We start from the raw sequence: 228,619 nt of genomic DNA on the forward strand, positions 1-228,619 counted from the left end.
AAACGCAGACGTATGCTCACGCCACCGTCCGCAGGCGCCAGGCCCTTGAACGATGCCGCTCGGATGCGCAATCGCCCCTGGGCCTGCAACCGCGCCACCAGCTCGGCACTCAACGGCGGCGCACGGTGATGGTGGCTTTCCCACCACGGCCGCACATGCCGCACGAACTGACGCTTTTCGTACTCGCTGGCCTGGCTCCACAACCGGCCGATGTGCGCGCGCACGGTGTCCAGCGGCGCTTGCCAATCGATGCCCTGCGCCAGCGCAATGCGGCACTGGCGACGCAGTTCGCGCAGTAATTGCCGGGGGCTGCGCAGCGCCGGGTTGGCGCCGAGAAAGTCCTCCCAGGCCGGCGGCTGCCGGCGCACATGGGGCAGCAAGCCATGGCGTGAAAACACCTCGATGGGCCCACGATGCCCGGCCTGCTCAAGAGACACCACGGCGTCGACCATGGTCAGACCGGAACCGATGATCAGCACGCTGGCCTGCGGGTCGATCCGCGTCATCGCCTGCACATCCCAAGGGTCCACCGCCGCAGCGTTCACGCCGCAGGAGTCGGTCTGTGGCGTGCGCGCCGCCGGGAACATGCCGGTGGCCAGTACGGCATGGGCACCGCGCAGTTGCTCACCGTTATCCAGGGTCAGCAGTACCGTGCCCGCCTCGACCTGCAGGTCGACCGCTTCGGCGCGCACATGCTCGACGGTGGAGGTGGACAGCGCGCGGGCCTCGGCCAGGCGCTGCTGCACATACACGCCGAACAGCCCGCGTGGCGGGAACAATTCACTGACGGGTACGTGCTGCTGATCGGACTCCGGCCAGCCACCGGCCGCGATATGGTCGGTGAGCCACTGGGTCAGGTCATCGGCATTGTCCGGGTCGACGCTCATGCGCGCCGCGTTACCGTTTAGCGTGTGGCCCAGCTCGATCGCGCTGTAAGCCTCGCCGCGCCCCAGCTCGGCGCGCGGCTCGATCACCAGGATCCGGCGCCTGCCGGGCAGGCGCAGCAGTTGCACGGCCAGCATTGTGCCGCTCAGGCCGCCGCCGATGATCAGCACATCAGCGTTGCGGATGGATTCAGTCATGCGGGTCAGCCCTTACTGTTTTCCCGGGTAAATAACGCGCAGGTCCGCCCCGCGCCAGCTGTTCAGCGCTGCCATTCAAGGCAACGCGCCCAGTATCCAGCACGTCACCGTGGGACGCCTAGCTGAATACAGCGCTATCGCTCATTCAACCGACGTTGTGGCGCGGCAGACAGGTCGCGATAACCGGCGCCGGGGTGGCTGGATTCCAGGCGGGCGCCGTCGCCGAACAGCTTTTCGCGCAAGGTTCCCTGGGCGTAATCGGTCTTGTACACGCCGCGCTTCTGCAGTTCGGGCACCAGCAGGTCCACCGCGTCGATGAAGGTTTCGTGGGTCAGCGCATAGGCCAGGTTGAAGCCGTCCACGTCGGTCTCCTCCACCCACTCCTGCAGCAGGTCAGCGACGGTTTGCGGGCCACCGACGAACAGCGGACCGAACCCGCCGATGCCGACCCAATCGGCCAGTTCAGTGGGCGTCCAGACCTTGTTCGGGTCGGCCGTGGAAAACGCTTCCACCGCCGACTGGATGGCGTTGGTGTGCACATGCTTGAGCGGTTCATCCGGCTGGAAACGGCTGAAATCGATGCCGGTCCAGCCGGAAATCAGCGCCATGGCGCCTTCGTAGCTGACATAGGATTTGTAGTCGTCGAACTTGGCTTTGGCCTTGGCATCGGTCTCGCCGACGATCACCGTCTGCAGGTTGAAGATCAGGATTTTCCTCGGATCGCGTCCGGCCTCTTCGGCGCGGCGGCGAATATCAACGACGGTTTTTTTCAGCAGCACTTTGGACGGTGCGGCGACGAATACGCACTCGGCCTGCTCGGCGGCGAACTGTTTGCCACGGCTCGAAGCACCGGCCTGGTACAGCACCGGCGTGCGCTGCGGCGACGGCTCGCACAGGTGAATCCCAGGCACCTGAAAGTGTCTGCCCACATGGCCAATCTCGTGAATCTTGCTCGGGTCGCTGAAAATCCGCCGCTCACGGTCACGCAGCACCGCGCCCTCCTCCCAACTGCCTTCCCAGAGTTTGTAGCAGACCTCAAGGTATTCCTCGGCGTAGTCATAGCGCGCGTCATGTTCGGTCTGGGCGTTCTGGCCGAGGTTCCTGGCACCGCTCTCCAGGTAGGACGTGACAATGTTCCAGCCGATTCGGCCTTTGGTCAGGTGGTCCAGCGTGGACAGCCGGCGGGCGAACGGATACGGGTGCTCGAACGACAATGACGCGGTCAGGCCAAAGCCCAGGTGCTCAGTGACCAGCGCCATCGGTGCGATCAGCGACAAGGGATCATTGACCGGCACCTGGGTCGCCTGGCGAATCGCCGCGTCGCCCGTGCCGTTGTACACGTCATAGATGCCCAGCACGTCGGCGATGAACAGGCCGTCGAACTTGCCGCGCTCAAGGATTTTCGCCAGGTCCGTCCAGTATTCCAGGTCCTTGTACTGCCACGAACGATCACGCGGATGGGCCCACAGGCCGGGGGACTGGTGGCCGACGCAGTTCATGTCGAAAGCGTTCAAGCGGATTTCACGGGCCATCAAAGCACTCCGTTGAGGTGATAGTTGCCGACGGTCCGGTATTTGTGGCGCAACGGGTCGTCCAGGCTCGACGGCAGCGCAGTGCGTTGGCCGGTCAGTTCGAATTCGGCGTTGCTTACGGCAATCAGGGCTTCGGCGGCGGCGATATGCGCCTCGGTGAGCGCCACTGGGCTGGGGTGGGTGTCCACGCGTTCGAGCAGCGCTGCGGCCAGATCGACGCGGATCTGCAGGTCGCCGAAGCGGCTGATCACATAGGGGTCGTCACTGTGGGCGACGAAGCGTCGGGTCGTTTCCAGCAACTGGCGGGCTTGGTTCAGGGCGGTCATGGGCAGGGGTTCCTCAGTTCCAGGCGTGGCGCGCAGGTTTTACGCCGTTGAGCACGTAATTGCCGATCAGGTGGTATTTCCAGCGGGCCGGGTCGTGCAGGGTGTGGGTGCGCGCGTTGCGCCAGAAGCGGTCGAGGTTGTATTTGCCGGTCACCGAACGGGTGCCGGCCAGTTCGAACAGCTTGCTGCTGGCGAGCAACGCGGTTTCAGCCGACAGGACCTTGGCCTGGGCCACGATCAGCGACGCGTTGGCGACCGTGTCTTCGTTGGGTTCGGCGAGTGCCAGGTCGATCGCGCGGCCGGCCCTGGCGAGAATGGCCTCGGTGCCGTGCACGCGCCATTGCAGGTCACCGATGCCGGCGATGGTGAAAGGGTCCTGCCAGCCGTGGTCCTGCTGGCTGTCGATCCACGGGCGGGCCTGGCGCGCGTGCAGTTTGGCCTGTTCCAGCGCGCCGACGGCAATGCCGGTGTCGACGGCGGCCTGGATGATCTGTGAGATGGGGCCATGGGCGGTGGGCCGGTCGAAGGCCTCATGTGCCGCAATCACGGCGCTCAGCGGCACGGTCACCCCGTCGAGGGTCACGCCGCCGCTGGCAGTGGTGCGCTGGCCGAAGCCGTCCCAGTTGTCGATCACGCTCAAGCCCGGCGCATCGCGCTCAAGCAGGGCGATAAACGCCTGGCCGTGTTCGTTGTTGCCGACGGTGGGCACGATATGAGCAAACAGCGCACCGGTGCAGTAGAACTTTTCGCCGTCGATCTGCGCGGTGTCGCCATGGAAGCGAATCTGCGTGTCGAAGGTGCCGGCGTTCCTGCTTTTGGCTTCGGAGAACGCGTTGCCGAAACGGTAGCCCGCGAGGACTTTTTCGAAGTAATGGTGCTTTTGAGATTCGCTGGCGGTTTGCTGCAGGATATCCACGATGCCCAGGTGATTCTGCGGGATCTGGCCCAAGGATGGGTCGGCGGCGGAGATCAGTTTGATCACCTCGGCCACCGTCACATAGGACACGCCTGCGCCGCCGTAGGCCTTGGGTACCGTGATGCCCCACAGGCCGCTGGCGGAAAACTCGTCGAGTTCGGCCACTGGCAGGCGACGCTCACGGTCGCGCGCGCTGGCCTCGACGGCAAAACGCGTGGCCAGGCGAGTGGCGACCTCGATGGCTTCGGCGTCCGAGCGGATAAGGTGGGCAGGATATTGAGGGTGGGCTGACATGGGCCGACTCCAGGCTCCGATAGGTTATCGGAGTGATTGCAGGAGTCGTGCCTGAATCTAATCACCAGTAAAATCAGGAGCTTGCCGCGAGATTAGGGAATTTTGACAGGGCTCAAACCAGCAAAGTGTCCAGCCACTGTTGCCGCACCAACAGTCAGATCACAACGTTGCGCACAAACCGCAAGGCCACCTCGCCATCATTGCGGTAGCCTTGCACCTCGCGGCTGGCGAACATGTAGAACTCTCCGGCGGCGACACGCTTTTCGTTATCGCCCACCAGCAAAGTGAGGCAGCCTTCGAACACGAACAGTTGCACGCTCCAGCCGTCCGGGTCGAGACCGGGGTTGTAGTGATCACCCGGCGCCAGGTGCATCTCCCACAGTTCGACTTCGCGGCGCGCGGTGGCCTTGGCCAGCAACATGGCTTTACTGCCGGGAATCTCGCCGGCCCAGACCAACTCGTTGATGCGGCTGTGATCGGGTGCATCCGGCGCCTGGATCAGGTCGCTGAAGGCCACGTCCAACGCTTCGGCCACACGGTCGAGGGTGGACAGGCTGACGTTTTTCTCGCCGGCCTCGATGGCCACCAGCATGCGTCGGCTGACCCCGGATTTTTCCGAAAGCGCCGTCTGGCTCAGGTCGGCGGCATGACGCAGGCGGCGCACGTTCTGGCTGACGTGCTGCAGGACCGAGGCCCGGTGGGGATTTTCTTTGTGCACTATATTGCTCATTGGGTGGGTGTGCGCAGTATACTGCCCAGCGTGCGGCGCATTGTGCGGTCCGTGCCCTTCCCTTGCAAGACCGAGCCGCCATGACCCCCTCGAACTCCCCGTCGCGCTTCAACCGTTTCAGCAAAGCCGAATGCATCCTGGTGGTTATCACCATGATCTGGGGCGGCACCTTTTTGCTGGTGCAGCACGCCATGGCGGTCAGCGGGCCGATGTTCTTCGTGGGGCTGCGCTTTGCCGCCGCCGCCATTGTGGTGGGTTTCTTTTCCGTGCGGACCTTGCGCGACCTGACCCTGTTCGAACTGAAGGCCGGTGTATTCATTGGCGTGGCAATCATGTTCGGCTACGGTTTGCAGACCATCGGCCTGCAGACCATTCTCAGCAGCCAGTCGGCGTTCATCACCGCTCTGTATGTGCCCTTCGTACCGTTGCTGCAATGGCTGGTGCTGGGCCGGCGCCCGGGGTTGATGCCGAGCATTGGCATCATGCTGGCGTTTGCCGGTTTGATGCTGTTGACCGGACCGGCGGGCGCTTCGCTGAATTTCAGCGCGGGGGAAATCGCCACGTTGATCGGGGCAGTCGCGATTGCCGCCGAAATCATCCTCATCAGCGCCTTCGCCGGGCAGGTGGATGTGCGCCGGGTGACCGTGGTGCAACTGGCCACCGCGTCGTTGCTGTCGTTCCTCATGGTGGTGCCGATGGGCGAAGCCCTGCCAGGGTTCTCGTGGTTGCTGTTGTTCAGCGCGGTGGGCCTGGGCCTGACCAGTGCGGTGATCCAGGTGGCGATGAACTGGGCGCAACAGAGCGTTTCGCCGACACGGGCCACGCTGATCTACGCCGGTGAGCCGGTGTGGGCAGGCGTGGTCGGGCGCCTTGCCGGGGAGCGCTTCCCGCCGATTGCAATACTGGGGGCGGTACTGATTGTGGTGGCAGTGGTTGTGAGCGAGATGAAGAGGGACAGCTCGAAGGCTGTCGCTGATGAAGGTGTTGGAGAGACTGAGCGTTAGAGCGGCAAGCGGCAAGAAATATGCGCTCTGCCCATCAGGACGCCTCCTACACTGAAAAGCAGGAACGGTCCAAATCCTCTTGCAGCTTGTAACTGTTTGTCCTTGTTCCTGTAGGATCCTGCCACACCTTGCTGTTTGGTGATCGCCAAAGCGGCACGTATGATGCATCCCAAACTCCCGCAGATTAGAAGCCTATGTCCCTGATAGTTCTACTGCTTCTGCCCTTCATTGGCAGCTGTCTGGCGGCCTTGCTGCCGCACAACGCACGTAACACCGAATCGCTGCTGGCGGGCCTCGTGGCCCTGGTCGGAACGGTTCAAGTCGCCCTGCTTTATCCTCAGATCGCCTACGGTGGCGTGATCCGCGAAGAGTTCACCTGGCTGCCCAGCCTCGGCCTGAACTTCGTGCTGCGCATGGACGGCTTCGCCTGGCTGTTCTCGATGCTGGTGCTCGGCATCGGCACGCTGGTGTCGCTGTATGCGCGCTACTACATGTCGCCGGAGGACCCGGTGCCGCGTTTCTTCGCGTTTTTCCTGGCCTTCATGGGCGCCATGCTCGGCCTGGTAATTTCCGGCAACCTGATCCAGATCGTGTTTTTCTGGGAGCTGACCAGCCTGTTCTCGTTCCTGTTGATCGGCTACTGGCACCACCGCGCCGATGCACGACGCGGCGCCTACATGGCGTTGATGGTCACCGGTGCCGGTGGCCTGTGCCTGCTGGCCGGGGTGATGCTGCTGGGGCATATCGTCGGCAGCTATGACCTGGATCAGGTGCTGGTGGCGGGCGATCAGATTCGCGCGCACTCGCTGTACCCGGTGATGCTGGCCCTGGTGCTGGTCGGCGCGCTGAGCAAAAGCGCGCAGTTCCCCTTCCACTTCTGGCTGCCCCACGCGATGGCGGCGCCCACCCCGGTTTCTGCGTACCTGCACTCGGCGACGATGGTGAAGGCCGGCGTGTTCCTCATGGCCCGCCTGTGGCCGTCGCTTGCGGGCAGTGAAGAATGGTTCTGGATCGTCGGCGGTGCCGGCGCCATTACCCTGGTGCTCGGCGCTTACTGCGCCATGTTTCAAAACGATCTCAAGGGCCTGCTGGCCTATTCCACCATCAGCCACCTCGGGCTGATCACCCTGCTGTTGGGCCTCAACAGCCCGCTGGCGGCGGTCGCCGCCGTGTTTCATATCCTCAACCACGCCACCTTCAAGGCGTCGCTGTTCATGGCGGCGGGCATCATCGACCACGAAAGCGGCACGCGGGATATCCGCAAGCTCAGCGGTCTGGTACGCCTGATTCCGTTTACCGCGACCCTGGCGATGGTGGCCAGTGCGTCCATGGCCGGCGTGCCGTTGCTGAACGGCTTCCTGTCCAAAGAGATGTTCTTTGCCGAAACCGTGTTTATCTCGTCGACTGAATGGGTGGAAATTGCCCTGCCGCTGATCGCGACCATTGCCGGCACGTTCAGCGTGGCCTACGCGCTGCGCTTTACCGTCGACGTCTTCTTCGGCCCGCCGGCGACCGACCTGCCCCACACCCCTCACGAACCGCCGCGCTGGATGCGCGCCCCCGTGGAGCTGCTGGTGTTTACTTGCCTGCTGGTGGGGATCTTCCCCGCCCAGGTGATCGGCCCGCTCCTCGCGGCGGCGGCCCTGCCAGTGGTGGGTGGCGTGTTGCCCGAGTACAGCCTGGCGATCTGGCACGGCTGGAACGCGCCGATGATCATGAGCCTGGTGGCGATGTCCGGTGGCGTGGTGCTGTACCTGATGCTGCGCAAACAACTCAAGCGCGGCCGCTTCAAATACCCGCCGCTGATCAGCTACTTCAATGGCAAACGCGGCTTCGAGCGCAGCCTGGTGGTGATGATGCGCGGCGTGCGCAAAATCGAAAAACGCCTGAGCACCAAGCGCCTGCAAACCCAGCTGTTCCTGCTGGTGCTGGTGGCGGTGATCGGCGGCATGATCCCCATACTGGGCAGCGGCCTCACCTGGGGCGACCGGCCGAAGATCCCTGGCTCGGTGGTCTTCGTGACCCTGTGGGTACTGGCCATTGCCTGCGCCCTGGGCGCCGCCTGGCAAGCCAAATACCACCGGCTCGCGGCCCTGACCATGATCAGCGTGTGCGGCCTGATGACCTGCGTCACCTTCGTGTGGTTCTCGGCACCGGACCTGGCGCTCACCCAACTGGTGGTCGAAGTGGTGACCACCGTGCTCATCCTGCTGGGCCTGCGCTGGTTGCCACGGCGGATCGAGGAGGTCTCGCCCCTGCCGAGCACGTTGCGCAAGGCGCGCATCCGCCGCCTGCGTGACTTCCTGCTGTCCAGCGCGGTCGGCGGCGGCATGGCGCTGTTGTCCTACGCGATGCTGACCCGCCAAACGCCCAACGATATCTCCTCGTTCTACCTCAGCCGTGCCCTGCCCGAAGGTGGCGGCAGCAACGTGGTGAACGTGATGCTGGTGGATTTTCGTGGCTTCGACACCCTGGGCGAAATCACCGTGCTCGGCGCTGTGGCGCTCACCGTGTACGCCCTGCTACGGCGCTTCCGGCCGTCGAAGGAAAGCATGCAGTTGCCCACGCAACAGCGCCAACTGGCGCCGGACGTGGCCACTGATCTGGTCAACCCGCGCCAGGCCAGCGACACCGCGCTGGGCTTCATGATGGTGCCGGCGGTGCTGGTGCGCCTGCTGCTGCCGATTGCGATGGTGGTGTCGTTTTACCTGTTCATGCGCGGCCATAACCAACCGGGCGGCGGCTTTGTCGCCGGCCTGGTGATGTCGGTGGCGTTTATCCTGCAATACATGGTGGCCGGCACCCAGTGGGTGGAGGCGCAAATGAACCTGCGGCCGATGCGCTGGATGGGCTTCGGGTTGCTCTCGGCCACCCTCACAGGGCTGGGCGCGTTGTTCGCCGGTTATCCGTTCCTCACCACCCACACCTGGCATTTGAGCCTGCCGGTGCTGGGCGATATTCACGTCGCCAGCGCGCTGTTCTTCGATGTCGGCGTATACGCCATGGTGGTCGGTTCGACCCTGCTGATGCTCACCGCCCTGGGTCACCAATCGGTGCGTGCCCATAAACCGAGCAACCAGGCCAAAGTGGTTGCCGCAACACAAGGAGCCGCCTGATGGAAGAAGTCATCGCAATTGCCATTGGAGTGCTGGCGGCCTCGGGCGTCTGGTTGATCCTGCGGCCACGGACCTTCCAGGTGGTGATGGGCCTGTGCCTGCTGTCGTATGGGGTCAACCTGTTCATTTTCAGCATGGGCAGCCTGTTTATCGGCAAGGAGCCCATCATCAAGGACGGCGTGCCCCAGGACCTGCTCAATTACACCGATCCCCTGCCCCAGGCGCTGGTGCTCACGGCCATCGTGATCAGCTTTGCCATGACCGCGCTGTTTCTGGTGGTGTTGCTGGCGTCTCGGGGCCTGACCGGCACTGACCATGTCGACGGCCGGGAGCCCAAGGAATGAATTGGGTCAATCAACTGATCGTCGCCCCGATTCTGCTGCCGTTGTTCACGGCGGGGTTGATGCTGATGCTGGGCGAGAAACGCCGCCCACTGAAGGCCAAAATCAACCTGCTATCGAGCCTGCTCGGCGTCGGCGTCGCGGTGCTGCTGCTGTACTGGACGCAACAGGATGGTCCGGGCTCGATCGGCGTATACCTGCCGGGCAACTGGCAGGTGCCGTTCGGCATCGTGCTGGTGGTGGATCAATTGTCGGCGCTGATGCTGGTGCTGACGGGCATCATTGGCGTGAGCGCGCTGATGTTCGCCATGGCCCGCTGGGACCGGGCCGGCACCAGTTTCCACGCGTTGTTCCAAATCCAGCTGATGGGCCTGTATGGCGCGTTTCTCACCGCCGACCTGTTCAACCTGTTCGTCTTTTTCGAAGTGCTGCTGGCCGCGTCCTACGGCCTGATGCTGCACGGCTCCGGCCGTGCGCGGGTGTCGTCGGGGCTGCATTACATTGCGATCAACCTGCTGGCCTCGTCGCTGTTTCTGATTGGCGCGGCGATGATCTACGGCGTGACCGGCACGCTGAACTTCGCCGACCTGGCGCTGAAAATCCCGCTGGTGCCGGAGGCCGATCGTGGCTTGTTGCATGCGGGTGCGGCGATCCTCGCCACGGCATTCCTGGCCAAGGCCGGCATGTGGCCGCTGAACTTCTGGCTGGCCCCGGCCTATTCCTCGGCCAGCGCGCCGGTGGCGGCGATGTTCGCGATCATGACCAAGGTGGGCGTATACACCGTGCTGCGCCTGTGGACCCTGCTGTTCTCCGGCCAGGCCGGCGCGTCGGCGCTGTTCGGCGGCGACTGGCTGGTGTACGGCGGCATGGCTACCATCGTCTGCGCGGCACTGGCGATGCTGGCGGCGCAACGGCTGGAGCGCATGGCCAGCCTGAGCATTCTGGTGTCGGCCGGCATCCTGCTGTCGTCGGTGGGTTTTGCCCAGCCCAGCCTGACGGCCGGCGCGCTGTTCTATCTGGTGAGTTCCACCCTGGCCTTGAGCGCGCTGTTCCTGCTGGCGGAGCTGATCGAGCGGTCACGCTCGGCCAATGACCTGCCGCTGGATGAAGAAATCGACGCGCTGCCCAAGGCCATGGAATCCCTGCATCCGCGCCCCGGCGTCAACCTCGATGACGAGCAGAAAGCCGTGGTCGGCCAGGTGATTCCATGGACCATGGCCTTCCTCGGCCTGAGCTTTGTCGCCTGTGCGCTATTGATTATCGGCATGCCGCCGTTGTCCGGGTTTATCGGCAAACTCAGTCTGTTGAGTGCGCTGGTCAATCCACTGGGGCTGGGCAATGCGGTCAGTGAGCCGATTCGCCCGGCCGCCTGGGGCCTGGTGGCCCTGTTGATTCTCTCGGGCCTGGCCTCGCTGATCGCCTTTGCGCGCTTGGGCACCCAACGTTTCTGGACCCCGGAAGAGCGTCCGTCGCCGCTGCTGCGCCGCTACGAGTGCGTGCCGATCTTTTTGCTGTTGGGCCTGTGCATCGCGCTGACCTTCAAGGCCGAGCCGTTGATGCGCTATACCCTGGCGACCGCCAAAAGCCTGAACAACCCGGAGCGTTATGTGATGGCGGTGATGGCCACACGCCCGGTGCCGAGCCCTGAAGGCAAGGCCGCCGCCCTGGAGGTGCAACCATGAAACGCTTGCTGCCTGCGCCGTGGCTGTCATTGGCATTGTGGGTGCTGTGGCTGGTGCTCAACCTGTCGGTGAGCCCGGGCAATCTGTTGCTCGGCGCTCTGCTGGGGTTTCTTGCCCCGCTGATGATGGCGCCGCTGCGCCCGCAACCGATCAGCCTGCGCCGCCCCGGCGTGATCATCCGCCTGTTTCTGCTGGTGGGCCGCGATGTGATTGTGTCCAACCTGCAAGTGGCCTGGGCCGTGCTGATGTGCGGCTCGCGTCCGCCGCGCTCACGCTTTGTCAAAATCCCTCTGGACCTGCGCAGCCCCAACGGCCTGGCCGCGCTGTCGATGATCACCACCGTGGTGCCCGGCACCATCTGGTCGGAACTGGCGCTGGACCGCAGCGTGCTGCTGTTGCATGTGTTCGACCTGGAGGATGAAGCGCCGTTTATCGAGCATTTTAAATCCGCCTATGAGCGCCCCCTGATGGAGATCTTCGAATGAGCCCCCTGCTCTCCAATGCGATCCTGCTCAGCCTGTTCCTGTTCTCGCTGGCGATGGTGCTGACCCTGATCCGCCTGTTCAAGGGCCCGTCGGCCCAGGACCGTGTACTGGCGCTGGACTACCTGTACATTCTGGCGATGCTGATGATGCTGGTGCTGGGCATCCGTTATGCCAGTGACACCTACTTTGAAGCGGCGTTGCTGATTGCGCTGTTCGGCTTCGTGGGCTCGTTCGCACTGGCCAAATTTTTGCTGCGTGGGGAGGTGATTGAATGATGCCGCTGTGGATGGAAATCGTCGTCGGGGTGCTGCTGGTCTCGAGCAGCGTGTTCGCGCTGATCGGTGCGCTCGGGTTGTTGCGGATGAAGGATTTTTTCCAGCGCATGCACCCGCCAGCATTGGCCTCGACGCTGGGCGCCTGGTGTGTGGCGCTGGCGTCGATCATCTACTTTTCGCAGCTCAAGTCCGCGCCGGTGTTGCACGGCTGGCTGATTCCGGTGTTGCTGTCGATCACGGTGCCGGTGACCACGCTGCTACTGGCCCGAACCGCCTTGTTCCGTAAACGAATGGCTGGCGATGACGTTCCGGCCGAAGTCAGCAGCCGCCGCTGATCCTGGAATACGCAAAATCCAAAAGGGGAGAGACTTGATCTCTCCCGACGTTTGGTGGTGTTCGACGACCGATCACATCGCCCAGGCCACCCTTAAACCAAAGCCAATGCGAAGGCATCAACATGGGTAGGTGGATACCAGCCTTGCCTGCCCCATACCTCCTCACGCCCGTTAATGACTGCAAGAGAATGCCTCACAGCCCCCGTGCCGATTGGTACGTCGTGAGCAACAATTCCAAGCTGCCCTCTCGCCAGATGTTGAACGCTGGTTCTTCGAACATAAGCGTTCAAGCCCAGACGTTGCAGCCCCTCAGTATCGTATTCAGCATCGTTGAGGCTAGTTAACGCATGATCAAAACTGCTCCAGGCATAACCGTCGTTATTTTCCAATTGCGCCCGTTTGGCGCTGGCCGCGTATAGAAAATGGGCATCCGCGAGCATCGCCGGATCAGTCCCCTTGAAATCAGAGCGACGGGCAGCGTGCGCCAGCTCGGCCTTGGACAAATGAAACCAGCAGCCATCGCGCATCACTACCTTGTAGCCATCGCCCTCAAGGCTGACTTCCCTGAAAATATCAGCAGGTTTTTGACCGAACCTCATCATCGCCGCTTTTATGGCTGAAACCGTGACGCAGTTTCCATCCCTGCCCTGGCTGAAACCGCTCCAGATGTTACCGGGTTGATTGCCAACACCGGGCCTCCTGCCAGGATGACTCTTTGCGGTATAGAAGTCGTGCTGACTCGCGCGTTGAGGGGGAGCCCGATGCTCAAAACGCTGAGGATTACGCAGTGCAGGTCTGTGGAACGTAGGCCGATGACCCGCATCGTGCCTGGGAGATTCATTTGCATGGGACTGAACGTAGACGTCCACCTTATGAATCAGCTTATTGACATTGTGCTTGAAGGTCGCATCCCCCGCCCTCTCTCGAAATACCTTCAACCTGTCAATCACACTTGGCGCCATACGGAGCCTGGCGTCTGGCGTTGCACGAAGCCACTCGTTCAGCAGTTGCCTGACTGCAGCAACGTCTGCCTCGAACGCCGCAGGCCTGCCCTGCATTTGCAACTGACTTGGCGCGTAACGTACGTGCCCACTTACAAAACCCGTCACTGCTGGATTCAACATCTTAGGTTCTTCTCCACTGACTCGTCGGCTGCCCCAAAAAGGGCCCACTCGCTCAGTGGTAAAGGGGACACAGGGGGTTCCATGCTTCATACAGGGTCAGTAGGTTCTGTCTCACGAACCCTGGAAAATAACGCGGTAAAACGACGCATGCTTATCCGGAGGACCTCAGGCGAGCGGGCCTGCCTTGATGCTGTTCAGTTAAGGAAAGTGTGTGGGTTATTGTGGCGAGCGGGCTTGCCCCGCGTTGGGGTGCGAAGCGCCCCCAACCCAGCAAAACGCGGTGTACCTGATACGGCTCAGCGTCTGGTTTTGGGGCTGCTGCGCAGCCCAACGCAGGACAAGCCTGCTCGCCACAAGGACGGGCTTGAAACAAAAAAAGCCCCGAACCAGTCGGGGCGTTTTTCATTCTGCCTGCCGCAACCCAGCGTCAGTCAGCCAAGCGCCATGTCGTTCCGCCCTTGCCGTCTTCCAACACCACACCCATCGCGGTCAGTTGGTCACGGATACGGTCGGATTCCGCCCAGTCCTTGCCTGCGCGCGCAGCCAGGCGCGCCTGAATCAGCGCATCCACTTCAGCCGCATCCACGCGCCCCTCGGCACCGGCTTGCAGGAAGTCATCGGCTTCCATCTGCAACACGCCCAGCACGCTGGCCAGCTCTTTCAAGCGCGCCGCCAGGCCCGCGGCCGCGTCGAGGTCGGTCTCGCGCAAGCGGTTGATCTCGCGCACCATCTCGAACAGCACCGCGCAGGCTTCCGGTGTACCAAAGTCGTCGTTCATCACTTCGGTAAACCGCGCCACAAACGTCTCACCACCAGCCGGGGCCACGGCGGGCAAACCTTTCAACGCGTGGTAGAACCGCTCAAGGGCGCCCTTGGCGTCCTTGAGGTTGTCTTCCGAGTAGTTGATCGCACTGCGGTAATGGCTGGACACCAGCAGGTAACGCACCACTTCCGGGTGATACTTTTCCAGCACGTCGCGGATGGTGAAAAAGTTGTTCAAGGACTTGGACATCTTCTCGCCATTGATGCGGATCATGCCGCAGTGCATCCAGGCATTGGCGTAGGTCTTGCCGGTGGCGGCTTCGCTCTGGGCGATTTCGTTTTCGTGGTGCGGAAACTCCAGGTCGCTGCCGCCGCCATGAATGTCGAAGGTCTCGCCCAGGCAGCAGGTGGACATCACCGAGCATTCGATGTGCCAGCCCGGACGCCCGGCGCCCCACGGCGATTCCCAGCTCGGCTCGCCGGGCTTGGTGGCTTTCCACAGCACGAAGTCGAGCGGGTCCTGCTTGGCTTCGTCGACTTCGATGCGCGCGCCGATGCGCAGGTCTTCGATCTTCTTGCGCGACAGCTTGCCGTAGCCCATGAACTTGGCGACGCGGTAGTACACGTCGCCATTGCCTGGAGCGTAGGCGTAACCCTTGTCGATCAGGGTCTGGATCATCGCGTGCATGCCAGCGATGTGGTCGGTGGCGCGCGGTTCCATGTCCGGCTTGAGGATGTTGAGACGCGCCTCGTCCTCATGCATGGCGGCGATCATGCGCGCGGTGAGCGCGTCGAACGACTCGCCGTTCTCCCTGGCGCGGTTGATGATCTTGTCGTCGATGTCGGTGATGTTGCGCACGTACGTCAAGTCATAGCCGCTGAAACGCAACCAGCGGGTCACCAGGTCAAAGGCGACCATGCTGCGGCCGTGGCCGATGTGGCAGTAGTCGTACACGGTCATGCCGCACACGTACATGCGCACCTTGTTGCCATCCAGCGGCTTGAAGACTTCTTTGGTCTTGCTCAGTGTGTTGTAGATCGTTAGCACAACGGCTTCCTTAGAGAATCACTGGCCCCACGAATCACGCAAGGTCACGGTACGGTTGAATACCGGAGCGCCTGGTTTCGAGTCCTTGATGTCCGCGCAGAAGTAACCTTCGCGCTCGAACTGGAAACGGTCTTCCGGCTGTGCTTCGCCCAGCGATGGCTCGGCACGACAACCAGTGAGTACTTGCAGGGAGTCAGGGTTGATGTTGTCGAGGAAACTCGCGCTGTCTTCGGCCTTCTCGGGGTTGGGCGAACGGAACAGGCGATCGTAAAGACGCACTTCGCACTCGATGCTGGCCGCAGCCGGCACCCAGTGCACCACGCCTTTGACCTTGCGGCCTTCCGGGTTCTTGCCCAGGGTATCCGGATCGTACGAGCAGCGCAGTTCGACGATGTTGCCATCGGCGTCCTTGATCGCTTCATCGGCGCGGATCACGTAGCTGCCGCGCAGGCGAACTTCGCCGTTGGGTTCCAGGCGCTTGTAGCCTTTGGGCGGCGCTTCCATGAAGTCGTCACGGTCGATGTAGATTTCACGGGCAAACGGCAGCTTGCGCACGCCCAGGTCTTCTTTTTGCGGGTGACGCGGCAGTTCGAGGTTTTCGACCTGGCCTTCGGGGTAATTGGTGATCACGACTTTCAACGGCCGCAGCACGCACATGGCGCGCGGGGCGTTCGCGTCGAGGTCCTGGCGGATGCTGAATTCGAGCATGCCGAAGTCGACCACACCGTCGGAACGATTGGTGCCGACCATGTCGCAGAAATTACGGATCGACGCCGGGGTGTAACCACGACGGCGGAAACCTGACAGCGTCGACATGCGCGGGTCATCCCAGCCGTGCACGTGTTTTTCATCCACCAGTTGCTTGAGCTTGCGCTTGCTGGTGATGGTGTAGTTCAGGTTCAGACGGCTGAACTCGTACTGACGCGGCTGCGCCGGCACCGGCAGATTGCTCAGGAACCACTCGTACAGCGGACGATGGCTCTCGAACTCCAGGGTGCAGATGGAGTGGGTGATGCCTTCGATGGCGTCGGACTGGCCATGGGTGAAGTCGTAGTTGGGGTAGATGCACCACGTGTCGCCGGTCTGGTGGTGATGAGCGTGGCGGATGCGGTACATGATCGGGTCGCGCAGGTTCATGTTCGGCGAGGCCATGTCGATCTTGGCGCGCAGCACGCGGGCGCCGTCCGGGAACTCACCGGCGCGCATGCGGTTGAACCAGTCGAGGTTCTCTTCCACCGAACGGTCGCGGAACGGGCTGTTCTTGCCCGGCTCGGTCAGGGTGCCACGGTATTCCCTGGCCTGTTCCGGGCTCAGGTCGTCGACGTAGGCCTTGCCGGCCTTGATCAGCTCGACGGCCCAGTCGAACAATTGGTCGAAATACTTGGAGGCATAGCGCACTTCACCGGACCATTCGAAGCCCAGCCACTTGATGTCGCTTTCGATGGCGTCGATGTATTCCTGGTCTTCCTTGGCCGGGTTGGTGTCGTCGAAACGCAGGTGCGTGACACCGCCGAATTCCTGGGCCAAGCCGAAGTTCACGCAGATCGACTTGGCGTGACCGATGTGCAGGTAGCCGTTGGGCTCTGGCGGGAAGCGGGTGACGATCTGTGTGTGCTTGCCCGAATCGAGGTCCGCCTGGATGATCGGACGCAGGAAATTGACCGGGACGGCAGGTCCGGCCTTGGAATTCGAGGTAGGGTCGACAGTGGGCTTGCTCATAGGATCCTTGAACAGACAGGTTCGTGGCCGGGTGAGGCCAGACAAAACAAAGGCGTTATCATAGCCGATGCTGTCAACCACCTGACAGAGCGGGGTCAAAAACTGCTGCTTTAAATGCTGCTTTAATGACAAGCGCGGTAAAAAACCACCTCGAAATTCCTGCAAGGCACGCTAAACTGCGCGCCCTGGCCGCCGTTTGGCCAGACAGGTAAAGCGTTTGAACGCCCAAACCCACGAATTCCCTGAAAAGAGTAGTGAACATGACTCAAGTCAAACTGACCACCAACCACGGTGACATCGTCATCGAGCTGAACGCCGAGAAAGCGCCGATCACCGTCGCCAACTTCATCGAGTACGTAAAGGCCGGCCACTACGAAAACACAGTTTTCCACCGCGTCATCGGCAACTTCATGATCCAGGGCGGCGGTTTCGAGCCAGGCATGAAAGAGAAAAAAGACAAGCGCCCGAGCATCCAGAACGAAGCGGACAACGGCCTTTCCAACGACAAGTACACCGTCGCCATGGCCCGTACCATGGAGCCGCATTCGGCCTCCGCGCAGTTCTTCATCAACGTCGCCGACAACGCTTTCCTCAACCACAGCGGCAAGAACGTGCAGGGCTGGGGCTACGCCGTGTTCGGCAAGGTCACCGAAGGCACTGACGTTGTCGACAAGATCAAAGGCGTTTCCACCACCTCCAAGGCCGGTCACCAGGACGTTCCAGCAGAAGACGTGATCGTCGAGAAAGCCGAGATCGTTGGGTGATATTGCTGATTTCAGATTTGCATCTGGAAGGGGAGCGCCCGGACATTACCCGGGCGTTTCTGGATCTGCTCCACGGCCGCGCCCGTGGCGCCCAGGCGTTGTACATTCTGGGGGACTTCTTTGAAGCCTGGATTGGCGACGATGGGATGACGCCGTTCCAGCGCTCCATTGGCGAGGCGCTGCGCGAACTGAGCGACAGCGGCACCGCAATTTTTATCATGCACGGCAACCGCGATTTCCTGCTCGGCAAGGCGTTCTGCAAACTGGCAGGCGCCCGACTGCTCAAGGACCCGAGTGTCGTGCAGTTGTACGGCGAGCCCGTGCTGTTGATGCACGGCGACAGCCTCTGCACCCGTGACCTTGGCTATATGAAGCTGCGGCGCATCCTGCGTAACCCTGTCGTGTTGTTTGTGCTGCGCCATCTGCCGCTGCGCAGCCGCCACAAACTGGCGCGCAAGCTGCGCAGTGAAAGCCGCGCGCAAACGCGGATGAAGGCCAACGACATTGTCGACGTCACCCCCGACGAAGTGCCACGGGTGATGCAGCAGTTCGGCGTACGCACGCTGGTCCACGGCCACACGCACCGCCCCGCTATCCACAAATTGCAAATTGGCGATCAAGCGGCCAGGCGCATTGTGTTGGGGGACTGGGACAGGCAAGGCTGGGCGTTGCAGGTGGATGAGCAAGGGTTCGCGCTGGCGGCGTTTGATTTTGTGAACCCACAGCTGGCCCTGCCAGGTGCATAAACCGCAGACGACACTGATCAAATTGTAGGAGCTGGCTTGCCTGCGATGCAGACACCTCGGTACAGCAGATGCCCCGAGGTGATGCTATCGCAGGCAAGCCCGCTCCCACAGTTGCCGGCCTTCCAATCCTTGTAGATCAGTGCCCGGACGCCTGCGGCCCGGCCTTGGCGCCGAACGGCGGTTTGGCCAGCCACACCACCAGCATCAACGCCACGAACAGCCAGCCCATCAGCGTGAAGTAATCCACGGTGGACATCATGTACGCCTGGCTGGTGACGACTTGGTCAAGTTGCGCATAGGCTTTCTGCCCTGCCCCGCCAAGCGCCTGCAACGCATCACGGGTGGTCGAGTCGTAAGTGTTGATGCTCTCGCTCAGGTAGGCATGGTGCTGGTCCGCCCGGCGAATCCAGATCCAGGTGGTGAGCGATGCCGCGAAGCTGCCGCCAAGGGTTCGCAGGAAGGTCGCAAGCCCCGCGCCGTCGGCAATCTGACTCGGTGGCAGGTCGGACATCAGGATGGTCAGCGTCGGCATGAAGAACAGCGCCACGCCAATGCCCATGAACAACTGCACCAGCGCGATGTGCGTGAAATCCACCTCGTTGGTGAAGCCCGCACGCATGAAACAGCTCAGCCCCATGGCCAGAAACGACAGCGCCGCCAGCAGACGCAGGTCGAACTTGTTCGCGTATTTGCCCACGAACGGCGACATCAGTACCGGCAGGATCCCAATCGGCGCCACCGCCAGGCCCGCCCAGGTGGCGGTGTAGCCCATCTGGGTCTGCAGCCACTGCGGCAGGATCAGGTTGATACCGAAGAAAGCGGCATAGCCCCCGATCATCACGATGGTGCCGATCCGAAAGTTGCGGTAGGCGAACAGCCTCAGATTAACCACCGGGTGCTTGTCAGTCATTTCCCAGATCACGAAAAACGCCAGGGCAACCGCCGAGATCACCGACCCGATGATGATGAAGTTGGATTCGAACCAGTCCAGGTTGTTGCCCTTGTCGAGGATGATCTGCAAGGCGCCGACACCAACGATCAAACTCAGCAAACCGATGTAATCCATCGGCTGATAGCTGGTCTCCACCGGCCGCTTCTTCAACTGTGCACGCACCACGATCACTGCAAAGATGCCCAGTGGCACGTTGATGAAAAAGATCCATGGCCAGCTGTAGCTGTCCGTGATCCAGCCGCCAAGGATAGGGCCGGCAATCGGCGCCACCACCGTCACCATCGCCAATAACGCCAGGGCCATGCCACGCCTGGCGGGCGGATAGACTGCAATCAGCAAGGTCTGGGTCATCGGGTACAACGGCCCCGCGACCAGCCCCTGCACGACACGAAACGCAATCAGCTCCGGCATCGAGGTGGAAATACCGCACAGGAACGAGGCCAGCGCAAACAGCACGGTCGCCCACAAAAACAGCTTTACCTCGCCAAAACGCCGGCTCAACCAGCCGGTGAGCGGCAAGGCAATCGCGTTGCTCACCGCAAACGAGGTGATCACCCAGGTGCCCTGCTCCGAACTCACGCCAAGGTTGCCGGAGATGGTCGGCAGCGCCACGTTGGCGATAGTGGTGTCGAGCACCTGCATGAAGGTCGCCAGCGACAGGCCAATAGTGGCCATCAGCAGGCTGGGCGGCGTGAAGGAGGCGTTATTGCTCATCAGCGTTGCGCTGCCTTGGGAGCAGCGACGCTGTTGTCATGGATCAACTGACTGATCATGGCATCGGCTTCGGCCAGTTGGCGGTCATACACGTTGGTGGTGAACGTCGCCTTCTGCGGCGCCTGCTGCGCGAGTACCGGGCCGCTCTTGTCATGCAGGTCGACATTGACCACGGTGCTCAACCCCACGCGCAGCGGATGTTGGGCAAGCTCTTCGGCATTGATATGAATGCGCACCGGCACCCGTTGCACGATCTTGATCCAGTTGCCTGTGGCGTTCTGCGCCGGCAGCAGGGCGAACGCACTGCCGGTGCCAGCACCGAGGCTGTCGACGGTGCCGCTGTATTTGACATCGCTGCCGTAGATATCCGACTCGATGTCCACCGGCTGGCCGATGCGCATGTCGCGCAGTTGGGTTTCCTTGAAGTTGGCGTCGATCCACAGCTGGTTCAGCGGGATCACCGCCATCAGCGAGGTACCGGGCTGCACACGCTGGCCCAGTTGCACGGTGCGCTTGGCCACGTAGCCGGTGACCGGCGCGATCAAGGTGCTGCGTGCATTGCTCAGGTAGGCCTGGCGCAGTTGCGCGGCGGCGGCCTGTACATCCGGGTGGGAAGAAATCACCGTGTCATCCACCAGGGCGTTGCTGGTCTTGAGCTGTTGCTCGAGGTTGGTCAGGGCATTTTTTGCGGCGGTCAGGCTGTCACGGGCGTGGGACAGTTCTTCCTGGGAAATCGCCCCGCCCTGGGCCAGCGTCTTGCGACGGTTGTAGTTGTCCTGAGCGGTTTGCACGTCGGCTTTCTGCGCGTTGACCTGGGCTTTCATGCCGTCGACATTGCTGTACAACCCACGCACCTGGCGCACGGTGCGAGCCAGGTTGGCCTGGGCACTTTGCAGGCCGACGGCGGCGTCGTTAGGGTCGAAGTTAATCAGCACCTGGCCTTCGTGGACCAGGTCGCCATCGTCGGCGCCGATGCTGACCACGGTGCCAGTGACCAGCGGGGTGATTTCCACCACGTTGCCGTTCACATAGGCGTCGTCGGTGCTTTCATTGAAGCGCCCGAAAAATTCATACCAGCCCCACACGCCCAGGGCGCCGAGGATCACGATCAGCGCCAGGCCGATCAGCAGGATCCTGCGCTTGCGCGGATTGCTGTCGGTGTTGGGTTGCTCTGTTGCGTTGCTGTTTTGGGCAGTGGCCATTACAAATACCTCACATTATTCCGTGCGTGCAGCGGGGGTGGTCGAGGCCACGTCTGCGGCGCTGTAGCCGCCACCCAGGGCTTGCATCAATTGAATCGACAGATCGATCTGCGCAGCCTTCAGGCTGGCGAGTTGCCGTTGGGACTGGAGCAATTGCTGCTCGATGCTCAGCACATCCAGGTAATTGCCGATGCCTGAGCTGTAGCGTTGCAGCCCCGTGTCGTAGGACTGCCGGGCGATGTCCGCCGCGTGTTGCTGGGCCTGGATCTGCCGCGCTGTGTCACGCAGTTGCGCGAGCGTGCTGCCGATATCGCCCAGGGCCTGCACCAGGGTTTTGTTGTACTGGGCCACAGCCAGGTCGTAATCGGCATCGCGCGCATCGAGGTCGGCGCGCAGGCGGCCGCCGTCGAAAATCGGCAGCGAGATCGTCGGCGCAATGTTGAAGAAGCGGCTGGCCGAACCGAACATCGCATCGCCCAACAACGACTCGGCCCCGGCACTCGCGCTCAGGTTGAGGTTGGGGTAGAAGCGCGTCTTGCTGGCGGCAACGTCCTTGCTCGCCGCTTCAACCCGCCAGCGCGCGGCGATCAGGTCGGGGCGACGGCCGAGCAGCTCGGCAGGCAGCACCGACGGCACGGCGACAGCGGCGGGTTGCAACACGGCGGGACGGGCCAGTTCATTGCCACGGTCCGGGCCTTTGCCGAGCAACACGGCAAGAGCGATCCTGGCGCTCTGCAGCTGTTTTTCCGCATCGATCAATTGCGATTGGGAGCTGGCTTCCAGGCTTTCGGTCTGCTGGTACTGGTACTCGCTGTCGATCCCGGAGTTCAGGCGGCGCTGGCTCAGGTCGAGCATCTGGCGGGTGCGCTTGAGATCGTCATTGGCCAGGTCACGCACGATATGCGCCTGGCCCAGGTCGCTGTAAGCCTTGGCCACATTGGCGGCCAGGGTCAGGCGCGCGGCCTGCTGGTCGACTTCGGCGGCACGTGCCTGACCCAACGCGGCTTCCCACGCGGCACGCTGGCCGCCCCACAGATCAAAGGTGTAATTGAAGCTGGCGCCGATGTTGCGCACGGTCGAATAGGCATCGCCCTCGCCGCGCGGGTCCTGGTCACGGGCCAGGCGCGAGCGGCTCACGCCGGCGCTGGCATCCACGGTCGGCAGGCGCGCGGCATTGGCCGCATAGGCGGCTGCTTCGGCCTGGTGAGCGCGGGCGCTGGCCACTTGCATGTCCGGGCTGTTGCGCAGGGCTTCCTGAATCAGGCCGTCCAGCTGCGGGTCGCCGAGGCTTTTCCACCAGTCGGCCGCCGGCCAGGCCGCGCTCGACAACTTCACCCCGGCGAGAGACTTGCCGGTTTGCAGGGTATTGGCGTCGAGGCGCCGGCCCTGGGTGTCGAGGCCGCTGTAGTTGGCGCAACCGGCCATGCTCATGGCCACCAGCACCAGGCATAACGCACGTGTATTCATTCTGTACCTACCCGCTGGATGACGATGGCGTCACCCGCTGCAACGAGGATTTTCTTGAGGATTCTTTCGAGGGTCTGCAATTCGCCGGGCTCCAGGGCGCCGGCCAGCTCGTTCATCGATTGCGCGCCGATGTGCGGCAGCATGTCCGCCAGACGCTGGCCTTCTTCAGTGAGCACCAGCCGAACCTGGCGCCGGTCCTGCTCGGAACGCTGCCTCGCCAACAAGCCCTTTTGCTCCAGGCGGTCGAGCATGCGGGTCATCGAGCCGCTGTCCAGCGACAGGTTGCGGCACAGCTCGGCCGGGGTATCGACGTCGAACTGGGCAATGATGATCAACACCTTGAACTGCGCGGCGGTGACGCCGTGGGGTTCCATATGGGTGTCGATGATGCGGTCCTTGAGCAGCGCCGCCCGGCCCAGCAGCAGGCCGAGATGGCAGTGGCGAAAGCTGTCAGGGGTGAAGTGAGTCATTGGAAGTCACCTTATTACTGCCTAGGCAGCGAATGTGTGACGAGATGTTACTGCTTAGGCAGCGAATGTCAAATGGAATTATTAGCTTGCTTGGTATCGAGCCGATATGTGGCTGAAATGCCATCATCCGTGAAACGGCTTGCTCCCGATGCCGGTATGTCAGCCATAGATAAGCTGACTGATACACCGCTATCGGGAGCAAGCCCCCTTCCAGGCTTTTGGGTTGAGTAAAGACTTAGAAATCGCGCTTGTAGAAGATGTCCAACGAGCTGGCCACGCCGGTCGCTACTTCCAGGTACACCTTCTTGCTCAGCAGGTAGCGCAAGGCGATGGTATTGGCCGGCTCGAACACGCCCACCCCGTAACGCAGGCTCAGCTTCTCGTTGATCTTGCCACTGGCGACCACGGCGGTCTTGTTGCCGGCGCCCTGGGTGTCGAGGTCAAAATCCTGGATGCCCAGCTTATTGGCAATGTCGGTGGTGACCCCGGAGCTGCCCATCAAGCCCAGGCCCAGCGCTGCTTCGGCGAGCATGTTGTTGTCTTCGCCGTTGTTGGTGCGCGAACGCCCCAGCACCAGATAGGACAGCGCATCCTCCTGAGCCATGGCCGGCTCGGAGAAGATCTGCGTGGTCGGCTGCTCGGCGCTGCCGCTCAAACGAATACCGGCCGTCACCGTTCGCGAGGCCTCGGTGGTGACGCGTACCGCTTCGATATCCAGGAACGGTTGGTCCAGCGGCCCTGCGAACAACAGCCGCGCACGCCGCACATTGAGACGCTGCCCATAAGCGCGGTAGCGGCCGTCGTTGAGCCACAGTTCGCCGCGGGTGTCCAGGTTGTCGCCGATATGCACATGGCCCTGGACCTTGGCGGTGAGGCCGAAGCCGGCGAAGTTGAGCTTGTCTTCGCCGACCTCCACATCGATATCCATGGCCATCGCCATCGGCGGCTTGCCCTCTTCGGTCTGGCTGCCGACGATCACCGTGTCATCGGAGACCTTGACCGTGGACGGCGGCAACTCGCGCACGGTGATGTCGCCACGGGGGATATGGACCTTGCCGGCAACCGCCAGCTTGTCGTTCTTGAGAGTAATCTTCAGGTCGGGCGCCACTTCCAGCACCGCGTAAGGCTCGACCGTCACCGGCAACTGTGAGCCGGTCAGGCTGAGGTCGACCGCCAGCGCCTGGCCCCAGTCGATCTGCCCCTTGAGGTTGCCCTGTCCGGCCTTGCCACTGCGCCAGCCACCGTTGAGCTGCACGCTTTCGCCGTCTATCAGCGCTTGCACGTTGAGGTTTTCAAGACTGAGGGGCAGTTCCGGCCCGGAGATTTCGCCACCCACCAGATTGACGCTGCCGTTGACCAGGGGCGCAAGCAAGCCGCCGGAAATGCGGCCGTTGCCGTTGAGCTTGCCGGTGAGTGTTTCCACCATCGGCACGAATGGCCGCGCCACCGCCAGGTCCAGGCCAGTGAGGTTGAAGTTGCCGGTGATCGGCTTGTTGGCAGGCAATGGATTGATTTGGGCCTGCAACAACAGCTCACCCAGCTTGCCGCCACGGAAATTCAGCTGGGTGTCGATGCGCTTGGGGTTAAGGGTGGTTTCCAGCTTGAGGGTGTCATAGGGAAAATCCAGCCATTGGGCCTTGTCCTTGACACGCAAGGTGCCGCCACTGGCGTCCACGGAGACCACGCCCCTGGGGCCGCTTTCTGGAAGATCGAGCTGCACGTCGGCGTTGAGCCTGCCCTGCCAGGCAAAATCCTTGGGCAAAAACGCGGCCAGGCTGTCGATCGGAAATTGCTTGAGGTGGTAGCGCAGCTTGGGCTCGGGCATCAGGCGCTGATCTTCGCCGCACAGGCTGGCGCCGCCGGAGACCCAGCAATGGGCGGCAAAGGTCAGCTTGCCGTCGGCCAGCCGCTCGATTTTCGCCGGGGCCTGCAGCCGCCAGTCCTGGCCACCGGCTTGCACGTCGCCGCTGGCCAGACGCCCACGCCAGTTGCCTTTATCGAGGTTGCCGTCCAGCGCGAGCGCCAGCTTGACCAGCGGGCCGACGAGGTCCAACTGGACCTTCTGGCTCTTGATATCGCCTTGGGCACTGGCGGCAAGCGTGCCCACCTGGGTCTCGCCGCTTTGGATGCCGCTGCCCTTGAGGTCGATCTTCGCGCGCTGGGCGTTATCCAATGTAGCGTCGAGATTGAGGCTTTGCAGGCGGTTATCGGCGAATGCCAGTTGCTGGCCCTTGAGGCCAAGCTTGCCTTGCGGCGCGTTCAAGCTGCCGGCCACGTCGAGCCGGCCGTTGAGCTGGCCGCGCAATTGCGGCCACAGCTGGGCCAGGCGCGACAGCTTGATGTCGATCTGGCCGGCGAGGCGCTGTTGCAGGCTGCCGCTGCCGTTGATGCGGTTGTCGCCCAGGCGGATATCCAGGTTGGCGAGGGTCCATTGCTCGCCCGCGCCTTCGGCCTTGGTGGCGAACACGGCGGTTTGCCCGCGCAGTTGGCCTTTGAGGTTGAGGTCGGCGTCGAGCTTGAGTTGATCGTTCTTGAACTCGCCCTTGCTGCGCAGTGGCCCGGCCAGTGTGCCGGGCAATTCAGCGACCCAGAACGCGGGGTTCAGCGCCGATAGATCCAGCGCCGTGTCCCAGGCGATGCCATCGGCGAACTGCAGGTTGAGATGGCCTTCAGCCTTGCCCTGCCCTGCGGCGAGCTTCAGTTCGGGCAGGAACACTTGCGTGAGATCACCACTGAACGGTGTGACCACCGTGAACTTGCCCGCAGGCCCATTGAGGTCGGCCTTGAGGTTGCCCAGGTAGTTGCCGTCTTTATAGGAGATTTCGCCGTTGAAGGTATGCAAGGTGACCTGCGGTTCATCGATCAGCGGGTAAAGGCGATGCCAGGGGAAGTCCAGCCAGTCGATTTCGGCGTCGGCACTGAAGCCTTGTTGCCAGTTCAGGTTGGCGCTGAGCTTGAGACTCTGTTTATCGCCGGCGTTCAAATCAAGGCCGGCGATTTGCGCGCCGCTGGCGTCGACCTTGCCTTGCAGCAGAAGATCCACCGGTCCTTTTTGCGCAGGCAGTATGGCTTTACCAAGCAGTTGGTAACCGCTTTTGAGGTCACCCCTGGCGGTGACATCCAGTTGATTGAGTTGCAAGGTATCGGGCAGATCAGCGCTGGGCTTGAAGCTGTCTGATGTGATGCGCACCTGTGCCGGCAGGTTTTCTTCCAGCGGTTGCAGCTCGCCGGTGAGCCTGGCCGGCAGGTAACCGCTGCTGTCGGCATCAAGCTTCAGGGTTTTAAGCAGATCGCCGTCGACCTTCAACGCAACCGTCCACGGCACGCCACCGGGCGCGTACGGCAGGCTGAGGTTGCCGGTGGCGTTCAAGGGCCAGTCGCCGGCAGGCTGCAGCAGCCCGACGAGGTCGAGCACCAGGCCGTCGCGCTCCAGGTGCGCCGAGTCGATGCGCATGCCTGCGGCGGTCCAATGCGCCGCCAACTGCAGCCCCTTGAGCTGCTCGCTGCCATTGAACAGCAGGCTGCCGACGCGTACCTCACCGAGCTTCAGAGCCACGGGCAACTTCAGATCCGGCAACGCGATAGGCCCGCTGCTCGTTTCGCCGCTTGGCGCAAACTGCAGGCTCACCTGCTCTACATCCAGTCGATCGATGCACAGAGTCATGCGCAGAAGGCAAGCTGGCGACCAGGCCAGCGTCGGCGCATCCAGTTCGACGCGGCTGGAGCCCTGCTGCCACAGCAGATGATCGGCACGCCACTGGCCGCCCAACCGGCCCTGAAAATTCTCCACGCTCAGTCCCGGCACCTGGCCGAGGGCCCAACGGCTGCCACCCTGCGTGCCCACTACTGTCCACAGAGCCAGCACCATCAAGGCGAGGACAGCGATCAACGCAAGCCCCGCTATTTTCAAACCACGCATCACAGCTCAGGCCCCATGGAAAAGTGCAGTCGAATGCCGCCCGGGTCTTCCAGGGCATGAGCCAGGTCGAGACGGATCGGGCCAACCGGCGAGACCCAGCGCACGCCGATACCCACCCCGGTTTTCAGGCTCGGCATGTCCAGGGTATTGAACGAGTTGCCCTGATCGATAAAGGTTGCGATGCGCCATTTTTCGGCGATGGAATATTGGTACTCGGCGCTCAGGGCCACCATGTAGCGGCCACCGATACGGTCGCCCCGGTCGTTCTCCGGCGACAGGGTCTGGTACTCATAACCCCGCACGCTCTGGTCGCCACCGGCAAAGAATCGCAGGGATGGCGGCACGGACTGGTAGCCGTTGGTGGCACTGCCGCCGAACTGCGCACGGCCGAGGAAACGGTGGTTGTCCCACAGCGTGGTCAGGCCCTTGATCGTGGCAGTGCCGTAAAGCAGGTTGGTGTCAGAACCCAGGCCTTCCTTGGCGACCTTGGCGTCGAAGGCCAGGCGATAACCGTTATGCGGGTCGATGCGGTTGTCACTGCGCAGGTAGGAATAATTGATACCCGGCATCACCAGGTTGCTCAGGCCCGAGTCATTGCCCAAGCGGTATTCCTCACGCTGGTACTTGAGCGAAATGACGCGGGTCCAGCCGCTGGGCAATTTGCTGTGCCACTCGGGGCCGACGGTGAGCAATTTACTCAGGGCGTCGGTGTTGGCGATTTCTTCATTCTGGTAGCCGCCGGCGAAACGAAGCTTGTCGGTGAGCGGCGGGTCAAGCGGGACGTCGTACCACAGGCCGACGTTCTGCCGTGGCGCCGACAGTTCCGCCTCCCAGCCGTAGCTATGGCCCTGCGGGTTGACCCAATGGCGCGTCCAGTTGGCCTTGCCGCGCGGGCCCACATCGGTGGAGTAGCCCAGGCCCAGGCCCATGGTGCGCGGCTTGCGGGTTTCCAGTTGCACGGCCACCGGGATCACGTCGTCCTTGGCGCCGGCGGGGGTTGCGTCCACACGCACGCCTTCGAAGAAGCCGCTGGCTTGCAGATTCTGGTTGAGTTCGGCGATCAATTCGGAGTCGTACGGCGTGCCACTCTTGAACGGCACCATGCGTTGCAGCAGGTCTTCGTCGAACGGCGTATCGCCGCTGAAGCTGACCTTGCCCATGCTGTAGCGCGGGCCGCTGTCGTAGACCAGGTCGATATCGGCCACACCCGCCTTCGGGTCCACCGAGAGGGTCTGGCTGGTAAAGCGACCACTGAAAAACCCGTAGCGCGAGGCCTGGTTCTGGATCAGGCGCTTGGCGTCTTCGTAATGACCGTGGTTGAGCACCGCGCCGGACTTGAGGTCGTCGCTGGCAGGCAGGCGAAAAGCCTTGAGGCTCGCGGCCTGGCCGTCGACCCGAATGGTCACGTTGCGCAAATGCACCGGCTCACCGGGGTCGATGGTGAGGATCAGGCGCGGGTTCTTGCCGCCCTGCACGTCACTGGCTATCTGCGCCTGATAGAAGCCTAACGCCTGGGCGGCCTTGCGCGCCTGCTCCTGCGCGCCAAGGCTGAACCTCAGCAAGGCTTCTTCGTCACGATCGCCAACCCCGCCGATATAGCCTTCGATGTTGGCTTTCAACGCGTCGTTTGCGGGCTTGATCCGCACGTCCAATTCGCTTTGCGCCCATGCGCCGCAGCTTGTGAACAGCAGAACCAAGCCGCTGGTAAATCTTCCTGGAAGCTTCATAGGCGCGGATGCTACATGAGCGGGAGGGAGTCTTAGAACCCGGATTTTTCTGAAAAAATCTGTCTCAAACCGTTGCAGCCCGCAAAGACTGGGGGTTGGCATGAAAAAACACATGCTCCAGGACGGGTCCTACGGCAACTTCGCCGATTTCCTCGTAGCCCTGGCGTTCGAGGAACGCCAGATAGCGTGAATTGCCGGTGTCGAGCACCACGCCGGAGGAATGCGGATCGTCAGCGCACCAGTTGTGCACCGCTTCAAGCAGCTGCTCCCCGTAGTGCTGGCCCTGGAATTGCGGGTGAATGCCCAGCAGCGGCAGCAGATGCACCGACTCAGTGGGCACGCACGCCATCACCGCGTGGTGATAATCCAGGTAACGCCGAGTTCCGCGCACGCCGGTGCTGAGCCACATGCGCAATTGCCAGGCCCAGCTCTCGGTGATGCCCAGGCGCCGTTGCGGCGGCGCGATCAGGGCAATGCCGATCAATCGGTCGTCGACGAACAGTCCGATGGCCGGAAGTTTCTGGAAAAAGTGTTGTTTGACCAGCTCACGCACCGTCGCTCGCACCCGCAGCTCATAGCCGGGGCGCTGCGCTTCGAAAATGTAGGCAAAGGTCGGCTCCTGACGATAAGACTGGTACAGCAGCGCGCGGGCCTCGCGGGAATAGCCGCTGTTGAGCACGCGAATTTCGGCAGTGGCGGTTAAGGTGTCAGGCATGCAGTCAATCTCCCTGGGCGCCACTCGAAAGGCGGCGTTCATAGGGTTACGAACCTGTAGCGCAGCAGTCGTTCCCATCACAGGCTACGCAGATGCCCTGCCGCCGCGCTGGCCCCGGCCGGCCTTGTCGGCTAGCATCGCCCTTTTTGCCAGACCGGACTGTCGACCATGAAAATCGTCTCCTTCAACATCAACGGGCTGCGGGCCCGCCCTCATCAGTTGGCGGCGCTGATCGAAAAGCATCAACCCGACGTCATCGGCCTGCAGGAAACCAAGGTTCACGATGACCAGTTCCCCCTGGCCGAGGTGCAAGCGCTGGGCTACCACGTGTATTACCACGGCCAGAAAGGGCATTACGGCGTGGCCCTGCTGTCACGCAAGGAAGCCTTGAGCGTGCACAAGGGCTTTGACAGCGATGAAGAAGACGCCCAGCGCCGTTTTATCCGGGGCACGTTCGCCGATGAAAATGGCCAACCGGTCACGGTCATGAATGGCTATTTCCCCCAGGGCGAAAGCCGCGACCACCCCACCAAGTTCCCCGCCAAGCAGCGCTTCTATGAAGACTTGCAACAGTTGCTGGAAAGTCAGTTCAACAACGAGCAGCCGCTGGTGGTGATGGGCGATGTGAATATTTCTCCCCAGGATTGCGACATCGGCATCGGCGCCGACAACGCCAAGCGCTGGCTGAAAACCGGCAAGTGCAGCTTCCTGCCGGAAGAACGCGAATGGATGGCGCGCCTTAAGAACTGGGGCCTGGTGGACAGTTTCCGGCACCTGTACCCGGACGTGACCGACCGCTTCAGTTGGTTCGATTACCGCAGCCGCGGGTTCGAGGACGAGCCCAAGCGCGGGCTGCGCATTGACGTGATCATGGCGTCCACTGGGTTGCTGCCGCGCGTCAAGGATGCCGGGGTGGACTATGACCTGCGTGGACTGGAAAAGCCGTCGGACCATGCGCCGATCTGGCTCCAATTGAGCTGAACCCCTGACTGTCTTCGACTTGGCGCTGCCACGCAGCAAACTTGAACCTCTGTGGCGAGGGGGCTTGCTCCGCGTTGGGGTGCGAAACGCCCCCAATCCAGCAAAACGCGGTGTACCTGATACGGCTCAGCGCCTGGTTTTGGGGCTGCTGCGCAGCCCAACGCAGGACAAGCCTGCTCGCCACAGGGTATCTGCGCTTATTCCTTGCGCAGCTTGACCGGGCCTCGCGGTCATATTTCTGCAAACTGCCTGACTTAATCTCGTCGCACTCTCTTTGAAGGTGTCGGCATGATGCTGCGCGTTCTGTTTCTTTTGACCCTCTTCCCTCTGGTTGCCGTGTCGGCTCAACTGCCCGTACCCGAGCACGGCCCCGCCCTGCGCATTCAGGGCTCCAACACCATCGGCGCAGCGCTGGGCCCGGCCCTGGTGAAGGGCTTGCTGGAGCATGAGGGCATGCAACGCGTACACATAGAGCCGGGCGACGGGCCGAACGAGCAGCGCGTGGTCGCCAAGACGCGCCAGGGCAAGAGCGTGACCATCGAGGTGGCGGCCCATGGCTCCAGCACCGGTTTTGCCGCGCTGAAAAAAGCCAGCGCAGACCTGGCGGCGGCGTCCCGCCCGATCAAGGACAGTGAGCTGGTGGACCTTGAACCATCAGGCGACCTGAAAAGCCCCGAAGCCGAGCAGGTGATCGCCATCGACGGCCTGGCCATCATCGTTAACCCGCTCAACCCGCTGAACACCCTCGACACCGAGCAACTGGCGCAGCTCTTCAACGGCGAGATCAGCACCTGGGAAGACCTGGGCGGCATCGGCGGGGCTGTCCATTTGTATGCCCGGGATGACCAGTCCGGCACCTATGACACGTTCAAGGAACTGGTGCTGAACCGGCGCGGTAAACCGCTGGCCTCCAGCGCGCGGCGTTTCGAGTCCAGCGAAGCATTGTCCGATGCAGTCAGCCGCGACCCTCAGGGCATCGGTTTTATCGGCCTGCCCTACATACGCCAGGCCAAGGCGGTGGCGATTGCCGATGGCGACTCACAACCGATGTTGCCGCTCAACAGCCTGATTGCCACCGAGGATTACCCGCTGTCTCGGCGCCTGTTCTTTTACCTGCCGCCGAAGAGCCACAACCCCTGGGCCAGGGCACTGGTGGATTTTGCCCAGAGCCGCCAGGGCCAGGCAATCGTCGCGGCCAACGGTTTTATTGCCCAGCAGGTGCAGGCCATGGCCGTGCAGCCGCGCGCGTCGATGCCTGCGGACTATCAAGCCATTGCCCGCGATGCCCAGCGCCTGAGCGTGAATTTTCGTTTCGAGGAAGGCAGCGCCAGCCTGGACACCAAGGCGCGTCAGGATGTGCTGCGGGTGGTGGCGTATCTGAAAGACCACGGCAAGCTCGACAAGCAGGTGACCCTGGTGGGGTTCGGCGATGCCAAGAATGATCCGCAGCGCGCAGCGTTGCTGTCGAAGTTGCGGGCGATGGCCGTGCGCAGGGAACTGGTGAAAAACGGCGTGGTGCTGCGCGATATTCGCGGGTTTGGCGCGCAGATGCCGGTGGCGGCGAATACGGCGGATGAGGGGCGGATCAAGAATCGGCGGGTGGAGGTCTGGGTGTACTGAGGCTTGGGGGTTTGTGGTGTCGGTACTGGCCTCATCGGGAGCAAGCCCCCTCCCACATTCTGACCTGTGAATACAGTCAAAATGTGCGAGGGGGCTTGCTCCCGATTGCAGGCGACGCGGTACTACTGCCCGCCGCGCATCATCTCCTTGGGCACATACTTGCCGATCTCGAACTTGCCGATCGCCGCGCGGTGCACTTCGTCCGGGCCGTCGGCCAGACGCAGGGTGCGTTGCATGGCGTACATGTAGGCCAGCGGGAAATCGTTGGAAACACCGGCACCGCCGTGCATCTGGATCGCGCGGTCGATCACCTTGAGGGCCACATTCGGCGCGACCACCTTGATCTGCGCGATCTCGCTTTTCGCCACTTTATTGCCCACGGTGTCCATCATGTACGCCGCTTTCAGGGTCAGCAGGCGCGCCATGTCGATCTCCATGCGTGAGTCGGCGATCTTGTCGATGTTGCCGCCCAGCCGAGCCAACGGTTTGCCGAATGCGGTGCGGCTGACCGAGCGTTTGCACATCAGCTCCAGTGCACGTTCAGCCATGCCCACCGAGCGCATGCAGTGGTGAATGCGCCCCGGGCCGAGGCGACCCTGGGCGATCTCGAAGCCACGGCCTTCGCCGAGCAGGACGTTTTCGTAGGGCACGCGCACATTGTCGAACAGCACCTCGGCGTGACCGTGGGGCGCGTCGTCGTAGCCGAACACCGGCAGCGGGCGGAGGATTTTCACACCGGGCGTGTCCACTGGCACCAGGATCATCGAATGCTGCTGATGACGCGGCGCGTCCGGATTGCTCAGGCCCATGAAAATGAGGATCTTGCACCGCGGATCGCAGGCGCCGGAGGTCCACCATTTCTTGCCGTTGATCACCCATTCATCGCCCTGGCGCTCGGCACGGGCAGCCATATTGGTGGCGTCGGACGAGGCCACGTCCGGCTCGGTCATGGCGAACGCCGAGCGGATCTCGCCGCGCAGCAGCGGTTCGAGCCAGCGCTGTTTCTGTTCTTCGTTGGCATAGCGCACCAGCACTTCCATGTTGCCGGTGTCGGGGGCCGAGCAATTGAACGGCTCCGGCCCGAGTAGCGAGCGGCCCATGATTTCGGCCAGGGGCGCGTATTCCAGATTGGTAAGGCCGGCGCCGAGCTCGGACTCGGGGAGGAACAGGTTCCACAGACCTTCGGCTTTGGCACGGGCCTTGAGTGCTTCCATGATCGCGGTGGGCTGCCAGCGGTCGCCTTCGCTGACCTGGCGTTCGAACACCGGCTCGGCCGGGTAGACGTAAGCGTCCATGAATGCAGTGACGCGTTCACGCAGTTCCTGAACCTTGGGCGAATAGGCGAAATCCATGGGCAGCTCCCTTCTCTGAGAGGTTGTTTAGGTCATGAATTCGATGCTAGAACAGCGCTGATAATTTACCTAGCCTATTCTCGGCGTGTATTAACATTCATCACCGATATATGATCAGCCTATCGGCATCTAACAATAAGAGCGCAACGCAATGAATCTGAGCAAGGTCGACCTGAACCTCTTCATCGTCTTTGATGCGATCTACACCGAAGCCAACCTGACCCGCGCCGGGCAGATCGTCGGCATTACGCAGCCGGCGGTGTCCAACGCGCTGGCCCGCCTGCGCGAGACCTTCAACGACCCACTGTTCGTGCGCACCGCCCAAGGCATGGTGCCTACGCCCATGGCGCAGAACATCATCGGCCCAGTGCGCAATGCGCTGTCGCTGCTGCGCGTATCCGTGCAGGAAAGCCGGATTTTCAATCCACAGCAGGCGGCCAAGACTTACCGCATCAGCATGACCGACCTCACCGAGGCGGTGATTCTGCCGCTGCTGTTCCAGCGCCTGCGCCGGCTGGCGCCGACCGTGGTGATCGAGAGTTTCCTGTCCAAGCGCCGCGAGACCACCAAGGAACTGGCCGCCGGGCGCCTGGACTTTGCCGTGGACGCACCGCTCAACACCGATCCACAGGTGCGTCACGTCAAGCTGATGGAAGACCGCTACGTGTGCGCCATGCGCAAGGGCCATCCGCTGGCGGGCAAGGACAAACTCAGCCTGGATGACTACCTGTCGCTGACTCACATTCATATCTCCAGCCGCCGCAACGGCCTGGGCCATGTCGACCTGGCGCTGGGCAAGATGGGCATCCAGCGCAAGATCGCGCTGCGTTCCCAGCATTACCTGATGGCCTCGCAGGTGTTGCAGCAGACCGACATGGTGATGACCGTGCCCGAGCGCTTCGCCCGCCGTCACGAACTGCATTGGGTCAACCTGCCGGTAAACGACGTGCCGCCCGTGGAAACCCATTTGTACTGGCATGAAAGCACTGACCAGGACCCGGCCAACCGCTGGATGCGCGAGCAGATGATCGAGTTGTGCCAGCAGGTGACGGCCCATGAGAAGAAACTCGATGGCAAGCAGGCTTGATAGGAGGGGAAGGGATTGGGCTGCGCAGGCGGCCTTGACGTTTACGTCAACCAGCCATTAGCTTAGCGCCAAGTCATCCGCTGAGCGCCGCCATGAGCACCACCTACAGTATTTCCGACCTCGCCCGCGAGCTCGACATCACCACCCGCGCCATTCGCTTTTATGAAGAGCAAGGCCTGCTGGCCCCGGAGCGTCGGGGCCAGGAGCGTATCTACTCGGCGCGGGACAAGGTCAGTCTCAAGCTGATTCTGCGCGGCAAGCGCATTGGTTTCTCCCTGGCCGAGTGCCGTGAGCTGATCGAACTCTATGACCCCAGCGGCGGCAACCACATCCAGCTCAACAGCATGCTGAGCAAAATCGCCGAACGGCGTGAACAGCTGGAACAGCAACTGCTGGACATCGAACAGATGAAGCTGGAGCTGGACACCGCCGAAGAGCGCTGCACTCAAGCCCTGGCCCACACCATGAGCCAGTCTGGCCATTGAACAGAAGGTAAACCTCATGTCCCTCCCCTCCCACGTGCGTCTGGTTGAAGTCGGCCCGCGCGACGGTTTGCAGAACGAAGCCCAGCCCATCAGCGTGACGGACAAGGTCCGCCTGGTAGACGCCCTGAGCGACGCCGGGCTCGGCTATATAGAAGTGGGCAGCTTTGTGTCGCCCAAATGGGTGCCGCAGATGGCAGGCTCCGCCGAGGTGTTTGCGCAGATCCGGCGCGAGCCCGGCGTGACCTACGGCGCGCTGGCGCCGAACCTGCGCGGCTTTGAAGATGCACTGGCGGCCGGCGTCAAGGAGGTCGCAGTGTTTGCGGCCGCGTCCGAGGCGTTCTCGCAACGCAACATCAACTGCTCGATCAGCGAAAGCCTGGAGCGCTTCGCACCGATCATGAGCGCAGCGCGGCAGCACGGCATCAGTGTGCGCGGCTATGTGTCCTGTGTGCTCGGATGCCCTTACGAAGGCAATGTGGCGCCGGAACAGGTGGCTGCGGTGGCCCGCGAACTGTACGCCATGGGCTGCTATGAAGTGTCCCTGGGCGACACCATCGGCACCGGCACGCCGGGCGCCACGCGGCGATTGTTCGAAGTGGTCGGCGCCCAGGTGCCACGGGAAAAGCTTGCCGGGCATTTCCACGATACCTATGGTCAGGCAATCGCGAATATCTATGCCAGCCTGCTGGAGGGTATCCAGGTGTTCGACAGCTCTATCGCAGGCCTTGGCGGTTGCCCGTATGCCAAGGGCGCCAGCGGTAACGTCGCCACCGAGGACGTGGTGTACCTGCTGGACGGGCTGGGCATCCACACCGGGATTGATCTTTCACGCTTGATTGATGCGGGCCGGCAGATCAGCCAGGTGCTGGGGCGCGCCAGTGGGTCGCGGGTGGCGAAGGTGCGTGGCGCCAGTTGAGTAGCAAGGCTGTGACAATGTGTTACCGGGCACCGACACAGCGGGTAACGCGGGAACATAATTCGGTGCCTCTGCGCAGAGGCAATCGCAGTATAAAAAACAAGCCATTGATTTTTAAGCATTTTTAAAAGTTGGCATGGCTCCTGCTATCTCTATCGCATAACAAGAATAAAAAGCACCAAGCCTAATAAAAATAAGACGTAACGACTCTGACATAACAAAAACAACACGGCAGAGACGCAGCTAACAGATTTTTTTGGAAGCACATCAGCGCTCAAAAAAATACGTTTGCTCTTGACCCCGGATGGGGGTCACCCAAAACAGCAGTAAAGGGCCACGGCTGCCAAAAACAACAACAGGCCGCCCCTCAATAATAAAAAAGAGCACGCAACGACACATTAAAAGGGACCTTCGGGTCCCTTTTGTCGTTTCTGCCCACAGAGGTTGGCTCCACGTTGCGCTGTCGCACAACAAACAGGAAAACCTGTGGCGAGCGGGCTCGCCACAACAAGCCTGCTCCCACAAGAGGTTCAAGTGGCTGTCAGGACTGCGTTCGCAGCGCTTGAAGCGAGATCTCGCGCATGCGGAATTTCTGCACCTTGCCCGTCACCGTCATCGGAAACTCATCGACGAACTTGAAGTGCCTGGGCGTCTTGAAATGGGCGATGCGACCCTTGCACCAGGTGTGCAGCTCAAGCGCGTCGACAGCATGGCCAGGATGGCATTTGATCCAGGCGACGATTTCTTCGCCATAGCGCTCGTCGGGAATGCCGATAACCTGCACGTCGGCCACCGCCGGATGAGTGAAGAAAAACTCTTCCAGCTCGCGCGGATAAACGTTCTCGCCGCCACGGATGATCATGTCCTTGTTGCGCCCGGCAATGCACACGTAACCGTGCCTGTCCATGGTCGCAAGGTCGCCGGTGTGCAGCCAGCCTGCCTCGTCGATCGTCTCGCGGGTGCTCTCGGGGTTGTTCCAGTAGCCGAGCATCACGCTGTAGCCACGGGTGCACAGTTCGCCGATCTCGCCCCGTGCCACGGTGTTACCGGCGGCGTCGATGATTGCGTTTTCCAGGTGCGGCTGGGTGCGCCCCACCGTGGTGACGCGTCGTTCAAGGTCGTCATCCGGGCCCGTCTGCAACGACACCGGGCTGGTTTCGGTCATGCCGTAGGCAATCTGCACTTCGCCCATGTGCAGCTCGCTGATGACCCGGCGCATCACTTCGATGGGGCAGGTGGCGCCGGCCATGATCCCGGTGCGCAGGCTGGCGAGGTCCAGCTCGCCGCGCTGCGGATGATCGAGCATGGCAATGAACATGGTCGGCACGCCATACAGTCCGGTGGCGCGCTCCTCGGCGACAGCGGTCAGGGTGAGCAACGCATCGAAGCCGTCATTAGGGTAGATCATGGTGGTGCCATGGGTGATGCAGCCCAGGTTACCCATCACCATGCCGAAGCAGTGGTACAGCGGCACCGGGATCACCAGGCGATCCTGCGCAGTGAGGCCCAGGCTTTCGCCGACCATGTAGCCGTTGTTGAGAATATTGTGATGGCTGAGGGTGGCGCCCTTGGGAAAGCCGGTGGTGCCGGAGGTGTACTGGATGTTCACGGGTTGATCGAAGTGAAGGCTCCCCTGGCGCTGCTGCAATTGCTCGTGAGGAACGTCTGCCCCCATGCTCGCCAGTTGCGCCCAGGGCACGAACCCCACAGGCGGGTTGGCGTCGAGGCTGATGATGGCACGCAGATCGGGATCGAATGCCTGCAGCATGGCGTGGTAATCGGACGTCTTGAACGCGCCGGCGCACACCAGCCATTGGCAGCCGGATTGCTTGAGCACGTAGTCCAGCTCGCTGCTGCGATAGGCCGGGTTGATATTGACCAGTATCACCCCGAGCTTGGCACTGGCGACCTGCGTGATGCACCACTCGGCGCAGTTGGGTGCCCAGATACCCAGACGATCACCCGGCTGCATGCCCATGGCCAGGAAAGCGCGGGCATGCAGGTCGACCGTTTCAGCCAGTTGCCTCCAGGTGAAGCGGCGCTGCTGGTGGCGTACCACCAGCGCCTCGCCCTCGGGATAGCGCGCGGCAGTCTGATCGAACGCCTGGCCGATGGTCATCGCCAGCAATGCCTTGTCCTGAGCGCCGCGGCTGTAGCTCTGGTTCGGTTGATCCATCACCATCCCCTGTTGTGTTTTTTGTAGGTTGACGTAAACGTAAACTACGATTGACAGCGCCGTAACGCAAGCTTACGTTAACGTAAAGGTCAGCGCCCTCCCCGGCACTCGTCCCACACAACAACAAAGCTCACAGTAAGGTGCCTGTCCATGAGTTACCCGTCCCTGAACTTCGCCCTCGGCGAAACCATCGACATGCTGCGCGACCAGGTGCAGTCCTTCGTAGCCAAGGAAATCGCGCCGCGCGCCGCGCAGATCGACATCGACAACCTGTTCCCCGTCGACCTGTGGCGCAAGTTTGGTGACATGGGCCTGCTCGGCATCACCGTGGCGGAAGAATACGGCGGCGCCGGCCTGGGCTACCTGGCCCACGTGGTGAGCATGGAAGAGATCAGCCGCGGCTCGGCCTCGGTGGCGCTGTCCTACGGTGCGCACTCCAACCTGTGCGTCAACCAGATCAACCGCAATGGCAATCATGAACAGAAGCTCAAGTACCTGCCCAAACTGATCAGCGGCGAGCACATCGGCGCCCTCGCCATGAGCGAGCCGAATGCCGGCTCCGACGTGGTTTCGATGAAACTGCGCGCCGACAAACGCGGCGACCACTACGTGCTCAATGGCAGCAAGACCTGGATCACTAACGGCCCCGACGCCAACACCTACGTGATCTACGCCAAGACCGACCTGGAAAAGGGCGCCCACGGCATCACCGCCTTCATCGTCGAGCGTGACTGGAACGGCTTCAGCCGCAGCCACAAGTTCGACAAGCTGGGCATGCGCGGCTCCAACACCTGCGAGCTGTTTTTCGACGACGTTGAAGTGCCCCAAGAGAATATTCTCGGCGTCCTCAACGGCGGCGTAAAAGTGCTGATGAGTGGGCTGGACTACGAACGCGTGGTGCTCGCCGGCGGGCCCACCGGGATCATGCAGGCCTGCATGGACCTGATCGTGCCCTACATCCACGACCGCAAGCAGTTCGGCCAAAGCATCGGCGAATTCCAGCTGATCCAGGGCAAGGTCGCCGACATGTACACCCAGCTCAATGCCAGCCGCGCCTACCTCTATGCGGTGGCCCAGGCGTGCGAGCGCGGCGAGACCACGCGCAAGGACGCCGCCGGCGTGATCCTCTACAGCGCCGAGCGCGCCACCCAGATGGCCCTCGATGCCATCCAGATTCTGGGCGGCAATGGCTATATCAACGAATTCCCCGCCGGGCGCCTGCTGCGTGATGCCAAGTTGTATGAAATCGGCGCGGGCACCAGTGAGATTCGGCGCATGTTGATCGGTCGCGAACTGTTCAACGAAACCCGCTGAAGGAGCGCGCCATGGCCACCTTGCACACCCAGCTCAACCCACGCTCGGCGGAGTTTGCCGCCAACAGCGCAGCGATGCGCCAGCAGGTCGACGCCCTGCATGCCCTCCTCGCCCAGGTGCAACAAGGCGGCGGCCTCAAGGCCCAGGAGCGGCATACCTCGCGCGGCAAACTGCTGCCGCGCGAACGCATCAATCGCCTGCTCGATCCGGGCTCGCCGTTCCTCGAACTCAGCCAACTGGCCGCCCATCAAGTGTATGGCGAAGACGTGCCGGCAGCCGGCGTGATCGCCGGGATTGGCCGCGTCGAGGGCGTGGAATGCATGATTGTCGCCAACGATGCCACGGTCAAAGGCGGCTCCTATTACCCGCTTACGGTAAAAAAACATCTGCGCGCGCAGACCATTGCCGAGCAGAACCGCCTGCCGTGCATCTACCTGGTGGACTCCGGCGGCGCCAACCTGCCGCGCCAGGATGAAGTGTTCCCGGACCGCGAACACTTCGGGAGGATCTTCTTCAATCAGGCCAACATGAGCGCCCAGGGCATCCCGCAGATCGCCGTGGTGATGGGCTCGTGCACCGCCGGCGGCGCCTATGTACCCGCCATGGCCGACGAGGCGATCATGGTGCGCCAGCAGGCCACGATCTTTCTGGCCGGCCCGCCATTGGTCAAAGCGGCGACCGGCGAAGTGGTCAGCGCCGAAGAACTGGGCGGCGCCGATGTGCACTGCAAGATCTCCGGAGTGGCCGACCACTATGCCGACAGCGACGAACACGCCCTGGCCCTGGCCCGCCGCAGCGTGGCCAACCTCAACTGGCGCAAGCTGGGTGAGTTGCGCCAGCGCTCGCCGATAGCGCCGCTGTACAGCGCAGAAGAACTCTACGGGGTGATTCCGGCCGAGGCCAAGCAGCCATTCGATGTGCGCGAAGTGATCGCGCGGCTGGTGGATGCGTCGGTGTTCGATGAATTCAAGGCGCTGTTCGGCACCACGCTGGTCTGCGGCTTTGCGCACTTGCACGGCTACCCGATTGCGATCATCGCCAACAACGGCATCCTGTTCGCCGAGGCCGCGCAAAAAGGCGCGCACTTCATCGAGCTGGCCTGCCAGCGTGGGATTCCACTGCTGTTCCTGCAGAACATCACCGGCTTCATGGTCGGCCAAAAATACGAAGCCGGCGGCATCGCCAAGCACGGCGCCAAACTGGTGACGGCGGTGGCGTGCGCCAGGGTGCCGAAATTTACCGTGATCATCGGCGGCAGCTTTGGGGCCGGCAACTACGGCATGTGTGGACGCGCTTATGACCCGCGATTTTTATGGATGTGGCCCAACGCGCGCATCGGCGTGATGGGTGCCGAGCAGGCGGCCGGCGTGTTGGTGCAGGTCAAGCGCGAACAGGCCGAACGGGCCGGCAGTGCGTTCAGCGCCGGGGACGAAGCCGCGATCAAACAGCCGATCCTCGACCAGTATGAAACCCAGGGCCACCCCTATTACTCCAGCGCCCGCCTGTGGGACGACGGCGTCATCGACCCGCTGCAGACCCGCGAGGTACTCGCCCTGGCGCTGTCCGCCGCCCTGAACGCCCCCATCGAGCCGAGCCGCTTCGGCGTGTTCCGCATGTAAATGGAGCTATTCCCCCATGAACGATTTCAACACCCTCGAACTGATCACCGACAACCGTGGCTTTGCCACGTTGTGGCTCAGTCGTGAAGCCAAGAACAATGCGTTCAATGCCCAGATGATCCGCGAATTGATCATCGCCCTGGACCATGTGCAAAGCGACCCGTCCCTGCGTTTTCTGCTGCTGCGTGGACGTGGCAGGCACTTCAGCGCCGGGGCAGACCTGGCCTGGATGCAGCAGTCGGCCGAACTGGACTACCACACCAACCTGGACGATGCGCGCGAATTGGCGGAGCTGATGTACAACCTGTCCAAACTGAAAATCCCCACCCTGGCCGTGGTGCAAGGCGCCGCCTACGGCGGGGCGCTGGGTTTGATCAGTTGCTGCGACATGGCGATTGGTGCCGATGAAGCGCAGTTCTGCCTGTCGGAAGTGCGCATCGGCCTGGCGCCAGCGGTAATCAGCCCGTTCGTGGTGCAGGCCATCGGCGAGCGCGCGGCCCGCCGCTATGCCCTGACGGCCGAGCGATTTGGCGGCCAGCGTGCGCGGGAAATCGGCCTGCTGGCGGAAAGCTACCCGGCCGATACGCTGGAGCAGCAAGTCGAAGCCTGGGTGGCGAACCTGCTGCAGAACAGCCCGGCGGCCATGCGCGCCAGCAAGGACCTGCTGCGCGAAGTGGGCAACGGCGCACTCACGCCGGCCCTGCGGCGCTATTGCGAAAACGCCATCGCGCGAATTCGCGTCAGCCCCGAAGGCCAGGAAGGCTTGCGTGCATTCCTGCAAAAGCGTGCACCCGCCTGGCAATCCGGGGAGCCACGCCCATGAGGCCACTCACCACACTGCTGGTCGCCAACCGTGGCGAAATCGCCTGCCGGGTCATGCGCACCGCCAAAGCGATGGGGCTGACCACCGTGGCTGTGCACAGCGACATTGACCGCGATGCGCGGCACAGTCGCGAGGCGGACATACGCGTCGACCTGGGTGGCAGCAAAGCTGCGGACAGTTACCTGCAGATCGACACGATCATCGCGGCCGCCAAGGCCAGCGGTGCCCAGGTGATTCATCCTGGCTACGGCTTTCTCTCGGAAAACGCAGCGTTTGCCCGCGCCATCGAGGCAGCCGGCCTGATCTTTCTCGGCCCGCCCGCCTCGGCCATCGACGCCATGGGCAGCAAGTCGGCGGCCAAGTCGCTGATGGAAACCGCCGGGGTGCCACTGGTGCCGGGTTATCACGGCGAAGCCCAGGACTTGGACACCTTTCGCGACGCCTGCGCGCGCATCGGCTATCCGGTGCTGCTAAAAGCGACTGCCGGCGGCGGCGGCAAGGGCATGAAGGTGGTCGAGGACGTCAGCCAGTTGGCCGAGGCTCTGGCTTCGGCCCAGCGTGAGGCATTGTCCTCGTTCGGCAACGGGCAGATGCTGGTGGAAAAATACCTGCTCAAGCCGCGCCATGTGGAAATCCAGGTGTTTGCCGATAGTCACGGCCACTGCCTGTACCTCAACGAGCGCGATTGTTCGATCCAGCGGCGTCATCAAAAAGTGGTGGAAGAAGCCCCGGCGCCCGGGCTGAGCGTTGAGCAACGCAAAGCCATGGGTGAAGCGGCGGTGCGCGCGGCGCAGGCGATCGGCTATGTGGGCGCGGGTACGGTGGAATTTTTGCTGGATGCCCGTGGCGAATTTTTCTTCATGGAGATGAACACCCGGCTGCAGGTGGAGCACCCGGTGACCGAAGCGATTACCGGGCTCGATCTGGTGGCCTGGCAGATACGCGTCGCCCAGGGCGAAGCGCTGCCGATCACCCAGGCGCAGGTGCCGTTGAATGGGCACGCGATCGAGGTGCGGCTGTATGCCGAAGATCCGAGCAACGATTTTCTGCCTGCCACCGGGCACCTGGCGCTGTACCGCGAGTGCGACCCGGGCCCGGGCCGCCGTGTGGACAGCGGCGTGGAGCAAGGTGACAGTGTCTCGCCGTTCTACGATCCGATGCTGGGCAAACTGATTGCCTGGGGCGAGGACCGCGAGCAGGCGCGCCTGCGTCTGCTGGCCATGCTCGACGAGTTCGCCGTGGGTGGGCTCAAGACCAACCTGGGTTTTCTGCGGCGCATCATCGGCCATCCGGCGTTTGCGGCGGCCGAACTCGATACCGGGTTTATTCCGCGTTACCAGGCGCAGTTGCTGCCGGCGCAGAGTGCGTTGAGCGATGGGTTCTGGCAGGCGGCAGGTTCGGCGTTCATGCAGAGTCTGCCGCGCGGTGAAGGGCCCTGGGCGGATACCCGGGGCTTTCGCACAGGGCTGCCGCCGCAGGTTTCGCTGCACTTGAGCTGCAATGGGCAGGACCGCGTGGTGACAGTGGCGGCTGGCGCTGCACATGCGCTGCACGGTGAACAGTTGCTGATCGACGACCAGGGCATACGCCGCGCGCAGCTGGCGGTGCGTAATGGAAGCACCGTGTACCTGCGGTGGGATGGCGAGATGCAGGCGGTCAGTCTGTTCGACCCAATTGCGGCGGTCGAGGCGAGCCAAGCGCATCAGGGCGGTCTCACCGCGCCCATGAACGGCAGCATCGTGCGGGTGCTGGTGGAGGTTGGGCAGCACGTCGAAGCTGGTACGCAACTGGTGGTATTGGAAGCGATGAAAATGGAGCACAGCATTCGCGCGCCCCAAGCCGGCGTGGTCAAGGCGCTGTTTTGCCAGGAAGGCGAGATGGTCGCTGAAGGCAGCGCACTGGTGGAACTGGAAATGGCCGATTAGAACTTTGCTGTGGCCTGCACGACAACACCGAGAATCCGGCAATCATCGGTGAACAGCAGCTTGGGGTAAGTGGGATTGAGCGGCACCAGGTACAGCTGGCCGCTTTCTTCCTGCAATTGGCGAAAGGTGGCCCGAGGGCTGTCGTCCCATTGCGCAACGACCAGCTTACCGGGCACAGCGCGGATGGAAGGGTCGACCAGGATCAACATGCCTGCGCTGATACTGAGGCCTGTGGGAGCGGTCATGGCATCGCCGGTTACGGGGAGCCAGAAGGCTTCGCCGTCCGCGTGGTAGTCCGTCAGTTCAAAGCGCTCGGGGCCGTAGGGCGCAGGTTCTTCGCGCACTTCACAGAGCCCGTTCCAGTCGCTGACCGGGTAGCGGAAATACGGGTTGTAGTGGTGTTCCCGTGGCTGCTCTTGATCACCGCGCTCACGAATTTCCAGCGCCACTTCCAGATAACCCAGCCCCAGTTCCGCCAGCACCCGGTTCATGTCTGCAAGGCTGGGCACCCGTCGTTTGTTGAGCCAATGGCCCACGCCGCCCTGGGACATGCCCAGGCGTTCGGCCAGTTCATCCTGAGTGACCTTGCGGTCTTTCATGTTGGCTCTGACCAACGCTATCCATTTATCCATGGTGCGTGACAATACGTTGCGTATTTTTCAGGGCAATAAACAGTTTGTAGTAATCCACGAAACGACATAAATACGATACGTACTATCATCAATTTCAAGGATTTCGCCCCCCATCAGAGTAACGCCCATGATGACAACCAGCCCGTATCCGCCGACCGAAACACCTGTCACCGACGACGCAGCACTCGACCTGCACACCAGCGGCGCCGCCCAACGTGCATTGGACTATTACTTGAAAGCGGATATGTCCACCTCCAGGGCAGACGACACCTTCTTTCATATCAAACCCGGCATCAGCCACGAAGAAGCTCTGGTGCACGCTTCCGACCTGCTGCGCAGTGCAGCCGCCACGGCCTACGAATCGGCGAGCAGCCATCAGGGCAATCAACGTGACCTGGCGTTTTCAGTGGTGTATCTGATCGACATGGCGAAAGCGATGGTGGAGCGATCGTTGCTGCAGCCAGAGGCTCAGGCAAACGCGTGAAGAATGCGAAGCAAAAATATTTCTATCCCTGGGATAAAAACATTTGACTTGCAAATGATAATGATTATTATTGGGCCTAGCTGATCGCGAGATCAGTCGATAGGCCAAGAGACCTTAGGTCGGACTCTTGGAATATCTCCTCATCAGGCTAATCACGGTTTTTGACCCGGCTCTTTGGCCGGGTCTTTTTTTTGCCAGTTTCCCTGGCATGGCTTCAGGCTAATGAAGACTGTGTATTGCTTGATGGCGCGCATGGTAGCAAAAGACCATTGCCCAATGAAAGCCGCCCAACCGCTCTGGACGGGATCTTTGAGAAACAGCACCCGAGAATCACTCTCACCGTTTTCTAGCCATCGTCGGGTCAACGAAGACACCTCCCTCCCCTGCAACAATTTTGCATCAAGATTTTGCCCGACCTCTGTGTAATATAGCCGCCACAACTCATATTCAGGCAACCAGACTATGACCGTGGCCTTGACCTCCATCAAGATCAGCACCGACTTCGACAGCGGCAACATCCAGGTCCTGGATGCCAGCGATGCCTATCAGTTGTTGCTGGCAATTAAACCCGATACCCGCAGCCATCACTTCCAGTGGTTCCACTTCAAGGCAGAAGGTATGCACGTGGGCCACACCCACACCTTCCGCCTGAGCAATGCGAGCTACTCCTCGTATAAAAATGCCTGGAGCGGCTACAACGCCGTGGCGTCGTATGACCACGTCAACTGGTTCCGCGTGCCCACGCGCTTCGATGGCGAGACGCTGCACATCAGCCTTCAAACCCGCGAGAAACATGCCTGGTTCGCCTACTTCGAACCCTACAGCCGCGAGCGTCACGATTGGTTGATCGAGCAGGCCCTGAAACACGCCGGCACCCAACTGCTGGCCACCGGTAAAAGTGTCGAAGGCCGTGATATTCAGTTGTTGCGCCGCGGCAAAGGCGGCGAAGGTCGGCTCAAGGTGTGGATCATTGCGCAGCAGCACCCGGGCGAGCACATGGCGCAATGGTTCATGGAAGGGGTAATCGAACGCCTGCAACGCGATGGTGATGCCGAGCTGAAAAAGCTGCTGGCCGTCGCCGACCTGTACCTGGTGCCCAACATGAATCCTGACGGCGCGTTCCATGGCCACCTGCGCACCAACGCCATGGGCCAGGACCTCAACCGCGCCTGGCAAAGCGCCAGCCAGGAGATGAGCCCCGAAGTGCTGTTCGTGCAGCAGCAGATGGAAAAGTACGGCGTGGACCTGTTCCTCGATATCCACGGCGATGAGGAAATCCCCTACGTGTTCACCGCCGGCTGCGAAGGCAACCCCGGCTACACGCCGCGCATCGAAGCGCTGGAGAAGCACTTTCGCAGCCACCTCAGCGCCTTGACCCGCGACTTCCAGACCACCCACGGCTACACCCGCGACCTGCCCGGCGAGGCCAACATGACACTGGCCTGCAACGCGGTTGGCCAGAAGTACGATTGCCTGTCGCTGACCCTGGAAATGCCTTTCAAGGACAACGACGATGCGCCCAACCCCAAAACCGGCTGGTCAGGGGATCGCTCCAGGCAACTGGGTCAGGATGTGTTGAGTACCGTGGCGGATATCGTCACGAGCCTGCGCTGATCCATTTACATTGTGCACCTGAAATTTCAGGCATCCACACTCCTGTGGCGAGCAGGCTTGTCCTGCGTTGGGCTGCGCAGCAGCCCCAAAACCAGGCGCTGAGCCGTATAGGTACACCGCGTGTTGCTGGATTGGGGGCGCTTCGCACCCCAACGCGGGGCAAGCCCGCTCGCCACAATAAGCCCACACATTTTCCTTAACTGGACGGTATTAGGAAAAGCCCGCTCGCCACAGAGGCTCCAGTTTGCTGCGCGACAGCGCTAGGAGCCTCCCGCAGTTAGCGCTCAATCTGCTCCAGCATCCCGCCCAGTCATACTCTGCAACACCCCATCGCGCCGAATCCACCCGTGAAACAGCGCCGCCGCCAGGTGCGCCAACACGGTAAAAAACAGCACATACGCCAAAAACCCATGGGCCCTGCGCAACAGCGCAAACAACGGCGCATTCGCCGCCACCAAGGCCGGCAACTGCACCGAACTGCTGAGCATTACCGGGTCCCCGGCCGCTGAAATCATCGCCCAGCCAAGCAAGGGCAACACCAGCATCAGCCCGTACAGCACCAGATGAGACGCCTTGGCCGCCAACACCTGCCATAACGGCAAATCAGCCGGCAATGGCGGCTGACGCGTAGAAAAGCGCACCGCCAACCGCACAATCACCAACGCCAGAATCGCGATACCCAGGGGCTTGTGCAGATGCAGCAACCACTCATGCCGCTCCGATACCGATGCCGCAAGCCCCGCACCAATGAACAGCATGGCAATGATCATCAACGCCATCACCCAATGCAGCAGGCGCGCCAGCGGAGCAAAAAAACGCGGTTGAGCACTCATGGTTTCGACTCCTGCGGGGCACTATGCAGCGGGCTGACTTCACCGGCACGGCGCAAATACGAACTGGCATAAGCCGCCGAACGCGCGGCCAGCAATGGGTCACTGGAGGCTTCGATACCGCTCGGCAAGATCACCGGATCAAAGTTGATATCACGGCAATCGCCATCCGCCTGCGGCTGGCTGCTTTGCAGCACCAGCGTGCCAGCGTTCAACACCTTGTGTTCACCGCTCCAGGCCTTGCTGGCATCGTCCACGGGGTCGCCGGGGTTGGCCAGGGTCATGTTCAGTTGCCAACGCAGCGGCCCGGCCGTCAGGCGCTGCACCAGGTCCGTTTGCAGAAAGTCGCTGTCCGACGGCGCAACATCACCTGCGCCATCCTGGCTCTGCGGCACCACGCCCCAGCGTACGGCCTGACGCTTGCCCTCGGCATTTATCAGGTAGAACGCGTTGATGCCGTTATAGGATTGCGTGGCGTAGCTGGCCGAAGGCTTCGCTGTCTTGACCCACGCCAGAAAGGCCGCCGTTTCCGGGTGCGCGGCAAAAAACGCCGGCATGCTCGCCGGGTTCGGCTTGCCGGTGGCCGGGTCGGGCGCGCCGGCCTTGAGCATCTGGTAGAACGCCTCCGGCGTGCCCACCGGGAACACCGGCATGCTGTTCATGCCCGTGCGCCATTGCTGGCCGTTGGCCTGGCTGAACTGCACGGCAAAACTGCGGATCGGCACACTGCTGTCCGGCGCGTAAGGGTTGCCGCTGGGCAAGGCGAACCGGCCGATTACCGGTGTCCTGGCCTCGCTGAACACCTGCGCACTGGAGTACGCGCGCGCCTCGGCGCTGCTCTCGAAATAACCGGCTACACATACGCCCTTGGCATGGTTACGCCGAAAGCCTGGATGCACGCCGTTATTGGTTTCCAGTGCATTGACCAAGGTCTTGGGGCGCAGGCGTTGTGGGTCGAGTGTGCCGTTGACGTAGGCGAACGCCCCGGCTACAACCGCAACCACAGCGCCGATACCGGCGAGCCGTGCGATCAGGCTCGCCGTGCTCAACGGAGGACGCGGCGGTGATGAGTGATCTACCATGAAGGAACTCCAGGGCCAATGGCCTTAGGGATGAAACATAAGGTCGGAGCATTGAGACGAATGCCGATCCGCCCTATTCCCCGGCGCCGGATTTATTTTTTCAGTGCGGAGGAATAACCTTCAACGCCGGACGTCTCTCAAGTCCAAGCGTAGTGGACAACCCGACGCCCATGCATGCCCTCGACGAACCGTTACGTGAACTCATCCCCAGGCTACGGCGCTTTGCCGTGTCCCTGACCCGTAACGCCAGCAGCGCCGACGACCTGGTGCAGTCGACGCTGGAGCGGGCGATCATCAGTTGGGCCGACAAACGCGTCGAGGGAGACCTGCGCGCCTGGCTGTTTTCGATTCTCTATCGCCAGTTTCTCGATGCCCACCGCCGCAGCCGACGCTACGCGCGCATGCTCGAATTCTTCACCGGACGCGACGATGCGCAGCCGTCGGTGGAGCGCACGGTGATGGCCCAATCCACCCTGCAAGCCTTTGACAAACTTGGCACCGAGCAGCGCGCCCTGCTGTTGTGGGTGTCGGTCGAAGGCCTGAGCTACAAGGAAGTCGCCGACATACTCGAGGTGCCCCTTGGCACCGTGATGTCACGCCTGTCGCGCGCGCGTCACGCCCTGCGCCAACTCAGCGATGGCGAAATTGCCAGCCCTTCCCTGCGGATACTCAAATGATCAGCCTGCCCCCCAGCGAACGCGATTTACATGCCTACGTCGACCATCAACTGCTGGAAAGTGATCGCCGCGCGATGGAAACCTGGCTGGCCGGCCACCCCGAGGTGGCGGCCCAGGTGCACGCCTGGCAACAGGATGCGCAGTTGCTGCGCGCTTCGTTGAGCGGCGTCCTGCAGACACCTGCCAACCCGCAACTGGACCCGGCGCTGATTCGCCAGCGCATCCGGCACCGGTCGCGTCGGCACCTGGCCACAGCCGCCGCGCTGCTGATCGCCGTGGGCATCGGCGGGCTGGGCGGCTGGCACGCCCGCGAAGCCACTCATCCGCCGACGCTGCCAATGACCGATGCGATGCAGGCCTACCGCCTGTTTGCGCAGGACGGCATCATGCCCGCCGACTACAAAACCCAGGACAGCGGCACGATGCAAGCCTGGCTCGACCGCTACTTCAACCAGGCCCATCGCCTGCCCGACCTGAGCCAAGCGGGTTTCAGGCCGGTCAGCGGGCGCCTGCTCACCACCGAGCAAGGCGCGGCCGCCATGGTGCTGTACGAAGACCGGCAAGGCCAACGCATCAGCTTTTACATTCGTCCGCCCGGCCCGGGAAACGGTTTCCTGCCCCGTGGCAGTCGCAGCGCCGATGGCCTGCAGGCCGAGTACTGGTCCGGGGGTGGCTACAATTATGCGATGGTCAGCCCGGTGGGCCAGCCCGGCACGCCGCTGCTGAAGTTCTAGAAGCCAACGTCGAGCACCACGTTGTCCACATAGACGCCGGCCGGCGGCGTGGTTTGATCGGTGTAAATCCTGGCGTTGTAGTTGTATACCTGACTGCCAATGCCCAGCCCATTGCCGGGGTTGACCTCGGCCGTCGAACTGGCCCGCCGCGCCGCGCCGACACTGCCCCAGCGCGTGGTGCCAGCACTTTTGAAAATATCGTAGGCCAGGTAATTGGTACCGGAAACCATCCGCCGCCGCCCGCCGACGCTCACCGCGTTCTGCCCGTCGCTGAGCCCGACGGTATAGGCGCTGCCCTTGGTGCAAGCAATGTTGATGGTCTGCCCGGTCACGGCGGTGAATCCGCTGACCACCGGCGCGCTGCCAAAGAGGATAGGCGGCGCGGTGATCTGGCAGTCGTTGGTCACCGTCATGCTGACGGTCAGGGTGGCGCTGCCGTTACCGATGTCGCGGCCCAGGCAGATACCGCCAAGGCCCACCCCCGAGCAATAATTCCAGTTCCAGGCGATGTTCAGTGTCTCGCTGTACAAGCCGGCGGCGACGTTGCTGCCGGTGATGCTGCCCAGGTACAGCGGCACGGTTTTCGTGCCTGGCCCTGCGATCAGCCCGATAAGCTGGGCAATGCCACCCGTGCCGCCAAAATCGAACTGGGTGTTGCGCGCAATCGGAAAGCTCGCGGTGTTGGTGCCATAGATCGTGTAGCCGATCACATCACCGGTCGGCCCGACCATGCCGCTGCTGGCCGAGGTGATGGTGGCGTAGAAATGGTCCGATGGTACCAACAGCGAAATCAGCGCCGAGGTGCAACTCAACCCGGCGCTGGTGGTGGAGCTGGCCTGCGCAGCCGTGCGTACCGTCATCGAACTGATCGAGCCGAAACTGGCCGGCACACTGGCCGCCACCGAACACGCCGCCATGGCCTGGCCCGAGCACAGCAGCCCCAGACCCAACAGCCATCCCTTGCCCCTCACTCGCATACTCCCCATTCCTGTCCCTGTGGCGAGCGGGCTTGCCACAACAGCTCTTTCAACAAAGAAAATGGCGCGTTCATTGACACACCAACGGCCCGATCAGCGGCACGTCTTGTTGCTGCTCATCGATGTCGAATGCGGCCTGGCAACTCTGGCCTTCGCCCAGGGTGACCTGCAGCGTGTTGTGTGCGCTGAGGTTTTCCAGGTAGACCAGGCCATCCCAGCCCACCACCGCCTGGGTGTTGCTCTGTTCGTGCACCACCAGGCTGCCCAGCGGCAATTCCTGATGCTGACGGTCCACCAGGGTAATGCTCGCGGCGAGTACCCGACGCAATGGAAACTCCAGCAGATAGCCACTGCCCCGGCGCACCGACACCCGCTGCTCGACATTCTCGCTCTGGATGTTCGGCGGCAGGTTCAGCGGATCGATTTCATATTTGGCGCGGTAGTAGGCACTGCTCCACGGCACCAGCAGGTGCCCATGACGATCGGTCTGGCCGACCAGCTGGTTTTCGTAACGCACCGGAATCCCGGCGAACCCCTGGGTACTCACTACCACAAACGCGTCGTTGATACGGTTGGCGGCAAACACGTTGCCGCCCATCCAGACGAGTGAGCCGCTGGCGTCCGCCCAACGCGTCTCGGCGTCGCTGCTGCCATAGACGCCGGCCTGCAACTGCACCGACTGCAAGCGCCAGGTCAGGTCGGCCTGGCGATAGGTCGGGCCATCGCCCTGGGCATAACCAAGGTTGTAGCCCACTCCGCCTTCGCTGGGCACTGCACTGCTGTAATTGAGGCGCTGGCGACTGGCGCCGTCCTTGCTGCGCTCGGTACTCACCGCCAGGCTGCCATTGAGGTCGAATGGAATCACCAACTGCGCCTGCATGGCCCAGTTGCGGTCACCGATCTCGCGGTTGGCTGACAGGTAAAAACTGGTGTTGCGCCACAGCGGTTTGCTCCAGCTCAGGTTAAGCAGGCGCGTACGCGAATCGTCCGCCGCCTGCACATCGAAATAGCCCACACCCAGGCTGCCGAAGCGTTGCAGATTGAGGCTCAGGGTGACCTGCTCGCTGCGCTTGCTGAGGCTCGCGTATGGCGTGTCGACCAGGGTCAGGTCGGCATAATCGTCGCGGCGCTCGACCCGCTGGTACGACAGGCTGTAGCGCGTGCTGTTGTACTGGTAACCCAGGCTCAGTTGCTGACCGCTGCGACCGTCGAACCGGCTTTGACTGATGGCGGTGTTGAGCACGCCGAAGTTGCCCAGGCGCAGATTACCGCCAAGCCCGCCAAGGCTAAGGTTGCTGGACGCTTCGGCATGGCTTTCCAGCGTCACATTGTCGGAGTAGCCATAGCGAAAGGTGCCGCTGGCCACGCCCGACCCGTAGCCGAAATCACGCAGGGCATAATCACGACGCAAGGTGCCGGCGGCGACCGAAAAATCTGTGAGGCCTTGTTGCAGCAGCGTGCTGGTGACGTAGAACGGCACCGTGGTTGATACCTGCCGGCCCAACGCATCGGTGGTGACCACAACAGCTTCACCGGCGCCATTGATGAACGGAATGTTGGTGAGGGTGTAGGGCCCGGGTTGCAGCAGTGCGCTTTCGGATTTGTAGCCGTTGATGAACAGGTCCACCGACGATGGCACCGCCGCCTCCCCGGCAAACTGCGGCAAGGGATAGGTGACCAGGTCGGGGCGCACCGCAAAGTCCCGCGACAGTTGCACCCCACCCAGGCGCACCGAGCTGCTCCAGGGCAGCGAGCCGCTGATCACATCGCCCGCCTCGTAAGTGAGCAAACGTTCATCATCGGAAAAGCGCCAGGTGGTGTCGTAACGCCGGTAACCGTTATTGAGCGTACTGGCGCTGATGCCGCCAGCCAGGGTCTGGCGAAACTGCCCGGTGGTGGACAAGGTGCCCCAGTTGTCGAACAGCCGCACCTCGTTCCAGGCCGCCAGATAGCTGCCGCCTTCATCGGTGTCGTTGAAATACACATCGTAGTTGAGCAATGCGCCGAAGCTGCTCATGGCCTGGGTGCGCGGGTAGGTGTTGCGGTTTCCGATGAACTGCTCCTGCAGCCAGGACGGCGGCACGTCCAGCAGCAGGCGCTGGCCGGTGCTGTCGTAATCGCTGTGCAGGCCGGGCACCGTGTCCAGGGGCACGCGGGTGCCGAAGTCACCGGGCAAGGTCATGCCCACCTCCTGCAATGCGCTGGCGGGCACGAAAAGCTGCCCGGCACGTTGGTCCACCGCGATCACGCGGCCAGTGTCCATCTGGTTGACCACCAACTGCAGAAACAATTGAGCATCGGCGACCGCCTCCATGCTGCTCGGCGGCGGCGGCAATTCGCCCGCCACCGCGGCGCCCCACAGCCCGCCAGCCACGGCCATCGACAGCCATATACCGCAAGTCTGACCACGACTCACCCATGGCGTTGTGTCCTTCAATGGACATCTCCCTCCTGTTAACACCCGGGCATTGGCCCGTCCCTCTGCATCGGCTTACCGCTTGGGCGCCAGGCTCTCCAGTTGCGGCGCACCGTTGATTCGTACCTGTAACGGCTGGTCGGCCGACACGGCATCCGGCACCGGCCAGCGCATGGTCGCGCCGGGCAGCACATAGCCGAGCAAACCCTCGACCAATGGCCGGGTTTGGCCGTTCTGTTTGAAGGAGGCATCCGTGAGCCGCGCATGCACGGCGCCCTGGTTACGCACTTCGATATAACTGCGCCCAGCCACATTGACCTTGTGCCAGCTCAGCTCCGGCTTGCCGGCGCCCTTGGGGTCGCGCTGGCGGGTCGCGTCTTCCCTGCTCCACAGGCCCGCGCCATAGGCGAACAACGGCACCGAATAGCGCATCTGGAAGCGAATCGCCGCTGCGGTGTTCTTGCCTTCCGGAGGCGTGGGCACCTGCAGCGCGGAGGGGATTTCATCGATGATGATGCGGTAGGCCTGCTCCTGCCCCGGCGGCACCTCCTTAGTGCGGGTCAGGCGCACCAGTTGCTTCTGGCCGGGCTCGATCCTGGCCACGGGCGGGCTGCCGATCACATCGCGCTGGTTCTGGTACTGTTCGTCGAAGCCTTGTTGGCTCCAGGCAAACACGCGCACCTGCAGGTTGGCGGTCTCGGTGCCACGGTTTTCCAGCCACAGTGCGCTGGCCTGTTGATCGGCCTCCAGCACCGGGTCTATCGGCCAGATCAGCACTGAGCTTGCGGCCTGCACGAGCCCGCTCATGCTCGCGGCAATCAAGGCAATACCCACGGCGCACAAGCGCCGGGAAGGTGAACGCATAAAACCACTCCTCATATTGAAATCCCTACCAGGACAGCTGCACCTGCAACGTGTCGCTGTACGTCCCATTCGGCTGATTGCCAGGCAGTACCACGCGCCCGTAAATCGGCAGGCGGATATTGCTTGCATCGCTGTAGCTCACGCTGACGCTCTGGCTCACCCCCAGGCTCTGGCTGAATGCGGCATCCCTGAATAACTGATAACCCACTTGGGCACTGCCGCTGCTGTGCTTGAGGTTGCGCCCGCTGGTGCTGTGCAGCCCGCCGTCGACACTCACGCTCAATGCCACGCCTGGTGTGCATTGCAAGGTGATGCCGCCGGTCAGGGCTGCGGTCACGGTGCTGGTGGCCAGGGCGGAATAGCTGCCGTAGTTCAGCGAACCGTAATTGACCCCACCGCCCACAATCAGACAGCCCGGCGTAATGGTCGCGCTCACCTGGAAGCTCTGGTTGGTCACCGCCGCCAACGGCAACGGCAACACCAGCCCGAAGGCCAGCAACGCTGTACGCCACATGGTCAGAACGTCAGTTCAACGGCCACCGTGTCCGTGTACGTACCCGCCGGCAACCCTGGTTTGCCGACGGCACGGCCGTACAGCGCGACGGTTTGCGCCACGCCGGTGCTGGCGGCCAGGGTCACCACGCCGTCAATCGCCAGCAGCGCGGAGTGCCCGCTGTCGGTATAGAAGTCGTACGGCACAAAGTTGCCGGCGCCGTCGGCCAAGGCACGGGTGCCGCCCGGCGAGGCGCCGTCATGGGCACCGGCGCGCACCTTCACCGCAGGCGTGGTGCCAGCCGAGCACAGGATCGACAAGGCCCCGCCGGTGCCGGTGCCGCCCAACAGCTGGGCGTCTGCATTGGTAAACAGGCTGTTGATGGTGCCGAAGTTCAAGGCACCGAAGTTAAGCCCGGTTGCGGCACCGGAGCCGTTGACCTGACAGCTGGCGATCAAGGTCATGCTGGAGCTGATCTGCCCGGTGACCGTAGTCGCCGCATTCAGGCTGGAGGCCATCGCAAGGCCCAGGGCGCAGACGCCGATTCGCGATACAAGTGGGTTCATGAGAGTCATCCTTTGGGTTTACCAATCCAGTGTCACGGTCAATGTGTCGGTGTAGGTTCCTGCCGGGAGGGCGGTGGTATTGGCCACCACGGCGCCCCACACCGGGATGGTCATTTGCGTGCCATTGCTGGCAACGAAACTGCGTTGCTCGCCGATGGTGTAAGGAATGCGTCCCAGCGGGTCGGCCATCAGTTGATAATCGATGGTCTGGCGACCGTTGCTCAGACGCCGGGTTGAGCCGACGGCATTGGTGCCGCCGTCGATGGTCACGGTAAAACTGGCGACCGTCGGGTTACAGGAAACCATCAGCGGCGCGTTATCGCCGGCCGACATGCCGGTCGCCAACGGGTTGTTCCAGGTGGGCCCCTGGCTGCCGAAATCCAGCATGGCGGTGCCGCCGGTCGGGCTGACGGGTGCCACGTCGGTGCCTTTGCTCACCTCGCAACTGGCGGTGACCACCATGCGCGCCTGGATGAAGCCTGTGGCCACCGCGGCCCGAGCATCCGGCGCCAGCAACCACAGGCCACCCATGGCCAGCAGGGTCAAACGATGACCTACCATGTGACCGTCACCTTGAGCAGGTCGGTGTAGCGGCCAACGGCGGGAATGTCCTTGAGGGGGTCGATGCGGCCGTAGAGCGGCAGGTCGACCGAGCCGCTGTCCGGCACGCGGCCGCTGACTGGCACGTTCACCGGCAACGGGATCAGCCGCGCGGCGTCCGCATAAATACGATAGGGAATGGGTTTGCTCGACGCGGTGGCATTGCCCAGATAACGCACTTCGCCGGTGCCACCGTGCAGGCCACCGTCTACGCGCATCTGATACGGCGTGTCGGGGTTGCACTCCAGGCGCGGCTGGCGCTGGCTGATGAGCGCCGCACTCAGTGGGCCGGCCGGATCGTCCAGCCGCGGGCCGCTGCCAAAATCCAGCACGCCAAGCTGCTCCACACCGGCACTGCGCGTGGTGCCCACCAACTGGCAACCGCGCTGCACATCGATACGCACCACAACCTGCAGTTGCGCCGCGTAGACCGCGTCACAGAGCATTGCGCCCATGATTGCCAATACCGCTCGTCCCTTCACAGCACCAAATCCTTATGCGCGGGTGACACCTTCGTATGAGGGTAGTCCCTCAGGGGGAATCTGCCAGTCGAGAGCGGATTTAGCCCGGACCGTGGCTTTTCGAGACTGCGCCGGTCGCCTACAGTAGGCGACCACCGCACCCTGGAGTGACTTGTATTGGCCGGTTCCCTGATTCGTCGCCTGCTCGGTAAAAAAACCGACACCCGCACCGACGCATCCATCGCGATGTTCTTTCAGACAAAAGCCGCGCAGCAGGGCTACACCCTCAGTGCCGACCAGACCCGGGCGATTGCCGCCATGGACCGCGAGACCGCGCACCTGTTCGCCGGTCAACCCAGCCGCAGCCTGTATCTGCACGGCCCGGTGGGGCGCGGCAAGAGCTGGTTGCTCGACGGTTTTTTCCAGGCGTTGCCACTTGCCGAGAAACAGCGCGTGCACTTCCACGATTTTTTTACCCGCCTGCATCAGGGCATGTTCCAGCACCGCGCGCAGGACGACGCTCTGGCCGTAACCCTGGATGAATTACTGGCCGGCTGTCGGGTGCTGTGTTTCGACGAGTTCCATGTGCACGATATCGGCGACGCCATGCTGATCAGCCGGCTGTTCAAGGCGCTGTTCCAGCGCGGCGTGCTGGTGCTGGTGACGTCCAACTATGCACCCGAAGGCCTGCTGCCCAACCCGCTGTACCATGAGCGCTTCAAGCCGGTGATCGACCTGATCGCGGCGCGCATGGACGTGCTGGAAGTCAGTTCACCCGAGGATTTTCGCAGCCTGCCCCAGGCTCATGGTCAACAACGTTTTACCCGCGGGCACTACGTGTGGCCAGGCACGCCGGTGCAACGCGAGGCGCTTGGCCTGCCGGCTCCGGACGCCCCCGAGCACAGCCTGACGGTGGGCAACCGGCAGTTGAAGTGTCGCGGCCATCAGGCGCGCACTATCGCCTTCACCTTCGGCGACCTGTGCGAACAACTCACCGCCGTGATGGATTACCTGCTGCTGTGCCAGGACTATGACCACTGGATCATCGATGGCCTGCCCCACCTCGCCGACTGCCCGATTGCCGTGCAACAGCGCTTCATCAACCTGGTGGATGTGCTCTACGACCGTGACAAACAGCTGACGCTGATCGGTGAACCGTCACTGGCGCAGGCCATGAGCGGCCAGGCCATCGATCTGGCGCGCACCGCCAGTCGTCTGGGGCAATTGCAACAGGTCGCCCCGCAACCTGCGCCCGAGCCGTTATCATGAGCGCCTTTTTTACGCCCCTTGCCGAGTGACCGCGCCGTTCATGAATACCCTCGCCCAACTCAAGGCCGGCCAATTGGCCGGTGCCACGCGCCTGGACCTGTCCTGCGGGCTGACTGAATTCCCCCGGGAAATCTTCGAACTGGCCGACTCCCTGGAAATCCTCAACCTCACGGGCAACGCCCTGAGCCGCCTGCCCGACGACCTCCACCGGCTGACGCGCCTACGCGTGCTGTTCTGTTCGGACAACGCCTTTACCGAGTTGCCGGCGAGCCTGGGACAATGCGCAACATTGAGCATGATCGGCTTCAAGGCCAACCAGATCAGCCATGTGCCGGCCGCCGCCTTGCCGCCGCAATTGCGCTGGCTGATCCTCACCGACAACCGCATCAGCCAGTTGCCCGACGAACTGGGCCGGCGCCCGCTGCTGCAAAAGCTGATGCTGGCCGGCAACCGCCTGGCGCAGCTACCCGAGAGCCTGGCCAACTGCCGGAGCCTTGAACTGATCCGTATCGCCGCCAATCGCCTGCCCCACCTGCCCCGCTGGCTGCTGACCCTGCCCAGCCTGACTTGGCTGGCCTATGCCGGCAATCCGGTGGAAATGGCAGCGGACCTGGCCAGCGAGGACGCGACGCCGAACATTCCCTGGACCGACCTGGAACTGGGCGACGTGCTGGGTGAAGGCGCTTCGGGGATCATCCGCCAGGCGCTGTACAAACCCCAGGCGCTGCCGGTGGCGGTCAAACTCTACAAAGGCACGATCACCAGCGACGGCTCACCGCTGCACGAAATGCAGGCCTGCATCGCCGCCGGCCTGCACCCCAACCTGATCAAGGTAAGGGGCCGCGTGGTCGGCCACCCCGATGACCAGGCCGCGCTGGTGATGGACCTGATCGAGCCGAGCTACCGCAACCTCGCCGCCCTGCCGAGCCTGGCTTCCTGCACACGCGACGTCTACACGGCCGATACCCGGTTCAGCCTGGACGTGGCGTTGCGCATGGCACGCGCAATCGCCTCGGTGGCGGCGCACCTGCACCGGCACGGCATCACCCATGGCGACCTGTATGGCCACAATATTCTGTGGAATGAAGCCGGGGAGTGTCTGCTGGGGGATTTTGGCGCCGCGTCGTTCCACGCCACAGCGGACACGCTGGAGACCAGGGCCTTGCAAAGGATTGAAGTGCGCGCGTTCGGCGTATTGCTGGGGGAATTGCTGGAGCGGGTTGACGGGCAGGTGAGCGACGAACTGCTGGCGCTGCAGCAAAACTGCTGTCAGCCCGATGTGCTGGCGCGGCCCGGCTTCGAAGACATCGAAGCACTGCTCGATTCCCTCCAACACTAAACAACTGTGGGAGGCTCCCTTAGCGCTGTCACGCAGCAAACTGGGACCTCTGTGGCAAGCCCTAGTCCCGCTCAGTTAAGCGCAGATTCCCTGTGGCGAGCAGGCTTGTCCTGCGTTGGGCTGCGCAGCAGCCCCAAAGCCAGGCGCTGAGCCGTATCAGGTACACCGCGTTTTGCTGGATTGGGGGCGCTTCGCTCCCCAACGCGGGGCAAGCCCGCTCGCCACAGGAATGTGGCTGCCTGAAACTTCATTTCTAAAATCAATAAGTTAGTTTGTGCTTGATAAGAGGGGGGCAAGCCCCCTCCCACAATCAGCCCGCCAAACCAACAAACATGTCCTGCACATCGTCGTGGTTATCCAGGCCTTCGAGGAACGCCTCAACCTCGGCCATCTGCTCATCGCTCAACCCGGTCACCGGGTTCTTGGCGATATAGCCCAGCTTCGCCGACAACACGGTGAAGCCCTGATCCGGCAGCGCTTTCTGCACGGCGTCGAGGTCGGTGGTCTCGGTGATGAACAGGCTGGTGCCTTCTTCTTCACCTTCTTCGAAATCCTGGGCACCGGCTTCGATGGCAGCCATCTCCGGGTCGGCGTCCGGGCTGTCCGGCGAGGCTTCGATCAGGCCCACATGGTTGAAGTCCCAGGCCACCGAGCCGGATGCGCCCAGTTGGCCCTTGCGGAACGCCACGCGGATTTCCGCCACGGTGCGGTTGATGTTGTCGGTGACGCATTCGACGATCAACGGCACCTGGTGCGGGGCGAACCCTTCGTAGGTCACGCGGTGGTATTGCACGGTTTCACCGAGCAGACCGGCGCCCTTCTTGATCGCGCGCTCCAGGGTTTCCTTGGGCATCGAGGCCTTTTTGGCCTGCTCCACCACCAGACGCAGGTGGGCGTTGGTGGCGGTGTCGGCGCCATTGCGCGCGGCAATGGTGATTTCTTTCACCAGCTTGCCGAAGATCTTGCCCTTGGCATTGGATGCCGCTTCTTTATGTTTGACTTTCCACTGTGCGCCCATGACTCACTCTCTAACTGTCCATGGCGCCGAGACGTCTACTGGCCGGCGCTTTGGCGGCAGAGTTTATAGCGCAGCCACGCTTCGTTCCAGCAAAAACCCTCAGGGCGCCAACTCGAAAACCGCCTGGATCATGCGCTGCGAGTGCCGCCGTTGCAGGCAGCCGAGCAGGTGCCGGTTCACCAGGCCATCGCCCTGGATAGGCACTGCGCGCACCCTCGGGTCGGGGCTGACTTCAATCGAGGACACCACGCCGACGCCCAGTTCGGCCGCGACCGCTTCAGTCACCGCTTCACGGCTATCCAGTTCCAGCAGCACCCTGGGCTGCACATCGACCGCCCGGCACGCATCGTCAAAGGTGCGCCGGGTGATGGAGCCGGGCTCGCGCAGCACCATGATCACGTCATGCAATTGCGTGAGTGCAATACCTTCGCGCAGGCTCGCCCACGGATGCGCCGCCGGCACCAGTGCGCAAATGCGCGACTTACCCAAGGGTTGCAGGTGCACACCATTGCGCGGCGCCACTTCGGTGAGCACGGCCACGTCGGCATGCTCGGCCAACAGCGCCGCCAGGGTTTCCTGGGCGTTGCCCAGACGCAGGTTCACGGTGATGCCCGGGTAGCGTGCACGCAGGCTGGCGATCATCGGCATCACCAGGTGCGGGCCGTCCGCTGCGACTTCAAGGCGCCCGCTGAGCAGTTGGCGATTGGCCTCCAGCAGGGTCTGCGCCTCGTCCACCAGGCCGAAGATCGCCCGGGTGATCGCCGCCAGGCGCGTGCCCTCCTCGGTCAATTCAACCCGTCGAGCGGTGCGACGCAGCAGCGGAATCTGGTAGTGCTCTTCCAGCGCCTTGATGTGCCCGGTCACCGCCGGCTGGCTGATAAACAGCCGCGCCGCCGCCCGGGTAAAGCTGCCCTCGCGGGCCACGGCATCAAATGCGCGCAATTGAAACAGGTTCATGGTTATCGGCCTCGCTGATGGCTCGCATAACAACAAACAATTTGATTGATGACAAGCCAAACTGCAATTTAGGCGCCGTAGCTTTCACACCAACGCCTGGCGAGAACTTGCAATGATCACTGCCGCTCCGCGCCTGCTGACCCCTGGCCCCCTGACCACCTCGCCGCGCACCCGCCAGGCGATGCTGGAAGACTGGGGCTCATGGGATGCGCGCTTCAATCAACTCACCGCCAGCGTCTGTGCACGGCTGCTGGCGATTCTCAACGGTGCGGACAGCCACCACTGCATTCCCCTGCAAGGCAGCGGCACCTTTGCCGTCGAGGCCGCCATCGGCACGCTGGTGCCCCGTGACGGCAAGGTGCTGGTGCTGATCAACGGCGCGTACGGCAAGCGTCTGGCAAGGATTTGCACAGTGCTCGGTCGCGCATTCAGCACCTTCGAAACCGCCGAGGATGCCCCCACCACCGCCGCCGATGTGGACCGCCTGCTGCACGCCGACAGCCGCATCAGCCATATCGCCCTGGTCCACTGCGAAACCAGCACCGGCATCCTCAACCCGCTCGCGGAGATTGCGCAGGTGGTCGCACGCCACGGCAGGCGGCTGGTTATCGACGCCATGAGTTCGTTCGGTGCACTGCCCATCGATGCCCGCGAAATACCCTTCGACGCGCTGATCGCGGCCTCTGGCAAATGCCTGGAAGGCGTCCCGGGCATGGGCTTTGTGTTCGCGCAGAAGGCCGCGCTGGCTGCAGCCCAAGGCAACAGTCACTCGCTGGCGATGGACCTGTTCGACCAGCACAGCTACATGGCCAGCACCGGCCAGTGGCGCTTCACCCCACCGACCCATGTGGTTGCCGCCCTGCATGAGGCGCTGCTGCAATTCGACGAAGAAGGCGGCCTGCCCGCCCGCCACCTGCGCTACGCCAACAACTGCCAGGCGCTGCTGGAAGGCATGGCCGCGCTAGGCCTGCGCTGCTTCCTGCCGGCCGCCATCCAGGCACCGATCATCGTCACCTTCCACGCTCCGCAAGACCCGCGCTATCGATTCCAGGCGTTCTACGAGCGGGTCAAAGCCAGGGGCTTCATCCTGTACCCCGGCAAACTGACCCAGGTGGAGACATTTCGCGTCGGCTGCATTGGGCATGTCGACGCCACGGACATGCGGGCGGCGGTCACGGCGATCGGTGAAGCGCTCCTACACCCCAACAGCATCCACAGGACTTGAACCATGCAGTATCAAAACCCCAACACCCTGCAAGCGGTGATCCTCGACTGGGCCGGCACCGTGGTCGATTTCGGCTCGTTCGCGCCCACGCAGATCTTCGTTGAGGCGTTCGCCGAATTCGGCGTGCAGGTATCGATCGAAGAAGCCCGTGGCCCCATGGGTATGGGCAAGTGGGACCATATCCGCACCCTCTGCGACCAGCCTGAAGTGGCCGCGCGCTACCGCCAGGCGTTCGGCCGCACGCCCACTGATGCGGACGTGACCGCGATCTACCAGCGCTTCATGCCGTTGCAGATCGAGAAGATCGCCGAGCACTCGGCGCTGATCCCCGGCGCCCTCGACACCATCGCGGCGCTGCGTGCGCAGGGCATCCGAATCGGCTCCTGCTCTGGCTATCCCCGGCAGGTGATGGACAAGGTGGTCGCCCTGGCGGCGAGCAACGGTTATGTCGCCGACCACGTCGTGGCCACCGATGACGTCCCCAACGGTCGCCCGTGGCCGGCGCAGGCTCTGGCCAACGTGATCGCCCTGGGCATTGACGACGTGGCGGCGTGCGTGAAAGTCGATGACACCGTGCCGGGCATCCTCGAAGGCCGTCGCGCCGGCATGTGGACCGTGGCGCTGACCTGCTCCGGCAATGCGCTGGGCCTGACCTACGCGCAATTTCTGGCCCTGGACAGCGCCACGCTGGCCGCCGAACGCCAGCGTATCGAAGTGATGTTCGCCGACTCGCGCCCACACTACCTGATCGAAACGATCAGCCAGTTGCCAGCGGTAATCGCCGACATCAACGAGCGCCTGGCGCGCGGTGAAATGCCGCAAGGCGCCTGACAGCGATCAGGATGACGGCATCGCGGGCGCGCACTGCGACGAAATCAGGCATACAGTAAACGGACTCCGTCGCCAAAGAACGGAACATGACCTGATGAGTGAGGACACCAGCGATGCCGTGGAAAAATTCCGATACGCGCTACAGCACCATGTCGATTGCGCTGCACTGGTTGATGGTGGTGCTGCTGGCGGTGGTCTATGCCTGCATCGAGTTGCGCGGGCAGTTCCCCAAAGGCAGTGGCGCACGCACACTGATCGTCGAAATGCACTTCATGTTCGGCCTTACCGTGTTCGTGCTGGTGTGGCTGCGATTGTTTGCGCGCAGCCTGGGGGTGGCGCCAGAGATCGTCCCGGCCCCACCGCCGTGGCAGCATCTGCTGGCCCGGCTCACGCACGCCGCGCTGTATGCGCTGATGATAGGCATGCCGGTCGCCGGTTGGCTGATCGTCAGCGCCGAGGGGCACTCGGTGATGTTCTACGGGATGGAGTTGCCGCCGCTGATCGCCGAAAACAAGGCGCTGGCCAAGGAGATCGAGGGCTGGCATGTGCTGTTCGGGCAGATCGGTTACTGGCTGATTGGGCTGCATGCGCTGGCGGGGATTTTTCACCATTATGTGGTGCGCGATAACACAGCGTTGCGAATGCTGCCGGGCAGGCGGCCAATCGGTTGACAACACGCCACTAGCGGGAGCATGAGCGATTTCAGGCAACCACACGCCTTTGCCGAGCGGCCCTCCTGTGGCGAGCAGGCTTGTCCTGCGTTGGGCTGCGCAGCAGCCCCAAAACCAGGCCCTGAGCCGTATCAGGTACACCGCTTTTTACTGGATTGGGGGCGCTTCGCCCCCCCCCAACGCGGGGCAAGCACGCTCGCCACAACAAGCCCGTTCGCCACAGAGGCTCCGGTTTGCTTCGCCACATCGCCAAGCCTCCCGCAGGCTGTTGTGTCAGGGGTTGAAGCCGCGGCGCCCCTGGAGGCCGCCGGTATGGATGAAGATCAGGCGGGTGCCGGGGGCGAAGCGGCCGGCCTCGATCTGCTGCTTGAGCGCCAGCAGCGCCTTGCCGGTGTAAAGCGGCTCCAGCGGCAGGCCGCATTGCTGCTGCGTGGCGTCAATAAACGCGAGCAACAACGGATCGACACTGGCAAAGCCGCCCCTGCTCGCGTCCAGCAGCTCATAACCTTGCGTCACGATTGATTGCACATTTCGCTCCACACCATGACCTTGCGGCACGGCCAGTGCACCGTATACCGGATGGCCGCCCGCCTCGGCCAGCACCAACCCAGCCAACGTAGTGCCGGTGCCGGTTGCCAGCCACCAGGCGTCATAATCAGCCCAGCCAAGCGCATTCAACTGCGTATGCGCCTGTGCGACCAACACCCCACACCCCAATGCCCCGGTCAATCCGCCACCGCCCTCGGGCACCGCATGCAGATGGGGATACTGCTCGTGCCACGGTTCCCAGAACCCCGGCTCGTTACGCGCACGATAGCCGCCATAGCCCAGCCAGTGCAGTTGCATGCCGAATGCTTTGAGGTCCAGCACCGTGGGCGTGTCCTGCGGGTGACCGCGCAACAGGCCGACCGTGGCAAAACCAAAGCGCTGGCCTGCCGCCGCCAACGCGTGCAGATGGTTGGAGTAGGCCCCGCCCAGGCTGATGATGCCGCTGGCACAGGCCTGCCGCGCCTGGTCCAGATGTCCGCTGAGCTTGAACCATTTGTTGCCGCTGATCAGCGGGTCGATCAGGTCCAGGCGCAGCACGGCAAGCTCGACACCGCGCAGCCAATCGAGCTGCACGGGTTCAAGGGGGGCATGGGGGAGCCAGTCGAAGGGACCCATCGAGGTGGAACCTGCGCGAAAAAGGGGCGTTAGTTTAACACCGCCCCTGTACGGGTCTCACAGCTCGGCGGCGAGGCGCGAACCCTGGTTGATGGCGCGCTTGGCGTCCAGCTCGGCCGCCACATCGGCGCCGCCAATCAGGTGCACGCTCTGACCCGCCGCGACCAGGCCGTCGTGCAATTCGCGCAACGGGTCCTGTCCTGCGCAGATGACAATGTTGTCCACCGCCAGCACCTGGGTCTCGCCCTCGGCGCCGATGCGGATATGCAGGCCGTCGTCATCGATCTTCAAATACTCGACGCTGTTGAGCATCTGCACCTGCTTGTTTTTAAGCCCCGTGCGGTGGATCCAGCCGGTGGTCTTGCCCAGGCCGTCGCCGACCTTGGAGGCCTTGCGTTGCAGCAGGAAGACCTCACGCGCGGGCAAGTGCGGCTGCGGCTTGATGCCTGCCACGCCGCCACGCGCTTGCAGGTGGGTGTCGATGCCCCATTCCTTCCAGAACGCGTCGCGATCCAGGCTGGTGGACACGCCCTGGTGAACCAGGAACTCCGAGACGTCGAAACCGATGCCACCGGCACCGATCACGGCAACGCGCCTGCCCACGGGCTTGAGCTGCAGAATCACATCCAGATAGCTCAACACCTTGGCGTGGTCGACGCCCGCAATGGCGGGCGTACGCGGTGCGATACCGGTGGCCAGGATGATTTCGTCATAGCCGCCCGCCGCCAGCTCAGCGACATCCACGCGAGTGTTCAGGCGCAGCTCCACTTGAGTGGTTTGTAGCTTGCGCGTGAAGTAGCGCAGGGTTTCGAAGAACTCTTCCTTGCCTGGCACCCGCTTGGCAATGTTGAACTGACCGCCGATTTCGCTCGACGAATCGAACAGCGTCACTTGGTGGCCGCGCTCGGCAGCCACCGTGGCAGCGGCCAGCCCGGCCGGCCCTGCGCCGACCACGGCGATTTTTTTGCTACGGGTGGTCGGCAGATAGTTGAGTTCGGTCTCGTAACACGCGCGCGGGTTGACCAGGCAGGTGGTCAGTTTGCCGCCAAACGTATGGTCCAGGCAGGCCTGGTTACAGCCGATGCAGGTATTGATCTCATCGGCACGTCCGGCTGCGGCCTTGTTGACGAATTCCGGGTCGGCGAGAAACGGGCGCGCCATGGAGACCATGTCCGCATCGCCCTGGGCAAGGATCTGCTCGGCAATCTCCGGGGTGTTGATACGGTTGGTGGTGATCAGTGGGATCTGCACCGCGCCACGCAACTTGGCCGTGACTTTGCTGAACGCGCCGCGCGGCACCTTGGTGGCGATGGTCGGGATGCGCGCTTCGTGCCAGCCGATGCCGGTGTTGATAATTGTCGCGCCGGCCTGCTCGATGGCCTTGGCCAGTTGCACGATTTCTTCCCAACTGCTGCCACCTTCCACCAGGTCGAGCATCGACAGGCGAAAGATGATGATGAAATGGGGACCCACGGCTTCACGCACCCGACGCACGATGTCCACCGCCAGACGCATGCGGTTCTCGTAGCTGCCGCCCCAGCGGTCGGTGCGGTGGTTGGTGTGGGCGGCGAGAAACTGATTGATGAAGTAGCCTTCGGAGCCCATGATTTCCGCGCCGTCATACTCGGCGACCTGAGCCAGCCGCGCGCACGTGACGAAATCCCGAATCTGTTTTTCGATGCCCTCTTCGTCCAGCTCTCTGGGCGTGAACGGATTGATCGGCGCCTGGATCGCGCTTGGCGCCACCTGCTTGGGGCTGTAGGCGTAACGGCCGGCATGGAGAATCTGCATGCAGATCTTGCCGCCAGCGGCGTGCACCGCCTGGGTGACGATCCTGTGCTGGTGCGCTTCTGCCTCGGTGGTCAGCTTGGCAGCGCCGGCATACACGCCGCCTTCATCATTCGGACCAATCCCGCCGGTGACCATCAGGCCGACGCCGCCCCGGGCACGCTCGGCGAAATAAGCCGCCATGCGTTCGAAACCGCCGGGCTTTTCTTCCAGGCCGGTGTGCATCGAACCCATCAGGGTGCGATTACGCAAGGTGGTAAAACCCAGGTCCAACGGGGCCAGCAGGTGCGGGTAGGCAGCAGCGGTCATGGTAAAGCTCCACAACGGATCATCACGGGACGTGGAGCATTCGAATGACGCCCCATCGGTTTATGTTCAACAGATTAAGAGGCGACAGGCTGCCACTCAATGACCCAAACTAACAACTTGTTAACCTGAATGCACAGCATCTGCTTCCCACCCGCGCAATAATTCAGCGTACCTATCAACCCCATCCACTTTGCTGACTTCAGGTAATCGCGCAGCGCCTGCATCCTGAGACCACGCCGCCCTCGTAGGACTGAGAAAAATGCCCACATCCTTATCAGCGTTGACTGAGCACACGCCCGCGCCCGAGGTGGATGAGGTGCTCGACAGCATCATTGCGATGGTGTCGGCGCATTTTGCGACGCCGGACCCGCATACGCGCGCACCGATGAGCGAGCAGGACAACCTGTTCCTGCACAACGCCGCCGCGGTGGCCGCCGCCCGATTGGATTTCATTCACGACAAGCACTTCATCGATGCGCTGACCGGGCTGCCCAATCGCGAGTGTTTTGAACGCGACGTTGCGAAAGGCGCGGCAGGCCTGCCGGAGCGCCTGGCCATACTGATCGAGCCACTGACCGCATTCGGCATGGACAGGCTGGTAAAAGCCCTGGGCCTGGACTGTTTCGTCGAGTTCATGCTTGGGGTGAAAAATGTACTCGCCTCGGCACTGCCCGGGCATGCCCGTCTGTATCGCGCCGGCACGCTGAGCTTCGCCGTGCTGATGGACGATGAGTCCGAAGTTGACCTGCCTGCGCTTATCCAGCGACTCACCGCTGCCCTCGCGCAGCCGGTGCACTTTCAGAATGTGCCGGTGTTCGCCGATGTCGGCATCGGCGTACTGAGGATCGGACCCAACGCCGTACCGCCTGTCGATAACGTGCGGTTGATGGCCAGCGTGACGGACACGGCACGGCGTTCCGAGCATCGATGGCTCTATTACGACGCTACCATCGATGCCCACGCACAGCGCAGCGCAATGCTGCTTCACTCGATCGAATCCGCGTTGCTCGCGCCGGACCAGTTGCGCCTGGAATATCAGCCTCGCATCAATCTGGCCGACAAACGCTGTGACTCGGTCGAGGCGCTTTTGCGCTGGACGCATCCGGTGCTGGGAGAAATCGGGCCGGCCGAATTCATCGGCCTGGCAGAGACCACCGCCGCCATTCGCCATATCACTAGTTGGGTGGTGAGAAACGTATGCAAGCAGATAGACGCGTGGAGAAACCAGGGCCTGCACCTGAACGTGTCGCTCAATGTGTCATCGATAGACCTCACCGATGGCCAATTGATTGATGAGCTGACCCACTCACTGGCGCAGTTCAACCTGGCGCCGCAGTGCATTGAACTGGAGTTCACCGAAAGCGTGCTGATTCCCGACTTCGATGCCGTCCAGCATCAGCTCATGCGCCTGCACCAGTTGGGCGTGGCCATCGCCATCGACGACTTTGGAAGCGGCTACAGCAACTGGCGGTATTTGCGGGACATTCCCGCCAAAAGCGTCAAGCTCGACCGCTCACTGCTGGTGGATCTACGGCCCGACACCAGCAATTGGCATATCGTCAAAGGCATCATCAGCCTGGCGCGAAACCTCAATCTCACCGTGGTGGCCGAGGGCGTGGAAACCCTTTTGAACTACCGACTCTTGCGTGACTGGCAGTGCCATCAGGGCCAAGGTTATTTCTTCTGTAAACCCCTGTCACCCGCCGCCCTGCGTGAATGGGTCGCAGGCGGGCAATGCTTTGAGGGCCTCAAAGAATAAAGCCGCGCAGGAACCAAGCCGGACGATCCGGTTCCAACGCGCAAGCGTCAGCATTGGCGAAAATGGCCATCGTGGCGAGGAAAACGCCGCGCATCGCCCCAATAATTCCTGTAACCCGCCGACTCTGTGTATCCTCATTCGCACGTCAGTCGAAAATTCATGCCCCGTCCCAGGTTCGTTGTCCGTTATCCATGCGTAAACTCTTAGCCCTCACCGTCACCATAGCCCTGGTTGCCGCCCTCACCGCCTATCTGGTCTGGACCCAGGATCGCCCCGTGGCGCATTACCTGTCGGACCTGCGCATCAATGTCGCCGTCAACCAGGGCCAGCCTGCCGATCGGGGCAACCTGCTGGGCATCCAGCCGGAGCTGTTCCCCGCCGATTACCAGAGTGTGGAGCGCCTGCACCTTAAACTCGCAGCCTACCTGCAAAAGGCCCGCGACGAGGGCTTGATCAACGACAAGACTATCGTGGTGATGCCCGAACATATCGGCACCTGGCTGATGCTCGTCGGCGAAAAAAACGAGTTGTACCAGGCCACTCATTGGCAGGACGCAATGAGCTGGCTGGCGCTCAGCAATCCGTTGTCGTTCGCGCGCTCGTGGATCAGCGCCACTGGCGGCGACCGCATGAACGACGCCTACCTGCGCATGAAAGCCGAAGCCATGGCGCGCGACTATCAGCTGCTGTTCGGCGGCCTGGCCAAGGAATTCGGGGTAACGCTGGTGGCCGGTTCCATCGCCCTGCCCAACCCAAGCGTAAGCCAGGGACAACTACAGGTCGGCCATGGCCCGCTGTATAACGCCAGCGTGGTATTTGCCGCCGACGGCCTGGCAGTGGGCCAGCCGCAGCGCCAGTTTTACCCGATCTACGATGAGCGCGGCTTTATCGAGCCGGGTGATGAAAACATCGTCAATGTAGTCGACACCCCGGCCGGTCGCCTGGGCATTCTGATCGGCAGTGACAGCTGGTACCCCGACAACTACCGCAAGCTCAACGAACAAGGCGCTCAACTGATCTCGGTGCCGGCGTATGTGATCGGTCGCGACACCTGGGACCGCCCATGGCGCGGTTTCAAAAGCGTGTCCACCCCAACGGAAATCAGCCTCAAGCCCGAGGAGCTCAGCGAGGGTCAGGCCTGGCATCGCCTGACGCTGATCAGTCAGCAACCGATCAGCCAGGCCACCGCCGGCATGAGTGTGTTCCAACGTGGACAATTCTGGGACCTGGGCAGCTCCGGCCAGAGCTTTTTGAGCAGCAACGGCCAGGTGTTTGCCGACGGCAGCGCCCGTGGCGCACGCCTGCTGAACATCTGGCTGTAACAGCGTGAAGCCGGTGCGACTGGGGGACTTGTCGGTCGGCTTCCTGCACAGCCTGGCCGACGCGATCCAAAGCCATGGCCTCGATCCGCAACCGCTGCTGCTGCACTACGGTTTTGATCCTTCGCGCCTCGCTGAAGCCGGCGCACGCTTGTCGATCCCGCGCTATATGCGCCTGGGCCATGCGGCCATCCAGCTCACCGGCGACCCGGGCCTGGGCCTGCGCATGGGCAGGCTCAGCCGGCTGAGTCAAGCGGGCCTGGCGGGCGTCACGGCAGCCCAGGCGCCCACGGTGCGCGAGGCCGCTCGCACGCTTACGCGCTTCGAAGCGCTCTACGGCTCCAACTATCGAGGCCAATCCAGCTTTCATGAGGATGCAGAAGGCGCGTGGCTAAGGTTCTACTCCATAAGCCCCTACAACGCCTATAACCGCTTCGTGGTGGACTCAATCATCGCTGGCTGGCTGCACCAACTGTCGAGCCTTGCACAACAGACCGTGCAGGCGCAGCGCATTGACATCGAATTCGAAGCACCGGACTACCACGAACAATACGGTGTGCTGGCGCAAGGCCCGATCCACTTTGGCGCCGAGGCCAACCAGTTGCGCCTGAGTCAACACAGCCTGGCCCTGCGCAATCCGCAGCATTGCCCGAGTACCTGGCAACTGTTGCTACAGCTGTGTGAAAGGGAATTGGAGCAGTTGACACGCACCCGCAGCCTGCGCGAGCGCATCACCCGTTTGCTCGGGCCAATGCTCAATGGCGGCCGGGAACCCGACCTTGAAGAAGTGGCGGCACGCTTGAAGCTGCCGACCTGGACACTGCGGCGCAAACTGGCCGACGAAGGCACCCGGTTTCGCGCCATTCTCAACGACACCCGCCGCGACCTGGCCATGACCTACATTCGCGATACGGAACTGGCGTTCGGCGAGATTGCTTACCTGCTCGGCTTTGCCTCGGCCCAGGCGTTTCAACGGGCCTTCAGACGCTGGAACAACCAGACCCCAGGGGAATTTCGCCGCAGTCAGCGGCATTCCGCCTGAAGTCGGGGTTACAACTCGGTGGCGTCGTCGACCGGATCCAGCGGATCCAGTTCAAAGGCCTGATACTCCAGCAGTTCTTCCTGATAATCGTCCATGGTGAGCTCCTTTTGGATAGCGATGACAGGTTAATGACCTGCATCACCAGCCTAAAGTGCCGTCATGACGAAAAAAAGTCAGCACCGTGACGTTCCTGCACTTGAGGATGTGGCAAGGCTCAAGGCTGCGTTGGCAGCGGCGGAATCGCCTCGGTGGGTGCCGGCAGGCTTGGATTGGTCGGCGCAGGTGCCGGCTCGGCTGCAGGTGCCGCTGCGGGCTCTGTCTGCGGCGCAATCGGCGCTGCCTCAGGTGGCGGCGCAAGCGGCTGCGACGCGGCTGGCTCTTCTTTCGGCGCCTCAACCTTCTCGGTTGCCGGCGCGGTCAAGGGCGCAGCCTTGGGTTCGGGCATGCCCAGTTCTGCCTTGGGCGTCTCCGGAATGTGCGCAGCCTTCTTCACTTCCTGGGGCAGGAACACGTCCACCAGCGCAAAGTAGCGGTCGTAGAACTTGGGCGCTGAAACCGTCTCACTTGCCACTTTCACCATCGAGTCATCGGTGGAGCCGATGGGCATCGATACTGAGCCCAGCACACCCACGCCGAGGCTCGCAGAGTTATTGACCTTCTTCAGCGCATAGCGGTCCTGCAAGGCGTTGGCGAACATCGTCGAATGCTTGCCACTGCCATCATCGGCGCACACCACGTTGAAGCTGATCTGCAGGTGCGTCTCGCCGGTCTGCTGGAAGCTCTTGTTGCCCACCACCAGCTTCGGATCGCTGCTGGTGATGATGTAGCCCTGGCTGAGCAATGCACGCCGGGCAGCTTCGCACGCCGCGACATCGCTGACCGGGTAATCACGGGAAAACGTGCCGGAGTCGTCGAAGTTCTCATGCTCATAAATAGCGGTCTTGGGTGACGAGCAGCCCGCAGCGCCCGCCAGCACCAGCGCCAGCCCGAGGCCACGCAAGTGAAATGATGTCGACATCGAAAATCCTGAGAAAAACAGTCCGGCCGGTATTGTGCAACAGAACGGCCCCCGGGCGCGCGCATTCCTGTCAGTAAAAATTCCAGACCTTTGCGATATTAGCGCTTCACTATTGGATCGACAGGCGAAAAAAAAGACCCCGGCCTTTTTCAGGGCGGGGTCTTTCTGTTCAAGCCGACATCAGTACTTCTTGATGTCCGCCTGGGTTTCCAACTGCTTGCGGTACGCCGCGAAGTCCTGCTGGCCGATACGGGAAGCAAGGAAGCGACGGTATTGCGCCTTTTCTTCATCCGTTGGGGCAGCAGCTTCGTTGACACCGTTCAAGCGCACCAGCACCAGGCTGCCGTCAGCCAGAGTCACGGTGGTGAAGGTAGGCTTGTCCTTGGCCGCAGGCTTGGGCATGCGGAACAGGGCCTGCAGCACGGCCGGATCAATCCCTTCCTGGCTGCGGGTAGCCGCTTCGGTGACTTTCCAGGCCTGACCATCAATAGGCTGGTTCAGCGCGGTCTTGCCATCACGCAGGCTGGCGATCAATTCGTCAGCGTGAGTTTTGGCAGCGGCGATTGCGCGCTCCTTGGTCATCTGTGCACGAATCGCGTCCGCCACTTTTTCCAGCGGCAGTTGCGCAGGCTTCAGGTGTTCCTTGGCACGCAGCACGATGATGGTTTCAGGGTCCAGCTCGATGGCGCTGCTGTTGGCGCCTTCATCCAGCACTTCCGGGCTGAACGCAGCGGTCACGACGGCACGGTTGGCCGCAACACCTTCGCCACCCTCACGGCCAAACGGCGCGGAGGTGTGCACGGCAAGCTTCAGGTCCGACGCTGGCTGGGCCAGATCGGAGGCTTCGAAAGCCGCATCTTCCAGTTGCTTGGTGGCTTCGACATAACGCTGCTCAACCTGCTGGGTCTTCAGCTCGCGGGTCAGCTTGTCTTTCAGGCTGGCAAACGTCGGTACTTGCGGTGCCTCAACGCCGAGCAGCTTGATCAGGTGCCATCCGAACGCACTGCGCACCGGCGCCGAAACCTGGTCCTTGTTCAAGGCGTACAAGGCGGTTTCGAAGTCCGGATCGTAGACGCCAGGGCCGGCAAAGCCCAGATCGCCGCCGTTGTTGGCCGAACCCGGATCCTGGGAGAACTCCTTGGCCAGGGCCTCGAACTTCTCACCCTTGGCCAGACGTGCCTGAATCTCTTCGATCTTGGCCTTGGCCTGCGCCTCGGTGACCTTGTCGTTGACTTCAATCAGGATATGCGCGGCACGACGCTGTTCGGAGAGGTTGGCGATTTCTTTCTGATAGGCCGCCTGCAACTCATCATCCTTGACCGTGACCTGGTCGAAGAAGGACGACTTTTTCAGTTCCAGATAGTCGATGACCACCTGATCTGGCGTCATGAACTCCTTGGCGTGCTGGTCGTAGTAGGCTTTGACCTCGTCGTCGGTGAGCTTCACCGCCGCAGGGTCTGCCTTGATACCGACGGTGGCGAAATCGCGGGTCTGTTTTTCCAGACGGGCGAATGCAAGCACTTCGGCGTCGGTCACGAAACCACTGCCGGCGATGCCTGCGCGAACCTGGCCGATCAGCATTTCCTGAGTCAGCATCTGACGGAACTGCAGCCGGGTGTAGCCCAGTTGACGGATTACCTGGTCAAAGCGCTCGGCGCTGAACTTGCCGTCCACCTGGAATTCAGGGGTCTGCAGGATCACCTGGTCCAGAGCCGCTTCAGAGAAGCCGAACTTGGAATCCGCCGCGCCTTGCAGCAGCAGCTTGCGATCGATCAGGCCCTTGAGCGCCGCTTCGCGCAGCAGTTTCTCGTCGAGCATGGAAGCATCGAAATCCTTGCCCAGCTGTTGCATCAGCTGGCGCCGTTGCATGTCGACAGCCTGACTCAGTTCGGTCTGGGTGATTTCGTCACCGTTGACCTTGGCCACGTCCTGTTTGTTGTTGGTCGAAGCCTGGAAAATGGCCTCGATACCGGTGAACGCCATCAATGCGACGATGATCCCGATAATGGTCTTGGCAATCCAGCCTTGTGAATTGTCCCTGATATTTTGCAGCATGCGTCCCCCAGAAACGGTTGAACTTCAAAAATTGGCAACCGTGGAGCGTGGGTAGAATCCGGATAGAAGAAAGGCGCATCCGAGGATGCGCCTTCTCGTAACTGGCGGAGCGGACGGGGGTTTGAACCCACACCCCCGGCGTGCGACCCAATGGATACGTGGGTCAGCTGCCGCTCCGCTGCCAGACCAGACTTGCGTCTGGCCCGGGTAGGCAAGGCGTGAACGAAGCTTAGTTAACGGCTTCTTTCAGAGCTTTACCGGCTTTGAAACCTGGTTTTTTGGCAGCAGCGATTTGCAGTGCTTTGCCAGTCTGTGGGTTACGGCCAGTGCGGGCTGGGCGATCAGTCACGGAGAATGTACCGAAGCCGACCAGGACCACGGAGTCGCCGGCCTTCAGAGCGCCAGTGACGGATTCGATCACTGCGTCCAGCGCACGGCCGGCAGCAGCTTTCGGGATATCAGCGGATGCAGCGATAGCATCAATCAGTTCCGACTTGTTCACTCTAAGTCCCCTTATATATCTATTGAGTATGATTCTAAGTTTTTTTGTAACAGCAAAAAACGGTGCTGAATGGCCTACAGACACTTAAGAGCCGCTTTATAACAAGGGCTCTAAAAAACTGTCAAGGAAACCCCCAAGGCTTCAACACATTAATGCGTGCTAATTCTTTCCTTGGAATCAGACTCGCGTTTTTCATCCTTGGCGACTATCTCCGGAGCCACATCCGGCAAGGGCTCGGGCGCGTATTGCAGCGCAATTTGCAGGACTTCGTCAATCCATTTAACCGGTTTAATCTGAAGATCCTGCTTGATATTGTCAGGAATTTCCTTCAAGTCGCGAACATTCTCTTCAGGAATGATCACCGTCTTGATGCCGCCCCGGTGTGCCGCAAGCAATTTCTCTTTAAGGCCACCAATGGCCAGTACCTGACCGCGAAGGGTAATTTCCCCGGTCATGGCGACATCGGCGCGTACCGGAATTCCGGTCAGGGCCGAGACCAGCGCTGTGCACATGCCTACGCCGGCACTGGGGCCGTCCTTCGGGGTCGCGCCTTCCGGCATATGGATGTGGGTGTCGTGCTTCTCGTGGAAGTCCAGAGGGATCCCCAGACTGCGAGCGCGGCTTCTCACGACGGTCTGCGCGGCAGTGATGGACTCGACCATCACATCCCCCAGAGAACCGGTCTTGATCAACTGCCCCTTGCCCGGAATGACCGCCGCTTCGATGGTCAGCAGTTCGCCGCCCACCTGGGTCCATGCCAGCCCAGTCACCTGACCGACCTGATCCTGCTGCTCGGCCAGCCCGTAGCGGAATTTACGCACACCGAGGAAGTGCTCCAGAGAGTCGGACGAAACCTTCACCGAGAAGCGTTTTTCCAGCGCATGCTCCTTCACCGCCTTGCGACAGATTTTCGCAATCTGGCGCTCAAGGCCCCGTACACCGGCCTCGCGGGTGTAGTAACGCACGATGTCGCGAATCGCTTCGACCTCGAACTCGATCTCACCTTTTTTCAGGCCATTGGCCGAGGTCTGCTTGGGCGCAAGGTACTTGACCGCAATGTTGATCTTCTCGTCTTCGGTGTAACCCGGCAGACGAATCACCTCCATCCTGTCCAGCAGCGCCGGCGGAATATTCATGGAGTTGGAGGTGCACAAAAACATGACGTCGGACAGGTCGTAGTCGACTTCGAGGTAATGGTCGTTGAAGTTGTGGTTCTGCTCTGGATCGAGCACTTCCAGCAACGCCGATGCCGGATCTCCACGCATGTCGCTGCCCATCTTGTCGATTTCATCAAGCAGGAACAGCGGGTTGCGCACCCCGACTTTCGTCATCTTCTGAATCAATCTTCCTGGCATCGAACCGATGTAGGTACGGCGATGACCACGAATTTCCGCTTCGTCACGCACGCCACCAAGAGCCATGCGCACGAATTTACGATTGGTGGCACTGGCAATCGACTCGGCCAGGGACGTTTTACCCACGCCAGGTGGACCGACGAGGCACAACACCGGACCGCGAATCTTCTTCACGCGCTTTTGCACGGCGAGGTATTCGAGGATGCGTTCTTTGACCTCTTCGAGACCATAGTGGTCGGCATCCAGGATTTCTTCGGCGCGGGTCAGGTCCAGGCGTACCTTGGTCTGAGCCTTCCACGGCACCTGCACCAGCCAGTCGATATAGGAGCGCACCACGGTGGCTTCAGCCGACATCGGTGACATCTGCTTGAGCTTGTTCAGCTCGGCGGTCGCTTTGGTCAGTGCATCCTTGGGCAGGCCAGCGGCATCGATGCGCTTTTTCAGCTCTTCGATCTCGTTGTGGCCTTCTTCGCCGTCGCCGAGTTCTTTCTGAATGGCCTTCATCTGCTCATTCAGGTAGTACTCGCGCTGGCTGCGCTCCATCTGCTTCTTCACGCGGCCGCGGATGCGTTTTTCGACCTGCAGCAGATCAATTTCGGCATCCAGCAGCGCCAGCACGTGTTCGACACGGGCCGACAAATCGATAATTTCGAGGATGTCCTGCTTCTGTTCGATCTTCAGCGCCATGTGCGCGGCCATGGTGTCGACCAGACGGCTCGGCTCATCAATGCTGTTGAGGGACGACAACACTTCAGCCGGGACTTTCTTGCCCAACTGCACATACTGCTCGAACTGCGAGAGCAGGCTGCGCACGAAAACTTCTGACTCGCGCTCAGGCGCTTCGACTTCGTCAATCAGCGCCACTTCAGCGCGCAGGTGACCGTCCACTTCCATGAAGCGCTCGACCGCACCGCGCTGCTCACCTTCCACCAGCACCTTGACGGTGCCATCGGGCAGCTTGAGCAATTGCAGGACGGTGGCAATAGTGCCGACGCGATACAGGGCGTCTTCGCCCGGATCATCATCAGCAGGATTTTTCTGGGCCAACAGCAGGATCTGCTTGTCGCCCGTCATCGCGGCCTCGAGGGCTTCGATAGACTTCTCGCGCCCCACGAACAGCGGGATAACCATGTGCGGATAAACGACGACATCACGCAACGGCAGGAGAGGCAATTCAATGGTTGTCTTCATGATTTCGCCTCTATGACAGTTGAAAAATAAGCATGGAACCAAGATGGGGGCTGCATGCAAAAAAAACAAGCTTATTGCCAGCAGTTAAACGCGGTAAACGCTCGCAGCTAAAAACCCAGCCAAAACAAAGGGGCCCCTGGAGGCCCCTTGTTTGTATCGTGACTGCAAACGCTTACGCGTCTGGCGCAGCCTTGGCAGTCGGCTCACTGTTTTCATAGATATACAGTGGCTTGGACTTGCCTTCTATAACGCTTTCGTCGATCACCACTTTACTCACTTCGGACTGCGAAGGAATTTCGTACATGGTGTCGAGCAACACGCCTTCGAGGATCGAGCGCAGACCACGTGCACCGGTCTTGCGCTCCAGTGCCCGCTTGGCCACCGATTTGAGCGCGTCGGTACGGAACTCCAGGTCTACACCTTCCATCTCGAACAGCTTGGCGTACTGCTTGGTCAGGGCGTTTTTCGGCTCGGTGAGGATCTGAATCAAAGCAGCCTCATCCAGCTCGTCCAGCGTGGCCAGGACCGGCAAACGACCGACGAATTCCGGGATGAGACCGAACTTGACCAGATCGTCAGGCTCGACTTCACGCAGGGACTCGCCCACCTTCTTGCCTTCTTCCTTGCTGCGCACTTCTGCACTGAAACCGATGCCGCCACGGGTGGAACGCTGCTGGATAACCTTCTCCAGACCCGAAAATGCACCGCCACAGATAAACAGGATGTTGCGCGTATCCACCTGAAGGAATTCCTGCTGCGGATGCTTGCGGCCGCCTTGTGGCGGTACGGAAGCAACCGTGCCTTCGATCAGCTTCAACAGGGCCTGCTGCACGCCTTCGCCGGAAACATCCCGGGTGATCGACGGGTTATCCGACTTGCGTGAAATCTTGTCGATTTCGTCGATGTAGACGATACCCATCTGGGCCTTTTCCACATCGTAGTCGCACTTCTGCAACAGCTTCTGAATGATGTTCTCGACGTCCTCGCCCACGTAGCCGGCTTCGGTGAGGGTGGTGGCGTCGGCGATGGTAAACGGAACGTTCAGCAGACGGGCCAGGGTCTCTGCAAGCAGGGTTTTACCCGAGCCTGTAGGACCGATCAGCAGGATGTTGCTCTTGCCGAGTTCGACTTCGTCGCCTTTCTTGTCACGCTGGTTCAGACGCTTGTAGTGGTTGTATACCGCTACGGCCAGAACCTTCTTTGCACGCTCTTGACCGATGACATACTGGTCAAGGATGCCGCTGATTTCTTTGGGCGATGGCAGTTTATGCGCGCTGCTTTCGGCCTGGGCTTCCTGCACCTCCTCGCGGATGATGTCATTGCACAGGTCGACGCACTCGTCGCAGATAAACACCGAGGGACCGGCAATCAATTTGCGTACTTCATGCTGGCTTTTGCCACAGAAGGAGCAATAGAGCAGCTTGCCGTTGTCCTCGCCGTTGCGGGTGTCAGTCATTCGTTCGATCCAAATCCGATAGGCTTGCAACACAAGATGAAGGCTTACGCGGGCTTTTTCAAGCCCGCCGATGATCGGACAAACCGATCAGCCTTGTTTTGCGCTGCTTATATTAGGCTGGGCGCTTTTCGATCACGGCGTCGATCAACCCGTACGCACGTGCGGCTTCGGCGCTCATGAAGTTGTCGCGGTTGGTGTCGCGCTCGATTTCTTCCAGGGTGTGACCGCTGTGCTTGGCCATCAACGTGTTGAGGCGCTCGCGAATGAAGAGAATCTCCTTGGCGTGGATTTCGATGTCCGACGCCTGGCCTTGGAAACCACCCAGTGGCTGGTGAATCATCACACGCGAGTTCGGCAGGCAGAAACGCTTGCCTTCGGCACCCGCGGTCAGCAGAAAGGCGCCCATGCTGCAGGCCTGGCCGATGCAGGTGGTCGACACGTTCGGCTTGATGAACTGCATGGTGTCGTAGATCGACATGCCTGCAGTTACCGAACCGCCTGGGGAGTTGATGTACAGATGGATGTCCTTGTCCGGGTTTTCCGCTTCAAGGAACAGCAGCTGCGCACAGATCAGATTGGCCATGTAGTCCTCTACTGGACCAACCAGAAAGATCACTCGCTCCTTGAGCAGGCGCGAGTAGATGTCATAGGCGCGTTCGCCACGAGCGGATTGCTCGACAACCATCGGGACCAGGCCGCCTGCGGCCTGGATATCAGAGTTCTGCTGAATATAGGAATTACGGAACATGCTCTGCAGTTACTCCCAAATAGTCATGTCTTGAAAACGCATAAGCCAGCGCGAGGCTGGCTTATGGTTGAATTTCCAACGAGTTGGACAATCAGTCGGCTTGTGCTGCTTCCGCCGGTTTGACTGCTTCTTCGTAAGAGACCGTCTTATCGGTCACCTTAGCCTTCTGCAGAACAGTATCCACAACTTGTTCTTCCAGCACAACCGAACGTACTTCGTTCAGTTGCTGGTCGTTCTTGTAGTACCAAGACACAACCTGCTCAGGCTCCTGGTAGGCCGAAGCCATTTCCTGGATCATTTCACGTACGCGATCTTCATCAGGCTTGAGGTCGAATTGCTTGACCACTTCAGCCACGACCAGACCCAGTACAACGCGACGCTTGGCTTGCTCTTCGAACAGCTCGGCCGGCAGTTGATCAGGCTTGACGTTGCCGCCGAACTGTTGAACAGCCTGTACGCGCAGACGGTCCACTTCGTTGGACAGCAGGGCCTTTGGCACTTCGATCGGGTTGGCGGCCAGCAGACCGTCCATGACCTGGTTCTTGACCTTGGACTTGATGGCCTGACGCAGCTCACGCTCCATGTTCTTGCGAACTTCGGTGCGGAAGCCTTCGATGCCGGTTTCCTTGATGCCGAATTGAGCGAAGAACTCTTCGTTCAGCTCAGGCAGCTTGGGCTCGGACACGGTGTTGACCGTTACGGTGAACTCAGCGGCTTTACCAGCCAGGTCCAGGTTCTGGTAGTCAGCCGGGAATTCCAGGTTCAGCACGCGCTCTTCGCCGGCCTTGGCGCCGACCAGACCGTCTTCAAAACCCGGGATCATGCGGTTGGAGCCCAGCACCAGCTGAGTACCCTTGGCCGAGCCGCCAGCGAATGCTTCGCCGTCAACCTTGCCCACGAAATCGATGTTCAACTGGTCTTCGTTCTGTGCGGCACGTTCGGCCACTTCAAAACGGGTATTCTGCTTGCGCAGGATGTCCAGCATGTTATCCAGATCGGCATCAGCCACTTCAGCGCTCAGGCGCTCGATTTCGATACCGTCAAAACCGGCAACTTCGAACTCGGGGAACACTTCGAATACGGCAACGTATTCCAGGTCCTTGCCCGCTTCCAGGGACTTGGGCTCGATGGAAGGCGAGCCAGCCGGATTCAGCTTTTGCTCAACGACAGCTTCATAGAAGGAAGCCTGGATCACGTCACCTACCGCTTCCTGACGCGCATCAGCACCAAAACGGCGCTTGATTTCGCTCATTGGCACTTTGCCTGGACGGAAACCAGCGATCTTGGCTTTTTGGGCGGTCTGCTGCAGACGCTTGTTGACCGCAGTCTCGATACGCTCAGCCGGCACGGTGATGCTCATGCGGCGCTCGAGAGCAGTAGTATTTTCAACAGAAACTTGCATGGATATTCCTCGTTGCACAGACATTAGCCGGCCATTTCCGACCCCAATCAAGGGCATGCATTCTAGTGGGTCAAACTCAAGAAGTCACCCTGCTGGAAATACGCGCGAAAACAGCCGCCGTTTTATCGGTACGAAGGCACTGATGGACTTCGCCCCGGTGACAAATAAAGCCAATCGCGCCAGGGCTCTGCGCCGCCTCTTCTATATAAAGAAAAGGCCATTCATCTCCCTGACGACCCTCCCTGCGAACAGGGACGGCAGGCAGCGCAGCAGCATCGAGACACATAAAAACGATGAAGCGCCCTGCCCTTGCGACCCATTACCTGCAGTCGCCGAATACTCGAACCGCCAAAACCAAAAAAGGCGCCAGACTGTTAAATCTGGCGCCTTTCGAATATGGGGTGGACGAAGGGGATCGAACCCTCGACAACGGGAGTCACAATCCCGTGCTCTACCAACTGAGCTACGCCCACCATCTTGCATCGACGAAGCACTCAAACAACTTCTTCGTCTGGCCTCATCACGCCCTGAGGCCTGATGACGCTTGATTGGTGCGGATGAAGAGACTCGAACTCTTACGCCTCGCGGCGCTGGAACCTAAATCCAGTGTGTCTACCAATTCCACCACATCCGCGCTTGCAGCTCTTAAAGCAAAGGCGCCAGATGGTTAATCTGGCGCCTTTCAAAATATGGGGTGGACGAAGGGGATCGAACCCTCGACAACGGGAGTCACAATCCCGTGCTCTACCAACTGAGCTACGCCCACCATATAGCGCTACTTGTGCCAAAGCTGCCTAATGGCGCACCCGGCAGGACTCGAACCTGCGACCATCCGCTTAGAAGGCGGATGCTCTATCCAGCTGAGCTACGGGCGCCTTATTAATCTGTACTCTTGGAGGATTACAAACTAAGTGCTTTCCAGCCTTGCAGAACAACGATTCTGCTCGACCTTCTTAACCAGTGCTAGGCTGTGCCCGACAAGTGCGACGAATAGTATAGAGGGCCCGGAAACCCGTCAAATCTTTTTTGAAAAAAACTGATTTTATTTAAGGGCTTAGGGCAATTTGCGGACCAAGCGCCTTTGCCCTCACGCCTCGGCGTGCGAGAATGCGCGCACTTTTCTTCCCCCTCTCGATGGTTAATCACGCGTAATGACTGCACAACTTATCGACGGCAAATCAATCGCCGCCAGCCTGCGCCAGCAGATCGCCAAACGCGTTACCGAGCGTCGCGAGCAAGGCCTGCGCACGCCGGGCCTCGCGGTGATCCTGGTGGGCAGCGATCCTGCCTCTCAGGTTTATGTCTCGCACAAGCGTAAAGACTGTGAAGAGGTCGGCTTTATTTCCAAGGCCTACGACTTGCCCAGCGACACCACTCAACAGGCCCTTACCGACCTGATTGACGGCCTCAACGAAGACCCGGGCATCGACGGCATCCTGCTGCAACTGCCACTGCCCGAGCACCTGGACGCGTCCAAACTGCTCGAACGCATCCGCCCGGACAAGGACGTCGACGGCTTCCACCCTTATAACGTTGGCCGTCTGGCCCAGCGTATCCCGCTGCTGCGCCCGTGCACCCCCAAAGGCATCATGACGCTGCTCGAAAGCACCGGCATCGACCTCTACGGTCTCGATGCGGTGGTGGTGGGCGCCTCCAACATCGTCGGTCGCCCGATGGCAATGGAGCTGCTGCTGGCCGGCTGCACCGTCACCGTTACCCACCGTTTCACCAGGGATCTTGCCGGCCATGTCGGTCGTGCCGACCTGGTCGTGGTCGCCGCCGGCAAGCCAGGCCTGGTGAAAGGTGAGTGGATCAAGCCAGGCGCCATCGTCATTGACGTAGGCATCAACCGCCAGGACGACGGCAAGCTGGTCGGCGATGTGGTGTATGACACCGCCCTGCCCCGTGCCGGCTGGATCACGCCGGTGCCGGGTGGCGTAGGTCCAATGACCCGCGCATGCCTGTTGGAAAATACGTTGTACGCCGCAGAGACCCTGCACGGCTAATAACCTCGCGTACTGAAAAAGCCTCGCCTTATCGCGGGGCTTTTTATTGCCCGCAGGAAAACTGTTTTTTGTTATTTTTTAAGCACTTTCGTCTGGTTCTGGAAGAACATTCGACAGTTATCCATCCATACTCCTAGAATGTAACGTCATTTTTCTTACCAGCCGTTTCCCCAACGGTCTTTCATTACTTTTTAGCGAGTTCACCCGCGTGAAAATTCGTCTCTCTCTTGTCAGTCTGTTTTTCGCTTTGACAGGCACATTCGCCCACGCCGCCGAAACCACCCAGGCCCCGCGTGATACGTCCAAACTGCAAATCGCTTCCGGCAGCGCCATGCTGGTGGACCTGCAGACCAATAAAGTCATCTATTCCAGCAACCCCGACGTCGTGGTGCCTATCGCCTCGGTAAGCAAGCTGATGACCGGCCTGATCGTGCTGGAAGCCAAGCAGAACATGGACGAGTACATCGATATCAACATCACCGACACACCGGAGATGAAAGGCGTGTTCTCCCGCGTCAAAATCGGCAGCCAGATGCCGCGCAAGGAAATGCTGCTGATCGCCCTGATGTCCTCGGAAAACCGCGCCGCCGCGAGCCTGGCGCACCACTATCCGGGAGGTTACGCAGCGTTTATCGCGGCGATGAACGCCAAGGCCAAGGCGCTGGGCATGACCAGCACCCATTATGTGGAGCCCACCGGCCTGTCGATCCACAACGTGTCGACCGCCCGCGACCTGAGCAAGCTGCTGGCTGCCGCACGGCATTACCCGCTGCTCAGCCAGTTGAGCACCACCAAGGAAAAGACTGTGTCGTTCCGCAAGCCCAACTACACGCTGGGCTTCTCCAACACCGACCACCTGATCAACCGCGCCAACTGGGACATCAAGCTGACCAAGACCGGCTTCACCAACCAGGCCGGCCACTGCCTGGTGCTGGTGACCAGCATGGGCAACCGTCCGGTGTCGCTGGTGATCCTGGATGCGTTCGGCAAATTCACTCATTTTGCCGATGCCGGCCGTATTCGCAATTGGGTCGAGACCGGCAAGAGCGGCTCGGTGCCCGATGTGGCGCTGCGCTACAAGGCTGACAAGAATCTGAAAAGCCGCCCGAATGCCGCGCATGTACAGCGCTGAATAACGCAGCAAGTTCCAATTCAGGAACAGTTCCAGATGAGGGAGGAAGCTTGCCCGCGAAAGCGGTGGGTCAGTCACTATCAATGTTTGCCGGGGCGACGCCTTCGCAGGCAAGCCAGCTCCCACATTTGATCTTCGTTAGTTTGAGCATCGCGTTCGCTTAACTGAACGGCATGGGCGCTTGCCCCCTCCCACACTCATTTGCATGCCAACATTCTATTTATGTTCGGCCAACACTTTGAGCGCCTGAGCCGCTGCCTGCTCCTGCCCGGCCTGGGCGGTGGCATTGGCGGCGTCGCGCCAACGCTGCGCATCGACATTTGCCGGCAACTGACTCGGGCGCTGGGTCAGGATTGCCCAGCTTCCAGCGCTGCTCCATTTTGATTCGAAATCACTGAAGTCCATCAACAGACGCCGGTTCATGCCCGAGCGCAGCAGCACTGTGCTTTTCTGCTGGTTGAAGCCGACCACCACCACATACCGCGCGTCCGACCACAGCCCGCCACCGAGGCGCGCCATCACCGGGTAACCGGCAGCCACCTGCGCCAGCACGGCCGTCAGCCTTGCGTCCAGCGGGTACACCATCAGCCCGTATTCACGCGCCAGCACCTGCATGTTGCGCGCAAGGTCGGCCTCGGCGCCGGGCAGATGCAACGGCTTATCCAGCAGTCCCGGTGTCATCACAATGCCTTGTTGCGACAGCATGCTGGCCAATGCCGTGGGGCCGCTTTGATAGGCCTCGCTGCGAAAGGTCGGCACGCCGTTGAGTTCCACGCGTTCCGGCAGGCCTGCCAGTTTCGAGGGATGGGAGGAACACGCCGCCAGCCCCACTGCACAGGCCAGCCACAAGACAGGTTTCAGGTTCAAGGGTAACCGCAATTTTCTACTCTCTGATCAACCGCCAATGAGGGCACAAATCATAGCCCAATCACAGCTGCGGTTATGCAAACGAGTTGGATGGCATGACCATTGGTCAACAACAGGCAACCGTCACGTAGCCAGGCTGTCAACCAAGAAGACCGAGTGTGCCCCGTGCGGGCAAGAGGAGGCCGGAATGAGCCTTGTAACAACCATTGCGATGTTGATCTGCGGTTGGCTGGCGGTGGCCGCCGCCATGTTGTGGGGGGTATTGCGCATTGCCCGTCGGCACCATCACCCCCACGCCACACCCGTAAAGCCGCAAAAGGCGCGGTGCGCCACGCCTAGCCAGGCATGCAACTGAAGTCCTGAGTCGCCGCAACCTCTTTGCCGTGCCCATCCATCAGTGTTGCGCGCACGGTTGTGCCCAGACTGGACTCCACCAGCGTGTAGTGCTCGCCCGCCTTGAAATGCCTGTACTCGACCCGACCCTGGCAGTCCTGCTGATTGTCGTCGCCCGCCGGCTCCTCGAACAACGTCACGTCGAGCCGATGATCTCCCGGTGTCACTTCAAAAAAGCGCCCGTCGTCCACCCGCTTGCCATCCACCCGCTCGGCCATCAGATCATTTGGGGTTTCTTCCTTCAAGCCGATCCACGCATCGCCCGGATCAGCCTTGGGGAGCGGGCCGGCGCAGGCCGACAGCAATACAGCGACAACAGGCATCAAGCACAGCGTTTTCAATGACATGACAGAACTCCGGAAAAGACAGTTGCGATGGGCAACAAGCTTGAAGAGCGGTCGTTTGCAGAACAAATGAATACGGATGAAGCAATGTTAAGCCGCTGACTAAATCTTCCTTCATCTGGCTGAAAGGTGCGTGTTAGGCGGGTCGCCCGAGACTGCCGGGGTTTGCAATCCCGCCTTTTTGGAGAGTCACGCATGCTCGGGCTGGTAAAGACCGCACTGCACAAGCCGTACACCTTCATCGTGTTAGCCATCGTCATCTGCATCATCGGGCCGATGGCGGCCCTGCGTACCCCCACCGATGTGTTCCCGGATATCGGCATCCCCGTGGTTGCGGTGGTGTGGCAATACAACGGCCTGTCGCCGGACGCCATGGCCGGTCGGGTGATCTACACCTATGAGCGCGCGTTGAGCACCACCGTCAACGACATCGAACATATCGAATCGCAATCGCTGCCCGGCATGGGCATCGTCAAAATTTTCTTCCAGACCGGCGTGGATATCCGCACCGCCAACGCCCAGGTCACCGCCGTCTCACAGACCGTGCTCAAGCAAATGCCGCCGGGCATCACGCCGCCGCTGATCCTCAACTACAGCGCCTCCACGGTGCCGATCCTGCAAATGGCATTTTCCAGCCCCAGTCTCTCCGAAGCGAAGATTCGCGACCTGGTGCAGAACGCTATCCGCTTGCCCCTGAGCGCCCTGCCCGGCCTGGCCATGCCCACCCCCATGGGCGGCAGGCAACGCCAGATCACCCTTGACCTGGACCCACAGGCCCTTGCCGCCAAAGGCCTGTCGGCACAGGACGTGGGCACGGCCCTGGCGCTGCAGAACCAGATCATCCCGGTGGGCACCGCCAAGCTGGGGCCCAACGAATACACGGTCCTGCTCAACAACAGCCCCAAGGCCATCGACGAACTCAACGACCTGCCGATCAAGACCGTCGACGGCGCGCTGATCACCATCGGTCAGGTGGCCCATGTGCGTGACGGCTCGCCGCCGCAGACCAACATCGTGCGCGTCGACGGCCATCGCGCAGTGCTGATGCCGGCACTGAAAAACGGCAGCATCTCGACCCTGTCGATCATCGACGGCATCCGTAAAATGCTGCCACGCATCAACGAAACCCTGCCGCCGTCGCTGAAGACTTCGCTGCTGGGTGACGCCTCGGTGTTCGTCAAGCAATCAGTGGGCAGCGTGGCCCAGGAAGGCATCATCGCCGCGCTGCTGACCAGCGCGATGATCCTGCTGTTCCTCGGCAGCTGGCGCTCCACCGTGATCATCGCCGCGTCGATTCCCCTGGCCGTGCTCTCGGCCATCGCGCTGCTGGCGGTCAGCGGGCAAACGCTCAACGTCATGACCCTTGGCGGCTTGGCACTGGCGGTAGGGATTCTGGTGGACGACGCCACGGTGACCATCGAAAACATCAACTGGCACCTGGAACAGGGCAAGGCGGTGAAGACCGCGATTCTCGACGGCGCCGCGCAGATCGTCGGTCCGGCCTTCGTTTCGCTGCTGTGCATCTGCATCGTGTTCGTGCCGATGTTTCTGCTGCAAGGCATCGCCGGCTATCTGTTCCGGCCGATGGCGCTGGCGGTGATGTTCGCCATGGCCAGTTCGTTCATCCTCTCGCGCACCCTGGTGCCGACCCTGGCGATGTATCTGCTCAAGCCACACGTACCGGAGCCGGGCCCAGGCCATCATCCGGAAGATGCCTTCATCAATCACCATGAGGGCGAGCATCACCCGCAGCCGCGCCATGCGGTGCTGCAATCGGTGGTGAATGTCCAGCAGGGCTTCGAGCGACGCTTTTCGAACCTGCGCGATACCTACCATGGCCTGCTGACGCTTGCCCTGGGCCAGCGCAAACGCTTTATCGCAGGCTTTCTCGCGTGCGTGCTGGCCTCGTTCCTGCTGCTGCCGAGCCTGGGCGAGGACTTCTTCCCCGCCACCGACGCCGGTGCCCTGGCGCTTAACGTGCGCCTGCCGCTGGGCACGCGCATCGAAGAAAGCGCCGCCGCGTTCGACCGCATTGAAGCGCGCATTCGCCAAGTGATTCCGGCCACTGAGCTGGACACCATCGTCGACAATATCGGCATTCCGCTCAGCGGCATCGACATGGCCTACAGCAGCAGCGGCACCATCGGCCCGCAGGACGGCGATATTCAGGTCAGCCTGAAAAAGGATCACGCACCCAGCGCCGACTACATCAAACAACTGCGCGAAACCCTGCCCCGAAGCTTCCCCGGCAGCCACTTCGCGTTCCTGCCCGCAGACATCAGCAGCCAGATCCTCAACTTCGGCACGCCGGCACCGCTGGACATTAAAATCTCCGGGCGCAGCGATGCCGAAAACCGCACCTATGCAGTGGAACTTGAGCGGCGCCTGCAGCATGTACCGGGCATTGCCGACCTGCGTCTGCAGCAGTCCACCGGCTATCCGTCGCTGCAGGTGAATGTCGACCGGCTGCGCGCCAATGGCCTGGGCATCACGGAAAAGGACGTGACCAACAGCATGGTGGCGTCGCTGGCCGGCAGCTCCCAGGTGGCGCCGACGTTCTGGCTCAACCCGGCCAATGGCGTGTCGTATTCGATTGTGGCGGCAACGCCGCAGTACCGCCTCGACAGCTTGCCGGCGCTCGAAGCGCTGCCGGTGACCGGCACCGACGGCCAGTCGCAGATCCTCGCCGGTGTCGCCAGCATTTCCCGCACTCACAGCCCGGCCGTGGTGACCCACTACAACATCCAGCCAACGCTGGACCTCTACGCCAACGTGCAAGGCCGTGACCTCGGCGGCGTCGCCCGTGACGTACAAACCGTACTGGATGACACCGCGCACCTGCGCCCCAAAGGCGCGACGATCAGCCTGCACGGGCAGATCGACGCGCTGCACGAAGCCTTCACCGGCCTGAGCGTCGGCCTGCTCGGCGCGGTGCTGCTGATCTACCTGCTGATCGTGGTCAACTTCCAGTCCTGGGCCGACCCCTTCGTGATTATCACCGCCTTGCCGGCCGCGCTGGCCGGCATCGTGTGGATGCTGTTCCTCAGCGGCACATCGCTGTCGGTGCCGGCACTCACCGGCGCGATCCTGTGCATGGGCGTGGCGACGGCCAATTCGATCCTGGTGGTGAGCTTCTGCCGTGAGCGCCTGGCCGTGCATGGCGATGCGTTGAAGGCTGCACTCGAGGCCGGCTACACACGCTTTCGCCCGGTGTGCATGACCGCCCTGGCGATGATCATCGGCATGCTGCCCCTGGCCCTGTCCCAGGAGCAAAACGCGCCCCTGGGCCGTGCCGTCATTGGCGGCCTGATCTGCGCCACCGTCGCCACCCTGTTATTCGTTCCCGTGGTTTTCAGCCTGGTCCACGGACGCCACCCTGCTCGCGCCACTGCTGGAGAAACCCCTCATGTCGTCTGATCACACCCCCTCGCGCAAGCGCTTGATGCTTCTGGGCGTCGGCGGCCTGACCCTGGCCGCCCTGTTGGTCGCCCACGGTCTGCACGCGCGCGCACTGCACGCGCGCTCGGTCAGCGCCTGGACCGAAACCGCTGCCATCGCACAGGTCAGGGTGGTGCAACCCCAACGCAACGCCGCCGGCGATACCCTGCGCTTGCCCGCGCACCTGGAGGCCTGGAGCAAGGCACCGATCCATGCGCGGGTCAGCGGCTACCTCAAGGACTGGAAAGTCGATATCGGCAGCCGGGTCAAGGCCGGGCAGGTGCTCGCCGACATCGACAGCCCGGACCTGGACCAGCAATTGGCGCAAACCCATGCGCAACTGGTCCAGCAACAAGCCAATGCGCGCCTGGCGGCCACCACTGCCACGCGTTGGCAACACCTGCTGGCGAGCCATTCGGTGTCGCGTCAGGAAGCCGATGAGAAAACCTCGGATGCGGCCGCCGCCAAGGCCAATGCCCAGGCCGCCGCAGCCGACTATGCGCGACTGTGCGCACTGGAAAGCTACAAGACCCTGCGCGCACCGTTCGCCGGCACCATCACCGCGCGTAATACCGACATCGGCCAGTTGATCAAGGCCGATACCGACAGCAACCTGGCCTTGTTCAACCTCGCCGACACGCACCAATTGCGCCTGTATGTGCCGGTGCCGCAGAACTACGCGGCGGTTATCCATCCGGGCCTGCACGCCGAGCTGACGGTGCCCGAGCATCCTGGCGAACACTTCAAGGCGCGCCTGGTCGGCGACTCCACCGCCATCGACCGCCGTTCCGGTACCCTGCTCGCGCAGTTCGTGGTCGATAACCCAGGCGATGCGTTGCTGCCCGGCGATTACGCCGAAGCCACGCTGCCGGTTCCGGCCGATACCCACGGCGTGAGCATTCCGGCCAGCGCATTGATCTTCCGTGCGGAGGGCACTCAGGTGGCGCTGCTGGATGCGCAGAACCATGTGCACTTGCAGGGCATTCATATCGGCCTCGACCTGGGCGCTCGCCTGGTGATCGATCAAGGGCTCAACCCCGCCGACCGCGTGGTCGACAACCCGCCCGATGCACTGCGCGAGGGCGATCCGGTGCAGCTGGCCGCTACCGCTGGAGGTGCGCATGCGGCGTGAATCGGTGGTGGCGTTGATGCTGCTGGCATTGCAGGGTTGCTCGATGGCGCCGACCTACCAGGTACCGAGGGTCGATCTGCCGGCCGATTACCGCGAGGGGCCCTGGCACAGCGCGCAGCCGTCTGACCGAATGGCGCCGCAGTGGTGGACGTTTTACAACGATGCGCGCCTCAATAGCCTGCAGCAGCAATTGCTCAAGGCCAACCCGGACTTGGCGGCGGCGCTGGCGCATTTCGATGCAGCCCAGGCGTATGCCAGCCAGTTGCACGCAGGACTGTTCCCGCAGATCAACGCCAGCGCGCAGCCGCTGCGCCAACGGCAGTCGGATTCGCGGCCGCTGCGCGGGGGTACGCAGCCGTCGGTGTACAACAGCGATACCGCCGAATTTTCGCTGAGCTACGACCTGGACCTGTGGGGCAAAATCCGCAACCAGGTGGCGGCGGGAGATGCCAAGGCGCACGCGTCGGGGGATGAGCTGGCGGTGGCGAGGTTGAACCTGCAGCACCAGCTGGCAACCTTGTATGTGCAGCTCAATGGATTGGATGTGCAGCGCCGGACTCTTGAGCGTTCGCTGGATGATTTCAGCCAGGCACTGCAACTGACGCGCAACCGCTATGAAGGCCAGATCGCTTCAGAGCTGGACCTGACGCGCGCGCAAAGTCAACTGGCGCAGGCCAGGGCGCAGCTGGATGAAGTGCGCGGGCAGCGCAACCTCACCGAACATGCCATCGGTGAGCTGGTGGGTGTGACGGCCAGTGATTTCTCCCTGCCGCCCAGCCCGCACTTGATCGCCCTGCCGCTGATTCCTGCGCAACTGCCGAGCCACCTGCTGCAACGTCGCCCCGACATAGCGGCAGCGGAGCGTCGTGTGTTTGCGGCCAATGCGAATATTGGTGTAGCCACAGCGGCGTGGTACCCGGATTTCAGCTTGACCGGCCTGATCGGCGGACAGACACAGGGCGTTGGCAACCTGCTGTCTGCCAACAATCGTTACTGGGCGCTGGGACCGCTGGTCAACCTGCCGATCTTCAACGGCGGGCGCTTGAGCGCCAATGAGCGCCAGGCCAAAGCCGAGTTCGAAGAAGCCTCGGCGCAGTATCGCAGCCAGGTGCTGAAAGCCGTGCGCGAGGTGGAAGACAACCTGGCGCAACTGCGCGACTTGCAGCGCCAGGCCGAGGATGAACAAGCGGCAGCGGATGCGGCGCAGCACACCCAGACGCTGGCAATGAACAGCTATCAGGCAGGCGCGGTGAGTTACCTGGAAGTGGTGACCGCACAGACCGCGGCATTGCAAGCGCAGCGAGCGTTGCAGGCAGTACAGACGCGGCAGTTGCAGGCGAGCGTGGGGCTACTCACCGCGCTCGGCGGTGGCTGGGAACCAGGCACGTTTTAATGCTCAACACAGCTCCAAATGTGGAAGGGGCTGCTCCCGATAGCGTTGAGTCAGTTGATACACGTGTGGCTGACCCACCGCCATCGGGAGCAAGCCCCCTCCCGGTCAATCCCCTGCGGGCGGGGCTGGTGGATCGAATCGGCGATTACCCGCTGTGGGACGCCGTTTGGCTGTAGCGCCTTCGCCCACCTTTTTTGCCCTCATTTCAGGCTTAAACACGAACCCCCACTCACAGACTTATCCGAAACTTCGTACACTGCCTGCCCTACTCCTTGATTGGTATGAACAATGTTGATCAAAAAAGCCCTCACCACCGTCGCGCTGCTGGCCTCCCTGCTGGGCGCGGCGTCAGCCTTCGCCCACGCGCACCTGAAAAGCTCGCAGCCTGCGGCGGACAGCAGCGTCGCAGCGCCCAAGGAGCTGCGCCTGACGTTCACCGAAGGCGTCGAAGCCACGTTCACCAAAGTCTCACTGAGCAAGGACGGCACCGAAATCGCGATCAAAGGCCTGGACACACCGGATAAAGACAAGAAGGTGCTGGTCGTGACACCCGCTGCGCCGCTGGCGGCCGGCAACTACAAGGTGGTGTGGAACGCCGTCTCCGTCGACACCCACAAGAGCAACGGTGAATACAGCTTCAAGGTCGGCCAATAATCCATGGCGACGCTGCTGGTGCTGTGCCGTTTCGTGCATTTCATCGTCGTGCTGCTGATGTTCGGTGCCTGCGCGTTCAGGCCCTGGCTGCTGGGCATGCACGCGCAACCGGCGCTGGACCGGCAACTGCTGCGCATCACCCGTGGCCTGGCCTGGCTGGGGCTCGGTTCGGGCGTAGTGTGGTTGTTGTTGATCACCGCGAGCATGGCCGGCACCTGGGACGCCGCCCTGCAACCGGCGACGGTGCAACTGGTGCTGGGCAAGACGTTCTTCGGCCAAGTCTGGATCTGGCATCTATTGCTGAACCTGCTGCTCGTGATCGCGCTGATCAAACCCTGGCCGGTGCTGCGCCTGCCATTGCTTGCGCTGTTACTGGCGACCCTTGCACCGGTGGGCCACGGCGCGATGCTCGACGGACTCAGCGGGCAGTTGCTGATCCTCAATCAGGTGGTGCACCTGGTGTGCGTCGGCGCCTGGCTCGGGGGTTTACTGTTGTTGGTGCTGATACTGCGCTCGCCAACGCCGGCACTGGCATCGATTCTGCGGCGCTTCAGCGGCGTCGGTTATGGTGTGGTGGCCGGCCTGCTTGTGACGGGCCTGATCAACGTGCGCGTACTCACCGGACAACTGTGGCCTACGCCGTTGTTCAGCGGGTTCGCGCTGATTTTGTTGATCAAGGTGCTGCTGGTGCTCGGCATGCTGGGGCTGGCGTTGCTGAACCGTTTGCGCCTTAAGCATTGCGAACAGCGCGTGAGCGCGCTGAAAGCCAGCATCATGCTGGAATGGTTACTCGGTATTTCAGCGGTGGCGGCGGTTTCCCTGCTGGGCACCCTTCCGCCCATGACCATGACTGGCTGATTCAACACGTCTATCAAACCCACCGCAGCCAACAGTGAGACGGCCTCACCTCAAACAATTTGTTTAGTCATCGTATAACTTCCGCTTGACACCCCCCGAAAACCCCGCAAATATCCGCCCTAATGTTGTACGACAACGTATGACAAATAATAAAAACAACAAAAGAAAAAGGGAGCTTCACTGTGAGTCAATTCGCCCGCGCTACCTCCTCGCACCTCGGTCTCATCAGCTTCGCCAGTCTTACGTTCACGCTGCCCCTCGTCGCCCAGGCCGATGGCTTTCTCGACGACGCCAAGGCCTCGCTGAACTTGCGTAACGCCTACTTCAACCGCAACTTCACCAACCCGGCCAACCCCCAGGCCAAGGCTGAGGAGTGGACGCAGAACTTCATTCTTGATGCCAAGTCCGGCTTCACCCAGGGCACCGTGGGTTTCGGCCTGGATGTGCTGGGCCTGTACTCGCAGAAGCTCGACGGCGGCAAAGGCACCGCCGGCACGCAACTGCTGCCGGTGCACAGCGATGGCCGTCCGGCCGACAACTTCGGGCGCCTGGGCGTGGCGCTGAAAACCCGGCTGTCGAAGACCGAACTGAAGGTCGGTGAATGGATGCCGGTGTTGCCGATTCTGCGCTCCGACGACGGCCGCTCCCTGCCGCAAACCTTTCGCGGCGGCCAGGTCACCTCCAATGAGATCGCCGGCCTGACGCTCTACGGCGGCCAGTTTCGCGGCAACAGCCCGCGCAACGACGCGAGCATGGAAGACATGTTCATGAACGGCAAAGCGGCGTTCACCTCCGACCGCTTCAACTTCGGCGGCGGCGAGTACGCCTTCAACGACAAGCGCACCCAGGTCGGCCTGTGGTACGCCGAACTCAGCGATATCTACCAGCAGCAATACCTCAACCTCACCCACAGCCAGCCTGTGGGCGACTGGACCCTGGGCGCCAATCTCGGTTTCTTCAACGGCAAGGAAGACGGCAGCGCACTGGCCGGCGATCTGGACAACAAAACCGTGTCCGCGCTGTTCTCCGCCAAATACCAGGGCCACACCTTCTACGTGGGTCTGCAGAAACTCACCGGCGACAGCGTGTGGATGCGCGTCAACGGCACCAGCGGCGGCACCCTGGCCAACGACAGCTATAACTCCAGCTACGACAACGCCAAGGAAAAATCCTGGCAGGTGCGGCATGACTTCAACTTCGTCGTGCTGGGCGTGCCGGGGCTGACCTTGATGAACCGCTACATCAGCGGCAGCAACGTGCACACCGGGGCGATCACCGATGGCAAGGAATGGGGACGCGAGTCCGAACTGGCCTATACCGTACAAAGCGGTGCGCTGAAGAACCTGAATGTGCGCTGGCGCAACTCGACCATGCGTCGGGATTTCAGCACCAACGAGTTCGATGAAAACCGGCTGTTTGTGAGCTATCCGATTTCCCTGCTGTAACACTCAACCTCCCTTTCACAGGAAATCCCCTGTGGGAGGGAGCAAGCCCCCTCCCACATTTTGCGCCTCACTGTGCTTTCATTCTGTCTGCAAGAACGTTGACAAGCCGGTGAAACCCTAACGATACTTCGGCAAAGTCATACGACAACCTACAACAATAAATGGGACCTTCATGACCACCACCTCCGCCCCCGTTCCATTCAACCGCCTGCTGATCACTGGCGCCGCCGGCGGCCTGGGCAAAGTACTGCGCGAGCGCATGCGCCCTTACGCCCAGGTGCTGCGCCTGTCGGACATCGCCGACATGGCCCCCGCCGCCGCCCATGAAGAAGTGCACCCTTGCGACCTCGCCGATAAACAAGCCGTGCACCATCTGGTGGAAGGTGTCGACGCCATCCTGCATTTTGGTGGTGTGTCGGTTGAACGCTCGTTCGAAGAAGTACTCGGCGCCAATATCAGCGGGATTTTTCATATCTACGAAGCCGCCCGCCGCCATGGCGTGAAGCGCGTGATCTTCGCCAGCTCCAACCACGTGATTGGGTTCTACAAACAGGGCGAGCCACTCGACGCCCACTCGCCGCGCCGCCCGGACAGCTACTACGGCCTGTCCAAGTCCTACGGCGAAGACATGGCCAGTTTCTACTTCGACCGCTACGGCATCGAGACCGTGAGCATCCGCATCGGCTCCTCGTTTCCCGAACCACAGAACCGCCGGATGATGCACACCTGGCTCAGCTTCGACGACCTGACCCAACTGCTCGAACGCGCGCTGTATACGCCAAACGTCGGCCACACGGTGGTGTACGGCATGTCCAATAACCTCGACACCTGGTGGGACAACCGCTACGCCGCTCACCTGGGCTTTGCTCCCAAAGACAGCTCCGAAGTGTTCCGCGCCCACGTGGAAAAACAACCGCCTGTGCCTGCCGATGACCCGGCGGCGGTGTATCAGGGCGGTGCGTTCTGCGCGGCCGGGCCGTTCGGTGACTGAGTCTGACTCCAACCAAGGGAATGAGTGGCCATGACCGCTGAATTAATTGTCGACGCCCGCAACGCCGTGGGCGAATGCCCGGTGTGGGTGCCCGAGGAAAACGCCCTGTACTGGGTGGATATCCCCAACGGTGGCCTGCAACGCTGGAGCGCCGACAGCGGCCATATCGCCGCGTGGAAGGCCCCGCAGATGCTCGCCTGCATTGCCCGCACCACTGCCGGCAATTGGGTCGCAGGCATGGAATCAGGCTTCTTCCAGCTCACGCCTTACAACGATGGCAGCCTCGACACCACGCCACTGGCCAGCGTCGAACACCCCCGCGAGGACATGCGCCTCAACGACGGCCGCTGCGACCGCCAGGGCCGCTTCTGGGCCGGCAGCATGGTGCTGAACATGGGCTTGAACGCGGCCGAAGGCACGCTTTATCGCTATGATTCCGGCGCCGCGCCCCATGCCCAGTTGAACGGTTTCATCACCCTCAACGGCCTGGCCTTCAGCCCCGACGGCCGCACGATGTACGCTTCGGATTCGCACCCGCTGGTGCAGCAGATCTGGGCCTTTGACTACGACATCGACAGCGGCACCCCGAGCAATCGCCGGGTGTTTGTCGACATGCATAAATTCCTCGGCCGCCCCGATGGCGCGGCGGTGGATGCCGACGGCTGCTACTGGATCTGCGCCAATGACGCCGGCCTGGTGCACCGCTTCACCCCCGACGGTCGCCTCGACCAGTCACTTACCGTACCGGTGAAAAAACCGACCATGTGCGCCTTCGGCGGCAGCCGTCTGGATACGTTGTTCGTCACCTCGATTCGCGATGACAACAGTGACCAGTCCCTGTCCGGTGGCGTGTTCGCCCTCAACCCCGGCGTCAAGGGACTGCCCGAACCGCGCTTCATCCCCTAGCTGCATCGCTGTGCCTTGAATACAAAAATAACAAGACAGGAGTGATACCCCATGGACTTCAAACGCACGTTACTCGTCACCGCACTGTTCACCCTCAGCAGCGCCGCCCAGGCGCTGGAAATCAAATTCGCCGATATCCACCCCGACGGCTATCCCACCGTGGTCGCCGAAAAGAACATGGGCGCCGCGCTCACTAAGGAGAGCAACGGCGAACTGACCTTCAAGTTCTTCCCCGGCGGCGTGCTGGGCTCCGAGAAGGAAGTGGTCGAACAGGCCCAGGTCGGCGCGGTGCAGATGACCCGCGTCAGCCTCGGTATCGTCGGGCCGGTCGTGCCGGATGTGAATGTGTTCAACCTGCCGTTCGTGTTCCGCGACCAGGCGCACATGCGCAAGGTCATCGATGGCGAGATCGGCGATGAGATTCTCGCCAAGATCACCGACTCCGAATTCGGCCTGGTGGCCCTGGCCTGGATGGACGGCGGCACGCGCAACCTCTACACCAAAAAGCCGGTGCGCAAAATCGAAGACCTCAAGGGCATGAAGATTCGCGTACAGGGCAACCCGTTGTTCATCGACGCCTTCAACGCCATGGGCGCCAACGGTATCGCCATGGACACCGGCGAGATCTTCAGCGCCCTGCAGACCGGCGTGATCGACGGCGCGGAAAACAACCCGCCCACCATGCTCGAGCACAACCACTTCCAGAACGCCAAGTTCTACACCCTCACCGAACACCTGATCCTGCCCGAGCCCATCGTGATGTCGAAAATCACCTGGAACAAGCTCACCCCGGCCCAGCAGGACATGGTGAAAAAAGCCGCCAAGGCCGCCCAGGCCGATGAGCGTGTGTTGTGGGACGCCAAGTCCGCCAGCAGCGAAACCAAACTCAAGGCCGCAGGCGTGGAGTTCATCACCGTCGACAAAAAGCCCTTCTATGACGCCACCGCAGCAGTGCGCGCCAAGTACGGCGCGCCTTACGCCGACCTGATCAAGCGCATCGACGCGGTTCAATAACGCCCTCCTTCCTGACAAGGCCCGGCGCGGTCGGCATCGACGCGCCCGGTCACGGTGAACGCCATGAAGAATCTACTGCTGCGCTTCAATGACCGCCTCTACATGACCTGTATCTGGGTCGCCGGCCTGTCCGTGCTGGGGGTGGCGCTGATCATTCCCTGGGGCATCTTCGCCCGCTACATTCTCGGCACCGGCTCCAGTTGGCCGGAGCCCACCGCGATCCTGCTGATGCTGGTATTCACCTTCATTGGCGCCGCCGCCAGCTACCGCGCCGGCGCACACATGTCGGTGGCCATGGTCACCGACCGCCTGCCGCCCGCCCAACGCCGCATCGTCGGCGTCCTCTCGCAACTGTTGATGGCGACCATCTGCCTGTTCATGACCATTTGGGGCAGCAAGCTGTGCCTGTCCACCTGGAACCAGTTCATGAGCGCCATCCCCACCCTGCGCGTGGGCATCACCTACATGCCGATCCCGATCGGCGGGCTGCTGACCCTGGTGTTCGTGCTGGAAAAACTTCTGCTGGGCGACCAGAGCAATCGCCGCGTGGTGCGTTTCGACCTGGTTGAAGAAAGCGAAGGAGCTGCCTGATATGGACGCATTGATTCTGCTCGGCAGCTTTGTCGCCCTGATCCTGATCGGCATGCCGGTGGCCTACGCCTTGGGGCTTTCGGCGCTGATCGGCGCATGGTGGATCGACATTCCGTTCCAGGCGCTGATGATTCAGGTGGCCGGCGGGGTGAACAAGTTTTCGCTGATGGCAATTCCGTTCTTCGTACTGGCCGGCGCGATCATGGCCGAGGGCGGCATGTCGCGGCGGCTGGTGGCGTTTGCCGGGGTGCTGGTAGGCTTTGTGCGCGGCGGCCTGTCGCTGGTCAACATCATGGCCTCGACGTTTTTCGGCGCCATCTCCGGCTCGTCGGTGGCCGACACCGCCTCGGTGGGCTCGGTGCTGATCCCGGAAATGGAACGCCGTGGCTACCCCCGGGAGTTTGCCACGGCGGTTACCGTGAGCGGTTCGGTGCAGGCCCTGCTGACCCCGCCCAGCCATAACTCGGTGCTCTACTCCCTCGCAGCCGGCGGCACGGTGTCGATTGCCTCGCTGTTCATGGCCGGCGTGGTGCCGGGGCTGTTGATGAGCGCGTGCCTGATGGTGTTGTGCCTGATCTTCGCGAAAAAACGCAACTACCCCAAGGGCGAAGTCATCCCCCTGAAGCAGGCGCTGAAAATCGCCGCCGACGCGCTCTGGGGCCTGATGGCCATGGTGATCATCCTTGGCGGCATCCTCTCGGGCATCTTCACCGCCACCGAGTCGGCGGCGATTGCGGTGCTGTGGGCGTTTTTCGTGACCATGTTCATCTACCGCGACTACAAATGGCACGAGCTGCCCAAGCTGATGCACCGCACGGTGCGTACCATTTCCATCGTGATGATCCTGATCGCCTTCGCCGCCAGCTTCGGCTACATCATGACCCTGATGCAGATCCCGGCGAAGATCACCACGATGTTCCTGACCCTCTCGGACAACCGCTACGTGATCCTGATGTGCATCAACGCCATGCTGCTGTTGCTGGGCACGGTGATGGACATGGCGCCGCTGATCCTCATCCTCACACCGATCCTGCTACCGGTGATCGTCGGCATCGGCGTCGACCCGGTGCACTTCGGCATGATCATGCTGGTGAACCTCGGCATCGGCCTGATCACCCCGCCGGTGGGCGCGGTGCTGTTTGTCGGCGCGGCGGTGGGCAAGACCACCATCGAGAAAACCGTGAAGGCGCTGCTGCCGTTCTACGCGGTACTGTTCCTGGTGCTGATCGCGGTGACCTACATCCCGGCGCTGTCGCTGTGGCTGCCGAGCGTGGTGCTGTGATGATCGAGCTGGAGGATCACCTGACGCGCCTCACCCTGTCCCCTGCAGTGGGTGGCAGCATCGTCAACTGGACGGTGCGCGCCACCGGGCAGCCGCTGTTGCGACACAGCGATGAGCATGCGATCAGTACCGGGTTGCCGGGCAAGCTGGGGTGCTATCCGTTGGCGCCCTGGTCGAACCGGGTGGCCGAAGGCGGTTTTGACAACCCCGAGGGTTGGCTGGCGTTGACGCCCAACAGCCTCACCGATCCCCTGCCGATTCATGGCTCGGCCTGGCAACAGCCCTGGCAGGTCGTGAGCCGGACGGCGGAGGAAGTGGTGCTGGCGATGGTCTGCGAGACGCCGTTCGCCTATCGCGCCGAGCAGCGGTTTGGCTTGAGCGACGGTGAACTGAGCATTCAATTGCGGGTGACCCACCTGGCCGCCCAGCCGGCCTGGCACGGTTTGGGCTTGCATCCCTACCTGCCCCGCAGGCCGGGCACGCGGTTGCAGGCCAGGGCGTCGCAGGTGTGGATGAGCGATGCCTCCAAATTACCCACGGCGTTGGCGCCGATTCCCGAAGCCTGGGACTTTCGCCAACTCAAAGAGTTGCCTCAGGCGTTGGTGGACAACGGCTTTTGCCAGTGGGATGGGCGCTGCCGGATCGAACAGCCGGACTTGGCCTATGCCCTGGAATGCGAGGCCACCGGCGCCGATTACTTCCTCCTGTACTGCCCGCCGGGGCTTGAATTCTTTTGCATCGAGCCGGTGAGTCATCCGGTCAATGCCCATCACCTGCCCGGCCGACCCGGCTTGAAGCTGCTGGAACAACACCAGTCAACCCAACTCAACTTCACCTTGAAATACACGCCCCTGTAACACCACAAACCCTGTGGGAGCTGGCTTGCCTGCGATAGCGGCGTGTCAGGGCGGGCTGTTCTTCAGCCGTCCTGCAGTATCAATACTCACCACCACCGACAACCCCGGCCGCAACCGCTCGCTGTCCGCCTGCCCCGGGTCCACGCTAATCCTCACCGGCACCCGCTGGGCGATCTTCACAAAGTTGCCAGTGGCATTGTCCGCCTGCAACAGGCTGAATTCCGAGCCCGTCGCCGGCGAAATATGCTGCACCGTGCCATGAAACCTGCGGTGGTTCAGTGCATCCACAGTGAAAGACACCGGCTGGCCGATCTGCACGTCGGCCATCTGGGTTTCTTTCATATTGGCGATCACCCACAGCTGGTTGGGCACCAGCGCCATCAACTGCGCGCCGGAATTGACGTAGGCGCCCAGGCGCACGCCGATCTGTCCCAGTTGGCCGTCGCGCGGCGCGGTGATGCGCGTGTTGGCCAGGTCGATACGCGCCAGCGCCACCGCGGCATCGGCACTTGCCACCGCCGCTTCCAGCGAACCGCGATTGACGATCACTGTCTGCAGGTCCTGCCGCGCAATCTCCAGATTGGCCTGGGCCTGGGCCACCGCTGCAACGGTTTGCGCCTGCGCGGCGCGGGTCACGTCCAGCTCGCGCCTGGACACCGAGCCATCGCTGATCAGTTCTTCGTTGCGGCGCAGGTCGGCGCTGCTTTTGCGCGCCTGGGCCTGGCTGTCCACCAGTGCGGCCTGGCGCAGTTTGATGGTGGCTTGCGCGCTGTTGCGCTGCTGCACCACATTGGCCAACGCCGCCTTCTGCACCGCCCGTTGCGCCAGCGCCTGGTCGAGGCGCTGCTGATAGATGCGGTCATCGAGGCGCACCAGCAGGTCGCCGGCCTTGACGTACTGGAAGTCCTGCACCGGCACCTCGAACACATAACCGCTGAGCTGCGGGCCGATGATCGTCACCTGGCCGCGTACCAACGCGTTCTCGGTGGTTTCCACCGCACTACTGAACGGCGGCAACTGCCAGGCGTAGAGCACGATCAACACACCGACGATGGCAATCGCGGCAAAGCCCAGGGAAGAGAGGATGCGCACCCGCAAGGAGCGCGGCTCGGTCGCCGTGGCGCCCGGCGGCGTGCTGCCTTCCGGCGTGGCAGCGATGGCATTGGTGGTTGTGGTGGTCGGTTCGGTCATGAAGGTGCGCCGCTGGGTTGAACGGGAGGAACTGCCTGGGTGGTGCTCATCAGCCACAGGCTGCGAATGAAGATCCAGCTCATGGTAAGGATCGCGATGATCGCGATCAGCATGAAGACATCGTTGTAGGCCATCACGTTCGCTTCACGGGTCGCCGCCGTGGCCAGGCTGCGGATGCCCTGCAGGTTGCGCAACTGCGGATCGGCGATCACCCCGCCATAGGCCGCCGCGCCGCTCTGCACCCGCGCCGCCACGCGCGGGTCGAGCAGGGTCAGGTGTTCGACGATCATGCTGGAATGGTACTTCTCACGCACGACCTGGAAGGTGCCGAGCAACGCCGCGCCGATCAGCCCGCCGAGGTTCTGGCAAATGCCGAACATCACCGAAAAACTCACCAGGTTGCGCGGGTTGGCCAATACGTTTTTGGTGCCGAGCACCATGGTCGGCCCGAGGAAAAACGTGCCGCCAAAGCCCAGCAGGAACTGGCTGACATACAGGTTCTGCGGCCGCGTGAGGTTGTTGGAGAAACTGTCCATGACCGAGCCGGTGGCCATCAGCGCCAGGGAAATCACCAGCGGCATCAGCAGGTGCGCCGGGTTGATCGTCAACGCACTGACCACCAGCCCCGCAAGCGCGCCGGCCAGCATCACCACGTACAGCGTGTGCATCTGCTCGTAGCTCATGTTGAGCATCTGCATGAAACCCACTGCGCCGGTGGACTGCTCCGACAGCACCATGCGAATCAGGATCACCGCCAGCGCCAGACGAATCATCACGCCGCTGCCGAGCCAACGCGTCATCAGCAGCGGGTTGGCGCGGTTATGCTCGATGGCAAGGCCCGCCATGATCAGCACCAAAGAACAGGCCGACGCCACGCCGATCCAGGGTGCCTCCAGCCACCAGTCGATACGCCCCAGGGACAGCACCGCGCACAGCAGGGCCACGCCGGTGGCGAGGATGGCGAAGGTGAGGAAATCGAGTTTTTCAAAGGTCTTGAAGCGATCGCCGGGCGGTAATTTGAGGAGGAACACGCAGCCCAGGCAGATCAGCGCCAAGCCCAGTTCAAACAGGTACAAGCCGCGCCATTCGGCAATCTGCAGCAGGTCTTCGGAGAACAACCGCGCCAACGGCAAGGCCAACTGCGCGGTGCCCAGCCCGAGCACCAGCGAACGCAAGCGCCACTTGGCCGGGAAGGCCTGGATCATGTAGTACAAGCCCAACGAACTCAGCGCGGCCCCCACCATGCCATGGGCCGCCCGCACGGCGATGGCCGAACTGAGGTCGTTGACGAACAAATGGCCGAAGGTGACCAGCACGTAGAGCACCAGAAACACCTCGGTGAACGCACGCAGGCCAAACTGCTGACGAAACTTCACCAGCAACAGGTTCATGCACACGTTGGTCATCACGTAGGCAGCGGGCAGCCAGGCCATCTCTGCGGTGGTCGCACCGAGGGCGCCTTGCAGGTATTGCAGGTTGGCGATGACCAGTGCGTTACCCAGCCCCCCGGTGATCGCCACCAGCGCACCGACCAGCGCGAACAGCCAGCGCTTGTGGGTGGGATGCAGCGGCGTCGACGGCGAACCGGGCAAGGTCGGTCGCTCGTGGGGCTGCCAGGGGTGGGGGGTGTAGTTGTCCATTGGGTGACCTTGGTGAGCCGACGGGGAAGTCGGTGAAATCCATGCTCAGAGACAGTAAACGCGAGTGGAGTTCATCTTGCCAGCGGTGGGTGGGTAAATGAGGGGATCGGCGAGCGCGGCTGCCGGTGGCTTTTTTGGTGTGCATATCCGTTATTTAGGTAACGGCTGCTGGCGGTTCCGCCCTTACGGCGGGTCACTTTGGAAAAGAGCCGGAATGCCGGCCCAGCCCAAAGTAACCAAAAGGCTCTTGCCCCACCACTCGGCACCTCGCTGGGGCTCGGTGTGCCCGCACGCGTGGTTGACGGGGCGCCTGAGATCAAAATCAAAAGCCAAAGCAAAGCAGATCAAAAGCAGGGCAGAAGCATGATCTGTCCCCAATCCGCTTCTCTGTGGGAGCTGGCTTGCCTGCGATGCAGACACCTCAATCCATCAGGAAAACCCAGTCGATGCCTTCGCAGGCAAGCCAGCTCCCACATTCACAGCGTACGGCAGGCAATCCCGGTCGGCTCTAAGGTCGCCGCGCTCTTGATCTGGGGCGCCGCACCGTCAGCCGTAACGGCTGCTGGCGGTTCCGCCCTTAAGACGGGTCACTTTGGAAAAGAGCCGGAATGCCGGCCCAGCCCAAAGTTACCCACGGATTCAAGCCTGCGTGCGGCCAGCGTGGTTGACGGGGCGCCTGAGATCAAAATAAAAAGCCAAAGCAAAGCAGATCAAAAGCAGGGCAGAAGCATGATTTGTCCCAATCCGCTTCTCTGTGGGAGCTGGCTTGCCTGCGATGCAGACACCTCAATCCATCAGGAAAACCCAGTCGATGCCTTCGCAGGCAAGCCAGCTCCCACAGTCACAGCGTACGGCAGGCAATCCCGGTCGGCTCTAAGGTCGCCGCGCTCTTGATCTGGGGCGCCGCACCGTCAGCCGTCATCACATAAATAACGGATAGGTAGCCCCCTAAACCAAAGCCTTTAACAACATCCCAACGGCAACCAACACGCACAAACTGGCAAACCCCACCTGCAACGTGCGCGCCGCAATCACCGAACCCAATCGCCGCCCAATCAACATGCCGACGACACTCGCGCCAATGAACGCCCAGCCCACCGGCTCGATGCTCACCCCCGCATGAAACGCCCCCACCACGCCGATCAACGACAGCAGGCTGACCACCATCAACGACGTCGCCACAATTCCGCGCATTTGCACATCGGTCAATTGTTTGAACGCCGGCACGATCAGGAAGCCACCGCCCACGCCCAACAAGCCCGAGACAGCACCGGTAACGGCACCCAGCGCAGCCAGGGTGGCGCTACATTTGGCGGTCCACGCCAGGCGCCCGGTCTGCTGATTGAGCATGCAGTTCTTCTGCCCCCACAGCGCGGCGCCATGGTCGCTCGGCCCGGGCTCGACCTTTTCGCGCTGCAACATGCGCCAGGCCACCAGTACCATCAACGCGCTGAACAGCCCCATCAGCACCGTTTCCGAGAGCTGATGAGCCACGAACACGCCCAGCGGTGAAAACAGCGCACCGAGCAAGGCAATCAACAGCGCCGCGCGATAACGCACCAGCCCGTGGCGCAGGCCGTCAATCGCACCGACCGCCGCCGCCGCGCCCACCGCGAGCAGTGACACCGGCGCGGCCTGGGTCATCGTCAACCCCAGTCCCAGCACCAGCGCCGGCACTCCGAGGATGCCGCCGCCCGCGCCGGTCAAGCCCATGACCAGGCCCATCAATACACCCAACACACTCGCCAGCAGCATTCAGTCCACCTTGCTCAGGCGGGTCAGCCACTCGCGGCCCTTGAGCATGCCGTTCCAGTAGAACCACGGCAGCAGCGTGGCCTTGAGGAACCACATCGAACGCCGTGCCCGGGTCGGGTCCAGGGGGAAGGTCGGCAGCAGCTTGCCACCGTAGCCGAACTCGGCCAACACCACCTTGCCCTTCTCCACCGTCAACGGGCAGGAGCCGTAGCCGTCGTACTTGAGCGGCAACGGCGCCTGTTTGCGCAGGGCCAGCAGGTTTTCGGCAACCACCACGATCTGCTTGCGCACCGCCGCGGCGGTCTTGGCGTTGCTGGTGCCGCACACATCGCCCAGCCCGAAAATGTGCGGGTAGCGCAGATGCTGCAGGCTGTGGGGGTTCACCTCGCACCAGCCGGCGGCGTCGGCCAGCGGGCTTTGACGGATGAAATCCGGGGAGACTTGCGGCGGCACCACGTGCAGCAGGTCGAAGGGTTTTTCCTCAACGCTGACGTTGCCGTCGGCCCCCTTCACCTCGAACCAGGCCTTGCGTGCCGGGCCATCGACCTTGATCAGGTTGGAATTGAAGGCCAGCCGCGCGTTGTATTTTTCCACGTACTTCATCAGCGGCGGTACGAAGGTCGCCACACCGAAAAGCGCGGCGCCGGCCAGATTGAATTCGACGTCGATATTTTTCAGGTGACCCTGTTTGAGCCAGTGATCGCAGGACAGGTACATGGCCTTTTGCGGCGCACCCGCGCATTTGATCGGCATGGCCGGCTGGGTAAAGATCGCCTTGCCGCCCTTGAGTTGCTGCACCAATTGCCAGGTGTAGGCCGCGTGCTGATAGCTGTAATTGGAGGTGACGCCGTGTTGGCCAAGGGTGTCCTGCAGGCCTTCGACTTTCTCCCACGCCAGACGCAGGCCGGGGCAGACGATGAGCGTGTTCCAGCTCACGCGCTGGCCGCTGTCGAGCACCAGGGTTTGCTGGTCGGGCAGCAGTTCAGTGACGGCCGCCTGGATCCAGGTGACACCGTTGGGCAATACGTCGGCCAGCGGGCGGCGGGTCTTGTGCAGGTCGTAGGCACCGCCGCCGACCAACGTCCAGGCGGGCTGGTAGCTGTGGTGGTCGCTCGGCTCGATGAGCGTAATGCTCAGCTGCGGATCGCGCTTGAGCAGGCTGGCGAGCAGGCCAATGCCTGCCGAGCCGCCGCCGATGACGACGATATCGCCACTGATGGTTGGGCCCCAGTGTTGTTCGGTCATGGTCTACTGCCTTTTTTTGTCAATGCACACAGGGACGCTGCCGGATGGCGTCACGCCCGGTTACAGGTCGATCCTTTGCCTCGAACCGTTTTTTTCCCTTAAGCTCGCAAGCCTATGTGGAAAACATCTCGAATGTAAGCCGCAATCCACCACCAAGGACCGCCGCCATGCCCGCGTTGATACAAGCCTTTCTGGACGAGGCGTCGTCGACCTACACCTACGTCCTGTATGAAGCGGACGACGGCCCCTGTGCCATCGTCGACTCGGTGCTCAACTACGACCCGGCCTCCGGGCACACCGATACCCGCCAGGCCGACAAGGTCATTGCTTTCGTGCGTGAACATCGCCTGCAGGTGCAATGGCTGCTGGAAACCCATGCCCATGCCGATCACCTCTCCGCCGCGCCGTACCTGCGGCGGATCCTGGGCGGCAAGATCGCAATCGGCCAGTCGATCAGCAAGGTGCAGGGGGTGTTCAAGAACCTGTTCAACCTGGAGCCGGAGTTTCGCGCCGATGGCTCACAGTTCGACCATCTGTTTGCGCCGGACGAAGTCTTTTATATCGGCGCCCTGAAAGCCCAGGCGCTGCATGTGCCGGGGCACACACCGGCCGACATGGCCTACCTGATCGACGACCGCCTGATCCTGGTGGGCGACACCCTGTTCATGCCCGACGTCGGCACCGCCCGCTGCGACTTCCCCGGCGGCGATGCGCGGCAATTGTATGCCTCGATGCGCAAGCTGCTGGCGTTCCCGCCGCACACCCAGCTGTATGTATGCCACGACTATCCGCCAGAGGGCCGCGAAGCCAAGTGCCTGACCACCGTGGCTGAGCAGCGCGCGGGCAATATCCATGTGCATGACGGCGTGGATGAAGCGACGTTTGTAGCGATGCGCACCACCCGTGATGCCGGGTTGGGGATGCCAACACTGTTGTTGCCGGCGATCCAGGTGAATGTGCGGGCGGGGAATATGCCGCCGGCGGAAGAAAATGGCGTGACTTACCTGAAGATCCCCCTCAACCGACTTTGACATGCGATTCCCGTGTGGGAGGGGGCTTGCTCCCGATTGCAGGGTGGCAGTCACCCATTCAGTGACTAGGCCACCGCAATCGGGAGCAAGCCCCCTCTCACGTTGTCCAGTGTTGAGTCAGGACCCGAGGCTGATGCCATTGGCCGGCAGCGGCAGCGCCGTCTTGTAGCGCACCTGCTTCAACGCAAAACTGGAGCGGATATTGGCCACCCCCGGTACCTTGGTCAGAAAATCCATCATGAACCGCTCCAGCGCCTGAATCGTTGGCACCAGCACGCGGATCAGGTAATCCGGGTCGCCGGCCATCAGGTAGCACTCCATGACTTCCGGCCGGTCCGAAATCGCGCCTTCGAACTGCTGCAACGCCAGCTCGTTCTGTTTCTCCAGGCTCACATGAATGAACACATTCACATGCAGCCCCAGCAGGTCGGCATCCAGCAGCGTCACCTGCTCGCGAATCAACCCCTGCTCTTCCATGGCCTTCACGCGATTGAAGCACGGCGTGGGTGACAGGTTGACCGAGCGGGCGAGGTCGGCGTTGGTGATGCGAGCGTTCTCCTGCAGCGCGTTGAGAATGCCGATATCTGTACGGTCCAGTTTGCGCATGAGACAAAATCACCTGTTTATTATGTTTATGCAGTTTTTTTATCCGCAAATGATCGGCAGCGCAACGAAACACAGATAAATATTCTTCTACGCCCCGCCTATGATTGTTGTAGGACAGGACTTCCTCTACCCGAGGACTGACCGTCAGCTAGCGCGCCCACTACAAGAAATTCACAAGATCGAGCGTAGAAAGCCATGAACCAGCCGTATGCACCGCTGCGCCTGCACGTTCCCGAACCTTCGGGACGACCAGGCTGCAAGACCGACTTCACCTACCTGCGCCTGACCGACGCTGGCACGGTGCGCAAACCCGCCATCGACGTAGAACCCGCCGACACCGCCGACCTGGCCAAGGGCCTTATCCGCGTACTCGACGACCAGGGCCAGGCCCTCGGGCCGTGGGCCGAAGAGGTCCCTGTCGAGGTCAAGCGCCTAGGCATGCGCGCCATGCTCAAGACGCGAATCTTCGACAACCGCATGGTGGTCGCTCAGCGTCAGAAAAAAATGTCGTTCTACATGCAGAGCCTTGGCGAAGAAGCCATCGGCAGCGCCCAGGTCCTGGCCTTGAACATCGACGACATGTGCTTCCCCACCTACCGCCAGCAAAGCATCCTGATGGCCCGCGATGTGCCCTTGGTGGACCTGATCTGCCAATTGCTGTCCAACGAGCGCGATCCGCTCAAGGGCCGCCAGTTGCCGATCATGTATTCGGTGAAAGACGCAGGTTTCTTCACCATTTCCGGCAACCTTGCCACCCAGTTCGTACAGGGTGTGGGCTGGGGCATGGCTTCGGCGATCAAGGGCGATACCAAGATCGCCTCGGCCTGGATCGGCGACGGCGCCACCGCCGAATCGGACTTCCATACCGCCCTCACCTTCGCTCACGTGTACCGCGCGCCGGTGATCCTCAATGTGGTCAATAACCAGTGGGCCATCTCCACCTTCCAGGCCATCGCCGGTGGTGAAGCCACCACCTTCGCCGGACGCGGTGTGGGTTGCGGCATTGCCTCGCTGCGCGTGGACGGCAACGACTTTATCGCGGTGTATGCCGCCTCCGCCTGGGCCGCCGAGCGTGCGCGCCGTAACCTGGGACCGACCCTGATCGAATGGGTCACCTACCGCGCCGGCCCGCACTCCACCTCCGATGACCCGTCCAAATATCGCCCGGCCGACGACTGGAGCCACTTTCCCCTCGGCGACCCGATCGCCCGCCTCAAGCAGCACCTGATCAGGATCGGCCAGTGGTCCGAAGAGGAACACGCGGCGGTCAGCGCCGAACTTGAAGCCGAGGTGATCGCCGCGCAAAAACAGGCCGAACAGTACGGCACCCTCGCCGGCGGCCAGATTCCAAGCGCCGCGACCATGTTCGAAGACGTCTACAAAGAGATGCCGGAGCACTTGAAGCGCCAGCGTCAGGAGCTGGGGATCTGACATGAACGATCACAACAACAGCATCGAACTGGACACCGCCATGACCACCACCACCATGACCATGATCCAGGCGCTACGCTCGGCGATGGACGTGATGCTTGAGCGCGACGACAACGTGGTGGTGTTCGGCCAGGACGTTGGCTATTTCGGCGGCGTGTTCCGCTGCACCGAGGGCTTGCAGACCAAGTACGGCAGCTCGCGGGTGTTCGACGCGCCGATCTCCGAAAGCGGCATCGTCGGCGTGGCCGTGGGCATGGGCGCGTATGGCCTGCGTCCGGTCGCCGAAATCCAGTTCGCCGACTACGTCTACCCCGCCACCGACCAGATCATCTCCGAAGCCGCGCGTCTGCGTTACCGCTCAGCCGGCCAGTTCACTGCGCCGCTGACCATGCGCATGCCCTGCGGCGGCGGCATCTATGGTGGCCAGACCCACAGCCAGAGTATCGAAGCGGTGTTCACGCAGGTGTGCGGGCTGCGCACGGTGATGCCGTCCAACCCGTATGACGCCAAGGGCTTGTTGATCGCATCCATCGAAAACGATGACCCGGTGATCTTCCTTGAGCCCAAGCGCCTGTACAACGGCCCGTTCGATGGCCATCACGACCGCCCGGTGACCCCGTGGTCGAAGCATCCGCAAGCCCAGGTGCCGGACGGCTATTACACCGTGCCCCTGGACATGGCCGCCATCGTGCGTCCGGGGTCGGCCGTGACCGTGCTGACTTATGGCACCACGGTGTATGTGTCGCAGGTCGCCGCCGACGAAACCGGCATCGACGCTGAAGTCATCGACCTGCGCAGCCTGTGGCCGCTGGACCTGGAGACCATCGTCAAATCGGTGAAAAAGACCGGTCGTTGTGTGGTGGTGCATGAAGCCACGCGCACCTGCGGCTTTGGCGCCGAGTTGGTGGCGCTGGTGCAGGAGCACTGCTTCCACCACCTGGAAGCGCCGATCGAACGCGTGACCGGGTGGGACACGCCCTACCCGCACGCGCAGGAGTGGGCGTATTTCCCAGGGCCGTCCCGCGTGGGCGCGGCGTTGAAACGGGTCATGGAGGTCTGAATGGGCACGCACGTTATCAAGATGCCGGACATTGGCGAAGGCATCGCGGAAGTTGAGTTGTCGGTGTGGCATGTGAAGGTTGGCGACATGGTCGTCGAAGACCAAGTGCTGGCGGACGTGATGACCGACAAGGCGATGGTGGACATTCCCTCGCCGGTACATGGCAAGGTGATCGCCCTCGGCGGCGAGCCGGGTGAAGTGATGGCCGTGGGCAGTGTGCTGATCAGCATTGAAGTGGAAGGCGCGGGCAATGCCAAGGAGGCGCCGGCGGTGGTTGCAAGCGAGCCCGTGAAGGCCGCGCCGGTGGAGGCCGCCAAACCAGCACGGCCGGTGGCTGCAGCGAAACCCGCTGCCGCCCCGGTGGCCCGTGAAGGCGACGAGCGCCCGCTGGCCTCTCCCGCCGTGCGCAAGCATGCGCTGGATGCCGGCATTCAATTGCGTCTGGTGCAGGGGTCCGGCCCGGCCGGGCGAATCCTGCATGAAGACCTCGACGCCTATCTGCAACAGGGTTCAGCGACGGCTTCCATGGCGTCGAACCCTTACGCGGAGCGCCGCGATGAAGAACAGATCCCGGTAATCGGCATGCGCCGCAAGATCGCTCAGCGCATGCAGGACGCCACCCGCCGCGCCGCGCATTTCAGCTATGTGGAAGAGATCGACGTGACGGCGCTGGACGAGCTGCGCGTGCACCTTAACGAGAAGCACGGCACCACGCGCGGCAAGCTGACGCTGCTGCCGTTTATCGTGCGGGCCATGGTCGTTGCGCTGCGAGCGTTTCCGCAGATCAATGCGCGGTACGACGACGAAGCTCAGGTCATTACACGTCTGGGCGCAGTGCATGTGGGCGTTGCCACCCAGAGCGATGTCGGCCTGATGGTGCCGGTGGTGCGTCACGCCGAGGCACGCAGCCTGTGGGGCAATGCCGAGGAAATCGCGCGATTGGCCGCCGCGGCGCGCAACGGCAAGGCCAGCCGCGAGGAACTGTCCGGCTCGACCATCACCCTGACCAGCCTCGGCGCGTTGGGCGGCATCGTCAGCACGCCGGTGTTGAACCTGCCGGAAGTGGCCATCGTCGGCGTCAACCGCATCGTTGAACGTCCGATGGTGATCAAGGGCCATATCGTGGTGCGCAAGATGATGAACCTCTCCAGCTCGTTCGATCACCGCGTGGTCGATGGCATGGACGCGGCGCAATTCATCCAGGCCATTCGCGGCCTGCTCGAACAACCCGCCAGCCTGTTTCTGGAGTAAGGGCATGACCCAGACATTACACACCACGCTGCTGATTATAGGCGGCGGCCCCGGCGGCTATGTGGCGGCCATTCGCGCCGGCCAGCTGGGCATCCCGACCCTCCTGGTGGAAGGCCAGGCCCTGGGCGGCACCTGCCTGAACATTGGTTGCATTCCGTCCAAGGCACTGATCCATGTGGCCGAGCAGTTTCAGCACACCGAGCATCACAGCCAGGGGTCGGCGCTGGGCATCGAAGTGGCCGCGCCAACCCTGAACATTCAGAAAAGCGTGGAATGGAAAGACGCCATCGTCGACCGTCTGACCACTGGCGTCGCCGCGCTGCTGAAGAAGCACAAGGTGCAGGTGATCCACGGCTGGGCCAGGGTGGTGGACGGCAAGACCGTCGAGGTCGGCGACCAGCGCATTCAGTGCGAGCACCTGCTGCTGGCCACCGGTTCGAAAAGCGTCAACCTGCCGATGCTGCCGATGGGTGGGCCGATCATCTCGTCCACCGAAGCGCTGTCTCCAACGCAAGTGCCAAAGCGCCTGATTGTGGTGGGTGGCGGTTATATCGGCCTGGAGCTGGGCATCGCGTACCGCAAGCTCGGCGCCGACGTCAGCGTGGTCGAAGCGCAGGATCGCATCCTGCCGGCCTATGATGCCGAATTGACTCAACCGGTAAACGAATCCCTCAAGCAGTTGGGGGTGAAGCTGTACCTCAAGCACAGCGTGATCGGTTTTGCCGACGATAAATTGCAGGTGCGTGATCCCAATGGCGATACCTTGTCCCTGGAAACCGATCAGGTGCTGGTGGCCGTGGGTCGCACACCCAACACCCGGGGCTGGAACCTCGAAGCGCTGAACCTGGACATGAACGGCGCGGCGATCAAAATCGACAGCCGCTGCCAGACCAGCATGCGCAATGTGTACGCCATCGGCGATCTGAGCGGCGAGCCGATGCTGGCGCACCGCGCCATGGCCCAAGGCGAAATGGTCGCCGAACTGATCAGCGGCAAGGCCCGCGAATTCAACCCCGCTGCGATCCCGGCGGTGTGCTTCACCGACCCGGAGCTGGTGGTGGTCGGCAAGACCCCGGAGCAGGCCATGGCGGCAGGCCTGGATTGCATCGTGGCGAGCTTCCCGTTCGCGGCCAACGGGCGGGCAATGACGCTGGCGTCCAAAAGCGGCTTCGTGCGGGTGGTGGCGCGGCGTGACAATCACCTGATTGTCGGCTGGCAGGCCGTGGGGGTCGGGGTGTCGGAGCTGTCCACCGCGTTTGGCCTGAGCCTGGAGATGGGTGCGCGCCTGGAAGATGTGGCGGGCACCATCCACGCCCATCCAACCCTCGGCGAAGCGGTGCAGGAAGCGGCGTTAAGGGCGTTGGGGCACGCGTTGCACCTGTAAAACCGGGGTGGGGCTTGCCTGTGATGCCGGTGAATCAGTCGATACAGAGTCTGAAGCTGTCCACCCTGTGGCTCCCACACCGGCCAAGAATGCAGTATTGTTGCCACCATCCAGAAAAAACCGACTTGACCAGAAATAGAGGGTGTCATGGGTAACGAAAGCATCAATTGGGACAAGCTGGGTTTTGACTACATCAAGACCGACAAACGTTTTCTCCAGGTCTGGAAAAACGGCGAATGGCAGGAAGGCACCCTGACCGATGACAACGTGCTGCACATCAGTGAAGGCTCCACGGCCTTGCACTATGGCCAGCAGTGCTTTGAAGGCCTGAAGGCCTATCGCTGCAAGGACGGTTCGATCAACCTGTTCCGCCCGGATCAGAACGCCGCGCGCATGCAGCGCAGCTGCGCCCGTCTGCTGATGCCGCATGTGTCCACCGAAGACTTCATCGACGCCTGCAAACAAGTGGTCAAGGCCAACGAGCGGTTCATCCCGCCGTACGGCAGCGGCGGCGCGCTGTACCTGCGCCCGTTCGTGATCGGCACCGGTGAAAACATCGGCGTGCGCACGGCGCCCGAGTTCATCTTCTCGGTATTCGCCATCCCGGTTGGCGCCTACTTCAAGGGCGGCCTGGTGCCCCACAACTTCCAGATCTCCACTTTTGACCGCGCCGCGCCACAAGGCACCGGTGCGGCCAAGGTCGGAGGCAACTACGCGGCCAGCCTGATGCCGGGCTCCGAAGCCAGGAAGTCCGGTTTCGCCGATGCGATCTACCTGGACCCGATGACCCACTCGAAAATCGAGGAAGTCGGTTCGGCCAACTTCTTCGGGATCACCCACGACCACCAGTTCATCACGCCGAAGTCGCCTTCGGTGCTGCCGGGCATTACCCGCCTGTCGCTGATCGAACTGGCCCAGACCCGCCTGGGTCTTACCGTGGTCGAGGGCGACGTGTTCATCGACAAGCTGGACCAGTTCAAGGAAGCCGGCGCCTGCGGCACCGCTGCCGTGATTTCGCCGATTGGCGGCATCCAGTACAACGGCAAGATGCATGTGTTCCACAGCGAAACCGAAGTGGGCCCGATCACCCAGCAGCTCTACAAAGAGCTGACCGGCGTGCAGACCGGCGATGTTGAAGCGCCGGCGGGCTGGATCGTCAAGGTCTAGGCCAGCAACACCGTAAAACACTGTGGGAGGGGGCTCGCTCCCTCCCGCATTTGTTTGCAGCGCTCTCAGGCTGACGGCGGGATATTCTCGCTAATCTTCTTGCCCATGCTGGTCCTCGGCTCCACGCCATACCCCAGCGCCTCATAGAACCCCACCACGGCCTCGTTGCCGCCGGTGATCTGCAGGTTGATCTTCATGCAACCCAGCGCGGTCAGTGCCTGTTCCGCATGGCGTACCAGTGAAGAGCCAAGGCCGTGCCGACGATAGTCCACGTGCACCGCCACCGAATACAACCAGCCGCGATGACCGTCATACCCGGCGAGAATCGTGCCGATCACGGTTTTTTTATCCGTCGCCACGAAAAACAAACCGTCGTTGACCGCCAGCTTTTTATCGATGGCCAGGGTCGGCAGGTTATGCGCGGTGTCGTAGCCAAAGGCTTCCCGCCACAACGCCGCCACCTGTGCACGATGCTGACGGTCGCGATAAGGCACGATGGGGTGGCGCGACGACAGCGCCTTTTCCATCACCAGCGTGCGTTCGTTGCCGTGGTAAACAGTGCGTACCGTATGAAACCCCAGCCGGGTATAGAACGGCTCGGCCGTCAGCGAGGACGGCACGCTCAATACCGTTACGCCGGCCTCCCGGGCGCGCAGTTCAATCTCGATCATCAGCAAACGGCCAATGCCCTGCCCTTGCAGCGCCGGGTTGACGAACACCGAGCGCACCACATTGCCGTCGAGGGCCGCCGTGGCGACGATTGTCTGACCCTGGGCGGCCACCAGCACAACGCGGCGAGTGAGCAGCGCAAGCACCGCCTCGGGGCTGAAGTTGCTTGCCACGCGAGCAATCACATCGGCCGGGTAATCCCGCGCATTGCTGCTGTGCAAGGCCGCCAGGATGACCTGACTGATGCCCTCGGCATCGGCGGTTTGGGCGAGGCGAACAGCGGTAGACATGATTCCTCCTGGCTGACGGCGATTGAGCAAACGCCACAATACCAATGTAGGAGCGGGCTTGCCCTAATGCCGTTCAGTTAAGCGCAGATTCCCTGTGGCGAGCAGGCTTGTCCTGCGTTGGGCTGCGCAGCAGCCCCAAAACCACGCGCTGAGCCGTATCAGGTACACGGTGTTTTGCTGGATTGGGGGCGCTTCGCCCCCCAACGCGGGGCAAGCCCGCTCGCCACAACAAGCGCGCTCGCCACAGACGTTCCGGCTTGCTGCGCCTCCCACAGGTTTTAACCCTGCCCGCTTGAGATGCGTTTACCAGGCTTGGCGCCGATCAACCTGGCCTGACCATCCTTCTGCTTGCCCGTGCGCGCTTCGCTGATCAATCCCGGGATCAACTTGCCCTCCGGCAGGTTCTTCCAGAACCGGCTGGGAAAGTGCCCTTCCATGACCTTGGGGTTGAGCCGCGCCGGGTTGAAGATATGGCTGTAATAGGTCAACCACATGGCGCTGTGGGGGTCTTCGACATTCTGCGCCAGTTGTTGCCACGCTTCGGGGCACCGGCGTTGATGAATCAACTGCTCGCCGTCGTAATACACCCCATCCAACGGCGTGGCGATCATCCAGCGATGACGCCCCATGCGTCCGATAAAGTGCTGGCTGGCCGAGTGCAAGATGTCATGGGCCGGCTCGTGCCAAGCCACGTATTCCGGCAACTGCGGGCCGGCCTCGGGCGGCAGCGCGATGAAGCGTACGAACGCGTGCAAATGGTGCGCCTCGCGGCTCACCTGCTTGATGCGCCGCTGCAACTCGCTGCCCAGCTTGTCGCCGGCGAGCATCGCGGTGCGGTCGCCATGGCTGACCCGCCACAACACCTCGTACAGCAGGCTCCAGCGTTGGTCGCCGTGATAACACGCGGCAGACGCCAGCAGGTCGATCAGCGCCTTGGGAATCCGCGCCTGGAATGGCCCCGGCGTGTCGGGAATGGCCTGGTCGGTGGCGAACAGGTCGGCAACTTCCGTCGCACCCCAGCTCACCTGGCTCGGGTCAACCTGATGACTGAGCAGCCAGCGCGCCTGCTCGCGCCAGGTGCTGAACAGGTTGTCGCATTCCAGGCTGATCATCCCCACAAGCCCATTTGCTGCGGCGCGGGGCGGTCACGCAATTGCTCGCGCAGCAGCACGCTGGTGCTGTCGGCCTGTTGCGGGTGGTAGTCGCTGGTGATGAAGAACGGCTTGGCCTTGGCCAACACGCAGCGCATGCGCGCCAGGTCTTCAAAGCGGATCTTGCGTTCGCGGCGCAGGTCGACCAGCCGCTGAGTGGTGCGCAGGCCAATGCCCGGGATGCGCGCGATCAGGGTTGGCTCGGCGCGGTTGAGGTCCAGGGGGAAGACCTCGCGATGCTCAAGGGCCCAAGCCAGTTTGGGGTCGATATCCAACGCCAGGTCGCCGGGGCCTGCAAGCAGTTCGCCGGCGCTGAAGCCGTAGCTGCGCAACAGGAAATCCGCCTGGTACAGACGGTGCTCGCGCATCAGCGGCGGTGCGGCCAGGGGCACGCTTTTCGGACTGTTGGGAATGGGGCTGAACGCCGAGTAATACACGCGGCGCAGCTTGAAATTACCGTAGAGCGCTTCGGCGCCGTGGAGAATGGTGCTGTCGTCGGTGTCATCGGCGCCGACGATCATCTGTGTACTCTGCCCGGCCGGTGCAAAACGTGGCGCGCGCGGTTCGTTGCGCACGGTTTGCTCGCCGGTGTAGATGGTCTGCATGGCCTGCTTGATGGACACGATCTGCTTCTCCGGCGCCAGCGTCAGCAGGCTGGCCTCGGTAGGTAGCTCGATGTTCACGCTGAGGCGATCGGCATAACGCCCGGCTTCGGCGATCAGGGCCGGGTCGGCGTCGGGGATGGTTTTGAGATGGATGTAGCCGCGAAAGTCGTGTTCTTCGCGCAACAGTTTGGCCACCCGTACCAGTTGCTCCATGGTGTAGTCCGACGAGCGGATGATGCCGGAACTGAGAAACAGCCCGCTGACGCAATTGCGCCGGTAGAAATCCAGGGTCAGGGTGACCACCTCTTCCGGGCTGAACCGCGCGCGGGGCACATCGCTGGAGCGGCGGTTGACGCAGTATTGGCAGTCGTAGAGGCAGAAGTTGGTGAGCAGTACCTTGAGCAGCGACACGCACCGGCCGTCGGGCGTATAGCTGTGGCAGATGCCCATGCCATTGGTGGAGCCCAGCCCCGTCTTGCCTTCCGAACTGCGCTTGGGCGCGCCGCTGCTGGCGCAGGAGGCGTCGTACTTGGCGGCGTCGGCGAGGATGCTGAGTTTTTCGATCAACTGCATGGAAGACTACCGATACTGGTTTTTTGTACAGTATCAGCGGCCCGGCGGTGTCACAAGTACCGTCTGTAGGAGCGAGGATGCTCGCTCCTGCAAAGGGAGATCAACTGGCGGTGGCCAGCAGCAGGTCCTGCACCGAGCGGCCTTGACCACGATGACGATCATTTTCATACAAGGAGGCGGCAATCTCATCGGCCCGGATCGGCAGCACCGACAGCAAGGTGTCGCTCAAGCCATGGCTGGCCTGGCTGAACCCCTGGATGTAGATGCCCGCCTTGCAGCGCTCGTCGGTGACGATGCGGTAGTCGCGCGCCACTTCGAAATCGCCCATGTAGGCGTGCAGCGGCGCCAGCAGCTCGCGGTGCATCTGGCGCTCGTAGCCGGTGGCGAGAATCACTGCGTCGTAATGGCCGACGCTGGTTTCCCCGGTGGCGTTATCGCGCAGGACCAGTTCGATGCCCAACGGGCCGGCACTGGCTTTTTCGACCACGGTCATGGTACGAAATGCCTGGCGCGCGATGCCCGAGACTTTCTGGCGATAGAAGATGCCGTAGATGCGCTCGATCAGGTCCAGGTCCACCACCGAATAGTTGGTGTTCTGGTACTCGGCCACCAGCCGCTCACGCTCGGCACCGACCTGCTGGAACACCAGGTCGGTAAAGGCCGGCGAGAACACTTCGTTGACGAACGGGCTGTCATCGGCCGGCTTGAGCGCCGACCCGCGCAGGATCATGTCCACCTGTACCGAGGGGAAGCTGTCGTTGAGGTCGATGAAGGCTTCGGCCGCGCTCTGGCCGCCGCCGATCACCGCGATGCGCATGGGTTTGCCCTCGACACAGGGCTGCTGAGCCATGCGCGTCAGGTATTGGGAATGGTGGAAAACGCGGCCATCACCCTTGAGCGCCTTGAACGCCTCGGGCACCCGGGGGGTGCCGCCGGCACTGACCACCACCGAACGGGTGGTGCGCACGTGCTGCTCGCCTTGTGTATCGCGGGAGATCACGCGCAGCGCCTCGACCTGCTGCTGATGCAGGATCGGTTCGATGGCCAGGACTTCCTCGCCGTAGTTGGCCTGGGCCTGGAACTGCCCCGCCACCCAGCGCAGGTAGTCGTTGTACTCCATGCGGCACGGATAGAAGGTGCCCAGGTTGATGAAGTCCACCAGACGGTCGTGGGCCTTGAGGTAATTGACAAAGGAATAAGGACTGGTGGGGTTGCGCAGGGTGACCAGGTCTTTGAGGAAGGAGATCTGCAGTTCGCTCTGGGTCACCAGGGTATTGCCGTGCCAGCGGTAGTCGGCCTGCTTGTCGAGAAACAGCACGTCCAGTTTGCCCTGGGCTTTTTCACGCTCCTGCAGGGCGATGGCCAGCGCCAGGTTCGAAGGGCCGAAACCGATACCGATCAGGTCGTGAACCGCGGGCGAAGCAATTGCCTGTGTCATTCCAGTGTCCTCTGGATAAGCCCCTTGGCGGATGGGGCGGGAATACCTTCAAGGCCTGAACAACAGGCCGTGTGTTGATAGGAAACGAGGACAGTGAAATAAAATTTAACTAACAGCTGATCAGTGCGCTTCCCACTCGCGCATGCGCACGCGGCAGTGCTTCATGGCGTTGACGATGTGTTTTTCCACCAGCGCGCGGGAAATGCACAGGCGCTCGGCGATCTGCAGGTGCGACAAACCGTCGAGCTTGCGCAGCAGGAAGCTGTCGCGGCACGCGCTCGGCAGCTCGGCCAGGGCGCGTTCGAGCATGTCCAGGCGCTGGGCCTGATCGTGGCTGGCATGGGGCGAGCCGCTGGCGAAACGCTCCTCGCTGTCGAGCACCTCCAATGGCTCGACCTGGCGCAGGGCGTTGCGCCGGTGGCCGTCGATCACCAGGTTCAGCGCGGTGCGATACAAAAAGGCGCGGGGCTGGTCGATGGGTGTGTTGCTGGTGCGCTCCAGCACCCGCACGTACGCGTCATGCACCACATCTTCGGCCACTTGACGGTTGCCCACCCTGGCGTTGAGGAAACACACCAGCTCGCGATAGTAGTTTTCCAACCTGACTCCCGACTGTTTCGTGGCGGCAAAAATGACAACCCTGCAGGCCATCGTGATGGCAGTTTGGGTGCGTGCAATTTATAGTAATTCTCATCTACTTTTAAAGAAGTCTCGCATTGACGCGGCTTTTTTTTATTCATCGGCGCTGTTACAGCCTGTGTAAGCGCCTAAATTTGCGCGCATTTTCCTCGTATATCAGTCAGCTCCCCGCGACTGCGGCCCACACCCTGGCTGGAACCCACGCATGAAACGCCCTCGCCTCGCCCGACGCGCCCTGCCTGCTGTGGCGTGCCTGACTGCGCTCATTGCGCTGATCACCTGGTACAACCTGCCGCCCAGCCGCGATGCGCTGACCACGGTCACCGTCACGCGCGGCAACATTGAAAACAGCGTGACCGCACTGGGCACTCTGCAACCGCGCCGATACGTGGATGTGGGTGCCCAGGCGTCGGGGCAGATCCGCGACATTCATGTCGAAGCCGGCGATCAGGTCAAGGCAGGCCAACTGTTGGTGGAGATCGACCCTTCCACACAAAAAGCCAAACTCGACGCCAGTCGCTACGCCATCGAAAACCTTAAGGCCCAATTGCAGGAACAACAGGCGATGCACGCACTGGCGCGGCAGAAATTTCAACGCCAGCAGCGCCTGGCGGCGGGCAACGCGACGCGCGAAGAAGACGTGCAGGCCGCCAGGGCCGAGCTGAGCGCCACCCAGGCGCGCGTCGAGATGTTCCAGGCGCAGATCCGCCAGGCCCAGGCCAGCTTGCGCAGCGACGAAGCCGAACTGGGCTACACGCGCATCTATGCGCCGATGAGCGGCACTGTGGTGGCGGTGGACGCCCGCGTCGGACAGACGCTCAACGCACAGCAGCAGACGCCGTTGATCCTGCGCATCGCCAGGCTGTCGCCGATGACGGTGTGGGCCGAGGTCTCGGAAGCCGACATCGGCCACGTCAAACCGGGCATGACCGCCTACTTCACCACGCTCAGTGGTGGCAGCCGTCGCTGGACCAGCACCGTGCGGCAAATCCTGCCGATCCCGCCCAAGCCGCTGAACGAAACCAGCCAGGGCGGCGGCAGCCCCAGCAGCAACAAAAGCGGCAGCGGCCGCGTGGTGCTGTACACCGTGCTGCTGGACGTGGACAACACCGACAACGCCTTGATGGCCGACATGACCACCCAGGTATTTTTCGTTGCAGGGCAAGTCAGGGACGCCCTCACCGCGCCGGTCGCCGCCTTGCACGGCAGCTTGGCCCGCGTGGTCGCGCAGAACGGGCGCATCGAGGAGCGTCAGGTGCGCCTGGGCATCAGCGACCGGCTGCGGGTCGAGGTACTCGACGGCCTCAGCGAGGGCGATCACCTGTTGATCGGCCCGGTCGACGGCAGCGGAGGTTGAGGTGACGACGCCGCTGATCGAACTCAAAAACATCCGCAAATCCTACGGCGGCGGCGACAGCCCGCAGGTGGATGTGTTGCGCGGCATCGACCTGGCGATCCATGCCGGCGAATTCGTCGCCATCGTCGGCGCGTCCGGGTCCGGCAAGTCCACGCTGATGAACATCCTCGGCTGCCTCGACCGCCCGACCGTGGGCGACTACCTGTTCGCCGGGGAAAACGTCGCGCACCTGGACGGCGATGCACTGGCCTGGCTGCGCCGCGAAGCCTTTGGCTTCGTGTTCCAGGGTTACCACCTGATTCCCTCGGGCTCGGCCCAGGAAAACGTCGAGATGCCGGCGATCTACGCGGGCATCAGCGCCGCCGAGCGTCATGCCCGCGCCAACGCCCTGCTCACCCGCCTGGGCCTGGCCGAACGCACCGCCAACCGCCCGCACCAGCTTTCCGGCGGCCAGCAGCAGCGGGTGTCCATTGCCAGAGCATTGATGAACGGCGGCCATATCATCCTTGCGGACGAACCCACCGGCGCCCTCGACAGCCACAGCGGCGCCGAGGTCATGACCCTGCTCGACGAACTGGCGAGCCAGGGCCACGTGGTGATTCTGATCACCCACGACCGCGAAGTCGCGGCGCGCGCCAACCGCATCATCGAGATTCGCGACGGCCTGATCATCAGCGATTCCGCCGACAGCGACAGGGGCGTGCCGGCGCCGGCCAACGGCAACGCCCTTCAGGCCGTGGACCTGCGCCAGCGCCTGGTCGACGGCGCCGAACACAACGGTGCCTGGAAGGCCGAGCTGGTGGACGCCGTTCAAGCGGCGTGGCGCGTGATGTGGATCAATCGCTTCCGCACCGCGCTGACGTTGCTGGGCATCATCATCGGCGTGGCATCGGTGGTGGTGATGCTGGCGGTTGGCGAAGGCAGCAAGCGCCAGGTGATGGCGCAGATGGGCGCGTTCGGTTCCAACATCCTCTACCTCAGCGGCACCTCGCCCAACCCGCGCACGCCGCCGGGGGTGGTCAGCCTCAGTGACGTCGCGGCCCTGGCCACGCTGCCCCAGGTGCAACGCATCATGCCGGTCAATGGCAGCGAAGCGGGGGTGCGCTTTGGCAATGTCGACTACATGGCGTATGTGGGCGGCAATGACACCCACTTCCCCGACATCTTCAATTGGCCGGTGGTCGAGGGCAGCTATTTCAGCGAAGCCGACGAACGCAATGCCGCCACGGTGGCGGTGATCGGCCATCGCGTGCGCCAGAAGCTGCTCAAGGATGTCGCCAATCCAATCGGCCAGTACATCCTGATTGAGAACGTGCCCTTCCAGGTGGTCGGGGTGCTGGCGGAAAAAGGCGCAAGCTCCGGCAACAAGGACAGCGACGACCGCATCGCCATCCCCTACACCGCCGCCAGCGTGCGCCTGTTCGGCAGCTACAACCCCGAATACGTGGTGATCGCCGCCGCCGATGCGCGCAAGGTGCAAGAGGCCGAGCAGGCCATCAATGAGCTGATGCTCAAGCTGCACAACGGCAAGCGCGACTTCGAGCTGACCAACAATGCGGCGATGATCCAGGCCGAGGCGCATACGCAAAACACCCTGTCGCTGATGCTGGGTTCGATTGCCGCGATTTCCCTGCTGGTGGGCGGGATCGGCGTGATGAACATCATGTTGATGACCGTGCGCGAACGCACCCGTGAGATCGGCATTCGCATGGCCACCGGAGCGCGTCAGCGCGACATTCTGCGCCAGTTTCTCACCGAGGCGGTGATGCTCTCGGTGGTGGGCGGCCTGTTCGGCATTGCCCTGGCATTGCTGGTGGGCGGCGTGTTGGTGCTGGCCAAGGTGGCGGTGCAGTTTTCGCTGCTGGCGGTGCTCGGCGCGTTTGGCTGTGCACTGGTCACCGGCGTGCTGTTCGGCTTTATGCCGGCGCGAAAAGCGGCCCGGCTCGATCCAGTCAAGGCGTTGACCCGTGAATAAATCTTCGTTTATCCCGCACCTGTCGGCACTCTGCGTGTGCCTGTTGCTGAGCGCCTGTGGCGGTAACCCGCCGATTGTCGACAGCGGCGTTACCGCGCCGGCCGCGTGGCAATTCGCCGAGCGCGAGGCGGCCCAGTCGATCAACCAGCGTTGGTGGACACAATTTGGCAGCCCGCAGCTCGATCGGCTGATCGACCAGGCCCGACGCGACAGCTTCGATGTTGCCGCCGCCATGGCGCGCGTACGCCAAGCCCAGGCGAGCGCCGTGATCGCGGGTGCGCCACTGTTGCCAGACGTGAAATTCAACCTCGCCACCGGTCATCAGAAACTGCTGCGCGGCAAGGGCGGCCCCGACCTGGACGTCTCGCAGAACGATGATGCCGTCGACAATTTTGGCGCCAATTTCAGTGCCAGCTATGAGGTGGACTTCTGGGGTGGACGCGCCGCCGCGCGTGACAGCGCCCTGTATGGGTTGCGCGCCAGTGAGTCCGACCGCGCCACCGTGGAGCTGACTCTGCTCGGCAACGTCGCCGACCGCTATGCGCAAACCCTGGCGGCACACGAGCGACTGCAGATTGCCGAGCTGAACCTGGCCAACGCACGCAACGTGCTCAAGCTGGTGCAGACCCGTTACGACGCAGGCTCAGCCACGGCACTGGAACTGGCCCAGCAGAAAAGCCTGGTGGCCGGCCAGCAGCGCCAAGTGCCATTGATGCTGCAACTGGCCGAAGAATCCCGAATCAGCCTGGCCGCGCTGCTCGGCCAACCGGTGCAGGCGCTGGCGCTGGAGGCCGAACCGTTCCACACGCTGACGTGGCCGAGCATCGGCCCCGGCGTGCCCAGCCAACTGCTGAGCCGGCGCCCCGACCTGGCCAGGGCCGAGGCGCAACTGGCGGCCGCGCGGGCGGATGTCACCGTGGCCCGCGCTGCCATGCTGCCCGCCGTCACCCTGGGTGCCACGGTTGGCTCCGACGCCTACAAGGCCGCAGAGATCCTGCGCAGCCCCTACTACACGCTGACGGCCGGCCTGGTGGCGCCGGTCTTCGACCATGGCCGTTTAAGCGCCGAGCGCGACAAGGCCCGCGCGCGCGAGGACGAATTGCTGCAAACCTACCGCGCCGCCATCCTCAACGGCTTTGCCGATGTGGAGAAATCCCTGAGCAGCATCACGCGCCTGGACCAGCAGCGCCAATGGCAGGACGAGGAACTGCAGCAAGCGCAGGCGGCATTGCGGATCGCCGAAAGCCGCTACCAGGCCGGCGCCGAAGACTGGCTGACGCTGCTTGCGGCCCAGCGCATCCTCTACGCTGCGCAGGACGCGAACGTGCAACTGCGGCTATCGCGCGTGCAAGCCAGCATCGCGCTGTTCAAGGCGTTGGGGGGCGGCTGGAACACCGACAGTTAATAAACGAAACTCCGCTTTCCCACACAGACTGTTTATTCACCCTACATTATCCAGACGAGGGTCCTTGGTAAAAAAGCCGCTATCTCACGGCTGACCGAACCCTCTCGATGAAACTCCGCGTTCTGGAAAAATACCTGACCGGCCTCGGCTGCTGGCTGGCAGCTCCGCTGCTGCTGGCCGAACCGTTGATCGCGCCGACCGCCATTGACTGGCTGCTGGACTGCCCCTTTTCCGGCGTTGTACCGCTGGACCCTGAGGTGGTAGCGCGTACCCAGTGCGGTCAGGTGAGCGTGCCGCGAGACCATGCCGCTCCTGGGCGCGGTCGCGTGATTCTCACCCTGACCCGGGTGGGCGCCCGGGAACCGCTGAACCGCGAAGGCGTGGTGTTTATCCAGCCGGGCACGACCAGCGGCGTGCCTTTCGCGCTGCAATTGACCAGCCGCTGGGAATCCCTGGCAACGCCAGCGTATCGCACGCTGATTGACCGGTATGACGTAGTCGAACTGAGCCTTCGCGACCTGTCGCAGGACGACGCGGTCGAGCAGGCTGCGCAGGACATGGAGTATGTGCGCGGGCAACTGGGCGAGGCGCAGCTCAGCTTTGTGGGGAATGCCGATGCCACCCTGCTCGGCAGCCGCTACGGCTCGCTGTTTCCCGAGCGTGTCACGCGCATGGTGCTGGTGAACGCGAGCAAAGGCTCGCCGATGGCCGCAGGGGTGGAGCAATTGCTGCTCAAGGATGCCTCCAGCGCCGACGCGAATGGCTGCGTGACTCGCTGGCTTGGCGACTTTCTCGCCTACGGCAAGCAGCCGCCTGCGTCCGCGCGCTGCCTGGACCGCGGGGCATGGGAGTAACCCAATGCAACCGGCGTTCTGTGGCGAGCGGGCTTGCCCCGCGTTGGGGTGCGAAGCGCCCCCAATCCCGCAAAACGCGGTGTACCTGCTAATGCTCGGAGCCTGGTTTTGGGGCTGCTGCGCAGCCCAACGCAGGACAAGCCTGCTCGCCACAGGGAATCTGCGCATGCATTCCACTACAATGCCCGGACTCAATCGCAAGGCATTTTATGGACATCGAACTGGCTCGCACCTTTCTTGAAATCATCCGCTGCGGCAGCCTGGCCGCGGCGGCCGAGAAGCTGCACGTCACCCAGACCGCCATTACCGCGCGGGTCAAGAGTCTCGAGAGCCAGCTGGGCAGCACGCTGTTCATCCGTAACCGCGCCGGTGCGCGGTTGACCGCTGATGGTGAGGCCTTCGTGGTGTATGCCAACCAGTTGCTGCAGACCTGGGAGGCCGCGCGTCGCGACCTGCCATTGCCCGAAGGCTATCGCAACATGCTGCACATCGGCGGTGAGGTCAGCCTGTGCAACCCGCTGATGCTCGGCTGGGCCCAGGCTCTGCGCGAACACATCCCCGGGCACGCGCTGCGCACGGAAATCGGCGAAGGTGAGTACCTGCTGCGCCAACTGGAATTGGGCGTGCTCGACGCGGCGCTGGTGTTTCAGCCGCAGTACTGGCCGGGGTTGCAGGTGGAGCAGGTGCTCGAAGAAAAACTGATTCTGGTGCAATTGGTAAGCAAGCCGGCGCCCTATGTGTATATCGATTGGGGACCGGGGTTTCGCCAGCAACATGACGCCGCCCTCCCAGACAAGGCCCGCGCGGCGTTGAGTTTCAATGTGGGGCCGCTGGCCTTGCAGTACATTCTGGAGAATGGCGGCGCGGGGTATTTCCGCACGCGCGTGGTGCAGAGCTACCTCGACAGCGGCGTGATGCAGCGTGTGCCCAAGGCGCCGGAGTTCAGCTTTCCGACCTACCTGGTGTACGCGCGGGCGCGAGACTCGGCCGTGTTGCAGCAGGCGCTGGCACTGCTGCGCGAGGTGGTCAGGGCAGAGAGTGACTGGTCACAGCGTTGGGATCCGCTGATCTGAGTCCCGTATCAACTCAGAAATCGACCGTGGCCGACAGCAGATAGGTGCGCGGCGTCGAGAGGGTCAGGCCAGGCTCGCTGTCATCCGAGGCACCGGCCGAACTCCAGTAGCGTTTGTCGGCCACATTCTCCACGTTGGCGCGCAGGGTGATGTGCTTGTCGTCCACCTTGAAGGCGTAGCGCGCGCCGACGTCAATGCGATTCCAGGCATCGATCTGCTTGACGTTGGCCTGGTCCAGGTACTGGGAGCTGGAATAGATACCACGGCTGGTCAGGGTCAGGCCTTCGAGGGTCGGCACATCCCACTCGGCGCCCAGATTGACGTTGTACTTGGGCGTTGCCGGCGCGCGGTTGCCGTCGAAAGTGCCGTTGGTGGTGTGAGTCAATTCGCTGTCGATGTACATCACGCCGCCGAGCAAACGGACCCCCTTGAACGGCTCGCCGAACAGGCTCAGCTCAACCCCATCGTTCTGACGCTTGCCATTGGGACCGAACAACCGCGAGCCGGCATTGGTTTCGTAGGCCGGCTGTTTGATGCGGAACACCGCAGCAGTCACCGCGAAAGCTCCGGCGTCGTATTTGGCGCCCACCTCGACCTGACGGCTGATAAAGGGCGGGAAGATTTCATCTTCGTTGATCGAGGTGGACGGGGCGATCTTGCCCTGGCTCAAGCCTTCCATGTAGTTGGCGTACAGCGAGAGCGTGTCAGTGGCCTTGAACAGCACGCCGCCCGAGGGTGAAATCTTTTCTTCGTCGTAAGCGGTGGCGCCTTTCACGTTGTCGGTCCAATCGTCCACCTTCACGCGCTGCCAGCGTGCGCCCAGGGTCAGCAGCAGGCGGTCATCGAAAAAGCCCAGGGTGTCGGACAGCGCCAGGCCGCTGAACGTGTTTTCGGTGTACACCTTGGGATCAAAACGCGTCGGCCGCGAAGGCGTCGGGGTTTGCACGGGGTTATAGAGATTGCTCGGTGCCGCCGCGTACCGCGCGCCGCCGTTTTCAAAGTCCATGTAGAAGTAGCTGGCCGCGAGGTTGACCTCATGGCTCACCGGCCCGCTGTGAAACCAGCTGCGCACGCCGGCGGTGGCGGTACGCACATTTTCGTCACGGGTGAAGTCACGCGGCTGCACGCTGAAATCGCCGACGTTGTTGCTGACCGACACCGCATGGCGCAGGAAGTCGTGGTTACTCTTGCGCGCGCCCATGCCGCCGTACAGCATCACATTGTCGCTGAGGTCGAACTCGCCATTGAACGTGCCGAAGGTGTCGTTGGTGCTGGCCTTGCTCCAGGACTGCGCGTAGTTGCGGCGCACATCGCTGGCGCTGGGCACCCTGGCATTGGCGGCCACCTGCACACGCTCCTGGGGCGCGTCGGTGTCCCGCTCGGTGCGGCCGATGTCTGTGGAGAGACGCAGGCGCTCACCGCGAAAATCCAGACCCAGCACGGCCATCTCGCGGTCGACGCTCTGGTGATCCCACTCGGTATCGCCGGCCTGCTTCACGCCGTTGAAACGAATGCCGAACTTATTGTCCTCGCCAAACCGGCGGCCAATATCCACCGCGCCGCCCGCCTGGCTGCCGGAGGCCCAAGTGCCGGTAAACGAATTGATATCCTTGTCGGTCGCCCGCTTGGGCACCACGTTGATGCCGCCGCCCACACTGCCACGCGGGGAGATGCCGTTGATCAACTGGCTCGGGCCCTTGAGGATGTCGACGCGGTCGGCCATTTCCATGTCAATCGTGTACGTCGGCAATACGCCGTACAAGCCGTTGTAGGAAACGTCACTGTTGAACAGGCTGAAACCGCGAATGGTGAACTGCTCGTACCGCCCGCCGGCCGGGTTGGTGGTGCGCACAGAAGGGTCGCTGGCGATCAGGTCGCCCAGCGTGCGGGCCTGTTGGTTTTTGACCGCCTCCTGGCTGTAGGTGGTCATGCTGAAGGGCGTTTCCATGAAGTCCCGTGCGCCCAGCAGGCCCTGCGAGCCACGGCGCGCAACCTGCCCACCGGCATAGGCATCACCGCCCGCCAGGTCGGTGGTGGCGAGGATCGACGTCGGCGCCAGTTTCAGACTGCTGCCTTCGGGCACCGGCACCAGCATGAACGCCTGCTCGCCCACCGGCTGCAATTGCAGGCCGGAGCCTTGCAACAGGCGAGCAAAGCCCTCCTCCACACCATATTCGCCCGTCAAACCACTGCTGCTGCGACCGCTGACCAGCGCCGGATCCACCGACAGATTGACACCGGACAGGCCGGCAAATCGGGTCAGCGCGGTGCTCAGGCTACCGGCAGGGATCTGGTAGCTGCGGCGTGTGGTGTCTTCGGCGTAGCTGAGTGAGACGAACAGCGGGCTGGCGCTGAGGCTCAGCATCAGGCTCAAGCGGAGCAAAGGGCGCAAGCGCAGGGGCAGAACGGCGGACATGGGAAAGGCTCTCGATTTTGTTCACTTACCGGGTATGACAGGTGAGGTGAAAAAAAGGGACAGAGGCATGCGCAATACCGAGAGTCCATCGAAAACAGCGGCTGCAGAGCGTTCGGTTAAATAGGTCGTCACATTGCAATGTTCATAAACACGGGTAGACGTTACGGGTAACCTGCTCCCACCATGACCCTTACTGGAGACGCTATGAACAAGTCCTGTCTTTTTATGCTCGCCTTGTCACTCCCCGCCATGAGCTGGGCCAGCGATGCCTTACCCGACTTGCCTGCAGTGACACAGTCTTTATTGGCCGGAAAGTCCGTCTCCGTGGTGCTTGACCTGGGCCTCTGCAAGCCGGGATCGAGCAACGCTGAGCCCACCAAAACCCGCGGTGGGCTGCGTATTGATGCCTTTCGCGTGACCGAGGACGGCACCCTGGCATTCGCCGACGATCATTTCAGTGTGAGCCGTGAAGGCAAGCCTATTAATCAGTTTTTGCGCTATCGGGTGCACCCGGATGGCAATGCCGAGTTCAGCATGACGATATTCTCGGTTCCCGATTACCGACAGATTGATAAAACACTCACTTATCAATGCGGTATTGGTAAGGGTTTGAGTTTTTTTGCGGGCAGTTGAATTCAGGAGGGTTGGGAGTGCGCTGGAGACATCGGGCCAGCCCGCTCTCAATCAAACGCTCCCCTCGCGCTCAATGACGAGTATTCGAGCTTCGCCGAGAGGGTGAGCAACGTGCTCACAACCGATACCCGCAAAAAACACATCCCCCGCCGACAGCACAACAATGTGTTCAATACCTAGATCGCGATAGTGCATTTCGACGACGCCGTCCAGGACCGCAAATACTTCTTCTCCATCGTTCACATGCCACTTGTAGGGCTGATCCGTCCAATGAAGACGCACTGTCGTGCCGTGCATGTTTGCAATATCCAGTGCACCCCATGCGCGAGCAGCGGTGAACTCTTTACTCCGGATTACCTTCACTCGTTTTCTCCCTGGTGGCTGATAACGCACTCTTTGGCTTAACAATTTGATCCGGCGAGATTGAAAAACCATTTATGCCTCACTGGGTTTCAACGCACACCGGCGCGTAATTCAAATCGCCAGAAAACTCTAACGTTTTGCACGCGCTGCTCAGATATTCCCGTCTAGAGAGTAGATAAAAGGGGCTGTGATCGTAATCGGGCCATTTTTCATTAGATTGGCTGGTGGTTTTGGCAATGGCTGGGCGCGACGGATCAGTCCTAGGGTGGCCGCGTCCAAGTCCGCATTGCCTGAACTGTGTACCAGCTCATAAGAAACGATATTTCCGTCGCCATCTATTGTAAAACGCAGTTGGTTTGTTCCTTCAACCCCGGCCAATTGTGAGGCGATCGGGTAACTCTTGAATTTATTCAAATGCGTTACGAGCCCGGCGCTCAGTGTTTTTTCTTGTTCGGCAGTGGAAGAGCAACCAGAGATTGCGCCGAGAAACACAAGGGTAAAAACAGTGGTTAGGAAAAATCTGAACATTCAAATGTCTCGCTATTTGGCAGTGCGATTCACGCACATGGCTGTTTTTAGCCTATCCGTACACTCAACTGCCCAGCAATAAAAGCACAGTTTCAACGAAGTTGGATGACCTGTCGCTCCTTCCCGCCTCCACCCGCAAAGAAGCGCTCAACACTTACGCCGAACTTATGAATCAGCCTGCCGCCGCCTGATCGGGTGAACCAACGGATGCAGAGAGTCATGGAAACGAAGCACGCGCATGGGCCCTGGGTCGTTGATCAGGATGACCGAAGAAGATCGCAAGGCCCTACTGGGGCACAAGAACGGCAGCATCACCAGCCACTATTCGGGCGGGGAGCTCGGGCATCTGATTGAAGCCGCGAACAGGGTATCAGCAACCGATTCGCGAGGGCCGGTTCTGACAATGTTGAAGAGGAAACAGGCATGAAAAAACGACAAGTCTCGCAAATGTCACGCACATGAAAAAGGCCAATGCTGTGAACATTGGCCTAAGCCATTGAATAATATGGTCGGGACGGAGTGATTCGAACACTCGACCCCTAGCACCCCATGCTAGTGCGCTACCGGACTGCGCTACGCCCCGACTAGGCGTGTTACTGGGTTCGCTTCGCTAGGAAGCGATCAGGAATATACCGCAAGCTTTTGAAATGTGGAAGTATTTTAAAAGCCCAATTCATTTTTTCAACACCACCAGGACATCTTCGAGTTCGGAGATCATCTGGCGGATCAGTTGCTTGTATTGGGTGGTGTCGTCTTTGGCTTCATCACCGGACATGCGCTGACGCGCGCCGCTGATGGTGAACCCCTGGTCGTACAGCAACGCGCGGATCTGTCGGATCATCAGCACGTCCTGGCGCTGATAATACCGACGGTTCCCGGTGCGTTTGACGGGGTTGAGCTGAGGGAACTCCTGCTCCCAATAGCGCAGCACGTGCGGTTTGACCGCACAGAGCTCGCTGACTTCACCAATGGTGAAGTAGCGTTTGCCTGGGATGACGGGTAGCTCGTCGTTATGACTTGGTTCCAGCATAAGCCTCAACTCGGGCCTTCAACTTCTGCCCTGGACGAAAGGTGACCACACGGCGAGCCGTGATCGGGATTTCTTCTCCCGTTTTTGGATTGCGGCCAGGACGCTGGCGTTTGTCCCGCAGGTCAAAATTGCCGAAACCGGACAATTTGACCTGTTCGTTGTCTTCAAGAGCGTGCCTGATTTCTTCAAAAAACAGCTCGACCAATTCCTTGGCTTCGCGCTTGTTCAGACCCAGCTCTTCGTACAGACGTTCCGCCATCTCAGCTTTCGTCAAAGCCCCCATACGTCACTTCCTTAACGTGGCGTTTAACCTTTGTTCAAGCGAGGTGAGGATATTTTGTGTCGTGGTATTCACCTCATCGTCGTTAAGAGTGCGCGATGGATGCTGCCAGGTCAAGCCGACGGCGAGGCTTTTTCTATGCGGATCAATGCCTTTACCCTGATAGACGTCAAATAGCCTGAGGTCTGTCAGCCATTCCCCTGCATTTTCACGAATTACGTCCAGAACGGCAGTGGCGGCAACCTCACGATCAGCAATCAGGGCCAGGTCGCGACGCACTTCAGGAAAGCGTGACAGCTCGCTGAATTTCGGCATTTTGCCCGAAGCGACTTCCGCCAGAACCAGTTCAAAAACGAAGACCGCACGGTCCAGGCCCAGGCTTTTTGAAAGCTCGGGGTGAATCGCACCCACAAAACCCACCAGACGACCGTCACGCTCAATGCGTGCTGTCTGGCCCGGGTGCAACGCAGGATGGCTGCCCGGCACAAATGTAAAGGCATCCAATGCACCGGCAAAGCCCAGCACCGCTTCCACGTCAGCCTTGACGTCGAAGAAATCCACCGGATCGCGCCCCTGAGCCCAGCCTTCCGGCAAACGACTGCCGCAGACCACGCCGGCCAGCATTGACTCTTGCTTCAGGTCGCCCAACTGACCGACAAATCGCAGGCCGCTTTCGAACATGCGCACGCGGTCTTGCTGGCGATTCAGGTTGTGGGAAAGCGCTTTGACCAGACCTGGCCACAGCGATGAACGCATGGCCGCCATGTCATTGGAGATCGGGTTAGCCAGCAGCAGCGGCTCGACGCCAGGGTTGAACAGCTCGAACTGCTTGGGATCGATGAAACTGTAGGTCACCGCCTCTTGATAGCCACGCGCTACCAGCAGCCGACGCAGTTCAGGCAAGTGTGCACGCGCCTCGGCTTTGGGTTGCGGGGCCAGGCGCGCCTGTGGATAACGAACCGGCAGGCGGTTGTAGCCGTACAGGCGAGCCAGTTCTTCGATCAAGTCGACTTCGAGGCTGATATCGAAGCGATGGCTTGGCACAGTAACGTGCCACTGCCCTTCCCCGCCGGCCGAAATGCCCAGACCCAGGGCCGACAGCAATTGCTCGATCTCAACGGGTGCGATCACCAGGCCAAGCATTTGCTCGACACTTTTGGCACGCAGGGTAACAGGCGCAACGGACGGCAGGTGCTGCTCGCTGACCACTTCGGTGATCGGGCCGGCTTCGCCGCCGGTGATGTCCAGCAGCAGGCCAGTGGCCCGCTCCATGGCTTCACGGGCCAGCTGCCAGTCCACGCCACGCTCGTAACGGTGCGAGGCGTCGGTGTGCAGGCCGTAGGAACGGGCCTTGCCGGCGATGGCGATCTGATCGAAAAACGCGCTTTCGAGGAACACATCGCGGGTGGTTGCGGATACACCGCTGTGCTCGCCCCCCATTACACCGGCAATCGCCAGCGCACGGGAATGGTCGGCGATTACCAGGGTATCGGCACGCAGGCTGACTTCCTGGCCATCGAGCAACACCAGCTTTTCGCCTTCTTCGGCCATACGCACGCGGATGCCGCCGTTGATTTCGGCAAGATCGAAGGCGTGCAGTGGCTGGCCCAGCTCAAGCATCACGTAGTTGGTGATGTCGACGGCGGCGTCGATGCTGCGTACATCGGCGCGACGCAGGCGCTCGACCATCCACAGCGGAGTTGGCCTGAACAGGTCGACGTTACGGATAACGCGACCCAAGTAACGCGGGCAGGCATTGGGGGCCAGCACTTCGACCGGACGCACTTCGTCATGCACGGCTGGCACGGCGGTGACTACCGGGCGGGTAACCGGGACGTTGTACAGCGCACCCACTTCACGGGCCAGACCCGCCAGGGACAGGCAGTCGCCACGGTTCGGGGTCAGGTCGACCTCGATGCTGGCGTCTTCCAACTCCAGATAAACGCGAACGTCCTGACCCACGGGCGCATCCGCCGGCAGCTCCATCAGGCCATCATTGCCTTCACCGATTTGCAGCTCGGCTTGGGAGCACAGCATGCCGTTGGATTCGACACCGCGCAGCTTGGCCTTCTTGATCTTGAAATCGCCCGGCAGCTCGGCACCGATCATGGCAAACGGAATCTTCAGGCCCGGACGCACGTTGGGCGCTCCGCACACTACCTGAAAAGTCTCAGCGCCATTGCTGACCTGGCATACACGCAATTTGTCGGCGTCCGGATGCTGTTCGGTGCTCAGCACCTCACCCACCACCACGCCGCTGAAAACACCGGCGGCCGGCGTTACGCTATCGACCTCAAGACCGGCCATCGACAGGCGAGCAACCAGCTCGTCGCGATCTACCTGCGGGCTTACCCAGCCGCGCAGCCATTGTTCACTGAATTTCATCCTGCTCTCCTAAAGATTCGTTACGACTAGCGAAATTGCGCGAGGAACCGCAAGTCGTTGTCGAAGAACAGACGCAAGTCGTTCACGCCGTAACGCAGCATGGCCAGACGCTCAACGCCCATGCCGAAGGCAAAGCCCGAGAATTCTTCCGGGTCGATCCCGGACATGCGCAGCACGTTGGGGTGAACCATGCCGCAGCCCATCACTTCCAGCCAACCAGTCTGCTTGCAGACACGGCAGCCTTTGCCGCTGCACATCACACATTCCATATCGACTTCAGCGGAAGGCTCGGTGAACGGGAAGAAGGATGGACGGAAACGCACGGCCAGCTCTTTCTCGAAGAACACCCGCAGGAATTCTTCGATGGTGCCCTTGAGGTCGGCGAAGTTGATGTCGCGATCAACCAGCAAGCCTTCGACCTGGTGGAACATCGGCGAGTGGGTGATATCGGAGTCGCTGCGGTACACGCGGCCGGGGCAAACGATGCGGATTGGCGGCTTGTTCGCTTCCATGGTGCGGACCTGTACCGGCGAGGTATGGGTGCGCAAAAGCATGTTGGCATTGAAATAGAAGGTGTCGTGCATCGACCGGGCCGGGTGATGGCCTGGGATGTTGAGCGCCTCGAAGTTGTGATAGTCGTCTTCGACCTCAGGGCCTTCAGCGATGCCGTAGCCGATATGGGTGAAGAATTGTTCGATACGTTCCAGAGTCCGGGTGATCGGATGCAGACCGCCCGACGCCTGGCCACGGCCAGGCAAGGTCACGTCAATGGACTCGGCCGCGAGCTTGGCCGCAAGATCGGCCTCCTCGAGCGACGCCTTGCGCGCATTGAGAACCTCGGTGACGCGCTCCTTGGCAACGTTGATCAGCGCACCGACTTGCGGACGCTCCTCTGCCGGTAAATTCCCCAGGGTCTTCATCACCTGAGTCAATTCACCCTTTTTGCCAAGGTAGTGAACCCGGATTTGCTCCAGGGCATTGATATCTTCAGCGCTATGCACAGCCTCAAGAGCTTGGGCAACGAGCGCGTCCAGGTTTTCCATGTACAGACTCCAGATACAAAATAGGGGAAGAGCTTGAAGGCTCTTCCCCTATTTATGACGTTTACCACCCTGGGCTGCAGGAGCAGCCCAGGGTGACTGTCGGGGGTACTTAAGCCAAGGTGGCTTTAGCTTTCTCGACAATCGCAGCAAACACCGCTTTTTCGTTCACGGCCAGTTCAGCCAGAACCTTACGGTCGATTTCGATGGACGCTTTTTTCAGGCCAGCGATGAAACGGCTGTAGGACAGACCGTTAACACGAGCACCAGCATTGATACGAGCGATCCACAGAGCGCGGAACTGACGTTTTTTCTGACGACGGTCGCGGTAGGCGTATTGGCCTGCCTTGATTACCGCTTGCTTGGCAACACGGAATACGCGTGAACGCGCGCCGTAGTAGCCTTTAGCAAGTTTCAGAATTTTTTTGTGACGCTTACGGGCCATGACGCCACGCTTAACACGAGCCATGAGTTACTTCCTCTATTCTTGATCCAAAATTAACGAAGGCGCAGCATGCGCTCGACTTTTGCCACGTCAGACGGATGCAGCAAGCTGCTACCGCGCAGTTGACGCTTACGCTTGGTCGACATTTTGGTCAGAATGTGGCTCTTGAAAGCGTGCTTGTGCTTGATACCGTTAGCGGTTTTCAGAAACCGCTTAGCAGCACCACTTTTAGTCTTCATCTTTGGCATGTTCGGATACTCCGCATTCAGTTGATAAACATAATCAGAAGGCCTGCCGTGCCCTGTTGATTACTTCTTCTTTTTCGGGGCGATGACCATGATCAGCTGGCGTCCTTCCATCTTAGGATGCTGTTCGACCGAACCGTACTCGAGCAGGTCAGCTTCAACCCGCTTGAGGAGTTCCATCCCCAGCTCCTGGTGGGCCATCTCACGGCCGCGGAATCGCAAGGATACCTTGGCCCTGTCCCCATCACTCAGGAAACGTACCAGGTTGCGCAGTTTTACCTGGTAATCCCCTTCCTCCGTCCCTGGACGAAACTTGATTTCTTTTACTTGAATCTGCTTCTGGTTCTTCTTCGCCGCGGCAACCTGCTTCTTCTTCTCGAAGATCGACTTGCCGTAGTCCATCACCCGACATACGGGTGGGATTGCATCGGCGGAGATTTCCACCAGGTCCAATTTGGACTCTTCTGCAATACGAAGCGCTTCATCAATCGAGACGATGCCAATCTGCTCGCCGTCAGCGCCAATTAACCGAACCTCGCGTGCCGAGATATTCTCGTTGATCGGGGCTTTCGGTGCAGCTCGTTTATCTTGTCTCATTTCACGCTTAATAATAATTACTCCGAATCTGGGCGACCACGCCGGGAAACCGCTTGCGCGAGGAACTCAGCGAACTGGGCGACGGGCATCGAGCCCAGGTCAGCACCTTCACGAGTACGCACAGCGACAGTCTGCATCTCGACTTCCCTATCTCCGATAACCAAAAGATAGGGAACCTTGAGCAAGGTATGCTCGCGGATTTTAAAGCCGATCTTTTCATTTCTCAAGTCGGACTTGGCACGAAATCCGCTTTCGTTGAGAGTTTTTTCAACCTCAGCGGCAAAATCTGCCTGTTTGTCAGTGATATTCATGATCACTGCCTGGGTCGGAGCCAACCACGCGGGGAATGCGCCCTCGTAGTGCTCGATCAGGATACCGACGAACCGCTCGAACGAGCCGAGGATTGCCCGGTGCAGCATAACCGGGTGTTTACGGCTGTTGTCTTCGGAGACGTATTCGGCTCCCAGACGGATCGGCAGGTTAAAATCGAGCTGCAGGGTACCACACTGCCAGACGCGGCCAAGGCAATCTTTCAGCGAGAACTCGATCTTCGGACCGTAGAACGCACCCTCCCCTGGCTGCAGGTCGTACGCAAGGCCCGCACTGTCGAGTGCTGCGGCGAGTGCCGATTCGGCGCGATCCCACAGCTCATCGGAGCCGACGCGTTTTTCCGGACGAGTGGACAGCTTCATTTCGACTTCGGTAAAGCCGAAATCGCGATACACGTCCATGGTCAGCTTGATAAAGGCAGCGGATTCGGCCTGCATCTGTTCTTCGGTGCAGAAGATGTGCGCGTCGTCCTGCGTAAAGCCGCGTACGCGCATGATGCCGTGCAGCGCACCCGATGGCTCGTTACGGTGGCATGCACCGAATTCGGCCAGGCGCAGCGGCAGCTCGCGGTAGCTCTTCAGGCCCTGATTGAACACCTGCACATGGCACGGGCAGTTCATCGGCTTGATGGCGTAGTCGCGGTTTTCCGACTGCGTGGTGAACATGTTGTCGCCGTAGTTGGCCCAGTGCCCGGATTTTTCCCAAAGGCTGCGATCAACGACCTGTGGCGTCTTGATCTCCAGGTAACCGTTGTCGCGCTGAACCTTGCGCATGTACTGTTCGAGCACCTGGTACAGGGTCCAGCCGTTCGGGTGCCAGAACACCATGCCCGGCGCTTCTTCCTGCAGATGAAACAGGTTCAGGCGTTTGCCGATCTTGCGATGATCACGCTTCTCGGCTTCCTCGATGCGCTGGATGTAGGCGGCCAGCTGCTTCTTGTCGGCCCAGGCCGTACCGTAGATCCGTTGCAGCTGCTCATTTTTCGCGTCGCCACGCCAGTAGGCGCCGGACAGCTTGGTCAACTTGAACGACTTGAGAAAGCGCGTGTTCGGCACGTGCGGGCCACGGCACATGTCGACGTATTCTTCGTGGTAGTACAGGCCCATGGCCTGCTCGTCCGGCATGTCTTCGACCAGACGCAGCTTGTAGTCTTCGCCGCGAGCGGTGAATACATCGATCACTTCGGCGCGCGGCGTGACCTTTTTGATCACGTCATAGTCCTTTTCGATCAGCGCGTGCATGCGCTGCTCGATGGCCGCAAGGTCATCAGGCGTAAAAGGACGCTCGTAGGCGATGTCGTAATAAAAGCCTTCATCGATGACCGGGCCGATCACCATTTTTGCGGTCGGGTACAGTTGCTTGACCGCATGGCCAATCAAATGCGCGCAAGAGTGGCGAATGATCTCAAGCCCCTCCTGGTCCTTGGGCGTGATGATCTGCAGGCTCGCGTCGCCAGTGATCAGGTCACTGGCGTCCACGAGTTTGCCGTCGACCCTGCCGGCCACGGTGGCCTTGGCCAGACCCGCGCCAATGGATGCGGCGACTTCGGCTACGGAAACCGAATGATCGAATGAACGTTGACTGCCGTCGGGTAGAGTAATAGTTGGCATGGCGCCTCCTCTCCTAGTGGTGACCCCTACCAAAGGTCACGTGGGTTGGGATGAGCCAGTACAAGATCCAACACCAGGCCGTTCAATGATGAACGCCTGCCTTACAGCGGCAGGAGCCTTTCGGCCAACCGATAATCGAACCAGAGTGACTGGATTGAGCTGAAAAAAGATCTGGCAGGGCGGCTAATTGCGCACCTGGAAATAGCCAGGCGGCCGATGCTAGCACAGATGAACGGTCATCGTGCCGACGACGTGCCTGTTGCGGCAATTTCCGCTGTTTATGGCCGCCAAAGTGAACTTGGACTGTACGGCAGGCCTCAAACGCATCGAGAATCGCCGTTCGTCCTCGACCCAAAGGAGCATCCCATGATGCGTTTTACCTCGACCCTCGCTATCGCCGCCACCCTGAGCCTGCTGTCCCTCGGCGCCCAGGCTGCCGCCCCTTCCAACTGGCCCGCCGGTGCCCGCGATGCCTTCGTTAATGACTGCAGCGCAGCCGCCAGCCAGAACGTGGACGCCAAAACAGCCAAAGCTCACTGCGATTGTGGCGCTGACAAGATCAATGCCGAGTTGAGCACTGCCGAAATCAAAGAACTGATGACCAACCAGAACGCCAGCCCGGAGCTTAAAAACAAAGCCGTGGCCGCTATTTCGTCCTGCAAGGTCGTGAAGAAAAAGTAACAACGAGACGTCTTCAGACGCCTGTTTTGCGGGAAAAACAGCCTGAAAACTGCCTTTTCTCACAAATTACGCAGCTTTTACGGCTTTTTTTACCAGTTGATATTTCCGGCGCAAGCCCCGTAGAACGGGGCTTTCAGCCAATCATTGCGCTAAACGCAACGCTATTGATTAGCAAACAATGCCTTGGGGGGGCTCCCAAGCCGAACATTTCGACTATGATAGCCCGGTGTGCCCAGTTGGCCTGAGCAGCACAGCACTACTGAAAATATAAGTTTCTTGGAGATACACCATGTCTAATCGCCAAACCGGCACCGTTAAATGGTTCAACGATGAAAAAGGCTTCGGCTTCATCACTCCTCAAGGTGGCGGTGACGACCTGTTCGTACACTTCAAAGCTATCGAAAGCGACGGTTTCAAAAGCCTGAAAGAAGGCCAAACCGTTTCCTTCGTGGCTGAGAAAGGCCAAAAGGGTATGCAAGCTGCACAGGTTCGCGGCGAGTAATTCTCCGTTGAGCTAAAAAACCCCGTCCATGTGACGGGGTTTTTTATGGGCGCTGCAAAAGCCTAGTGAACCTCAGCCGCAATTGACGCGGGTAATGACCAGGTTGTCATCGGTATTCAGGTTCAGGCGGTCGGAGCGGTATTCCAGCGTGATCATATCGCTGGGCTTGAGGATCCGTGCGTTCTGCGCACCGGCGCGGGTGCGGGCCTGATCCAGCAACTGCGGCGAGGCTTTCTGGCCAACTGCAAATTCAGCAGCCTTCGACTCACAGCGGCTATGGCCGGAATCGGCCACGGCGGCGTCTTTGCCTGGCTCAGAGGCACCCGGGGTGCTGCAACCCGCCAGTGCGAGTGCAGTCAACAAAGAACCGAATGAAGCGAGCTTCCAAGGCATGAAGCCTCCTATGAAAAAAGTGGACAGAGATTGTGCGACAGCCGTCAGAACGATTGGTTTCAAGACGTAAACCTGCACAGGCAAGTCTGCCTGACTCAACACCGGCATTCGCCCCGTCAATCGTCACCAGATATGAATGCGCTCAGTAGATGTCGATGTAGTCAAACGCCGGCACAGGCCAGTTTTGTTTCAACGCGTTGAAAATCTGCATGACCCAGACCTCATCACTGGCGGCCACGTTACCGACATAACCGGAGCCTTTGGCCCAGGTTTCCAGGCGAAACAGCAGCCCGTCGATCTCCACACCCCCTACGGCCTTGCCGGAGGAGATGTACGCCATCCCCTCTTTGGTCACGCGCAATTGTGTGTGTTCGTCATCGCTGGCACTGGCGAGCAATTGGCGCACGGCTGCCGGCGTCAGGTTAGCTGGACTGTTCAAGTCGATGTGCACGCAGTGTTCCCCGGTCATTTAAAGGGTGGACAGTGTCGCATAGCCTTGCCTTTTGCCAAGCGCTTGATGCCTAAGTCGCAGTGCCAAATAGTGCGCAAGATGGTTAACTGCCCGCGTAAGAGCCGCGCTCCAGCGCACTGCCCCCGTTTTTTTCGACCCGTGAGCCCCGACCATGAGCACCGTGATCCTGCAAGCCGACATCAAAGCCAAATGGCCTCAGGGCCAAAGCTCCTACAGCCCGGGAAGCCCGGAAGAGCTGGCGATCATTGGTATCGACCTGTTGGTCAAGGAACTGGGCACACAAGCCGCGCAAGCCTTCATCGGCCAGGTATTCGAGAAATACCCGGCCGATCACACAGGGGCGCATGACCCCGAGCGCGAATAAGACCCGGCCGACGAGCGCCGACCGGCAAACCCGTTATTTCAGACGGGACAGACGTTCAGTCAGCAAGTCGAAAAAGCCCTGGGCATCGCCGTTTTCAACCCAGAATGCATTCTTCGGTTGTTTCAGGCCGTCATACCAATCGACAACGGTCTGGCCGAAGGTCGGGCCCTCGCGACTGTCCACGACCACATTGACTTCACGGCCACTGAACAGCGAAGGCTTGAGCAGGTAGGCAACGACGGTGGCGTCGTGCACCGGGCCACCCGGAATACCGTAGTGCTCCATATCGCCCTTGACGTATTCATTGAGAATGTCGCCCACGATTTTGCTGGCGTTGTTATTGATGTCAGCGATCTTCTTCAGGCGCGCCTCACTGGTCAGCACCTTGTGGGTCACGTCCAGAGGCAGGTAGGTCAGCTTGACGCCACTTTTGAGCACGATCTCTGCAGCCAGAGGGTCGGCGAACAGGTTGAATTCAGCCACCGGCGTGATGTTGCCACCATTGAAGTGCGCGCCGCCCATCACCACCACTTCCTTGATGCCTTGGGTGATTTCCGGGTCCTGAGTCAATGCCAGCGCCAGGTTGGTCTGCGGGCCGAGCATGGCGATCGTGATGCTGTGGGGCTTGGCAGCACGCAGGGTCTTGATCAGGTAATCCACGGCGTTGCCTTCGGCGAGGCCTTTTTGCGGCTCATGCACGGTGACGCCGGAGATGCCTTCCTTGCCGTGGATATTCTCGGCATAGATCGGCGTGCGCAGCAGGGGCTTGGGCGCACCGGCATACACCGGGATCTCCTCGCGCCCTGCCCACTCGCGCGCCAGGCGCGCGTTGCGGGAGGTTTTGTCCAGGCGTACATTGCCGGCCACGGTGGTCAGCGCACGAATGCTCAACTCTTCCGGCGACGCCATGGCAAACAGTAAGGCCACGACATCGTCGGCACCCGGGTCGGTGTCGATGATGAGGTCGATTTTTTCCGCCGCCTGGGCGCTTGCAGCAGTGAGCGCGGACAAAAGCAGAACACTCCGGAACAGGTTTTTCAGGGTCGGGAGACTACGTTGCATAAAACACTCCTTGTCGTTGGGAAACTCTAGAAAGTGACGCCGGACACCAGCGCGATATTGCAATAAGGCTGGCACTCACCGGTACGCACCACCGCGCGCGCCGAGCGGCTCAGTTGCTTGAACTGATCGTGGCTGAGCAGGCGTCGCTCACCCAGCGCGGCCTGCTCGGTCAGGCTGTCGAGGTCGGCCAGCGCAGCCGGTTGCTTGAGCAGAATTTCTTCGGCCAGCACATGACTTTCCACCTGCATCTCGCTCAACACGATGCGCAGCGTACTGATGAAGTCGGGAATGCCCTGGGTCAGCGCGAGGTCGATCAACTCGACGCCCGGCGGCACCGGCAAGCCCGCGTCACCGATGACCAGAATGTCACCATGACCAAGGGAGGCGATCACACGCGACAAGGCGATATTGAGCAGAGGGGTCTTTTTCATGAGGGCACAAAACCTTGAACGTCGTTGAGTGTGGGAATGGAAGGTTGCGCACCATCCCGCGTGACCGACAACGCCGCCGCGACCTGCCCAAAACGAATGGCCTGGGCTTCGCTTTGGCCATTGACCAGTGCCGCAGCAAAACCACCGACGAAGGTGTCTCCGGCAGCGGTGGTGTCGACCGCCTTGACCTTGGGAGCCATCAGGTGCTCGAAGCTCTCGCCATCGGCGAACAATGCTCCCTCGGCACCCAGGGTGATGATGACCTTGCCTGCACCGGCCTTGATCAGTTGAGTCGCCGCCAGCTTGGCGCTGTCGAGGGAGTCAACCGTCATGCCGCTCAGTGCGCTGGCTTCGCTTTCGTTGGGGATCAGGTAGTCGATCGAGGCGTACCACTCGGTCGGTAGCGGGCCGCTGGCAGGCGCCGGATTGAGAATCACCGTCTTGCCCAGCTCACGACCACGTTTGAGCGTGTAGCCCACCGTTTCCATCGGCACTTCAAGCTGGCAGACAATCACGTCGCCAGCCTGCAACACGGCATCCACCGCGCGCATCGCGGCGGGCGTCAACTCGCCGTTGCTACCGGCGACAATCACAATCGCGTTCTGGCTACTGTCATCCACCACGATCAACGCCACACCGCTGGAGCCGTCCACTGTGCTGACGGCCTGGCAGTCGATACCTTCGACCAGCAGCGCTTCGCGCAATTGATCACCATAGGCGTCAGTGCCCACGCAGCCGATCATCGCCACCTCCGCCCCGAGGCGTGCAGATGCGACGGCCTGGTTGGCGCCCTTGCCGCCCGGCACGGTCGAGAACGATTGACCGATCAGGGTTTCGCCGGCACGCGGCAAGCGACTGGCACGGGTGACCAGGTCCATGTTCAAACTGCCTACTACCACTACTTTTGCTGGCATACATCAGTACTCATCAATTCGGTTCAGCGGTATTGCGCGAACGCACCAGCGACCGGCGCCGTTGACTCACGCAACACAATGCTCGGCGTCACGATACGTTGATCGATCGGCAGTTGGGGGGTAGCAATTCGTCGCAGTAACAGTTCGGCCGCCGTTTCGCCCAGTTGCACGATCGATTGCCCGACCGTGGTCAATGCCGGGTATACGTAGCGGCCCATTTGGATGTCATCAAAACCGATCACCGAGAGATCGGCCGGCACGCGGATATTGCGCTCTGCGGCTGCGCGTAACACGCCAAAACCAATCATGTCGTTGCTGGCAAAAATCGCACTGGGCGGGTTCTCGGACAGCAACTTCACGGCGGCGGCGTAACCGCCGATGCTGGTGAAATCGCTTTCCTCCGTGCGACCGGGCGCAACATCCACCCCGGCTTCGTCGAGCGCACGGTGATAGCCCGCCAGGCGCATTTGCGCAACGCGGGTGTGACCAGGCCCGCCGATACAGGCAATGTCGCGATGGCCCAGTTCAAGCAGGTGCCGGGTCGCCAGGTAAGCGCCCTCTTCGTGGTCAATGCGCACCAAGTCCACATCGATGCCGTCCAGCGCGCGGTCGACGATGACCATGGGCGTGCGCACCGCGCTCAGGCCGGCCGCCAGGCCACTGTCGTCGCCGCCTACCGAGGTCACGATCAAGCCGTCGATGCGTTTTTCCAGCAACACCCGCAGGTAACTGCGTTGCTTGGCGGCATCGTCGTCGGAGTTGCACAGGATCACGCAATAACCGTTACGTTCGCAGTAATCCTCGATACCGCGAGCCAGCTCGGCAAAATACGGGTTGAGGCTGTTGGGCACCAGCAAACCGATGGTGGCGGTCGTCTTGGCCTTGAGCGAGCGCGCGACGGCGCTCGGTACGTAGTCGAGCTGCTTGATTGCCGCCTCGACCTTGATGCGCACAGGCTCACTGACCGGGCGTGTCTTGTTCACCACATGAGACACCGTGGTGTAGGAAATACCCGCAAGCGCTGCCACATCCTTGATCGTTGCCATGATTCAGCCTCGCCGACTGGCGCGCTGGCTACGGTAGGTATCGAGAACCACGGCAATCACGATCACGGCACCGGTGATGATGCGCTTGGTGGGCTCAGTGGCACCGATCTGCGCCAGGCCTGCGGCCAGCACCGAAATAATCAACACGCCAAAGAACGTGCTGATCACCGAACCGCGCCCGCCCATCAGGCTGGTGCCGCCGATCACCACGGCCGCGATTACCTGCAGCTCCAAACCGGAACCAGCGTTCGGGTCGGCCGCTTCCAGACGCGAAATCTGGAACAGTGCCGCCACACCCGCGAGCAGGCCCATCAGGCTGAATACCAGGATTTTATAGGGCTTGGGATTGATGCCGGCCAGGCGCACGGCTTCTTCATTGGTGCCGATGCCGATCAGGTAGCGACCAAAGACCGTGCGGGTCAGCACAAGCTGGGCGACGATGATCACCAGCAAGGCAATGATGAACGACGGCGAAATACCGAAGGCAATCGGATTAGACAGCCAGGCGAACGAGTCACCGATATAGGCCGTACGCGAACCGGTCATCTGGTACGCGACGCCGCGAGCCATTTCCAGCACACCGAGCGACACGATAAACGACGGAATGCGCCAGGCCACGGTGATCGAACCGGTGATGGTGCCGGCCAGTGCGGCGCAGCCCATGCCCAGCACGGCGGCCGGCAACACGCTCCAGCCCCAGCTCAGGATTGCCACGCTGACCGCCGACGCGGCCAAGGCCAGCACCGAGCCCACCGACAGGTCGATGCCGCCGATGATCAGGATGAACGTCATGCCCACCGCCAGCACCATCAGGTCCGGTATCTGGTTGGCCAGGGTGCTGAAGGTGTCGTAGGACAGGAAGTGATCGCTGAGCACCGAGAACAGCGCAATCATCGCCAGCAAGGCGCCTGCCAGCCCCAGGTAAGTACCCAGGCCGTAGAAGTTGCCGCCAGTCTTGCCGGGGGAAGTTGTGGTTTTCATGGGGTATCCCTAAGCACTGCATCGTTGAGCAGCGCATCACGTTTCTGATAGCCGGCAAACGCGGCGGCGAGCAATTCGTCCTGGGTCCAGCTATCGCGCTCGAAGGTCTCGATCAGGCGACCAGCGGACAGCACACCGATGCGGTCGCAGATCAGCATCAGCTCGCGCAGGTCACTGGACACCACCACCAGCGCTTTGCCCTGACGGGTCAATTCGCCGAGCAAGGCATAAATGTCGAACTTGGCACCGACGTCGATACCTCGGGTGGGCTCATCGAACAGCATCACCTGGCAGTCGCGCTCCAGCCAGCGGCCGATCACGACTTTCTGCTGGTTGCCGCCGGACAGTTCCGAAACCAATTGTGCCGGGCTGGAACTGCGAATGCGCATGGCGTCGATCTGGCGCTTGGCCAGGGCCGTTTCATCGCGGCTGTTGACCACCCCGCCGCCGGAGATCTCCGGCATGTTGCCCAAGGCGATATTCGCGCTGATCGACTGGGTCAGCAGCAGGCCCTCGCCTTTGCGGTCTTCGGTGATCAAGGCGATGCCGTGCCCCACGGCGTCGACCGGCGAGCGAATGCTCACCACCTTTGCTGGCGAACCGAGGGCGACGGTGCCGCTGTCGGCCAGGTCGGCACCGAAGATAAGGCGCAGCAATTCAGTGCGGCCAGCGCCGATCAGGCCGGAAATGCCATAGATCTCGCCGGCGCGTACCTCAAAGGACACATCGCGAACCTTGTCCGAACGTGTCAGGCCTTTGACCGTCAAGGCCGGGCCACCGATGGTGCGCGGGCCCAGGTCAATCTGTTCGCCCAACTCACGACCGACCATCAAGGTGACCAGTTGCTCGCTGTTGTAATTGGCCATCGGCTCGGCACAGACCAGCTTGCCATCACGCAGTACCGCAATGCGCTGGGCGACGCGGGCCAGTTCTTCGAGCCGGTGTGAAATATAAATGATCGCCACGCCCCGAGCCTGCAGGCGGGTGATCTGTTCAAACAGCATCTCGACTTCACGCGCCGTGAGCATCGCCGTGGGCTCGTCGAGAATAAGTACGTGGCAGTCGCCGATCAGGTTGCGGGCAATCTCGACCATCTGCTGATGGCCAATGCCCAGACTGCCGACCAGCGTGTCCGGGTCGATCGCATCCAGGCCGACCTGCGCCATGGCTTCGATCGCGGCTTTACGCAACTGCTTGCGGTTGATCCAGCCACCTTGACTGGGCAGGTTATGCAGGAACAGGTTCTCGGCCACCGTCAGGGTCGGCAGCAGGTTGAGTTCCTGCATCACCATGCGCACACCCAGCGCTTCAGCCTGGGTGCGGCTGCCTGGCTGGTAATCCTGGCCGTTGAACTGCATGTGCCCGGTGGTGGGCGTGACCAGCCCGCCGATGATCTTGGACAAGGTGCTTTTGCCTGCGCCGTTCTCGCCGGTAAGCGCCAGCACTTCCCCGCGATTGAGCGTCAGCGTGATGTCGGACAGCACCGGTTGGGCATAAGTCTTGCCGATACCGCTGACCGAAAGGACAGCCGCCTGGGCGGAAGGTGACATAGGAAAATCTCCAGGCGCCCGCTCAGGACGAGCGGGCGCTGTTGGGTACTGCCAGGATTACTTCTTGAGGACGAGTTCGACCGGGGTTTCGATCACGCCGTCTTTGGCATCGACTGTTTCACCCTTGACCAGCTTGAGTGCGTTCTGCAGACCGAAAACGGCTTGCTGGGCAGCGGCCTGGTCAGCCGTGGCGAGTACGCGGCCGTCCTGCAGCATCGGCTTGATTGCTTCGATGTTGTCATAGCCCACCACCAGCACCTTGCCGGCCTTGCCTGCGGCACGCACGGCGGACACAGCACCGAGGGCCATGTTGTCGTTACCGGCCAGCAGCGCCTTGAGGTCCGGGTATTCGCTCAGCATGGCCGACGCCACTTTCTGGCCCTGGTCGATTTCCCAGTTGCCGGATTGAGTGGAAACGATCTTCATGCCGGCAGCGTCCATCGCATCCTTGAAGCCTGCGGTGCGCTGCTGGGCGTTGGTGGTGGTCGGTACGCCTTCGATAATGCCGACCTTGTCACCCGAAGCCAGTTGCTTGGCCAGGTAATCACCCACCAGCTTCGCGCCTTTGCGGTTATCCGGGCCCACGAACGGGATATTCAGGTTCTTGCTTTTCAGTACATCCGGATCAAGACGGTTGTCGATGTTGACCACCTTGATGCCGGCATCCGAGGCTTTTTTCAGCACGGTGACCAGCGCTTTGGAATCGGCGGGAGCAATAACGATGGCGTTGACCTTGGCCAGGATCATCTGGTTGACGATATCGATCTGGGCGCTGGTATCGGTTTCGTTCTTGATACCGTTGGTGATCATGTCGAAGTCGGCGGCGTGCTCTTTCTGATAGGCCTTGGCGCCATCCTGCATGGTCACGAAAAATTCGTTGGCGAGGGACTTCATCACCAGGCCGACCTTGGGTTTGGCGGCGGCGTCATCGGCGAATGCAGAGGAGAGAGGCAGAGCAGCGGATGCGGCAGCAAGCACAGCGACAGCGAGAAGACGTCCAGCGAATGGCAGCTTCATGGGTTCACTCCGATCTTATGATTATTGTAAGCAACGCTTGCATCGAAATATCTCGCAAACGTTTGCGTTAATCGAACTATGAGAACCTTGTCGAGATTTGTCAACGCCGGAAAAGCGCCTTTCATCCAACGCTCCAGCAAGCGGCGGCGCCGTTTGCATGCTCTGATGTTTAAACCTCGCCTGCGCCCGCTCGTCCTCTAAAACGACAGACTGCTGCATCCGCGTTTCTCGCCACCTGACAGCAGGTAGCGTTTATTGTCGGACAACCGAACACAACGTCGTCAATTGTTCGGAAAGCCGGACAGATGTGTTGTTTGAGACCGTTGAAAATCATAAATAGTTGTTTTAAATCAAAACGTTAATTTATGTCGCCTGCCAGAATCAGGCTGGTACAAATCCTGCTCCTCCCCTGCACCTCGATACGTTCAGATACGTCCGAGGGTTCTAGATGAACCTGCAACTGCACTCATCAAAAACCAGAGAGAAAAATAATGAAATCTGCATTGAAAACTTTTGTACCGGGCGTTTTGGCCCTCCTGCTGCTGTTTCCCGTTGCCGCCCAGGCAAAGGAAGTCGAGACCAACACCAAACTTTCCAACGTAGTGATTCTCGCCACCGGCGGCACCATTGCTGGCGCCGGCGCCAGTGCGGCCAACAGTGCCACCTACCAGGCGGCTAAAGTCGGCATCGAACAACTGATCGCCGGCGTTCCTGAGCTTAGTCAGATTGCCAATGTTCGCGGCGAACAAGTGATGCAAATTGCTTCCGAGAGCATCAACAACGACAACCTGTTGCAGTTGGGCCGACGCGTCGCGGAACTGGCCGACAGCAAGGACGTCGACGGTATCGTGATCACCCATGGCACCGACACCCTGGAAGAGACGGCCTATTTCCTCAACCTGGTGGAAAAGACCGACAAGCCTATCGTGGTGGTCGGCTCGATGCGTCCAGGCACCGCCATGTCAGCCGATGGCATGCTCAATCTGTACAACGCCGTTGCCGTGGCTAGCAGCAAAGAGGCGCGTGGCAAAGGTGTGCTGGTGACCATGAACGACGAAATCCAGTCGGGTCGCGATGTGAGCAAGATGATCAACATCAAGACTGAAGCGTTCAAGAGCCCATGGGGCCCGCTGGGCATGGTGGTTGAAGGCAAATCCTACTGGTTCCGCCTGCCTGCCAAGCGCCACACGATGGATTCGGAATTCGATATCAAGACCATCAAGAGCCTGCCAGACGTGGAAATTGCCTATGGCTACGGCAACGTGAGCGATACCGCCTACAAGGCCCTGGCCCAGGCTGGCGCCAAAGCCATCATCCACGCCGGTACCGGCAATGGGTCGGTATCGTCCAAAGTGGTTCCCGCCCTGGTGGAGCTGCGCAAGCAGGGTGTGCAGATTATCCGCTCCTCCCATGTCAACGCCGGCGGGATGGTGCTGCGCAACGCCGAACAACCTGACGACAAATACGACTGGGTTGCCGCCCTGGACCTGAACCCGCAGAAAGCGCGAATTCTGGCGATGGTAGCGCTGACCCGTACCCAGGACAGCAAGGAACTGCAACGGATATTCTGGGAATACTGATTCCTGACGCCGCCGCTGTAGGAGCGAGCGTGCTCGCTCCTACACCAACCACATCAAATTACCGTCAGACGGACCTTTCGGATTTTAAGCAGTTGCGAAATTACCTACAGTCAAATACTGTATGTGCGTACAGCTTATTAAGGAATATTCCGTGGCAAAGTCCTCTCCCGCCGCTGCAACAGCCCCCGATGCCTACCAGCGACTGGCCATTCGCGTGCAAAAAATCATCAATTCGCCCCCTGCGCAAAAAGCCATGGCAGCCTTGATCTTCCGCCTGCCGGAAGAACCCGAGGATGAATGGGCGCGCTTGCTGGAGGAAATCGCGGAAAACGACAACGTCACCCTCGCCTATCGGGACGACGGCGGTGTGCAGATTTTCTGGGTTGTGCCGAAGGAAGATTGATTCAATGAGTGTGCGTTTTATTGCTGTGCTTTGTCTGCTTTTTGCCACGACCGCCCACGCCCAGGCACCCCGAACGTTCAGTGAAGCCAAGAAAGTCGCCTGGAAGCTCTATGCCCCGCAATCCACCGAGTTCTATTGCGGCTGCAAATACACCGGTAACCGCGTCGACCTGAAAGCCTGCGGTTACAAGCCACGCAAAAATGCCAGTCGCGCCGCACGCATCGAGTGGGAACACATCGTTCCTGCCTGGCAAATCGGGCATCAGCGTCAGTGCTGGCAAAGCGGCGGACGCAAGAATTGCACGCGCAATGACGCTGTGTTCAAGCGCGCCGAGGCGGATCTGCACAATCTGGTGCCGAGTATCGGTGAGGTCAATGGTGATCGTAATAACTTCAGCTTTGGCTGGCTGCCGGTGCAGAACGGGCAATACGGCTCATGCCTGACCCAGGTCGACTTCAAGGCGAAGAAGGTCATGCCACGGCCGTCTATTCGCGGCATGATTGCGCGAACGTATTTTTACATGAGCAAGCAATACGGATTGCGCCTGTCGAAGCAGGACCGCCAGCTGTATGAAGCCTGGAACAAGACATACCCCGTACAAACCTGGGAGCGCCAGCGTAACCAGACCGTTGCCTGCGTCATGGGGCGCGGCAATGACTTTGTCGGCCCGGTGAATCTGAAAGCCTGCGGCTGAAAGTGGGCGGGTTCCCGCCCCAATGGTCGCTACTGCGTAGCCTTGTGCTCGATGATTTCCGAGACGGTATCGGTCTTCTTGGCGCGAGCCATTTTTTCCGCGAGCAATGCTTGCTTGGCTTCGGCTTCAGCCTTGCTGGAGAACGGCCCAAGCAGCACTTCGTCTTTGCCGTCCACTTTGACGATATAAAAATTGAAACCATGTTCCAGCAGCCAGGCGGTCAGGTCGGTGATTGCCTGTAACTTGTGATCTGGCGGGCCTACTCGCAGATCCCATTCCTGGGCGGCAATCGCACTGCTCTGCGGTTGGCTCTGGCTCGCGGCAGCCCCAGCCTTGGGCGCCTCGACAGGCTTGCCTTCACCGCAACCGGCCAATGCCAGCACCGCCATTGCCATCGCTACTTTACGCACTGCCCTGCTCCTTAAAGGAAAAGAGGCAACTTTATCATCCACTGTCTATTCTGGCCTTCATAAACCTTGGCTTAAACAATGCGAATGATGTATCGCAGACCTGTATGATGCCGCCATGGGAATTAATGCCGCCTCTATGCGTCCTAAAAGAGGCAGTCACAGGGACGCGCTTCGCAGTAAGCTACACACATCCGACACCTGCCCTGTCTGAAACACGTGTCCTTAAAAGTAATCAAGGAGAAGTCCATGCTGATACTCACCCGTAAAGTTGGTGAAAGCATAAACATCGGTGATGACATTACGATCACCATTCTGGGCGTCAGCGGCCAGCAAGTAAGAATCGGCATCAATGCTCCTAAAGACGTTGCCGTGCACCGTGAAGAGATCTATCAGCGCATCCAGGCCGGCCTTACCGCTCCGGATAAAAACCAGACGCCTTGAGGTGCCCTCAGTAGCCAGCCTTTTCGTTCACTGTCACGGCTGGCGAAGACCCTTGCGGTTCAAATCGCGTATTTTCAAGCCCTTTCATATTCTCTTCGCCGAAAATGAAACTGTTCCGATGCCTGGAACTTGTTGCGCGATCCTCGGCCCAATTTCCTGAACCCCCTCCACTACGGCCCAAGCAAACTCGGGAGCCTGTCGATGAGGCATTCCTCAACGAAACGCTTTGCCTTCCACTCATGGATGATTGTCCTGCTGTTCGGACTGGTCTTCGTGGGCGTGGAATTTGGCTTGAGGTTCGAAGTGGCCGGCGCCGACGCCCCTTCGTGGCTGGATCTGGCATTGCTGCTTGGAGCCTATCTGTTCGTTTTTTGCCTCAAACCCCTTCAGAAAACGGTACAGCGCAAGCTTTGCCAGCACGCTATCCAACGCACCAGGCAAAAATCGACAGGTTGAATGGCTATCTGATCGCCGGTATTTACAGGTATGCAGCAGCGCCTATGCTTGGGCTTGCACAGTCAGTAAAGGGTGCTGAAACAGATGGAAATGCTCAACAAATCCCAAATCGAAGCCGCACTGGCAGCCCGCCTGCCCAGCTACAGGATCACCTGCACGCTGCATGCCGACGGCACACTCTCAGCCATTCTGAGCGGTCCGGAAACCGATCACTTCGCGATTACCGGCATCGTCCGCTCCCATTACAATGGCGCTGATGCCATTACTCGCCTTGCCAACGAAATCCTGCGGGAGATGGTGCTCTCGCGTCAGGGCATGAAAAACAGCCGGTTGCACACGCCGCCCGACCGCCCCCATAACGTGAGAGGCCGAGACCGATAATCGGCTCGGCCCTTTCGTATCAGTTCACCCTACGCTGCACGTACATCAACCCCTCACCGTCGCGTTGAACATGAAGATGCTCATAACTGTCGATGCACGCGTGCGCCGTCATCATGGGCGCAAGGTGCGTCGAGGTCACGACGATCACATCCGCCCCCGCCGCTTCCCCGGCTCGAATCCCCACCGTTGCATCTTCGAAAATCAGGCAATCCTGAACCGGCACACCCAAGCGTTCAGCGCCCAATACGTAACAGGCTGGGTCCGGTTTACCCCTGGCGACATCCTCGGCCGTCACCAACACCGCCGGCGGCTCAATGCCCGCAGCCTGCAGACGCCGCAACGCCAGCGCTTTAGGCGCGGACGTTACCAGCGCCCATCGATCACCTGGCAGACCGTTGAGGAACTCAACCGCGCCAGGTATCGCCACGACGCCGTCGACATCATCGAGTTCAGCCTTGGTTATCCATTGCGCCTCTACCTCAGGGTCCACGCCGGGCAGCGCCTGGCGTGTAATCGTATCGATCGCGCGCGCGCCATGGATCGTCTTCAGGAACGCTGCCACATCCAAACCGTGGCGTTCGGCCCAGATGCTCCACACCCGCTCTGCAGCGGCGATGGAGTTGAGCAAGGTCCCGTCCATGTCGAATAGAAAGGCGCGGTAAGGTCGTGCAGGTAAAGCTGAGCCTTGGCTGGACACTGCGTGGCTTCCTCTTGAGCTGTAGGCGTAATCGGCCCGATGCAATCTACGGCCCGGCCTGACGCTTGTAAACGTCATTGGCACTGCGGGCCTTTCATTACGAACTTGTCATCGTCCTGTTGGCCGCCTGTTCGGATCGCCTGGTTACTGTGAACTCACTGCCAGGCCCGGCAGCCGACCCTTCAGAGAGGAACCGACATGAAACGACTTGCCTCAGGCTTCGCCGCCTTGCTCTTCACCGCTTCGGCATTCGCTGCCGATCCCGCCTCGGATGCAAAGGTTATCCATGATAAAACCGGCTTCTTCGTGCATCTGGATATCGCACGGCAACTGTCGAGCACTGACACATACGGCCAGTGCGGCGTCGTGCCTGCGCAATTGCGCTACCTCGACCACCAGAACCGCGAACATGTGCTGGACTACAAAGTACAAGCCATCGGTTGCCCCAGTGAGAATTGATCACGCTAAACTGGCGTCATCCACTGAAACAGAGCACCTGTCATGAACATCCTTGTTGTCGAAGACGAACCCAAGGCAGGCAATTACCTGCTCAACGGCTTGCAGGAATTGGGGTATTGCGTGAGCCTCGCGCGCGACGGTGTGGACGGTTTGCACCAAGCGCTGGAAACGCCTTTCGACGTGATAGTGCTGGATGTGATGATGCCGAAAATGGATGGCTGGGAAGTACTGCGGCGCCTGCGCAAGGAAGCGGACACGCCCGTGCTGTTCCTGACCGCCCGCGACGACATCGCAGACCGCATCAAGGGCTTGGAACTGGGCGCCGATGACTACCTGATCAAGCCTTTCTCGTTCGCCGAACTGGTCGCACGCCTGCGCACCCTGACACGGCGAGGCCCGATCCGCGAAGATGAACAGTTGCAGATTGCCGACCTGCAAATCGACGTGCTCAAGCGCCGCGTCACCCGCGCCGACACGCGGATCACCTTGACCAATAAGGAATTCGCCCTGCTGCACCTGTTTGCAGCCCACCATGGCCAGGTGCTGTCGCGCTCGCTGATCGCCTCGCGGGTGTGGGACATGAATTTCGACAGCGACACCAATGTGGTCGACGTGGCCGTGCGGCGTCTGCGCCTGAAAATCGATGACCCGTTCCAGCTCAAACTGATCCACAGCGTACGTGGCATTGGCTACCGCTTCGATACCCAGCCATGAACCGTCGCCGCCCTTACTCCCTGACGCTACGCCTGGCGTTGATCTTTGCTCTGCTCGCCTTCGCGCTGCTGACCACCCTTGGCGTCGCGCTCTACCGCGAGCTCGAGCAGGAACTGGTACGCCGCGACGATGCCGCGCTGATTTCGCGGGTTGATCAGCTGCGCAATCTGCTCAACGACGGCAACACCCTGGACCTGATCCGCACCAAACCGGAGTTATTCCAGAATATGCTGGGCAACCGCGAGTCAGTGCTGAGCATCGCCGCGCCTGGGCAAAAACCATTGCTGCTGGTGAACCCCGCGAACATCGAGTTGCCCCCCGTCAAACCCGTGCCCAAAGACCATGTGCTCGCGTTGACCGACGTGCAGCACCTGCCTGGACTCAATGGCGTACCCTTTTCAACCGTTGCCGCGTCCATCGATTCCGGCGATCTGGGCAGCTTGCAAGTTACCAGCGGGCGCCTGATGACCGAACGCACCGCCGTGCTCGCCAGCTACCGGTTGAGTGTGTACATCCTGGCCAGTATCGCGGCGCTCATCCTCGCCGTGGTGGGCTACCTGCTTGTGCATCGTGGGCTGCTGCCTTTGCGGCGTCTGGCCCGGCATGCTCAGGGTATCGGCGTCAGTAACCTGGCCGAACGTCTCGACGGTCACGGGGCGCCCAGGGAGTTGCTGCCCATGATCGAGTCGTTCAACACCATGCTGGAACGCCTGGCCAAGGGCTTCGTGCAACTGGGCCAGGTGTCTACCGACATGGCCCATGAGCTGCGCACACCGATCAACAACCTGCTGGGAGAAACCCAGGTCGCCCTGCAACAGGACCGCAGCATCGAAGGCTACCAGCAACTGCTTGCGTCAAACGTGGAAGAGCTCGAGCGCCTGGCGCGAATGCTCGACAACATGCTGTTCCTGGCTCGCACCGACCCCGCCGGCGCACTGCATCAGCGACAGGAGCTGAACGCGGCCGATGAAGTACAGCGCATCGCCGACTACTTCGAAGGCCTGGCCGGCGATGTGGGCATGCGCATCATGACAGAGGGCGAAGGCGTGATCTGGGCGGAACCGATGCTGCTGCGACGTGCGCTGGCCAACCTGTGCGCCAACGCCATCAAATATGGTGCGCCTGGCTCCGATCTGCTGATCCAGGCGGTACCAGACGCCGAGGGCCTTCATCTGAAAGTCAGCAACCAGGGTGCGACCATTCCAGCCGAGCACTTGCCACGCTTGTTTGAACGGTTTTACCGGGTGGATGAATCTCGAGAACGCTCTTCCCAATCCAATGGGCTTGGTCTGTCAATTGTGGCGACCATCATGCAACTGCATAACGGCCAGTACGGCGTGAGCAGCGAGGATGGACTCACGTGTTTTGCATTGTTTTTTCCTCGGCGCAAGGACTGAGCATCAGGTCTGAACCTTGGTGTTATTTTGCAAAACACTTACGACCACCACTGGTCAAACACCCAATAATCTGATCTCCAAAACGCTCTCTCACATTGTTCAGAAGCGGTGCCGCACCTCAGCGCAGGCGTTTCTGGAAAAAGTGGCGCAGGTGACCTGGCGGGTAATCGACAATATGACCCACCTCAGTGAAACCCAACTTTCGATAAAACCCTGGCGCCTGAAAGCTGAACGTGTCCAGCCAGATTCCGGTACAGCCTTTCTGCTCGGCCAGGTCTTCAGCGGTGCGCATCAAGCGTGTACCGGTGCCCTGAGTACGCATCTGGTCGGGGATGCTCAGCAGTTCGATAAACAGCCACCCGTAGGAAATTTTACCGTAAAGCCCGCCCACTACCTCGTCAGTAGCGGGATCACGCAACAGGATGCCCACCGTTTCAAATGGCATGCTGCCTGTGTGACTGAGGTTATAAGCCCTCAGCGGCTTGAGGATTGCCTCACGATCCTGCTCGGTTACGTCGAATGACACCTCCATCGCCAGCTCCATCGCACGCTCCTGAATTCAGTACAAACACCATTAGTAAGACTTTAATTTCAAGGCCTATACTCAGCGCAATAACGGTGCGTTCCCACGCCGGGCTCACGGTGATTCAGCCAAAAAGGTAGCGATCATGTATGCCGGACAAATGAGTGGTATGGCAACAACAAACGGTGAAATACGTTGCCAGCTGATTGCGCAGATTATCTGCCTGTTAGCGGTGGCTTCGCTCTTCTGCTGATTGCCACTTCTGTACAGGGCTCAAAGCGGCCCTGGCGATGTATGGCCTATGGCAAAGCGCGTACTCGCGCCTTCAATTTGGGCACTTGTCAATGCGGTAAACAGCGTCAATATCCCTCTCCCCTCATCAAAGCGCGACACAACGACTGTCACGTTAATGCAGGACCATCCCACGGCGGGACAGGAGTCGCGCTGACGTAAATCGCCCACGGGTCGATTTAATCGGACAACTCATAACCGGGTAATTTCATGCTGATCAATCTAAATACTCCACCCCCAGTGCCCACCCCTCAGGCGTCCAAAGACACGGCTGATGCCGCGAAAGCTGACAGCTCAAGCAGCCTGACCGTCAGCCTTGACCATGACGCTAAATCTTCAGAGGGTGTGGGCGGTGGCGAGGCGCCATCGACCAAGCAAGAGTCGGAAACGGTCAAGGAACTGAAAAAACAAATCGAGCAGTTGCAAAAGCAGCTCCAACAGCAACAGCAGGCACTGCAAAAGGCACAGTCCAGCACCGAAAACGCAGAGGCAAAAGCGGTGACGATCGCAGCGGCGCAAGTGCAGGTAGCAAGTACATCAGCGGCTTTGCAGACGGTAAGCGCAGCCCTGTTGCAGGCCGTGACCAGTGAAGGCAAGAGCAGTTCGGGCTCGATAGTCAGCACCACGGCTTGATACAACAAAACGCCCGAGGTGACGCTTCGGGTGTTTTGACTGACCCAAATTCCAGGCAACAAAAAAGGGCCCACCTTTCGGTGAGCCCTTCTAGACCGCCCAGCAGAGCGGATTTTGTTTGGTAGGCGCGATTGGACTCGAACCAACGACCCCCACCATGTCAAGGTGGTGCTCTAACCAACTGAGCTACGTGCCTGCTGTGAGGCGGCATTCTACGGAATTCCGAAGGTGTGTCAACATCTTTTTCGCAGCTAACCCTATGAATATGCGAATTTTTTATTTTCGTACGGCACATCCGTGTTTTGCGGGTGGCTGGCGGGCGATTTTCAACTCAGGTAGGATCGCGGCACTCGTAAAAAATATAAAACAGAGGTTCCAGGATGGCGAACACCCCCTATCCCCAGTCTTATTACGCCGCATCCGCCAATGCGGTTGCGCCTCGTCCGGTATTGCAAGGTGAGGTCGAAACCGATGTGTGCGTGATTGGCGCCGGCTATACCGGCCTTTCCAGCGCACTGTTTCTGTTGGAGAACGGTTTTCGCGTCACGGTGCTGGAAGCCGCCAAGGTGGGGTTTGGTGCATCAGGTCGCAACGGTGGGCAGATCGTCAACAGCTATAGCCGCGATATCGACGTGATCGAGCGCAGCGTCGGGCCCAGCCAGGCGCAGTTGCTGGGTGAGATGGCGTTCGAGGGTGGCAGGATCATTCGCGAGCGGGTGGCCAAGTACCAGATCCAGTGCGACTTGAAAGACGGCGGCGTGTTCGCCGCACTCAACAGCAAGCATATGGGCCACCTGGAATCGCAGAAGCGTCTGTGGGAACGCTACGGCCACACGCAACTGGAGCTGCTGGACGAGCGCCGCATACGTGAAGTAGTGGCCTGCGACAACTATGTCGGCGGCCTCCTGGACATGAGCGGCGGGCATATTCATCCACTCAACCTGGCCCTCGGCGAAGCCGCTGCCGTTGAGTCGCTCGGCGGTACGATCTACGAACAATCCGCTGCACTGCGCATTGAGCGTGGCGCCAATCCGGTGGTGCATACCGCCGAAGGCAAGGTGAGGGCCAAGTTCATTATTGTTGCGGGCAACGCCTACCTGGGCAACCTCGTGCCGGAGCTGGCCGCCAAGTCGATGCCCTGCGGCACGCAAGTGATCACCACGGCCCCCTTGGACGATGACCTGGCCAAGACCCTGTTGCCGCAGGACTACTGCGTCGAAGACTGCAATTACCTGCTCGACTACTACCGCCTCACACGCGACAAGCGCCTGATCTTCGGCGGTGGCGTGGTCTATGGCGCGCGGGACCCAGCGAATATCGAAGCAATCATTCGTCCGAAGATGCTCAAGGCCTTCCCGCAACTCAAGGACGTGAAAATCGACTACGCCTGGACCGGTAACTTCCTATTGACCCTGTCGCGCTTGCCTCAGGTGGGCCGCCTGGGCGACAACATCTATTACTCCCAAGGCTGCAGCGGCCACGGCGTGACCTACACGCACCTGGCAGGCAAAGTGCTCGCCGAAGCCCTGCGTGGCCAGGCAGAGCGTTTTGACGCGTTTGCCGACCTGCCTCACTACCCATTCCCGGGCGGACAGCTGCTGCGTACGCCATTCGCGGCGCTGGGCGCCTGGTACTACGGGCTGCGGGATAAGCTGGGGTACTGACACACAGAGGGAGCCGGGTTCCGGCTCCCTCCCCTGACTTGACGTTACGTTGCGAGCCAAGCCGGCCCCTTATCAGCAAATCGCAGACACAAAAAACCCCGGTCTTTCGACCAGGGTCTTTGCTATCGGATCAAAGCAGCCCATGGCTGTCTTTGCGCTTCAAGGCGTTCAGCGGGCCTTTAAGCAGATATGGCGCAGCGGACGGGACTCGAACCCGCGACCCCCGGCGTGACAGGCCGGTATTCTAACCGACTGAACTACCGCTGCGTATCGCTTGACCGGTTAAGCGTGAAGCCCTCAACCGTCTTTAAACATCTGATCGATCAGCCTTGGCTGTTCAATCTCAAGCCCGACAATTCGAACCTGGAAAATATGGCGCAGCGGACGGGACTCGAACCCGCGACCCCCGGCGTGACAGGCCGGTATTCTAACCGACTGAACTACCGCTGCGCGTCGGTGCAACCTTTAACGTTGCGTCTTGCCCGTAAGCAAAACTCTCAAGAAGTGGTGGGTGATGACGGGATCGAACCGCCGACCCTCTGCTTGTAAGGCAGATGCTCTCCCAGCTGAGCTAATCACCCTTTGCTTCGTTGAGGCCGCGAAATTTACGCAGGTAGCAGACCTAAGTCAATAGCCCGCTTGAAGTTTTCCCGAAAAAGACAAAATTGCTTCAAGCCTCTGCTCGCCTTACTCGCTGTAAATCATCTTCTTGCTCATGCCACCGTCAACCACGAACTCCTGCCCGGTCACGAACCCGGCCTGACGCGACAGCAACCAAGCCACCATCGCCGCCACATCCTCCACGGTGCCTACCCTGCCCGCCGGATGCTGGGCGTGATCCGCGTCACTCAGTGGCTCGGCACGCCGTGCAGAGGGGTCGCGCGCATCGATCCAGCCGGGGCTGACCGCGTTGACCCGCACCTCCGGCCCCAGGCTCATCGCCAAGGCATGAGTCAGGGCCAGCAGGCCGCCCTTGCTCGCCGCGTAGGCCTCGGTATCCGGCTCCGATTGACGGGCGCGCGTGGACGCCAGGTTGACGATTGCGCCGCCATGGGCACGCAGGTAAGGAGCGCAGTGCTTGGCCAGCAACATCGGCCCGCTGAGGTTCACTGCCAGCACACGGTTCCAATAGGCCAGGTCGAGGCTTTCCAGGGTGATATTGTGCGGATCGGCTACCGCCGCGTTGCACACCAGCGCATCCAGGCGCCCGAACTGCCCCAGCACTTCGGCGACCCCCTGGGCGACCTGCTTCTCGTCAGCCACATCCATGGTGATAAACCAGGCATTGTCGCCGAGCACCCTGGACACCTTCGAACCACGCTCGCGATCGAGGTCGGTCAACACCACCTGCCAGCCTTCGCTGATCAGCCAGGCGGCGATGCCCAGGCCAATCCCGCGAGCAGCACCGGTTACCAGCGCGACACGTCCGTTACTGACCACTGCGGCCTCGGTGGACCACTCGATCACAAGGCCGCCAGCCCGCGGGCCAGGTCTGCCTGCAAATCAGCCACATCTTCCAGGCCAACCGCAACGCGAATCAGACTGTCACGAATGCCCGCCGCTTCACGCTCCTGCGGCGCCAGGCGGCCGTGGGACGTGGTTCCCGGATGGGTAATGGTGGTCTTGCTGTCACCCAGGTTGGCGGTGATGGAGATCAGACGCGTTGCATCGATAAAGCGCCAGGCGCCCTCTTTGCCGCCCTTCACTTCAAAACTCACCACCGCGCCGAAACCGCGCTGCTGGCGTTGGGCCAATGCGTGTTGCGGGTGGCTCTTGAGACCGGCGTAGTGCACTTTCTCGATGCCGTCCTGCTGCTCCAGCCACTCGGCCAGGGCCTGGGCATTGGCACAATGGGCCTTCATGCGCAGGCTGAGGGTCTCCAGGCCCTTGAGGAAGATCCAGGCATTGAACGGGCTGAGCGTAGGCCCGGCGGTACGCAGGAAGCCGACGACTTCCTTCATCTGCTCGCCACGACCGGCTACCACCCCACCCATGCAACGGCCCTGGCCATCGATGAATTTGGTCGCCGAGTGCACGACGATATCGGCGCCCAGCTTCAGCGGCTGTTGCAGCGCAGGTGTGCAGAAGCAATTGTCGACCACCAGCATCGTGCCCTTGGCATGAGCCACTTCGGCCAATGCAGCGATATCCACCAGCTCGGCAAGTGGATTGGACGGCGACTCGACAAACAGTAACCGGGTATTGGCCTTGATTGCCGCATCCCAGCCGGACACGTCCGCCAGCGGCACATAGTCCACTTCGACGCCGAAGCGCTTGAAGTACTTCTCGAACAGGCTGATGGTCGAGCCGAACACACTGCGCGACACCAGCACATGATCGCCAGCGCTGCACAAGCTCATTACCACCGCCATGATCGCTGCCATGCCAGTGGCAGTGGCCACGGCCTGCTCGGCACCTTCCAAAGCAGCAATACGCTCTTCGAAGGCGCGCACGGTCGGGTTGGTGTAGCGCGAATAGACATTGCCCGGCACTTCGCCGGCAAAACGCGCGGCAGCGTCGGCGGCCGTGCGAAATACGTAGCTGGAGGTAAAGAACATCGGATCACCGTGCTCACCTTCCGGGGTACGGTGCTGGCCGGCGCGCACAGCCAAAGTGTCGAAAGCTACGCCATCAAGGTCGCTGTCCAGCCGACCGGCATCCCATTCCTGACTCATGCTGCGACTCCTTACTCTCGAAATTCTTTATTTAAGATACAAAACCGGCCCCTCAGGGCCGGTGTTCACTCAGTTGTTGTACAGATCGATGATCGCGCTGACCGCCTGGGTCTTGACCTTCGACGAGTCGTTACGCGCCTGCTCGATCTTGTTCAGGTAGGCATCGTCGACGTCGCCGGTCACGTACTTGCCATCGAACACGGCACAGTCGAACTGATCGATCTTGATCTTGCCACCACCGACAGCTTCGATCAGGTCCGGCAGGTCCTGGTAGATCAGCCAGTCGGCGCCGATCAGGTCGGCCACGTCCTGGGTCGAACGGTTATGAGCGATCAGCTCATGGGCGCTCGGCATGTCGATACCATACACGTTCGGGTAACGCACGGCAGGCGCAGCGGAGCAGAAGTAAACATTCTTCGCACCGGCTTCGCGGGCCATCTGGATGATCTGCTTGCACGTGGTACCGCGCACGATGGAATCATCCACCAGCATCACGTTCTTGCCACGAAACTCCAGTTCGATGGCGTTGAGCTTCTGGCGCACCGATTTCTTGCGTGCAGCCTGGCCGGGCATGATGAACGTACGGCCGATGTAGCGGTTCTTCACGAAACCTTCGCGAAACTTGACGCCCAGGTGGTTGGCCAGCTCCAGGGCGGCGGTACGGCTGGTGTCCGGAATCGGGATCACTACGTCGATATCGTGCTCGGGACGCTCGCGCAGGATCTTGTCGGCCAGCTTCTCGCCCATGCGCAGGCGCGCCTTGTAGACCGAGACACCGTCGATGATCGAATCCGGACGCGCCAGGTAGACGTGCTCGAAGATGCACGGCGTCAGCTTCGGCGCCACTGCGCACTGACGGGTGTGCAGCTTGCCATCTTCAGTGATGTACACCGCTTCGCCCGGCGCGAGGTCGCGGATCAGGGTGAAGCCCAACACGTCCAGTGACACGCTTTCGGACGCGATCATGTACTCGACGCCTTCGTCGGTGTGGCGCTGACCGAACACGATCGGGCGGATACCGTGCGGGTCGCGGAAACCGACGATACCGTAACCGGTGATCATCGCCACCACGGCGTAACCGCCGACGCAACGGTTGTGCACGTCGATCACGGCGGCAAACACGTCTTCTTCGGTGGGCTGCAGCTTGCCGCGCTGGGCCAGCTCATGGGCGAACACGTTGAGCAGCACTTCCGAATCGGAACTGGTGTTGACGTGGCGCAGATCGGATTCGTAAATTTCCTTGGCCAGCTGTTCAACGTTGGTCAGGTTGCCGTTGTGCGCCAGGGTGATGCCGTAAGGCGAGTTGACGTAGAACGGCTGAGCTTCGGCTGACGTCGAGCTGCCGGCAGTCGGGTAACGCACATGGCCAATACCCATGTGCCCGACGAGGCGCTGCATGTGACGCTGATGGAACACGTCACGCACCAGGCCATTGTCCTTGCGCAAAAATAACCGGCCGTCGTGGCTGGTCACAATACCGGCAGCGTCCTGGCCGCGGTGCTGGAGGACGGTTAGCGCGTCATACAGCGCCTGATTCACGTTCGACTTACCGACGATACCGACGATGCCACACATGCGACGCAACCCCTACTTAATGAATCTTGACTGAACCCTGCTTACTGAGGCGTTTTGGCCGGTAAGAGGTGTTCCTTGAACGGAAGATCAGCGGGTACGCTGATTCCGCTGGCCAGCCACTGACTGCTCCACCCCAATATGAGGTTCTTGGACCAATCTGCAACCAAAAGAAATTTTGGCACGAGCACCGACTCCTGCCACCACGCATCCTGCTGTACCGGCCCCAGGCTCAATAGCCCGACCGCCACCACCACCAACAAGGCGCCACGCGCCGCGCCGAAGGCCATGCCGAGAAATCGATCGGTCCCGGAGAGGCCGGTGACGCGTATCAATTCGCCAATAAGGTAATTGACCATTGCCCCCACCAGCAGCGTGGCGATGAACATAATGGCGCAGCCCGCGATGACGCGGGCCGAAGGTGTCTCGATGTAGCCGGCCAGGTAAACCGACAGTGCCCCCCCGAACATCCAGGCTACGACGCCTGCGATGATCCAGGTCAGCAACGACAAGGCTTCTTTTACGAAGCCGCGGCTCAGACTGATCAACGCGGAGATGGCGACGATTGCAACGATCGCCCAATCAACCCAAGTAAATGGCACGGTTCGGCCTGCATACGAATAAGGCGGCGGATTTTAGCAGAGCGTTGGGCTGTCGGTAAGCGGTGATTGCGGGCGCTTTGCAAATCAATAGTTTGTAGCGGGTAAAGCCTCTTTCAAGGCCACCGCAAAAACACTGTGGGAGGGCGCAATCCCCCTCCCACAGCTGATTGCACTCCAGGCTGAATCAGCCGCGCTCAGGCTGGAAGCGGGTCACGAAGCCCTTCAGGTTCTGCTGACGGTCCAGCAAGTCCCGCAGGCGATCGGCCTCGGCTCGCTCGATCAGCGGCCCGATAAACACGCGGTTCTTGCCATCGGCACTGCGGATATAAGCGTTGTAACCCTGGCTGCGCAGTTTTTTCTGCAAGGCGTCGGCGCCTTCACGATTGCCAAGGCTGGCGACCTGAATAGACCAACTGATCGGCAGGCCATTGGGATCGATACGACTCTGCCCAACATCCGGCTTGCCTGGCGTCGCCGGTTGCGGCGCGACCGGCTTGGGCGCAGGTGCCGGCGCGGCTGGCTTGGCCGCCACCGCAGGCGCTGGCTTGACCACCGGTACGCTCTGCTGCACGGGCGCAGAAGGCGCTGGCTGCGCAGCAGCGGGCTCTTCGGCCGGCACCGGTTCGTCTTCGGGCAATGCCTGCGGCTCGGGCACCACCACCGGTTCGACCTGCACCTGAGGCATGGCGGGCGCCTGGGGCGCTGCCGGGGCTTGGACTACCACCTGGCGCTGTTCGTCCTGGCGGGAAAACAGCATCGGCAGAAAAATCACCGCCAACGCCACCAGCACCAGAGCCCCGACCATTCGCTGCTTGTATGCGCTATCCAGTAATGCCATGTGCAGCTTCCTCCGTGGGGCGCCGAGCCAACCACTCAAGCGCCTCGGCAACACAATAAAATGATCCGAACAACAGAATCTCGTCCTCGGCCGTTGCCACCGCACACTGCGCCTCGAGGGCTGCGGTCAGGCTTGCATACGACGCCACGCGCGCACCAAGGTTCTGCAAGGCCAGCTCCAACTCCGCCGCCGGGCGACTGCGCGGCGTATCCAGCGGCGCGACCGCCCACGCCTGGACACTTTCGAGCAATGGCGCAACCACGCCATCAAGGTCCTTGTCGGCCAACAGACCAAAAACGGCGAGTCGACGACCCAACGGCGGCGTACGCGCCAGGCGTTGCGCCAGGTACTCGGCTGCATGGGGGTTATGTCCCACATCCAGCAGCAGGTTCAGACGCTTGCCCTGCCACTCGACCGCACGACGATCCAGACGCCCAACCACCCTGGTCGCCCGCAACGTCGCGGCAATCTGCGCAGCATCCCATGGCAGGTCCAGCAGCAGATAGGCCTGCAGCGCAAGCGCGGCATTTTCCATCGGCAGGTTCAACAGCGGCAAATTGTGCAGCTCGACCATTTGGCCGCGCGCATCGCGCCCGTGCCATTGCCAGTGCTGCTCGCCGATGTCGAGGTTGAACTCGCGACCGCGCAGGAAGAACGGGCATTCCAGCTCACGTACCTTGTCGAGCAAGGGCTGCGGCGGATCCAGGTCGCCGCACAACGCAGGCTTGCCCGCACGGAAGATACCGGCCTTTTCATAGGCCACCGACTCGCGGGTATCGCCCAGATAATCGACATGGTCGACGCCAATGCTGGTAACCAGCGCCAGGTCGGCATCCACCACGTTGACCGTGTCCAGACGCCCGCCCAGCCCCACTTCCAGCACGACCACATCCAGTCGCGCACGCTCGAACAGCCAGAACGCCGCCAGGGTGCCCATCTCGAAGTAGGTCAGGGAAATTTCGCCACGCCCGGCATCGAGTGCGGCGAACGCTTCACACAGTTGCTCATCGGTGGCTTCGACACCGTTGAGCTGCACCCGCTCGTTGTAACGCAGCAGGTGCGGAGAACTGTAGACACCCACGCTCAGGCCTTGAGCCTGTAGCAGCGCCGCGACAAAGGCGCAGGTCGAGCCCTTGCCGTTGGTGCCGGTCACCGTGATCACGCGCGGCGCCGGCCGGCCCAACCCGAGGCGGGTCGCTACCTGTTGCGAGCGCTCCAGGCCCATGTCGATGGCGGACGGATGCAACTGCTCCAGGTAGGCGAGCCATTCGCCCAGGGTACGTTGGGTCATAGGTTTGCAGGCACCGGCGGCACGACGATAGGCTCGATTTTAGGCGCGACGTACACCGGCGTCGGCAGCCCCATCATTTGCGCCAGCAGGTTGCCCAGGCGCGGACGCAGCTCGCCACGCGGGATGATCAGGTCGATTGCGCCGTGCTCCAGCAGGAACTCGCTGCGCTGGAAGCCTTCCGGCAGCTTTTCGCGCACGGTCTGCTCGATCACGCGCGGGCCGGCAAAACCGATCAGAGCCTTGGGCTCACCGACGATCACGTCGCCCAGCATGGCCAGGCTGGCGGAAACACCGCCGTAGACCGGGTCGGTCAGCACGGAGATAAACGGAATGCCTTCTTCACGCAGACGCGCCAGCACCGCAGAGGTCTTGGCCATTTGCATCAGGGAAATCAGGGCTTCCTGCATGCGCGCGCCACCGGAAGCGGCGAAGCAGATCATTGGGCAACGGTTTTCGAGGGCGTAATTGGCGGCGCACACAAAACGCTCACCGACGATGGCGCCCATGGAGCCGCCCATGAAGGAAAATTCAAAAGCCGAGACTACAACGGGCATGCCCAGCAGCTTGCCACTGACGGAAATCAACGCATCTTTTTCGCCGGTCTGCTTCTGCGCAGCGGTGAGGCGGTCCTTGTATTTCTTGCCGTCGCGGAACTTGAGACGGTCGACCGGCTCCAGATCAGCGCCCAGTTCGTTACGCCCGTCGGCGTCAAGGAAGATGTCGATGCGCGCGCGCGCGCCGATCCGCATGTGGTGATTGCACTTGGGGCAAACGTCCAGAGTCTTTTCCAGCTCCGGGCGGTACAGCACCGCGTCGCAGGAGGGGCACTTGTGCCACAGACCTTCAGGAACCGAGCTTTTCTTCACCTCGGAACGCATGATCGAAGGGATCAGTTTGTCTACTAACCAGTTGCTCATGCTTTCTTTCTCCAGTACCGGTGGCTTGAACACAGCCCCGCGTATGCCCTTGAGCTAAATTCATATGTGGCGATGACGCGGGCGGGACGGGGTCAGACGTTCGACCAGCCATTTCCCAACCGCATCCTCAGCCTTCCAGACAACCTGCCTGTGCAGGGTTGCCACTTCGTTCCCGGCCCGCCCGCAGGCGGCGCCGATGCTGCGTTACACAGTGGTAGTTACTGACGGCGGCAGACTGCCAGCCGTCACATCGCGCGCACTGCCTGCATGAATGCGCGAATCTTGTGGTGATCCTTGATGCCCTTGCTCTGCTCTACGCCACCGCTGACATCAACGGCATACGGCCGAACCTGCTCGATGGCCGCCGCGACATTGGCGCAGTTCAGGCCGCCGGCAAGAATGATCGGCTTGCTCAACCCTTCGGGAATCAGCGACCAGTCGAACGCTTCGCCCGTACCGCCGGGGACGCCTTCGACATAGGTGTCCAGCAGGATTCCGCGCGCCCCGGCATACGTGGCGCAGGCGGCGGCAATATCATCACCGGCCTTGACCCGCAACGCCTTGATATACGGGCGTTGATAGCTTTCACATTCGTCGGGGCTTTCGTCGCCGTGAAACTGCAGCATATCCAGCGGTACGGCATCGAGCGTTTCGTTGAGCTCGCAGCGGCTGGCATTCACGAACAGCCCCACCGTGGTGACGAACGGTGGCAACGCGGCAATGATCGCCCGCGCCTGCACCACGTTCACCGCCCGTGGGCTTTTGGCATAGAACACCAAACCGATGGCATCCGCCCCCGCCTCGACTGCCGCCAGCGCGTCTTCCGTGCGGGTAATCCCGCAAATCTTGCTGCGAACGGCTGACATGTCTTGGAAACCTCAGGGATTGCACCGAGAAAGTCCCGGATGGTAACAAAAGCTTTTCCGGGCGTCAGCCGCCAAGTTCGCTGAAACCTGTGAGGAAGTGTGGCCCGAGGAAGCGCTCCGGCAGCTCGAACTCGTCGCGGTACTCCACCCCCACCAGATACAGGCCAAAGGGATGGGCCGTCACACCACCCGTGCGGCGGACCCGGCTTTCCAGCACCTCCCTGGCCCACTCCACCGGGCGCTCGCCGGTGCCGATGGTCATCAGAACGCCGGCAATGTTGCGCACCATATGGTGCAGGAACGCCCCGGCACGAATATCCAGCACGATCATCTTGCCGTGCCGCGTGACGCGCAGGTGGTGGACTTCCTTGATCGGCGACTTGGCCTGGCACTGCCCGGCACGGAATGCGCTGAAATCATGCACGCCCACCAGATGCTGCGCCGCTTCGGCCATGCGCTCGACATCCAGTGGACGATGGTTCCAGGTGATTTCCTGGTTGAGGTGCGCCGGACGGATCTGGTCGTTGTAGATCACGTAGCGATAACGCCGGGCAATGGCCTTGAAACGTGCATGAAAATGCGCAGGCATGACCTTGGCCCAGGTCACGCTGACGTCGTGGGGCAGATTGATATTGGCGCCCATCACCCAAGCTTTCATGGTGCGCTCGGCCTGGGTATCGAAGTGCACCACCTGACCACAGGCGTGCACACCGGCGTCGGTACGCCCGGCGCACATCAGCGACACCGGCGAGTCGGCGACCTTGGACAGTGCATTTTCCAGGGTTTCCTGCACCGTCAGCACACCCGACGCCTGACGCTGCCAGCCCCGGTAGCGCGAGCCTTTGTATTCGACGCCAAGGGCGATGCGGTAAAAGCCTGCGGCCGCCATTTCGGCGGCCGCGTTATCTATGTTTGCCAAGAACTGAGAGCCTGATGAGTTGCGCAAAGGCGGGCATTATAAAGGCGACGAACAAAGCAGGGGCGCTTTTGTTCGGGGTTGACGCCAATCCAGACAGGGGAGGAGCTTGCCCCCTCCCACATGGGCGCCGTATCGAGCGTTAAATTCTGCCGAGCATTTCCTTGGCCTCACTGCGCTGTTCTTCGCTGCCCTCGGTCAGCACTTCGGACAGAATGTCACGTGCGCCATCGGCATCGCCCATATCGATGTAGGCCTGGGCCAGATCGAGTTTGGTGGAGACCTCATCGGTGCCCGATAGGAAGTCGAACTCCGGTTCGTCATCGCCCAGCGCCGCGTCTTCGGCGGTAAAGGTAGGCTCGATCGGCGGATGCTCCAGACTCTGGGACAGGCGATCGAGCTCGGCGTTGACATCGTCCAGCTCCGAGGCAAATGCATCAGGCTTGGCCGGCGTCGGGGCTTCAGGCTCATCGGCCAGGGACAGGTCGAAGTCTTCCGGCAGCTCAAAGTCATCCACGGCAGTGGGCTTGAGGGCCGGCGGCTCAACGGCCGACACATCGTTCACCTGGTCTTCAAGACCAGAGAGGAAGTCGTCATCGGCCTGCGAGGACGGCGGATCCAGGTGCAGATCGAAGTCCGAGGCTTCATTGGGCGCGGCCTTATCGCTGGTCTGTTGCTTGAGCAGCGATTCGAACGTCGGCTGATCGGCGGCAACGACCGCGGGCGAAGCGGCTTCCAACTCATCCAGGCTGAGGTCGAAATCGTCGGCCGACGCATCGGGCGCAGGCTTTTCCTCGAGCAGATCCTTGACGTATTGGGCATCGAGCGCCGCAGCTGCCACCGCAGCACTGACGCCCGCCGCCAGCACGGCCATGGCCGGGAAGCGTGACTTGAGTTGTTCGACCTGGGCGTGGTTTTCACCGGTGGCCACCAGTTGACGCTCCTGCGTCACGAACCCGTCCTTGTCGTTCTGCAGGCCGTAGACCTCCATCAGCTTCAGGCGCAGGTCGCTGCGCTTGGGATCGCGTTTGATCGCCTGCTCCAGCACATCGGCAGCCTGGTTCAAGTGACCACGATCGATGTGGGACTGGGCTTGCGCCAGGGCACCGCTGGCGTTAGTCGGGTTGACGGCGGCGGCCAACGGCGAAAGCACCGAAGCCACCGTTGGCACGACTACCGGCTCAACCACGGGCGCCGGAGCGGGGGCCAGCTTGACACTTGGCGGTGCGACTTCCAGGCCTTCGAAACTGTCCGAGGGCAGATCACGGTCGATGCTCGACGTGAACTCCGCTTCCTCGGCCAGCGCGCGGGCCATGCGCAGGTGCTTTTCTTCTTCAAGCCGGGCATTGCGATGGCGCGCCCACAGCAGCAGCAGCAACAGCACCAGCAAGCCGGCCGCACCGCCGATCACGCCAAGTACGATGGGATTGGTGAGCAGGTCGTTGAACTTGCCTTCGGTGCTGGCAGGTGTTGCAACCGGCGTGGCCACCTCTGGCGCAGGCGTTGCAGAGGCGGGTGCCGCTGGCGTCGCAGGGGGTTGGGTGGCAGGGGCTTGCGCCGCTGAATCCGCAGACGCTGAATCCACTGCAGCCGGGTCGGCAGCAGCAGCCGCAGGATCAGTCGCCAACTGGGCCGGCATCGCTGCCGTTGTAGTGGCCGGCTGGCCTTTTTCAGCCTGCAGCCTGGCCAGTTGATCATTCTTCAGCTGGATCAGCTTTTGCAGTTTGTCGAGCTGGCTTTGCAGGTCTGCCGCGCGGCTCTTGAGCTCTTCGTTGTCGCGACGGGTGGTGTCCAGTTGCTCTTGGGTCACCGCCAGTTTTTCACCCAGAGCCTGGCTCTCGCCGGCGTTGCCCTTGGCGCCCTTCCTGGCAGCTTCGGCGGAGACCAGACTCAAGGTGTCCTTGGCGTCGGTGGTCGCGGCGGCATTGCCCGCCTGGGTGCGGCGGGTGGCGTCCAGTTGCTGCCGGCCGGCCGGCTGATTGGTCGCACTGCGGCGGCCCTGGCGCCAGGCTTCGTTCTGCGCGCGCACCTCGGCAATCGCCTTGGGTTGCGGCAGCGCGGTACTTTGGGTGGCATCGGGCAGGCGCAGGACCTGGCCAGTCTTCAAACGGTTGATGTTGCCATCGGTGAACGCGTCAGGATTCAACGCCTGAATGGCCAGCATGGTCTGCTGCACCGAGCCACCATTGCGGTTCTTCTGTGCAATTTCCCACAGGGTGTCGCGGGATGTGGTGGTGTGCTGGGCCGATGAGCGTGCGGCAGCCGAGGCGCTGCCAGCGGGCGCCGACAGACGCGGTGCAGGCGCAGCGGCCGGCGTTGCCTGATCGAACTTGGCCGGGTCGAGCAACACACTGTAGTCACGCATCAGGCGACCATTGGGCCACTGCACCTGCAACAGGAAACGTACGTAGGAATCGGGTAATGGCTTGCTGGAAGTGACCCGCACCACACTGCGGCCATTGGGGTTGATCACCGGGGTGAACGTCAGATCATTGAGAAACGCCTGACGATCCACGCCCGCATCGACGAAGGCCTGGGAGGACGCCAGGCTTGGCGTGATCTCGGCAGCGGTGAGGCCACCCACATCGAGCAATTCGATGTCCACCGACAGCGGCTGGTTCAGCTTGGACTTGAGGGTCATCTCCCCCAGCTGCAGCGCTTGCGCCATACCGGAAGACAGCGCCGAGGCGGCCGCTATTGCTAACACCAGTTTGCGAACTTGAACCATAGCCTCATCCTTTGTCTGAACACTCCCCGGCTTGCGAGAAGGTTGGTAACCGCTGCCATTAGGCATGGCGAGCCGATAGGTTACCGACGCGCTTCTGTGCCGCTTCCGACCAAGCATAGCGCCTGGTTAGAATCAATCTACAAATTGCCGCCAAGTATCTTTTACACAAGGCGTTTTATCAACAACTGCGCCAACTGCACTGCATTCAGGGCTGCGCCCTTGCGTACGTTATCTGACGTCAGCCACAAGTTTAGTTCCGCAGGATCATCCAGGCCTGCACGAACCCGCCCTGCATACACCACGTCCTGGCCTACTGCATCGCCCACGGCGGTGGGGTAATCCCCCTCCTCCACAAGCTCGATACCCGGCGCGGCCTCAAGTGCGCGGTTGATGGCGATCAGGTCCACCGGCTCCGCCAGTTGCAACGACACCGTGAGGCTGTCGCCAAAGAACACCGGGGCTTGAACGCAGGCGGCGGACACTTTCAGCGCCGGAGTGTCCAGTACCGCGCGCAGCTCGTGTATCAGACGTTTCTCAAGGTCTGTATGACCTTTCGCATCTGGCTTACCGACTTGTGCCAACAGGTTGAAGGCCATTTGCCGATCAAAGAAAGCCGGCTCCAGCGGACGCACATTCAGCAATTCGGCGGTTTGCCGCGCGAGTTCGCTGACGGCTTCGCGGCCCAGGGCCGACACCGCCAGGTTGGCGGTGACGCTGACGCGCTGGATATCCACCAGACCACGCAACGGTGCCAGCACCACGGCGAGGTTGGTCGCCGATGGGCTGGGGCTGCTGACCTGAAACGGCTTTTTCAAGCCCTCCAGCACATGGGCATTGGCTTCCGGCACCACGGGCGGTGCCTGTTCGGCCGGCAACGCGCCGGACAAATCGATCACCGCACACCCGGCCGCAGTGGCGCGCGGGGCGAAACCCAGGGTCACGGCCGGCCCGGCCGCGAAGAAGGCCAACTGCGCCTTGCTGAAATCGAACTCATCGACTTCCCGCACCCGCACGTTCTTGCCACGAAACGGCACCGACGCACCGGCGGAATTGCTGCCCGCCAGCAGATACAAGGTGCCGACCGGGAATGCCAGCTCTTCGAGGATCTGCACCAGGGTCTCACCGACGGTGCCGGTGGCGCCGATCACGGCGATTTCAAAGGTCTGGGTCATGGAAGCTGCCTCGGGCATTGCGGGGGGAGCGGCACTTTACCGGGTGGTTGGGAGTGAGGCAATTGGGCTGGGTCTGGTGGTGAAGCTGATGGCGCTATCGCAGGCAAGCCAACTCCCCCCCTGTGAAGCTGCGAACACATTCCACTGTGGGAGCTGGCTTGCCTGCGATAGCGCCCGAAAGCCCAATAAAAAACCCCGCGCCTGTCACCAGAGCACGGGGTTTTCAACATCCGGCAGCAATCACCGCTCCAGCAAAATCCGCAACATCCGACGCAGCGGCTCCGCCGCGCCCCACAGCAACTGGTCGCCCACGGTGAACGCGCCAAGGAACTGGCTGCCCATGTTCAGCTTGCGCAGACGGCCTACCGGCACATTCAGGGTGCCGGTGACCTTGGTCGGGCTCAACTCCTGCATGCTGATATCGCGGTTGTTCGGCACCAGCTTGACCCACGGGTTGTGCTGGCTGATCAGCCCTTCGATATCGGCGATCGGCACGTCCTTGTTCAGCTTGATGGTCAGCGCCTGGCTGTGGCAGCGCATGGCGCCGATGCGCACGCAGATGCCATCCACCGGGATCGGGCTCTTGAAACGACCGAGGATCTTGTTGGTCTCGGCCTGGGCCTTCCACTCTTCGCGGCTCTGGCCGTTCGGCAGTTCCTTGTCGATCCACGGGATCAGGCTACCGGCCAATGGCACGCCGAAGTTCTCGGTCGGGTAGGCTTCACTGCGCATGGCGTCGGCCACACGGCGGTCGATATCGAGGATCGCGCTGGCAGGGTCGGCCAGTTGATCGGCGACAGCAGCATGGGTTGCGCCCATCTGCTTGATCAGCTCACGCATGTTCTGCGCGCCGGCGCCGGACGCCGCCTGATAGGTCATGGCGCTCATCCACTCGACCAGACCGGCTTCGAACAAGCCACCCAGGCCCATCAGCATCAGACTGACGGTGCAGTTGCCGCCGACGTAGTTTTTGGTGCCGGCATCCAGCTGCTGGTCGATGACCTTGCGGTTGACCGGGTCGAGGATGATCACGGCATCGTCCTGCATACGCAGGCTCGAGGCAGCGTCAATCCAGTAGCCCTGCCAGCCGGCTTCACGCAGCTTGGGGAAGACTTCGCTGGTGTAGTCGCCGCCCTGGCAGGTCAGGATCACGTCGAGGGTTTTCAGCTCTTCAATGCTATAGGCGTCCTTGAGTGGGGCAATATCCTTGCCCACGGACGGGCCTTGGCCACCCACATTCGAAGTGGTGAAAAACACCGGCTCGATAAGATCGAAATCCTGCTCTTCCAGCATCCGCTGCATGAGCACGGAACCGACCATACCGCGCCAACCGATCAGACCTACACGTTTCATCGCAACTACACCTTGTTCAAAAGTGGGCCGCATGGCAGCAACAACTGCAAGCGGGCCCGAGAGATTACAGATTCCGCAGCGCGGCGACTACAGCGTCGCCCATTTCTTGCGTCCCGACCCGGGTGCAACCCTGCGACCAGATGTCGCCGGTGCGCAACCCCTGGTCCAGCACCAGGCTCACGGCTTTCTCGATGGCATCTGCCGCGTCACCCAGGTTGAAGCTATAACGCAGCATCATCGACACCGACAAAATCGTCGCCAGCGGGTTGGCAATGCCCTGCCCCGCGATATCCGGCGCCGAACCGTGGCACGGCTCGTACATGCCTTTGTTATTGGTGTCCAGGGACGCCGACGGCAGCATGCCGATGGAGCCGGTGAGCATCGACGCCTGGTCGGACAGGATGTCGCCAAACAGGTTGTCGGTGACAATCACGTCAAACTGCTTGGGCGCGCGCACCAGTTGCATGGCGGCGTTGTCGACGTACATGTGGCTCAGTTCGACGTCCGGGTAATCCTTGGCCACCTCTTCGACGATTTCACGCCACAGCTGGCTGGAAGCCAGCACGTTGGCCTTGTCCACCGAGCAGACCTTCTTGCCACGCACACGGGCCATGTCGAAACCGACACGGGCGATGCGGCGGATTTCGCTCTCGCTGTACGGCAGGGTGTCGTAGGCCTGGCGCTCGCCGTTTTCCAGCTCGCGCACGCCCCGTGGTGAGCCGAAATAGATACCGCCGGTCAGCTCACGCACGATCAGGATGTCCAGGCCCGCCACCACTTCCGGCTTGAGGCTCGACGCGTCAGCCAGTTGCGGGTAGAGGATGGCCGGGCGCAGGTTGCCGAACAGGCCCAGTTGCGCGCGGATCTTCAGCAGGCCGCGCTCGGGGCGGATGTCGCGCTCGATCTTGTCCCACTTGGGCCCACCCACGGCGCCGAGCAGCACGGCATCGGCCGCGCGGGCGCGGTCCAGGGTTTCGTCAGCCAGGGGAACGCCGTGTTTGTCGATGGCTGCGCCGCCGATCACGTCGTGGCTCAGTTCGAAGCCCAGGCTGTACTTGCTGTTGGCCAACTCCAGCACCTTGACCGCTTCGGCCATGATTTCCGGACCAATACCGTCGCCAGGGAGAATCAGAATCTGCTTGCTCATGGGTTCCTCGTTTCATCAAGCGACCCGCCCGCAGGCAGGTCGGGAAAATGGATCAGCGTTCGGCCCACACCACCAGTACGTCGGTGCTGAAGGTGCCGTCGGCTTGAATCTCGTAGTAATCGCGCACTTCCTGGCCCATCGCATGTTGCAGCTCAAGAATTGCCGCGCGCAAGGCCGGCGGCGTGCGCATGCGCTCGACCCACGAGGTGTATTCCAGACGCAGGCGCTGGCGACTGCTGCTGCGCACGTGCAAACCCGCTTCGCTGAGCTGGCGCATCCACTCGGCCGCCGAGTAGTCACGCACATGACTGGTGTCGCGCAGCACTTCGACGGTTTGCAGGTAAGTGTCCAGCAACGGGCTGCCTGGCGACACCACATCGACAAACGCCGCCACCCCGCCCGGCTTGAGTACGCGGCGCACTTCGCGCAGGGCCAGACCGAGGTCGCTCCAGTGGTGCGCCGAATAGCGACTGAACACGAAGTCGAACTCGCCATCGGCGAACGGCAGGCGTTCGGCGGCGCCGTGGACGGTGCGGATGTTGGTGAGTCCACGATCCTTCGCGGCGGCGGCCACCACATCGAGCATCTGTTGGGACAGGTCACAGGCCACTACTTCTTTGACCAGCGGCGCCACGTGGAAGCTGACATGACCGGCACCGCAGCCCAAATCCAGCAGTCGTGCAGCGCCCTGCCCGGCCAGTTCGGCCTGGAGCAGCGCGAATTCGGTGCCTTGGGCGTGCACGGCACTGCTCAGGTAGGCTGAGGCTTGCTCGCCGAATTGTTTTTGCACGACTTGGGTGTGGGCGGTGTTGGTCATGGTGGCTTTCCTTGGGTTTTGGGGTGCTGGTACGGGCGCTATCGCAGGCAAGCCAGCTCCCACATTTGGAATGCATTCCAAGGTGGGAGTCGGGCTTGCCCGCGATGGGGCCCGCACGGTTACCGCAAATCAGGCATCGCGAAACAGCCAGGGCTGGCTCGCCCGGTGCTTGGCTTCAAACGCTGCAATCGCATCGCCGTCCTGCAAGGTCAGGCCTATATCGTCCAGGCCATTGATCAGGCAGTGCTTACGGAACGCATCCACCTCGAAGTGATACACCTTGCCGTCCGGGCGGGTCACGGTTTGCGCCGCCAGGTCAACGGTCAGTTGGTAGCCCACATCCGCTTCCACCTGCTTGAACAACTCATCCACTTCGGCATCGCTCAAGATGATCGGCAGCAAGCCGTTCTTGAAGCTGTTGTTGAAGAAGATGTCGGCGTAGCTCGGCGCGATGATGCTGCGAAAGCCATATTCTTCCAGGGCCCACGGCGCGTGTTCACGGCTGGAGCCGCAACCGAAGTTCTCACGGGCCAGCAATACGCTGGCGCCTTGGTAACGTTCGGCGTTGAGCACGAAGTCTTTGTTCAGCGGGCGCTTGGAGTTGTCCTGGTAGGCATAGCCCACGTCCAGGTAGCGCCACTCGTCGAACAGGTTAGGGCCAAAACCGGTGCGCTTGATCGACTTCAAAAACTGCTTGGGAATGATCTGGTCAGTGTCCACGTTGGCACGGTCCAACGGCGCGACCAGACCTGTGTGTTGGGTAAAAGCTCTCATCAGGAATTCCTCAGATCAATTCGCGAACGTCGATGAAACGACCGTTTACCGCCGCTGCAGCAGCCATGGCCGGGCTCACCAGATGGGTGCGGCCACCGGCGCCCTGACGCCCTTCGAAGTTACGGTTGGAGGTGGACGCGCAATGCTCGCCCGATTCCAAACGGTCCGGGTTCATCGCCAGGCACATCGAGCAGCCCGGCTCACGCCATTCAAAGCCGGCTTCGAGGAAGATCTTGTCCAAGCCTTCGGCTTCAGCCTGGGCTTTGACCAGGCCCGAGCCCGGCACCACGATCGCCTGCTTGATGGTCGAGGCCACCTTGCGGCCTTTGGCGATCACCGCCGCTGCGCGCAGGTCTTCGATGCGCGAATTGGTGCAAGAGCCGATAAACACGCGATCCAGCTGAATGTCAGTAATCGCCTGATTGGCTTTCAAGCCCATGTATTTCAAGGCGCGCTCGATGGAACCACGCTTGACCAGGTCGGCTTCTTTAGCCGGGTCCGGCACGTTCTGGTCAACCGCCAGGACCATTTCCGGCGAGGTGCCCCAGCTCACTTGCGGCTTGATCTGCGTGGCGTCCAGCTCGACCACCGTATCGAACACCGCGTCGGCGTCGGAGACCAGGTCTTTCCAGGCCTCGACCGCGGCATCCCAATCGGCGCCTTGAGGCGCGAACGGACGCCCCTTGACGTACTCGACGGTTTTCTCATCGGCCGCCACCATCCCCACGCGGGCACCGGCTTCGATGGACATGTTGCAGATGGTCATGCGGCCTTCGATGGACAGGTCGCGAATCGCGCTGCCAGCGAACTCGATGGCGTGGCCGTTACCGCCGGCGGTGCCGATCTTGCCGATCACGGCGAGCACGATGTCCTTGGCAGTCACGCCAAACGGCAACGTGCCTTCGACGCGCACCAGCATGTTCTTCATTTTTTTGGCGACCAGGCACTGGGTCGCGAACACGTGCTCCACCTCGGACGTGCCGATGCCGTGGGCCAGGGCACCAAACGCACCGTGGGTGGACGTGTGGGAGTCACCACAAACCACCGTCATGCCCGGCAAGGTGGCGCCCTGCTCCGGGCCGATCACATGGACGATGCCCTGGCGCACGTCATTCATCTTGAATTCGGTGATGCCATATTCGTCGCAATAGTCGTCAAGGGTCTGCACCTGCAGACGCGACACGGTGTCGGCAATGGCGTCGATGCCGCCCTTGCGTTCCGCAGTGGTCGGCACGTTGTGGTCGGGGGTGGCGATGATCGAGTCGACGCGCCAGGGCTTGCGCCCGGCCAGTCGCAGACCTTCGAACGCTTGGGGCGAGGTCACTTCATGGATGATGTGACGGTCGATGTAGATCAGCGACGATCCATCATCGCGACGTTTCACTTCATGGGAATCCCAAAGCTTGTCGTACAGCGTTTTGCCGGCCATCAGTCGGTCCTCATCAGCGGTGCTTCTATACGCCGGGCTTTTCAATAACCCTTTGGCTTGTGAGGCTGATGGTATGGCGCTACATTAAATAACTCAAATTCATAATTTTTATACTTTGGATTACCAGCTGGAATACCATCATGGACCTGGCCAACCTCAATGCCTTTATTGCCATCGCCGAGAGCGGCAGCTTCTCTGGCGCTGGTGAACGCCTGCACCTGACCCAACCGGCCATCAGCAAACGCATCGCCGGCCTGGAACAACAATTGAACGTAAGGCTGTTCGACCGCCTGGGCCGTGAAGTGGGCCTCACCGAGGCGGGCCGGGCCTTGCTGCCGCGCGCCTATCAGATCCTCAATGTGCTGGATGACACCCGCCGCGCCCTCACCAACCTCACCGGTGAAGTCAGCGGGCGCCTCACCCTTGCCACCAGTCACCACATCGGCCTGCATCGCCTGCCGCCCATCCTGCGCGCCTTTACCCGGGAATACCCCCACGTTGCGCTGGATATTCAGTTCCTCGATTCGGAAGTGGCCTACGAAGAAATTCTCCACGGCCGCGCCGAGGTGGCCGTGATCACTCTGGCGCCCTCGCCCCATCACCTGGTGCGCGCCACGCCGGTGTGGGATGACCTGCTGGACTTCGTGGTGGCGCCGGAGCACAGCCTGACCGGCAACGCCCGCGTGAGCCTGGCCGATATCGCGCGGCACCCGGCGGTTTTCCCCGGCGGCAACACCTTTACCCATCATATTGTCAGCAAGTTGTTCGGCGCTCAGGGCCTCACGCCCAACATCGCGATGAGTACCAATTACCTGGAAACCATCAAGATGATGGTCTCCATCGGCCTGGCCTGGAGCGTGCTGCCGCGCACCATGCTCGATGATCAGGTGACAAGCATCGCTTTGCCGGGCATACAGCTCAGTCGCCAGCTAGGCTATATCGTGCACACCGAAAGGACGCTGTCGAACGCTGCACGAGCTTTCATGAGCCTGCTGGATGCACAGGTCGATCTGCCGGGGCCACCGGCATGATGCCGTGCGGTCGTGGGCCTTGAAGAAACCGCGCTGTCCGCCCATCGAGCCAAGGCCCTTGATAATGCACAACCCTGTCGACCCGCAGCACAGCACTGCCGAGCAGGCGCTCAAGGACAGCCAGGAGCGCCTTGACCTTGCGCTGGAATCGGCGCAGTTGGGCACCTGGGACTGGCACATTCCTACCGGCATGCTCTACGGCTCGGCCCGCGCCGCTCAACTGCATGGCTTGCCCCCCGAGTCTTTCCACGAGCCTTTCGAGGCATTTTTCGAGGGCATGCCCGATTCCGATCGCGACAACATGCGCAGCGCCTACCGCACTCTGCGCAAAGGCCCGGCCGGCAACTACCAACTGATTTACCGCGTGCCCCTCGAAGACGGCAGCGCGCGGTACCTAGAAAGCCGTGCCCGGCTGTATCGCGACGAACACGGCGCCCCACTGCGCATGGCCGGCACTCTGCTGGACATCACCGACCAGGTCGAACGCGAACAACAGCTCACGGCCTCCGAAGAAAAATTCGCCAGCGTCTTCCATGCCAGCCCCAACGCGATTTCCATCACCGAACGCGACACGGGCCGGTATGTGGAAGTCAATGACGGCTTTTGCCGCTTGACCGGCTACCGCGCCGAAGAGGCCATCGGTCTCACGCTGTACCAGATCGGCATCTGGGCCGATGAAAACCAGCGCTCGGCGTTATTGGCGGAGCTCGCGATCAAGGCCCGCATTCCTCATCTGGAAATGCTCTGGCACAACCGGCGCGGCGAGGTGCTATCGGTGGAAGTCTCGGTGGAGCCGATCACCCTTAATCAAACCCCCTGCCTGCTGTTGACTGCGCGGGACGTTAGCCTGCTGAAGAACGCCCAGGCTCAGGTCCGCCACCTGGCCTATCACGACCCGCTCACCAACCTGCCCAACCGCGCACTGCTGATGGACCGCCTGAGCCAGCAGATTGCCCTGCTCAAGCGCCATAATCTGCGCGGCGCCCTGCTGTTTCTTGACCTCGACCATTTCAAGCACATCAACGATTCCCTCGGGCATCCGGTGGGCGACACCGTGCTGAAAATGATCACCGCGCGCCTGGAAGCCAGCGTGCGCATGGAGGATACCGTCGCGCGCCTGGGTGGCGACGAATTCGTGGTGTTGCTCAGCGGCCTTGAAGGTTCGCGCACGCAGGTCAGCCGGCAGGTACAGGACCTTGCCGAGACGTTGCGCCGGTTGCTCTCGGAGCCGATGTTCCTTGACGGTCATCGCCTGCAGGTCACACCGAGCATTGGTGTGGCGTTGATCCCCGACCATGGCTCGACCCCGACCGACCTGCTCAAGCGCGCCGACATTGCGCTGTACCGTGCCAAGGACTCGGGGCGCAACACCACGCAGATGTTTCACAACAGCATGCAGAAAGCCGCCAGCGAACGCCTGCGCATGGAAACCGACCTGCGCCTGGCGCTCGCGCGCGGCGAGTTCAGCATGCATTACCAGCCCCAGGTGGATGCACGCGGCAACCGCATCGTCGGTGCCGAGGCGCTGGTGCGCTGGCAGCACCCGCAACTGGGCGCGCAGTCGCCGGCTGAATTTATCAAGGTGCTGGAGGACAGTGGCCTGATCCTCGAGGTGGGCACCTGGATTCTCGATGAGGCCTGCGCAGGTGTTGCGCAACTGATCGCCGACGGCCTGGTGGACCCGCTGAATTTCAGCCTGTGCGTGAACATCAGCCCACGGCAGTTCCGCCAGAACGACTTTGTGGAACGGGTGGAGCACAGCCTCAAGCACTACGAATTGCCGTTCAGCCTGCTGAAGCTGGAAATCACCGAAGGCATCGTGATCCAGAACCTGGATGACACGGTGCTGAAAATGCGCCGCCTGAAAAAGCTCGGCGTGAGCTTTGCCATGGATGACTTCGGCACCGGCTATTCGTCGCTGACCTACCTCAAGCGCCTGCCGGTGGATGCGCTGAAAATCGACCAATCGTTCGTGCGCGATGCGACCCACGACCCCAACGACGCCGAAATCATCCGGGCGATCGTGGCGATGGCGCGCAGCCTGAACCTGGAGGTGATCGCCGAGGGCGTGGAAACCCTGGCACAGCTGGCGTTCCTGCAAGGGCTGGGCTGCCACCTGTATCAGGGTTACCTGCACAGCCGACCGTTGCCCATCGAGCGGTTCAGGACACTGCTGATGTAGCGCACGGCTCTCACACCAGAGCGACCGCTTCGCCAGCCCTTGGCGCACCGCCCTTGCGGCCCCACAGCTCTTCATGCCCCCCAATCACTGCAACCGAATGCTTGTCGGTGTTGATCATGCCCAACTGACCGCCGGCCAACGCCTGCACTGAGGTTTTTCTCACATGGCGGCCCAACCCCAGGCGCTGGAGCGCCTCGCCGGTTTCCTGCTCGTCTTCACCGTCGTTGAGGCTGTCGATGGCCGCGCTGAAGCTGGCGCCCGCCGTGCCGTCGTTGTTTTGCTCCTGCGCACGCTTGGCGCTGACGGCAAACAGGAAGTTGGCATCCTTGAGCATCCCGGCATCCGCGCCCTTGAAGCGCGCACCACGAGCCGCCTGCGACACCTCCTGATCAGACACACTGAGCACATGACCGTCCCGCAGCGTGACGTCATAGCCGCGCGCCGTTCTCTGAACCCTGGCGAAAACATTTTTGGGACTCTGGCCGAACCGCGCCATGGCAATCTTGATCGCTGCCACCGTGACGCAGTTGCCTTGATCGCTCTGATGAAAACCGCGCCAGATATCAGCGGGTTTTTCCCCTGGCGCTTTTGTGGACATCCGCGCGGGTTGTGCCATGCCTGGGCTGATACCCAGCCATGGGTTCACTATCGTCCTGAAGAGGCTCCCCAGCCGTACGCCGCTGCTGGCAAGCTGGCGACACTCGCGATTGCGTTGTGCAAACGTCCAGGAAGGTGCGGGATAAACGTGACACTGATGCATGGGCTCAGGCGCCCGGCGGACAGCGCTGCACGCCTGCGCAAGCGCCCGGTCATACTCGTGCCTGAAACCTGCCGCGTGGGTATTGAAGATTGAATACATGAACCCTGCCTTGAACGCGTCTCCCCAACTGCATGGGCAGCCGGGGAGTCTTGGTCAGCGAATTAGCGAGTGAAGATGGCTACGAGGCCGTATCGACATAGCCTGCCGAAGATTTCAGCGCAAACTTCCATAGATTGGATGCCCAGCGCCCGGAGCAGGCGACCTGATGCCTGGGCGAACCTTGACCTCGCTGTCAGCCTCGGCGATGGTCTCCCGCTCAGCGTCCTTCTGCGTGGTCGTCGCATGTTCATGCTCATGTTTCGCTTCCGTTGCGGCCGCCGTGTGCCCCCCTGCGTCCAGCACGGTATCAACTTTCTCTTCTGCGTCCGCCTTCACCTCGGCCTCGGTTTTAAGCGCGTCCGGCGTCGCTGCAAGGGTTTTCGCCTCAGCGCGCAGCTGGCTGGCAGTCGTGGTACCGGTGATCGCGGCTGCGTCGTTGCGCTCATCGAGCTTTGGCTCGTCGATAATCAATCGTGGCTTGATCGATGAGACCGTACTCGACCCATCATTGGAGATAACGTTTACATGGACGCCGGCAGCCAGGCTGATCCTGTACTGCTTGCCGCTCTCGGGCGTCAGGTTCACCTGGGTGCTGCCATCCGGCATGACCGTCACCTGTGCATCGCCGTCGGCGGAGAGCTTCAGCGACTCGTCTTTTACAGCGCCTGGCGCTACGGATGCAGGGCTGTCAGTGCGTGCATTGATCTGTATGCCTGGCTCGGCGCCGAGCTTGGTTTTTGCCATTGGTTCCTGGTGCACAGGCGGCGTCTGGCTGTCCGCGCCTTTCACGCCGATCTGTAAACCGCCATCAGCGGCAAGCTTCGCCTGAGCATCTTTTTCACCGCTCGCAGGCTTGGGCTGGGTGCCAGCGTCTTTAATGCCCACTTGCACATTACCTTCAGCGCCAGCGTTGATCTGGACATTCGGTTTCACCAACGTTATCGGCGAACTCTGCACATCAACCGGCAACTTGGAACTGCTGCCCCAACTCGATAGAAAGTTGCGCATTGCTTTCAAGACCATCTCGAACATTTCCAACATTTTGTCCAAAGCATCGGCGCTGACGGTCACTTGCTTCCCGCCGCCCTCGGCATTATCGAGATGCGGCGCAATGTTGTTTTTTGGAATAAACCCGAGGTTATTGACTGGCTTTTCCGGCGTTTGCAAACTCTGCGTTGCAGCCTCGTTGGCCGTATTAAGATCCGACTTGAAACCCGCAACATTATTCATCGATATAGTGGACATTTGTTTCATCTCATTCTTGAAGTGACGCTGCCCGGCAATAACCCGTTAAACATGGCAGCGATAGAGTTGGGCTGGAAGTCATTCATCGCTTCGCAGTCCCTACTTTCGTGGATCGCGGCGCTATCGAGTTCCAGCATTCCGCGATCACATAAGGAAAACAAAATCACCAATCAGATTTTGCCGCGCCCTGCCCCCAGTAAAACCAACGCCTCAACCCTGAAAACAACGCTCATACAGATATATAAAGTAATAAGCAGGCGCAACTTAAAACCCATGAAATAATTAAACCCTGCCAGGCGTCTGCGCCACGTGCTAGTTCGCGCGCGCGGATAAAAACTCACAACACTGTTTTAGACGCGTCAAAAAAAGGAGCGCCAATGGCGCCCCTGATTGAGTGTTTTAAAACGTTATAAATATAAACTTAATTTTTCAGCGCACGCGGCATTCCGATCAACTCGGCCACCTTGTCCAATGCGGTCTCGCGGCGCAGCGCGTGGAACAACTCCACCGCCTGCGGATAATTGCGTGTGAGCATCGCCAGCCATTGCTTCAAGCGACCGGGCGCCTGCTTTTCCGTCAACTGCGCCACCGACTGACGCCAGAATTCATGGAGCATCGGCTGCATCTGCGCCCAGGTCATCTCCACCACGTCCTCACCGGCACGCGCGGCCGCAATCTGCCGCGCCAGGTCGGGGCGCGCAACCAGGCCACGGCCAAGCATGATGTGTTCGGCGCCACTGATTTCGCGACAGCGCCTCCAGTCTTCGACACTCCAGATATCGCCATTGGCAAACACCGGCACCTTGACCACGTCCTGCACTCGCGGAATCCATTCCCAATGGGCCGGCGGCTTGTAGCCATCGGTCTTGGTGCGCGCATGCACCACGATATGCTCCGCCCCACCCTCGGCCAGCGCCGTGGCACACACCAGCGCGCCGTCCGGACTGTCGAAGCCCAGGCGCATCTTGGCGGTCACCGGGATGTGCGCCGGGACGGCGCGGCGTACGTGCTCGACAATCCGGTTGAGCAGTTCCGGTTCCTTGAGCAGCACCGCGCCGCCGCGTGATTTATTGACCGTCTTGGCCGGGCAGCCGAAGTTCAGGTCGATCACCTGCGAGCCCAGCTCACAGGCAAGAACAGCGTTTTCGGCCAGGCAAACAGGGTCCGAACCGAGCAACTGCACACGCAGCGGCACGCCCGCCGCCGTGTGGGCGCCGTGCAGCAGTTCCGGGGCAAGTTTGTGGAAATAGGCCGGGGTGAGCAGACGGTCGTTGACGCGAATGAACTCGGTCACGCACCAGTCAATCCCGCCGACGCGGGTCAGCACGTCACGCAGGATGTTGTCGACCAACCCCTCCATGGGCGCCAGAGCAATTTGCATGGAAAAACACTCAACAAAAATCGTGGCGCAGTTTACTGGGTTTCCTGCGGGAAACGTTAACCCCCGGTCAGGGCGGGGCCGTAACCGTCGAGAAACTCACTGGGCATGCGCTTGGGCTTGCCGCTGGACAGCTCGATACACACAAAGGTGGTGCGCGCGCGTAGCAGGGTGACCCCGTCACGCGGTCGCATCAGTTGGAAGCGGCGGGTCATCTTCAGGCGCTGGTCCCAGTCGACGATCCAGGTGGCCAGTTGCAGTTCGTCGCCTTCGTAGCCGGCCGCCAGGTAGTCGATCTCATGGCGCACCACGGCCATGGCGCGGTCCAGCCGGCGATATTCGGTGAGGTCAAGCCCCAGGCGCTGAGAGTGCCGCCAGGCGCAGCGTTCCAACCAGGAAACATAAACCGCGTTATTGGCGTGCCCCAGGCCGTCAATGTCCTCGGGGCCGACCTGCAGATCGATGGAAAACGGTGCTGCCAGATCCCAGCCCATACCTTGCTCCTGTCGGTTGATGTCGGCGGGGCAGTGTATCAACGCACCGCCGACTTCGCTGCGCGCAACACGCGGTCCGACAATTCGCCAGGCCCGAGGGCGCGCGCCAGCGCCAGGCCGCCGATCATCAGGGCCATGCCCGCCAAGGCCTTGTCGGTGTCTTCGGGGCTGGCGGCGAGTTGGGCGGCCATCAACTCCGTGTGTTCGTTGAGCGCCTGGCGGAACTCATCCGGCAGTCGGCCCATTTCGCCCAAGGTGGCCGGCAGCGGGCAGGCCTGCGTGGTGGCGTCACGATGCTTGCGCGACAGGTAGAACGCGGCCGCCAGGCTGCGACGCTCCTCGCCGGTGAGTTGGCCATCGATGTCCTCGATCGCCGCGCGACGCGTGGCCAGCAACTGGGTGAAGGCCTCAAGCATCAGCGCGTCCTTGCTTTCAAAGTGCGCGTAAAAACCACCGACGGTCAGCCCCGCCGCGCCCATGACTTCGCCCACGCTCGGCTCGGCCGGACCGCGTTGGATCAACGCGGCGCTGGCGGCTTGCAGAATGCGTTCGCGGGTTTGCGCTTTTTTATCGCTCATCAAAAGGCTCCGTCGTTCATGGGCCGGATATTATTATCATGATAATACTTGGCAGGCGAGCGGCGCGGCGATGGGTCGGAACGGGAGAAGGGATCAACGGCGGGTTGGCCAAACGCCAGACAAACAAAAGGGCCATTCAATAATTGAATGACCCTTAAAAATCCCGCAGAGCGGGTAATCGTGGCGTCCCCTAGGGGACTCGAACCCCTGTTACCGCCGTGAAAGGGCGGTGTCCTAGGCCACTAGACGAAGGGGACACAAACCTTCTGTACAACTGACCAGCGCTGAGTGCTGATCGATTCAAGGACGGTGTGGCCAGACCTTGAACCTGTAGATTGGTGGAGCTAAACGGGATCGAACCGTTGACCTCTTGCATGCCATGCAAGCGCTCTCCCAGCTGAGCTATAGCCCCGATTTTTCGCCTGGCGGCGCAGCAGACCTTTCGAGCTGCTTGTTGAAACTGGCGTCCCCTAGGGGACTCGAACCCCTGTTACCGCCGTGAAAGGGCGGTGTCCTAGGCCACTAGACGAAGGGGACAAAACCTTCTATACAACGGATCAGCGCTGAGTGCTGATCGATTCAAGGACGGTGTGGCCAGACCTTGAACCTGCAAATTGGTGGAGCTAAACGGGATCGAACCGTTGACCTCTTGCATGCCATGCAAGCGCTCTCCCAGCTGAGCTATAGCCCCTCATCGGTGAGGACGGGGCGAATCTTAATGGCGGTTTGGAAGTGTGTCAAATTTATTTTCAACAATTTCCAAAGTTTTTTGCCGGGATAACAATCACTTACCAACGAAACCCCGGAAAGCCGGGGTTTCGTCGCTGCCACAGAGGACTTAGCCGATAGCGCCCAGCAGCTTTTCCCATTCCTTGTTTTCTTTCTTGGAAACACCGCCCAGCAAATCAAGGGCTTGGCGTAGACGGAAGCGCGTGAGGTCCGGCCCCAGAATTTCCATTGCATCGAGCACCGACACTGAACTGGCCTGCCCGGTGATCGCAGCGAACATCAAAGGCATGGCATCGCGCAGCTTCAATTCCAGAGACTCGACCACCGCCTGAATCGTCGCAGTGATCGCATCCTTTTCCCACTGGCGCAGGCTTTCGAGCTTCCACAGAATCAGCTGCATCAACTGGCGCACCTGGTCGCCCGACAGCTTCTTGGACTCGAACAGCTTCGCGTCCGGGTTCACGCCACCGGCAAAGAAGAAGCTGGCCAACGGCGCGACCTGGCTGAACGTCTCCACCCTGCCCTGCACCAGCGGCGCGATCTTCATCATGTACTCAGGGTTCAACGCCCACTGCTGCACGCGGCTGGCGAACTCTTCTACCGGCAAGTCACGCAGCCACTGGCCGTTGAGCCACGACAGTTTTTCGATATCGAAGATCGGCCCGCCCAGCGACACGCGGGACAGGTCGAAGTTATCGACCATTTCCTGCAACGAGAACTTCTCGCGCTCGTCGGGCATCGACCAACCCATGCGGCCCAGGTAGTTGAGCATCGCTTCGGGCATGAAACCCATGCGCTCGTAGAACGTCACCGAGGTCGGGTTCTTGCGCTTGGACAGCTTGCTCTTGTCCGGATTACGCAGCAGCGGCATGTAGCACAGCTGCGGCTGTTCCCAGCCAAAGTACTCATAGAGCAGGATCAGTTTCGGTGCCGACGGCAGCCACTCTTCGCCGCGCAGCACGTGGGTGATACCCATCAGGTGATCGTCGACCACGTTGGCCAGGAAGTACGTCGGCAGACCGTCGGTCTTCATCAGCACCTGCATGTCCATGCGGTCCCACGGGATCTCGACGTCACCGCGCAGCATGTCCGGCACCACGCAAACGCCTTCGCTCGGCACCTTCATGCGGATCACATGGGGCTCGCCGGCCGTCAGGCGGCGGGCCACTTCTTCTTTCGACAGCAACAGCGCGCGGCCGTCGTAGCGCGGGGTTTCGCCACGGGCCTGTTGCTCGGCGCGCATCTGGTCCAACTCTTCAGCGGTGCAGAAGCATGGGAACGCATGGCCCATGTCGACCAGCTGCTGAGTGTATTGCTTGTAAATATCGCTACGCTCGCTCTGGCGATACGGGCCGTGCGGCCCCCCAACGTCCGGACCTTCGGCCCAGGTGATGCCGAGCCAGCGCAGGGCATCGAAAATCTGCTGTTCCGACTCGCGGGTGGAGCGCAACTGGTCAGTGTCTTCGATCCGCAGGATGAATTCACCGCCGTGCTGCTTGGCAAAGCAGTAGTTGAACAAGGCGATGTAAGCAGTGCCGACGTGAGGATCGCCGGTAGGCGATGGCGCGATGCGCGTGCGGACGGTGGTCATGGCAGGTCTCGAATGGGCGATATAACTGAAAATTGAAACAAGGGGCGAATGGTAACAGCCTGGGTGATATCTGGAAAACCGAGGCGCGGCTATCGGGGGCAAGCCCCCTCCCACATTTGACCGTGTTCACACATCAAGGTGGGAGGGGGCTTGCCCCCGATGAGGCCGGCACTACCATTACAAATCACACAGCCAGCAACCGCTCGCGCAATTTGCCAATCTCATCACGCGTCTGCGCCGCCGCCTCGAATTCAAGATCGCGTGCCAACTGGTACATCTTCTCTTCCAACTGGCGAATCCGCTTGGTGATCTCACTCGGCGAGCGCAATTCGTTCTCGTACTTGGCGCTTTCCTCGGCGGCCTTGGCCATGCCCTTGCGCTTCTTGCTGCGCGAGCCCGGCACGGTGGCGCCTTCCATGATGTCGGCGACGTCCTTGAACACACCCTTGGGGGTAATGCCATGTTCGAGGTTGAAGGCAATCTGCTTTTCACGGCGCCGCTCGGTCTCGCCGATCGCGCGCTCCATGGAACCGGTGATGCGGTCCGCATACAGGATCGCCCGGCCATTGAGGTTACGCGCCGCACGGCCAATGGTCTGGATCAGTGAACGTTCGGAGCGCAGGAAGCCCTCCTTGTCCGCATCCAGAATCGCCACCAGCGACACTTCCGGCATGTCCAGACCTTCGCGCAGCAGGTTGATGCCCACCAGCACATCAAAGGTGCCCAGGCGCAGATCACGGATGATCTCCACCCGCTCCACCGTGTCGATGTCCGAGTGCAGGTATCGCACGCGCACGCCGTGGTCGGCCAGGTAGTCGGTGAGGTCTTCGGACATGCGCTTGGTCAGCGTGGTCACCAGCACCCGCTCCTCCAGCGCCACGCGCTTGTTGATCTCCGACAGCAGGTCGTCGACCTGGGTCAGCGCCGGGCGGATTTCGATCTGCGGGTCGACCAGGCCGGTCGGCCGCACCACCTGCTCGATCACCCGGCCCGCATGCTCGGCCTCATAATTGCCCGGCGTGGCCGACACAAAAATGGTCTGCGGGCTGATCGCCTCCCACTCGTCAAACCGCATCGGCCGGTTGTCCAGCGCCGACGGCAGGCGGAAACCGTATTCCACCAGGGTCTCCTTGCGCGAGCGGTCGCCCTTATACATCGCGCCTACTTGCGGCACGCTGACGTGGGACTCGTCGATCACCAGCAAGGCGTCCGGCGGCAAGTAGTCGTACAGCGTCGGCGGCGGCGCGCCGGAGTCACGGCCCGACAGATAGCGCGAGTAGTTTTCGATGCCGTTGCAGTAGCCCAGCTCCAGGATCATCTCCAGGTCGAAGCGGGTGCGCTGCTCCAGGCGCTGGGCTTCCACCAGCTTGTTGTTGGCGCGTAGGTATTCCAGGCGCTCGGCCAGCTCGACCTTGATACCTTCAATGGCGCCCATCAGGGTTTCCCGGGGCGTTACATAGTGGCTTTTGGGGTAGAAGGTGAAGCGCGGCAGCTTGCGGATCACCTCCCCAGTCAATGGATCGAAAGCCGACAGGCTTTCCACCTCATCGTCGAACAGCTCGATGCGGATAGCCTCCAGGTCCGATTCGGCCGGGTAGATGTCGATCACATCGCCGCGCACGCGGAAGGTGGCGCGGGCAAAGTCCATGTCGTTGCGGGTGTATTGCAGGCTCGCCAGGCGGCGCAGCAATTCGCGCTGGTCGAGTTTGTCGCCACGGTCAACGTGCAACACCATCTTCAGATAGGTTTCCGGGCTGCCCAGGCCGTAGATGCACGACACGGTGGTGACGATGATCGCGTCCTTGCGCTCAAGCAACGCCTTGGTCGCCGACAAGCGCATCTGCTCGATATGGTCGTTGATCGACGCATCTTTCTCGATGAAGGTGTCGGACGACGGCACGTAGGCTTCGGGCTGGTAATAGTCGTAGTAGGAGACGAAATACTCCACCGCATTGTTCGGGAAGAACGCCTTGAACTCGCCGTACAGCTGCGCGGCCAGGGTCTTGTTCGGCGCCAGCACCAGGGTCGGGCGGTTGATCTGCGCGATCACGTTGGCAATGCTGAAGGTCTTGCCCGAACCGGTCACCCCGAGCAGCGTCTGGTGCGCCAGGCCGGCCTCGATGCCTTCGACCATCTGGCGAATGGCTTCGGGCTGGTCGCCGGCCGGTTCAAAGCGGGTGACGAGCTGGAAATCCGACATAACGTACCTCTTTCAAGTCACCCCGGGCCTGTGGCCGCCAAGGACGAATAGCTCAGCAACCCGCGAATATACTTCGCAGGCTGCAGGAAAAATCATGATAGCTGTAGAAGTGGTGGCGAAGGCGACGGGTTTCAAGGCACTTATCCTACATAGCCTCTGCCTGGCCCTTGTATAGCCCCTGCCTGTTGAATGCCAATAAGACTAACGGTCGGCGCCTCAACCGAAAAACTTGGCCAAAAAGCCGTTTCAACGGTCGCCCTCGGCCGTGCGGGCCTCTATACTAGCTCCCCGTTTGTGCACCGCTCTAGTGCCTCCGGCTGGAGCGCGACACGTCCCTCCCTTCCCCCATAGAGCTGCCGCAAAATGAGCCTGTTCTCCGCTGTCGAAATGGCACCACGCGATCCAATCCTGGGCCTCAACGAAGCATTCAACGCCGACACCCGAACCACCAAGGTCAACCTTGGCGTGGGCGTTTACTGCAACGAGGAGGGGAAGATTCCACTCTTGCGTGCCGTTGCCGAAGCGGAAGCCATTCGCGTGGCGCAACACGCCGCCCGCGGCTATTTGCCGATTGACGGGATCGCAGCCTACGACAAGGCTGTGCAAACCCTGTTGTTCGGTGACGAGTCGCCACTGCTGAACGCCGGCCGTGTAGTGACCGTGCAGGCCGTCGGCGGCACTGGCGCGCTGAAAATCGGCGCAGACTTCCTCAAGCAGCTGCTGCCCGACGCCGTTGTCGCCATCAGCGACCCGAGCTGGGAAAACCACCGCGCACTGTTCGAAACCGCCGGTTTCCCGGTGCACAACTACCGCTACTACGACGCCGCCACCCATGACGTCAATCGCGCTGGCCTGCTCGAAGACCTCAACGCCCTGCCGCCACAGTCCATCGTGGTGCTGCATGCCTGCTGCCACAACCCCACCGGCGTCGACCTCAGCCCCGCCGACTGGCAGGACGTGCTGGACGTGGTCAAGGCCAAAAACCTCGTGCCGTTCCTCGACATGGCCTACCAGGGCTTCGGCGACGGCATCCACGAAGACGCGGCCGCCGTGCGCCTGTTCGCCGAATCGGGCCTGACCTTCTTTGTGTCCAGCTCGTTCTCCAAGTCGTTCTCCCTGTACGGCGAACGAGTGGGCGCGCTGTCGATCGTCAGCGACTCGCGGGAAGAAAGCGCGCGCATCCTGTCCCAGGTCAAGCGCGTGATCCGCACCAACTACTCCAACCCGCCGACCCACGGCGCCGCCATCGTCGCCGCCGTGCTGAACAACCCTGAGCTGCGCGCCCAGTGGGAAGCGGAACTGGCCGAAATGCGCCTGCGCATCCGCGGCATGCGCGAGCAGATGGTCGCCGAACTGGCCAAGGCTGCACCGGGCCACGACTTCAGCTTCGTCGGCCGTCAGCGCGGGATGTTCTCCTACTCCGGCCTGAGCGTGGCGCAAGTCACGCGCCTGCGCAGCGAGTTTGGTGTCTATGCACTGGACACAGGGCGCATCTGTGTGGCGGCGTTGAACCAATCGAACCTTGACGCCGTCACAAAAGCGATCGTTCAGGTGCTGTAAGCCGCCGGTCGTGATCAAAAAGGGGAAACCGGTGGTTTCCCCTTTTTCGTATGCAGCCCCTAGACTGAACCCCGACTGCCCCTTTGCTGTGAGAGCCCTATGAGAAACGACGACCTGGATCTTGACCTGCGCGCCGACCGCGACGAACTGCACGACTTCACCCCGCGCGCGCCGCATGCCAAGCGCCAGAAAAGCCTGGTGCTGCAAGTGGCGCTTGGCGTGTTCCTCGGTGGCCTGGCGTTATGGCTGGTGCAATTGGGCGCGACGGCGATCATGGCCAAACTGGCCATGGGCACCTTTCAATTTGGCGGCTGATCACCAGCCCAGGCGAACTGGAACCTGTGTGGCGAGCAGGCTAGCCCCAATGCCGTTCAGTTAAGCGCAGATTCCCTGTGGCGAGCAGGCTTGTCCTGCGTTGGGCTGCGCAGCAGCCCCAAACCAGGCGATGAGCCGTATCAGGTACTCCGCGTTCTGCTGGATTGGGGGCGCTTCGCACGCCAACGCGGGGCAAGCCCGCTCGCCACAGGAATCGGATTGCCTGAACCACAGGGATGGGATTGCCTGAAATAGCTCAGGTTGCGCGTTCCTCCAGTAACCGCACGAAGCTGTTCAGGCTCTGGGACACGGTGCCGCGCCGCCAGATCAGCCAGGTGTTGAGCACGCGGAACCCGTCCGCCAGCGGCCACACGCTCACGGCGGCAAACCCCGGCATGCTTTCAAGCATGCTGCGCGGCATCAGCGCCAGGCCCGCACCGGCGCTGACGCAGGCCAGCATGCCGTGGTACGACTCCATCTCGAAAATCTTTCCCGGCACTGCGCCATCGTGTGAGAACCAGCGCTCAAAGTGGTGCCGGTAGGAACAGTTCGAACGAAACGTATAGATATTCTCGCCATTCACATCCCGCCCCCGGCTGATCGGCGCGTGGTGCAGCGGCGCGATCACCACCATTTCTTCCTCGAACACCGCCACGCCCTCAAGGGTCGCGTGCAGCACCGGCCCGTCGACGAACGCCGCCGCCAGCCGACCGGACAGCACCCCTTCGATCATCGTGCCCGACGGTCCCGTACTCAGGTCCAGCTCGACCTTGGCGTGCCGCTGGTTGTACGCCGCCAGCAACGCGGGGATGCGCACCGCCGCCGTGCTTTCCAGCGAGCCCAGCGCAAACGCCCCCTGGGGCTCCTCCCCCGCCACCGTCGCCCGGGCCTCCTGCACCAGATCGAGGATGCGCCGCGCGTAGCCAAGGAAATTCCAGCCGGCCGGCGACAGGCGCAGGCGGCTTTTCTCGCGGATGAACAACGCGACGCCCAGGTCCTGCTCCAGCTGCTTGATGCGTGTGGTCAGGTTCGACGGCACGCGATGAATCAGCTGCGCGGCCGAGCTGATACTGCCCTGCTCGGCCACGGCCTTGAAAATTTCAAGTTGCACCAGATCCACAGCATTCTCCAATTGTGAACGTATCGCTCAATATTATTCACTTTCCAGAAAACATGCAGCCCCGTAGGCTGGCCTCATTCACTCATTCAGCCGGACGGTGCCATGAACGCGATTTCCTCCCACACTCACGCCCTGTCGATCAATCCCGCCACTGGCGAAACCATCGGCAGCTACCCGTACGAAACCCAGGTGCAACTGGACGCCGCGCTCGACCGCGCTAGCGCAGCCTTTCGCAGCTGGCGCCGCCAGCCTGTCAGCGAGCGCGCCGAGTTGCTGCTGGCCCTGGCCCGCGCCCTGCGTGAGCAGGCCGAAACCATGGCGCAGATGATCACCCGGGAAATGGGCAAACCCATCGCCCAGGCCCGCGCCGAAATCGAAAAATGTGCGTTGATGACCGAGTGGTACGCCGCCCACGGCCCGGCCATGCTCGACTCGGAAGCGACCCTGGTGGACAACGGCAGCGCCCGTATCGAGTACCGCCCGCTGGGGCCGATCCTCGCGGTGATGCCGTGGAACTTCCCGGTGTGGCAAGTGCTGCGCGGCGCCGTGCCGAGCCTGCTGGCCGGCAATACCTACGTACTCAAACACGCGCCGAACGTGATGGGCAGCGCCTATCTGATCCAGCAGGCCTTGCACACCGCCGGCTTCGCCAAAGGCCTGTTCGAAGTGATTAACGTGACCCAGGACGGCGTGTCCAAGGCCATCGCCGATCCGCGCATCGCCGCCGTCACCCTCACCGGCAGCGTCCGCGCCGGTATGGCCATCGGCTCCCAGGCCGGTGCCGCGCTGAAAAAGTGCGTGCTGGAACTGGGCGGCTCAGACCCGTTCATCGTGCTCAACGACGCCGACCTCGACGCCGCCGTGCAGGCCGCCCTCATCGGCCGCTTCCAGAACAGCGGTCAGGTCTGCGCCGCCGCCAAGCGCCTGATCATCGAAGAAGGCGTGGTCGAAGCCTTTACCGAAAAATTCCTCGACGCCAGCCGCGCCCTGGTGATGGGCGACCCGACCTCTGCCGCCACCTACATCGGCCCCATGGCCCGCTTCGACCTGCGCGACGAGCTGCACGGCCAGGTGCAGGCCACGCTCGCGGAAGGTGCGACCTTGCTGCTGGGCGGCCACAAAATCGACGGCGCCGGCAACTATTACGCGCCGACGGTACTGGCTGACGTCACCGACCAGATGACCTCATTCAAACAGGAACTGTTCGGCCCGGTGGCCTCGATCATCACCGCCCGCGACGCCGAGCATGCCGTGGCGCTGGCCAACGACAGCGAGTTCGGCCTCACGGCGAGCATCTTCACCCGCGACGCGGACAAGGCACGGGCGATCACCGACGAGCTGGAAACCGGTGGCGTGTTCGTCAATGCGTTCAGCGTTTCCGACCCCCGCGTGGCGTTTGGCGGGGTGAAGAAAAGCGGCTTCGGCCGCGAGCTGTCGCACTTTGGCGTACGCGAGTTCTGCAACGCACAGACTGTGTGGCTGGATCGCAAGTAACCGCCTGCCACCTCAAGACCGGCTATGGCGCCGCACACACTGCACCAGGCCATCCAACGCCTGGGACTTGACCGGCGCGAGCACGCACACCGTGTGTTCGCGCTCGCCCTCGGTGACAGTCAGGGTGTAATGCACCTGGCCCGGCTTGCCGGGCTCCGGGGAATTGCTTTGCGGCAACTTGAAGAAGTCAGACGCCTGGATCAGTTGGCGCAGCTCCTGCTGATCCGGCTCGGGCAGCGCATCCAGCTCGACGCTGCGCGGTTTGGCCAGGCCCGGAAAAAATGCCGGGCCGCCGTTTTCCTTGATCGAAATTCGCATGGCTGCTCCTCACCGCCCAGGCGGTTTGTCAGACGTTGATACCCACCGCTTGCCAGCCTGCCTTGACCGCCTTCTGCTCATCCTTGTTGGCGCCGTACAGGCGACCAGCCACATCATAGGTGATGCGCGCGAAACGCAGAAACCCCGAGTTCGGCCGCAGCCGTGCGTCGCGCAAGGCGTCGTACCAGATCCGGCCGGCACGCTCCCAGGCGAACCCGCCAATCTTCATCGCAACCTGATAGAACGCATGGTTGGGAATACCGGAATTGATGTGCACGCCGCCGTTGTCATCATAGGTATGCACAAAATCATCCATGTGCCCGGGCTGCGGGTCCTTGCCCAACAGGGGATCATCAAACGCGGTGCCCGGCGCTTTCATCGAGCGCAGCGCCGTGCCCTTGATCTTTTGGGTGAACAGCCCCTGGCCGATCAACCAGTCGGCATCCTCGGCCTTCTGCTTCAACGCGTACTGCTTGATCAGCGAGCCGAACACGTCCGACAGCGACTCGTTCAACGCCCCGGACTGGTTGAAGTACATCAGTTTGGCTTCGTCCTCGGTGACACCGTGAGCCAACTCATGGCCGATTACGTCGAGCGCAATGGTGAAGCGGTTGAATAGCTGCTGGTCGCCATCGCCGAACACCATCTGGGTCGAGTTCCAGAACGCATTGTTATAGGCCTGGCCAAAGTGAACGGTGGCATCCAGGGCCATGCCGGCGTCGTCGATGGAGTTGCGGTCGAATACCTCGTCGAAAAAATCGAAGGTCGCGCCCAGGCCGTCGTAGGCCTCGTCCACCGCTGCATCGCCGCTGGCGGGCTGTCCTTCACTGCGGATCAGCTTGCCCGGCAGTGTGTCGGTGCCGTCGGCGCTGTAGATGGAGCGGCGTTTTTCTGCGGCCATGGCCAGGGCCATGTGTGCGGTGCCCTTGGCGGGCACGGCCAGCATGCGCAGTGAGCGGAAGGTGCTGTCCTTGGCGCGCGTGCGCAGTGCGATTTCACGTTGGGTCTTATCACCGTGACGGGCGATCTGATCGAGCATGTACGGCGGGATCAGGCAGAAGATCGGATTGCGGGGATGGCGAATACACATAAGCGGGTCCCTTTTGACGTGTGATGAACTCCAGATAACCGTTTCAGCATAGTCATGCCGACGACACTTGGCCTAAATTGTCATGAACCTGTGTTGCAGTAGTGTTTATTCCAGGCCCGCAAGGAGCAGCCCATGCCATCCCGCACCCGCAAAATCGACCTGTCACACCGCCCCCGCCTTGGCGATCTGCGCCCGCTGGTCACGGCCAGCCCTGCCCTGCTGCAGGCGCGAGCGGCAACCCCACGCGTCACTGCCGCCAAGGATCTGAAAAACCGCACCGGCTATGCCGAAGATTTTCTGGGTAACTTCGAAGTCCCCTGGCCCACGGTTGACCCGGCCCTGGCAGAGGATGTGCAGCCAAAGCGCCTGGACTACACGCATTTTTCCATCACGATGTCGCGCTCAAGGCGCTTGGCTTTCTACGTCGGCGTGAATATCGACGGCGCGCAACACGTGGACATCGTGCGCAGCAACGACGCCTGGGCCTACGACGGTCGCCTGCCCGTCGAGGCCCAGGCCGGCGAAGAACTTTACGCCGGCAATGGCCTGGATCGCGGCCACCTGGTGCGACGCCAGGACCCCAACTGGGGCGCCGAGGCCGACACGGCCAACGTCGACACCTTCCATTTCACCAACTGCTCGCCGCAGATGAGCGGCTTCAACCAGAAGACCTGGCTGGAATTGGAAGACTATATCCTCGACAACACCCAGCGCTGGAAAGCCCGGGCCACTGTATTTACCGGCCCGGTGTTCGGCGAAGACGACCGCCTTTACCGGGGGATCAAAATTCCCAAGGCCTTTTGGAAAGTCGTCGCCTACCTCAGCGACGATGGCAAACCTTCTGCCAGCGCATACATGATCGACCAGAGCCGGGAACTGGGCCAGCTCGACCTGGTGTTCGGCCAGTTGCGCACCTACCAGCGCAGCGTGCTGCAGATAGAACGCCTGACCGGCGTTCGCTTCGGCAACCTGGCCGATTACGACGGATTCAGCAACGAAGAGCGCGCCACGGGCACGCGCATTGAAGCGCTGATACGCGGCCCGGAAGATATTCGTTTGTGATTCACCGCCGATAGCGCGCCTGCCCTGTGGCCAGCAGGCTTGCCACAGGGCAAGCCCGCTCGCCACACTGGAATCGTCTGCTGTTGAGAGCAGCCCTCCCCATCTTCCCGCCCACCCCGCCATGCACTACCATACCGCGCCGTTTCCCGGACGGGACTCATTGGGGTTTCGCCAACGGTTCAAACGGAGATGCCCCATGCTGCCACGCGTTACCGCCTTGATGATCGGCCTCGGGCTGTCCGCGCACGTCCACGCCGCGCCGACTCATTACCCGCTGACCCTGGAAAACTGCGGCAGCCACATCACCTTCGCCCAGGCCCCCGCACGCAGCGTGACCATCGGCCAGGCTGCCACCGAGATGCTGTATGCCCTGGGCGTCGGTGACAAAGTGGTCGGCACCTCGCTGTGGTTCAACAACGTGCTGGCGCAGTACAAAACCCTTAACGATGGCATCGAGCGCCTGGCCAACAACGAGCCGAGCTTCGAGTCCGTCATCGCCAAGCGCCCGCAGCTGGTGGCCGCCGAGCTGGAATGGGTGGTCGGCGCACAAGGCGTGGTGGGCACCCGCGAGCAGTTTGACGAACTGAACATCCCCACCTACCTGCTGCCGTCGGACTGCGAAGGCAAGGACAACCGGGTGGGCGCCGACGGCACGCGGCTCGAGCCGTTTCGCATCGACACTGTCTATAAAAGCATCAGCCAACTGGCCGAGATCTTCGACGTGCAGGCGCGCGGCCAACAGCTCAACGACGAACTCAAGGCGCGCCTGGCCAAATCCGTCGCCACCGCGCAAGACAAAGGCTTGAAGCAGGCCAGCGCGCTGGTGTGGTTCTCCAGTGCCGAAATGGCCAGCGACCCCTATGTGGCCGGCCACAAGGGCATCCCCGAATTCATGCTGCACACCCTGGGCTTGACCAACGTGGTGCAGTCCGATGAGGAGTGGCCCGCCGTCGGCTGGGAAACCATCGCCAAGGCCAACCCGACCTTCCTGGTGATCGCGCGCATGGACCGGCGCCGCTACCCCGCCGACGATCATCAACAGAAACTCGCCTTCCTGCGCAGCGATCCGGTGACCCGCAACATGGACGCCGTGAAAAACAACCGCATCATCATCCTCGACGCGCTGGCGCTGCAGGCCAGCATCCGCATGTTTGACGGCCTTGAACAACTGGCCGGCGCCATCGACGGCTACGACCTGCCTCAATGATGCGGACCCTGATCGCCCTCACGTTGCTGCTGATCGCCCTGCTCGCCGGGATAGCCATCGGCGAAACCGCCATCGCGCCGCAGGTGGTGTTCAAGGTGCTGGCCAATAAACTGTGGGCGGCCGGCTACGTGCTCGACCCCATCGACGAGGGCGTGGTGTGGAACTACCGCCTCACCCGCGCGCTGGTGGCCGCCGCCTGCGGGGCCGGGCTGGCGACTTGCGGGGTGATCCTGCAGTCGTTGCTGCGCAACCCGTTGGCCGACCCGTACCTGCTGGGCATCAGCGCCGGCGCTTCCACCGGCGCGGTGCTGGTCGCCTTGATCGGCGTGGGCGGCGGGCTGATCTCGTTGTCGGCGGGAGCATTCGTCGGCGCCATGGCCGCGTTCGCGCTGGTGACCTTGCTCGCGCGGGCCAGTGGCTCGGCACGCGGCACCGGGCAGATCATCCTCGCAGGCATCGCCGGCTCCCAGTTGTTCAACGCACTCACTGCGTTCCTGATCACCAAATCGGCCAGCTCCGAGCAGGCGCGCGGCATCATGTTCTGGCTGCTCGGCAACCTCAGTGGCGTGCGCTGGCCGTCGGTGTGGCTGGCCGTGCCGGTGGCGGTCGCCGGCCTGATGGTGTGCCTGTGGCACCGTCGCGCGCTGGATGCGTTTACTTTCGGCAGCGACTCGGCGGCTTCTCTCGGCATTCCGGTGCGCCGCGTGCAATGCGTGCTGGTGGGCTGCGCCGCCCTGGTGACGGCGGTAATGGTGTCGATTGTCGGCGCCATCGGCTTCGTGGGCCTGGTGATTCCCCACGCCGTACGCCTGCTGCTCGGCACCGCGCATTCGCGGCTGCTGCCAGCCAGCGCTCTGGGCGGCGCGCTGTTTCTGATTGCCGCCGACGTGCTCTCGCGCAGCCTGATCAAGGGCCAGGTGATTCCGGTAGGCGTGGTCACCGCACTGGTCGGCGCGCCGGTATTTGCGTTGATCCTGATCGGCCGCAGGAACGCACGATGAGCGTATTGAGCTGCAGCGGCCTGGGCTTCAAGGTGCGCGATGCGCAGTTGCTGCACGGTATTGACCTGCAGGTGCAGGCGGGGGAAACCCTGGGCATCGTCGGACCGAATGGCTCCGGCAAGTCCACCCTGCTCAAGCTGCTGGCCGGGCTGCGCGCGCCCGCCAGCGGCGATGTGCACCTGGGCGGCAAGCGTTTGCGCAGCTTGTCGCGCCGCGTCATTGCGCAGCAACTGGCGGTAGTGGAACAACAGGCCGACACCGACGACGCCATCGGCGTGTTCGACGCCGTGGCCCTGGGCCGCACGCCATGGCTGTCGGCGCTGAGCCCCTGGTCCCGCGGGGACGAGGCCATCGTGCACCAGGCCCTGCACGATGTGGATGCCACGCACCTGCGCCAACGGGCCTGGCGCAGCCTCTCCGGCGGCGAGCGCCAGCGCGTGCACATCGCCCGTGCGCTGGCGCAACGGCCGCAGATTCTGCTGCTGGATGAGCCGACCAATCACCTGGACATCCAGCACCAGCTGACGATCCTCAAAGGCGTGCAAGCGCTACCGGTGACCACCCTGATTGCCCTGCACGACCTCAACCAGGCGCTGACCTGCGACCGCCTGGCCGTACTGGATCACGGACGGCTGGTGGCGCTGGGCAAACCGCTGGAAGTGCTCACGCCACAGCGGTTGCAGGACACCTTCGGCGTGCAGGGCCATTACCTGACCGACCCGTTCGACGGCGCGCAGATCCTGCGCCTGCGCTCAAGCTGAGCCCGTTTTCACACAGGCCTTGCGCAGAATCTGCAGCAACTGGTGAATGGAATACGGCTTGTGCAGCAAGTCGAAGCCGTGGGTGCCTTGCTGCGCCAGCACGTGGCTGTAGCCACTGGTGAGCACTACCGGCAACGCCGGCCACAGCTGCTGGACCTCCTTGGCCAGTTCCAGCCCATTCATGCCGGGCATCATCACGTCGGAAAACACCACGTCGAACTCATCGGCGGCGTCGGACAGACACTTGAGCGCCTGCTCGGCATTCACCGCCCAGGTCGCCTGGAAGCCCAGTTCCTCCAGGGCCTGGGTGGCAAAGGTGCCGACCTCGATATTGTCTTCCACCACCAGCACCCGGCTGCCCTGGCCCCCGGTGAAGAATGCCGGCTCCAGTTGCACATCGGGTTCCAGAGGTCGTGCGGTGACCCGGGGCAGGTACAGGGTAAACGTCGAGCCCTGGCCCAGCTCGGTGCTCACTCGCACTTCGCCGCCGGACTGCTTGGCAAAGCCAAACACCTGACTGAGACCAAGCCCGGTGCCCTGCCCCACATTCTTGGTGGTAAAGAACGGCTCGAAAATCCGCTCCAGATGCTCCGGCCGAATGCCGCTGCCGGTGTCGCGCATGGCGATTGCGACAAAGTCGCCCTGCAACTGCGGCTGGCCGCGCAGCCCAGGGATCGTATCGACCGCTGCCACCGCGATGCTCAAACGGCCCACGCCCTTCATCGCATCCCGCGCATTGACCGCCACATTCACCAGCGCCGAGTCGAACTGGCTGGAGTCGGCGTATACGAAACAGTCCTGAGGCGCCAGGTCGGTGCTGATCTGGATATGGGCGCCGCACAGCGACTCCATCATTTCCACCAGCGAGGTCACGCTCTGGCTGACGTCGAACGCCTGCGGCTTCAACGCCTGGCGACGTGCGAAGGCGAGCAGTTGCCCGGTGAGACGCGCCGCGCGATTGACCGTGTCGGAGATGGCCGTCAGGTAACGGCTGCGCCGCACCTCGGGCAACTCCGGACGTTCGAGCAGGTCGAGGGAGGAGCGAATCACCGTCAACAGGTTATTGAAGTCGTGCGCCACGCCGCCAGTGAGTTGGCCCAACGCCTCGAGTTTCTGCGCCTGGCGCAGTTGCTCTTCGGCCTTGCTGCGTTCTTCCATGGCCTCGGTGATGCGCTGCTCCAGGGTTTCGTTGAGCGCCTGCATGCCCAGCTCGACGTGTTTCTGATCGGTGATGTCCTGCACCAGGCCGAACAGTTTCTGGGTACGGCCCTGGGCGTCGAGTTGCGGCGTGCTGCGCGCCAGGATCCAGCGCACCTGCTGGTCCTCGGCACGACGGATACGGCACTGAAAATCCCAGCCGATGCCCTGCTCGGCCGCCCGCCTGAATGACGCCTCCACCTCGGGCCGGTCCTCGGGCAACACATGGGACATGAAGGTTTCGATGCCCCAGTGCTCAACCGGCTTGCTGTGGCCGAAGATCTGGTCATGCCGGGCGGCCCGCACCGAGCTGTCGGCCCCGATGTCCAGTTCCCATTCACCGATCTGCCCGGCGTCGATGGCCAGGCGCAGCCGCGCTTCACTTTCGCGCAACATGGCCTCGCGCCGGTTGCGCGCGCGGGCCAGCTGCGAGGTGACCCGTGTGACCAGGTCGCGCGCTGAAAACGGTTTGATCAGGTAGTCATCGGCGCCGGCCGCCAGGCCTTCGGCGCGGGCCTCTTCGCCCGCGCGGGCCGACAGCAGAATCACCGGAGTGGCCTGCAGGCGCGCATCTTCGCGCACCGCATGCAACAGGCCAAAGCCATCGAGCACCGGCATCATCACGTCGGTCAGAATCAACTGCGGCAAGCACTGGCGTGCGGCTTCCAGCGCCGCCTGCCCATCGGTCGCCGTCTCCACGCGCAGGCCTTCGGCCTGCAGCAGGCGGGCAACATAGGCGCGCATGTCGGCATTGTCATCGGCCAGCAACACGCACTCTTCGAACGGTTCGGCGGCAGGCTCATCCTGCACCTGCGGCGTCTGCGTGTCCGGCAACCAGCCCAGCGCTTCTTCCACAAAGGCGCTGACGTTGGTGGTGGAGCCGTGCAGCAGCGCCGAGCTGTGCAGCGGTTTGGGCACATGGCGGCTGCCCAGCGGCAGGGTCACGGTAAAAGTGCTGCCCACTCCGAGTTCACTGTTCACCGCCAGCGTGCCGCCCTGCAGGCGCACCAGTTCATCCACCAGCGCCAGGCCGATGCCCGAGCCCTCGAACGAGCGGCCGGCGGGGTTGTCGATCTGGTGGAAGCGTTCGAACAGGCGCGGCAGTTCATCGGCCGCAATGCCGGTGCCGGTGTCACTGACGCTGACCTGCACGCTCGCGCCATCGGCGCCGGGTTCGACGCTGACCCGAATCTGCCCGGCCAGAGTGAACTTGAAGGCGTTGGAGATCAGGTTCAGCACCACCTTTTCCCACATGTCCCGGTCGACGTAGGCCATCTCGGGCAGCGGCGTGGTGTCGATGATCAGCGCCAGGCCGGCACGCTCGCAGGCCGAGCGAAAATTGGAGGCCAGGTCGGCGGTCAGTTCCGGCAGGTCCACCGGCTCGTACGATGCCTGGGCGCGACCGGCCTCGATGCGCGAAAACTCCAGCAGCGAATTGACCAGCTTGAGCAGGCGCTGGGCGTTGCGATAGGCCAGGGTCACCCGCTCACGCTCATCGGCCGGCAGCGCATCGCCCAGGGCCAGCGACTGCTCCAGCGGCCCGAGCAGCAGGGTCAGGGGCGTGCGAAATTCATGGCTGATATTGGTGAAAAAGGTGGTCTTGGCCTGGTCGATGGCGGCCAGGGCGTCGGCGCGCTGGCGCTCGTAGGCCCGCGCCCGCACGGAGGCCAACGCCGCCGAGAGGGCGGCGCCCAACAGCTCGAAAAAGCCGCGGTAAATATCATCCATCGGCAAGCGCGGCGAGGCACCGGCCACCAGCATCAACGGCGTCTGCGTATCGTCCGGCACCACCAGCGGCAGCACGAAAGCCGTGCGCGGTGATTCCGGGTAAGGCCCGCAGTCAATGCCGGCAAAGAGCGCCTCGATGCCGCCCACCTGCAGCGGGCGCTTTTGCGCGCACGCCGCGCCCAACGGCCATGGCGCGGTGTCATCCAGGCCGATCCAGGCCGGCGATGCGGCGGTATCCGGGCCGATGCCGTCGTGCTGCACCAGGCGGTAGCCGTCGGCTTCGCGCGCGTAAAACAGCAGGAAGGGAATATCGAAGTTGAACGTCGCCAGCGTCTCGACCGCCAGCGCGATCAGCCGGGGCAAGTCCTCGGCAACCGCCAGCCGTCCCGTGAGGTCGCGCAGCGCGCGGGTGCGGCGCTCCGCCAGGATGGTCACGGTGGTTTCGGTCACCGGGTGAAACAGCCCGCCGATGCCGCCGGTCTCATCGCGGATGGGCGAGGTGGAAAAGGTGAAGAAGGTCTCTTCCAGATAACCGTTGCGCGTGAGGAACATGCGCTGGTTTTCGAGAAAACTGGTCTCACCCGCCAGCGCCCGCGTGAACGGCTCGCCGATGGCCGGCCAGGCGCTGGCCCAGGTCACGTGGTAACTCTCGCCCAGCGCGCGCGGGTGCGACTCGCCACACAACACCTTGTAGCCGTCGTTGTAGATCTGCGTGTTCTCCGGCCCCCAGATGATATTGATCGGGAAGTTCGACGCCAGGCACAGGCTGACGGTGGTGCGCAGGCTCTGCGGCCAGTGCTCGATCGGACCCAGCGGCGTCGCTGACCAATCCCTGGACTGGATCAGGGAGGCGAGCTCGCCGCCGCCCGATAAAAAGGAATGCGTAATCACGGGATTGGACCACCAGCATATTAAGGGCGCGTATTAGTCAATCTGACCGCCGCCGACAGAAATCCTCCCATGGGTGGGTCAAGCATTTATTGGCCGCTGCCGGTGCGTGGTTTGCCACACGGGATCAAAGCCCTGGCACAGCCAGACATCACGTGTCGGCGTGGATGCGCGGGCTCATGCCACCTGGATCCGGGTGATGCCGACAATGGCGGCTTGAGCGAGGATCTGTTCAGGCGTGGCATCGGCGGGCGGCATGATCAGGCCGTTTTCCGCGTCGCCCAGGTGCAGCGCCAGCAGGTGCAGGGCGGCGTCGTGGTCGGGTAGTTCGGGTTGGTTGAGTTCGAAGGTTTGGGTGCGGGGTTGGGTGTTGAAGAGGTAGGTGACGGTGTATTCGCGCATGGTAAGGGTCTCCTGATGAGTCGCTGATTAACCTGAATTGCGCTGTTGTGGTGAGCGGGCTTGCCCTAATGCCGTTCAGTTAAGCGCAGATTCCCTGTGGCGAGCAGGCTTGTCCTGCGTTGGGCTGCGCAGCAGTCCCAAAACCAGGCGCTGAGCCGTATCAGGTACACCGCATTTTGCTGGATTGGGGGCGCTTCGCACCCCAACGCGGGGCAAGCCCGCTCGCCACATGAGGCAGGTGTGAGCCTTGGGAAAGGCGCATTACCGTTCGCCGCAGATGTAAGTGGTAATCCACCGCCGACTGTAAACCAGAACCCCTTCCGCCATCGCCACCGGAAAATGGATAAACCCATGGGCAGATTCCGGCAGAAGATGGGTCTGCGCCCCGGGCCAACGTTCAGCCATCTGCAGCGTGTCATCCTTCAGCGGATCCAGTTCCCCGACGAACATCAACACCGGCGGCATCCCGTCAAAGTCACCATAGAGCGGTGACAATGGCGCCTGCCGACGCTCTTCATCATTCAACCCCGGCGTCAGCAGGCGCAGCGCGTCTACCATCCCGGGGCCGTCCAGCAGCAAGGTGTCCGGTCCGGCGGTGCGCACGCTCGGCGTGCCGGTCAAATCGTAAACCCCGTAATACAACACCGCCCCGCTCACGCGCTTGAGCAGATCCGGCCATTGCTTGAGCGTCAGCAAGGTCGCAGCCGCCAGATGCCCACCGGCCGACTCCCCCACGACGAATATCGGCAAGCCTGCAAACTCATCGGCCGTCAGCAACCATCGCGCGGCGGCGAGGCAGTCGTCCATCAGCCCCTCAACCGGCGTGTCGACCGCCAGCCGATAATCCACCGACACCACCGTCACCTCGCACGCCCGCACCATGCCCAGGTTCAGCGCGTCGTCCATCTGCGCATTGCCGATCACCCAGCCGCCGCCGTGGATATCCAGCACCACCCCCCTGGGCGTGCCGGCTGGCCGCAAAATGCGCACCGGCACGCCATTCACCACTCTGCTCTCAGCCGGCGTTGCGCGCTTGATCTTCTGACTGACGCGCAACAGCGCCTGGATCAGACGCGGGGTGACGCGGTTGCGGATCTTGAAGCGCGGCATCCACGCGAGCTTTTGGTTGAAACGGCGCATCTGGACGAGTTCGGCCTCGGAGGCGGGCCAGTGTTTATGAGCCATCAACGGTTATTCCGCAAAATCGAAAAATTCAACGCCGCCGCCACACACAGCCACGCCAGGTAAGGGAACAGCATCAAGCCGGTGATCAGGTCCAGGCGCACCGCGAACACCACCATCGCCGCCACGGTGAGCCAAAGCAACACGATAATCACCATCCCGGCAAACAGCCGATGGGCGCCGAAGAACACCGGCGTCCACAGTGTATTCAACGCAATCTGCGCCGCCCACAGCGCCAACACCAACTCACTGCCCGGTATCAGGCTGAGGCGATAACCGGCCCAGGCGAGCAACAGATAGATGATCGTCCACGCGACCGGAAACAGCCAATTGGGAGGGGTAAAGCTGGGTTTGACAAGGGACTCGTACCAGGCACCCGGCTTGAAAATCACACCGGTACTGGCCGCAGCGGCGCAGGCGAGCAGGAAGATAAAAAAGGTCATGGACGATCCTTGATCTGGAAGGGTTCCCAGGTTGGACGGGCAAGACAGGGTTAAAAGTTCATCGCCAAGACAAGGATCATTCCTACACGTCGTGGGGGAATGAAGCGCGAAAACAAATCACCATAGAGAAGAGGTTTTCTTGAGCCTACCTTATATCGTCAATTGCAGGATGGCTCGCGTCAGCCGTAACTGCCATTCGTGATCGGCAACATTCGGCCAGGTGCCGCCAATCGCAACCCACAGTTTCCTTGGTGAAGCAGTTCAACCATCGATCAATCTCGCAGGGCTGGGCCTGTCGAACGCCCCATGCCCGCGAGAAAATTTTCGGTGTCTCGATTAGAACGCAGATGAACCACGCGGCAAGCTGATGGCGCAGTTGCCACGAGTTGTTGCATCTTTGCTCGCGCTGATTTGTTCGTCTGCCACATGAATCTGAAAAACTCCGGCAGGTTCGCCAGCAGTTCGGGGCAGTTCTCCGGCAAGTCAGGCCGAGACTTACCATGTTGGAGTAGAGTTCTGAGCAGTACGCGCAAGAATCGAAGCGGCGCCGAACGATCAATCCATATTAAAAGATCTGCACGGGCCATCCGGTTGTCCCAAGTGGCTGAATGGCCGCCTTCGAATATCCAGCAATCACGGGCCTCGACGTCGAGACAAAGCCGCGTCTTCTCGTCCCGACTTCGCTCGATCCACCCTGGCTGCCAGTGGATAGTGTCGATATGAACAACCGGCAACCCCGTACGCTGGCCAAGCTTACGCGCCAAAGTGCTTTTTCCAGACCCAGGTTGACCAACAATCATCACCCTTTGCATCCGAGCTCCTTCTGGCTATGCAAGCTGATTTTTGGGGGTGGCGACAGCTTATATAGACCTCTGCCATACCCTTTTCCCTGCATGCAAAGCCCCAGCGTAACCGTCCCGGTCCAATCAGTCGACCGAGCGCTACTGGCCTGAAGCGCCTGCGGTTCGCAGCGAACGGTTGCGTAAACTTTACAAAGCGGATGGAGAGAAAGCCTCAGAACTAATTTTGCGAATTTTCCACCTTCACTGATCGGCAGTGTTTGGCCGTTTTCTGTCAGTCGTAGCTGACAAAAATCGAGTTGCGGTTTTATCTGGATAATCACATTGCTACAGCGAATAAACGCTCCGCCCAACTTTGGCTATGCTGGGCTTATGGGGTGCTTAGACTTTTTCATGCTGCTGACAGTAATCATGGCTGCGCAGACTGGATGGGCTTATCGGTAAGCCAAAACATAGAAAGTAGGCAATCTCTTACAGGTCAGAAATTTAATGTATCATTTGAGCTTGATTTTTTAATTTTAGTTATTTTTATTTTTGGCTAGCCTTTCAACGTCACTTAGAAAAGTGACACTCACTCATTGTTAACCGGTCGGTCGAGACTCTCACTCATGAAGGGCGGGGACTTGATCTGCCACAAACTATGAAATTTACAGCCTTACACTGACGAGGGTTATCACGCCCTTTTCTCCTTTAAGCTCTCGGAACCGGTTGCGCATTTTTACAGATGCTGGATATACGCACACAGCGAGCACGCTCTATTGCCATGGGAACGATTCAGGCGATGACGCGCGCCGGTTTCTTTGAGTTGCAAACTCACCGGAAATTATTCAGCCAATCAGGGCTCATTGATGCTTGAAATAAAGGAACACTCCGTTGTCAAGACCAGGAAAGTCGGTGCCACGGTACTACTTATGGCGATGGTCATGCTGGGCGTGTTTCCGGTGGACGTACTTCTGCCTTCGTTTCCTTCGCTATCGCAGCACTTCAGCACCACGACGTCCGAGATCGCCTTGTCGATCAGCTTCTTTGCCATCGGTATCTCTTTATCTCAGTTACTGATTGGCCCTTTGTCGGACATGCTCGGCCGAAAAACGTTGTTACTGGCTGGCATGGCAGTATCCATAGCAGGCGCCTTGGGTTGCGTCTGGGCCACGAACTATGAGTATTTTTTGCTATTCCGTGTGATCCAGGCAGTAGGCTGTGGCTGTTTCGTACTGTCTCAGGCATTGGTTCAGGACCTATTTATCGGTAAAGAGCGGGATCGTTTACGAATTCTGATGGTAACGGCCAGTGGAATCTTCATTTCGGTCTCCCCCCTGGCCGGAAGCGTGTTGCAGGAGCTGATGGATTGGCAAGGTAGTTTCTATGTCTTCGCAGTGATTTCCGCTTTGGTATTCATCAAGGCTTTGGTATCGCTGGAAAACCTGCCTATCAATAACACAGGGCCGCGTATTGGTATCTTGCGAACCTACCGGCGAATCTGCAGTGACTTCAATTTCGTGGCCTATTGGCTAATCGCTGCAATTGTTTTTGCTTGCCACTTCTCATTCATCGTCATATCGCCCCTAATATTCATGGAGCAGTTGCAACTAAGCAGCTATGAGTTTTCTCAGACCCTGCTAGTGTACGGAGCAGCCTACGTGACTGGCGGTATCCTTGCGGGCGTAATGAATAAGCATATGGAGGCGGGTACACAAATTGTTATAGGACTGTCACTGATTTTCGTTGCAGGGTTAGTGATGCTTATATTACGGAACCAATTTGGCCTGTCCGTCTTCACCATGCTGCTCCCAATGATTATCTGTACCGCTGGCACTACCATAACGCGGCCAGCAGCCACGTCCAAAGCTATGGAGCTATTCCCGGATAATGCCGGTGCTTCAGCCTCGGCAGGCAATACTCTGATTTTTATCTCAGGCGGATTGATCAGTGCCCTGATCAACCTCAGCACCAACAACCTGCAAATTACCCTGGCACTGAGTTTCATCGTCTTAAGCGGCATAGGTCTGCTGTTAAACCAACATATAAATCGCCAGGCCAGGCCATCGAGTTTGGCGTAACTCTCATTTGCGGCGACTCAGGGCTCCGGTTCACGAATGATGAAGCGAGGCGATATGCCCATAAGATAGCCTTGGCTGCAGTCCGTTGAAGGGTATTATTTGATGCAAAACGGAATGGTCATTCCTGGCCGAAAGCTGCCCATCACGCGCTTACTAACTTCGACCTACAGCAAGCGATCAACTTCAGCGTCAGTCTCCCCATCAACCCACTGACCGGATGCTTTCAGCCTTTCGCACAAAAACTTCAGTGCTCTCTGAAACACTGGGTGGCAGTCGGCGTAGGGAAGATCTTCGAGCGCAGCCCAAAAAAACTCGAACAGGTGGCCATGATCATCCAGCGTCTTATAACCCCAGCGCTCCGGCAGATCTCGCTCTGCGCGGCAAAGGTGAAACGACCAAACCTGATCTCGATGGTCAGCCTTCCAGCATCCCAGGTCACTCTCGATCACCGCGTCACTGATACCAGACTCCTCTGTCAGTTCACGCAATGCAGCTTGGCCGGGAGTTTCTCCTTTTTCGATAGTGCCCTTCACCAACTGCGTACCGGCGAGGGGATGTCGAAAAAGGAGAATCCTGATCGGCGGCGAAGACGTAAGCACCACAGGGCAGGCCTTGTCGGGGAACATTTCAGTTTCCATTGTAGAGATATTTGGGCAATTGCTTTTTGCCGATGGCAGGCTATTACGATTGGTTGCTTTCGACCCTAGGCGAACATCCAACTGGATCTCCAGAAAACTATCCTAATATCGAGAAGGCGATACCTCTCCTGCTTCAATGCGTGAGAACACAACGTAAGGATCCGTTTGGCCCAAGTATTTAAATGAAAGGCGAAGTTCGTGTTCTCCAAAAACCTGTTTTACCAGTCGCTCAAAGGGTATGACCCGTTTGGGGGCCGCCCATTGCTGAGCGAGAACACCAATTTGTTTGCCTGACGCGCAGACAATCCAAGTTGCGTTATCCCCGTTGATGCAGGGCAAGTAGTGCATGTTTTGTATGACTTCGAACAGTGCGCGCATTGTTGCGCGCCGGATCTAGCTTGATTGAGCTGGCATGGCTGCTCAAATCGTCTCCTGCATGGAAGCTGTCTCGGTCAATGGCAATGGCCAGCATCATGATTTTCCGAGTGATTTGAATTCAGGCTAGCCAGAGTATTGGGCTAAGTAGCGAGCTGTCTACAACCATCCAGAAGCGACAACTGAAACGCTCGCGCTGTCGCGCAGCAAACCGGAGCCTCTGTGGCGAGCGGGATTGTTGTGGCGAGCGGGCTTGCCCCGCGTTGGGGTGCGAAGCGCCCCCAATCAAGCAAAACGCGGTCTACCTGATACGACTCAGCGTCTGGTTTTGGGGCTGCTGCGCAGCCCAACGCAGGACAAGCCTGCTCGCCACAGGGAATCTGCGCTTAACTGAACGGCATTAGGGCTTGCCACAACATAATAGAGATCCGCATCAAACAATCTTCAGCCAGGGCCACCGCGCCTGGTAACTCTGCGCCTTGGCCTCAAACAACGCTGGCTCCGGATGCAGCGGGTTGATCCGCAAAATCCCCTGCTCCACATCCGCCAACCCATACGGCGCATACACTTCGCCCGTCGCCACCTCCAGCGCCACGCATGTGCCCGCCACCAGATACCGATCAACCCCCTGACGCGCCGAGTGCAGTTGCGAATAGGGCCGGCCGAACCGCTGGCCGTACCAGAGATGAACCCGCGCCTGATTGCGCACCTCGACATTCACCCCTAGGTCCGCGAACAGCGCGTTCGCCTTCTGGATCACCACGTCCTCAGCCTCGTAGGACAGGTCGGTATCAAAGTAGAAAACGTCGTAGTCCTTCACCCCATGATCCGCCGGCAGATTCGCCTGATGATTCCACACCGCCTGAAACAGACACCCCGCCGTCAGCAGGCACTGATCCACCCCAAGCGCCGGCAGGCGCGCGGTGATTTCAGCGTTGATCGGGTTGGCCATGGCCTGTTTGATAAATACGTCAGTGCTCAACGTCACGGTTAACGCTCCTGAAGGCAAAATCCGAATCCCTCACGATGCCTTGCTCCGTTGCCTACACGTGCGTCAGAATCCGCCGGCTTGTGCGCTGGGATGGCCGTCTCTAAGGTGGCTCGGTCGCTGAATCTCTCGGTGATCGGGTTTAGTAGCCCACTGTTTTAACCTGACAAGTGCACAAGCTCAACCCAGCAGACGTTCCCGTCTGTGCTCAATGGTGGCTGTGCGCAGGGCGTCTCCGGACGCGCCGGTTTTGTTAGGTTCCACCGGTCTACTAACCTGCGTACAGCCGCCGCCTTTTCGTTTAGTAGCGACGAGGTGGTAGCCCAGCAAGGAACTTAACATGCTTACTGATTCAAGCACCCTCTTCACCGTCACCCCCAACGCCAGCACCGAAACCCTCATCACCAACAGCTACGAAACCTTCACCTCAGTCAGCACCCTGCTGCTCGACCTGTCCGAAGACCTGAACGGCAAACACCGCGACATCGCCCTGGCGATCCACCAACTGAGCGAACTGGGCGTACTCCTCACCGCCAAATTACTCGACCGTGAAGCGCCCTGCCCTGGCTGATCTGCAGCCCGCCCGACAAGCCGTCGCAGGCCACCTGCAACGGCTTGCCGCGATCAATTGACCCCAGGCCAGCTCTCGACATATTCAATAGTGAAGTCCGGATAGGAATCGACAATCTGGATCTTGTAGTCGGGGTAGCTGTCGACGGTTTGCCATTTGCCGACAGAGTCCGGCCAGGAAACCACCTTCTTCACCTTAAGGTCGGGGTATTGATTCACCACCTTCACCTTGTAGTCGGGATAGCTGTCCACGAACTGGATCTTGCCGTAAACCTTCGACACATCGACCGTCGTACCCGCGTGGGCGCAAAACGTGCAGGTCAACAACAGCGAAGCAAGGGCAGCTTTTAACATGAGCATTTCATCCTGAAAAATTGAGGCATCCCGTCTATCTAAAGCCGCGCGGGCCGTGCCGTGAAGCACCTATCCCTTCAACTCACCCGCCCGATTGCTGGCGGCGTCGTCATACGCCACATACAACGACTCGGCGACCTGGCTTTTGATGGCTTTGGTCGATTCCAGCCCCAAGACAAACCCCTCAGCCTTGCCGCCTGCGCGGTTGAGTTCTTCGTGGGTGGAGGCGCCAGTGATAGCGTCGAGCAGCTTGGCCGCATGAGGGCCTACGCCTTTGGGGAGGGAGATTTGGTCAATGGTCATCGCGATGCCTTTATAGAAAATGAACGGAAGCGCTGTGAACCACTGCCGGGCCGCCATGGTAGACCGGTTTGCACCGTTGAGGGCTGCTTTCGCCCCCTATCGCCCTCAGCGCTACAGCGACTATTGACGAGTGTCCGCCTCCTCAGCCGGATAAAACTCGCCCTCCTTGCCCATTTTTTCCAGCCGCTCGCGCACGATCACCTCAACGTGGGCCACTGCGGCCTGATCGTCAGGGTCGACCAACTGCAGGCACAGGCGTCGAACATTCTGATCGTGAGTACCCTCGCTGAGCATTTCGTGGGTAAAAACCGCCTCACCACGCCAAAGGCATAGCTCGGTATGCGTGCCGCCAAGCCATATTTCGTTGATTGATCGGAGGTCAGTGGTCGCCAGTTGGTCCACGGTGATTGTCTTGTCCATTGCGCTGTACCTTACCGAAGATGGGGTGTCGGTAGACTTGCGGGGGTGGCGGGTCGTTCCCGGGGCTGGGGATTTGAGTGTGGTCGTGGTTCGGCTCAGCGGTGCCTCACCGACAGCGAACGCGGGCGCCTGCGCGAGCTGCATCCGCTTGTCTGGATTTGACCTCGGGTTGCTGTCGATCTTTGCCGTTGCACTGGGGGGGGTTGTTCCTAAAGCGGTGGCGGTGACTGCCAAAGAACTGGAAAAGCTCGTGTCGGATTTGCGGTAGAAGTTGATAGGTTCCGCTGAGTCGTTACCGCGATGGCATGGGCTCAATTTTCCGATTTGCTCCCAATCTTCTTGGCGTTGGCTGGCCCTGCCACCCTTTTTAGCTTGCTGAAACGTTTCATCACGTTTATAAAAATGCCACAACTCCAAGAAAGGCTGCCGCCATGACCCCGCTCAAACTCGTTGTTGCCCTCAGCGCACTGTCCGCTGCCTCTCACGCCATGGCCTGGGATTACGTTCTGCTCGACACCGACAAAGCCGCCCAGAGCTGGCAGATCACCAGTCAGCAACTCGGCATAAAAACCGACAAACCCTTCAGCGTTACCCTACGCACCTTGCACGGCGGTCGGCAGGAGGGCGTCAGTATCGTCGACATCGATAACGGCACGATGAAACTCTCGGTGGTGCCGACCCGCGGAATGAATGTCTTGCAGGCCTCGGTCGGCAATGTGCGCATGGGCTGGGACTCTCCGGTCAAGGAAGTGGTCAATCCGGCCTTCATCGAACTCAATGGCCGCGGTGGTCTGGGCTGGTTGGAAGGCTTCAATGAGCTGGTCACACGCTGCGGATACGAATGGGTCGGCCATCCCGGCCTAGACAACGGCGAACTGCTGACCCTGCACGGTCGCGCCGCCAACATTCCTGCGAATAAAGTCACGCTGCACATCGATGAAAAAACACCGTACGCCATCACCCTGCGCGGCGAACTGAAAGAGCAGGCATTCAAGAAGGTCGACTTCTCGGTCGCGACCGAACTGGTCACCGAACCCGGCAGCGTGGTGTTTGCCCTCAACGACACCCTGACCAACAACGGCGACTATCCGAAGGAATACCAGGCGCTGTATCACAGCAACTTCAGCACGCCTTTCCTGGAGCAGGGCGCGCGTTTCGCCGCGCCGGTGAAACAGGTGTCGCCGTTCAACGACAAGGCCAAGGGCGAGCTGCCCGACTGGCAAACCTACCGCGCACCGACCAAGGACTACGACGAAACGGTTTACAACGTGGTGCCGTATGCCGACGCCAAGGGCGATACGTTGACCGTGTTGCACAACAAGGCCGGCAGCCTGGGCGTTTCGGTCGGCTTCAATACCCAGACACTGCCCGTGTTTTCCCTATGGAAAAACACCGATACCCAAGGCCAGGGCTACGTCACGGGGCTGGAGCCGGGGACGAGTTTTTCCTATAACCGCCGTTATCAGCGGCCACTGAACCTGGTACCGACCATTGGGCCCAAGGAACACAAGCAGTTCCGCATCAGCTACAGCTTGCTGGCGGACAAAGCGGCAGTGGATAAGGCCTTGAAGCAGGTGAGCGAGATTCAGGATGGACGGGAGACTGAGGTGCGGCAGACGCCGTTGGTTGATTTGACCAAGGAGTGAGCATTGTCGGCTGATATAGCAGCCCGCCGGCCGTCTGACACCGTCGGCTTGTTCAAGGTCCGCCAGCGCGCGCGACCTTGAGCAGTCGGTGGGCTGCTCGAAACGATTCGGTCACGGCCCGATCTTGACTTACGTCAGCCGTTAGCTGCCCATTCATGGTCGGCAACATTCGGCCGATTCTGTTGAAAAAGTCGGTTTTCTCAAACTGCCAGCATATTGATCGGTGAAAGCGTCTTTTTTATGGGCTGCCACGTGAAATCTGAGTCCGAACACCTCTGCGCCGATTCTAGATTTTAAGCTCAGGCGCGTACTTTTCTGCTATGAAAACCACTCCGGACTTTTTCAACAGAATCGACCCAAAGCTGACACCAGGCGATGGATGCTCTTGGCAAATAGCCGTGATCAAGCAACCAGCGTAATCTTTCGGCCTTCTCGCACAATTGAGGCAAGCAACAGATGACGGAACAGCTTTGCGTTGTATTCATTCCGGCGCTTTCGGTGGCTTTGCAAAACGCCGAAACGAAAAAAGGCTCCCCACTTACAGAGTCCGAGGCACTCAAAATCCGTGATCAAGCGACGTGTGTTGCAGTTCCACTCGACGTCGCCCTGGATATGGAGAACGAACGTGGTTTCCGGGACTTAGTTGCCGAGGACTGCTGGAATGAATGGCAGCGACTACGGCTCTTGATGAAGAATGACCCTCTGAATTGCACCAATACTCAGTAATAAGATGCAGTCTTGACCTGCCCATTGCTGCCGAAATGAAAGACAGCTCTGGGCCGATTGCTGCCTTTACCAACAGTAACTCTCCCTCAGAACACGCTATTCTTCGGTCCCACAGGCGATGCTCCCTGCCTCAAAGCCATCAGCACATCAACGGAACGCAACATTTTTAGGATTGAAGATGCAGACCTAACTCAGTTTCACCGATGTAGTACGCGAGATTCTTCGCCAGCATCCTGAAGGCCTCACACCCCAGCAGATCCGAGAGATCGTTAAGGCTGAGTACTCCCTATACGTCGGCACACCAAGCCATTTAAAAAACGTTGCTGCCGGCAATTATAAGGACATTGACCATGCTGTTTTGGCCCGAATATATCTAGCCTGCAGAGGCGCCTCAGACATCGCCGCAGATAAAAGCCGAAAGCCTCACCTGATGACTCTCCTGCCGGATGTGGGATCAGTCGAGATCAAGGATGATGACTTCATCGAGGGTGAGGATCTCGCCAAGCTGGAGGCTGATATCGGCACGTTGTACGTACTCTCCACCGGGCTCTATACCGCTGATCAAGTCGAAATAGTCAAGATTGGGATTACTACCGGCCCGGTCGAAAAGCGCATTACCCAGCTTTATACAACAGGTGTGCCATTTCGGTTCAAAATCGTAAGTCAGCTTGAAACCACAAACTATTCAAAGCTTGAGCAGGCCTTGCATTGCCTTTTCGATAAGTATCGGATCAATAAGTCCCGAGAGTTTTTCACAGCGCATTGCCTGAAGTTTTTGCCAGACCTAATCGCCATCCACCGGAGTATTGAGACGAGCTAAGGAGGCAAGTTTTTCTGGCCAGGAGGGGCCGTTTATTTACCCGGTTCTAAACGTCCGCTTGTGGCCGCCGTTGAAGAAATTGTTCAGATTAACCCTGCGCCGCATACAACGCCCGCGCCTCCCCCCACAACCCATACAAATCATCCGCCATCCGCTCCACCGCCTGCGCCCTCTTCACAGGCTCATTCAACACCATCAAATCCTCATCACTCGGATTCTTAATATTAAGCTCAGTGGTATACCGCCAAAGCAAACCACCACTGCCGACGCCGTTATTCACCACTTTCTGCGTCAACGTTGCCAGCCAGGCGTGCGCAGTCGGGTGGGATTGCGCATCGCAGTAATAACCGCAATAAAACCGGTGATCGAGTTCGATATACACCGAGCCCTGTACAAACCCCAAATCGTAATAAAGACCGTACCAGCGATTATCCCGAGTGGCGCTGTAATAGCGATCAACCACCTCCGCCGTCGGCGCTTCAGAAGGTTTGGGCAGCTCGGGGTATTTGTCCTTGATGCATTGGGCAAGTGCTTGCCAGAATTCCAGTTGCAGGTCTTTCAGGGTTTCGACGAACGCTTTTTGCAGGTCGCGTACCACCAGCAGGTTGTTGTTTTGGCGCAGTGTCTGTTTGAGCGCGTCCATGTAGGCGTGTCCCTGGTTCTGGAAGGTCAGTGTTGCGACGAGGTCGATGTATTGCAGCAGGCTTTCGCGCACGCCAGCTTCGCGGATAACCCATTGCTGACATTGCTCGAGCCACGGCAGGATGTCGGTGGCGTAGCTGATGCGCTGATAGTCAATGCCCAGACAACTTCGCCGGTCGGCGTCGCGGCCGTCCAGGGTAAGGTAGAGCGGTGGGTAGGTCTGGCAGCCTTCGCCTTGAAGGGTTTGCAGGTAGCGGTGCAACTGCGCGTCCTGGTCTGCGGCGTAGAGCTTGTTTTCGATGATGACTGCCTGACGCTTGCTGTTGCGGATCAGGATATCGACATTGCGGTACTCGACCTCAACTGTCACCTCGGTGCAGTCGAAACCTTCGATGTTCAACGCGGCCAACAGCAATTGCAGCAGCTTGGTGCCAGCACCGTGGGCGCCTTGAGGATTAAGCAAAAAGGCCAGGTAGCGAGAGTGCAGGCGCACTTCATCGGAGCTGCTGCGCAGCAGGGTGAACAGGTTGAACGCCGGAGGGCGATGCAGCTCGGCGCGCAGTAATGCGGCGCGGTGGATCAAGGGTTGCAAGGTTCATTTCCTTATGGGAGCAAGTCCAGGCAGTGATTGTATTGCGCCAGTACTTGTCGTGCACGCTTGCATTTTTGGTCATTTTGCAGGGAAGGAGAGTTAAACCGCCTCCCCCGCTGCGCCTTTTTGCGTGGGCCTGCGCCTACGTCAGCCCCCCTCACACCACCCCATCATAAGTCCGTATGTTCTGCCGCAACGCCGCCAGAAACGAAAACGCATTCTCCACCCGCTCGCCCTCGAACCCCTGGTAATAATTGTTCGCGGTCAACACCGTGCCGGCACCGCGTTTGTTATCCGGATGGAGACAATAGGGAATCGATAAAAACCCACTGTCGAAGGCGCTGAGTATCGCTTCGGACAAGTTGGCATCACGCGCCAGCGTGCCTTCAATCAGTCGCCTTGAGGCGTCGAGGATGCGGGTGTGTTCTTGCGCGTCGAAAGGGACATCCGGCAATACACCCTTCGTGTGCAGGCAATAACTGGCATATTCCAATGCGGCGATGTTTTCTTCGATCCGGGGAATGCGCCGTGATTCCACCGGTGTCTTGATGATCACGCGCTGTATGCCGGTGGATCGAATCATGCCCAGCGCATCGCCGGTGATCCGGCAAAAACCGCCCAAGGTTCGTGGGAAAAACCCCATGAACACGTAGCCGACAAAGTGGTAGCTGCCCGGTGTGAAGTATTCGCTGGCCAGTTGTTGCAAGGCAGTCACGGCGGCTCGGTCCTGCACCGGCGAGGTGCCCTGGGCGTAGGAGAACGACAGCGTGTTGATGCCGTGGGAGCGCAAAAACAGGCCTTCCAGAATGTTCAGCGCCACCAGAATGACCGGGTCGCACATCTGCCCCATCATGCAGCCGGCGAAGCTCTCGATGTGGCTGTGCTCCACGCCGGCAGACAGCACCTGGCAGGCTTTTTCCCAGTGGCCGAACGCTTCGCGCAGTGGCGTGCGGCTGTACGGCAGGCAATAGGAAATGGGTCCGCCTTCGGTGGTGGCCGAGCCGATTTCGACCATGCGTTCGAAGATATGCAGCGGATCGGGCGAGCCATGGCGAATCTGCACCGGCAGGTGGTAGCGGGCATGGATCTGGTCGAGCATCGCGCGGGTTTGCGCCGCCGGGTGATTCACGATCGGGTAGCCGTTGAGCATGGACGCGCTGTCAATCGCCCGTTGCGCCGCCTCAAGGTTATTCACGCGGGTGAAGGCATCGAGGGTAATGGTGCACACGGTGTTCGCGCGGCTGGCCGCCGTGGCCTCGAGCCCGGACTGCATCAGGCCGGGATCGCTGAAGCCCATGCGCGGCTGGAGCACCGGGCCGTGCAGGGCAAACTGTTCAAGCACGTGGGTGTTGAAGTCGATCATGTTTGCAGGCCCTTTCCGGTCCCTGTGTGAGCTGGCGCCGAGTACGCGCTCATCGTGCGACCCGCTTTTCCAGGTTATGGGCAGGAAACAGCTGCGCGGTGACGAGCGTCTGGAAGGCATCAAAACTGTTGGCCACGCTGTCGTCGAATACCTCGTCGAAGCCTGCGGCACGAAGGGTATCGCTGTGCCGGGCGATGGTCTGGGCATCGTTTTCAGTGCAGATTTTTCCGCCGATGTAGAGTCCGTCGACGTGATTTGTCTCGCTGCGAATGCGTCGAGCAAGTTCGGCGCCCTCCAGGTAGCCGTGACCATTGACCGTGCTGATCACAACAATGGCGCAGCCATTGCGCTCAAGCCGCGCAATCACGTCGTCCATCGGCGTGTTGGGCCCCAGGTTTTCTACCTTGTAGCCCAGGTCATTGAGCAGAAACTCCATGAACACCAGATTCCAGCTATGGGAGTCTGATGGCACGGTGCTGAGCAGTGCGGTTTTGTTGAACGTCATCGTTAAAATCCCTTTTAAGTTTCTGTTCTGTTTGCGTAATACGGAAGTGCGTTCTGGAAGTTGCGAAAGTTGACGGTGACGGCGTTGATATAGCCCCAGTAATCGGCGTAGTTGGTCGGAAACGGTTTTGAGCCGTCGATCCTGTCGCGCTCGCGCGCGGTGATGTAGTTGGGCCACTCTTTGGAGCGGGGGCGCCGGTGGTGAAAGTCGTGGCACGGTGTATCGCCGACCATCACGAACACGCGGATGAACAAATGGAAGCCGAGCATTTTGATCAGCCAGACACTGATGCAGGCGGTGCGGCGAACAGCGCCCGCGGCCTGCGGTATGCGCAACTCTTCACCAATGAATACACCGGTGGTGCTTTCGCAGATGAAGTCGATACCGCGGCGTTCCAAAACCTCCACGCTGGGCCAGGTATGCTCGGCGGCCAGGCGGAATGTGGTGCTGATGTGATAGCCGGCAAACACCGGCACCACCCACGCCATGACGAACAGGCCGAAATGGCCCAGGGCTGCCGCCAGCAGACTGGCGGTGGCCCAGAAGATCAGTGTCAGGACGGCGACACGGCGGTTCGAGGCGGTTGCAGTGCCTTTCACCCGGCCCCAGAACGAGCGCAGGATCGCCAGCGGTGACAGCGCCGTGCAGACCAGTTTGGTCCACATCCTGGTCACGCTGTCGGACGGTGTTAATCCCACCACCCCTTGCAGGTAGGACAGGGTGTCGTCATCGTCGGTCAGCAGCGTTTTGGCGCTGTGGTGCAGCGCGTGCTCGCGCTTGTAGGTGTCGAAGGGCTTGAGCATTAATACGCCGGAAATGATCCGGCCCACGGTCACGTTGGTTTCACGCTGTTCAAATACCATTTCATGGGCGCAGTTGTGGCAAATCATCACCTGCATCTGCTTGATACCGCCGGTGGCCAGTACAAAACCCAACCCCCACACAATAACGCTGCCGTGCAAGTAACCGACGCCGGCCAACACCACGCCCGAGGCAATCAATCCCGTTGATACAAGAATATGGTGAATGGGTTTGAGCGTTCTAACCTGGTTAAGATCTTCAGGCAGCGGCTTGGCGGTCAGCCAGCTCAAAAATGGCTGTAAGAACCCTGGAAGGGTTCGCATCGAGTTACGTATCATCCATGTTTCCTCTGCGAGTTCGCTCCATCGAAAAAAACTGTACCGTGGCCTCCGGTTATTTCGAACAGAAATACGTGGGGATCGATTTTCCATTTTTGAGTACGGCATCAACGTGAACTGGGATGATCTGAAAGTTTTTATCTTCGTGGCCAAGTCCAATAACGTGACCGAGGCGGGAAACTCGCTGAAAGTTTCGGCATCGACGGTGTCGCGCAAGATCGCCGCGCTTGAGGAGTCGCTCAGTACTGTGCTGTTCCTGAAAAAAACCAACGGCTATTTCCTGACGGAAGCCGGCAAAGCGATGCTTCCGCTGGCACTGGAAACGCAGGAGCGCTTCAAGCTCATGGAGCGCCAGATGTCGCAGCCCAACGATCGGATGGCCGGGCCGGTGCGCATCGATTGCCCGGAACTGATGGGCACGCACCTGATCATTCCGGGGCTGGCGGACTTCCATGACCGATACCCCGAGATCAGCTTTGACTTCATCAATACAGCGGTGTCGTCAAAACTCACGCAAAGCCACAGCGACATCATTATCCGCCTGCGCAGGCCGGAAAACGGCAACTTCACCATGCGCCGGGTTGGCACGCTGATGCAGGGACTTTTCTGTTCCGACGGGTATGCGGCCGCCAACAAGCTGCCCGACACACCGGATGACCTGCAGCACCACCACCTGATTGGCTGGACCGAAGAAATGTCCTATATGCCGCTCGCGCAGTGGCTCAATGAGGTGAGCGGCGAGCAGAAGCCGTGGATGCGCGTGTCCAATCTCAATGCCCAGCTCAAGGCGGTTGAAGCTCACCTGGGGATCGCCGCGCTGCCGACCTACGTCGCTCACCAATCAGGCTTGCGTCAGGTATTGGCCGACAGCCCGCTGCGCAGCTCCGATATATGGCTGCTGCGCAATCAGGCGACCCAGGGCGTGGGCCGCGTCGATCAAGTGGTGGACTACCTCACGGAGCTGTTCCACAGCAAAACGGCAGAGATGCAATAGCCGCCTGCGGAAGAAGGGTTATGGCACCAGGATCAGTGAGCCCTGGGTTTGCCGGTCCTGCATGATGCGGTGCGCCTCGGCGGCCATGGCAAGCGGCAGGCGAGTGATCAGGGGCGCAGCGATCGAACCGTTGGACAGGGCCGCCAGCACCCGTGCGGCACCGGTGACAAGCTCGGCATCGTGACCGATGTAGTGCTTCAAGGACGGCCGCGTGACATGCAGCGAGCCCATGCTTCCAAGCCGCGACAGATTAAACCCCGTCACGTCCCCCGATGCATTGCCGAACAGCACCAGATGACCGCGCGGGCGCAGGCTCGCCAATGACAGCTCGAAGGTAGCGCGTCCGACAGAGTCGAATACGCTGTGAGCGCCCTTGCCTTCGGTCACTTCACGAATGAACGACAAGGCGCCCGGAGCCTCGGGGTCAAGGGCCGCGTAGCAGCCGGCATCCAGCACCTGGCGCCGCTTGGCTTCGCTCGAAGCCAGGCCGATGACACGCACGCCCCTGGCCGCCAGCCAGCCTGTGGCAATGCTGCCTACACCGCCGGCCGCCGCATGCCACACCACCCAATCGTCAGGCGCGAGCGGTACGCAGCGATGCGTCAGGTATTCGGCGGTCAGCCCCTTGAACAGCAACGCGGCGGCGGTTTCACTGGATACATCATCGGGCAGTCGAATGGCGCGCGTGGCGGGCAGCACCGCGTGGCTGGCGTAGCTGCCCGTGGAACTGTCGACGAATGCGACCCGGTCGCCGGGGCTGAAACCTCGCACCTGCGGTCCACAGTCGACCACCCTTCCCGCGCCCTCCACGCCCAGGCTTCTTGGAAAGGCAGAGCCATCCTCGAGCGCCCCGGAGCGCCGATGCACATCGATGAAATTGACGCCGGCTGCCTCGATGGCGACAGTGAGTTCCCCGGGCCCGGCGGCACGCAATGGGGCGTCCTGAAGTTCGAGGACCCGGGGCTCTCCGGGTGCGGCGAAGACAACAGCGTGGGTCATGCAACCTCCTTACAGCGGGCCGATACGCAGGAAAATCCACACCGCCACCGCGATCAGCATCAGCCCGAACACCGCGTTCTGGAACACCAGCAATTTGGGCCGCGCCTGGATCAGCCTCTGCACGGAGGAGCCCATCGATACCCAGATGACGTGGGAAAAGAAATTCAGCGAAATCAACGCAGCGCTCAGGATCAGCACTGCGCTGCTGCTGGTTTCGCCGGTGGGCATGAAGGTGGAAAACATCACCAGCAACATCACGATGCCTTGCACATTGCCCAGCTGCACGACGATGCCGTCTCGAAACTGCAGGTGTATGGGCTTGTCGCCAGGTGCTTTCAGCGGACGACGCAGCAGGCGCACACCCAGCCACAAAATGTAGAAACTGCCGAGCACTTGCAGCACCCACACCAGCCGCGGGCTGCTCATCAGCGTGTGGTAAAGCCCCAGCCCGACCAGCACGGCCAGCAGGAAATAGGTGATGTCCAGGCCGAAAATAAACCGCACCGAACGACGCACACCGCTTTGCGCCCCGGAGGTCGCAACCATCAAATTGCCAGGCCCTGCACTCAGGGTCAGCGGCGCCATGGTTGACAGCCAAAGCAGCCAGTTGATGCTGAATATCTCTTGCACATTGTTATCCTCGATCACGGCATGGACTGCACGTGCTCAAGTCTAATGGGCAGTTGCTTATAAAGTTATAGCGAAGCGCGCAAAGCGATATCCCATAAATGGGGCAAACGGGGCGGCGCTTGTTTTGTAGTCGCAAGGGCGGCTTACTTGCCAGGACTCAGCGAATAGTCGAACGGCTGTTAAAACCCAAACACCTTTATATCAGGCGTTTTGCGAGCGCCCTGAACCGCCGTCGGTTCAAGGGCTTTCTGTGGAGCAAATGGTAGAAACGTTGCGTGCGGCATTTGATCGCGAAAGTGGCCTGTGTCAGTAAGCTGAAAGTTCAGGCAGCCAATATCCCTGTGGGAGCGGGCAAGCCCTAATGCCGTTCAGTTAAGGAAAATGTGTGGGCTTATTGTGGCGAGCGGGCTTGCCCCGCGTTGGGGTGCGAAGCGCCCCCACTCCAGCAAAACGCGGTGTACCTGATACGGCTCAGGGTCTGGTTTTGGGGCTGCTGCGCAGCCCAACGCAGGACAAGCCTGCTCGCCACAGGGAATCTGCGCTCAACTGAACGGCATTGGGGCAAGCCCGCTCGCCACAATACTGATCGGCATCAGGTCAGGCGCGCTTTGGCAATTTCCACCCCGCCCGCACAAAGTGACACGTGTACCCGTCAGGAATCCGCTCCAGGTAATCCTGGTGCTCCGGCTCCGCCTCCCAAAACTCCCTCGCCGGCTCAATCTCGGTCACCACCGGCCCCGGCCATAACTTCGATGCATCAACATCAGCGACGGTATCTTCGGCCACGTCCCGTTGCGCATCGCTCAGGTAATAAATCGCCGAACGGTAGCTGGGCCCGAGGTCGTTGCCCTGCCGGTTGGGCGTGCTGGGGTCGTGGATCTGGAAGAAGAACTCCAGAATCTGCCGATACGTGATCACCGCAGGGTCAAACACAATTTCGATCGCTTCGGCGTGGTCGCCATGGTTGCGATAGGTGGCATTGGGCACGTCGCCGCCGGTGTAGCCGACGCGTGTGCGCAGCACGCCGGGGTAGCGGCGCAGCAGGTCCTGCATGCCCCAGAAGCAGCCGCCGGCGAGGATGGCGGTTTCGGTTTGGTTGGTCATGGTCTGCCCTTGTGCTAATGGATATGCGGCTAGTTATGGGGGTGTGCTCGCCAATAGCAAGTCAACGCCTCAAGCACCGATACAAAACCAAAAAAAATGTACAGTTTCTCAATAACCTGTCGACATAGATGGCAAGGTGCCATGGATGAGGCCCGCAACATTTATCGAGCCTTTACGCTATGTCCATCTTTGCCTTTCTACACCGTGACCGTCGCGCCCTGCACCAACTGACAGCAGCGATCAAAAACGGTCACCTCTCCCCTGTCGACCGCCACAAAACCGCCCCGCCCGTGCTTGATGCCTTGGCAGTGCTCGAAGCCTCCAGCCGCGAATCGCAATCGCGCATCACCCAACTCGAAGACGAACTCGAGTCTGCCCGTGAATTGCTGCGCGAGTCCGCCGCCTCCGCCCAGGCTTCGGAAATCCGCTTCGACCTGGTCAACCGCGCCTCCAGCGAGGGCCTTTGGGACATGGAGGTGGTGGCGGGCGACCCAATCAATCCGAAGAATCGTTTCTGGTGGTCGCCGCAATTTCGCAGCCTGCTGGGCTTTTCTAACGAGCGTGATTTCCCGAATGTGCTGGCCAGTTGGGCCGACCGCCTGCATCCACAGGACAAGCAGGCGACGCTCGACGCGTTTGCGCGGCATCTCAACGACAAATCGGGAAACACGCCGTACAACGTGAACAATCGGCTGGCGATGAAGGACGGTTCCTACCGCTGGTTTCACGCCCAGGGTGAAACGCTGCGCGATGAGCGCGGCACGCCGATCCGCGTGGCCGGTGCGTTGCGCGATATTCATGATCAGTTGCAGCGCGATCAGGAGCACGACGTAATCATCACTCGCTTCGAACTGGCCCGGGAGATGCTGTCCGACGGTTTATGGGACATGGAGGTGATTGCCGGCGACCCGGTGAACCCGAAGAACCCCTTCTGGTGGTCGCCTCAGTTTCGGCGCCTGCTGGGTTTTGAAACGGTGCAAGAGTTTCCCGATGTGCTGGACAGCTGGGCCTCCCGGCTGCACCCGGATGACAAGGAGCGCAGCCTGAACGCCTTTGGTGCGCACCTGAATGACAAGTCAGGGCAAACGCCGTTTGATATCGAATACCGGTTGAAGATGAAAAGTGGCGAATACCGCTGGTTCCGCGCCCGCGGTCAGACGCGCCGCGATCCCCAGGGCGCACCATTGCGCGTGGTGGGCGCGCTGGTGGATGTGCACCTGCAGCATGAGCAGCAAGCGTTGCGCGCAGCGGAGGGTGAACACCAGCGCACGCTTGAAACCAACATTGCGCAGTTGTCGCAGATAGTCGGGACGATCCAGAGCATCGCCAGCCAGACCAACCTGCTCGCGCTCAATGCTGCGATTGAAGCGGCGCGTGCCGGCGAGGCCGGGCGTGGTTTCGCAGTGGTGGCCGATGAGGTGCGCAAGCTGGCAACGCGCACCACTGAAGCGACCGAACAGGCTGCCGGGATGATTGCTCGGTAAGTCATCCCTTTCAGGCGCCTCTCCCGTTGCGGCGAGAGGCGTCTTATGCAGTCAATGAACAACACGTAAAAATTTGTTGTGAACTATCGAAGTATCCAGGCCGCCTCTAAAGTTAATAACAGTACGGCCGATAGTTAATTACGGAGCCCCTAATCCCTGCCCGAAACACATAAAAAAATCCCAATATACATGCCACGGACAGGCACGTTTCAGGACCGAACATCATGTTCAGCAAACTAAGCATCTCGCAAAAACTTTATGCAAGTTTCACCGCAGTCGTTGTACTGATCGGGTTATTGGTGGGGAGCGCCTATATCGGCTTCGAGACAGTAGAAGATGCTACAAATAGTAACGTGCACACGTATGAAGTAATAAGTGCCACACAATTGGCGCTGGAACAACTCATCAATATCGAAACCGGCATGCGCGGTTTCGTCATCGCGGCCAAAGACAATTTTCTGGAACCCCTGGTTGCCGGCGAAAAACGCTTTTCGGAGAAGTTGGACCTGCTTAAACGCCTGACTGCGGATAATCCGGCGCAGCAACAGCGCCTGGCCACCCTGGGCGACATGCAAAAACGCTGGCTTGCCGAGGACGTCGATCCGATCATCGCCCTGCGCAAACGCCTGACGGCCAATAACCTGCCCGATGACGAACTGGACGCGCGCATCAGCTCCGGTGCGGACAAGGCCAAGATGGACAGCATGCGTGCGACCCTGGCTGAAATCACCGCCACTGAAACCGCACTGCTGGCGCAACGAAGCCAGGAAATGATCGATGCCAAGCACACGGCGCTGACGATCCTGATCGTGGGCGGCCTTCTCTCGGCCGTATTGTCGTTGATCCTCGCCACCTCACTGGGCCGCAGCACCACTGGGCGCCTGCAACTGGCGATTGATGCCGCTACCGCAATTGCCAACGGCAAGCTGGATACGGTGATCGACACCAGCAGCCATGACGAGCTGCCCAAAGCCTTCGACCGCATGCAGAAGCGCCTGCGCGAAATGATTCAACAGATCAGCGAAGCGGCCAACCAGTTGGTGGTGTCGGTGCAGCAGATTTCCGGCGCGTCGGAGCAACTGTCCGGTGCGATTCAGGAGCAGTCGACGTCGGCCTCGATGATGGCGGCCACCATTGAAGAGCTGACCGTGAGCATCCATCACGTCTCGGAAAACGCCGATGAGGCGCACCAGCTTGCCAGCCGTTCGGGCGAACAATCCAAGGATGGCGCGCGCGTCATCGAAAATACCCTGTCGAGCATGAACGGCATTGCCAGGACCGTGCAGCACTCCTCCACCCAGGTGGCCGGGCTGGGCCAGCACTCCGAACAGATTTCCTCGATCATCAGCGTGATTCAGGGCATCGCCGACCAGACCAACCTGCTGGCGCTCAACGCCGCCATCGAAGCGGCCCGGGCCGGCGAGCAAGGCCGCGGGTTTGCCGTGGTGGCCGATGAGGTGCGCCTGCTGGCGCAGAACACCGGCAAGTCGACCAAGGAAATCGCGATCATGATCGAGAAAATCCAGGCCGGCGTGCGCGAAACCGTCGAAAGCATGCGCGGTGGTGTGCTTGAAGTGAGCCAGGGCGTGGAAACGGCGGGGACTGCTGGTGCGGCCATCGTCGAAATCCGCGACAGCTCGGAGAAAGTGCTACAGGTGGTCGATCAGATCTCCTTCGCCTTGCGTGAGCAGACCATGGCCAGCCAGGACGTTGCCCGCAACGTCGAGCGCTCGGCGCAGATGGCGGAAATGAACAACGTGTCGGTGCAGGAGTTGCTCAAGACCAGCGGCGGCCTGAAGAACCTGGCCACCAGCCTTCAGCACGAAGTGAGCAAGTTCCAGTTGTAACCCACAGGATGCGGGGCCGCGCTCGGCGCACGCTGAACGAAGCCGGCCCCGTTGCAGTCGGAGAAACAACCTCCCCGGCAAAGAACCTGGCTCATGCCTCTGAAAACCGCAGCCCTCGCCTCCCTCTTCTCTCTGGCGGCCAGCACGGCCGCCGCCGCCCAGGAACCGCTGCGCCTGCAGAACTTGCAGCGCTGCGGCGACCTGCTGGAAAACCGTCAGCAAGCCTGGTGCCTGACCGCTCGCGGCCTGGGTGACGCCACGCCGACGCTCAAACTGGGTAACGCCGCTTTGCCGGCGAGCGCGGTGCAGCGTGACGGTAATACCCTTCGCGTGCATCTGGACAGCAGCCACTACCAAAGCGGCCCCGTGTGGCTTGAGGACGGCGCCCGCGTCAGCAACGCGGCCTGGCTGAGCCTGCGCAACAGCCACGTGGTGGCGGCAAAGCCCAGCGAAGTGGCGAAGAACATGGACGGGTTGACCACCTACGTCGACCTGGTCAGCGTGCTGATCGAAGAAGATCACGACGGCCGCCAGGAAGCCGAGCGGCTGGCCCGCAAATATGGGGCGACGGTGGTCGGCAGTATTGCCCCGCTGAACCTGTTCCAGCTGCGCCTGCCCGCCAGGGACCTGGTGCAGCGCGATGCGCTGGTGTTGCGTTTGGGCAGCGAGACCAGCGTCGATGCGGTGGTGGTCGAAGAATCCGCCGCTGAAGAGGCCGAGGCCGCCGCGCCGCGCGAGAAACCCGACAAACCGGCGCCGGACTCCGATGAGTGGGCGGCCAACCGCTTTCTCGATGCGGTGACTTATTACCAAAGCCGCCTTCCGGGCCGTCACACGCCGATCCTGCCGCAACCGGTGCGCGTGGGGGTGATCGAGCGCGGGGTGGATTTCGACACCGCCGACTTCGCCGATTACCTCGGCGCCTGCGCCGCCAAACGCACCTGCGTGTATGCGCGCGACACAAATGCGCCGGACGGCCACGGCACCACGGTCGCGGGCATACTCGCGGCGCGCTGGGACGACGGCGGCAACAGTGGTTTCCTGCGCGGGCTGGACAAGGCCAGCGGCGGCTTCGAGGTGATCGTCGACCGTGATTCCGATGCGGGCATCACGGCCAATATCGCCGCGTCGGTCAACCTGGTGGAGGACGGCGTACGCGTGCTCAACTGGAGCTGGGGCATCCATCGCGTCGGCGCCAAAGACGTCAACGGGGATGACGTCGACTCCTTGCTGCGCTCTGGCATCGTCATGAGCGGCTATGAAGAATTGCTCGAAGAATTTTTTCTCTGGCTGCGCAAGGAGCATCCCGATGTGATCGTGGTGAACTCTGCCGGTAACGGCTCGGCGTTCTCCGGTACGGACGACTACCGCCTGCCCTCCTCATTTATCACCGAGCAATTGCTGGTGGTGGGCGGGCATCAGCGTGGCGAGCGCAACGGGTTGGCGGTTGACGACCCGGCGTATGCGGTGACGCGCAGTTCGTCGAATGTGGACATGCGCGTAGACATCACCGCCGCCGCCTGCACCCACGCCTCCACCCGCGAGGCCGGCCAGGAAGGCGCGGTGCATTGCGGCACCTCCTATGCCACACCAATGGTTGCAGGGTTGCTGGCGGCCATGCTGTCGATCAACCCGCAGTTGCAACCCGAGCAGTTGCGCATGCTGCTGCGCCGCAGCTCAATGGCCATCGGCGAAAAAAACGACTTCGAACGCAGCGACGCCCAGGACCTGACCGCACCCATCCTGCCGTCCGAGCGCAACTACCAACGCACCGACAAGGACGTGGGACGCTCGGCGCGGCTGGACATGCAGAAAGCGCTGGACCTGGCGGTGCAGAGCAGGACGCGTGTACGGTGATGGCGTTTTTAGAAACCCGGGACAGGTCATGTTCGTTGCCGAAGCCAGTGACAAGCTCATGGCGCTGAGTTTGCCCCTGTGGGAGCTGTCGAGCTTCAGCGAGGCTGCGATGCAGGCGACTCGGTCTGGCAGGCACACCGCAGTGATCCCATCGCAGCCTCGCTGGGGCTCGACAGCTCCCACATTTGATGGGGGTCGACTGGGTGGGCAGTGTCTGGCGTGAGACTTGCGAATGGGGATACAACCTACACCGCTGATCTCCTGTGGGAGCTGTCGAGCTTCAGCGAGGCTGCGATGCAGGCGACTCGGTCTGGCAGGCACACCGCAGCGATCCCATCGCAGCCTCGCTGGGGCTCGAGAGCTCCCACATTTGATGGGGGTCGACTGGGTGGGCGGTGTCTTGTGGCGAGCGGGCTTGCCCCGCGTTGGGCTGCGCAGCAGCCCCAAGACCAGGCGCTGAGCCGTATCAGGTACACCGCGTTTTGCTGGATTGGGGGCGCTTCGCACCCCAACGCGGGGCAAGCCCGCTCGCCACAATAAGCCCACACATTTTCCTTAGCTGAACGGCATTAGGGCTTGCCCGCTCGCCACAACCCGCTAGCTAGCCACACAGATTCCAGCGTGGTGATCATCAGCGCCGTTGAAGGCGTACGCTGGCGAAGGTCGGTTCGTCTCGTGCCTGTTCCAGGGTGCTTCTGGGGGTTGCCGGCGCGGGGGCGTGCAGCGGGGGCGGTGAGGCGAGTGGCGGGTGCAGGCGCATGTCGGCGCGCTCGTCGCTGGGGGCGATGCCAAAAAAATCGCGGTAGCACTTGGAAAAATGCGGTGTCGACACGAAGCCGCAGATCACCCCAAGCTCGACAATCGACA

At 61.3% G+C, this 228,619-nt stretch carries 205 protein-coding genes, 13 tRNA genes and 5 pseudogenes (2 of these 223 only partly in view); 92 read left to right on the plus strand and 131 right to left on the minus strand.

Annotated features, from left to right (window positions below; all coding sequences use genetic code 11):
* The 5 genes from H045_RS11305 to H045_RS11325 form a co-directional block, all read right to left on the minus strand.
* A protein-coding gene (locus H045_RS11305; RefSeq protein WP_015372423.1) for an FAD/NAD(P)-binding protein crosses the window boundary here: on the minus strand, positions 1-1,082 show its 5' portion. The gene continues 313 nt to the left of window position 1, outside the view; 1,082 of the gene's 1,395 nt are visible here — the first part of the coding sequence; it begins with the start codon at positions 1,080-1,082; the stop codon falls past the left edge of the window.
* 134 nt (positions 1,083-1,216) lie between these two features.
* On the minus strand, positions 1,217-2,614 hold the full coding sequence (locus tag H045_RS11310) for an LLM class flavin-dependent oxidoreductase (RefSeq protein ID WP_015372424.1): 1,398 nt from the start codon (positions 2,612-2,614) through the stop codon (positions 1,217-1,219).
* Complete coding sequence (locus tag H045_RS11315; RefSeq protein ID WP_003232039.1) at positions 2,614-2,940, minus strand: hypothetical protein; 327 nt, start codon at positions 2,938-2,940, stop codon at positions 2,614-2,616. Before H045_RS11315 ends, H045_RS11310 begins: the two co-directional genes overlap by 1 nt.
* Before the next feature lie 13 nt (positions 2,941-2,953).
* A complete protein-coding gene (locus tag H045_RS11320) occupies positions 2,954-4,150 on the minus strand; it encodes an SfnB family sulfur acquisition oxidoreductase (protein ID WP_015372425.1) in 1,197 nt (398 codons plus the stop codon).
* A gap of 154 nt (positions 4,151-4,304) precedes the next feature.
* Positions 4,305-4,868, minus strand: coding sequence for a helix-turn-helix domain-containing protein (locus H045_RS11325; protein ID WP_003232036.1), 564 nt, complete (start codon positions 4,866-4,868; stop codon positions 4,305-4,307).
* Between the two features lie 92 nt (positions 4,869-4,960).
* Here H045_RS11325 and H045_RS11330 point away from each other — a divergent pair, with 92 nt between their 5' ends.
* The 7 genes from H045_RS11330 (at position 4,961) to H045_RS11360 (ending at position 12,118) form a co-directional block, all read left to right on the plus strand.
* Positions 4,961-5,884, plus strand: a complete 924-nt coding sequence (locus H045_RS11330) for a DMT family transporter (RefSeq protein ID WP_015372426.1) — start codon at positions 4,961-4,963, stop codon at positions 5,882-5,884.
* Positions 5,885-6,078: 194 nt separating this feature from the next.
* A complete protein-coding gene (locus H045_RS11335) occupies positions 6,079-9,000 on the plus strand; it encodes a monovalent cation/H+ antiporter subunit A (protein WP_003232033.1) in 2,922 nt (973 codons plus the stop codon).
* Positions 9,000-9,344 carry a Na+/H+ antiporter subunit C gene (locus H045_RS11340; RefSeq protein ID WP_003192163.1) on the plus strand — a complete coding sequence of 115 codons (345 nt, stop codon included), beginning with the start codon at positions 9,000-9,002 and terminating at the stop codon, positions 9,342-9,344. Before H045_RS11335 ends, H045_RS11340 begins: the two co-directional genes overlap by 1 nt.
* Positions 9,341-11,023, plus strand: a complete 1,683-nt coding sequence (locus H045_RS11345; RefSeq protein ID WP_015372427.1) for a monovalent cation/H+ antiporter subunit D — start codon at positions 9,341-9,343, stop codon at positions 11,021-11,023. Before H045_RS11340 ends, H045_RS11345 begins: the two co-directional genes overlap by 4 nt.
* The gene (locus tag H045_RS11350; protein WP_003232031.1) at positions 11,020-11,508 is read left to right on the plus strand and encodes a Na+/H+ antiporter subunit E; all 489 of its coding nucleotides are present in this window, start codon (positions 11,020-11,022) and stop codon (positions 11,506-11,508) included. Before H045_RS11345 ends, H045_RS11350 begins: the two co-directional genes overlap by 4 nt.
* Positions 11,505-11,783 carry a K+/H+ antiporter subunit F gene (locus H045_RS11355; RefSeq protein WP_003232029.1) on the plus strand — a complete coding sequence of 93 codons (279 nt, stop codon included), beginning with the start codon at positions 11,505-11,507 and terminating at the stop codon, positions 11,781-11,783. Before H045_RS11350 ends, H045_RS11355 begins: the two co-directional genes overlap by 4 nt.
* Positions 11,780-12,118: a Na+/H+ antiporter subunit G gene (locus H045_RS11360; RefSeq protein WP_015372428.1), complete on the plus strand. Its 339-nt coding sequence runs from the start codon at positions 11,780-11,782 to the stop codon at positions 12,116-12,118. Before H045_RS11355 ends, H045_RS11360 begins: the two co-directional genes overlap by 4 nt.
* Positions 12,119-12,210: 92 nt before the next feature.
* On the opposite strand, the gene H045_RS11365 is transcribed toward H045_RS11360, so the two are convergent.
* From H045_RS11365 to H045_RS11375, 3 genes are all read right to left on the minus strand, one after another.
* Positions 12,211-13,242, minus strand: a complete 1,032-nt coding sequence (locus H045_RS11365; protein WP_015372429.1) for a hypothetical protein — start codon at positions 13,240-13,242, stop codon at positions 12,211-12,213.
* A gap of 427 nt (positions 13,243-13,669) precedes the next feature.
* Entirely contained in the window at positions 13,670-15,052 is a 1,383-nt protein-coding gene (gene cysS / locus H045_RS11370) for a cysteine--tRNA ligase (RefSeq protein ID WP_015372430.1), read from the minus strand.
* A gap of 18 nt (positions 15,053-15,070) precedes the next feature.
* Complete coding sequence (locus tag H045_RS11375) at positions 15,071-16,771, minus strand: glutamine--tRNA ligase/YqeY domain fusion protein (protein ID WP_015372431.1); 1,701 nt, start codon at positions 16,769-16,771, stop codon at positions 15,071-15,073.
* Positions 16,772-17,031: 260 nt separating this feature from the next.
* Between H045_RS11375 and H045_RS11380 the strand changes: the two genes are divergently transcribed.
* Both H045_RS11380 and lpxH read left to right on the plus strand, forming a co-directional pair.
* Positions 17,032-17,535 carry a peptidylprolyl isomerase gene (locus tag H045_RS11380; RefSeq protein ID WP_003174772.1) on the plus strand — a complete coding sequence of 168 codons (504 nt, stop codon included), beginning with the start codon at positions 17,032-17,034 and terminating at the stop codon, positions 17,533-17,535.
* A complete protein-coding gene (lpxH, locus tag H045_RS11385; protein ID WP_003232019.1) occupies positions 17,532-18,281 on the plus strand; it encodes a UDP-2,3-diacylglucosamine diphosphatase in 750 nt (249 codons plus the stop codon). The genes H045_RS11380 and lpxH overlap by 4 nt, the downstream gene beginning before the upstream one ends.
* A gap of 136 nt (positions 18,282-18,417) precedes the next feature.
* Here the strand turns inward: lpxH and H045_RS11390 are convergent, their stop codons facing one another.
* The 7 genes from H045_RS11390 to H045_RS11420 form a co-directional block, all read right to left on the minus strand.
* Positions 18,418-19,947 (minus strand): DHA2 family efflux MFS transporter permease subunit, encoded by a 1,530-nt coding sequence (locus H045_RS11390; protein ID WP_003232018.1) that lies wholly within the window; start codon positions 19,945-19,947, stop codon positions 18,418-18,420.
* Positions 19,947-21,149 carry an HlyD/EmrA/EmrK family protein gene (locus tag H045_RS11395; RefSeq protein ID WP_015372432.1) on the minus strand — a complete coding sequence of 401 codons (1,203 nt, stop codon included), beginning with the start codon at positions 21,147-21,149 and terminating at the stop codon, positions 19,947-19,949. The genes H045_RS11390 and H045_RS11395 overlap by 1 nt, the downstream gene beginning before the upstream one ends.
* Before the next feature lie 15 nt (positions 21,150-21,164).
* The gene (locus H045_RS11400; RefSeq protein WP_015372433.1) at positions 21,165-22,616 is read right to left on the minus strand and encodes an efflux transporter outer membrane subunit; all 1,452 of its coding nucleotides are present in this window, start codon (positions 22,614-22,616) and stop codon (positions 21,165-21,167) included.
* On the minus strand, positions 22,613-23,086 hold the full coding sequence (locus tag H045_RS11405) for a MarR family winged helix-turn-helix transcriptional regulator (RefSeq protein WP_003232012.1): 474 nt from the start codon (positions 23,084-23,086) through the stop codon (positions 22,613-22,615). The genes H045_RS11400 and H045_RS11405 overlap by 4 nt, the downstream gene beginning before the upstream one ends.
* A gap of 235 nt (positions 23,087-23,321) precedes the next feature.
* On the minus strand, positions 23,322-27,005 hold the full coding sequence (locus tag H045_RS11410; RefSeq protein ID WP_015372434.1) for a translocation/assembly module TamB domain-containing protein: 3,684 nt from the start codon (positions 27,003-27,005) through the stop codon (positions 23,322-23,324).
* A complete protein-coding gene (locus H045_RS11415; RefSeq protein WP_015372435.1) occupies positions 27,005-28,732 on the minus strand; it encodes an autotransporter assembly complex protein TamA in 1,728 nt (575 codons plus the stop codon). The genes H045_RS11410 and H045_RS11415 overlap by 1 nt, the downstream gene beginning before the upstream one ends.
* Before the next feature lie 64 nt (positions 28,733-28,796).
* Positions 28,797-29,447 carry a GNAT family N-acetyltransferase gene (locus tag H045_RS11420; protein WP_003232006.1) on the minus strand — a complete coding sequence of 217 codons (651 nt, stop codon included), beginning with the start codon at positions 29,445-29,447 and terminating at the stop codon, positions 28,797-28,799.
* Positions 29,448-29,615: 168 nt separating this feature from the next.
* Between H045_RS11420 and xthA the strand changes: the two genes are divergently transcribed.
* A complete protein-coding gene (gene xthA, locus H045_RS11425; protein ID WP_003232004.1) occupies positions 29,616-30,428 on the plus strand; it encodes an exodeoxyribonuclease III in 813 nt (270 codons plus the stop codon).
* Between the two features lie 288 nt (positions 30,429-30,716).
* The gene (locus H045_RS11430; protein WP_041931498.1) at positions 30,717-32,048 is read left to right on the plus strand and encodes a substrate-binding domain-containing protein; all 1,332 of its coding nucleotides are present in this window, start codon (positions 30,717-30,719) and stop codon (positions 32,046-32,048) included.
* Between the two features lie 122 nt (positions 32,049-32,170).
* On the opposite strand, the gene H045_RS11435 is transcribed toward H045_RS11430, so the two are convergent.
* Positions 32,171-33,400, minus strand: coding sequence for an acyl-CoA dehydrogenase (locus H045_RS11435; RefSeq protein ID WP_003238360.1), 1,230 nt, complete (start codon positions 33,398-33,400; stop codon positions 32,171-32,173).
* Between the two features lie 151 nt (positions 33,401-33,551).
* On the opposite strand from H045_RS11435, the gene H045_RS11440 reads away from it, so the two are divergent.
* The 3 genes from H045_RS11440 to H045_RS11450 all read left to right on the plus strand — a co-directional run bounded on the left by H045_RS11440 (position 33,552) and on the right by H045_RS11450 (position 35,888).
* Positions 33,552-34,487 carry a LysR family transcriptional regulator gene (locus tag H045_RS11440; protein ID WP_003238359.1) on the plus strand — a complete coding sequence of 312 codons (936 nt, stop codon included), beginning with the start codon at positions 33,552-33,554 and terminating at the stop codon, positions 34,485-34,487.
* Positions 34,488-34,579: 92 nt separating this feature from the next.
* Positions 34,580-34,972, plus strand: coding sequence for a MerR family transcriptional regulator (locus H045_RS11445; RefSeq protein ID WP_003238358.1), 393 nt, complete (start codon positions 34,580-34,582; stop codon positions 34,970-34,972).
* Positions 34,973-34,988: 16 nt separating this feature from the next.
* Positions 34,989-35,888 (plus strand): hydroxymethylglutaryl-CoA lyase, encoded by a 900-nt coding sequence (locus tag H045_RS11450; RefSeq protein ID WP_015372437.1) that lies wholly within the window; start codon positions 34,989-34,991, stop codon positions 35,886-35,888.
* A gap of 541 nt (positions 35,889-36,429) precedes the next feature.
* Here the strand turns inward: H045_RS11450 and H045_RS11455 are convergent.
* Positions 36,430-38,064 carry an AMP-binding protein gene (locus H045_RS11455; RefSeq protein WP_015372438.1) on the minus strand — a complete coding sequence of 545 codons (1,635 nt, stop codon included), beginning with the start codon at positions 38,062-38,064 and terminating at the stop codon, positions 36,430-36,432.
* A gap of 150 nt (positions 38,065-38,214) precedes the next feature.
* On the opposite strand from H045_RS11455, the gene H045_RS11460 reads away from it, so the two are divergent.
* The 4 genes from H045_RS11460 to H045_RS11475 are packed head-to-tail and all read left to right on the plus strand — an operon-like array spanning position 38,215 to position 43,745.
* The gene (locus H045_RS11460) at positions 38,215-39,378 is read left to right on the plus strand and encodes an isovaleryl-CoA dehydrogenase (RefSeq protein WP_003238352.1); all 1,164 of its coding nucleotides are present in this window, start codon (positions 38,215-38,217) and stop codon (positions 39,376-39,378) included.
* A gap of 11 nt (positions 39,379-39,389) precedes the next feature.
* Positions 39,390-40,997 (plus strand): carboxyl transferase domain-containing protein, encoded by a 1,608-nt coding sequence (locus H045_RS11465; protein WP_015372439.1) that lies wholly within the window; start codon positions 39,390-39,392, stop codon positions 40,995-40,997.
* Between the two features lie 16 nt (positions 40,998-41,013).
* Positions 41,014-41,820 carry a gamma-carboxygeranoyl-CoA hydratase gene (locus H045_RS11470; protein WP_003238348.1) on the plus strand — a complete coding sequence of 269 codons (807 nt, stop codon included), beginning with the start codon at positions 41,014-41,016 and terminating at the stop codon, positions 41,818-41,820.
* A complete protein-coding gene (locus H045_RS11475) occupies positions 41,817-43,745 on the plus strand; it encodes an acetyl/propionyl/methylcrotonyl-CoA carboxylase subunit alpha (RefSeq protein WP_015372440.1) in 1,929 nt (642 codons plus the stop codon). The genes H045_RS11470 and H045_RS11475 overlap by 4 nt, the downstream gene beginning before the upstream one ends.
* On the opposite strand, the gene H045_RS11480 is transcribed toward H045_RS11475, so the two are convergent.
* Positions 43,742-44,377: a LexA family protein gene (locus H045_RS11480; RefSeq protein ID WP_041931499.1), complete on the minus strand. Its 636-nt coding sequence runs from the start codon at positions 44,375-44,377 to the stop codon at positions 43,742-43,744. The genes H045_RS11475 and H045_RS11480 overlap by 4 nt on opposite strands.
* Before the next feature lie 130 nt (positions 44,378-44,507).
* On the opposite strand from H045_RS11480, the gene H045_RS11485 reads away from it, so the two are divergent.
* Complete coding sequence (locus tag H045_RS11485; protein ID WP_003238342.1) at positions 44,508-44,861, plus strand: DUF6124 family protein; 354 nt, start codon at positions 44,508-44,510, stop codon at positions 44,859-44,861.
* A 152-nt stretch (positions 44,862-45,013) separates the two neighbouring features.
* On the opposite strand, the gene H045_RS11490 is transcribed toward H045_RS11485, so the two are convergent.
* The gene (locus tag H045_RS11490) at positions 45,014-45,346 is read right to left on the minus strand and encodes a hypothetical protein (RefSeq protein ID WP_015372443.1); all 333 of its coding nucleotides are present in this window, start codon (positions 45,344-45,346) and stop codon (positions 45,014-45,016) included.
* On the opposite strand from H045_RS11490, the gene H045_RS11495 reads away from it, so the two are divergent.
* Positions 45,324-46,475, plus strand: coding sequence for a M14 family metallopeptidase (locus H045_RS11495; protein WP_003238337.1), 1,152 nt, complete (start codon positions 45,324-45,326; stop codon positions 46,473-46,475). The genes H045_RS11490 and H045_RS11495 overlap by 23 nt on opposite strands.
* Before the next feature lie 284 nt (positions 46,476-46,759).
* On the opposite strand, the gene H045_RS11500 is transcribed toward H045_RS11495, so the two are convergent.
* Both H045_RS11500 and H045_RS11505 read right to left on the minus strand, forming a co-directional pair.
* On the minus strand, positions 46,760-47,308 hold the full coding sequence (locus tag H045_RS11500; protein WP_015372444.1) for a cytochrome b: 549 nt from the start codon (positions 47,306-47,308) through the stop codon (positions 46,760-46,762).
* A complete protein-coding gene (locus H045_RS11505) occupies positions 47,305-48,387 on the minus strand; it encodes a catalase family peroxidase (protein ID WP_015372445.1) in 1,083 nt (360 codons plus the stop codon). Before H045_RS11505 ends, H045_RS11500 begins: the two co-directional genes overlap by 4 nt.
* 170 nt (positions 48,388-48,557) lie before the next feature.
* On the opposite strand from H045_RS11505, the gene H045_RS11510 reads away from it, so the two are divergent.
* Both H045_RS11510 and H045_RS11515 read left to right on the plus strand, forming a co-directional pair.
* On the plus strand, positions 48,558-49,064 hold the full coding sequence (locus H045_RS11510; protein ID WP_015372446.1) for a sigma-70 family RNA polymerase sigma factor: 507 nt from the start codon (positions 48,558-48,560) through the stop codon (positions 49,062-49,064).
* Positions 49,061-49,798, plus strand: a complete 738-nt coding sequence (locus H045_RS11515; protein ID WP_015372447.1) for an anti-sigma factor family protein — start codon at positions 49,061-49,063, stop codon at positions 49,796-49,798. Before H045_RS11510 ends, H045_RS11515 begins: the two co-directional genes overlap by 4 nt.
* Here the strand turns inward: H045_RS11515 and H045_RS11520 are convergent.
* The 7 genes from H045_RS11520 to H045_RS11550 all read right to left on the minus strand — a co-directional run bounded on the left by H045_RS11520 (position 49,795) and on the right by H045_RS11550 (position 56,169).
* Positions 49,795-50,775 carry a Csu type fimbrial protein gene (locus H045_RS11520; RefSeq protein WP_015372448.1) on the minus strand — a complete coding sequence of 327 codons (981 nt, stop codon included), beginning with the start codon at positions 50,773-50,775 and terminating at the stop codon, positions 49,795-49,797. The two genes, H045_RS11515 and H045_RS11520, sit on opposite strands and share 4 nt — an antisense overlap.
* Before the next feature lie 70 nt (positions 50,776-50,845).
* Positions 50,846-53,155: a fimbria/pilus outer membrane usher protein gene (locus H045_RS11525; RefSeq protein WP_015372449.1), complete on the minus strand. Its 2,310-nt coding sequence runs from the start codon at positions 53,153-53,155 to the stop codon at positions 50,846-50,848.
* 111 nt (positions 53,156-53,266) lie between these two features.
* Positions 53,267-54,055 (minus strand): fimbrial biogenesis chaperone, encoded by a 789-nt coding sequence (locus tag H045_RS11530; protein ID WP_003238321.1) that lies wholly within the window; start codon positions 54,053-54,055, stop codon positions 53,267-53,269.
* Between the two features lie 25 nt (positions 54,056-54,080).
* Entirely contained in the window at positions 54,081-54,569 is a 489-nt protein-coding gene (locus H045_RS11535) for a Csu type fimbrial protein (RefSeq protein WP_003238320.1), read from the minus strand.
* 2 nt (positions 54,570-54,571) lie between these two features.
* On the minus strand, positions 54,572-55,114 hold the full coding sequence (locus H045_RS11540; RefSeq protein WP_003238318.1) for a Csu type fimbrial protein: 543 nt from the start codon (positions 55,112-55,114) through the stop codon (positions 54,572-54,574).
* 18 nt (positions 55,115-55,132) lie between these two features.
* Entirely contained in the window at positions 55,133-55,675 is a 543-nt protein-coding gene (locus H045_RS11545) for a Csu type fimbrial protein (RefSeq protein WP_003238316.1), read from the minus strand.
* Positions 55,669-56,169 carry a Csu type fimbrial protein gene (locus H045_RS11550; protein ID WP_015372450.1) on the minus strand — a complete coding sequence of 167 codons (501 nt, stop codon included), beginning with the start codon at positions 56,167-56,169 and terminating at the stop codon, positions 55,669-55,671. Before H045_RS11550 ends, H045_RS11545 begins: the two co-directional genes overlap by 7 nt.
* Positions 56,170-56,352: 183 nt before the next feature.
* On the opposite strand from H045_RS11550, the gene zapE reads away from it, so the two are divergent.
* The gene (zapE, locus tag H045_RS11555) at positions 56,353-57,444 is read left to right on the plus strand and encodes a cell division protein ZapE (protein ID WP_015372451.1); all 1,092 of its coding nucleotides are present in this window, start codon (positions 56,353-56,355) and stop codon (positions 57,442-57,444) included.
* A gap of 40 nt (positions 57,445-57,484) precedes the next feature.
* Positions 57,485-58,783 (plus strand): protein kinase, encoded by a 1,299-nt coding sequence (locus H045_RS11560; protein WP_015372452.1) that lies wholly within the window; start codon positions 57,485-57,487, stop codon positions 58,781-58,783.
* A 310-nt stretch (positions 58,784-59,093) separates the two neighbouring features.
* Here the strand turns inward: H045_RS11560 and H045_RS11565 are convergent, their stop codons facing one another.
* Together H045_RS11565 and H045_RS11570 are read right to left on the minus strand one after the other, a co-directional pair.
* Positions 59,094-59,801 carry a YebC/PmpR family DNA-binding transcriptional regulator gene (locus tag H045_RS11565; protein ID WP_003238308.1) on the minus strand — a complete coding sequence of 236 codons (708 nt, stop codon included), beginning with the start codon at positions 59,799-59,801 and terminating at the stop codon, positions 59,094-59,096.
* 99 nt (positions 59,802-59,900) lie between these two features.
* On the minus strand, positions 59,901-60,758 hold the full coding sequence (locus H045_RS11570) for a LysR substrate-binding domain-containing protein (protein WP_015372453.1): 858 nt from the start codon (positions 60,756-60,758) through the stop codon (positions 59,901-59,903).
* 112 nt (positions 60,759-60,870) lie between these two features.
* Between H045_RS11570 and H045_RS11575 the strand changes: the two genes are divergently transcribed.
* The 3 genes from H045_RS11575 (at position 60,871) to H045_RS11585 (ending at position 63,485) form a co-directional block, all read left to right on the plus strand.
* Positions 60,871-61,983, plus strand: coding sequence for a 2-aminoethylphosphonate--pyruvate transaminase (locus H045_RS11575; protein ID WP_015372454.1), 1,113 nt, complete (start codon positions 60,871-60,873; stop codon positions 61,981-61,983).
* 3 nt (positions 61,984-61,986) lie between these two features.
* Entirely contained in the window at positions 61,987-62,814 is an 828-nt protein-coding gene (gene phnX, locus H045_RS11580; RefSeq protein WP_015372455.1) for a phosphonoacetaldehyde hydrolase, read from the plus strand.
* A gap of 113 nt (positions 62,815-62,927) precedes the next feature.
* Positions 62,928-63,485, plus strand: coding sequence for a cytochrome b (locus tag H045_RS11585; protein WP_003238300.1), 558 nt, complete (start codon positions 62,928-62,930; stop codon positions 63,483-63,485).
* A gap of 273 nt (positions 63,486-63,758) precedes the next feature.
* On the opposite strand, the gene H045_RS11590 is transcribed toward H045_RS11585, so the two are convergent.
* Positions 63,759-64,649 (minus strand): 1-aminocyclopropane-1-carboxylate deaminase/D-cysteine desulfhydrase, encoded by an 891-nt coding sequence (locus tag H045_RS11590; RefSeq protein WP_015372456.1) that lies wholly within the window; start codon positions 64,647-64,649, stop codon positions 63,759-63,761.
* A 57-nt stretch (positions 64,650-64,706) separates the two neighbouring features.
* Entirely contained in the window at positions 64,707-66,746 is a 2,040-nt protein-coding gene (locus H045_RS11595; RefSeq protein WP_015372457.1) for an NADPH-dependent 2,4-dienoyl-CoA reductase, read from the minus strand.
* Between the two features lie 259 nt (positions 66,747-67,005).
* Between H045_RS11595 and H045_RS11600 the strand changes: the two genes are divergently transcribed.
* The 3 genes from H045_RS11600 (at position 67,006) to H045_RS11610 (ending at position 70,866) form a co-directional block, all read left to right on the plus strand.
* A complete protein-coding gene (locus H045_RS11600) occupies positions 67,006-68,505 on the plus strand; it encodes a putative bifunctional diguanylate cyclase/phosphodiesterase (RefSeq protein WP_015372458.1) in 1,500 nt (499 codons plus the stop codon).
* Positions 68,506-68,696: 191 nt separating this feature from the next.
* Positions 68,697-69,827, plus strand: coding sequence for a carbon-nitrogen hydrolase family protein (locus tag H045_RS11605; protein ID WP_015372459.1), 1,131 nt, complete (start codon positions 68,697-68,699; stop codon positions 69,825-69,827).
* Positions 69,828-69,831: 4 nt separating this feature from the next.
* Positions 69,832-70,866, plus strand: a complete 1,035-nt coding sequence (locus H045_RS11610; protein ID WP_015372460.1) for an AraC family transcriptional regulator — start codon at positions 69,832-69,834, stop codon at positions 70,864-70,866.
* 214 nt (positions 70,867-71,080) lie between these two features.
* On the opposite strand, the gene H045_RS11615 is transcribed toward H045_RS11610, so the two are convergent.
* From H045_RS11615 to H045_RS11665, 11 genes are all read right to left on the minus strand, one after another.
* Positions 71,081-71,884, minus strand: a complete 804-nt coding sequence (locus tag H045_RS11615) for a DUF2242 domain-containing protein (RefSeq protein ID WP_003238285.1) — start codon at positions 71,882-71,884, stop codon at positions 71,081-71,083.
* A 180-nt stretch (positions 71,885-72,064) separates the two neighbouring features.
* Positions 72,065-73,939, minus strand: coding sequence for a SurA N-terminal domain-containing protein (locus tag H045_RS11620; RefSeq protein ID WP_015372461.1), 1,875 nt, complete (start codon positions 73,937-73,939; stop codon positions 72,065-72,067).
* A 229-nt stretch (positions 73,940-74,168) separates the two neighbouring features.
* Positions 74,169-74,441 carry an HU family DNA-binding protein gene (locus H045_RS11625; RefSeq protein ID WP_003174819.1) on the minus strand — a complete coding sequence of 91 codons (273 nt, stop codon included), beginning with the start codon at positions 74,439-74,441 and terminating at the stop codon, positions 74,169-74,171.
* Positions 74,442-74,590: 149 nt separating this feature from the next.
* Positions 74,591-76,987, minus strand: a complete 2,397-nt coding sequence (gene lon, locus H045_RS11630) for an endopeptidase La (protein WP_003238281.1) — start codon at positions 76,985-76,987, stop codon at positions 74,591-74,593.
* A 172-nt stretch (positions 76,988-77,159) separates the two neighbouring features.
* A complete protein-coding gene (gene clpX / locus H045_RS11635) occupies positions 77,160-78,443 on the minus strand; it encodes an ATP-dependent Clp protease ATP-binding subunit ClpX (RefSeq protein WP_003238279.1) in 1,284 nt (427 codons plus the stop codon).
* Positions 78,444-78,555: 112 nt separating this feature from the next.
* Positions 78,556-79,191 carry an ATP-dependent Clp endopeptidase proteolytic subunit ClpP gene (gene clpP, locus H045_RS11640; RefSeq protein WP_003238276.1) on the minus strand — a complete coding sequence of 212 codons (636 nt, stop codon included), beginning with the start codon at positions 79,189-79,191 and terminating at the stop codon, positions 78,556-78,558.
* Positions 79,192-79,282: 91 nt separating this feature from the next.
* On the minus strand, positions 79,283-80,593 hold the full coding sequence (gene tig / locus H045_RS11645) for a trigger factor (RefSeq protein ID WP_003238273.1): 1,311 nt from the start codon (positions 80,591-80,593) through the stop codon (positions 79,283-79,285).
* Between the two features lie 397 nt (positions 80,594-80,990).
* Positions 80,991-81,066 (minus strand) — tRNA-His (locus H045_RS11650).
* A 76-nt stretch (positions 81,067-81,142) separates the two neighbouring features.
* Positions 81,143-81,227: transfer RNA gene (locus H045_RS11655), tRNA-Leu, on the minus strand.
* 56 nt (positions 81,228-81,283) lie between these two features.
* Positions 81,284-81,359, minus strand: a tRNA-His gene (locus tag H045_RS11660).
* Positions 81,360-81,391: 32 nt separating this feature from the next.
* Positions 81,392-81,468, minus strand: a tRNA-Arg gene (locus H045_RS11665).
* A gap of 276 nt (positions 81,469-81,744) precedes the next feature.
* Between H045_RS11665 and folD the strand changes: the two genes are divergently transcribed.
* Both folD and pbpG read left to right on the plus strand, forming a co-directional pair.
* Positions 81,745-82,599, plus strand: coding sequence for a bifunctional methylenetetrahydrofolate dehydrogenase/methenyltetrahydrofolate cyclohydrolase FolD (gene folD / locus H045_RS11670; protein ID WP_015372462.1), 855 nt, complete (start codon positions 81,745-81,747; stop codon positions 82,597-82,599).
* A gap of 208 nt (positions 82,600-82,807) precedes the next feature.
* Positions 82,808-83,731 carry a D-alanyl-D-alanine endopeptidase gene (gene pbpG, locus H045_RS11675; protein ID WP_003238270.1) on the plus strand — a complete coding sequence of 308 codons (924 nt, stop codon included), beginning with the start codon at positions 82,808-82,810 and terminating at the stop codon, positions 83,729-83,731.
* A gap of 216 nt (positions 83,732-83,947) precedes the next feature.
* On the opposite strand, the gene H045_RS11680 is transcribed toward pbpG, so the two are convergent.
* Positions 83,948-84,598, minus strand: a complete 651-nt coding sequence (locus H045_RS11680; RefSeq protein WP_003238268.1) for a peptidase C39 family protein — start codon at positions 84,596-84,598, stop codon at positions 83,948-83,950.
* A gap of 187 nt (positions 84,599-84,785) precedes the next feature.
* On the opposite strand from H045_RS11680, the gene H045_RS25270 reads away from it, so the two are divergent.
* Positions 84,786-84,953, plus strand: coding sequence for a hypothetical protein (locus tag H045_RS25270; RefSeq protein WP_163001008.1), 168 nt, complete (start codon positions 84,786-84,788; stop codon positions 84,951-84,953).
* On the opposite strand, the gene H045_RS11685 is transcribed toward H045_RS25270, so the two are convergent.
* Positions 84,934-85,338: a PA0061/PA0062 family lipoprotein gene (locus tag H045_RS11685; protein ID WP_003238265.1), complete on the minus strand. Its 405-nt coding sequence runs from the start codon at positions 85,336-85,338 to the stop codon at positions 84,934-84,936. The two genes, H045_RS25270 and H045_RS11685, sit on opposite strands and share 20 nt — an antisense overlap.
* 192 nt (positions 85,339-85,530) lie before the next feature.
* Here H045_RS11685 and H045_RS11690 point away from each other — a divergent pair, with 192 nt between their 5' ends.
* The 13 genes and pseudogenes from H045_RS11690 to H045_RS11745 all read left to right on the plus strand — a co-directional run bounded on the left by H045_RS11690 (position 85,531) and on the right by H045_RS11745 (position 99,896).
* On the plus strand, positions 85,531-88,752 hold the full coding sequence (locus H045_RS11690) for an efflux RND transporter permease subunit (protein WP_015372463.1): 3,222 nt from the start codon (positions 85,531-85,533) through the stop codon (positions 88,750-88,752).
* Positions 88,742-89,905, plus strand: coding sequence for an efflux RND transporter periplasmic adaptor subunit (locus H045_RS11695; RefSeq protein ID WP_015372464.1), 1,164 nt, complete (start codon positions 88,742-88,744; stop codon positions 89,903-89,905). Before H045_RS11690 ends, H045_RS11695 begins: the two co-directional genes overlap by 11 nt.
* A complete protein-coding gene (locus tag H045_RS11700) occupies positions 89,895-91,298 on the plus strand; it encodes an efflux transporter outer membrane subunit (RefSeq protein ID WP_015372465.1) in 1,404 nt (467 codons plus the stop codon). The genes H045_RS11695 and H045_RS11700 overlap by 11 nt, the downstream gene beginning before the upstream one ends.
* A 107-nt stretch (positions 91,299-91,405) precedes the next feature.
* Positions 91,406-91,474 (plus strand): annotated as a pseudogene (locus H045_RS25485) (REP-associated tyrosine transposase); the annotation flags it as partial.
* 112 nt (positions 91,475-91,586) lie between these two features.
* Positions 91,587-91,952, plus strand: a complete 366-nt coding sequence (gene copC, locus H045_RS11705) for a copper homeostasis periplasmic binding protein CopC (RefSeq protein WP_003238255.1) — start codon at positions 91,587-91,589, stop codon at positions 91,950-91,952.
* 3 nt (positions 91,953-91,955) lie between these two features.
* Entirely contained in the window at positions 91,956-92,810 is an 855-nt protein-coding gene (gene copD / locus H045_RS11710) for a copper homeostasis membrane protein CopD (protein ID WP_015372466.1), read from the plus strand.
* A 182-nt stretch (positions 92,811-92,992) separates the two neighbouring features.
* Positions 92,993-94,255 (plus strand): OprD family porin, encoded by a 1,263-nt coding sequence (locus H045_RS11715; protein ID WP_003238251.1) that lies wholly within the window; start codon positions 92,993-92,995, stop codon positions 94,253-94,255.
* Between the two features lie 172 nt (positions 94,256-94,427).
* Positions 94,428-95,246 (plus strand): NAD-dependent epimerase/dehydratase family protein, encoded by an 819-nt coding sequence (locus H045_RS11720; protein WP_003238249.1) that lies wholly within the window; start codon positions 94,428-94,430, stop codon positions 95,244-95,246.
* A gap of 30 nt (positions 95,247-95,276) precedes the next feature.
* Entirely contained in the window at positions 95,277-96,152 is an 876-nt protein-coding gene (locus H045_RS11725; RefSeq protein ID WP_003238247.1) for an SMP-30/gluconolactonase/LRE family protein, read from the plus strand.
* Between the two features lie 51 nt (positions 96,153-96,203).
* Complete coding sequence (locus H045_RS11730) at positions 96,204-97,166, plus strand: TRAP transporter substrate-binding protein (protein WP_015372467.1); 963 nt, start codon at positions 96,204-96,206, stop codon at positions 97,164-97,166.
* Between the two features lie 63 nt (positions 97,167-97,229).
* Complete coding sequence (locus H045_RS11735) at positions 97,230-97,757, plus strand: TRAP transporter small permease (protein ID WP_015372468.1); 528 nt, start codon at positions 97,230-97,232, stop codon at positions 97,755-97,757.
* Position 97,758: 1 nt separating this feature from the next.
* Complete coding sequence (locus H045_RS11740) at positions 97,759-99,039, plus strand: TRAP transporter large permease (protein ID WP_003238241.1); 1,281 nt, start codon at positions 97,759-97,761, stop codon at positions 99,037-99,039.
* The gene (locus tag H045_RS11745) at positions 99,039-99,896 is read left to right on the plus strand and encodes an aldose 1-epimerase (RefSeq protein WP_041931501.1); all 858 of its coding nucleotides are present in this window, start codon (positions 99,039-99,041) and stop codon (positions 99,894-99,896) included. Before H045_RS11740 ends, H045_RS11745 begins: the two co-directional genes overlap by 1 nt.
* A 45-nt stretch (positions 99,897-99,941) precedes the next feature.
* Here H045_RS11745 and H045_RS11750 read toward each other — a convergent pair whose 3' ends face one another.
* The 4 genes from H045_RS11750 to H045_RS11765 form a co-directional block, all read right to left on the minus strand.
* On the minus strand, positions 99,942-101,087 hold the full coding sequence (locus H045_RS11750; RefSeq protein WP_003238237.1) for an HlyD family secretion protein: 1,146 nt from the start codon (positions 101,085-101,087) through the stop codon (positions 99,942-99,944).
* Positions 101,084-102,727 carry an MFS transporter gene (locus tag H045_RS11755; RefSeq protein ID WP_015372470.1) on the minus strand — a complete coding sequence of 548 codons (1,644 nt, stop codon included), beginning with the start codon at positions 102,725-102,727 and terminating at the stop codon, positions 101,084-101,086. Before H045_RS11755 ends, H045_RS11750 begins: the two co-directional genes overlap by 4 nt.
* A 948-nt stretch (positions 102,728-103,675) precedes the next feature.
* The gene (locus tag H045_RS11760) at positions 103,676-104,482 is read right to left on the minus strand and encodes a sulfite exporter TauE/SafE family protein (protein ID WP_003234202.1); all 807 of its coding nucleotides are present in this window, start codon (positions 104,480-104,482) and stop codon (positions 103,676-103,678) included.
* Entirely contained in the window at positions 104,483-105,727 is a 1,245-nt protein-coding gene (locus H045_RS11765) for an NAD(P)/FAD-dependent oxidoreductase (RefSeq protein WP_015372471.1), read from the minus strand.
* Positions 105,728-105,894: 167 nt separating this feature from the next.
* Here H045_RS11765 and H045_RS11770 point away from each other — a divergent pair, with 167 nt between their 5' ends.
* Complete coding sequence (locus H045_RS11770; protein ID WP_003234207.1) at positions 105,895-106,758, plus strand: MBL fold metallo-hydrolase; 864 nt, start codon at positions 105,895-105,897, stop codon at positions 106,756-106,758.
* A 117-nt stretch (positions 106,759-106,875) separates the two neighbouring features.
* Here H045_RS11770 and bkdR read toward each other — a convergent pair whose 3' ends face one another.
* Positions 106,876-107,364: a Bkd operon transcriptional regulator BkdR gene (gene bkdR / locus H045_RS11775; protein ID WP_003234208.1), complete on the minus strand. Its 489-nt coding sequence runs from the start codon at positions 107,362-107,364 to the stop codon at positions 106,876-106,878.
* 195 nt (positions 107,365-107,559) lie between these two features.
* On the opposite strand from bkdR, the gene H045_RS11780 reads away from it, so the two are divergent.
* The 5 genes from H045_RS11780 (at position 107,560) to H045_RS11800 (ending at position 113,657) form a co-directional block, all read left to right on the plus strand.
* Positions 107,560-108,795, plus strand: coding sequence for a 3-methyl-2-oxobutanoate dehydrogenase (2-methylpropanoyl-transferring) subunit alpha (locus tag H045_RS11780; protein ID WP_015372472.1), 1,236 nt, complete (start codon positions 107,560-107,562; stop codon positions 108,793-108,795).
* Position 108,796: 1 nt separating this feature from the next.
* Positions 108,797-109,855 carry an alpha-ketoacid dehydrogenase subunit beta gene (locus H045_RS11785; protein ID WP_015372473.1) on the plus strand — a complete coding sequence of 353 codons (1,059 nt, stop codon included), beginning with the start codon at positions 108,797-108,799 and terminating at the stop codon, positions 109,853-109,855.
* Positions 109,856-111,106, plus strand: a complete 1,251-nt coding sequence (locus H045_RS11790) for a dihydrolipoamide acetyltransferase family protein (protein ID WP_015372474.1) — start codon at positions 109,856-109,858, stop codon at positions 111,104-111,106.
* Positions 111,107-111,110: 4 nt separating this feature from the next.
* Complete coding sequence (gene lpdA / locus H045_RS11795) at positions 111,111-112,490, plus strand: dihydrolipoyl dehydrogenase (protein ID WP_015372475.1); 1,380 nt, start codon at positions 111,111-111,113, stop codon at positions 112,488-112,490.
* 147 nt (positions 112,491-112,637) lie between these two features.
* Positions 112,638-113,657, plus strand: coding sequence for a branched-chain amino acid aminotransferase (locus H045_RS11800; RefSeq protein WP_003234216.1), 1,020 nt, complete (start codon positions 112,638-112,640; stop codon positions 113,655-113,657).
* Between the two features lie 65 nt (positions 113,658-113,722).
* On the opposite strand, the gene H045_RS24530 is transcribed toward H045_RS11800, so the two are convergent.
* The 5 genes from H045_RS24530 to H045_RS11830 form a co-directional block, all read right to left on the minus strand.
* On the minus strand, positions 113,723-114,616 hold the full coding sequence (locus tag H045_RS24530; protein ID WP_003234218.1) for a GNAT family acetyltransferase: 894 nt from the start codon (positions 114,614-114,616) through the stop codon (positions 113,723-113,725).
* Positions 114,617-114,894: 278 nt separating this feature from the next.
* On the minus strand, positions 114,895-115,728 hold the full coding sequence (locus tag H045_RS11815; RefSeq protein ID WP_003234220.1) for a TIGR03915 family putative DNA repair protein: 834 nt from the start codon (positions 115,726-115,728) through the stop codon (positions 114,895-114,897).
* Positions 115,725-116,945, minus strand: coding sequence for a putative DNA modification/repair radical SAM protein (locus H045_RS11820; RefSeq protein WP_003234222.1), 1,221 nt, complete (start codon positions 116,943-116,945; stop codon positions 115,725-115,727). The genes H045_RS11815 and H045_RS11820 overlap by 4 nt, the downstream gene beginning before the upstream one ends.
* 100 nt (positions 116,946-117,045) lie before the next feature.
* A complete protein-coding gene (locus H045_RS11825) occupies positions 117,046-118,383 on the minus strand; it encodes a lysine N(6)-hydroxylase/L-ornithine N(5)-oxygenase family protein (protein WP_015372476.1) in 1,338 nt (445 codons plus the stop codon).
* Between the two features lie 120 nt (positions 118,384-118,503).
* On the minus strand, positions 118,504-119,034 hold the full coding sequence (locus H045_RS11830) for a sigma-70 family RNA polymerase sigma factor (protein ID WP_049818578.1): 531 nt from the start codon (positions 119,032-119,034) through the stop codon (positions 118,504-118,506).
* A 193-nt stretch (positions 119,035-119,227) separates the two neighbouring features.
* On the opposite strand from H045_RS11830, the gene H045_RS11835 reads away from it, so the two are divergent.
* The 5 genes from H045_RS11835 (at position 119,228) to H045_RS11855 (ending at position 125,686) form a co-directional block, all read left to right on the plus strand.
* Positions 119,228-120,379: an efflux RND transporter periplasmic adaptor subunit gene (locus H045_RS11835; RefSeq protein WP_015372478.1), complete on the plus strand. Its 1,152-nt coding sequence runs from the start codon at positions 119,228-119,230 to the stop codon at positions 120,377-120,379.
* Between the two features lies 1 nt (position 120,380).
* Positions 120,381-122,354 (plus strand): MacB family efflux pump subunit, encoded by a 1,974-nt coding sequence (locus tag H045_RS11840; protein ID WP_015372479.1) that lies wholly within the window; start codon positions 120,381-120,383, stop codon positions 122,352-122,354.
* Positions 122,347-123,759, plus strand: a complete 1,413-nt coding sequence (locus H045_RS11845) for an efflux transporter outer membrane subunit (RefSeq protein WP_015372480.1) — start codon at positions 122,347-122,349, stop codon at positions 123,757-123,759. Before H045_RS11840 ends, H045_RS11845 begins: the two co-directional genes overlap by 8 nt.
* Positions 123,760-123,866: 107 nt before the next feature.
* Positions 123,867-124,613, plus strand: coding sequence for an alpha/beta hydrolase family protein (locus H045_RS11850; protein ID WP_015372481.1), 747 nt, complete (start codon positions 123,867-123,869; stop codon positions 124,611-124,613).
* Positions 124,614-124,822: 209 nt separating this feature from the next.
* A complete protein-coding gene (locus H045_RS11855) occupies positions 124,823-125,686 on the plus strand; it encodes a LysR family transcriptional regulator (protein WP_003234237.1) in 864 nt (287 codons plus the stop codon).
* Between the two features lie 13 nt (positions 125,687-125,699).
* Here the strand turns inward: H045_RS11855 and H045_RS11860 are convergent, their stop codons facing one another.
* The gene (locus H045_RS11860) at positions 125,700-128,102 is read right to left on the minus strand and encodes a TonB-dependent receptor (protein WP_015372482.1); all 2,403 of its coding nucleotides are present in this window, start codon (positions 128,100-128,102) and stop codon (positions 125,700-125,702) included.
* A 204-nt stretch (positions 128,103-128,306) separates the two neighbouring features.
* Here H045_RS11860 and H045_RS11865 point away from each other — a divergent pair, with 204 nt between their 5' ends.
* Complete coding sequence (locus H045_RS11865; RefSeq protein WP_032870696.1) at positions 128,307-128,735, plus strand: VirK family protein; 429 nt, start codon at positions 128,307-128,309, stop codon at positions 128,733-128,735.
* 51 nt (positions 128,736-128,786) lie between these two features.
* On the opposite strand, the gene H045_RS11870 is transcribed toward H045_RS11865, so the two are convergent.
* Complete coding sequence (locus tag H045_RS11870) at positions 128,787-129,098, minus strand: cupin domain-containing protein (protein WP_003234243.1); 312 nt, start codon at positions 129,096-129,098, stop codon at positions 128,787-128,789.
* 150 nt (positions 129,099-129,248) lie between these two features.
* Positions 129,249-129,524 (minus strand): annotated as a pseudogene (locus H045_RS24535) (energy transducer TonB family protein); the annotation flags it as partial.
* A gap of 364 nt (positions 129,525-129,888) precedes the next feature.
* On the opposite strand from H045_RS24535, the pseudogene H045_RS11875 reads away from it, so the two are divergent.
* Positions 129,889-130,053: pseudogene (locus H045_RS11875) on the plus strand (tyrosine-type recombinase/integrase); the annotation flags it as partial.
* Positions 130,054-130,132: 79 nt separating this feature from the next.
* Here H045_RS11875 and H045_RS11880 read toward each other — a convergent pair.
* The 9 genes from H045_RS11880 to thrS all read right to left on the minus strand — a co-directional run bounded on the left by H045_RS11880 (position 130,133) and on the right by thrS (position 137,588).
* Positions 130,133-130,209, minus strand: a tRNA-Pro gene (locus tag H045_RS11880).
* Positions 130,210-130,299: 90 nt separating this feature from the next.
* Positions 130,300-130,656 carry a MerR family transcriptional regulator gene (locus tag H045_RS11885; protein ID WP_003174972.1) on the minus strand — a complete coding sequence of 119 codons (357 nt, stop codon included), beginning with the start codon at positions 130,654-130,656 and terminating at the stop codon, positions 130,300-130,302.
* Complete coding sequence (gene ihfA / locus H045_RS11890) at positions 130,637-130,939, minus strand: integration host factor subunit alpha (RefSeq protein ID WP_002553164.1); 303 nt, start codon at positions 130,937-130,939, stop codon at positions 130,637-130,639. Before ihfA ends, H045_RS11885 begins: the two co-directional genes overlap by 20 nt.
* Before the next feature lie 3 nt (positions 130,940-130,942).
* Entirely contained in the window at positions 130,943-133,321 is a 2,379-nt protein-coding gene (gene pheT, locus H045_RS11895; RefSeq protein ID WP_015372484.1) for a phenylalanine--tRNA ligase subunit beta, read from the minus strand.
* Between the two features lie 26 nt (positions 133,322-133,347).
* The gene (gene pheS, locus H045_RS11900) at positions 133,348-134,364 is read right to left on the minus strand and encodes a phenylalanine--tRNA ligase subunit alpha (RefSeq protein WP_003234250.1); all 1,017 of its coding nucleotides are present in this window, start codon (positions 134,362-134,364) and stop codon (positions 133,348-133,350) included.
* A 109-nt stretch (positions 134,365-134,473) separates the two neighbouring features.
* Complete coding sequence (rplT, locus tag H045_RS11905; protein WP_003234252.1) at positions 134,474-134,830, minus strand: 50S ribosomal protein L20; 357 nt, start codon at positions 134,828-134,830, stop codon at positions 134,474-134,476.
* A 29-nt stretch (positions 134,831-134,859) separates the two neighbouring features.
* Positions 134,860-135,054: a 50S ribosomal protein L35 gene (gene rpmI / locus H045_RS11910; RefSeq protein WP_002553160.1), complete on the minus strand. Its 195-nt coding sequence runs from the start codon at positions 135,052-135,054 to the stop codon at positions 134,860-134,862.
* Between the two features lie 60 nt (positions 135,055-135,114).
* Positions 135,115-135,666 carry a translation initiation factor IF-3 gene (infC, locus tag H045_RS11915; protein ID WP_015884933.1) on the minus strand — a complete coding sequence of 184 codons (552 nt, stop codon included), beginning with the start codon at positions 135,664-135,666 and terminating at the stop codon, positions 135,115-135,117.
* Positions 135,666-137,588, minus strand: coding sequence for a threonine--tRNA ligase (thrS, locus tag H045_RS11920; protein WP_003234255.1), 1,923 nt, complete (start codon positions 137,586-137,588; stop codon positions 135,666-135,668). Before thrS ends, infC begins: the two co-directional genes overlap by 1 nt.
* 366 nt (positions 137,589-137,954) lie before the next feature.
* On the opposite strand from thrS, the gene H045_RS11925 reads away from it, so the two are divergent.
* Entirely contained in the window at positions 137,955-138,269 is a 315-nt protein-coding gene (locus tag H045_RS11925; RefSeq protein WP_003234257.1) for a hypothetical protein, read from the plus strand.
* A gap of 289 nt (positions 138,270-138,558) precedes the next feature.
* On the plus strand, positions 138,559-138,771 hold the full coding sequence (locus H045_RS11930; RefSeq protein ID WP_003234260.1) for a cold-shock protein: 213 nt from the start codon (positions 138,559-138,561) through the stop codon (positions 138,769-138,771).
* Positions 138,772-138,843: 72 nt separating this feature from the next.
* On the opposite strand, the gene H045_RS11935 is transcribed toward H045_RS11930, so the two are convergent.
* Together H045_RS11935 and H045_RS11940 are read right to left on the minus strand one after the other, a co-directional pair.
* Positions 138,844-139,164 carry an I78 family peptidase inhibitor gene (locus H045_RS11935; RefSeq protein WP_003234261.1) on the minus strand — a complete coding sequence of 107 codons (321 nt, stop codon included), beginning with the start codon at positions 139,162-139,164 and terminating at the stop codon, positions 138,844-138,846.
* 142 nt (positions 139,165-139,306) lie between these two features.
* Positions 139,307-139,615 (minus strand): hypothetical protein, encoded by a 309-nt coding sequence (locus H045_RS11940; RefSeq protein WP_003234262.1) that lies wholly within the window; start codon positions 139,613-139,615, stop codon positions 139,307-139,309.
* Positions 139,616-139,787: 172 nt separating this feature from the next.
* Here H045_RS11940 and H045_RS11945 point away from each other — a divergent pair, with 172 nt between their 5' ends.
* The gene (locus H045_RS11945) at positions 139,788-140,000 is read left to right on the plus strand and encodes a hypothetical protein (protein WP_003234264.1); all 213 of its coding nucleotides are present in this window, start codon (positions 139,788-139,790) and stop codon (positions 139,998-140,000) included.
* A 33-nt stretch (positions 140,001-140,033) separates the two neighbouring features.
* Here the strand turns inward: H045_RS11945 and H045_RS11950 are convergent, their stop codons facing one another.
* The 7 genes from H045_RS11950 to H045_RS11980 are packed head-to-tail and all read right to left on the minus strand — an operon-like array spanning position 140,034 to position 147,001.
* The gene (locus tag H045_RS11950; protein ID WP_003234265.1) at positions 140,034-141,062 is read right to left on the minus strand and encodes a nucleoside hydrolase; all 1,029 of its coding nucleotides are present in this window, start codon (positions 141,060-141,062) and stop codon (positions 140,034-140,036) included.
* A 26-nt stretch (positions 141,063-141,088) separates the two neighbouring features.
* Positions 141,089-141,493: a D-ribose pyranase gene (gene rbsD, locus H045_RS11955; RefSeq protein ID WP_003234266.1), complete on the minus strand. Its 405-nt coding sequence runs from the start codon at positions 141,491-141,493 to the stop codon at positions 141,089-141,091.
* Complete coding sequence (rbsK, locus tag H045_RS11960) at positions 141,490-142,407, minus strand: ribokinase (RefSeq protein WP_015372485.1); 918 nt, start codon at positions 142,405-142,407, stop codon at positions 141,490-141,492. The genes rbsD and rbsK overlap by 4 nt, the downstream gene beginning before the upstream one ends.
* Positions 142,408-142,430: 23 nt before the next feature.
* Positions 142,431-143,453 (minus strand): LacI family DNA-binding transcriptional regulator, encoded by a 1,023-nt coding sequence (locus H045_RS11965; RefSeq protein ID WP_003234268.1) that lies wholly within the window; start codon positions 143,451-143,453, stop codon positions 142,431-142,433.
* A 3-nt stretch (positions 143,454-143,456) separates the two neighbouring features.
* Positions 143,457-144,434 carry an ABC transporter permease gene (locus H045_RS11970; RefSeq protein WP_003234269.1) on the minus strand — a complete coding sequence of 326 codons (978 nt, stop codon included), beginning with the start codon at positions 144,432-144,434 and terminating at the stop codon, positions 143,457-143,459.
* Positions 144,431-145,984, minus strand: coding sequence for a sugar ABC transporter ATP-binding protein (locus H045_RS11975; RefSeq protein WP_015372486.1), 1,554 nt, complete (start codon positions 145,982-145,984; stop codon positions 144,431-144,433). The genes H045_RS11970 and H045_RS11975 overlap by 4 nt, the downstream gene beginning before the upstream one ends.
* Before the next feature lie 57 nt (positions 145,985-146,041).
* A complete protein-coding gene (locus tag H045_RS11980) occupies positions 146,042-147,001 on the minus strand; it encodes a sugar ABC transporter substrate-binding protein (protein WP_003234271.1) in 960 nt (319 codons plus the stop codon).
* A 491-nt stretch (positions 147,002-147,492) separates the two neighbouring features.
* Here H045_RS11980 and H045_RS11985 point away from each other — a divergent pair, with 491 nt between their 5' ends.
* From H045_RS11985 to H045_RS11995, 3 genes are all read left to right on the plus strand, one after another.
* Positions 147,493-148,581, plus strand: coding sequence for an asparaginase (locus H045_RS11985; protein WP_003234272.1), 1,089 nt, complete (start codon positions 147,493-147,495; stop codon positions 148,579-148,581).
* A gap of 151 nt (positions 148,582-148,732) precedes the next feature.
* Positions 148,733-148,984, plus strand: coding sequence for a DUF1654 domain-containing protein (locus H045_RS11990; RefSeq protein ID WP_015372487.1), 252 nt, complete (start codon positions 148,733-148,735; stop codon positions 148,982-148,984).
* A gap of 4 nt (positions 148,985-148,988) precedes the next feature.
* On the plus strand, positions 148,989-149,678 hold the full coding sequence (locus H045_RS11995) for an endonuclease (RefSeq protein ID WP_015372488.1): 690 nt from the start codon (positions 148,989-148,991) through the stop codon (positions 149,676-149,678).
* A 29-nt stretch (positions 149,679-149,707) separates the two neighbouring features.
* Here the strand turns inward: H045_RS11995 and H045_RS12000 are convergent, their stop codons facing one another.
* Positions 149,708-150,088, minus strand: coding sequence for an SPOR domain-containing protein (locus H045_RS12000; RefSeq protein ID WP_169896481.1), 381 nt, complete (start codon positions 150,086-150,088; stop codon positions 149,708-149,710).
* 246 nt (positions 150,089-150,334) lie between these two features.
* On the opposite strand from H045_RS12000, the gene csrA reads away from it, so the two are divergent.
* The 3 genes from csrA to H045_RS12015 all read left to right on the plus strand — a co-directional run bounded on the left by csrA (position 150,335) and on the right by H045_RS12015 (position 151,366).
* Positions 150,335-150,529 carry a carbon storage regulator CsrA gene (csrA, locus tag H045_RS12005; RefSeq protein ID WP_003192511.1) on the plus strand — a complete coding sequence of 65 codons (195 nt, stop codon included), beginning with the start codon at positions 150,335-150,337 and terminating at the stop codon, positions 150,527-150,529.
* A gap of 201 nt (positions 150,530-150,730) precedes the next feature.
* Positions 150,731-150,985, plus strand: coding sequence for a hypothetical protein (locus tag H045_RS12010; RefSeq protein ID WP_015372489.1), 255 nt, complete (start codon positions 150,731-150,733; stop codon positions 150,983-150,985).
* An 84-nt stretch (positions 150,986-151,069) separates the two neighbouring features.
* Positions 151,070-151,366, plus strand: coding sequence for a hypothetical protein (locus H045_RS12015; protein ID WP_015372490.1), 297 nt, complete (start codon positions 151,070-151,072; stop codon positions 151,364-151,366).
* Between the two features lie 19 nt (positions 151,367-151,385).
* On the opposite strand, the gene H045_RS12020 is transcribed toward H045_RS12015, so the two are convergent.
* Positions 151,386-152,063, minus strand: coding sequence for an HAD family hydrolase (locus H045_RS12020; RefSeq protein ID WP_015372491.1), 678 nt, complete (start codon positions 152,061-152,063; stop codon positions 151,386-151,388).
* A 198-nt stretch (positions 152,064-152,261) separates the two neighbouring features.
* On the opposite strand from H045_RS12020, the gene H045_RS12025 reads away from it, so the two are divergent.
* The 3 genes from H045_RS12025 to H045_RS12035 are packed head-to-tail and all read left to right on the plus strand — an operon-like array spanning position 152,262 to position 154,633.
* On the plus strand, positions 152,262-152,522 hold the full coding sequence (locus H045_RS12025; protein WP_015372492.1) for a DUF2790 domain-containing protein: 261 nt from the start codon (positions 152,262-152,264) through the stop codon (positions 152,520-152,522).
* 42 nt (positions 152,523-152,564) lie between these two features.
* Entirely contained in the window at positions 152,565-153,236 is a 672-nt protein-coding gene (locus tag H045_RS12030; protein WP_015372493.1) for a heavy metal response regulator transcription factor, read from the plus strand.
* The gene (locus H045_RS12035) at positions 153,233-154,633 is read left to right on the plus strand and encodes a heavy metal sensor histidine kinase (protein ID WP_015372494.1); all 1,401 of its coding nucleotides are present in this window, start codon (positions 153,233-153,235) and stop codon (positions 154,631-154,633) included. The genes H045_RS12030 and H045_RS12035 overlap by 4 nt, the downstream gene beginning before the upstream one ends.
* Before the next feature lie 118 nt (positions 154,634-154,751).
* Here H045_RS12035 and H045_RS12040 read toward each other — a convergent pair whose 3' ends face one another.
* Complete coding sequence (locus tag H045_RS12040) at positions 154,752-155,177, minus strand: GNAT family N-acetyltransferase (protein ID WP_003234285.1); 426 nt, start codon at positions 155,175-155,177, stop codon at positions 154,752-154,754.
* Positions 155,178-155,657: 480 nt separating this feature from the next.
* Between H045_RS12040 and H045_RS12045 the strand changes: the two genes are divergently transcribed.
* A complete protein-coding gene (locus tag H045_RS12045) occupies positions 155,658-156,080 on the plus strand; it encodes a hypothetical protein (protein ID WP_189659703.1) in 423 nt (140 codons plus the stop codon).
* Between the two features lie 119 nt (positions 156,081-156,199).
* Here the strand turns inward: H045_RS12045 and H045_RS12050 are convergent.
* Positions 156,200-156,276, minus strand: a tRNA-Val gene (locus tag H045_RS12050).
* A 184-nt stretch (positions 156,277-156,460) separates the two neighbouring features.
* Here H045_RS12050 and H045_RS12055 point away from each other — a divergent pair.
* Positions 156,461-157,744: an NAD(P)/FAD-dependent oxidoreductase gene (locus H045_RS12055; protein WP_003234310.1), complete on the plus strand. Its 1,284-nt coding sequence runs from the start codon at positions 156,461-156,463 to the stop codon at positions 157,742-157,744.
* 190 nt (positions 157,745-157,934) lie between these two features.
* Here the strand turns inward: H045_RS12055 and H045_RS12060 are convergent.
* From H045_RS12060 to leuC, 19 genes are all read right to left on the minus strand, one after another.
* Positions 157,935-158,011 (minus strand) — tRNA-Asp (locus H045_RS12060).
* 106 nt (positions 158,012-158,117) lie between these two features.
* Positions 158,118-158,194 (minus strand) — tRNA-Asp (locus H045_RS12065).
* A 55-nt stretch (positions 158,195-158,249) separates the two neighbouring features.
* Positions 158,250-158,325, minus strand: a tRNA-Val gene (locus tag H045_RS12070).
* 106 nt (positions 158,326-158,431) lie between these two features.
* On the minus strand, positions 158,432-159,211 hold the full coding sequence (locus H045_RS12075; RefSeq protein WP_003234311.1) for an SDR family oxidoreductase: 780 nt from the start codon (positions 159,209-159,211) through the stop codon (positions 158,432-158,434).
* Positions 159,208-160,419, minus strand: a complete 1,212-nt coding sequence (locus H045_RS12080) for an O-succinylhomoserine sulfhydrylase (protein WP_003234312.1) — start codon at positions 160,417-160,419, stop codon at positions 159,208-159,210. Before H045_RS12080 ends, H045_RS12075 begins: the two co-directional genes overlap by 4 nt.
* A 69-nt stretch (positions 160,420-160,488) precedes the next feature.
* On the minus strand, positions 160,489-161,994 hold the full coding sequence (purF, locus tag H045_RS12085; RefSeq protein WP_003234313.1) for an amidophosphoribosyltransferase: 1,506 nt from the start codon (positions 161,992-161,994) through the stop codon (positions 160,489-160,491).
* 41 nt (positions 161,995-162,035) lie between these two features.
* Entirely contained in the window at positions 162,036-162,593 is a 558-nt protein-coding gene (locus H045_RS12090; protein WP_015372495.1) for a CvpA family protein, read from the minus strand.
* A gap of 184 nt (positions 162,594-162,777) precedes the next feature.
* Positions 162,778-163,431 carry an SPOR domain-containing protein gene (locus tag H045_RS12095; protein ID WP_003234315.1) on the minus strand — a complete coding sequence of 218 codons (654 nt, stop codon included), beginning with the start codon at positions 163,429-163,431 and terminating at the stop codon, positions 162,778-162,780.
* On the minus strand, positions 163,415-164,722 hold the full coding sequence (folC, locus tag H045_RS12100) for a bifunctional tetrahydrofolate synthase/dihydrofolate synthase (RefSeq protein ID WP_003234317.1): 1,308 nt from the start codon (positions 164,720-164,722) through the stop codon (positions 163,415-163,417). The genes H045_RS12095 and folC overlap by 17 nt, the downstream gene beginning before the upstream one ends.
* Positions 164,719-165,639 carry an acetyl-CoA carboxylase, carboxyltransferase subunit beta gene (gene accD / locus H045_RS12105; RefSeq protein ID WP_015372496.1) on the minus strand — a complete coding sequence of 307 codons (921 nt, stop codon included), beginning with the start codon at positions 165,637-165,639 and terminating at the stop codon, positions 164,719-164,721. The genes folC and accD overlap by 4 nt, the downstream gene beginning before the upstream one ends.
* Positions 165,640-165,884: 245 nt before the next feature.
* Complete coding sequence (locus H045_RS12110) at positions 165,885-166,505, minus strand: phosphoribosylanthranilate isomerase (RefSeq protein WP_003234321.1); 621 nt, start codon at positions 166,503-166,505, stop codon at positions 165,885-165,887.
* 64 nt (positions 166,506-166,569) lie between these two features.
* On the minus strand, positions 166,570-167,394 hold the full coding sequence (gene truA, locus H045_RS12115) for a tRNA pseudouridine(38-40) synthase TruA (protein ID WP_015372497.1): 825 nt from the start codon (positions 167,392-167,394) through the stop codon (positions 166,570-166,572).
* 169 nt (positions 167,395-167,563) lie between these two features.
* Positions 167,564-170,149 (minus strand): FimV/HubP family polar landmark protein, encoded by a 2,586-nt coding sequence (locus H045_RS12120; RefSeq protein ID WP_015372498.1) that lies wholly within the window; start codon positions 170,147-170,149, stop codon positions 167,564-167,566.
* 161 nt (positions 170,150-170,310) lie between these two features.
* Positions 170,311-171,321: an aspartate-semialdehyde dehydrogenase gene (locus H045_RS12125; RefSeq protein WP_015372499.1), complete on the minus strand. Its 1,011-nt coding sequence runs from the start codon at positions 171,319-171,321 to the stop codon at positions 170,311-170,313.
* Between the two features lie 240 nt (positions 171,322-171,561).
* A complete protein-coding gene (gene asd / locus H045_RS12130; protein ID WP_003234328.1) occupies positions 171,562-172,674 on the minus strand; it encodes an aspartate-semialdehyde dehydrogenase in 1,113 nt (370 codons plus the stop codon).
* Positions 172,675-172,738: 64 nt separating this feature from the next.
* Positions 172,739-173,821: a 3-isopropylmalate dehydrogenase gene (gene leuB, locus H045_RS12135; RefSeq protein WP_003234330.1), complete on the minus strand. Its 1,083-nt coding sequence runs from the start codon at positions 173,819-173,821 to the stop codon at positions 172,739-172,741.
* A gap of 52 nt (positions 173,822-173,873) precedes the next feature.
* Positions 173,874-174,638: a class I SAM-dependent methyltransferase gene (locus H045_RS12140; protein ID WP_003234331.1), complete on the minus strand. Its 765-nt coding sequence runs from the start codon at positions 174,636-174,638 to the stop codon at positions 173,874-173,876.
* Positions 174,639-174,767: 129 nt separating this feature from the next.
* On the minus strand, positions 174,768-175,412 hold the full coding sequence (gene leuD, locus H045_RS12145) for a 3-isopropylmalate dehydratase small subunit (protein WP_003234333.1): 645 nt from the start codon (positions 175,410-175,412) through the stop codon (positions 174,768-174,770).
* A 10-nt stretch (positions 175,413-175,422) separates the two neighbouring features.
* A complete protein-coding gene (gene leuC, locus H045_RS12150) occupies positions 175,423-176,841 on the minus strand; it encodes a 3-isopropylmalate dehydratase large subunit (RefSeq protein ID WP_003234335.1) in 1,419 nt (472 codons plus the stop codon).
* A 140-nt stretch (positions 176,842-176,981) separates the two neighbouring features.
* Between leuC and H045_RS12155 the strand changes: the two genes are divergently transcribed.
* Positions 176,982-177,872, plus strand: coding sequence for a LysR family transcriptional regulator (locus H045_RS12155; protein ID WP_003234337.1), 891 nt, complete (start codon positions 176,982-176,984; stop codon positions 177,870-177,872).
* Positions 177,873-177,936: 64 nt separating this feature from the next.
* Entirely contained in the window at positions 177,937-180,054 is a 2,118-nt protein-coding gene (locus H045_RS12160; RefSeq protein WP_015372500.1) for a putative bifunctional diguanylate cyclase/phosphodiesterase, read from the plus strand.
* Between the two features lie 10 nt (positions 180,055-180,064).
* On the opposite strand, the gene H045_RS12165 is transcribed toward H045_RS12160, so the two are convergent.
* From H045_RS12165 to uvrB, 11 genes are all read right to left on the minus strand, one after another.
* Positions 180,065-180,700 (minus strand): hypothetical protein, encoded by a 636-nt coding sequence (locus H045_RS12165; protein ID WP_236277888.1) that lies wholly within the window; start codon positions 180,698-180,700, stop codon positions 180,065-180,067.
* A gap of 327 nt (positions 180,701-181,027) precedes the next feature.
* Positions 181,028-182,167 (minus strand): COG1361 family protein, encoded by a 1,140-nt coding sequence (locus H045_RS12170; RefSeq protein WP_176717678.1) that lies wholly within the window; start codon positions 182,165-182,167, stop codon positions 181,028-181,030.
* A 412-nt stretch (positions 182,168-182,579) separates the two neighbouring features.
* Positions 182,580-183,539 (minus strand): tRNA dihydrouridine synthase, encoded by a 960-nt coding sequence (locus H045_RS12175; protein WP_003234342.1) that lies wholly within the window; start codon positions 183,537-183,539, stop codon positions 182,580-182,582.
* Positions 183,540-183,595: 56 nt separating this feature from the next.
* Positions 183,596-184,030 carry an acyl-CoA thioesterase gene (locus H045_RS12180; RefSeq protein ID WP_015372503.1) on the minus strand — a complete coding sequence of 145 codons (435 nt, stop codon included), beginning with the start codon at positions 184,028-184,030 and terminating at the stop codon, positions 183,596-183,598.
* Positions 184,031-184,068: 38 nt separating this feature from the next.
* The gene (locus H045_RS12185) at positions 184,069-184,608 is read right to left on the minus strand and encodes a TetR/AcrR family transcriptional regulator (protein WP_003234346.1); all 540 of its coding nucleotides are present in this window, start codon (positions 184,606-184,608) and stop codon (positions 184,069-184,071) included.
* A gap of 181 nt (positions 184,609-184,789) precedes the next feature.
* Positions 184,790-184,865, minus strand: a tRNA-Glu gene (locus H045_RS12190).
* A gap of 79 nt (positions 184,866-184,944) precedes the next feature.
* A tRNA-Ala gene (locus H045_RS12195) sits at positions 184,945-185,020 on the minus strand.
* A 49-nt stretch (positions 185,021-185,069) separates the two neighbouring features.
* Positions 185,070-185,145: transfer RNA gene (locus H045_RS12200), tRNA-Glu, on the minus strand.
* A gap of 78 nt (positions 185,146-185,223) precedes the next feature.
* Positions 185,224-185,299, minus strand: a tRNA-Ala gene (locus tag H045_RS12205).
* A 147-nt stretch (positions 185,300-185,446) separates the two neighbouring features.
* Complete coding sequence (gltX, locus tag H045_RS12210) at positions 185,447-186,928, minus strand: glutamate--tRNA ligase (protein WP_015372504.1); 1,482 nt, start codon at positions 186,926-186,928, stop codon at positions 185,447-185,449.
* 184 nt (positions 186,929-187,112) lie between these two features.
* Positions 187,113-189,128 (minus strand): excinuclease ABC subunit UvrB, encoded by a 2,016-nt coding sequence (uvrB, locus tag H045_RS12215; protein ID WP_003234351.1) that lies wholly within the window; start codon positions 189,126-189,128, stop codon positions 187,113-187,115.
* 363 nt (positions 189,129-189,491) lie between these two features.
* On the opposite strand from uvrB, the gene H045_RS12220 reads away from it, so the two are divergent.
* A complete protein-coding gene (locus tag H045_RS12220; protein ID WP_003234354.1) occupies positions 189,492-190,688 on the plus strand; it encodes an amino acid aminotransferase in 1,197 nt (398 codons plus the stop codon).
* A gap of 99 nt (positions 190,689-190,787) precedes the next feature.
* The gene (locus H045_RS12225; RefSeq protein WP_015372505.1) at positions 190,788-191,003 is read left to right on the plus strand and encodes a hypothetical protein; all 216 of its coding nucleotides are present in this window, start codon (positions 190,788-190,790) and stop codon (positions 191,001-191,003) included.
* A 256-nt stretch (positions 191,004-191,259) separates the two neighbouring features.
* On the opposite strand, the gene ptrR is transcribed toward H045_RS12225, so the two are convergent.
* The gene (gene ptrR, locus H045_RS12230) at positions 191,260-192,123 is read right to left on the minus strand and encodes a putrescine utilization regulator PtrR (RefSeq protein ID WP_015372506.1); all 864 of its coding nucleotides are present in this window, start codon (positions 192,121-192,123) and stop codon (positions 191,260-191,262) included.
* 102 nt (positions 192,124-192,225) lie between these two features.
* Between ptrR and H045_RS12235 the strand changes: the two genes are divergently transcribed.
* Positions 192,226-193,617: an aldehyde dehydrogenase family protein gene (locus H045_RS12235; protein WP_015372507.1), complete on the plus strand. Its 1,392-nt coding sequence runs from the start codon at positions 192,226-192,228 to the stop codon at positions 193,615-193,617.
* Positions 193,618-193,629: 12 nt separating this feature from the next.
* On the opposite strand, the gene H045_RS12240 is transcribed toward H045_RS12235, so the two are convergent.
* Both H045_RS12240 and H045_RS12245 read right to left on the minus strand, forming a co-directional pair.
* Positions 193,630-193,935, minus strand: a complete 306-nt coding sequence (locus tag H045_RS12240) for a protealysin inhibitor emfourin (protein ID WP_015372508.1) — start codon at positions 193,933-193,935, stop codon at positions 193,630-193,632.
* Between the two features lie 28 nt (positions 193,936-193,963).
* A complete protein-coding gene (locus H045_RS12245) occupies positions 193,964-195,025 on the minus strand; it encodes a M4 family metallopeptidase (RefSeq protein WP_003234365.1) in 1,062 nt (353 codons plus the stop codon).
* Positions 195,026-195,157: 132 nt separating this feature from the next.
* Here H045_RS12245 and H045_RS12250 point away from each other — a divergent pair, with 132 nt between their 5' ends.
* From H045_RS12250 to H045_RS12265, 4 genes are all read left to right on the plus strand, one after another.
* Positions 195,158-196,087, plus strand: a complete 930-nt coding sequence (locus H045_RS12250; protein ID WP_015372509.1) for a DNA/RNA non-specific endonuclease — start codon at positions 195,158-195,160, stop codon at positions 196,085-196,087.
* A 196-nt stretch (positions 196,088-196,283) separates the two neighbouring features.
* Positions 196,284-197,294: an ABC transporter substrate-binding protein gene (locus H045_RS12255; protein WP_003234369.1), complete on the plus strand. Its 1,011-nt coding sequence runs from the start codon at positions 196,284-196,286 to the stop codon at positions 197,292-197,294.
* Positions 197,291-198,295: a FecCD family ABC transporter permease gene (locus H045_RS12260; RefSeq protein WP_015372510.1), complete on the plus strand. Its 1,005-nt coding sequence runs from the start codon at positions 197,291-197,293 to the stop codon at positions 198,293-198,295. Before H045_RS12255 ends, H045_RS12260 begins: the two co-directional genes overlap by 4 nt.
* Positions 198,292-199,056 carry an ABC transporter ATP-binding protein gene (locus H045_RS12265; protein ID WP_015372511.1) on the plus strand — a complete coding sequence of 255 codons (765 nt, stop codon included), beginning with the start codon at positions 198,292-198,294 and terminating at the stop codon, positions 199,054-199,056. The genes H045_RS12260 and H045_RS12265 overlap by 4 nt, the downstream gene beginning before the upstream one ends.
* On the opposite strand, the gene H045_RS12270 is transcribed toward H045_RS12265, so the two are convergent.
* From H045_RS12270 to H045_RS12290, 5 genes are all read right to left on the minus strand, one after another.
* Positions 199,048-202,872, minus strand: a complete 3,825-nt coding sequence (locus H045_RS12270) for an ATP-binding protein (protein ID WP_015372512.1) — start codon at positions 202,870-202,872, stop codon at positions 199,048-199,050. The two genes, H045_RS12265 and H045_RS12270, sit on opposite strands and share 9 nt — an antisense overlap.
* A 174-nt stretch (positions 202,873-203,046) precedes the next feature.
* Complete coding sequence (locus H045_RS12275) at positions 203,047-203,271, minus strand: hypothetical protein (protein WP_003234376.1); 225 nt, start codon at positions 203,269-203,271, stop codon at positions 203,047-203,049.
* Between the two features lie 261 nt (positions 203,272-203,532).
* The gene (locus H045_RS12280; RefSeq protein WP_003234378.1) at positions 203,533-204,456 is read right to left on the minus strand and encodes an alpha/beta hydrolase; all 924 of its coding nucleotides are present in this window, start codon (positions 204,454-204,456) and stop codon (positions 203,533-203,535) included.
* On the minus strand, positions 204,456-204,896 hold the full coding sequence (gene tspO, locus H045_RS12285; protein WP_003234380.1) for a tryptophan-rich sensory protein TspO: 441 nt from the start codon (positions 204,894-204,896) through the stop codon (positions 204,456-204,458). Before tspO ends, H045_RS12280 begins: the two co-directional genes overlap by 1 nt.
* A 272-nt stretch (positions 204,897-205,168) precedes the next feature.
* Positions 205,169-205,708: a P-loop NTPase family protein gene (locus H045_RS12290; RefSeq protein WP_003234382.1), complete on the minus strand. Its 540-nt coding sequence runs from the start codon at positions 205,706-205,708 to the stop codon at positions 205,169-205,171.
* An 836-nt stretch (positions 205,709-206,544) separates the two neighbouring features.
* Between H045_RS12290 and H045_RS12295 the strand changes: the two genes are divergently transcribed.
* Positions 206,545-207,756: a multidrug effflux MFS transporter gene (locus tag H045_RS12295; protein WP_015372513.1), complete on the plus strand. Its 1,212-nt coding sequence runs from the start codon at positions 206,545-206,547 to the stop codon at positions 207,754-207,756.
* A 164-nt stretch (positions 207,757-207,920) separates the two neighbouring features.
* Here the strand turns inward: H045_RS12295 and H045_RS12300 are convergent, their stop codons facing one another.
* The gene (locus tag H045_RS12300; RefSeq protein ID WP_015372514.1) at positions 207,921-208,382 is read right to left on the minus strand and encodes an NUDIX hydrolase; all 462 of its coding nucleotides are present in this window, start codon (positions 208,380-208,382) and stop codon (positions 207,921-207,923) included.
* A gap of 820 nt (positions 208,383-209,202) precedes the next feature.
* Positions 209,203-209,721, minus strand: a complete 519-nt coding sequence (locus tag H045_RS12305; protein ID WP_268977481.1) for a nucleotidyltransferase family protein — start codon at positions 209,719-209,721, stop codon at positions 209,203-209,205.
* Between the two features lie 376 nt (positions 209,722-210,097).
* Between H045_RS12305 and H045_RS12310 the strand changes: the two genes are divergently transcribed.
* Positions 210,098-210,328 carry a DUF6124 family protein gene (locus H045_RS12310; protein WP_003234395.1) on the plus strand — a complete coding sequence of 77 codons (231 nt, stop codon included), beginning with the start codon at positions 210,098-210,100 and terminating at the stop codon, positions 210,326-210,328.
* Positions 210,329-210,381: 53 nt separating this feature from the next.
* On the opposite strand, the gene H045_RS12315 is transcribed toward H045_RS12310, so the two are convergent.
* From H045_RS12315 to H045_RS12325, 3 genes are all read right to left on the minus strand, one after another.
* A complete protein-coding gene (locus H045_RS12315; protein WP_015372515.1) occupies positions 210,382-210,681 on the minus strand; it encodes a 7(1) septoil knot domain-containing protein in 300 nt (99 codons plus the stop codon).
* 69 nt (positions 210,682-210,750) lie between these two features.
* Positions 210,751-210,984: a hypothetical protein gene (locus tag H045_RS12320; protein ID WP_032870736.1), complete on the minus strand. Its 234-nt coding sequence runs from the start codon at positions 210,982-210,984 to the stop codon at positions 210,751-210,753.
* Positions 210,985-211,104: 120 nt separating this feature from the next.
* Positions 211,105-211,404 carry a hypothetical protein gene (locus H045_RS12325; RefSeq protein ID WP_003234402.1) on the minus strand — a complete coding sequence of 100 codons (300 nt, stop codon included), beginning with the start codon at positions 211,402-211,404 and terminating at the stop codon, positions 211,105-211,107.
* A gap of 431 nt (positions 211,405-211,835) precedes the next feature.
* Between H045_RS12325 and H045_RS12335 the strand changes: the two genes are divergently transcribed.
* The 3 genes from H045_RS12335 to H045_RS25360 all read left to right on the plus strand — a co-directional run bounded on the left by H045_RS12335 (position 211,836) and on the right by H045_RS25360 (position 214,596).
* Positions 211,836-213,050: an aldose 1-epimerase family protein gene (locus tag H045_RS12335; protein WP_015372517.1), complete on the plus strand. Its 1,215-nt coding sequence runs from the start codon at positions 211,836-211,838 to the stop codon at positions 213,048-213,050.
* Positions 213,051-213,506: 456 nt separating this feature from the next.
* A complete protein-coding gene (locus H045_RS12340) occupies positions 213,507-213,776 on the plus strand; it encodes a hypothetical protein (protein WP_015372518.1) in 270 nt (89 codons plus the stop codon).
* A 430-nt stretch (positions 213,777-214,206) separates the two neighbouring features.
* Entirely contained in the window at positions 214,207-214,596 is a 390-nt protein-coding gene (locus tag H045_RS25360; RefSeq protein WP_015372519.1) for a GIY-YIG nuclease family protein, read from the plus strand.
* An 88-nt stretch (positions 214,597-214,684) separates the two neighbouring features.
* Here the strand turns inward: H045_RS25360 and H045_RS12350 are convergent, their stop codons facing one another.
* The 4 genes from H045_RS12350 to H045_RS12365 all read right to left on the minus strand — a co-directional run bounded on the left by H045_RS12350 (position 214,685) and on the right by H045_RS12365 (position 218,789).
* Positions 214,685-215,830, minus strand: coding sequence for a PDDEXK-like family protein (locus tag H045_RS12350; protein WP_015372520.1), 1,146 nt, complete (start codon positions 215,828-215,830; stop codon positions 214,685-214,687).
* Between the two features lie 157 nt (positions 215,831-215,987).
* Entirely contained in the window at positions 215,988-217,193 is a 1,206-nt protein-coding gene (locus H045_RS12355) for a methylaspartate mutase E subunit (RefSeq protein WP_003239035.1), read from the minus strand.
* 49 nt (positions 217,194-217,242) lie between these two features.
* Positions 217,243-217,698, minus strand: a complete 456-nt coding sequence (locus H045_RS12360) for a cobalamin B12-binding domain-containing protein (RefSeq protein WP_015372521.1) — start codon at positions 217,696-217,698, stop codon at positions 217,243-217,245.
* A 14-nt stretch (positions 217,699-217,712) separates the two neighbouring features.
* Complete coding sequence (locus H045_RS12365) at positions 217,713-218,789, minus strand: fatty acid desaturase (protein ID WP_176717677.1); 1,077 nt, start codon at positions 218,787-218,789, stop codon at positions 217,713-217,715.
* Positions 218,790-218,949: 160 nt separating this feature from the next.
* On the opposite strand from H045_RS12365, the gene H045_RS12370 reads away from it, so the two are divergent.
* Positions 218,950-219,831, plus strand: coding sequence for a LysR family transcriptional regulator (locus H045_RS12370; RefSeq protein ID WP_015372523.1), 882 nt, complete (start codon positions 218,950-218,952; stop codon positions 219,829-219,831).
* 18 nt (positions 219,832-219,849) lie between these two features.
* Here the strand turns inward: H045_RS12370 and H045_RS12375 are convergent, their stop codons facing one another.
* The 3 genes from H045_RS12375 to msrA form a co-directional block, all read right to left on the minus strand.
* Positions 219,850-220,764 (minus strand): quinone oxidoreductase family protein, encoded by a 915-nt coding sequence (locus H045_RS12375; protein ID WP_015372524.1) that lies wholly within the window; start codon positions 220,762-220,764, stop codon positions 219,850-219,852.
* Between the two features lie 75 nt (positions 220,765-220,839).
* Positions 220,840-221,460: a LysE family translocator gene (locus tag H045_RS12380; RefSeq protein ID WP_041931629.1), complete on the minus strand. Its 621-nt coding sequence runs from the start codon at positions 221,458-221,460 to the stop codon at positions 220,840-220,842.
* 597 nt (positions 221,461-222,057) lie between these two features.
* A complete protein-coding gene (msrA, locus tag H045_RS12385; RefSeq protein WP_015372526.1) occupies positions 222,058-222,564 on the minus strand; it encodes a peptide-methionine (S)-S-oxide reductase MsrA in 507 nt (168 codons plus the stop codon).
* 470 nt (positions 222,565-223,034) lie between these two features.
* Here msrA and H045_RS25850 point away from each other — a divergent pair.
* The 4 genes and pseudogenes from H045_RS25850 to H045_RS12400 form a co-directional block, all read left to right on the plus strand.
* A pseudogene (locus tag H045_RS25850) lies at positions 223,035-223,706 on the plus strand (PAS domain-containing protein); the annotation flags it as partial.
* Positions 223,707-223,877: 171 nt separating this feature from the next.
* Positions 223,878-224,015, plus strand: a pseudogene (locus H045_RS25855) (methyl-accepting chemotaxis protein); the annotation flags it as partial.
* A 257-nt stretch (positions 224,016-224,272) separates the two neighbouring features.
* Positions 224,273-225,895, plus strand: a complete 1,623-nt coding sequence (locus H045_RS12395; RefSeq protein WP_041931505.1) for a methyl-accepting chemotaxis protein — start codon at positions 224,273-224,275, stop codon at positions 225,893-225,895.
* Between the two features lie 93 nt (positions 225,896-225,988).
* On the plus strand, positions 225,989-227,752 hold the full coding sequence (locus H045_RS12400) for a S8/S53 family peptidase (RefSeq protein WP_015372529.1): 1,764 nt from the start codon (positions 225,989-225,991) through the stop codon (positions 227,750-227,752).
* A gap of 631 nt (positions 227,753-228,383) precedes the next feature.
* On the opposite strand, the gene gbdR is transcribed toward H045_RS12400, so the two are convergent.
* Positions 228,384-228,619, minus strand: partial view of a choline metabolism transcriptional regulator GbdR gene (gene gbdR / locus H045_RS12410; RefSeq protein ID WP_015372530.1) — the 3' portion only. Its footprint extends 850 nt past the window's final position; 236 of the gene's 1,086 nt are visible here — the last part of the coding sequence; its start codon lies off the right edge, out of view; the stop codon is at positions 228,384-228,386.

Origin of the sequence: Pseudomonas poae RE*1-1-14 (genome assembly GCF_000336465.1) — a bacterium.
Lineage (GTDB): Bacteria > Pseudomonadota > Gammaproteobacteria > Pseudomonadales > Pseudomonadaceae > Aquipseudomonas > Aquipseudomonas poae.

What these genes read in the sequence shown, in the direction of transcription:
- H045_RS11310 (WP_015372424.1), bottom strand. Translation starts at nt 2,614, where the DNA reads ATGGCCCGTGAAATCCGCTTGAACGCTTTCGACATGAACTGCGTCGGC.
- H045_RS11315 (WP_003232039.1), bottom strand. Translation starts at nt 2,940, where the DNA reads ATGACCGCCCTGAACCAAGCCCGCCAGTTGCTGGAAACGACCCGACGC.
- H045_RS11320 (WP_015372425.1), bottom strand. Translation starts at nt 4,150, where the DNA reads ATGTCAGCCCACCCTCAATATCCTGCCCACCTTATCCGCTCGGACGCC.
- H045_RS11330 (WP_015372426.1), top strand. Translation starts at nt 4,961, where the DNA reads ATGACCCCCTCGAACTCCCCGTCGCGCTTCAACCGTTTCAGCAAAGCC.
- H045_RS11335 (WP_003232033.1), top strand. Translation starts at nt 6,079, where the DNA reads ATGTCCCTGATAGTTCTACTGCTTCTGCCCTTCATTGGCAGCTGTCTG.
- H045_RS11340 (WP_003192163.1), top strand. Translation starts at nt 9,000, where the DNA reads ATGGAAGAAGTCATCGCAATTGCCATTGGAGTGCTGGCGGCCTCGGGC.
- H045_RS11345 (WP_015372427.1), top strand. Translation starts at nt 9,341, where the DNA reads ATGAATTGGGTCAATCAACTGATCGTCGCCCCGATTCTGCTGCCGTTG.
- H045_RS11350 (WP_003232031.1), top strand. Translation starts at nt 11,020, where the DNA reads ATGAAACGCTTGCTGCCTGCGCCGTGGCTGTCATTGGCATTGTGGGTG.
- H045_RS11355 (WP_003232029.1), top strand. Translation starts at nt 11,505, where the DNA reads ATGAGCCCCCTGCTCTCCAATGCGATCCTGCTCAGCCTGTTCCTGTTC.
- H045_RS11360 (WP_015372428.1), top strand. Translation starts at nt 11,780, where the DNA reads ATGATGCCGCTGTGGATGGAAATCGTCGTCGGGGTGCTGCTGGTCTCG.
- H045_RS11365 (WP_015372429.1), bottom strand. Translation starts at nt 13,242, where the DNA reads ATGTTGAATCCAGCAGTGACGGGTTTTGTAAGTGGGCACGTACGTTAC.
- H045_RS11375 (WP_015372431.1), bottom strand. Translation starts at nt 16,771, where the DNA reads ATGAGCAAGCCCACTGTCGACCCTACCTCGAATTCCAAGGCCGGACCT.
- H045_RS11380 (WP_003174772.1), top strand. Translation starts at nt 17,032, where the DNA reads ATGACTCAAGTCAAACTGACCACCAACCACGGTGACATCGTCATCGAG.
- H045_RS11390 (WP_003232018.1), bottom strand. Translation starts at nt 19,947, where the DNA reads ATGAGCAATAACGCCTCCTTCACGCCGCCCAGCCTGCTGATGGCCACT.
- H045_RS11395 (WP_015372432.1), bottom strand. Translation starts at nt 21,149, where the DNA reads ATGGCCACTGCCCAAAACAGCAACGCAACAGAGCAACCCAACACCGAC.
- H045_RS11400 (WP_015372433.1), bottom strand. Translation starts at nt 22,616, where the DNA reads ATGAATACACGTGCGTTATGCCTGGTGCTGGTGGCCATGAGCATGGCC.
- H045_RS11405 (WP_003232012.1), bottom strand. Translation starts at nt 23,086, where the DNA reads ATGACTCACTTCACCCCTGACAGCTTTCGCCACTGCCATCTCGGCCTG.
- H045_RS11410 (WP_015372434.1), bottom strand. Translation starts at nt 27,005, where the DNA reads ATGCGTGGTTTGAAAATAGCGGGGCTTGCGTTGATCGCTGTCCTCGCC.
- H045_RS11415 (WP_015372435.1), bottom strand. Translation starts at nt 28,732, where the DNA reads ATGAAGCTTCCAGGAAGATTTACCAGCGGCTTGGTTCTGCTGTTCACA.
- H045_RS11420 (WP_003232006.1), bottom strand. Translation starts at nt 29,447, where the DNA reads ATGCCTGACACCTTAACCGCCACTGCCGAAATTCGCGTGCTCAACAGC.
- xthA (WP_003232004.1), top strand. Translation starts at nt 29,616, where the DNA reads ATGAAAATCGTCTCCTTCAACATCAACGGGCTGCGGGCCCGCCCTCAT.
- H045_RS11430 (WP_041931498.1), top strand. Translation starts at nt 30,717, where the DNA reads ATGATGCTGCGCGTTCTGTTTCTTTTGACCCTCTTCCCTCTGGTTGCC.
- H045_RS11435 (WP_003238360.1), bottom strand. Translation starts at nt 33,400, where the DNA reads ATGGATTTCGCCTATTCGCCCAAGGTTCAGGAACTGCGTGAACGCGTC.
- H045_RS11440 (WP_003238359.1), top strand. Translation starts at nt 33,552, where the DNA reads ATGAATCTGAGCAAGGTCGACCTGAACCTCTTCATCGTCTTTGATGCG.
- H045_RS11445 (WP_003238358.1), top strand. Translation starts at nt 34,580, where the DNA reads ATGAGCACCACCTACAGTATTTCCGACCTCGCCCGCGAGCTCGACATC.
- H045_RS11450 (WP_015372437.1), top strand. Translation starts at nt 34,989, where the DNA reads ATGTCCCTCCCCTCCCACGTGCGTCTGGTTGAAGTCGGCCCGCGCGAC.
- H045_RS11455 (WP_015372438.1), bottom strand. Translation starts at nt 38,064, where the DNA reads ATGGATCAACCGAACCAGAGCTACAGCCGCGGCGCTCAGGACAAGGCA.
- H045_RS11460 (WP_003238352.1), top strand. Translation starts at nt 38,215, where the DNA reads ATGAGTTACCCGTCCCTGAACTTCGCCCTCGGCGAAACCATCGACATG.
- H045_RS11465 (WP_015372439.1), top strand. Translation starts at nt 39,390, where the DNA reads ATGGCCACCTTGCACACCCAGCTCAACCCACGCTCGGCGGAGTTTGCC.
- H045_RS11470 (WP_003238348.1), top strand. Translation starts at nt 41,014, where the DNA reads ATGAACGATTTCAACACCCTCGAACTGATCACCGACAACCGTGGCTTT.
- H045_RS11475 (WP_015372440.1), top strand. Translation starts at nt 41,817, where the DNA reads ATGAGGCCACTCACCACACTGCTGGTCGCCAACCGTGGCGAAATCGCC.
- H045_RS11480 (WP_041931499.1), bottom strand. Translation starts at nt 44,377, where the DNA reads ATGGATAAATGGATAGCGTTGGTCAGAGCCAACATGAAAGACCGCAAG.
- H045_RS11485 (WP_003238342.1), top strand. Translation starts at nt 44,508, where the DNA reads ATGACAACCAGCCCGTATCCGCCGACCGAAACACCTGTCACCGACGAC.
- H045_RS11495 (WP_003238337.1), top strand. Translation starts at nt 45,324, where the DNA reads ATGACCGTGGCCTTGACCTCCATCAAGATCAGCACCGACTTCGACAGC.
- H045_RS11490 (WP_015372443.1), bottom strand. Translation starts at nt 45,346, where the DNA reads ATGGAGGTCAAGGCCACGGTCATAGTCTGGTTGCCTGAATATGAGTTG.
- H045_RS11500 (WP_015372444.1), bottom strand. Translation starts at nt 47,308, where the DNA reads ATGAGTGCTCAACCGCGTTTTTTTGCTCCGCTGGCGCGCCTGCTGCAT.
- H045_RS11505 (WP_015372445.1), bottom strand. Translation starts at nt 48,387, where the DNA reads ATGGTAGATCACTCATCACCGCCGCGTCCTCCGTTGAGCACGGCGAGC.
- H045_RS11510 (WP_015372446.1), top strand. Translation starts at nt 48,558, where the DNA reads ATGCATGCCCTCGACGAACCGTTACGTGAACTCATCCCCAGGCTACGG.
- H045_RS11515 (WP_015372447.1), top strand. Translation starts at nt 49,061, where the DNA reads ATGATCAGCCTGCCCCCCAGCGAACGCGATTTACATGCCTACGTCGAC.
- H045_RS11520 (WP_015372448.1), bottom strand. Translation starts at nt 50,775, where the DNA reads ATGCGAGTGAGGGGCAAGGGATGGCTGTTGGGTCTGGGGCTGCTGTGC.
- H045_RS11525 (WP_015372449.1), bottom strand. Translation starts at nt 53,155, where the DNA reads ATGGCCGTGGCTGGCGGGCTGTGGGGCGCCGCGGTGGCGGGCGAATTG.
- H045_RS11530 (WP_003238321.1), bottom strand. Translation starts at nt 54,055, where the DNA reads ATGCGTTCACCTTCCCGGCGCTTGTGCGCCGTGGGTATTGCCTTGATT.
- H045_RS11535 (WP_003238320.1), bottom strand. Translation starts at nt 54,569, where the DNA reads ATGTGGCGTACAGCGTTGCTGGCCTTCGGGCTGGTGTTGCCGTTGCCG.
- H045_RS11540 (WP_003238318.1), bottom strand. Translation starts at nt 55,114, where the DNA reads ATGAACCCACTTGTATCGCGAATCGGCGTCTGCGCCCTGGGCCTTGCG.
- H045_RS11545 (WP_003238316.1), bottom strand. Translation starts at nt 55,675, where the DNA reads ATGGTAGGTCATCGTTTGACCCTGCTGGCCATGGGTGGCCTGTGGTTG.
- H045_RS11550 (WP_015372450.1), bottom strand. Translation starts at nt 56,169, where the DNA reads ATGGGCGCAATGCTCTGTGACGCGGTCTACGCGGCGCAACTGCAGGTT.
- H045_RS11560 (WP_015372452.1), top strand. Translation starts at nt 57,485, where the DNA reads ATGAATACCCTCGCCCAACTCAAGGCCGGCCAATTGGCCGGTGCCACG.
- H045_RS11565 (WP_003238308.1), bottom strand. Translation starts at nt 59,801, where the DNA reads ATGGGCGCACAGTGGAAAGTCAAACATAAAGAAGCGGCATCCAATGCC.
- H045_RS11570 (WP_015372453.1), bottom strand. Translation starts at nt 60,758, where the DNA reads ATGAACCTGTTTCAATTGCGCGCATTTGATGCCGTGGCCCGCGAGGGC.
- H045_RS11575 (WP_015372454.1), top strand. Translation starts at nt 60,871, where the DNA reads ATGATCACTGCCGCTCCGCGCCTGCTGACCCCTGGCCCCCTGACCACC.
- phnX (WP_015372455.1), top strand. Translation starts at nt 61,987, where the DNA reads ATGCAGTATCAAAACCCCAACACCCTGCAAGCGGTGATCCTCGACTGG.
- H045_RS11585 (WP_003238300.1), top strand. Translation starts at nt 62,928, where the DNA reads ATGCCGTGGAAAAATTCCGATACGCGCTACAGCACCATGTCGATTGCG.
- H045_RS11590 (WP_015372456.1), bottom strand. Translation starts at nt 64,649, where the DNA reads ATGGGTCCCTTCGACTGGCTCCCCCATGCCCCCCTTGAACCCGTGCAG.
- H045_RS11595 (WP_015372457.1), bottom strand. Translation starts at nt 66,746, where the DNA reads ATGACCGCTGCTGCCTACCCGCACCTGCTGGCCCCGTTGGACCTGGGT.
- H045_RS11600 (WP_015372458.1), top strand. Translation starts at nt 67,006, where the DNA reads ATGCCCACATCCTTATCAGCGTTGACTGAGCACACGCCCGCGCCCGAG.
- H045_RS11605 (WP_015372459.1), top strand. Translation starts at nt 68,697, where the DNA reads ATGCGTAAACTCTTAGCCCTCACCGTCACCATAGCCCTGGTTGCCGCC.
- H045_RS11615 (WP_003238285.1), bottom strand. Translation starts at nt 71,884, where the DNA reads ATGTCGACATCATTTCACTTGCGTGGCCTCGGGCTGGCGCTGGTGCTG.
- H045_RS11620 (WP_015372461.1), bottom strand. Translation starts at nt 73,939, where the DNA reads ATGCTGCAAAATATCAGGGACAATTCACAAGGCTGGATTGCCAAGACC.
- lon (WP_003238281.1), bottom strand. Translation starts at nt 76,987, where the DNA reads ATGAAGACAACCATTGAATTGCCTCTCCTGCCGTTGCGTGATGTCGTC.
- clpX (WP_003238279.1), bottom strand. Translation starts at nt 78,443, where the DNA reads ATGACTGACACCCGCAACGGCGAGGACAACGGCAAGCTGCTCTATTGC.
- clpP (WP_003238276.1), bottom strand. Translation starts at nt 79,191, where the DNA reads ATGTTCCGTAATTCCTATATTCAGCAGAACTCTGATATCCAGGCCGCA.
- tig (WP_003238273.1), bottom strand. Translation starts at nt 80,593, where the DNA reads ATGCAAGTTTCTGTTGAAAATACTACTGCTCTCGAGCGCCGCATGAGC.
- folD (WP_015372462.1), top strand. Translation starts at nt 81,745, where the DNA reads ATGACTGCACAACTTATCGACGGCAAATCAATCGCCGCCAGCCTGCGC.
- H045_RS25270 (WP_163001008.1), top strand. Translation starts at nt 84,786, where the DNA reads ATGAGCCTTGTAACAACCATTGCGATGTTGATCTGCGGTTGGCTGGCG.
- H045_RS11685 (WP_003238265.1), bottom strand. Translation starts at nt 85,338, where the DNA reads ATGTCATTGAAAACGCTGTGCTTGATGCCTGTTGTCGCTGTATTGCTG.
- H045_RS11690 (WP_015372463.1), top strand. Translation starts at nt 85,531, where the DNA reads ATGCTCGGGCTGGTAAAGACCGCACTGCACAAGCCGTACACCTTCATC.
- H045_RS11695 (WP_015372464.1), top strand. Translation starts at nt 88,742, where the DNA reads ATGTCGTCTGATCACACCCCCTCGCGCAAGCGCTTGATGCTTCTGGGC.
- H045_RS11700 (WP_015372465.1), top strand. Translation starts at nt 89,895, where the DNA reads ATGCGGCGTGAATCGGTGGTGGCGTTGATGCTGCTGGCATTGCAGGGT.
- copC (WP_003238255.1), top strand. Translation starts at nt 91,587, where the DNA reads ATGTTGATCAAAAAAGCCCTCACCACCGTCGCGCTGCTGGCCTCCCTG.
- copD (WP_015372466.1), top strand. Translation starts at nt 91,956, where the DNA reads ATGGCGACGCTGCTGGTGCTGTGCCGTTTCGTGCATTTCATCGTCGTG.
- H045_RS11720 (WP_003238249.1), top strand. Translation starts at nt 94,428, where the DNA reads ATGACCACCACCTCCGCCCCCGTTCCATTCAACCGCCTGCTGATCACT.
- H045_RS11725 (WP_003238247.1), top strand. Translation starts at nt 95,277, where the DNA reads ATGACCGCTGAATTAATTGTCGACGCCCGCAACGCCGTGGGCGAATGC.
- H045_RS11730 (WP_015372467.1), top strand. Translation starts at nt 96,204, where the DNA reads ATGGACTTCAAACGCACGTTACTCGTCACCGCACTGTTCACCCTCAGC.
- H045_RS11735 (WP_015372468.1), top strand. Translation starts at nt 97,230, where the DNA reads ATGAAGAATCTACTGCTGCGCTTCAATGACCGCCTCTACATGACCTGT.
- H045_RS11740 (WP_003238241.1), top strand. Translation starts at nt 97,759, where the DNA reads ATGGACGCATTGATTCTGCTCGGCAGCTTTGTCGCCCTGATCCTGATC.
- H045_RS11745 (WP_041931501.1), top strand. Translation starts at nt 99,039, where the DNA reads ATGATCGAGCTGGAGGATCACCTGACGCGCCTCACCCTGTCCCCTGCA.
- H045_RS11750 (WP_003238237.1), bottom strand. Translation starts at nt 101,087, where the DNA reads ATGACCGAACCGACCACCACAACCACCAATGCCATCGCTGCCACGCCG.
- H045_RS11755 (WP_015372470.1), bottom strand. Translation starts at nt 102,727, where the DNA reads ATGGACAACTACACCCCCCACCCCTGGCAGCCCCACGAGCGACCGACC.
- H045_RS11760 (WP_003234202.1), bottom strand. Translation starts at nt 104,482, where the DNA reads ATGCTGCTGGCGAGTGTGTTGGGTGTATTGATGGGCCTGGTCATGGGC.
- H045_RS11765 (WP_015372471.1), bottom strand. Translation starts at nt 105,727, where the DNA reads ATGACCGAACAACACTGGGGCCCAACCATCAGTGGCGATATCGTCGTC.
- H045_RS11770 (WP_003234207.1), top strand. Translation starts at nt 105,895, where the DNA reads ATGCCCGCGTTGATACAAGCCTTTCTGGACGAGGCGTCGTCGACCTAC.
- bkdR (WP_003234208.1), bottom strand. Translation starts at nt 107,364, where the DNA reads ATGCGCAAACTGGACCGTACAGATATCGGCATTCTCAACGCGCTGCAG.
- H045_RS11780 (WP_015372472.1), top strand. Translation starts at nt 107,560, where the DNA reads ATGAACCAGCCGTATGCACCGCTGCGCCTGCACGTTCCCGAACCTTCG.
- H045_RS11785 (WP_015372473.1), top strand. Translation starts at nt 108,797, where the DNA reads ATGAACGATCACAACAACAGCATCGAACTGGACACCGCCATGACCACC.
- H045_RS11790 (WP_015372474.1), top strand. Translation starts at nt 109,856, where the DNA reads ATGGGCACGCACGTTATCAAGATGCCGGACATTGGCGAAGGCATCGCG.
- lpdA (WP_015372475.1), top strand. Translation starts at nt 111,111, where the DNA reads ATGACCCAGACATTACACACCACGCTGCTGATTATAGGCGGCGGCCCC.
- H045_RS11800 (WP_003234216.1), top strand. Translation starts at nt 112,638, where the DNA reads ATGGGTAACGAAAGCATCAATTGGGACAAGCTGGGTTTTGACTACATC.
- H045_RS24530 (WP_003234218.1), bottom strand. Translation starts at nt 114,616, where the DNA reads ATGTCTACCGCTGTTCGCCTCGCCCAAACCGCCGATGCCGAGGGCATC.
- H045_RS11815 (WP_003234220.1), bottom strand. Translation starts at nt 115,728, where the DNA reads ATGATCAGCCTGGAATGCGACAACCTGTTCAGCACCTGGCGCGAGCAG.
- H045_RS11820 (WP_003234222.1), bottom strand. Translation starts at nt 116,945, where the DNA reads ATGCAGTTGATCGAAAAACTCAGCATCCTCGCCGACGCCGCCAAGTAC.
- H045_RS11825 (WP_015372476.1), bottom strand. Translation starts at nt 118,383, where the DNA reads ATGACACAGGCAATTGCTTCGCCCGCGGTTCACGACCTGATCGGTATC.
- H045_RS11830 (WP_049818578.1), bottom strand. Translation starts at nt 119,034, where the DNA reads ATGGCCTGCAGGGTTGTCATTTTTGCCGCCACGAAACAGTCGGGAGTC.
- H045_RS11835 (WP_015372478.1), top strand. Translation starts at nt 119,228, where the DNA reads ATGAAACGCCCTCGCCTCGCCCGACGCGCCCTGCCTGCTGTGGCGTGC.
- H045_RS11850 (WP_015372481.1), top strand. Translation starts at nt 123,867, where the DNA reads ATGAAACTCCGCGTTCTGGAAAAATACCTGACCGGCCTCGGCTGCTGG.
- H045_RS11855 (WP_003234237.1), top strand. Translation starts at nt 124,823, where the DNA reads ATGGACATCGAACTGGCTCGCACCTTTCTTGAAATCATCCGCTGCGGC.
- H045_RS11860 (WP_015372482.1), bottom strand. Translation starts at nt 128,102, where the DNA reads ATGTCCGCCGTTCTGCCCCTGCGCTTGCGCCCTTTGCTCCGCTTGAGC.
- H045_RS11865 (WP_032870696.1), top strand. Translation starts at nt 128,307, where the DNA reads ATGAACAAGTCCTGTCTTTTTATGCTCGCCTTGTCACTCCCCGCCATG.
- H045_RS11885 (WP_003174972.1), bottom strand. Translation starts at nt 130,656, where the DNA reads ATGCTGGAACCAAGTCATAACGACGAGCTACCCGTCATCCCAGGCAAA.
- ihfA (WP_002553164.1), bottom strand. Translation starts at nt 130,939, where the DNA reads ATGGGGGCTTTGACGAAAGCTGAGATGGCGGAACGTCTGTACGAAGAG.
- pheT (WP_015372484.1), bottom strand. Translation starts at nt 133,321, where the DNA reads ATGAAATTCAGTGAACAATGGCTGCGCGGCTGGGTAAGCCCGCAGGTA.
- pheS (WP_003234250.1), bottom strand. Translation starts at nt 134,364, where the DNA reads ATGGAAAACCTGGACGCGCTCGTTGCCCAAGCTCTTGAGGCTGTGCAT.
- rplT (WP_003234252.1), bottom strand. Translation starts at nt 134,830, where the DNA reads ATGGCTCGTGTTAAGCGTGGCGTCATGGCCCGTAAGCGTCACAAAAAA.
- rpmI (WP_002553160.1), bottom strand. Translation starts at nt 135,054, where the DNA reads ATGCCAAAGATGAAGACTAAAAGTGGTGCTGCTAAGCGGTTTCTGAAA.
- thrS (WP_003234255.1), bottom strand. Translation starts at nt 137,588, where the DNA reads ATGCCAACTATTACTCTACCCGACGGCAGTCAACGTTCATTCGATCAT.
- H045_RS11925 (WP_003234257.1), top strand. Translation starts at nt 137,955, where the DNA reads ATGATGCGTTTTACCTCGACCCTCGCTATCGCCGCCACCCTGAGCCTG.
- H045_RS11930 (WP_003234260.1), top strand. Translation starts at nt 138,559, where the DNA reads ATGTCTAATCGCCAAACCGGCACCGTTAAATGGTTCAACGATGAAAAA.
- H045_RS11935 (WP_003234261.1), bottom strand. Translation starts at nt 139,164, where the DNA reads ATGCCTTGGAAGCTCGCTTCATTCGGTTCTTTGTTGACTGCACTCGCA.
- H045_RS11945 (WP_003234264.1), top strand. Translation starts at nt 139,788, where the DNA reads ATGAGCACCGTGATCCTGCAAGCCGACATCAAAGCCAAATGGCCTCAG.
- H045_RS11950 (WP_003234265.1), bottom strand. Translation starts at nt 141,062, where the DNA reads ATGCAACGTAGTCTCCCGACCCTGAAAAACCTGTTCCGGAGTGTTCTG.
- rbsD (WP_003234266.1), bottom strand. Translation starts at nt 141,493, where the DNA reads ATGAAAAAGACCCCTCTGCTCAATATCGCCTTGTCGCGTGTGATCGCC.
- rbsK (WP_015372485.1), bottom strand. Translation starts at nt 142,407, where the DNA reads ATGCCAGCAAAAGTAGTGGTAGTAGGCAGTTTGAACATGGACCTGGTC.
- H045_RS11965 (WP_003234268.1), bottom strand. Translation starts at nt 143,453, where the DNA reads ATGGCAACGATCAAGGATGTGGCAGCGCTTGCGGGTATTTCCTACACC.
- H045_RS11970 (WP_003234269.1), bottom strand. Translation starts at nt 144,434, where the DNA reads ATGAAAACCACAACTTCCCCCGGCAAGACTGGCGGCAACTTCTACGGC.
- H045_RS11975 (WP_015372486.1), bottom strand. Translation starts at nt 145,984, where the DNA reads ATGTCACCTTCCGCCCAGGCGGCTGTCCTTTCGGTCAGCGGTATCGGC.
- H045_RS11980 (WP_003234271.1), bottom strand. Translation starts at nt 147,001, where the DNA reads ATGAAGCTGCCATTCGCTGGACGTCTTCTCGCTGTCGCTGTGCTTGCT.
- H045_RS11985 (WP_003234272.1), top strand. Translation starts at nt 147,493, where the DNA reads ATGAAATCTGCATTGAAAACTTTTGTACCGGGCGTTTTGGCCCTCCTG.
- H045_RS11995 (WP_015372488.1), top strand. Translation starts at nt 148,989, where the DNA reads ATGAGTGTGCGTTTTATTGCTGTGCTTTGTCTGCTTTTTGCCACGACC.
- csrA (WP_003192511.1), top strand. Translation starts at nt 150,335, where the DNA reads ATGCTGATACTCACCCGTAAAGTTGGTGAAAGCATAAACATCGGTGAT.
- H045_RS12010 (WP_015372489.1), top strand. Translation starts at nt 150,731, where the DNA reads ATGAGGCATTCCTCAACGAAACGCTTTGCCTTCCACTCATGGATGATT.
- H045_RS12015 (WP_015372490.1), top strand. Translation starts at nt 151,070, where the DNA reads ATGGAAATGCTCAACAAATCCCAAATCGAAGCCGCACTGGCAGCCCGC.
- H045_RS12025 (WP_015372492.1), top strand. Translation starts at nt 152,262, where the DNA reads ATGAAACGACTTGCCTCAGGCTTCGCCGCCTTGCTCTTCACCGCTTCG.
- H045_RS12030 (WP_015372493.1), top strand. Translation starts at nt 152,565, where the DNA reads ATGAACATCCTTGTTGTCGAAGACGAACCCAAGGCAGGCAATTACCTG.
- H045_RS12035 (WP_015372494.1), top strand. Translation starts at nt 153,233, where the DNA reads ATGAACCGTCGCCGCCCTTACTCCCTGACGCTACGCCTGGCGTTGATC.
- H045_RS12040 (WP_003234285.1), bottom strand. Translation starts at nt 155,177, where the DNA reads ATGGAGCTGGCGATGGAGGTGTCATTCGACGTAACCGAGCAGGATCGT.
- H045_RS12045 (WP_189659703.1), top strand. Translation starts at nt 155,658, where the DNA reads ATGCTGATCAATCTAAATACTCCACCCCCAGTGCCCACCCCTCAGGCG.
- H045_RS12055 (WP_003234310.1), top strand. Translation starts at nt 156,461, where the DNA reads ATGGCGAACACCCCCTATCCCCAGTCTTATTACGCCGCATCCGCCAAT.
- H045_RS12080 (WP_003234312.1), bottom strand. Translation starts at nt 160,419, where the DNA reads ATGAGTCAGGAATGGGATGCCGGTCGGCTGGACAGCGACCTTGATGGC.
- purF (WP_003234313.1), bottom strand. Translation starts at nt 161,994, where the DNA reads ATGTGTGGCATCGTCGGTATCGTCGGTAAGTCGAACGTGAATCAGGCG.
- H045_RS12095 (WP_003234315.1), bottom strand. Translation starts at nt 163,431, where the DNA reads ATGGCATTACTGGATAGCGCATACAAGCAGCGAATGGTCGGGGCTCTG.
- folC (WP_003234317.1), bottom strand. Translation starts at nt 164,722, where the DNA reads ATGACCCAACGTACCCTGGGCGAATGGCTCGCCTACCTGGAGCAGTTG.
- accD (WP_015372496.1), bottom strand. Translation starts at nt 165,639, where the DNA reads ATGAGCAACTGGTTAGTAGACAAACTGATCCCTTCGATCATGCGTTCC.
- H045_RS12110 (WP_003234321.1), bottom strand. Translation starts at nt 166,505, where the DNA reads ATGTCAGCCGTTCGCAGCAAGATTTGCGGGATTACCCGCACGGAAGAC.
- truA (WP_015372497.1), bottom strand. Translation starts at nt 167,394, where the DNA reads ATGGCGGCCGCAGGCTTTTACCGCATCGCCCTTGGCGTCGAATACAAA.
- H045_RS12120 (WP_015372498.1), bottom strand. Translation starts at nt 170,149, where the DNA reads ATGGTTCAAGTTCGCAAACTGGTGTTAGCAATAGCGGCCGCCTCGGCG.
- H045_RS12125 (WP_015372499.1), bottom strand. Translation starts at nt 171,321, where the DNA reads ATGACCCAGACCTTTGAAATCGCCGTGATCGGCGCCACCGGCACCGTC.
- asd (WP_003234328.1), bottom strand. Translation starts at nt 172,674, where the DNA reads ATGAAACGTGTAGGTCTGATCGGTTGGCGCGGTATGGTCGGTTCCGTG.
- leuB (WP_003234330.1), bottom strand. Translation starts at nt 173,821, where the DNA reads ATGAGCAAGCAGATTCTGATTCTCCCTGGCGACGGTATTGGTCCGGAA.
- H045_RS12140 (WP_003234331.1), bottom strand. Translation starts at nt 174,638, where the DNA reads ATGACCAACACCGCCCACACCCAAGTCGTGCAAAAACAATTCGGCGAG.
- leuD (WP_003234333.1), bottom strand. Translation starts at nt 175,412, where the DNA reads ATGAGAGCTTTTACCCAACACACAGGTCTGGTCGCGCCGTTGGACCGT.
- leuC (WP_003234335.1), bottom strand. Translation starts at nt 176,841, where the DNA reads ATGGCCGGCAAAACGCTGTACGACAAGCTTTGGGATTCCCATGAAGTG.
- H045_RS12155 (WP_003234337.1), top strand. Translation starts at nt 176,982, where the DNA reads ATGGACCTGGCCAACCTCAATGCCTTTATTGCCATCGCCGAGAGCGGC.
- H045_RS12160 (WP_015372500.1), top strand. Translation starts at nt 177,937, where the DNA reads ATGCACAACCCTGTCGACCCGCAGCACAGCACTGCCGAGCAGGCGCTC.
- H045_RS12170 (WP_176717678.1), bottom strand. Translation starts at nt 182,167, where the DNA reads ATGAAACAAATGTCCACTATATCGATGAATAATGTTGCGGGTTTCAAG.
- H045_RS12175 (WP_003234342.1), bottom strand. Translation starts at nt 183,539, where the DNA reads ATGCAAATTGCTCTGGCGCCCATGGAGGGGTTGGTCGACAACATCCTG.
- H045_RS12180 (WP_015372503.1), bottom strand. Translation starts at nt 184,030, where the DNA reads ATGGGCTGGGATCTGGCAGCACCGTTTTCCATCGATCTGCAGGTCGGC.
- H045_RS12185 (WP_003234346.1), bottom strand. Translation starts at nt 184,608, where the DNA reads ATGAGCGATAAAAAAGCGCAAACCCGCGAACGCATTCTGCAAGCCGCC.
- gltX (WP_015372504.1), bottom strand. Translation starts at nt 186,928, where the DNA reads ATGACCACCGTCCGCACGCGCATCGCGCCATCGCCTACCGGCGATCCT.
- uvrB (WP_003234351.1), bottom strand. Translation starts at nt 189,128, where the DNA reads ATGTCGGATTTCCAGCTCGTCACCCGCTTTGAACCGGCCGGCGACCAG.
- H045_RS12220 (WP_003234354.1), top strand. Translation starts at nt 189,492, where the DNA reads ATGAGCCTGTTCTCCGCTGTCGAAATGGCACCACGCGATCCAATCCTG.
- H045_RS12225 (WP_015372505.1), top strand. Translation starts at nt 190,788, where the DNA reads ATGAGAAACGACGACCTGGATCTTGACCTGCGCGCCGACCGCGACGAA.
- H045_RS12235 (WP_015372507.1), top strand. Translation starts at nt 192,226, where the DNA reads ATGAACGCGATTTCCTCCCACACTCACGCCCTGTCGATCAATCCCGCC.
- H045_RS12240 (WP_015372508.1), bottom strand. Translation starts at nt 193,935, where the DNA reads ATGCGAATTTCGATCAAGGAAAACGGCGGCCCGGCATTTTTTCCGGGC.
- H045_RS12245 (WP_003234365.1), bottom strand. Translation starts at nt 195,025, where the DNA reads ATGTGTATTCGCCATCCCCGCAATCCGATCTTCTGCCTGATCCCGCCG.
- H045_RS12250 (WP_015372509.1), top strand. Translation starts at nt 195,158, where the DNA reads ATGCCATCCCGCACCCGCAAAATCGACCTGTCACACCGCCCCCGCCTT.
- H045_RS12255 (WP_003234369.1), top strand. Translation starts at nt 196,284, where the DNA reads ATGCTGCCACGCGTTACCGCCTTGATGATCGGCCTCGGGCTGTCCGCG.
- H045_RS12260 (WP_015372510.1), top strand. Translation starts at nt 197,291, where the DNA reads ATGATGCGGACCCTGATCGCCCTCACGTTGCTGCTGATCGCCCTGCTC.
- H045_RS12265 (WP_015372511.1), top strand. Translation starts at nt 198,292, where the DNA reads ATGAGCGTATTGAGCTGCAGCGGCCTGGGCTTCAAGGTGCGCGATGCG.
- H045_RS12275 (WP_003234376.1), bottom strand. Translation starts at nt 203,271, where the DNA reads ATGCGCGAATACACCGTCACCTACCTCTTCAACACCCAACCCCGCACC.
- H045_RS12280 (WP_003234378.1), bottom strand. Translation starts at nt 204,456, where the DNA reads ATGGCTCATAAACACTGGCCCGCCTCCGAGGCCGAACTCGTCCAGATG.
- tspO (WP_003234380.1), bottom strand. Translation starts at nt 204,896, where the DNA reads ATGACCTTTTTTATCTTCCTGCTCGCCTGCGCCGCTGCGGCCAGTACC.
- H045_RS12290 (WP_003234382.1), bottom strand. Translation starts at nt 205,708, where the DNA reads ATGCAAAGGGTGATGATTGTTGGTCAACCTGGGTCTGGAAAAAGCACT.
- H045_RS12295 (WP_015372513.1), top strand. Translation starts at nt 206,545, where the DNA reads ATGCTTGAAATAAAGGAACACTCCGTTGTCAAGACCAGGAAAGTCGGT.
- H045_RS12300 (WP_015372514.1), bottom strand. Translation starts at nt 208,382, where the DNA reads ATGTTCCCCGACAAGGCCTGCCCTGTGGTGCTTACGTCTTCGCCGCCG.
- H045_RS12305 (WP_268977481.1), bottom strand. Translation starts at nt 209,721, where the DNA reads ATGGCCAACCCGATCAACGCTGAAATCACCGCGCGCCTGCCGGCGCTT.
- H045_RS12310 (WP_003234395.1), top strand. Translation starts at nt 210,098, where the DNA reads ATGCTTACTGATTCAAGCACCCTCTTCACCGTCACCCCCAACGCCAGC.
- H045_RS12315 (WP_015372515.1), bottom strand. Translation starts at nt 210,681, where the DNA reads ATGTTAAAAGCTGCCCTTGCTTCGCTGTTGTTGACCTGCACGTTTTGC.
- H045_RS12320 (WP_032870736.1), bottom strand. Translation starts at nt 210,984, where the DNA reads ATGACCATTGACCAAATCTCCCTCCCCAAAGGCGTAGGCCCTCATGCG.
- H045_RS12325 (WP_003234402.1), bottom strand. Translation starts at nt 211,404, where the DNA reads ATGGACAAGACAATCACCGTGGACCAACTGGCGACCACTGACCTCCGA.
- H045_RS12335 (WP_015372517.1), top strand. Translation starts at nt 211,836, where the DNA reads ATGACCCCGCTCAAACTCGTTGTTGCCCTCAGCGCACTGTCCGCTGCC.
- H045_RS12340 (WP_015372518.1), top strand. Translation starts at nt 213,507, where the DNA reads ATGACGGAACAGCTTTGCGTTGTATTCATTCCGGCGCTTTCGGTGGCT.
- H045_RS25360 (WP_015372519.1), top strand. Translation starts at nt 214,207, where the DNA reads ATGACTCTCCTGCCGGATGTGGGATCAGTCGAGATCAAGGATGATGAC.
- H045_RS12355 (WP_003239035.1), bottom strand. Translation starts at nt 217,193, where the DNA reads ATGATCGACTTCAACACCCACGTGCTTGAACAGTTTGCCCTGCACGGC.
- H045_RS12360 (WP_015372521.1), bottom strand. Translation starts at nt 217,698, where the DNA reads ATGACGTTCAACAAAACCGCACTGCTCAGCACCGTGCCATCAGACTCC.
- msrA (WP_015372526.1), bottom strand. Translation starts at nt 222,564, where the DNA reads ATGACCAACCAAACCGAAACCGCCATCCTCGCCGGCGGCTGCTTCTGG.
- H045_RS12395 (WP_041931505.1), top strand. Translation starts at nt 224,273, where the DNA reads ATGTTCAGCAAACTAAGCATCTCGCAAAAACTTTATGCAAGTTTCACC.
- H045_RS12400 (WP_015372529.1), top strand. Translation starts at nt 225,989, where the DNA reads ATGCCTCTGAAAACCGCAGCCCTCGCCTCCCTCTTCTCTCTGGCGGCC.